Origin of the sequence: Hymenobacter sp. J193 (genome assembly GCF_024700075.1) — a bacterium.
In the GTDB taxonomy this organism is placed as follows: Bacteria; Bacteroidota; Bacteroidia; order Cytophagales; family Hymenobacteraceae; genus Hymenobacter.
This window is the reverse complement of the sequence record NZ_JAJONE010000001.1, coordinates 112,924-343,609: the sequence shown is the minus strand read 5'-3', so window position 1 is coordinate 343,609 and position 230,686 is coordinate 112,924. Positions and strand designations below refer to the sequence as shown.

Sequence of the window (230,686 nt, the reverse complement as noted above, 5' to 3'; positions counted from 1 at the left end):
AGAAGGAAGTGGCCGACCGCCTGGCCGAAGGGCCCGGCTCCAAAACCTACGGCATTCTGAGCGTGCTGCTGCAGGCGTTCTACGATATTGAATACCTGTTTACAGTGCCCCCGCACGTGTTCAGCCCGCCGCCCAAGGTGCAGTCGGCCGTTATCCGCCTCACTCGAAACCAAACGGTGGCCCTGGCCTGCGACGAGAAGCTGTTCTTCCGGGTAGTAAAGCAGGCTTTCCAGACGCGCCGCAAAACCCTGCGCAACGCCCTCAAGCCCTTTGGTATGCCGCCCGAAGCCACCACCGACGCTATTTTCGACAAGCGCGCCGAGCAGCTCAGCGTGCAGGATTTTGTGGGGCTGACGCTGCTGGTAGAAGAGCATAAGACGGCATAGAAATGTAAAATTCTAACTGGATCAGGCAGGAACTTAGGATTTGATACTGCCGTCTTGAAACGCTCTAAAGCAAAAGAAACACGTTCTTCATGCTATGGAAACTGCTCATTGGCTGTTCTTGCTTCTGTTTGTAGGTGCTATTTTTCAGCCGTTTATTCAGAGCGGCACCCTCAGGTTGAAAGAAAGATTCCTCTCAGATAACCAAAAACAAATGCTGGATAAAGGAGCGCAAGCATTGTTTACTCTAGTAGAAAGCTTTCTTTTTCTACTGGGCGCGGTTGTGCTAGTGTCTCTTCAGCGTAACGGTCATAAACTGGAGATGGCAATTTCTGAGTCCTGGTTATGGACAGTTGCAGTGGCTGCTGTATGCGCTACTGCTCTCCGCTTATTGAAGGAAAAATATCCTGCTGAGGAAAGTGAATGATTCATTTCTGGCAATGAAATCTACCATGTCCCTCTGCCTCGTCATCGACGACATGCACCCCAGCCTGCCCGACTACCTGCGGGAAGCCGGGGTGGAAATGCACTACCGTCCCGACCTGACGGCGCCCGAAGTGCCCGCTGCCCTGGCCGCACACCCCTACGACGGCCTGATGGTACGGTCCAAGCTGCGCATCACGGCCGAGCTGCTCCGCCACGGCCCGCACCTGCGCTACGTGGCCCGGGCCGGAGCCGGTGTCGATAATATCGATGAAGCGGCTTTGGCGGCGGCCGGCATTACGCTGCTGAATGCGCCCGAAGGCAACCGCGACGCCGTGGGGGAGTACGCCATTGGGCTGCTGCTGGCCTTGCTGCGCCACATCCCACGCGCCCACCAGGAAGTACGGGCCGGGCAGTGGCGGCGCGAGGCCAACCGGGGCGAGGAGCTGGGCGGCAAAACAGTGGGCCTCATCGGCTACGGGCACATGGGCAAGGCTTTTGCGCGCCGCCTCGCCGCTTTCGACTGCACCGTGCTTGCCTACGACCACGACCCCGCCTGCGACTACGGGCACTACGCCACGCCCGCGCCGCTGGCCGAGCTGCAGGCCCGCGCCGAGGTAGTGAGCCTGCATATCCCGTACTCAGTTGCCAACCACCACTTCATTGGGTCGGCGGTGTTGCAAGGCTTCCGCAACCCCGTCTGGCTGCTGAACACGGCCCGCGGCGAGGTGCTAAACCACGCCGCGCTGGTGCAAGGACTACAGAGCGGGCAGATCAGAGGGGCGGCGCTGGATGTGCTGGAAAATGAAAAGCTGAGCACGTTCACCCCAGAGCAGCAGGCCCGTTTCGACTTCCTAGCGGCGGCGCCCAACGTGGTGCTGTCCCCGCACGTGGGCGGCTGGTCGTACCAGTCCTACGAGCGGATAAACCAGGTGCTGGCCAGCAAGATTCAGGCGTTTCTGCGAAGCCGCTCGTAGCTGGAGGCTGCAGGCAGCTAAAGCAGCGGAAGAGGAGTTTTTGCATGCAAAACCCGCCAGAAGGACGTTGCCCCGCCGGGAACGGGCTAGCAGTATTCGCGCAGGTTTCGTATATTTGCCTAAACCTGTCGGGGGAGAACGGCCAGCCACGCTGGCCGTTCTCCTTGTTTTTTGAGCTTACCATCACCCAACCATGGCAACCATAAATTATTATACTCCCGAAGGCCTGCAGAAGCTGAAGGACGAGCTGCAGGACCTCAAAATCCGGGGCCGCGCCAAAGCTGCCGAAGACCTGCGCGAAGCCCGCGACAAAGGTGACCTGAGCGAAAACGCCGAGTATGATGCCGCGAAGGAAGCACAGGGCCTGCTGGAAATGAAGATTTCCAAGCTGGAGGAGGTTGTGGGCAATGCCCGCCTGCTCGACGAGACGAACCTTGACCTGACCAAAGTGCTCATCATGAGCAAAGTGAAGCTCAAGAACCTGAAAAACAACATGGTGCTCGACTACACGCTCGTAGCCGAGGAAGAAGCCAACCTGGCCGCCGGCAAAATCTCCGTGAAGTCGCCCATCGGCAAAGGCCTGCTGGGCAAGTCGGCCGGCGACACCGCCGAAATTACCGTACCTGCCGGCAAGCTGCAGTTTCAGATCCTGGAAATCAGCCGGTAGCGGTGAGATGGTGAAACGGTGAGTTTCATGTTCTCGCTTCAATCCAGCGTCAAAAAAGGGCGAAACCGGAAGGTTTCGCCCTTTTGCGTTTTGCCCCGTACTTTAACGCCACCGACTGCGCGCCGCCAGAACAGCATACTCACCATCTCACTAACTCACCATTTCACCGTATGTCTTCCATTTTCTCTAGAATTGTTGCGGGCGAGCTGCCGGCCTATAAAGTGGCCGAAGACGAGCACCACCTAGCTTTTCTCGACATCACCCCGTTGGTAGAAGGCCACGCGCTGGTGATTCCGAAAAAGGAAGTAGACTACATTTTCGATTTGCCACCGGCCGAGCTGGCTGCTCTGCACCAGTTTGCGCAGCGTGTGGCCAAGGGCGTGCGGGCCGCCGTGCCCTGCAAGCGCATTGGCGTGGCCGTTATCGGGCTGGAAGTACCCCACGCCCACATTCACCTCATCCCGATGCACCATGTGTCGGACATGAACTTCGCCAACCCCAAAATTAAGGTAGCGCCGGCGCGGATGCAGGAGCTGGCCGCTGCCATTGCGGCGCAGGTACCGGCCGCTGAAGCTTCCGCGCCGGCCTCGCCGCTGGACACCAAAGGCGGCCGCGAAACCACCGAAGCCACGGCCTCTGCCCCGATTGCCAAGCAAGAAAAGCCAGCCGACGAAACCTCTGATGCCACGCTCGAACAGCTTCGCCAACTCACGCAGGGCTTGCAGTTCGTGAGTGAGTCGGAAGCGCCGCTGGAGGCCGTGAGCTACGCCGCGCCCGCCGGTCAGCTCACCGATGCCGCCCTGCGCAAGCTGGCCGACCAGCCCGCCGATACAAAGGTGGAGAAGCTGGAGCTGACGTACTTCCTGCGCAACCACACTGCCGACGATGGCGTGCTGGGCGACCCGGCCCTGGCCGACCGCTTCAAGGCCCTGCAGATGTACCTGAAACAGGAGCTGAACAGCGTGCAGGTATACCGCTTTGGCACCGGCCCGCAGGTGCCGGTGCTGGCGCTGGGCGAGGCCGAAGGCGGCCAGCTGGCCGGCTTCAAAACCGTCCTCACCGAAACTTGACTGACTGAGAGTTACCAGCTAAAAAACTAGTTCCCCTCCTTATTTGAAGGAGGGGCCAGGGGTGGTTGAATCGGCGGCAAATGCTAACGACCTAACTAATTAGTGTAGTCTCTCAGCCCGCACGGTACGGCGACGGATACGGTTTTCGCGCTCAAATACTTTGATGAGTACGATAAAATAGGAGAGCAGCAACGGCCCCAGTACCAGCCCCAGAATCCCGAAAATTTCGACCCCCAGCACCACGCCGGCCAGGGTAATCAGCGGGTGAATATTACCGATGCGGCGCGCCAGCAGGATGCGCAGCAGGTTGTCGATGTTCATGATGACGATGACGCCAATCAGCAGGATGCCCACGCTTTGGCCGGTGTGGCCCTGGGAAAGCTTGATGATGGCCGCCGGCCCCCACACCAAGGGCGTGCCAAGCACCGGGATAAAAGCCATAAAAAAGCTCACTACGCCCCAGAAAATGGCATCGGGTACGCCAAATAGCTGCAGCGTGAGGGCCGTGAGCAGCGCCTGCACCAGCGAGATAAGCGCCTGCCCGAGTACGTTGGCATTTACGTTGTTTTTAAGCGACTCGCCCAGCTCGTGCAGGGTATTCGGGCGGAAAGGCAGGTAGCGCCGCAGGCCGCGCAGGAAGCCCTGTTCCTGCGTATACATGAAGTAAAGCGTGAACAGCATCAGCCCAATGATGACGGTGAAGTGCAGCAGCCCGGTGGCCAGGGACGGAATACGCTGGCTGAGCCAGCTTACGCTTTGCTGCACCAGGCCGCGCACGTTCTGCTCGGTGGTAATGGCGTAGCCGGTTTTCTGCTCGATTTTGTGCAGGACGGCCATAATCTGGCTGGTATCCTGGGCATACAGTCGGATGCGGCTCACGAGCATGAGCGTGAGGGCCGTGAAGGGCAGAATAATGACCACAAAGGCAAATAGCAGCAGGCCCGCCGTAGCCACCTGCTTGTTCCAGCGGCGCCGGTGCACCAGGGCCTGAAACCACGGCCGCAGCACCACATACAGAATGCCCGCCCCCAGAAACGCCGTAATGTAGCTGCCCAGTCCTACCAGAATGAGGGCAGCCAGCGCTACCAGGCACAAAATCAGCAGTACGTACTGCTGGGACGGGGTATAGATGTTTTCGGAGGAAGCCATGGGTGAGGAAGACAGGGAGTGGCCGCAAATTACCTGCTCTACCTCAACTATACTTTCAGCCGCTCGCCCTTTCTTTAGGCCACAGCCGAAAGGCTCTGCAGGCCTCTGAAACGCGGCTGCCTCCGCTATGCACAAATGGCACGCGGAGGCAGCAGAGGGAGAAACGTCCGGAAGGTTTATAGTTTGAACTGCGCGCACACTTTCACGCCGAAGGTTTTCACCTCGGGCAGGTCGCGGTAGGTGAGGCGGTGGATGAAATCGACCCGGAATACCTTGAAGATGTTTTCTACGCCGTAGCCAAGCTCCACGTAGGGCTTGCTGTCCAGCGGCCGGAAGGTGGGCAGGGCCGCGCCGTTTTCGTCTACCAGCGGGGTGGCGTTGCGGTTGGCCTGGCTTACGCCGCCGTAGAGCACGTTGCCCGAGGCCAGCAGGCGCCAGTCGAGCTTCTTCAGCAATGGCACCGAGTTGATGAACAGCCCCTCGAAATAGTGCTCGAAGTGCAGAGACGCGTACCGGTCGCTCACAAACTCGAAGTAGCGCATCAGGTTGTAGGCGCTGGTAGTGTAGATGGGCGACTCATTGCCGAGGTGACTTTTCAGCACCGGGTACGGAATGGTGCTCGGAATGTAGCCCGCGTCCACAATGTACTCGGTGCGGCCCAACTGGCCCAGCTGCAGGCTGTGCGTCACCAGCAGGTTGAACTTGTGGTAGGCGAAGTCACTGCCCAGCACGCCATCGAAGCCGCGGGTGTAGCGCAGCGTAAACACCGGCCACTTGGCCAGCCCTACCGCGTAGCGCCGGTTCTTATTCTGAATCACGGTTTCGTCCGGGGCGTAGCGCGACTCCAGAATTACCTCCGACAAGGCAAACTTGTCGGCCGTGGGGGAGCGCCAGGCTCGTGGTCGGCGCTGGTGTAGTAGGCAAAGTCGTAAAGCGGGTCGAAGCGCTGATGACGGAGCGTAATCTTCTGGCTGAAGCCGTGAAACAAATCCGACTGGGCCGAAACCCCCGTCACCTGCCGCCACAGCGGCCTTCCCGGCTTGATGTTGCCAAAGCGCACAGCCGCATCGAACAAGGGGTTTTCGGTGGCGTAGCCGTTGTCGAGCAAGGCCACCTGGTCTACATCGTGGCTGCGCTCAAAGCCCAGGAGCGTCCAGTTCCGGCGGTTGAGCACGCGGTAGCCGGTCAGGCCGTACTTGAAATCCTGGTCCTTGGTGCCGTAGGCCACGTAGGTGCGCACAAACCAGTTGGGGTTCAGGTCGCCGCTGGTGCGGAAACCGGCCTGAATCCGGCCGCCCTCCACGTTGTTGTAGGTGAAGACACTTGGTACCGGGCCCAGCTCAAACTTGCCCACCTGCTTGTAGCCCGTCACCAGCAAATCGGCCAGCTCCAGGGTAGAGCGCACGGAGCGCAGCTTGCCCACCGAGTCGAGGGCCGTAAGCGTGCGTACCTCCTGGGCCGTAAGCGTATCGGGCCGGTGCTGCTCCCAGAAACCGGCCGGAACTTCCAGCGCATCGGTAGCCGAGGCAAACGGCTGGTCGTAGAATTTGGCCTCGTGCGGGTGCTCCACATCAAAGCCCGAGTTAGTGGTGTTGAAGCGCACCAGCAGGCCGGTTTGCTTTTTGGTGGGTTTCAGGCCCACCACCACGCGGGTGCGCAGCGGCAGCCACGGCCCGGCCGCGCTGGGCGTCAGATCCTGGTACACCCGAATCTGATCCACGAAGTTGATGTTAGCCTTGGGGTCCACGGTCAGGTCCACCCGCCGCAGGGCGTACGAGTTCATTGTAATCCAGATGCGGCCGGTGAAGGCCAGGTCCTGAGCGCGGCGCGGCCACACTTTCAGCTGGTAGCAACGGTCCTGGCCCACGTACACGGAGTCTTCGAGGTCGTAGTCGTAGGTGATGCGCCAGCCATCGGCAATGGGCGACATAAAGTCCTTGCCCATCACAATCTGCCAGTTGGGGTAGAAGTCGTAGTCCTGAAACGAGGAGCCCAGCACCTGCGAGAGGACTGAGCCGTCGCGCGGGGCCACGCCGTGCAGCTGGGAGTGCTTGATTTCCTCCCGCTCCCGGTTGGGCCGGTGGCGCACGTAGTAGCGCGACAGCACCTCCGAGGCAAACACCGGCACAGTAGGCTTGCCGCTGGCATTGCGCTCCATCTCGCCCACGCCCTGCGCCACCGACGTCATGTCCCGAATTACCTTCTGGCGCGCCAGCCGGTCCGTCACGTCCGACAGCGACACCTCCACGCGGTTGTAGGAGTTGAACTCGAAGGCTTCGAGCCGGGCTTTGTCGTTTTGCTTTTTGTGCTGCTGTACTTTGCGCAGCACGGCAAAGGCCGGATTTTCGCCGGCCCGCACCACCACTTCACCCAGCGAAACGCTGCTGCCGGGCAGGGCAAAGTTGATGGTTTGCGCGGGAGCCTTGCTTACGGCCCGGCTTAGTGGCTTGAAGCCCACTGCTCCGGCCGAGAGGGAATCGATGCTGCGGTTGACGGTGAGACGGAACTGGCCGTTCTCATCGGCCGTGACGCCGAGGCTGGTACCCCTCACGAAGATGGAAGCGAAGGGCACCGGCTGGCCGGTAGTCGCTTCGGTAACATGTCCGCTAAATACAATTTGCTGAGCTTGTGAAACGGACAGCCCGACTCCAAGCACCAGCAACACCAGTAGTAATACTTTTTTCATGAACCCAAACTCCTCCAATACCTTGCAAAGGTAGTCGCAAAGATCTGCTATTTACTTTACTTTCGCTCATTAATATGGTTAATAAGCTGAAAGTCAGAAATATGTAATGATAATCCTGCTGACTGCCAAAGTAGCCGCTCGCTCGGGTTAGTGTTTCAACCAAACCCTCAAACGACTACTCATCTGGCATAACCTGAAAGCGAAAAAAGAGTTTACCGCAATCGATTTAGATTGATTAAATACGATAAAAATCCAATAAGCCTACCGAATAGCACCAGTATCAACACGGCTTTCCAGTTGCTCCTGCACAGGGCGGGGCAGGGCCGAAAGCAGGTCGAGGCCGGTTGCCGCCTCAATGGCGTCCACGCTTACGCGGTAGCGGCTCCAGTCGGGGTTTACCTGCTGGTCGTTGGGTGTATCGACGGCCAGAATGCGGGCCTGGCCGGCGGCAATGCGCTGCAGGTCGTTGCTGCCTTCGGGTAATATCACCATCACTTTCCACACCCGGGCCGGCACCATCACGCGGCCATTGTCGAGGGTGGTGCGCGGGCCGGCCGTGCCGGTGCCACCCTTGCCGTAGCAGCCCATGACGACGTAAACCTCCTGCCCGCGCTCCACCTGGGTGCGCGTCCATTCTTCCAGCCCGCTCCAGGTGCGCTGGTTGTTGGCACCGGCCTGCGGAATCATGTTCGTCATCAGGAAGGTGCTGGAGTTGTCGTCGAGGTCGGTGGTGCGGTCGGCCGAAGGGCAGTTGTGGCCCCGGTCGAAGCCCGAGCCGGAGTAGGAGCGGGGTGTCACCTGGTAGAACTCCCGGGGCAGGGCTGGGTCGGGCCGAAAGTCGTCTTGGCGGGGGGCGCTGCCCATCCAGGCCCGGTTCAGGTGCCAGCTCACCCAGTTGGGCGTGCCGCGCTGGGCGTTGTAGCTAAGCGTGTACTGCGGTTTGGCAAGCAGGTAGTTGGTGGGCGTACTGAGGCTGGCCGTTGCCCCGCTGGGGTTGCCCAGGGCCAGGTTGTCGTCGCGGCGCGTAACTACCGCCTCGGCGCGGGCCGTGGCACCCGCCGGCAACGAAGACGCGGCGGGCGCGGGCCTGGTGCCCGGCGCTACCGTTGAGGCTGTCCCGGCCGCGCTGCTCAGCACGATGTCGTCGATATTCAGGCGGCCAGATCCGCCATCCGTTTTGCGAATTTCCAGCCGCAGCGGCGTAGAGGTGCTGCCTTCGAAAGTGGTGACGACGAGGCGCGGCCCCTGGGTGCGCACCGGCTGGCCGATGCGACGGTACGTGCGGCCCCCATCCACGCTGCCCCACAGCTCCCAGGTGCTGGCGGCATCGGAGCCGTAGGCGGCGGCCGAAACCTGTAGCTGGCGCAAACCGGCGGGCGCATCAAAGTTCATGCGCAGGCGGCCCTGACCCCGCAGGCGCACGGCCCGCTGGCCCCGCTTGTGGTCCTGCTCGGAAGAGCCGATAAGCGCATCGGTGAAGTGCCAGGAACCCGACGCCAGGGCTTCGTCGGCCTCGGCGTAAGAGGCTTTCTGGCCCTGCTCGAAGGTTTCGCGCAGGCCGGCGGGCGCCTGGGCCGGCTGTTCGGCCGCAGGGCTGCTGGCAGATGTTTCGGCGGGCTGGGAAGAACAGGCAGGCGTGGCGGCGCTCAGCAGCAGGGCGGCGGGCAGCAGGAAAAGGCGCATAACACTAAGGAGGGTAGACGCCACAAAAGTAACAGGCCCGTGAGCAACCAGCGGCGGCTACAGGAAGGTGGCAAATACCAGCAGGCCGGCGCCCACCAGCGTCCAGACCCGCACAATGCGGGAAACCAGCTTTACTTGTTGTTCGAGGGAGGCGCAATCAGAAGAAAACGACTTCAGCATAGCTCAGAAAGGAGAAAACAGAACGGAGTACTATACTGCTAGATTCAGCCGGGCCACAAAAGGATGTATGAGCCCCGAAAAAAGTAACCTCTTCGCAGAATGAGAGAGATAGTAGGCTAAGAATCATAGAAAAGCAGCAGGGGGAGCTACAACAAGAGAGGCAGGTCCTCAACTTCTTCTAACCTATGGGTAAAAAAATACCTGCGCAGCAACACCGCCCAATATAAGGCAGCATGGTGGGCGCAGGACATGAGGAAAAACATTTGCCGATCTAGGCATTGCCAAAGTGCTGGTGCCAAGCTTTTTTCAGCCGAGAGCTGCTTAACTCCAGGTCCACTAAGCCCAGGGCACCCACGCACCAGCTCCCGCACAAAGCGCCGTACTGCAGGCATTTTTGCAAGGGCTCCTCGCGTAGAAAGCCATACAGGAAGCCGGCGAAGAAATTGTCGCCGGCCCCGTTGCTATCGACCACGGCGGCTGCGGGCACGGCAGGCTGTTCCAGCCACTGGCCTTCATCGGTAAGCAGGGTAGCCCCCGCCGCGCCGTGGGTGCACACTACCAGGCGCTTGCCCGCCGCCCGCAACTGCTCCATCACCGGCCGGTAGTCGGGCAGGTTATCGGAGCTGAGGTGGATGTACTGGGCTGCGGCAATAAAGGGCTGGTGATAGGGGTTGTGGCCGTCGTAGTCGTGCAGATCGGTCCAGATAGGGTGGGGGTAGCCTTGCAGCAGCGGAATCAGCGGCTGGCAATAGGGAATGATGTTTACCACCACGCACGCGCTGTCCTTGATCAAGCCTGTCACTTCAGCCTGGTCGAAAGGCAGCGTGACGGAGGCCTGCGTGATGAACATAGAAATCCGCTGGCCCTGGGCATCCATCAGGTTCACGTGGCGCTCCGTACCGGCTGGGTCCACTAGATAGTGAGCCACTACGCCCTGCGCCCGCAAATCGGCCCGGATGTGGTGGCCGTAGGCATCGTCGCCCACGGCGGAGTATAGCACATTGGGTACCCCCAGCTTGGTCAGAGGCAGGGTTTTGCCTGCGCCAGTGGAGCCCGTGCCTTCATGGAAAGGCGCCTGGTGAATGGTTTGCGGCTGCGGGGCCGGCAGCTTGGGCAGCGTTACGATATGATCGAAGGTGGTACCTCCCAGAATGAGGGTATGCATCACAAAGCGGTTAAGAGGGGAATGAATGGCAGCAGTAACCCAGGCTGCAAGCTTAGCGCAGCTCCCACACCAGCGCGGTATAAGCCGGCACGTTGGCCGTTTGCAGGTCCGTCACTATGCCGTCCGTCAGCACGTCCTGGGCCGAGGTGTAGCCCTGCAGGCGTTCGGCAAAGCGCTGCAGTGGTACCGATTTCGCAGTGGGGTTGCAGTTCAGCATCACCAGCACCGTGTGGCCCTGGGCATCGTGGCGGAAATAGGTATACACGCCGTCTTCCGGCACGAAGTGGGTGAGCTGGCCAGTTTGCAGCACGGGGTGGGTTTTGCGGTAGTTGGCCAGCTTGCGCACAAACGCGTGCATGTCCTGCTGGGCCGGGGTGCGGCCCGCCGTCGTGAAGGCGTTTTTCGGGTCGCCGGGGAAGCCGCCGGGGAAGTCTTCCCGCAGCAATCCATCGGGGCGGCTGAAGTTCTTCATCAGCACCTCGGTGCCGTAATACAGCTGCGGGATGCCGCGCTCGGTGAGCAGCCAGGCCAAGGCTAATTTCTGCTTGCGCACGTCCTCACCCAGCACCGAGAATACCCGGTCCACGTCGTGGTTATCCAGAAAAATGACGTTGCGCGAGGCATCCTCGTACATCCAGTCGCCCTGCACGGCGTAGTACAGCTTGGCGGTGCCCTCCGCAAACCCGGAGGGCTTATTCAGGCTTTCGAGCAGGGCCTGGCGCAAGATAAAGTCGATGGCTCCCGGCAGGTTGCTCTTAAAGCCATTAACGGGCGGAAATACGTTGCTCGTCCAGAAAGCTTGCTGGGCCACGCCCTCGGCCTCCTGCATCCAGGTTTCGCCAAACATGCCCAGCTGCGGGTACTCCTCCAGAATGGCCTGTCCCCACTGCATCAGGAACTTGGGGTCGGAATACGTATAAGTGTCCACGCGGTAGCCGTCGACGCCGGTGTACTCCACCCACCACAGGAAGTTCTGGATAAGGTAGGTAGCCACCAGCGGGTTTTCCTGGGCTGGGTCGGGCATGGTGGTGTCAAACCAGGTATTGCTAAACAGCTGGCGGTCCTTAGCGGCCACGTGCGGGTCGTTTACGGTACCGTTGCGGTAGTTGCCGCGCGTGAAAGTGGGCCACTGGTGAAACCAGTCCTTGGCTGGCTGGTCGAGCCAGAGGTAGTGGTAGCTGCCGATGTGGTTGAGCACCACGTCGTGAATCACCTTAAGGCCCTGCTGGTGGGCCCGCTGCACAAAGCGCACGTAGTCCTCGTTGGTGCCGTAGTGCGGGTCTACCGCGTAGTAGTCGGTAAGGGCGTAGCCGTGGTAGCCGGCTTTGGGCATGTTGTTGTCGACCACCGGGGTAGGCCAGATGGCCGTCACACCCAAGTCTTTCAGGTAGTCGAAGTGCTGCTCTATGCCCTTCAAGTCGCCGCCGTGGCGGGCGTACATGGAGTCGCGGGCTACGCCGGGGGCGCGGTTGCCTTTCACCACGTCGTTGGTAGGGTCGCCGTTGGCAAACCGGTCGGGCATGAGCAGGTAAATCAGGTCGGCGCTGCTGATGCCCTGCACTTTAGTTTTGTCGCCGGGGGTGGTGCGCTGGCGCAGCTCGTATTCGTAGGCTACTTTCTTGGAGCCCTTAAACTGCAGCTTGAGTTTCCCGGGCTTGGCCGTGGGGTTGATGGTGAGGTTGACGAGCAGGTAGTTGGGGCTTTCCAGCTTCTGGAAGCCGTCGAGCGTGACGCCCTCATAGTTGGCCAGCTCTACCTGACTGCCCGCAATAGCAGGTCCGTGCACCAGCAGCTGGAGCTTCGGGTTTTTCATACCCACCCACCAGAACGTGGGGTCGATGCGGGTGATGGGCGGGTTGCGGGGCGCGGCTGTGGGGGGAGGAGGCTAGGGTGGTGAAGCAGCTGCCGAGAAACAATAGCAGCAGGAGCAGTTTGGGCAAGGACATAGAAGGGGGAATAGCCAGGCGGCACCAGCGGCCGCCAAGTGGGAGAAAAGCGTACGTCCCGCCTCGGCCGACCAGGGCCGCGCCGATTTGGTTTGGTAAACATCGTCCCTTGCTTTCCCGGGCGCGCCCCACTTTGCTAAGCCGCCCCTAGTTACTTGGTGTAATTAAATCAACTATATGATGTGTAGGTATTTAGACCAAATATAATGTGGCTCCTTTTCCAAAAGTGGTACTTCGGTGCCTGGCTTCACTCCTCCCGAACCCCGCTGAAGTACTCTCGCGGGGTTTGGTCGGTTTGCTTTTTAAAGGCGCGGTTGAAAGCCGATTTGGAGTTGAAGCCCACTTCCAGGGCCAGAGCCAGGAGGGTGTACTGCTGGGCGCGCGGCGTGGCCATCAGCTGCTTGAACTCCTCCACGCGGTAGGCATTCACAAAGTCGAAGAAGTTCTGGCCGAAGCCCTCGTTGATAACTTTGGACAACACATGTGGCGGCAGCTGCAAGCCCCCAGCCAGCTCATGAATCGTGAGGCTGGGGCTGAGGTAGGGCTTGTGCTGCCGCATGTAGCTGGTCACGGCAGCCTGGGCGGCCGCGAGGTCCAGCGTTGCTCCGGCTGGGCGGGGCGGGCGTGGGGCCGCGGGCAGCTCCGCAGCTGGCGCCTTGGCGGCGGAAACTTCGGCAAGCTGTACCGCCGGAGTCGGGCTTGGTATAAGAGCCGCTTCCGGTTCCAGCTTAGGCTCCGCCGGAGCGGGCACCAGCCGAAAGATCTGGGGCTGGTGCAAAACCACATAGCCCAGGAAATAGGGCAGGGTGGAAAATACCAGCCAGATCAACTCGAGGTTGCGGGCCGCCAGGGTGTACACGTCGAAAGCCACCCAGCGGCTGGCCAACACCACCCCAAACAGAAAGCCCCACAGCACCAGACAAACCGCTTGGATGCCCAGCACCGTGGAAAGGTAGCGCAGGTTCTGGGCATACGACACGCTGGCTTCGTACTGCCGGGTATACGCCCGGATAGCGCGGCGGCAGGCCAGCCAGTAGGCCCCATTGGTAAGCAGCGCCGCCAGTCCGGTTGTCAGCAAAACGCTGCGCAGCATGGGCTCGTGGCTGACCAGCCGGAGCTGAAACTCGTAGCTGTCGAGCAGAAAATAGGGCAGGTAGACCAGCAGCTGCAGGCCGGAAGGCACAAAATACAGCCACTTGCGCTGCGACTGGGCTTCGTTGAACAGGAGCCGCCGGATATAGCAGTAGAACAGGGGCCCGTAGAGAAACCAGATGAAGTCCGGTACCAACGTAAGCTGCGGGTAGGTATTGGCTACGGCCCGGTCGCTGCTCACCACCGTGAGCAGGGTAGCGCCGGCGCCTAGCCCCAGCAGCCACAACAGCCAGCGGTTGGCCGCCCGGTTGGCTTGCTGAATGCTGGGAATGGCCACCAGCAGCAGCCCGCCCTGAAAGCACGAAAACAGCAGGAGCAGGTCGTAGAGCGAGTAGAACTGAAAGGTGGCCGTGAGGTCTTCCCAGCTTTGCACGCGCACTTCTACGTCGCCAGCCTGGGCTTGCCGGCGGGTCACCACGCGGTTGGCGCGCACCTGCCCGTGCCCGCTGCCCTCAATGGATGCCCAGCTTCCCCGCGAAACTTTGTATTCGAGCCGGGGCAGCCGGGTGTGCAGGGTGAGGGCAAACAGGCCGTTGGCCTGCCGGCTAAACCGGTAGCGGGCATCGGCCGGCTGCCAGTTGTTGAACGAGCCCACCAGGTACAGGGCCGCATCGGTGGGGGTATTGGCCGGCAGGCTGGTCAGCACGAAATGGTGGGCAATCGGCAGCCGGGCGCTGTCTGGGGCAGTCAGCGCGGCCGGGCCGGGTGGTGCCGCAACTATGGGCCACCAGGTGAGCAGGAGCAAGGCCAGGAAAAAACCAAACCGGGGGTAAGCAAGCACAATAGGAAGCTGGTTAGCGGGCAGGTAAAGTAACTGCGGAAACAGCAGCTTTCCGCAGGCGAGCAGCCTGCCCAATCAGTCATAGCCAGGAGCTGGAACGAAGCAAGAAAAATTCCTGCCTTGGTCAGCGCATCTGGTGGTAGAATCAGGCCGTACCAACTAGCTCTTCCCTCCGCTACCTTGCAGGACTTCCGCTATCTGTAATGAAACACTCCTACTTACTGGCATCAGCCCTGGCCCTGGTCACGCTGCCCGCCTGCTCGCCCGACTCCACCACTTCCAGCGTCATCGAGACGACGCCCGACGCCCGCTTCGACCAGTACAAGCAGCAGTTCATCGACTCGCTGTGGTACTACAACCCCGAGTGGGCTAGCTCCCAGGGCTACCACCGCTACGACTCGGTGCTGCTGATTCCGACCGTGGCGCGGCGGCAGGTGGAAGCAGCGGCTCTGGCCCGGCGTGGGCGCGAGCTGGCCCGGTTTCCGGTTCAGGAGCTGTCGGTGAACAACCAGACCGACTACCGGCTGCTGGAAAACCACCTGGCCTCGGCCCGCTTCTACGCCGATACCCTGCGCGACTGGCAGTGGAACCCGGCCAGCTACAACCTGGGGGCGTCGGTGGGCGAAATCCTGAATGGCCGCTACCAGCCCCTCGACCGGCGGCTGCGGTCCATCAGCCTGAAAATTAACCGCGCCGCCGACTTTTATGAGGCGGCCAAGGACAACATCGAGCGGCCAACCAAGGAGCACACCGAGCTGGCCATTCTGCAAAATGAAGGCGGCTTGGCCGTATTCGGGCAGGCCCTGTCCGATTCGGTGGCGAAGTCGGGGCTCAGTGCGCGGGAAAAGCAGGACCTCACGGGCCGCATAGCCACCACCCAGCTGGTGATTGAAAGCTACCTGCGCTTTTTGCGCCAGGATGTGCTCCCGGCCGGGAAATTTCGCTCGTTTCGCTTGGGCAAAATCCTGTTCGACCGCAAGTTTGCGCTGGATATCCAGGCCAGCCTGTCGGCCGAGCAGGTGTACCAGCAAGCCCGCCAGCACCGCCAGGAGCTGCTGCGCGACATGAAGCAGCGGGCAGCCCGCCTCTGGCCCAAGTACTTTCCCGGCCAGCCCGCGCCCACCGACTCGCTGGCGCTGGTAAAACAGGTGATTGGCAAGCTTTCAACCCGGCACGCCACGCCGGCTGGCTTTGTGCAGGCGGTGCGCGACCAAATGCCCACGCTGGTAAAATGGGTTAACGACCACCAGCTGCTGACGCAGGACCTCAGCAAGCCGCTGGTGGTGCGCGAAACGCCGCTGTATATGCGCGGCAGCGGCGCGGGCGCCAGCATTTCGGCTCCCGGTCCCTATGATAAGGCCGCCAACACCTATTATAATGTGGACCCGCTCACGGGTCAACCCGCGGCCCAGGCCGAAAGCTACCTGCGCGAGTACAACCAATACCTGCTCCAGATTCTCAACATTCACGAAGCTATTCCGGGCCACTACACCCAGCTGGTGTATGCCAACCGCAGCCCGTCCCTGGTGAAATCCATCTTCGGCAATGGGGCTATGATAGAAGGCTGGGCCGTGTACACCGAGCGGATGATGCTGGAAAGCGGCTACGGCGGCAATACTGATGAAATCTGGCTGGCCTGGGATAAATGGAACATGCGCGTGACGCTCAATACCATCCTCGACCACGAAGTGCACGTGAACAACCTGGCGGAAAAACAAGCCGTGGCCATGCTGCTGCGCGACGGATTTCAGGAAGAAGCCGAGGCCCGCAACAAATGGCGCCGGGCCACGCTTAGCCAGGTGCAGCTCAGCAGCTACTTTACCGGCTCCACCGAAATCCTGGCTTTGCGGGAGGAGTTGCGCCGGCAGCAGGGCAACGCGTTCAAGCTGAAAGCCTTTCATGAGCAGCTGCTGAGCTACGGCAGTGCCCCGGTAAAGTACATCCGGCAGATGATGCTGAGGCGTTCCTAGCCGGTTTTACCGCTGCGGGTTAGGAGAAAGACCGCACGGCTGGGAATTTACGGCGCCGGGGTGGTGTCTGCTAGCCGGCGCCAGGCTGGCGTATCCGTTCCATTTGTTTTGTTTTGTTTTGTCCAGAGCCTATAGCATGAAAGTTACCCATCGTCAAAGCATTATCGATACCGATGATGCGGGCCTGCGCCGCTACGTGCACGACCACCTCAAGGTATTTGTTGAGTTCACCTCCGGCAACTGTCCTATCTGCGAGCTGCTGGCTCCGCCCTTCGCCCAGGTTGCCGATGAAGCCGAGTTTGAAGATATTCTGTTTCTGCGCCTGGACTCCGACGAAAATCCCGTGGCCAGGAAAATGATGGATGATCAGGCCGCCCCGTTCTTTGTGGCTTACTGCCAGGGCCGGGTGCTCACCTGCGACGCCCTGACGCGGGAAGAAGAAATGCGCGCCATGCTGGAAACGCTGCGCCACTACCAGCCCCTGTCGGCATAGCGTGCGGCCGAGCCTCCACAAAGACTGATTGCGCTGACTTTCTGCTGACGGTAGCTTTGCTATTCCTGTTTTTTCAGTAGTCAGGGCCTTTAGTTTCTCGAAGCCAGGAAATTCGTTCTAGCTTCGCGGCCGTGTTTTTTCTGCTGTCCAAACTTCTTTCTGTTGCGCTACTGCCGGTTGTGTGGCTGGTGCTGCTGGCCGTAGCTGCCGTGTTCGACTGGCGCCCGGAGTGGCGGCGCCGCTGGCGCTACGCGCTGCTGGCCCTGGTGCTGGTGAGTACCAACCTGGCGCTGGCTAATGAGGCAATGCGCGCCTGGGAGCTGCCCGCCGTGCGCCTCAGCCAGCTTCCCACGCACGATGCCGGGGTGCTGCTCACCGGTATTACCAACCAGCGGGAGCCCAACGACCGGGTGTACCTGGCTACCGGCGCCGACCGGCTGATGCACACTATTTGGCTGTACCGGGCCGGCAAGATCAAGCGCATCATTATCACTGGGGGTTCCGGCCGGTTACGTGGGCCGGTTGCCAGCCGCTCGGAGGCACAGGAACTGGCGGTACTGCTGCGCCTAGCCAAGGTGCCGACTTCGGCTATTCTGCTGGAAAACCAGAGCCACAATACCCGCGAAAACGCGCTGTTCACCAGACAGTTGCTGGCCCGTCATCCCGATATCAAGAGCCTCACGCTCATCACTTCGGCCTTTCATCAGCGCCGGGCGCTGGGTTGCTTCCGGCAGGTGGGCCTGAACGCTACGCCCTTTCCCGCCGATTTTCGCAGCGTAGACCGCAGCATTGGGCTTGACTACTGGCTTATCCCGTCGGTGGATGCCCTGGAGCTTTGGACGCAGCTGCTCCACGAAATCAGCGGCTACCTCACCTACAAGCTGCTGGGGTACTGTTAAGGGTTAGTGACTGGTAATTAGGCCTTTGATATTCGGAAAAAGAGAAATGATAAATAAAGAAAAGACCCGCAACTGTTGGGGGCTTTTCGCATACGATTCTAAGCTCTACTCCACCTTTTTCTGCTTTCCCGACGCCTCGCCACTTACCCAGACGGACTTTTGGTTGACAAACTCCCGGATGCCCAGGTGGGAAAGCTCCCGGCCATAACCCGACTTCTTCACGCCCCCAAACGGCATTTCAGGTGAGGATTTCACCATGCTGTTCACGAATACCGCGCCCGCTTCAACCCGGCGGGCCAGCTCTTGACCGTGCTGCGCATCCTTTGTCCAGATGGAGGCGCCCAGGCCAAAGCGGGAGTCGTTGGCGAGGCGGATGGCATCGTCGGCGTCACGGGCTTCCAGAATAAGGGCTACCGGGCCGAACAGCTCCTCCGAATAGGCCCGCTGGCCGGGCTTGATGTTGGATAGAATGATGGGGCGGAAAAGGGCCGTGCCGGGCTGGCTCTGGCCCCCGTACAGCTCCACTTTGGCGCCCTGCCGCACGGAGTCTTCTACCTGCTGGGTAAGCTCATCGGCCAGATCGGGGCGGGCCAGGGGGCCGTACTGGGTGGATTCCAGGAGCGGGTCGCCGGTGCGCAAAGCCAGCAGGTGGGTCTTCATCTTCGAAATAAACTCCTTTACCACCGGCTTCTCCACGATAAAGCGCTTGGCCGCAATGCAGCTCTGCCCGGCGTTGATCATGCGAGCCTGGGCGGCGGTTTGGGCAGCCAGTTCCAAGTCGGCATCCGCCAGCACGATAAAGGCATCGGAGCCGCCCAGCTCCAGCACGGTTTTTTTGATCTGACGGCCGGCGGTGGCGGCCACTTCGGCACCGGCTGGCTCCGAGCCGGTAAGCGTCACAGCGCGCACCCGGTCGTCCTCAATCAGCCGGCCAACTAAGTCGGAGCCAATGAGCAGAGTGCGGAACGTAGCGGGCGGAAAGCCGGCGTCGTGAAAAATCTTTTCCAGCGCCAGGGCGCACTGCGGCACGTTGGAAGCGTGCTTGAGCAGGCCCACGTTGCCGGCCATGAGGGCGGGGGCGGCAAAGCGCACCACTTGCCAGAAGGGAAAATTCCAGGGCATAATAGCCAGCACCACGCCCAGGGGCTCGTGCGCAATAAAGCTGCGGCGCGCTTCCGTCTTGATTTCCTCGTCGGCCAAGAAGGCCTCGGCGTGTTGGGCGTAGTACTCGCAGGTGAGGGCGCACTTCTGCACCTCAGCGCGCCCATCGGCCACGGGTTTGCCCATTTCCAGGGCCATGATGCGAGCCAGCTCGTCCTGCCGTTCGCGCAGCAGCGCGGCGGCCCGCTGCATCAGGCGGGCGCGGTGGGCAAAGGACGTGGTGCGCCATTCGGCCGCGGCCCGGTAGGCCTGCTCCAGAATACGCTCGGTCTTCGACCAGCTGAAGGCGCGAAAGCGGCGCAACACCCGGCCGGTATAAGGGTTGTAGGATTCGATAGCCATTGGGACGCGGAAACTGTTTAGGTTGCACAGCCTTACTGCGGTGCCTGTCAGTGACAAAAGGGCGCTTGGCTGGTTAAGACTGCGTATCCACAACGCCGGACTTGTAGCCGCGGTTTTGTTGCCAGTGGAAAATAGCTGGTAAACCAGCAGGAAATCCTACTTTTGAGCCAGACGACCGAAACTCGGCGTCTGGTTCGTCACTTCAACTTTCAGCTTCGTGACATCAAAAACTTCCGGGGTAGATGCCATAACCGAAGAACAGCTGGTGGCGCGCCTGAGGGCCCGCGACGAAGCAGCCATGACTATCTTCTACGACAAGTACGGCACGGCCCTCTACGGCGTCATTGCCCGCATTGTGAAGAAGGAGGAAGTGGCCGAGGACGTGCTGCAGGAAAGCCTGGTGAAAATCTGGCACTCCTTTCTGAGCTACGATACCAGCAAAGGCCGCCTGTTTACCTGGGTGCTGAATATTTGCCGGAATCTGGCCATCGACAAAATCCGCTCCCGCCAGTACCGCGTAGGTACTCGCACACAACCGCTGGAAGACAGCGCGGCGCAATGGCAGGCCGCTCCGTCATCATTCAAGCCCGAGCATATCGGGCTGGAGGAAGTGACGCGTCAACTTAATCCGGAGCAAAAGCAGATCATCGACCTGCTGTATTTCGGCGGCTATACGCAAAGCGAAGTGGCAGAAGAACTCGAATTACCGCTCGGCACCGTGAAGACGCGGGCCCGGGCGGCCATCAAAGTACTCGCAAAACTGATTCGATAAGGCCGTGGACATTCAGCAATACATCGAATCCGGCATGTTGGAGCAGTACGTACTCGGTACGCTTACGGTTCGGGAACAACAGGAAGTTGAACAACTGGCCAACGAGTTTCCCGCCGTGCAGGCGGAAATTTCGCGCATCCAGCAGGATCTTGACGCCTACGCCGCAGCCCACGCCGCTACCCCGCCCGCCGGTATGCGCGAACGGGTACTAGCCGGCTGGCAGCAGGCCGTGCGCGCCTCGGAAGGCAACGGCCCGCTCGCCGCTCCACGTATGGTAGCCTCAGCGCCCGCGCCGCCCGTCGCGCCGGAAGCCGTGGTGCGCTCTATCGATTCGGCCCCGTCGTCGGGCCGGAAGTTTGGCTGGCTTGTAGCGGCAGCTGTGGCGTTACTCACGCTCAGCGCCCTCGGCAACTATCTGCTGTACAACCGGCTGAAGGAAACCGAAACCAACCTGCAGGTAGCCCAGACCGAGCAGACGCGCTACGCCGCCACCGAGCAGGCTGCCCTGAAAGAGCGGGATGAGCGCACCCGTCAGCTGGAAATCCTACGCAGTGAGCAGTTCCGGACCGTGGACCTGAAAGGCACACCCAAAGCCCCCGACGCCCTGGCCCGCGTGTACTATAATGCCGCCACCCGCGCCGTGTACGTTGATGTGCGCCACCTGCCCGCCTTGCCCAAAGGCAAGCAGTACCAGCTCTGGGCTATGGACAAAGGCCAGCCTGTGGATGCCGGGATTCTGACGGCCGCCGCCACCGCCGGCGACACCCTGCAGCAGATGAAGGACATTGCCAGTGCCCAGGCATTTGCCCTGACGGTGGAAAATGAAGGTGGCAGCCCCACGCCCACCTTAAGCACCCTGACGGTGATAGGCAACATCTAGGCTTGCCAAGCAGTTAAGAAAAGAGAGCGGACCACTTACCTGGGGCCCGCTCTCTTTTTTACTTGGCCATCGGGCTTGCAAACAGGGCGGCGGTGCCGTTATTGTGCGTCCTATTCTTCTCTCCCCACCGTGCACGGAACCATTTTCACCCTGCTTAAGCGCTACGTCCAGACCCAGTACGACCACAGCACCTGGCTGCGTCTGCTGGAAGCGTCGGGGCTCACGTCCGGCGACTTCGACCACAAAAGCGTGTACCCCGATGAGCAGATGTATGCGCTGGTGGGCAAAGCAGCGGAAATGACCGGGCTGCAGGCCAATGAGCTGCAAGAGAAGTTTGGGGAGTACCTCGTGCCCGACCTGATGTACATGTACCAGAAGCTGCTTCAACCGGAGTGGACGACGCTGGATATGATTGAGCACACGGAGGCCACCATGCACGCGCAGGTGCGGCGTGAGCACACCGAGAATGCGCCACCCGTGCTCAATGTCACCCGCATATCTTCCCACGAGCTGGTCATCGACTACGTATCGAAGCGGCGCATGGGGGCTTTGGCGGTGGGCATCGTGCGGGGCCTGGCCAGGTACTACGACGAAGCCGACCAGATTGAGGTAACGCCCACCACCAGCGAAGACGGCGAAGAAGTCCGCATCCGGGTGCGCCGTAAAAGGTAATGGGGTGACAGGTAACACGTAACATGTTTTCCTGTGGCCTCAGTACCTAATTTACCTGTCACCTGTCACCTGTCACCTGTCACCTGTCACCTTTTCACCTTTCACCACTTTCTTTCCTATGAGCACGTACTACAATCCCGCTGACCTGGCCAAATTTGGCAACATCACGGAGTGGCAGGCCGAAATGGGCAACAAGTTCTTCAGCTACTACGGCGAGGTATTCAAGGAAGGCGCCCTCTCGGAGCGCGAAAAAGCCCTGATTGCCCTGGCCGTAGCCCACGCCGTGCAGTGCCCGTACTGCATTGATGCCTACACCACCGACTCCCTGCAAAAAGGCGCCGACGAAGCCCAGATGATGGAAGCCGTGCACGTGGCCGCCGCCATCAAGGGCGGGGCGGTGCTGGTACACGGCGTGCAGATGATGAACAAAGCCAAAGAGCTGTCGATGTAAATGCGGGTGGCGCAAGCCCTGGCCATTGCTGATGTCGTTGTCTGACGTGTTTTTCAATTCTACCCGGCTACTGCCCGGCGCCCGGCAGTCCAGGCGGTGGGCAGCAGCGCTGCTTGTGGGGCTGGCCAGCTCACTCACCGCCTGCGGACAGTCAGCGCCCGGTTCTTCCCCTTCTATGTCGGCCTACGACCACATGCTCCGGCTGCTGTTCAAGCCCACGGTGCCCTACATTCAGTCGGGGGAGCTAGCCAGCCTGCTTCAGACCAAGCCTGAGGGCGTGCTGCTGCTCGATACGCGCGGAAGCGCCGAATACCGCGTAAGCCACTTGCCCGGGGCCCGGTTCGTGGAGTTCAACACCTTCCGGAAAACCGACCTGAGCGCCGTGCCCCGCACCCGGCCGGTAGTGGTCTACTGCTCGGTGGGCGCGCGGAGCGAGCAGGTAGGCGCGTGGCTGCGGGAGCAGGGCTTCCGGGACGTGCGCAACCTCTACGGCGGCTTGTTTCAGTGGGTGAACGACGGGCACGGCGTGGTAAATGCCCAGGGACCCACCGACCACGTACATCCGTACTCGGTGGTGTGGCGGCCCTGGCTTAAGCGCGGGATACCCACGTATGAGTAGCGTACCGGGCCACCTGCTGGTATTTGCGCGCTACCCCGAGCTGGGCAAAGTAAAAACGCGCCTGGCCGCCGACATCGGCCCGGCGGCGGCCCTGGCCGTGTACCGGGAGCTGCTGACCCACACCCGGGCCGTAGCCGCCCCGCTGCCGGTAACCAAAACCGTGTGGCTGGCCGCTCCCGGCCCCGCCGCCGACCTGACTGAGAGTTGGACCGGCTACGAACGGCAGCTACAGCCGCCCGGCGACCTGGGCGCCCGCATGCACGCGGCTTTCGCTCACGCCTTTGCCCAGGGGGCCGGACGCGTGCTCATCATCGGCACCGACTGCCCCGGTCTCACTACTGCGCATTTGCAGACGGCGCTGGATGCCCTGCGCACCCACGACGTGGTGCTGGGCCCGGCAGCTGATGGCGGCTACTACCTCTTGGGCCTGACCAAGCTGTACCCCGAACTGTTTGCCAACAAGCCCTGGAGTAGCGCCACCGTGCGGGCCGAAACCCTGCGCGACGCCGCTGGGCTCGGGCTGCGCGTACACCTGCTGCCGGAGCTGCACGACGTGGACACCGCCGCCGACCTGGCCCATTGGAAAAATCCGTTGGCCTGAAAATTCCGCCCTATGGTGCATGCTTTCCTGTTTTCGCGTTGTTTTACTGGCCAGGTTGTCTGCCTCGGGGTTCTGGGGCTCACGGCTGCCTGCACGCCGCAGCCTGAAACCAGCCAACCTGCGGCTGCGCTGCCCCCGCAGGTAACGCAGCATTTCGACGCCGGCTGGGCGCAGAATAAGTGGTGGGATGATGGCCTGGCCGAAGTAGCTACCTACGCGGCCGAGCGCACCATCTACCAGAAGCCGCGGCAGTTCGAGTACACGCTCATCACCGTGAAGGAGGACTTCAACCGGGAGTTCAACTCCAAAACCGACGACTACCAGCGGCCCGACCTGTTTCCGGTGATGAAGGTGAACCAGTTCTGCCGCATCCCCACCGACAACTACCCTTACCACTTCCTTACGTCCCTGTTTTTCCGGCGCGAGCAGCCTACCCAGCTGCACAAGCTCACTACTTCGTCGCAGGAGTGGTGCGGCACCACCTTCAAGGCCCTCACCGCCGAGGCTTCGGGGTATCAGCAAACCTACAACTCCTACTGGGACGGGCAGGGGGCCGGCACGCGCCACCTGCCCGGGGCTATGCTGTTTGAGGATGGGCTGCCGTACACGCTGCGCAGCCTGCGCTTTGCCCGGCAGCCCGCCTTCACAGTGCCCGTGTGTGAGCTGCAGCAAACCAGCAAAGCCGCCCCGCCGGTAGTCTATCAGGCTAAGGTAACGGTAACGCCCGCCGACCCCACCGAAACCCCGGAAGCCGCCTGGCAGGTGCAGGTACAGCTGGATAGTACCAAGCAAAACCGCTACTGGTTTGCCCGCCGGTACCCCCACGTGCTGCTGCGCCAAACCACCTGGGACGGCCGCAGCCTCACTCTCCGGCAGGTGCGCCGCTACGCTTACTGGCAGCACTAGTAGTGCAGCCTGGCTTAACAGGTGTAGAGAGGCTTATTTGAACCACATCGGCCCCGCCATGAGGGCAACTTCCCTAAGCCCGTTGCCCCTCGTTTCAACGACTAGCCTACACTTATGCGTCTCTACAATCGGCTCGGCCCATCAGGAGCAGCGACAAACGGCCGCCAGGGTTTTTCCAGCAGCAGCAACCCCAGCATTACCGTGTATTCCAGCGTGAGCAGCCAGGGGTTTTCGGTGTAGCGGCTGGTTTGGTAGGTGGCGTAGGAGAGCGTGACCAGTGCCCCCCATACCAACGCAAACCGGTGCCGGGTGAACACGCTCAGGGCCAGCAGCGGAGTCAGGTACCAGGGGTGCACCACTGTAGCCAGCAGGTAATACAGCGTAAGCACCAGCAGCAGCGTGCGGGGCAGTGCAACCCCGGTTAGCGGGGGCTTTTCGCGCCAGGCCAGCAGCAGGATGCCCAGCGCCCCCGCCCCCGCCAAAGCCGGCCCAATCAGCGCAATCTTGTTGTAGCCCCAGTACCAGTAGCCCAGGGCCCTAGCCAGGTAGTAGAAGCTGGCATTGAACTCGAAGGTGCGGAAGTAAAGTCCGAGGCTGCGCCCGATGTTCTGCAGCAGCTCAGTCGTGAGAAACGGGCTGAACAACGCCAGCACCGTGAAGCCGCATACGGCGCCGTAGGCTATAGCCCGCCGCCAGCCCAGCCGCCGCACCAGCAAAGGCAGGGCCACCAGCGGCAGCAGCTTGGTAGCCACCGCCACTCCCAATATTCCCGCCGACGCCTGCCACCGGCCCCGCAGCAGTAGGGCCCCGGCCCCCAGTAACAGGGTGATGACCAGCGCCTCAAAGTGAAGGCTTCCGGTCAGCTCGACTACTACCAGCGGGTGCAGCAGGTACCATAGGGCCTGGGTGCGGGGCAGGCGCAGCTGCCGCAGCAGCCAAAGTAGCAGGAGCGTGGTAGCTGCTTCTGCCGCCAGCACCAGCAGCCGCAGCACCAGCACAAAGCCTTGCTCTGAATCAGGAAACAGCCTGGCACCCAGGGCAAAGGCCCCTTGGCAAACCGGTGGGTACACGGAGTAGTAGTGCGGGGAGTTGAGCTGTGGGTACAGCTGCCGCAGCTGCGCGGCCAGGGCTGGTGGGAGGGAAGCTGCCGTTGAGGGAGCCACCAGCTCATCGGGGCGGAAGCGGAAAGGGTTGTAGCCGTTGGCCGTGAGCAGGCCGTCCCAGCGGAAGCGGTGGAAGTCGTCGGAGAGGGTGGGGGTAGCCGGCAGCCAGAGTAGCCGCAGCAGCAGAGCCGCGGCCAAACCCAGCCCCAGCGGCACCCGCGCCCAGAGCAAGGCCGCATACCCCGCAAAAGCCACGGCCAGCAGCCCCAGCAGCTGGCCGGTATGAGGGCGCGGAGTGGCGTAGGCCAGCCCCGCGTAGGCACCCGCGCTCAGCAGCAGGGCCGTGCCCACCCAAATTGTGCGCCGGGCGCTCATATGGGGCGGCGGTTGTGCTGCACCGAGTACCCGAATACCAGCCCGAAGCCCACCGCCAGCAGCAAGTGAAACGGCAGCAGCCCGAACTCCCGCAGATACGCGCCCGCGCCCAGCCCAAACAGAAAGTACCCGGCCAGCAAGCCTTCCAGCCAGGTGAGGGCATCGAGGGAGCCGGTGCGGTAGCGGCGCCGCAGCCAGCCGTCCTCGGCGTTTACCGCGCCCAACTTGGGCGTGCGGATAAAGGCCGACTGCCGCCCCAGCAGCCCCAGCAGCACCGCCTGCGCATTGTGCAAAGAAAAGCCCATTGAAACAGCCAGGAACAGGAGGAACCTCCCCGCGAAGCTCCCGCGGCCAACTCGTCCCGGGGTGCGCTGCCAGGCCGTGTAGTAGTAGTACGCCAGCGGCAGCAGCGTGAGCAGGAACACCGAGGCCAGGTTGAACACGGGCTGTAGCGCGGGCGTACGGTGCTTGATGAACACCAGCGGCACGCTCAATAAAGCCATGAGCAGAATCACCGTAAATACGCTGCTGTTCAGCAGGTGAAAGGTGGCGTGCAGCCGCGTGCTAATCGAGGCATCGGAGCGCCATACCCGGGCCAGGTGCTTACGAGCGGTTTCGGCGGCACCCTTGTTCCAGCGAAACTGCTGCGACTTCACAGCGTCCATGGCGGCGGGCAGCTCGGCGGGGGCCACCACCTGGGGCAGGTACTCGATGCGCCAGTTGCGCAGCTGGGCGCGGTAGCTCAGATCCAGGTCTTCGGTGAGTGTGTCCGGCTGCCAGCCGCCCGCATCCTCAATGCAGGTACGGCGCCACACGCCCCCGGTGCCGTTGAAGTTGAGAAAGTGCCCGCCGGCTGCGCGGCCCACCTGCTCCACCAGAAAATGGGCGTTCAGGGCAAACGCCTGCAGCCCGGTCAGCAGGGAAAAGCCTTCGTTGAGGTGTCCCCAGCGGGTTTGCACCACGCCTACTTTGGGCTGGGCGAAATAGGGGATAATGCGCTTCAGAAAATCCGGTGCGGGCACGAAGTCGGCGTCGAAGATGGCTATGAACTCGCCGTCGGTGAGGGTGAGGCCGTAAGCCAGGGCCCCGGCCTTGTAGCCGGCCCGACTGGGGCGCCGCACGTGGTCGATGCGCAGGCCCTGGGCGTGGTAGTGGGCCACGCGGGCCGCCGCCACCGCCACCGATTCGTCGGTGCCATCGTCCAGCACCTGCAGGTGCAGGCGGTCGGCCGGGTAGTCGAAGGCCGCCGCCGCGTCGATGAGGCGCTCCACCACGTACAGCTCGTTGTAGACGGGCAGCTGCACCGTTACGCGGGGCCACCGGGCAGGCGTAGCGGGCTCAGGAGGAAGGCCGGCGCGGTAGGCCCGGCGAGCCAGCCGGGTAAGGTGAAACTGCGAGAGGCTGAAGCCCAGCATGAAGAGCAGGCACGCGCCATACAGTATCACCAAAGCAATTTCCATTCGGTAGAGCAGGCAGTTTAAAAGGCGGTTGCCGGTATTGTAATTGAACTCATAGATGATTTAAAGTCAGATGGTAAGAATTGATTGGGTAAATGGATAGATCAGCAGGTTTGCAGCAGAGCGCAGCCTTTGCGAAGCTCAGACCAGCCGCGCTTCGAGAGCCTCAACTACGCCAGTAGCGGAAGATGGTCCAGAGGATTTTGTAGCCCGCGCCCAGCGTGCCCTTCACCGTGCCCGACACCTTGCTGGTGCCGATGCGGCGCCGGTAACGCACCGGCACCTCGGTGCTGCGCAGACCCAGGCGGGCGGCCTTCAGCTGCATTTCCACCGTCCAGCCGTAGGTCTGATCCTGCATCCCGATACGTTGCAGCGCCTCCCGGCGGATTGCCCGGAACGGCCCTAGGTCGGTGAACCGGGCCCCGTAGAGGCGGCGCAGCAGGGACGTGGCCAGCCAGTTGCCGAAGATCTGCTGGGGCAGCATCGAGCCGGCTTCGCGCTGGCCCAGGGCCCGGGAGCCAATCACCAGATCGGCCTCGCCGCGCAGAATGGGCGCCACCAGCCGGGGCATTTCCTCGGGATAGTCGGAGTAGTCACCATCCACGAACACGATGACGTCGGCCTGCTCCGCCACCGGGCGGGCAAAGCAGTGGGCCATGCCGGCCAGGCAGGCAAAGCCGTAGCCGGTGCGCGCTTCCCGCACCACGGTGGCCCCGGCGGCTTGGGCCACGGCCCCGGTGTCGTCGGTGGAGTTGTTATCCACCACCACTACCTCGCGCACCAGCCCGGCCGGAATTTCGGCCAGCACCCGGGCAATGGACTGCTGCTCGTTGTAGGCGGGAATGATGACGTCGATAACGGCCATGCGGGCGGAACGGAAAACCAGTGAAGCTGTAAAGATGCAGGACTATGCGCAACCTTTCGCGGGCCGGAGGGTTGAAAGCAGATTCTCCCAATACTTTCCTTCACCAGTACTATGCTCAACGTAGGCCAGCCCGCTCCCGACTTCACCTTGAAAACCACCGCCGGCGTTACTTTCCGTCTGCAGGAGCAGCGCGGCCGCGCTGTAGTGCTGTACTTTTACCCCAAAGACGACACGCCCGGCTGCACAGCGCAGGCCTGCTCGTTTCGCGACCAGTACCAGGATTTTCAGGACCTGGGCGCCGAGGTAGTGGGCATCAGCTCCGACTCCGAGGCCTCGCACCAGAAGTTCACCGAAAAGCACCGTCTGCCCTTCCCGCTGCTGGCCGACGAGGGCGGCCGGGTGCGCAAGCTCTACGAGGTGCCCCGCGCCCTGCTGGGCATCCTGCCCGGCCGCGTCACCTTCGTGATTGACAAGGAAGGCGTAGTTCAGTACATATTCAACTCCATGAACCGCGCCACCGACCACGTAAGCGAAGCCAAGCGCGTGCTGCAGGAGCTGCAAGGGGCCTAAACTCACTGGCGGCCTATATCTTTGCCCGGCCCCGGAACCACTCCGGGGCTAGATATTTCTACGGATCTTATTGGGGATGGGCGCTTTATTAACCGATTTGCTGCAACGCGCGCAACGCAGCCGCCGCATTGTGGCCCTGCAAACAGGCGGGGGCATGTTTCTGGGCTACGTGCTGAGCTTCAACCCTGAGCTGCTGGTGCTGCGTGCTATCACGCGTCAGGGTTTGCTCACGGGCGTACGCTCGATCAGCCTCAGTGAGGTAACGCAGGTGCATTTCGACGACAAGTACGTGCGCCTTATCGAGTTCAAGGAGCACAACCCCGAAGTGGTCTACGGCGTGGCGGCGGCTCCCGAAGGGCTGGACCAGCAGTACCTCACCATCCCGGCGCTGCTACAGCGTGCCCAGGAAGTGCGTCAGTTGGTACTGCTCGAAACTATGACCGACAATGACCTGTATGGCTACATCACGCGGGTGACGGAGGACGAGCTGCTGGTGGAAGTCTACACCCAGTATGGGGAAGCCGATGGCCACACGGTGCTCGACCTCGACTCCGTGCGCAACGTCGTCTGGAGCGACGAGGATACCCGCACGATTGAGCTGCTCCTCAAGCAACAGCGCCCAGCTTAAGGCCCCGGCGCGGACTTTTGCAGGAAATCTGCGTACGGAATGGCTATACCAAAGCTTTGGCCGCGCATGATTCGTTTCTTTTTGACTTTGCTCTGCAGCCTGCTAGTGCTGGCTTCCTTGGCTCAAACTGCCGCTACGCCCGCCGCGCTCAACGCCACGCTGGATGGCTACGCGTACCCTTTTCCGGTGCGCTACCTGCCGCTGAAGCTGGAAGGGAAGGCCGTGCGCATGGCCTACATGGACGTGGCTGCCACCGCGCAGGCCAATGGCCGCACAGTGGTGCTGCTGCACGGGAAGAACTTCTTCGGGGCGTACTGGCGCGAAACCATCAAGGCTTTGACGGCGGCCGGCTTCCGGGTGGTGGTGCCCGATCAGGTAGGCTTTGGCAAGTCCGATAAGCCGGACCTTCACTACTCTTTCCACCAGCTGGCCCAGAATACCCGCCGCCTGCTCGATACGCTGGGCGTGCGGCGGGCCGTGGTGGTGGGGCACAGTATGGGCGGGATGCTGGCTACGCGCTTTGCCCTCCTGTACCCAGAAGCCACCGAGAAGCTGGTGCTCGAAAACCCAATCGGGCTGGAAGACTACCGCGTGGGCGTGCCCTACCAGACCATTGCCCAGGCCGAAGCTACCGAGCTGAAAAGCATCGAGGCCAGCATCCGCAAGTACCACGCTACCTACTATCCCCACGGCTACCCCCAGGCCCACGACGAGTGGCTGCTGCCCCTGGCCGCCCAGACCCGCCACCCCGATTTTCCGCAGGTGGCCCGCGCCAATGCCCTCACCTTCGACATGATCTACCAGCAGCCGGTGAGCTACGAGTTCAGTTGGGTGCAGGTGCCCACGCTGCTCATCATCGGGCAGGACGACCGCACGGTGGTGGGCAAAGGCCTCATCAAAGACCCCAAAACGCTGGCTGCTATGGGCCAATACCCCGAGCTGGGCCGCCGCACCGCCTCGCGGATCAAACGCGCCAAGCTGGTACCGCTGCCGGGCGTGGGTCACATCCCGCACCTGGAGGCGCTGGCTAAGTTTCAGGCCGCGCTACGGGCGTTTTTGCGGGAGTGAGTTAATTGTGATTGTAGAAAAGCAGTGACGAGCGTTAGAGCGTGTTTGGGAATTCAAGCCCGATTGAGCGCCATGGTGATGTTGGCTAGCAGTAACCAAGTGACATGGCTAGCGGGGGTAAATTCGTAATCGACGACGACCCGGCGAAAGCAGGCCAGCCAGGCGAAGGTGCGCTCGACGACCCAGCGCCGGGCCAGTGGCACGAAGCCGCGCTGCGTGGGCGGCCGACTACTGATCTGCTGGACCAGGCCTAAGCTCAGCAGATGGCGCGCAAAGCGCCCGCGGTAGGCGGCATCGGTGAGCACCCGCTGCAGGCGCCGCGCCCACCAGGGGCGGTGCGGCAACAGGGCCAAAGCCCCGGTACTGTCATGGCGGTGGGCCGCGTGTACATGCGCAGCCCAGATGCGTCCGCCAGAATCGACTAGAACTTGGCGTTTGCGGCCGTTGATGAGCTTATGTGCGTCCAGGCCGCGGTGTTCGTAAATGCGCGGGGCCAGCTTCACGCTCTGGCTGTCCACGCAGGCCAGCGCCGGGGTGGGTTCGCGGCCGTGCGCGACCCGATCCAGGGCGTTGACGACCGTGTTGAGCTGCTGCCACAGGCCCAGACGTTGCCAGCGGTAGAAGTAATAGTAGACCGCTGTCCAGGGCGGAAACTGGCGTGGCAGTGCCCGCCATTGGCAGCCCGTGCGGCACACATAGAGCAAGGCGTTGAACACGTGGCGCAAGCACAAGCGCCGTCGCCGGTGCACGGGCAGTAGCAACTCAATAACTTGCCACTGCGAGTCAGTAAGGGGTTGATAGCACTCAACCATAAGCAGGAAGGAGCCTTGGAACTCCCCCGGCAACTTACTGACTCGTTTCTGTTTACTGCCCTACCCAATTCCCAAACACGCTCTTATAGTGGAGTGAGATGCCATTGTATTATCCGCATATGTAGCTGGTTTTTCCTGCAAGTATCTATCTTGACAACAGAACAGTAGATTCTAGAGCCTAGATTATGCAGACCGTGAAAGGGGATTTGATTCAGAAAGCCTGCGCCGGAGAATTTGATGTGATTGTACATGGCTGTAACTGCTTTTGCACAATGGGGGCAGGTATTGCAAAGACAATCAAGCAGGTGTTCCCCGTTGCGTATCAAGCCGACTTGGCAACTAATTCGGGCGACGAAACCAAACTTGGTACTTACTCTGCTGCTCAGGTGAAGGTCAACGATAAATATCTGGTAATCATCAATGCCTATACTCAATATCAGTGGCGAGGCACGGGTATTAATGCGAACTATGACGCCATTCGGCAGATATTTCGGTTAATCAAGCAAGACTATGCAGGTAAGCGTATCGGGTATCCTGCAATTGGAGCAGGATTGGCAGGTGGTGACTGGTCAATTATTGCTGGCATTATCAATGAAGAGCTTGCCGGCGAGAACCATGTTTTCGTGCAATGGCAGAAGTAAGCTATAACAGGCCCTATAAGTACAAACTCACCTCTCTTCAGAGTCGCTGATTTATAAAATGTACTGTGAAGGCTTGATCATAATGTTTGTCTGCTTGAATAAGTAGCTGTTTCTTAACTACCCCAATATCCGCAGGCTTTCCGCCGAAATCAACGGCGAGGCTTGGTACCGCCCATCACGCGGGCCGTTTTCCAGGTTGAGCACGCCGCGGGGGCAGGCCGTGCTGCACAGGCCGCAGCCCACGCACGCGGCCCGGATGATGGGCTCCCCGCGCTGGGCGTACTGCTTTACGTCGATGCCCATTTCGCACACGTTGGAGCAGTTGCCGCAGCTGATGCACTGCCCGCCGTTGGTGCTGATCCGGAAGCGGGAAAAGTGCTTCTGCAGCAGCCCCAGGTAGGCCGCCATTGGGCAGCCGAAGCGGCACCACACCCGGTTGCCTAGGATAGGGTAGAAGCCCACCCCGATAACACCCGAGAAGATAGAGCCGATAAAGAACCCGTAGACTTTGCTTAGGCCCTCCACCGGGCTCAGCCCGTCCACCAGCGGCAGCCCCGAGCTGTGCGGAGTAGTGAACCAACCCGGCAGCACACCCGCCGCGCCCAGCCACAGCAGCGCCGTCACCAGCAGGATAAAGCCCAGAATGGGGTAGATAAGGCGCACTTCCCAGCGCCAGGCCGCCCGGCTTTTGTCGGAGAGGTGACGGTACGGGTCGCCGGCGGTTTCGGCCAGGCCCCCGCAGCCGCACACCCAGGAGCAGTACCAGCGCTTGCCGAAGAAGTACGTGAGTACGGGCGTGGCTACCAGTGACATCACCGCGCCCCAGAACACCATAAACACGCCCAGGGCCTGCCCGTCGCGCACGAGGTAGTCCACGGTGCCGGGGAAGAGGTAGTCGTACTTAAGGGGCCAGAAGTAGCTGAAGTAGAACTCCGGCTTCTGGAGAGCCAGCAGCAGCCCCGGCAGCAGCCAGGCAAAGCCAAGTTGGAAAAACACCACCGATACCGTGCGCACCCGCTGGTAGGGTGAGTGACGGTACTTGTACAGGGCCCGGCCGCCCATCAGCAGCACGGCCAGCGTATAGAAGGTTCCGTACAGAAACCACTGGTCGGCCGGCTTGTGGCGCAAAGCGTAGCTCAGGCCATCGAGCGGACGGATAAGGTTTTCCAGGTACTGCGGCCACCAGTACAGCACCACGTAGAAGCCCGTGAGCACCAGGCCCGTCACCCAGGCCACCGCGCCCCGGGACGTGCTGGCACGTGCCCACAGGTTGTTGTGCCGCACGCCAGCCGGGCCCTGACCGAACTTATACCGGCTCCAGCCCAACGTGCCCGCACTCAGCGCCCCCAGCCCCAGCCAGAACGCCGACCCGCGCAGCCCTTCCGGGGCCGCTGCCGCTACCAGCAACGCCAGCAGCCCCAGCGCTACAGCCGCTAGCCAGCCCCGCTCTGCCGGTGAAGTGTCGGGAACGGGTTGAGCTAGGGGTTGGTCAGAGAAGATAGGGAGGGTCGTCATGGGTTTACTCAGGGTGGCTTTATTTCAGAACGTCATGCCAGGCAGAGCGAAGCATAATGGGCCAGAGGGCTCAGGCGAGCAATAAGCCATTCAACCGCCTAATGGTGATGGTGGCCGCCGGGCTTGCTGGTGAAGTTGCTGATGGTACCCAGCACGAAAAGCGCGGCCCAGCATACGTAGAGCCAGTGAAAGCCATCCGGGCGGGGGTGGTGCATCAGGGCCAGGATAAGCTGGGCACCGAGGCTCATGACCACGCCTACCAGGGCAATAAACTGCCAGGCGTTGAAGGCGGTAGGGTGGTAGAGCTTGCGGAGGTCGGGTTTGTCGGGCATAGGAAAGGTTATACGGAAAGCAGGCGGGCCAGCAGGCCCTTGCGGCGGCGCAGCACCAGCGGGGGCTGCTCGGGGTGCTGTTGGTTGAAGGCAGCCAGTATAGCGGCCTCATACTGCGGAAAGAGTTCCGGGTCGAAGTTAGCCGCACCCAGGCGCTCCAGGGCGTGCCGCACCGACGCGCCCTGGAGCAGCCACCCGTCGCACACCTCGTGGCGCAGGCGCAGGCCCAGGGCGTTCAGGCCAAGCAACGTCAGGTTGTCGTCGAGGCGGTAGTGCAGGCGCAGGCCCAGGGCCCGGGTGGGGTGCTGCCACCAGAAGCTGGCCTGCCCGGCCTCGGGGCGGGCGGGCACCTGGCCGTAGGTCTGGTATTCGAGGTCGAAGAACTTGGCGGAGTTAAACCAGGGGCCGCGCCGGTAGGGGGGTGGGCTGCCCGCAGATGGTGTGCGCCACGGTTTCGCCCTGCATGCGGCCGGTGTACCAGAGGGGCTCAATGGCTGCCTCGCCGGGCGGGGGCTGGCGGCGCTGGGCGCAGTCACCGGCCGCGTAGATGCCCGGCACGGAGGTTTGCAGCAGCTCATCCACCAGAATGCCCCGGTCGGTTTCAATGCCTGTGCCAGTCGCCAGCCCAATATTGGGCTGCACGCCCGTGGCAATGCCTACCCACTGCGCGGGCAGCTCCTGGCCGGCCGAAGTACGCACGGCCCGCACCCGACCCGCGCCGTCGCCCAGGATTTCGGCTAGCTCGGTGCCGTAGTGCACCTGCACGCCGTGGCGTCGCAGCTCGGCATCTACCAGGGCGGCTTCCTTGGCGGGCAGCACCGAGCCCCAGTAGTGAGCATCGCGCACCAGCAGGGTAACGGCTATGCGGCGGGCGCGCAGCATCTCGGCCAGCTCCACCCCTATGAGGCCACCGCCGACTACCACGGCCTGCTGCACCCCTGGGGTACTGGCGGCCATCAGCTCCACGTCGGCTTTCGAGACGAGGCCCTGCACGCCCCGCAGGTGCTGGCCGGGCCAGCCATGGTAACGGGTGGTGGCGCCGGTAGCCAGCAGCAGCGCGTCGTAGGAAAGGGGCGGGCCGGCCGCCAGGTGCACCTGCTGCTGGTTGGCGTCAATGGTGGTGGCGTGGTCGTGGATGAGCTCCAGGCGGTTTTCAGTCCAGTACCAGTCTTCGAAGGGCTTCACATCGGGCCAGCGCATATGGCCCATGTAGAGGTACATGAGGGCCGGGCGCGAGAAGTGGTGCGGGCTTTCGGATGAAACCAGCGTGATGCGGGCCCCGGGCTGGAGCCGCCGCGCCGTTTGGGCGCACGTTACGCCCGCAATGCCGTTGCCGATGATGACCAGGTGCATAAAGCGCGGAGAGAAAAGCCGGGAAGGGCGGAAAAACGAAGAAAAGGCCGGCTACCGGCAAAGGTCGGCAGAAATGTACCGTTGCCCCAGCCATACGCAAACCAGGCCGGGGGCGGATGGTTCCGGCGGCGCCAACCATGCCGCGCCGCCCGCGTAGGAAGAGGCAGTACCCTTCACCCTGAAAAACCGACGACTATGGCAACGCCCACCAACCAGAACGAGAACGTGCCCGCCTCCGCAAACAAAGCCGCCCACAACGAGCAGCTGGAAAAAGAGCGCGAGTTCAAGGAAGACCAGAGCAACGAAAAGCAGTCGAGTGACCCCTCGGCCCAGCGCAACATCGGGGCCAACGGCTACGACCAGCGCAACAATCAGAAAGATCAGTTGGAAAACCTGCACATCGGCGGCAGTGAAACCACCCCCCAGGGTGGCAACGACCACGGCTCAGCCCCGGTGAGCGAGCAAAACCAGGGCCCCGGCTTTGGGGTGGAAGGCAGCAATGAGATGGGCAGCTCCATCCGAACCCGCGACCAGGATTTTGGCGAAGCAGCCCCCTCGGGCCCGGCCAAGCCCGCCCACGACTAAGCCCTGGCCGCGTGACCTGCCCGGCCCCTGCGCCCAACCAGCCCCGCTCAGCACACTGAGCGGGGCTTTTTGTATTTCCGGGTGAGATGATGCCCGGCTAGCCGCTCCAAAAGATGCCTCCCACCGTGAAGAGTAGCACAATAGACTGAAGCGGGAAAACAGCCGATTGAAAAAAAATTAGGATTATCACCCGCAGACAAAATATATTTAGCAACTGAAATTTGCCGGGTCGGCCTGTCGTCCCGGGAATACACTGCTTCGTGCTAACTAACCTTTTTCTAATCCACCCCAAAACCTCTTGCTACTGCGTATGAGCCAGAACCCTTACGAAAACGATAACACTGCCTGGGAAGAGGAAGAGCGGGCCCTGTCTGCGGGCAACACGCGCCTTGGCCTGATTGTGGGCGCGGTGCTGCTGCTGGCCGGCCTGGGCATTGCCTTCGCCCCCGGCACCACCAAGAAAGCCGATGGTACGTCTACCTCTTTCGCCGGCGCCGTGCTGCTCGACGGGGAAGCCAGCGTAACGGGCTCCGCCGAGAAGCCGGCTGAAGCCGTCGCTACGACCGAAGAAGCCGACGAGGCCGACCCCGCCGTGAAAACCACCAAAACCACGACGACCGCCAAAACCGCTGCTCCGGCCGTGGCCACGGCCGCTACGGTAGCCGCCCCTGCTACCGAAGCTGCTCCCGCGGCCGCCGTGGTGGAGGAAGCCCCCGTGGTAGCTGCTGCACCGGCTCCAGCCGTGGAGGAAGCCCCTGCTACGACCAACCTGAAAGGCCGCGTGCTGGATGAGAACGGGCAACCCATGGCTGGGGCCACCGTGTTCCTGAACGGCTCGAAGAAAATTGCCAGCACCGATGCCAACGGCAACTACACCATTGATGTGCCGGTAGGCGAAAACACGCTCACCTACGGCTACGGCGGCTACAACGACCAGGTAACCCGCGCCCGCACCGGACAGGCCGTAAACGTGACGCTGCTGCCCAAGGACGGCGCCAAGCGCCGCCGCCGGTAGGGCCTCACCCCCCGGCCCCCTCTCCCGCGGAGAAGGGGAGCCAGGCGCCCGGCCTACGCGGCTACTGCGGCTCACGCCTTCGTAGCCGCTACCGTTCAGCCCAACTACTCCATATCTTCCTAAATGAACAATGCCCCGGCCTATCAGCCGGGGCATTGTTGTATGCAGGAGTAGCGAAGTCCGTGTACTACAGGCTAGCAGGGGCGGTAGCGGCTACGAAGGCGTGAACCGCAGTAGCCGCGTAGGCCGGGCGCCTGGCTCCTCCTCTCCGCGGGAGAGGGGGGCGGGGGGTGAGGCTACGCGGCCGGGGTGGCACCCAGGCGGCTGCGGAAGATGAAGTACACCGGCACGCCCAGGGCTACCAGCAGCAGGCCGTAGCGGGAGTACTCGGCTGTATCGGGGGCAATGAGCAGGATGATGCAGAACAGCGAAGCCAGCACGATGTAGATGCCCGGCACCAGCGGGTAGCCCCAGGCGCGGTAGGGGCGCGGGGCCTCGGGCCGGGTGCGGCGCAGCACGAAAATGCCGATGATGGTGACTACGTAAAACAGAATCACCGAGAACATAACGTAGTTGAGCAGCTGCCCGTAGGAGCCGCTCAAACACAGTAGACTAGCCCACAGGCACTGCACCCACAGGGCGCGGGCCGGCACACCGGCCGCGTTCAACCGGGCCAGGCCGGAGAAGAACAGGCCATCCTTGGCCATGGCGTAGTAGGCGCGGGCCCCGCTCAGGATGATGCCATTGTTGGCCCCGAAGGTACTGAGCATGATGAGCACGGCCATAACGATGGCGCCGGCCGGCCCCAGCACCTGCTCGGCAATGGCGGTGGCTACCCGGTCGTCGGTGGCGTACTGGATGCCGCGGCCGGCCAGGGTGGTGGCCTCGGGAGAGCCAACCAGGGGCAGCGCCAGCAGGTACACCACATTGACGAGGATGTAGAGGACCGTGACGATGCCCGTGCCGATGGCCATGCTGCGCACCAGCGTCCGCTCGGGGTTCACGATTTCCTCGCCCGCGAAGCCGATGTTGTTCCAGGAGTCGGAGGAGAAGAGGGAGCCGGTCATGGCCATGCCGATGGCGAAAACCAGGCCCGACAGGTTCAGGGGCAGGGGTGAAGCCGATACGCCGGGGGCCGGGTAGCGGGTGGCCGTCCACAGATCGGCAAAGTTGGCCTGCACGGCTTCGGCGTTCATGCCCAGCACCAGCCCGCCGATGATGAGCAAAGCCAGGGCTACCAGCTTGGTGGAGCCCAGCACGTTCTGAATGAGCTTACCGGTGCGCACGCCCTGGGCGTTGAGGGCCGTAATGGCTATAATCAGGATAATGGCCAGGAGCTGCACGCTGCTGAAATCAAACGGCCCGAGGCTGAACAGCACGTTCTTCACCGAAAACCAGGGCACCAGCACGCCGGTAAACTTGGCGAAGGCCACGGCCACGGCGGCAATGACGCCGGTCTGAATCACGAGAAACAGCGTCCAGCCGTAGAGGAAGGCGGTGAGGCGGCCAAAGGCTTCGCGCAGGTACACGTACTGCCCGCCCACCTTGGGGAACATGGAAGCCAGCTCCCCGTAGCTTACGGCCCCGGCCAGGGTGATAACGCCCGTGAGCAGCCACACCACCAGCAGCCAGCCGCTGCTGCCCACCTGCCGGGCAATATCGGCCGATACGATAAAAATACCGGAGCCAATCATGCTCCCGGTCACAATCATGATGGCGTCAAAGAGGGTAATGGCGCGCTGAAAGTGGCCTTGCTGTTCTTCGGGCATAGAGGAGGAGGGTAAAGTTTGGCGGAAGATAGGAATTGATGGGTGGATATGGTGAGGGAGCCGCGTGGGCAGCTCGTCATGCAGCGCGCAGCACCTCGCGGGCTGATGGTCGGATTACTGCTGCAACGTCTGCACGCGAGATGCTGCGCGCTGCATGACCGCCTCTTCCCAACAACGTTTGCATGCGAGATGCTTCATCCCTGGCTTGATGCGCCACATGCGCCGCATGACAGCCCAAGGCATCAAAAAAATATATAGAATCTTCGCAATACTGCATAAAAACAGGGCGTTAAGGGCTCAGTTTCACCCTTAACCCTTTTCCATTATGGCACGCGTTAAGAACAACATTATCACCCAGGGCCTGAGCGGCACCATCGGGGGCACGCTGGTATTCCGGCAGGTGGGCGACCGAACCATTGTGTCGGCGGCGCCGCGCGAAACGGACAAGGCCCCCACAACCAAGCAGCTGGCCCAGCGCGAGCAGTTTCAGCAGGCGGCGCTATATGCTAAGGCGCAACTGGCAGATCCGGCCAGCAAGGCTGAGTATGAGGCCGCCCGCGACGAAGACGGTGGCACTGCTTACACTATTGCCGTAGCCGACTTTATGCAGGCTCCCGACATTCACGAAATCGACCTAACCTATTACACCGGCAAAATCGGCGATACGCTGCGGGTGCGCGTGACGGACGACTTCCGGGTGCAGGCCGTGACGGTGCGCATCGAGAACGGCGACGGCACGCTGGTGGAAGAAGGTGCTGCTGTGCCTAATGCCAACGGCCTGGACTGGACCTTCACCGCCAAGAAAGCCAACGCCTCTCTGGTCGGCGACAAAATCACTATCCGGGCTACCGATAAGCCCGGCAACCTGAACACCACTACCCGCACGCTCTAACGGACCTTGCCGGTAGAGTGCAATTTGGAGATGCTGTTCGGGTAAGGCAAAGCGGCCTGTTTGACCGAAGGCACACCGAACCCACTTCGAACCTACCCCGAGCGGGGAGCACCGGAAAAATACAAACAGCCGCCCTGGGGTTCCGGGGCGGCTGTTTTGCTTGGAGCGTGTTTGGGGAAGCGTCATGCTGAGCTTGTCGAAGCATCTCTACCGCTTCGTTGCAGTAGTAAACCAACGAAGCGGTAGAGATGCTTCGACAAGCTCAGCATGACGTTCTATTAGTGGGGTACACTACACCGCGTAGCCTTCCTCGGGGTGGCGGATGCGGTTGAGAGGGCCAGGGAAGGCTACTCTACTGCCAGGCGGGCAGCGTACTGCTGGCCTTGCTTATCCGTGGCGCGGAGCGTGTAGAGGCCCGGCGCCAGGCCCAGTACCGATACCTGGGCAGCAACCGAAACCGTGGTTTCGCGGGCTATCCGGCCCAGCGCGTCGAGCAGCTGCACACGGGTGCCGGTGGGCAGGCCGGGCAGGCGTACCTGGTCGGTGGCGGGGTTGGGGTACAGCCCCTGCGGCAAGGGCCGGGCCGGCTGGGTAGGTAGGGCAGCGAAAGCAGTAGCTCCTAGTTCGGCCATAAAGCCTACATAATCTCCCTGGATACGGTCGAAATCCGGCCCGAACGAGAGGTAATAACATGCATGGCCGTATACGCGCAGGCGGCCCTGCGCCGATGCACTCACCCGCATGCCCCAGTCCTGCCCGGGGCCGCCGGCCTGCTGCACCCAGCGCATCTGCCCCTGCGGAGAGTAGGCCGCTACCAGTACATCCTTGTTGCCGGCGGAGGAAAGCGTAGCCGACCCAATGCGGGCCTGGTTGCTGAAGGCACCGGTAACGTACGAATTGCCGCCCGCATCAACGTATAAGCCATAAAGCATGTCGTCTTCGGGGCTGACGACGGCCTGCACCCACTGCTCAGTGCCCTGGGGCGAGTACTTGACCAGGAAGCCGTCGTTGTCGCCGGCGCCCGTGACGGTGGTGGAGGCAAAGCGCAGCGACTCCCTGAACGTGCCGGTAATGTACAGATTGCCGGCCGCGTCGGTAGCGGCCTGCCCCAGGAAACTATAGTTGGCGCCGCCAAACGAGCGGACCCATTCCAGCTGGCCGGCGGCATTGTAGCGGGTCACCAGTATCTGAACGCTTTTGGGCGCTGGCAATGCCTTGCCCGTTTCGAACGACGGGGCCATGAGGTAGTTGGTGACCAAGTACTGGCCGCCATCGGGGGCATTCAGCAGCTGGGGGAAATAGATGACGCCGGCGCCGGTAGCGCAGTCGGAGTAAAAGACGTTCCGCAGGGTCTGCACGGCACCCGTGGCGGCTGAGAGACTGACCGAAAACGTGGTGTTGGGCGTCGCAACGGTCGTGGCGGGAACCAGCTGCCGGCCCCCGAAGCTGATTCCATCAAGAGAGCTGTACCCGCCGGTTACGAACACGTTGCCCGCAGCATCCAGACTCACAGATTCCCCCATGATAGAGGGAGGGCAGTTGACAGGGTACGTGGGGGGAGTGTCGCTCTGCCGGGCCCAGCTAAGGGTGCCCTGCGCGTCGTAGCGGGCCACGAAGGCCTTTTCGCCGGGGTAGGAGCCCGCGTCCAGCGTCTGGCCCTTGTCCAGCTCGATGGCGTGCTGAAAGGAGCCCGTCACGTAGACGTTGCCCGCCGCATCCACGGCCACGCCATTGGCACGGTCGGTGCCGGCCGAGCCGAACTGGTGCACCCAGGCCAGAGCACCCGTAGGCGTATACTTGGCCAGGTAGCCATCCCAGCCGCCCTTGGTACTGAGCATGGTGGAATTGCCCGTGGAGGAATAGCCTAAGGAGACCTGGCTGCCGAAGAGGCCGACCTCATACACGTTGCCGTCGGCGTCCATTATGCGCGTGTCGGTGGCGCCCATCGGCACGCCGGTTGCGTAGGCACTAGCCCAGGCCGGCGCGGTTTGGGCCCCGGAGCGGTGGCCGGCAAACAGCCCGGCCAGCAGCAATACGATGATGGTCCGTAAGCGAGAAGTAGCGGGTCTGGGCATAGATTGAGGGTCGGGTTAGAAAGAAGAAGTTGGCTACAAGCTGTAAGCCCCGTCGGCCGTTTGCCGCACCAGGCTCAGGGCGGCCAGGGTAGCCAGCAGGGGCTGCACCTTCTCGGCTTTGAGGCGCCTGAAGCGGGCGGCTACCTGGGCCGTGGTGAGCGGCTGGCCGGCGTGCTGCAGGGTGTCGCGCAGGGCCTGCATCTGCTGGGCCAGCTCGGCGGGCCAGGGCTGGGGGGCGTTTCCCTCCGGTGAAGTGGCTGACCGGGCTGGGTCGGGATTGGTTGCATTTGGCAATGAAAGTTTTGTCTGCTCAATGCCCGGGGCCTGGTAGGCGGGGCGCAGGTAGCGGACGGTGCCGGCGGCTTCCTCGGCGGCGCGCTCGTGGTTGAGGCGGACGAGGCGCTGGAGGATGTCGGCGTCGGGGAGGGCGGCGGGCCAGTGGTAGGCTTCGGCTACGGCGGCGTCGAGCTGCTGGTGCAGGCTGAGGACCACGGAGGCGAGGCCCTGCTGGTTCACGGTCTGGTCTTTGGCCGACAAGGGCTGGGCGGCGCGCAGCTTCTCCACCACGTTGTAGAGGTCGGTGAGGGTGAGGCTGGGATGCAGGGCCTGCTGGCGCTTGCGGTGGGCGTCGAGCTGTTCGGCCAGCTCGCGGATGCGGGCTTGCTGCGTGGGCGTGGCGGCGGGGAAGGGGAATGGGTCGAATGTTCGCGAATTATTATAACGAGGGTCGTTTCCAACTCCCATTCTACCTCCCGCTGCTAAGGCCCAAGTAATATGGATATTGCTTGACAAGACACCTAAAACAAAAGCATCATCAGAAGCAATTGCTACCAGTCCATCATCAGGAAGCACCGACGCGTCCACAAACACAAAGAATCGGTGTTTAGCTACATAAACAGTGGCAATGTACCGCGTTGTCAAATTCGCTAATGCAGGTCTGAAATCCACCCTTCCTCTTGCGTGAAGCCACCAGTTCGTTCTGATTGTCTTGTCGTTGTTAACGTCTCTTTCAGGCTTCACATTTTCTAAAATGTGCTGATAAACCTTGGGGAAACGGGTCACAACTTCTCCCTCTGTTAAACCGAGGAGGTCTATAATCATAACATCTCTAGAACGAGACGTTAAATCCTTGCCATTTCTGTATGGGCGGATATGACTTTCGATGCCTCGTACTTCTCCTAAGCCAAGTGTTGCAGCTTTTTCAGGAGTTACCACAAATCCCATTCCCAGAGGGATTACACCTCTGCTACTAATGCCTATGTTAGCTTTCAGACCTAGCGCACTTGTGGAATCTGCCCCACTTGAAAGGTCAGAGTTTATTATTCCTGGCAACTCAACCAAGCTGACATCATGTGCTTCTTCGTCATCCACTACCGTTTCACTCGTAACTAAAGCTAGTGTTCCCGGAGCCGTGCTAGGTTGAGCTACTGTCATCGCAACACGAACTGCCGCTCCTGCTGCGGCATCAACCCAAGGGTGGTCAGGAATTGCGTAGAATAGTGAAATGGGGTTACTCTCAGCTTCCATGTGACGCTGCATGACCTTTCGATTGAAGGTCTGAGTAATTGAGTTGGTAGTAATGAATCCGAACCGTTCCGTCTTACCGCTTCTTAAAGCTTCGGCGGCATTATCCCACCAATACATTACCATGTCCGCTGATTCAGGAACGCGCTTCGCATATGCTTTACGCAAAGCATTGGTGTAGCCAGAGCCTAGCAAGTCCTTCATGCGCTTATTTCCTATGAATGGCGGATTGCCTACGATAAAGTCGGCTTCGGGCCACTCAGCGGTGGTGGGATTGGGATAATCGAACTCCGGCTTTTGAGCCGATTCATCAGGCACTTCAATGCCTGTAGCTGGGTGAATCTTCATAGTCACTCCGTCCCAGCGGGTCACGGGCTGGCCGTGGGCGTCGAGGCGGGGCGTGGGCGCGTCGTGGCGCAGGGCGGCGTCCTGCTGGCGGATGTTCTGGTACTCGTCGAGCAGGGGCTCGGCCAGCTGGGTGATGCCGTGGGTGCGCAGGTGCCACTGCAGGTAGCCGATGCGCAGCACCACGTCGGCAATGGCGGCGGCGCGCGGGTTCAGCTCCAGGCCCAGCAGCTGCCGCGGGCTCACGGTGGTGCCCCCGCCGAGGTCGAGCAGGCCGGTTTGCCCGAAGGCGTTGATGGCGGCCAGCACCTCGCCTTCGAGGCGCTTGAGGTGCTCCAGGGTGACGTAGAGGAAGTTGCCGGAGCCGCAGGCGGGGTCCAGGATGCGCAACGAGGTGAGGCGGGTGAGGAAGCGCACCAGCTCCTGGCGGGCGTCCTTGGGCTGGCCTTCGTCGAGGCGGCGGGCACTGGCGGCCTGGGCGGCCGTCCACTCCCGGCGCAGGGGTTCGAGCACGGTGGGCAGCACGAGGCGCTCCACGTAGCGGCGCGGGGTGTAGTGGGCGCCCAGGCTGTGGCGCTCCTTGGGGTCGAGGGCCCGCTCCAGGAGGGTGCCGAAGATGGCGGGCTCTACCTCGGTCCAGTCGGCTTCGGCGGCTTTGAGCAGCAGGGCCATCTGGTCGGGGGTGAGGGGCAGGGCGGTGGCGTCGTGGAAGAGCTTGCCGTTGAAGCGGCGCAGGCGGGCCTTGAGGTCGGGGGAGAAGCCGCCGGTGTCCATGGTGCGCCAGAGGCCGGTGAGGGCCTCGGGCAGAAACTCGCGCATCTCGGGGGTGGAGTAGGTGCGCAGCATGCCGGTGAAGGAGGTCTTGGGAATCAGCCCCACGTCCTCGGCAAACATCGTGAACAGGCAGCGCATCAGGAACTGGGCCACCACCTCGGGGGCGTGCCCGGCCCGCTCCAGCTGCGCCGACACGCCGGCCAGGTAGCCGGCCAGCTCCCGCGTCACGCGGGCGGCGCGGCGGCTGGGGTCCAGCTCCCGGGGCTCCAGCCAGATGCCGCGCAGCAGGGTGCGGGTGCCTTCGTCGGCCAGCGCCGACAGCGGCAGGCGGAAGCGGGCCTGGTCGGGGAAGGGCACGAAGGAGTCGCCGACGCCGGCGAAGTTGGAGTACACATCGATGCAGTAGCCCACGTCCACGACCAGCACGAACAGGGGCCGGGGCTCGTCGGGGGGCAGGGCGCGCACGTAGCCCAGGGCCTGCTGGCGGGCGGCCTGCATCATCTGCTCCCACTTCACGGAGCCGCGCAGGGCGTGGCCCTTGCGGCGCTTCTCGGCGGTGAGGCCCAGCTCGGCGCGGTCGGCCTTCTCGGCCTTTTGGAGGGAGTCGGGGGAGTCGGTGCCCTGCTTGGTTTCCAGGATAAAGCAGCCGCGCTTGTAGAGGTCGATGCGGCCGGTGCTTTTTTTGGGGCCGTCGTGGAAGGTGACGGCGCGCTCCAGCACGTACTGGTCCTGGGTGGGGGAGTCGGTGGTGGGGTCGGGCTTGGGGACCTGAAGTAAGTCGCAGAGGTCTTGCAGGAAGAGGCCGTAGTTGGCACGCTCGGCGCCGCCGGATTTCTGCCAGCGGGCGGCGAAGTCGGGGTAAGTCAAGGGTTAATTAGTAATGAGGAATTAGTAATTAAGAATTGGGGATGGAAGATAGGGGGAAATGGGGGAGATTGTGCCTGAATTTGTGGGCCCGATAGCCTCACCCCCGGCCCCTCTCCCGTGGAGAGGGGAGCCTGACGCGCTGCCCTGCGCAGCTTCTTCGGCTCGCGCCTGCGCAGCCGCTACCAACTGATGGTAGTGCATCTATGCATCAATACGACAAGACCTCGGCTGGTAAGCCGAGGTCTTGTTTCGTCAGGCTCCCCTCTCTACGGGAGAGGGGCCGGGGGTGAGGCTATCGGGGCCGGGGGTGAGGCCACTCGCATACGTACCAAACAGCCGGTCCCAGAGGGAGGTATAGAAGCCGAAGTTGTGGGTGTCGTGCTGGTGGTGCTGGAAGTGGAAGCCGGAGGAGCCCAGGTGCTTGAGCAGGGGGTGGCGGGCCCAGGACGCCGGAAACGGCTCGACGCCGCAGTGGCCCAGCACCCCAAACAGCACGTTCACGGTGAGGTAGGCCACAATGGCGGCAAAACTAGCGGGGTACACATACATCAGCAGCAGCCAGAGCCCGCCGAAGCCCACCGTTTCGATGGGGTGCAGCACAAACAAATCAAGGGGCTGGGGGCTGGTGTAGTGGTGGTGCAGGCCGTGCACCCAGCGGTAGAGCACGGTGTGGTGAATGAGGTAGTGGAACACGTACATCAGCAGGTCCATGCCCAGGAACAGTACCAGGAAATCGAGCAGCACGCGGTAGGAAACATCCGTCCGGATCTGGATAAGGCCCTGCTGCCACAGCCAGAAGCCCGCGTAGGTAATGCCGGTGTTGAGGAGCAGGGTGCAGAAAGCCAGCCCGATTTCCGGGCGCGTCACCGGGTGGTAGAGGGGTCCCAACGCCCGGCCCTTGCCAAACAGCCATTGGAGCAGGTACCCAAAACCCACGGCCAGTAGCAGCACCACCAGGTTCTCAACCAGAAACAGGAGCAGCGCGACCTGCCAGGGCAGGGCTTTCAGGGAATCGAGCAGGAGCATAGGGTAGAGCCGGCAGTAGGTTGCGCAAAGGCGAAAGATAGCCGTTCTGGCAGCTTACGGCTGAGCGAATCTGCGCCTCAGATAAAAGCTTCAATAAGTGCCGGATAAACAGAACGTCATGCTGAGCGCAGCCGAAGCATCTCTACCTCTGGCTAATTAATACCACGGCAACGTCAGCACGCGAGATGCTTCGGCTGCGCTCAGCATGACGGTCGATTTGACCGTCGCTCATCCTGCGGGTATACGCGGCGGCATTGGCTTAGCGCACGGACTGCTTTTTGCTGCTGTACCTGGGCGTTAGGCCAGGTCGATGAAGAAGGTGGTGCCTTCCTGCTCTTTGCTTTCCAGCCAGATCTTGCCCTCGTGCAGCTCCACAATCTGCTTGGTGATGAACAACCCCAGCCCGGTGGTGGTGTCGCCGTAGAGGCCCGAGCGGGAGGCCGTGCTGAACTTGTCGAACACTTTAGCCTGCAGCTCCGGCGGAATGCCCAGGCCAGTATCCTTCACCACCAGCCGGATGTGGCCCTCGTGCTGCTGCAGGCGCACGCAAATGCTGCCCCCGGGCGGGGTAAAGTTCATGGCGTTGGTCAGCAGGTTGTCGAGGATGCGGCCAAACTTATCGGCGTGGATGTTGGCCGTCAGCGTTTCCCGGGGCAGGTCCAGCTCCAGGTCGATGCCTTTGTCCTGGGCCACCACCTGGAACACCTGCAGCCGCTCGGAAAGGAAGGCCCCCAGGTCGGTTTGGTGCTTTTCCAGCTTGGTGGCTTCCAGCTGGCCTAGGTAGAGCACATCTTTCAGCAGCACCCCCGCCTCCGTGCACGACTGCTCAATCAACGACAGCAGCTTTTGTACATGCTGCTGCGTATCGGCGGGCTTTAGCTCCTGCAGGGCTTCCTCGCGCTTGAGCAAATCCACCAGCAGCTGAATGTTGCTGATGGGGCTTTTCAGGTCGTGGGCAGCCAGGTGTAGGATAGTTTCCTGGGCGTCGTAGAGGCGCTTGTGGTTGATGGCCAGCTTCTTGCGCTCCGAAATATCCTCCAGGGTAGTGTAGCCCAGCTCACCGCCGTCGTCGGGAAACAGCACCGACGTTACCTGGCACCAGAAGGAGGTTCCATCCGGCCGCACCAGGCAGGTTTCCAGCACAAAGGAAGGTTTCTTGTGGGCCCAGAGGCTTTCCTGCAGCTTGCTCCAGTCGGCCAGGTGGTCGGGGTGGGCAAAGTCGAGGATGCGCTTGCCCACCAGCTCCTCGGCCTTCCCGAAGCCCAGCATATCGGCCAGCGCCTGGTTGGCCTGGAGAATGTTCAGGTCGGGGTCGATGATTTTCTGCCCCAGGGGCGTATTCTCGAACACCGTCCGGAAGCGAACCTGGCTTTGCTCGTAGGCGGCGCTGGGCGCGGGCGCAGAAGCCGCGCGCAGGCGTTCATTCTCGGCCCGCAGGCGCTGGAGTTCGGCTTCGATGGAGTTGGCAGCGGGCGCGGAAGTAGCAGAATCGGGCATACAGGTCGGAAAGCAATAACCAACCCGCAATCTGCCGGGCGCTACTACAAGCGAGGCAGTAAGGTAGCGCTTTCTGGCAGGAAGCGCGGTCAAACTGTAGAGGCCCCGACCAGTTGGCTGGTATGCGGCCGACTTTTTGGGTAGTTGGGCCGGGGCCGCCGTCCGCAACTGGCGAGCAAACCGCAGCCCGCGGCAACTGGTCGGCCCTTAGTATCGTTGATCCTTACTCAGTACCAATCTTACTGCCTGGCTATGATTATCTTCGGAACTAAAAACTCCCTTGTGCGCACTATGCCTCAGCCGGGGCTGGTTTGCCCGTCTTGCGCCAACTCCGAGCAGATGCATCTGAGCGTGTTTAGCCGCTACCTCCACATCTACTGGATTCCGCTGTTGCCCTTTGCCAAGACCGCCGTAGCGCAGTGCCTGCACTGCAAAGGCACCTGGGCGCAGAAGGAACTGCCCGCCGAGGCGTCCGGTATGCGGCAGGCCCTGGAAACCCTGAAAAAGCAAACAAGGGCGCCGTGGTGGCATTGGGTGGGGCTGCTGCTGCTACTGGCGGTGGCTGCCTTTGGGCTGTGGATGAGTGGCCGCAACAAAGAGGATAATGCCACCTACCTGGCTGCCCCGCAGGCGGGCGACGTTTACACCGTGCGCAAAAACGATTCGACCAGCGAGTACAGCCTGCTGAAAGTGGTGAGCACTCAGGGCAACACGGTAGAGCTGGTAGCCAACGAGTACGCCACCACTAACGCGCATCCGCTGAATAAGCTGAATGACCCGGCCAAGTACAGCAAACAGGCTTTTTCGCTTTCGCGGCTGGACCTGCAGGTGATGCAGCAGAAAGGTCAGCTAACAGACGTTGACCGGCTGGGGAAGTAAGGCCGCCGGCCACGGAAAACCAGGCCGCCGAAACAAAGCCGCCAGCCGCTGGTCTGCATAGTCCAAGCAACTTGTTCTGCCCCCTATGCTGCATCTCACCGCTGCCGACATTCACGCCGCTGAGCGAATCTACCGCCTGAATCTGGTAAACGGCTTGCCCGGGTTCAAGCCGGCCAACCTGGTAGGCACGGCGGCGCCCGATGGGGTTACCAACCTGGCCATCTTCAGCTCGGCCCTGCACCTGGGCTCCGACCCACCCCTGTTAGGCTTGGTCACGCGGCCCACCTCCGTGCCCCGGCACACCTACCAGAACCTGCGCAGCAGCGGCTGCTACACCCTCAACCATGTGCCCGAAGCCCTGGCCGCGGCGGCCCACTACACTTCCGCCGACTTTGCTTCCGGGATATCGGAGTTCGAAGCCTGCGGCTTTACCCCCATCTACCGCGACGGGTTTGCGGCGCCCTACGTGGCCGAAAGCGCCGTTTGCATAGGGCTGCGGCTGCAGCAGGAGCTGTCCATATCCAACGGCACGGTACTGCTGGTAGGCGCCGTAGAGCACGTATACCTGCGCGAGGAAGGCCTGCGCCCGGATGGCACCCTGGACTTAGCCGCCCTGGGCACCGCCTGCATCTCCGGCCTCGACGGCTACCATAGTGTAGCGCCGCCGGTGCGCTTTGGCTATGCCCGGGTGGGGCAGCCGCCCGGGCCTCTCCGGTAGCTGCCGGGGTGCCTGCATGCGGCTCGCCGCCCGGTTAGCAGGCGGCTGCCAGGACAGGTGGTGGTGGGCTCACGGTTCTCCTGTACCTTCGCCGCGCGAAAAACAAGCACTTGCAATGAACAAAGCCGCGTGCGCAGTGGGCCTCCTGGGGGCATTGTTGGGAGGAATCAGCCAGGCCCGGGCCCAGACGCCGGGCACCTGGGGCACCTGGTTTATTGGCACGGTGCAGCTGCCCGGCACGCCCGAGAAGAAGTGGGGCGGCTACGCCGAGGTGCAGGCCCGCACCAACGGCTTGTTCAGCCAGTACTTCTACAATGAGCTGAAGGGCGGCCTGAGCTACGACCTGGACAAGAACTTCACGGTGATGCTGGCCGGGGGGCGCTACGCCACTTACAAGCCCAAAGAAGTAGCCGAAGGCCCCCTGAATACGGAGAAGCGCCTGTGGCTGCAGATTACCCTTAACCAGTACATGGCGCGCCTGCGGGTAGAGCACCGCTACCGCCTGGAGCAGCGGTGGTTTAGCTACAGCGGCGACAGTAGCGGCACGCGCAACCGCCTGCGCTACCGCCTGAACACGTTTCTGCCCCTCAACAAAAGCTCCATCGGGCCCGGCACGGTCTTTCTCTCGGTGTACGATGAAATCTTTCTGAACCCGAAAGGGCCGGTGTTTGAGCGCAACCGCGTGTACGTCGGCGCCGGCTACCAGTTCAACAAGCACCTCACCGCCCAGGCCGGCTGGGTGCACCAGGCCAACTACAACCTGCCGGTTTACAAGCAGGGGCAATTTATTCCGCAGAACACTTCGGCCAAAAACAACGTGGTGCTGGCCTTCACGTACCGCCTGGGCCGCCGGACTGCCACTACCACGCCCGAACACCTGCCCTCGCAGCAGGACTAAGCGGGGCTATGCTTACTTAGCAAGCCGCTGCGAAGACGTGCGAACCAGCAGATCGGGCTGCAGCACGATGCGGCGCGGGGAAAACTTGCTGCCGCGCTCTTCCAGCATTTCCAGAAACAGCCGCACCGCCGACTGGCCCATCTGCTCGCAGCGCTGGTCCACCGACGTGAGCATGGGCTCGGTGAGGGAGGTGAAGGTTTCGTTGCTGAACCCGGCCAGGGCAATATCCTGGGGAGAGCGGAAGCCCTGCCGCTTCAGCTCCTGCAGGGCACCCACCACCGAGAAGTCACTGGCAGAAAAGATGGCGTCAGGAGGGTGAGGCAGCCGCAGCATCTGTTGCATGCCGGCAATGCCGTCCTCCAGGGTCATGTCGCAGTAGAAAAACAGCTCTTCCTCGATGGGCATTCCGGCCTCCAGCAAGGCATCCACGTAGCCCTGGCGCCGGTTTTTGTAAATATTCAGGTGCTGCGGCCCGCCGAAGTGGGCAATGCGGCGGCAGCCCTGCGAAATCAGGTGCTTGGTGGACTGGTAGCCGCCCTCCCGGTCGTCGAGCACCACGGCATTCACGTCCAGCCCGTCCAGCACCCGGTCGAAGAATACCAGCGGAATTTCCTGCTTCCGCACCTTCTCGAAGTGCTTGAAGTCCCGGGTAGTGCGCGACATCGAAACCAGAATCCCCTCTACCTGCGCGCTGAGCAGGGTTTCGATGTTCTTACGCTCGTGCGTCACGTCCTCGTTCGACTGGCAGATCATTATGTTGTAGCCGGCCTTGGAGGCAATGGTTTCGATGCCTTTCACTACCAACGTAAAGAAGTGCCCATCGATGTGGGGCACCAGCACGCCCAGCAGGTTGCTGCGCCCTTTGCGCAGGCCGGCTGCCAGGTGGTTGGGCTGGTAGTGTAGCTCCTTGGCCAGCTTCCACACCCGCTTTTTGGTGACCTCACTGATGCCAGGATGGTCGCTGAGGGCCCGGGAAACCGTGGAAACCGATACGCCCAGCTGCTGGGCCAGGTCGGTGATGGATGCTCTTGTACGTGCCAAAATGCTGCTGCTTACGGAGGGCGGTCTGTGCAAGAAGGTTACGCAAACCCTGTGCAACTATTCATGCAAACATACGCAAAGAAGCCGGCATTTGTGCGGCCGGCTCTCTGGGGACAGAAACAGTGTTTGCGCAGCTTAGGGCAAGGGCCGGGGAGTGTACGTCGGACCCTGACAGCGTGGGCCCCGGGCTGTCCAGGTCAGCGGATCAATGCAAAGCTGGCGCTCTGTCATTTCCTTGTTCCAGGCATGGTACACCAGGTATTCGGTTTTGCCATCGGGGCTGAGCACGTGGGAGTGGTGGCCAGGCCCGCGCACGTGGCCGGCCACGGCCGCCAGTACCCGCGGCCCTTGCCCGCCCCCCGCCTCCGAGTAGGGCCCCATAATGGAGTCGGCCACGCAGAAGTCGACGCCGTAGCGGGGCGTGAGGAAGTTGGCACCGCTGTAGAAGCAGTAGTACTTGCCCTCGTGCTTACGCACGAAAGGACCTTCCAGCGTGTGCCACTCCGCAAAGGTCTGGCCGCCGTAGAGCGGCATGGTGCGGTTTTTCTCAAACACCGTCCAGTCGTGGCGGGCCCGCATCACAGTGCGGCTTTCCCCGGCCAGGCGCGTCATGTCCAGGAGCCGGTCTACCACCAGTCCGGTGCCGGGGCGGTAGCCGTTGTCCGTGTCGATAAAGTCGCGGGCGTAGAACAGGTACCACTGCCCGTCGGTATCCTGGAAGGCGTGGGCGTCGATGGTAAACTTGCTGGCGGGCACATCCAGCAGCGCCACCTGGGTGTAGGGGCCTTGGGGTGCTTTGCTGGTAGCCACGTGCAGGCGGTGGCCCACGGAGGCCCCAATGGCGCCGCCTCCCATGGAGTAGTACATGTAAAACGTGCCGTTGTGGAACATCACTTCGGGGGCCCAGAAGTCGGCTCCCTCGGCCCCGGCCGGCGGCGTGAGGGCACCCCCGGCTGGTTTCCAGTCGACCAGGTTATCGGAGGTGAGCAGGGTGAAGATGCGCCCATCGGGGGTGCGGCCCTGCCCGGTGGTGCCAAAGGCATAGTAGCGGCCTTCGTGGCGCAGCACAAACGGGTCGGGAAACTGGCCGGCGTACACGGGGTTGGTGTAGGTGCGGGCCGCCGCGGAGCAGGCGGCGTTGTTCAGCAGGGCCAGAGAAGCCAGGCCAGCAGAGGCCTGTTGGAGAAAGTTGCGACGGGAAGGCATAAATCAGCGAAAGGGCAAATGAGAGAAAGCGCGGCTTAGTATAAGGAAAGGGGGGTGGGAAAGGACGCTGGCAAGATGCAGATAAATGTGCAAACGTTTGCATAATTTAATCGACGGAATTAGCTTGCGGCGGCTGATACCTACTACTGCTCGCTTTAAGCCCCTCTGTAGTAGCAGAGTGCCAACCCCGACCTGGTTTCCTTTTCCTACCTAATTGCTGCTTATAGCCCCAGCCCAACCAATGGCTTGCTGCTGTTTGTGAAGCCCCGTAGGCTGGCGCTGACTTGCTAAACTCTACCAGGAAAATAATGGATGGTAAGCTCTGCAATGCGGGCTGCGCTCCTGGCATAGCTACTCATCTATCTGCTAATCATGCTATCCTGCTTGCCTGGCCCCTGGGCTGTGGTTTCGTGCGCTTCCGTTCCAGTGCTTACCTAATCCCACCACAACCATGAAACAACTTCTGCTCTTTCTCGCGCTGTACCTCGGCACGTTCGGCTTTGTCCGGCCCGGCCAGGCCCAAACCAGCGGCAACCCTGTTATCCCCGGCTACCACGCCGACCCGGAGATGAACTACTTCAACGGGCGCTACTACATCTACCCAACCACCAACGAAGGCACCGGGGGCCAGGACTTTCACGCGTTTTCCTCGGCCGACCTCACCAACTGGCGCGACGAGGGCGTGATATTCGACGTGGGCCCGCAGTGCACCTGGGCCGACTACAACGGCTGGGCGCCCTCCGTGGTGGCCCGCAACGGCAAGTACTACTTCTATTACTCGGCGGAGGTGAAGATTGGGGTGGCCGTGGGCAACTCGCCTACCGGTCCGTTCACCGACCTGGGCCGCCCGCTCATTGGCTCCGACCCCTACACGGTGGATATTATCGACCCGCACGTGTTCGTGGATGATAACGGGCAGGCCTACATCTACTACGGCGGCTCCAATGGCAGCAAGCTGGTGGCCCGCCGCCTCAACGCCGACATGGTAAGCCTGACGGCCGATGCGCCCGTGAACATCACGCCCCAGAACTACACGGAAGGGCCTTACGTGGTGAAGCGCAACGGCACGTACTACATGACCTACTCCAACGGCTCCTGGACCAACGCCAGCTACAACGTGCAGTACGCTACCAGCACCTCCCCGCTAGGCCCCTGGACGTACCGCGGCTCGGTGCTTTCCTCGGACGCCCAGAACCAGGGTGCCGGCCACCACTCCATCACCAAGATTCCCGGCTGCGACGAGTACTACATCACCTACCACCGCTACCAGAACAACAATTTCTCCACCCGCTACGTGGCCATCGACCGGCTGTATTTCACGGGAGACGGGGCCATTCAGAAGGTGAACATGACCAACTACGGCGTGGCCCTGCGCGTGCCGGGTGGAGCGTGCCCCGTGAACAATCTGGTATCGGGCGGCACGTACAAACTCACGCACAAGGGCACCAATCAATGCCTGGACGTGGCCGGCAACAGCAGCGCCCCTAACACCAACGTGCAGCAGTACACCGACAATGGCAATGACGCCCAGCGCTGGATTGTGACGCTGCAGACCGACGGGCACTACAAGCTCACGCACAAGGGCACGAATCAGTGCTTGGACGTGGACGGCAACAGCGCCGCAGCCGGGGCCAACGTGCAGCAATACACCGACAACGGCAACAATGCCCAACGCTGGCGCCTGGAAGCCGCAGATGGGGGCTATTACAAGCTCACCCATAAAGGCACGAACCAATGCCTGGACGTAGCCAACAATAGCAGTGTGCCCAACACCAATGTAGCCCAGTACACCGATAACGGCAGCGACGCCCAGCGCTGGCAGTTCACGCTCATCAACCAGGATATCGTTTCGGGCGGCACGTATAAGCTCACGCATAAGGGCACCAATCAATGCCTTGACGTGCCCGATAACTCAGTCACGCCCGGCCAGGCCTTGCACCAGTACACCGATAACGGCAGTGATGCCCAGCGCTGGGTAATCACCCTGGAAGCCGACGGCTACTACAAAATCCGCCACCGCAATACCAACCTGTGCCTGGAAGTGGCCGGCAACAGCAGCGCGGCCGGCGCCGTGGTGCAGCAGTGGACCGACAATGGCAACAATGCCCAACGCTGGCAGATTGTACCCGCGGGCGACGGGTACGTGAAGCTAGTGCACAAGGGCACCAACCAGTGCCTCGACGTAGACAACAACCTTTCCAACCCTGGCACCGCCGTGCATCAGTACACCGACAACGGGAACGACGCCCAGCGCTGGAAGCTCGACCTGATGCCGCTGCCCCTGAACAGCGGCCGCACCGCCCTGGCCGCCCGCGACGAAGCCCCCGCGGGCAGTCTGACGGCCTACCCAAATCCGGCTAGCTCGGCCCTCACCCTGTCCTTTGTGCCCCAGCAATCGGGCGCCGCCCGCCTGGACGTGTACAGCAGCACTGGTCAGCTGGTGCGCCACCTGGCCTTGCGGGCTGCGGCGGGCGTAGCCAACACTACTTCGCTGGCAACCGAAAGCCTGCCCGCCGGCCTGTACCGGGTTCAGCTGACGGGTGCGGGCCCCAGCCAGCGCTGCTCGGTAGTCGTCGCGCACTAAGGGGTGGGCAACTACCCACTGTGCTTTCTTGCCTGAAGGCGTAAATCAGCTTTGGTCTTTCTATGATGCGTCTGTCTTTCCCCCGCGTTGCGCTGCTTAGCTTTCTGCTGGGCGCCGGCTCAACCCCGGCGGCTTGGGCCCAACAGCCGCCGGCCGCCACCTTTCGCAACCCCTTGCGGGCCGAAGGACCTGACCCGTGGGTAGCGCGGCAAGGGGGCTATTACTACTACACCCACACCACGGGGGAGAACATCACGCTCTGGAAAAGCAAGACGCTGAGCGGGGTGAAGGAGGCCCCGGCGGCGGTGGTGTGGATGCCCCCAGCCACTGGTCCCAACTCAACCCAGCTATGGGCTCCGGAGCTGCACCGCCTCGACGGCAAGTGGTACCTCTACTACACCGCCACCGATAAGGCCAACCCCGGCGACAACAGCCGCTTTGTTTTTGTACTGGAAAATGCGGCGGCGGACCCCACCACGGGCCAGTGGGTAGACAAGGGGAAAGTGAATACCCAGCATTCCGGCCTCGACGGCTCGGTGTTTGAGCTCGGCGGCAAGCGGTATTTTCTGTACTCCGCCTACGTGGGACCGCAGAGCGTACTGGCCATTGCGCCCATGCAAAATCCCTGGACCCTGCTTCCCGGCAAAGAAGTCATTATTGCCCGGCCTACATTTGATTGGGAAAAGGGTGGGGGCCGCCAGATTCTGGAAGGTCCCGAGTTTCTGCCCGGCCGGCAGGGCCAGCTGCTGGTGGTGTACTCGGCCAGCGCCTGCTGGGACGACAACTACGCGCTGGGCATGCTCACGGCCCCTAAAGGCAGTGACCCGCTCAAGCCCGAGTCGTGGACTAAGGCTGCGCAACCCGTGTTCAAGCCCTCGGCCGAAAACGGCGTGTGGGGCACGGGCCACAACTGCTTTACCAGGTCGCCGGACGGGCGCGAGGACTGGTTGGTATACCACGCCAAAGCCGCCGCCGACGGCAAGTGCGAGGGCCGCAGCTCCCGCATGCAGAAGTTCACCTGGAACCCAGACGGTACGCCCAACTTCGGTGCGCCCGTACCCCTGACGCAGCCTCAGCCCAAACCCTCCGGTGAGTAGGCAGTGAACGTGCATCTTCAGAACCGTCATGCTGAGCTTGTCGAAGCATCTCTACCTCTGGCTATATTAATACCACGGCAACGAAGCGGTAGAGATGCTTCGACAAGCTCAGCATGACGCTTTCCTGTCACTGGCCTATTTCTTTCGATTTACCTTCTTCTTTTACCATTTTCCCTTTCATGAAAAAGCTGCTGCTCTTTCTTCTGCTGCTGACTTCCACCACCAGCACGTTTGCCCAGAAAACCAAGATCAAAACCAAAGGCGCGGCGGCTACGGCGGCCGCCATGCAGGGCCAGCGCTGGTCGGCGGAGCGGGCCAATGCCTGGTACCGCCAGCATCCCTGGATGTCGGGGACAAACTTTACGCCCAGCACGGCCATCAATCAGCTGGAAATGTGGCAGGCAGAAACCTTCGACCCCGCCACCATCGACAAGGAGCTGGGCTGGGCCGAGGGCATCGGCTTCAACACCATGCGCGTGTTTCTGCACAGCCTGGCCTGGCAGCAGGATCCGCAGGGCTTCAAAAAGCGCGTAAATGAGTACCTGGCCCTGGCCGACAAGCACCACATCCAGACCATTCTGGTGTTTTTCGACGACTGCTGGAATAAAGATGCGAAAGTCGGCCCCCAGCCCGCACCCAAGCCTGGTATCCACAACTCCGGCTGGGTGCAGGACCCCGGCGACCCGGCCTCCCGCGACTCGGCCACATTCGTGAAGCTTAAGCCCTACGTGCAGGATGTGCTGCGCAGCTTCGCCACCGACAAGCGCGTGCTGCTCTGGGATTTGTACAACGAGCCCGGAAATAGCAATAAGGGAATTTCGTCGATGCCGCTGCTGCGCAACGTGTTTGCCTGGGCCCGCGAAGTAAACCCCAGCCAGCCCCTGAGCGTGGGCCTCTGGAACTGGGGCTTCAAGGAGCTCAACACCTTCCAGGCCCTGAACTCCGACGTGCTGACCTACCACAACTACGACGAAGTGCCCGCCCACGAGCGGGTGATTGAGCTGCTCAAAACCCACGGCCGCCCCATGATCTGCACCGAGTACATGGCGCGCCCTCGCAACTCGCGCTTCGTCAACATCTTTCCTTTGCTGAAGAAATACAACATCGGCGCCATCAACTGGGGCCTCGTGGACGGCAAAACCAACACCAAGTATCAGTGGGACGTGCCCGTAGCTGATGGGGGTGAGCCGGGTGAGTGGTTCCACGAGGTATTCCGCAAAGACGGCACGCCCTACCACGCCGACGAAACCGACCTCATTCGCAAGACGAACGGCAAGTAAACTGGGCGAGACAAGTCGCTGAACGACTTCAGCGGCCTCTGCGGGAACTGTCGTCAGCAAAATCGGGAACCGCCGTCAGAATAACATGCTCGTATGAAACCATCCTTCCTGCTGCTGCTGGCGCTCCTAGTCGGCAGCTGCACCCGTACCCCGCAGCAACCCGCTACCCCAGCCGCAGCAGCCACCTTCACCAACCCGCTGCTGCCCGCCGGCGCCGACCCGTGGAGCATCTACCACAACGGAAATTACTACTACACGCACACCACCGGCCGCAACATCACACTCTGGAAAACGCCTTCGCTCAGCCAGCTGCGCACGGCCCCGAGCAAGGTGGTCTGGACACCGCCCGCTACCGGCCCCAACTCTCGCGAAATCTGGGCCCCTGAGCTGCACCGGCTTAACGGCAAGTGGTACCTCTACTACGCCGCCGATGCCGGCCGCAACCCCGACCACCGGCTTTTTGTGCTGGAAAACAGTGCCGCCGACCCGCTGGAAGGCACCTGGGAAGACAAAGGCCAGATAACCGATGCCACCAACAAGTGGGCCATCGACGGCTCGGTGTTCGAGCATCGCGGGCAGCTGTACTTTGTGTGGTCGGGGTGGGAGGGCGACGTGAACGGCCGCCAGGATATTTACCTGGCCCGCATGAAAAACCCCTGGACCATTGAGGGCCCACGGGTGCGCGTTTCCACACCGGAGTACGCCTGGGAACGAAACGGCGACCTGAATAACCCGAACGACCCCCCGCACGTGGACGTGAACGAAGGCCCCGAAGTGCTTAGCCACGCGGGCAAGCTCTACCTCATCTACTCCGCCAGTGGCTGCTGGACCGATACCTACGCCCTGGGTATGCTCACCGCCTCCGCCAGTGCCGACCTGTTGCAGCCCACTTCCTGGACCAAGTCGCCGACGCCGGTTTTTCAGCAGAACGCGGCCAACAAGGTGTACGCGCCCGGCCACAACTCCTTCTTCAAGTCGCCCGACGGCAAGCAGGACTGGATTCTGTACCACGCCAACGATGAGCCCGGCCAGGGCTGCGGCCGGTTCCGCACACCCCGCGCCCAGCCCTTCACCTGGAACCCCGACGGCTCGCCCAACTTTGGTAATCCGGTGCCGATAGGCCAGCCGCTGGCCCGGCCTTCGGGGGAGCAGTAAGGAGTGAGTTGTTCCAGAGAGCTAAGGAAACCCAATAAACCGTCATGCTGAGCGCAGTCGAAGCATCTCTACAGAACGACACTGGCTTAACGAAGCGGTAGAGATGCTTCGACTGCGCTCAGCATGACAGTTCAGGCTATCTAACCAGCTTGAAAGCAAAAAGCCCGCTGCATTGCGCAGCGGGCTTTTTGCTTTGAGGAAATTCAGATGAGGATTAATTGGGAGCAGGTGCTGCCGCCTGCTTGTAATGCACGGCCGGCAGTTCGCGCAGGCGCTGAGCCGCGGCTTCGGGGGTGATGTCGCGCTGCGGGTCGCCGAGCATTTCGTAGCCCACCATGAACTTACGCACCGTGGCCGAGCGCAGCAGGGGCGGGTAGAAGTGCATGTGCAAGTGCCACTCCGGGTGCTCCTGCCCGTCGGTGGGGCGCTGGTGCAGGCCGGCGGAGTAGGGGAAGGAAATCTGGAACAGGTTGTCGTAGCGGATGGTGAGCTGCTGCAGAATGCCAGCAAAAGCATCCTTTTCCTCGTCCGACAGCTGGGTGATGTCCGTGACGTGGCGCCGCGGCAGCACCAGCGTCTCGAAGGGCCACACAGCCCAATAGGGCACCAGGGCCACCCAATGCGCGTTTTCCAGCACCACCCGCTGCTGTTCCTTTAGCTCCAGGGCCAGGTAATCAGTAAGCAGGCTGCGGCCGTGCTCCTGGAAATAAGCGGCCTGCTGCACGGTTTCCTTGGCCGGCTCGCCGGGCACGGTGCGCTGGGCCCAGATCTGCCCGTGCGGGTGCGGGTTCGAGCAGCCCATTACCTGGCCCTTGTTCTCGAAAATCTGCACATAGTTGATATCGGGGCGAGAGCCCAGCTCCTGGAACTGCTCTACCCACACGTCCACCACTCCGCGGATGGCAACTACCTCCATTTCGGGCAGGGTGAGGTCGTGGCGAGGCGAGAAGCAGATAACGCGGCCCACGCCCGACTCGGCCTCGGCCCGCAAAAGTCCGCCCACGTTCACTGAGCCCAGAGGCGCATCGGCGGTGAGGGCGGCAAAGTCGTTGTCGAATACAAACGTGCCGGTGTAGGGCGGATTCACGGCCCCGCCCGCCCGGGTATTGCCAGGGCAGAGGTAGCAGGTAGGGTCGAAGGCGGGGCGCTGCTCGGCCTCGGTGGTTTCCTGCTGCCCCTGCCAGGGGCGCTTGGAGCGGTGCGGCGACACCAGCAGCCACTCCCCGGTCAGGGCGTTGTAGCGGCGGTGGGGGTGCTCGGTGATGTCAAACTCAGCCATAAAGGAAAGAGTGGTGAAATTTAAGAAACGGCAACCGGGGCCAGTACGCCTACGCCGTCTACGATGGTGGTCTGGTAGGTTTCCAGGGCAATACCCGTTTGCTTTTCGTAGGCCGGCTTCATGGCCGCCACAAAGCTTTCCACCGCACTGGCTTCCACCAGGTTGATGGTACAGCCGCCGAAGCCGCCGCCCATCATGCGGGCACCCACTACCCCGGGCAAGGGGCGGGCTAGCTCGACCAGAACGTCCAGCTCCGGGCAGCTCACTTCGTACTGGTCGCGCAAGCCGGCGTGGGAGCCGTACATGTCTTGGCCGAAAGCTGGTAGGTCGTGCGCCAGCAGGTGATGGCAGGCTTGCTCTACCCGCAGATTTTCCTCTACCACGTAGCGGCAGCGCCGGTATACTACCTCACCCAGCTCCGCTTGGTGCTTTTCGAGGCGTTCCAGCGTGGCGTCGCGCAGGGAGGCTACCTCCGGATAATATTGCTGCAGTACGGCCACGCCCCGTTCGCACTCCTGGCGGCGCGTGTTGTACTCGGAGCTGGCCAAGGAGTGCTTCACCCCGGAGTTGCAGAGCACCAGATGGTAGGTATTGGCATCAAAGGGAAAATAAGCATACTCCAGGGAGCGGCAGTCGAGGCGTACCACGTGACCGGCCTGGCCAAACAGGCTGGCAAACTGGTCCATAATACCGCACTGCACGCCGGCATACTCATGCTCAGCTTTCTGACTGATGCGGGCCAGCTCCAGCCGGTCGAGGCGGGTATGAAGCAGGGTGTCGAGGGCAAACGCCAGCCCGCATTCCACCGCCGCCGACGACGACATGCCCGCGCCCATGGGAATCGTGCCGCCGAATACGCAGTCGAAGCCCTGCACCGGCAGGCCGCGCTTCTGAAACTGGGCCACCACGCCCAGCAGGTAGTTGGCCCACAGTGTGTTGCTTGGGGCTACGTCGGCCAGGGCCACTTCGTAGTCTTCTTTCAGGTCGAAGGAGTGCAGCCGGATGGTGCTGGAGCCGTTGAGGGCAACCGCGAAATAGATTTCTTTGTTGATGGCGGCGGGCAGCACGAAGCCTCCGTTGTAGTCGGTATGCTCACCGATCAGGTTCACGCGGCCCGGCGCCCTTACCAGCAGGGGAGTGGCCGCAAACCGCTCTTGAAAGAAAGATGCTATAGCAGAAGACAGCATAGGAGAGGTGGCAAAATGCAGGAAATGAGGACAGGCAGAGGCACCCGCCCCGGAATACTGATACGAAGGAACTGAAAAGTATAGCCGTGCGCAAACGTTTGCTATTATACTTTTTCATTTGACGCCCTTGTTGGCTGGGTTAGCCTGCTGCAAATGGTTTCATTGGGGTTACTGATAAGGGTGTAGAATACGCTCATTTAGCAGCGGGCAAGAAAATAATCTACCTTTTTACTTGACATTGCTATTGCCTCTCCTTATTCTTACATCCTGAAACAAAGAATCTGTCTTTTTTCAAGGTGTAGTTGGCAGTACTTCTCAATTGCTCATTCTGGTGCCCGGCACGAAAGGAGTGAGTCTTTTTTTACCGCACACATGCAAACGTTTGCACGGTCTGCGTTCCTTCGGTCCCTTCATCAATTCCCTCCCCTTTATGAAAAACGCTGTACTCAGGGTACCACGGCTGGCTGTTCCGGCGCTGCTGTGCTGCTTGCCCCTGGCCCTGCCCAACCCGGCTGCGGCCGCCTCTTTCACCGCGTATATCAATTCTGCCCCTGGCGCCCTACCGGTGGCCGTATCCGTGAGTGGCCGTGTGCTCGATGACAAGGGGCAGCCGCTACCGGGCGTGACGGTGCTGGAAAAGGGTACTACCAATGGGACCCAGACGGACACTGATGGTAACTACTCGCTGAGCGTGGCCGACAACGCCACGCTGGTTTTCTCCTTTGTAGGCTACACCACCCAGGAAGCGGCCGTAAGCGGCCGCACCTCCGTCAACATCACCCTGGCGCAGGACACCAAGCTGCTGAACGACGTGGTGGTAGTGGGGTATCTGACGCAAAAGCGTGAGGATGTAACAGGCTCAGTAGCCAGCGTGAGTGGTCGAGATGCGCAAAAAGCGCCCGTAGCTACCATTTCGGAAGGCATCCAGGGGCGACTGCCCGGTGTGCAGGTTGTTAATTCGGGTTTACCCGGTCAGGCTCCTATTGTTAATATCCGTGGCCTGGGCAGTATAAGCGGCAGCAGCAGCCCACTCTATGTAGTAGACGGACTTTGGCTTGACAACATCCGGGACTTCAATCCACAGGATGCTGAGTCAATTCAGGTGCTGAAGGACGGAGCTTCGCTGGCGCCTTACGGCTCCCGGGGCGCCAATGGGGTCATTATCATCACTACGAAGAAAGGCAAGGCGGGCGCACCAGCTATTAGCTTCAATGCTTATGGCGGGGCACAAAGAATCACCCAAACCTACGACCTGATGAATGCCCAGGAGTGGTCGGTTATCAACCGCCAGGCCTATGAAAACGCAGGTCGGCCGCCGCAGCCCTTCGTCGCAAATCCAAACGGGGTGGATACCGACTGGCAGAAGGAGTTGATTCAGACAGGCTCAATTCAGGATTACAGCCTGGGATTCTCGGGCGGCGGCCCAAACTCCAACTACCTGCTGTCAGGCGAGTACTTCACTCAGAAGGGCACCACCGAGGGCCCCAAGTTTGAGCGCTACAGCGTGCGGGTAAACTCAGGGTTCAACCGTGGCCGCCTGCGTGTGGGTGAAAACCTGCAACTGGCCCGCACCAACCAGACGCAGCTCAACGGTTTGCCATTTCTGGATGTATTGCGCATGCTGCCCGTTACACCGGTGTATGATATGGCCAACCCGGGTGGATTCGGCTTCGGCAACAACAACGCCAGCACGTTTGGGACCAATCCCATTGCGCTGCAAAAGCTGCTGAACAATACCACCGAGAACAACCGTCTGCAGGGCAACGTGTATGGAGAGGTAGATATCTTTAGCTTCCTGCGCTACCGCCTCAACCTGGGCCTGGAGTATGTGTCGTACCATGATCGGGAAAAGCGTCAGTATGGCCAGTGGCGCCAGAATGACGCGCTGAACCCATCCTATTACGCCGAAAACCAGGGCAACAGCTTCTTCACGATGGTGGAGAACACGCTGGCCTTTGATAAGAGCTTCGGAAAAAACAACGTGTCAGCTGTAGCCGGCTACACCGAGCAGCACCAGACCAGTGATTTTACCCGGGGGCGTAATAATGACTATGGTATTGGCCCCGTGTACTATTGGGCATTGGATGCGGGCAGCAGCGCTCCGCAGGTAGTAGGCTCGTCCTATGTGTACAACAAACGCTCCTACCTGGGCCAGCTTACCTACGACTACGACCAGCGCTACCTGCTCACGGCGGCTGTCCGTCGTGACGGATCCTCGCGCTTCAGCCCCGAAAACCGCTACGGTACCTTCTACGCGGCCTCTGCCGGTTGGCGTATTTCCCAGGAACAGTTTTTTGCCGGGCTCAGTGAGCAGGTAAGCAACCTGAAGCTGCGCGCCAGCTACGGGGTACTGGGGAACGAGCAGCTTGGTGGCCCTTATGGTGGGGCTTATCGGTGGCAGGGGGTTATCAATACCAACGTAAACTACCCCGCCGGTGGTGACAATATCCAGAATGGTAGTATCCAGACACAGCTTCCCAGCCTTGATATAGCCTGGGAAGAGCGCCGCACCGCCAACTATGGCCTTGATGTAGCCTTTCTGAATAACCGGCTTACGCTGTCGGCCGACTACTACCAGTCTGAAACCCGCAATGCCCTGGTTGACCCCGCCATTGCGCTGGTGCTAGGCAATGCAGGCAGCAACCCCTATCAGCGCGTGGGCCGCATCCAAAACCGGGGTTTTGAACTGGTGGCCGGCTACAACGAAACCCGTAGGGATTTTACCTATGGAATTTCTGGCAACCTCACCACACTCAAAAATGAGGTTACTCAGCTAAGCAACGACGGTAAGGCTAACTTCTTTGTAGGTGGTCCCGGCGAATCGACCCGTACGGAGGTAGGCTACGAGATGGGCTCATTCTTCCTGTACCAGTTTGACGGCATTTTCCAGAGTGGTGACAACATTGCCGGTAGTGCCCAGCCCAACGCTCAGCCCGGCGACGTGCGCTATAAAGATGTGAACAGTGATGGCGCCATAACGGCCGCTGACCGTGCCCACGTTGGCCGTGTGTTTCCTAAAATCCAGTACGGCCTGAACCTGACGGCGGGCTACAAGGGCGTTGACCTCTCGGCCTTTTTCCAAGGGGTGAATGGCAACGACATTCTGAACACGGGCCGCTACTGGCTGGACCGCACCGACGACAACGGTAACTACCGCCGCGACTTTAGCCCCTGGACACCAGAGAACCCCTCTACCACCACGCCCCGCGCTATTATCGCCGGCGGCGGCGGGCAGGCAGGCGAAGCGGCCATCAACAACGCCCGCCTGAACTCCACGCGCTGGCTGGAAGATGGCTCTTATCTGCGCCTGAAGAACCTGCAGGTAGGCTATACCATTCCTAAAACGCTGACAGAGCGCGTAAAAGGTGTAAACAGCCTGCGCTTTTATGTGACGGCTCAGAACCTGTTCACCCTTACCGACTACACCGGCTACGACCCTGAAATAGTAAATGGGGCGCTTAGCCGAGGAGTAGATGAGGGGAGCTACCCTAACGTTCGCACGGTTTCCATTGGTGCTCAGCTCGGCTTCTAAGCCGGTTCTATCTCACCTGCTCACCTTTCCCATCCGACATTCCGATGAAATACCATACTCTTCGCCTGGCCGCGCTGGCCGGCAGCCTGCTGCTGACGACAGCCTGCGAAAAAGACTTTCTGGATCAGGTTAATCCCAACCAGCCTACGACCGAGTCGTTCTGGGCCACCGAGGCTGATGCCGTAAAAGGCATCAATGCCAGTTACAGCGGCCTGCAGCAGCTGGGCACATACCGGCGCTGGCTGCACTTTGCCTTCGATCTGCGCTCTGATGATAGCTTCAGCCAAAGCCCCTGGGGCGAGCTGGCCGACTTCACGCGCTTTACACAGGCCAACTACGACTTCGAGGTTTCCCAAAACATCTGGCGCGACCATTACCGCGCCATCTGGCGCACCAATCAGGTACTGGCCAATGTGCCTGGTATCCAGATGAACGAAGGGCTGAAAAAGCGGATTCTGGCCGAAGCCCGGTTTCTGCGGGCGCTCTACTACTACAATCTGGTGATCCTGTACGGGCGTGTTCCGCTGGCACTCACCCCATCCGATCCGGCCAATCTGCCGCCTCAGGCTACGGAAGCGCAGGTATGGGAGCAGATTATTGCTGATTTGCAGGCTGCCAAGCCGGACCTGGATGCTTCGTACGGTGGCGGCAACGATACCGGCCGCGCTACGAAGGGAGCAGCCACCACACTACTGGGTAAGGCGTACATGCAAAACAGGCAATGGGCGCTGGCTTCGGCTCAGTTCACGGAAGTCATTGGCTCGGGCCGCTACCAGCTGACGAGCAACTACACTGACAACTTCCGCCACACCACCGAAAATAACGCCGAGTCTATCTTTGAGGTACAGTTTTCTGACGCCAAGCTGGGCGGCAATGACGGAGATGACGCTACCTCCTCGGAAGGTGGTCAACGTTCCCAGTTCTGGGGTGTGCCAGGCGCAGGCTTTGTTGATGGCGAAGTTCGTCCCTGGGTAGTAAACGAGTTTCTGCAGGAAGCCACCACCACGGGCCGCCGCGACCCACGCCTGTCAGCCACCGTATTTTATAACCGGCGCCAGTTTTCTACCGGCCTACCGGTAGATGGTGATACGCTGGTGTACGGCACGGGCTTTCAAAACCGTTTCAAAGGCAATGCCCGTGACCTGAGCCGCGTGTACTGGCGCAAATATCAGACGGACTACTACCGGAACTTTGAGAATTTTGACTCGCCCATCAACCACCGGGTGATGCGTTACGCCGATGTATTGCTGCTACAGGCCGAAGCCCTGAACGAACAAGGCCAGACCAGCGCGGCTATTCCCTTTATTAATCAGGTACGCAGCCGGGCCGGGCTTGCACCACTGCAGGAAGGAAATTTCAACCAAGGCAGCCTGAGCACCCAAATTATGCACGAGCGGGTAACGGAACTGACGGGCGAAGGCCAGCGGTTCTTTGACCTGAAACGCTGGGGCTTGCTGGATGATCAGGCTAACATCGACCAGTTAAAAGCCCGTGATACAGACTTCAACAGCTTTCAGGTGAGCCGTTCCCGACTTTTGCCCATCCCGCAGACCGAAGTTGATTTGGCAGGCTACGAGCAGAATAGTGGCTGGTAAGTCGTAAGCTGGTATCTGAAATAAGAGCCGTTCCGGCCTTTCATCGGAACGGCTCTTATTGTATGTTCTCGTAGGCCAGATGTTTCTGAGCCTGAAGTTGGTCTTCTCTAATTGTTGCTTTTCTAGCTACTCATGTCATTTTTTCGATTTCTGCCTATTGCGCTGCTGAGCCTCACGCTGGCTTGCAAGAAAAATTCCACGCCGCCTGCGCCCCCGCCACCAGCTCCACCTTCTGCTACCACCTTCAAAAACCCCCTGCTGCCGGTTGGCCCCGACCCGTGGGTGTACCGCAAGGACAACACGTACTATTACATGAGTACCACCGGCGGCGACATCACCATTCGCAAAACGGCCAAGATGTCGGAGCTGGCCTCGGGCGTGAGTACCGTGGTGTGGACGCCTCAGCAGGCGGGCATCAACCAGCGCGACTTATGGGCCCCGGAGCTGTACTTCTTTGACGGCAAGTGGTATATCTACTACTCCGCTGACCCCTTCTGCTGCGCGGGCCACCGTGTGCACGTGCTGGAAAATGCCTCCGCCGACCCTACCACGGGCACCTGGGTGTACAAGGGCCGCATTGCCAGCCCCAACCAGGATTTGTGGGCCATCGACGGTACCGTGCTGGAGCAAAACGGCAAGCGCTACCTCATCTGGTCGGGCCACGAGATTGAGGCCACCGGGGAGCAGCGTCTCTACATTTCGGAGATGAGCAACCCCTGGACGCTCGTAGGCCCCCGCGTGCAGCTTTCCAAGCCTGACTACAGCTGGGAAACCAATGGCGACCCGGACGTAAACGAGGGTCCTGAAATTCTGAAGCACGGCGACAAAACCTTCCTGGTGTACTCGGCCAGCCACTGCAGCACCGACGACTACGCGCTGGGAATGCTCACGGCCAGCAGCACCGCCGACCCCATGCTGGCTTCGTCGTGGACGAAGACGCCCACTCCGGTATTCACGAAAAACCCGGAGGGGCAGGCCTACGGGCCGGGCCATAATGGTTTCTTCCAGTCGAAAGACGGCACCGAGGACTGGATAATCTACCACGCCAACCCGAACCCTAATAGGGGATGCGGCAACGAGCGCAGCCCCCGGATTCAGAAGTTCACCTGGAATGCGGATGGCACGCCCAATTTTGGTACGCCCGTAGCCTTGAGCACGGAGCTGAAGAAGCCTTCGGGTGAGTAAGGCCGCGCTGTTTCAACACTACTTCTCTGCCATGGTGCAACCCACCTCTTTCCGTTTTACGCTGCTTCGCTTTGGCGGCCCGGTGCTGCTCGGCCTGGGGTTGCTGGCATCCTGCCAGCGGCCGGCCGCTACCAGCGCTGGCACTGAGAGCAGCAGCGCCAGCCCGGCAGCTACCGCAACTACCGCCGCCCCGCTGCCCAACCCGGTGCTGCCCGGCGACTTTCCCGACCCCTCCGTAACGAAGATAGGCGACACCTACTGGGCTACGGCTACCTCCTCCAACTGGGGCCCCACGTTTCCGCTGCTGAAATCGAAGAACCTGACGGACTGGGAGCTGGTGGGCCATGTCTTTCCCAACCAGCTGCCGGCCTGGGCCGACTACTACTTCTGGGCACCTGAAATCAGCCAGGAAGGAAGCAAAACGTACATCTACTACACTGCCCACCAGCGGGGGGCACCCTGGCCGTGGGCGTGGCCAGCGCCGATAACCCGGCTGGCCCTTACCGCGACCATGGGCCCCTGGTAAGTCAGCCCGCCGGCTCCATCGACGGCTTTCCGATGCGGGACGAAAACAACCAGCTGTACCTGATCTGGAAGGAAGACGGCAACAGCCGCAACGAGCCCACGCCCATCTGGGCCCAGCGCCTGAACGAGGAGCGCACGGCTCTGGTAGGAGAGAAGGTAGAGCTGTTCCGCAACTCAGCACCCTGGGAAGGTAACTTGGTGGAAGGCGTGTCGATGGTGCGGCACGGCGAGTATTACTACGCCTTTTATGCCGCCAACGGCTGCTGCGGCCCCGGCTGTACCTATGCCACCGGCGTGGCCCGCGCCCGCAAGCTCACCGGCCCCTGGGAAAAATACGACCGGAACCCGGTGCTGCTGAACAACAACACCTGGAAGTGCCCCGGCCATGGTACCGTGGTAGAGCGCAACAACCGCTGGTACTTGCTGCACCACGCCTACGACGCCCAAAGCCAACAGTACGTGGGCCGGCAGGGCGTGCTGAGCGAGTTCACTTGGACAGCTGCAGGCTGGCCGGAGTTCCAAGGCGGCAGCACGCCGGTAGCGGCCACCGCGCCCGCACCGCGCCCCATAAACGAGGAATTTCAGGGCAGCACGCTGGCACCCGACTGGCAGTGGCCAGTGGAGCAGAAGCCTACCTTCAGCCTGCGCAGCGGCCAGTTGCAGCTCACCGGCCGCCCCGAGCCCGGTGGGGCGGTGCTGGGCCACCATACCTACGCTGCCTCTTATACGGCCACCACCACGTTGCTGCAGCCCGGCCAAATACCAGCCGGATCGGTGGCGGGCATAGCGGCCCTGGGCGACCCGGAAAATGAAATTGCCCTCACGGCCGGGGGCGGGCAGCTGCAGCTGTGGCAGCTGGAAAAAGGCCAGGCCAAAGTATTGAGCGCCGCCCCGCTGCCCGCTGCCACCAAGCTCACGCTCCGGCTGCGGGCACAGGCCGGTACCGCTTATCAGTTCGACTGGAGTTCTGACGGGGGCAAAACCTGGCAACTTCTACCCAACTACGCCGCTGTAAACGGCGCTTATCTGCCACCCTGGGACCGTGGCGTAAGAGCCGGAGTTGTGGTGCGCGGGCCGGCAACGGCCGCGTTCGAAGATTTCAGACTGGTGGTAGGGGAAAAATAACCCAGTCTGAAGCCAGGCGGGAGGCCCGGCGTTTCGGCGCGGGGCCTCCATTTTCCGGCGGGCCATTGGTTTAATGGGCGCCTTCACGTGTACAACCTTTTCTACTGCTTATGCTGCCTTCTTTTTCCCGGCTCACTGCTGGCTTGCTGACGGGCGGAGTGCTGCTGACGGGCGCCGTTGGTTGCAACCGCTCTACCGACGATACCACGGCAGCCACTGCCACCGGCGCGGCCGCGGCCGATTCCACTGCTCGTATGACTCCAACTGCTACTTCTTTCGGCCAGCTGCCCGATGGCACCGAGGCCAAGCTCTACACGCTCACCAACGCCCACGGCCTGAAAGCCACCATCACCAACTACGGCGGCACGCTCACCAGCCTGCTGGTGCCCGACAAGGACGGCAAGCTCGGCGACGTGGTGCTGGGCTTCGACAACGTGGGCGGCTACACCAGCGCCCAGTATCTGCAGGAGGGCCCGTACTTCGGGGCGCTGATCGGGCGCTACGGCAACCGCATCAAAGCCGGCAAGTTCACCCTCGATGGCAAGCAGTACACGCTGGCCCTGAACAACGCGCCCAATACCCTGCACGGCGGTAAGCGCGGGTTTGATAAGGTCGTTTGGGAAGCCGAGCCCGGTTCTTCGGCCGAGGGGCAGACGCTCAAGCTCACCTACCTGAGCAAGGACGGCGAGGAAGGCTACCCCGGCAACCTGAACGTGACGGTCGTTTACACGCTCACGAACGATGACGCGCTGAAAATCGACTACTCGGCTACTACCGACAAGGCCACGCCCGTCAACCTCACCAACCACGCCTACTTCAACCTCAACCACGGTCAGGCAAAAAATGCCCTGGACCACGAGCTGACGCTGAACGCGGACCGCTACACCGTGGTAGATGGCACCCTGATTCCGACCGGGGAGCTGCGGCAGGTGCAGGGCACACCCATGGACTTCCGCCAGGCGCACACCATCGGGGAGCGAATCAAGCAGGTGACCGGCCCCGGGCCCGGCGGCTACGACCACAACTGGGTGCTGGCCGACGCGCCCCGGGCTACGCCCCAGCCGGCCGCTACGGTCTATGAGCCTGCCACGGGCCGCACCATGACGGTGACCACCACCGAGCCCGGCATCCAGTTCTACTCCGGCAACTTCCTGAAGGGCAACCTCACGGGCAAAGGCAACACGGCCTACGTGCAGAACTACGGCTTCTGCCTGGAAACCCAGCACTTCCCCGACTCGCCCAACCAGCCCAAATTCCCGAGCACCATTCTGAAGCCCGGCCAGACGCTGAAATCTTCCACCAGCTACCAGTTTGGCGTGCGCAAGTAGCACCGCTTTTTCCCGCTTCCCCTTACCTGATTTCCTTCCCGTTTCATGGGCAAAAGTTTCAATATTCTGGATCTGAGCGTGTTTCTGCTGTATATCGTGGGCGTCTCGGCCTACGGGTACTACGTGTACCGCAGCAAGCAGAAAGCCCAGATGGATACCAAGGACTACTTCCTGGCCGAAGGCTCCCTGACGTGGTGGGCCATTGGCGCCTCCATGATTGCCTCCAATATTTCGGCCGAGCAGTTTATCGGCATGTCGGGCTCGGGGTTTTCCCTGGGTGTGGCCATTGCTGCCTACGAGTGGGTAGCTGCCATTGTACTCATTCTGGTGGCCGTGTTCTTCATGCCGATTTACCTGAAGCAGAAGATTTACACGATGCCCCAGTTTCTGGAGCAGCGCTACAACTCCACGCTCAGTTTGATCATGAGCATTTTCTGGTTGTTTCTGTATGTGCTGGTGAACCTCACGGCCATTCTGTACCTGGGCGCGCTGGCCATCAACAACCTCACCGGCGGGGAGCATTTTCACCTGATTCTGGTGGGGCTGGCGGCCTTCGCGCTGATTCTCACGCTGGGCGGCATGAAGGTGGTAGGCTACACCGACGTGGTGCAGGTGCTGGTTCTGGTGATTGGCGGCCTCGCCACGTCTTACATTGCCCTGAGTCTGGTAAGTGAGCGGTTCGGGCTGGGTAACAACATTGTAGCCGGCTTTCAGGCCATGATGCACGATGCCGACGACCACTTCCACATGATCTTCCCCAAACCCGGGCCCGATTCCTCGCAGGCTTACATCAGCAAGTACCTGGCTTTGCCCGGCCTTGCTATGTATGCCGCCGGCCAGTGGGTGGCCAACCTCAACTACTGGGGCTGCAACCAGTACATTACCCAGCGTGCCCTGGGCGCCGACCTGCACACGGCCCGTACCGGCATCCTGTTTGCCGGCCTCATCAAAATCATCATGCCGGTGATTGTGATGCTGCCCGGCATTGCCGCCTACGTGCTCTACAAGAACGGCGGGCTGCAAGCTGAAATGAGCTCCGGCGGGCACTTCAACCCCGATAATGCCTATTCCGCCATTCTCACCTTTCTGCCCAACGGCCTGAAAGGCTTGTCGATGGCGGCGCTGACCGCCGCTATTGTGGCCTCCCTGGCGGGTAAAGCCAACTCCATTTCCACCATCTTCACCCTCGACATCTACAAGCGCTACCTCAACAAGGAAGCCACCGAGCAGAAACAGGTGTGGATAGGCCGCGTGACGGTGCTGGCGGCTATGGTGCTGGCCGTGCTGTTGACCTGGGAAGATCTGCTGGGTATTGGGGGCGAAGGTGGGTTCATCTTTATCCAGAAGTACACGGGCTTTATCTCGCCCGGTATTGTGGCGGTGTTCCTGCTGGGTATGTTCTGGAAGCGCACCACCGGCACGGCCGCTGTGGCCGGTATGCTGGCCGGCTTCCTGCTGTCGGTGTTCTTCAACAACTTCGCGCCCTCGGTGCTCGGGCCCGAAACCCTGCTGTACACGGCTTTTCCCAACGGCCAGGGCGGCTACGAAATTCCGTTCCTGATTGGTATGGGCTGGTCGTTCTTTTTCACCGTGGTACTGATGGTGGGCCTGAGCCTGGCTGGCCCGGTGGTGAACCCCAAGGCGCTGCACCTGGAGCCCGGCCTGTTCCGCGTCAGCAACCAGACGCTCACGCTCATCATCATCACCCTGCTGCTTATCACGGCGCTGTACGTGAAGTTCTGGTAAGCCAGCCGCTTCTACGCCAACCGATAAACCACCCTTCTGCGCTGCTGACAGGCGGGGCGGAAGCGGCGGGTTTTGGGACAGTTTCCTGGTAGGGCGCCTACCGCTTTTCGTTTTTATTTCCCCTTTTCACTTAACCTTCAATTTCCATGAAAAACTCTTTACGCATCTCGCAGGTAGCGGCCTTGTTGCTCCTGCTTCTGCTGGCTCCGGCTGCCTGGGCCCAGACGGCCACCGGAATTGTCTCTGGCGGCGTGTACAAGTTCATCCACAAAGGCGTAGAACCCGCCGTCTGCCTCGACGTGGACAACAACCTGGCTACGCCCGGCACCCGCATTCACCAGTGGCTCGATAACGGTAATGATGCTCAGCGCTTTGTGGTGACGATGCAAACGGATGGCTCTTACAAGCTGATGCACCTGAATACTGACCAGTACGTGCAGCCCGTAGGCGGCGCTATAGAACACGGCACCCGCATCGAGCAAAACAACAGCACCGACGCCGATTACCAGCGCTGGATGCTACAGGACATGGGCGAAGGTTACTACAAAGTAACCCTGAAAGGTACCAACCAGTGCCTGGAAGTAGCCGGCAACAGCCCTACGCCCGGTGCCGATATCCAGCTGTGGGATGACAACGGCAACGACGCCCAGCGCTGGCTGCTGGTACGCACTGACGTATCGACCGGCAACAAGCGTGCGGCCGGTGCGACCTTTAGCCTTTCGGCTTATCCCAACCCTTTCGCTCAGAGCCTGCGGGTTGAATTGCAGGGCCTCAGCAACGGCCCGGGCCGGGTTGCTTTGTGCGACTTGCTGGGCCGCACCGTATACAGCCAGCAGGTAGACCTGAAGCGCGGTATGAACACGGTGTAGATAAACACCCGCACCTCGTTACGCTCCGGCCTGTATGTGCTGCGCGTGCAGCAGGGCAATTCCGTACAGCAGTTGCAGGTAGTTCAGCGCTAACAATCCATTGTTTATCAAAAAAAGGCCGTTGCTATCAAGCAACGGCCTTTTCCGTTTTGCGGCGGGTAGTTTTGGGGCTTATCTGCAAGCTTTCGGCCTGTGGCTTTTACCTCCTTGCGTTTTACCAAATGGGGTGGCTTGACGTCCTATGGCCGCAACCCGGCGGTGGGAGGCTGCGAATAGGGTGCTACCTTTGCCGCTTTCCGAATTCCTCCCGGGCCGTGCTGCATGTCCAATAAGCTACTGGTGTTTCTGGCGGGGCTGCTGCTGCTTTCCGCGCTCGGCTCCTACGTGTACTACCGCCGCGCCGTGGCAAGCGTGCCCGTGGATGCCTGGGCGCTGGTGCCCGACGATGCCGTGCTGGTGCTGGCCTCGCGCGACCATCCTACGCTGGTGCGCCACCTCCGCGAAACCCAGCTCTGGGACAACCTGGCGGCGTTGCCGTACTTTCAGCAGGTGCAGGAAAACGGCCGCCTGCTCGATTCGCTGACCAACAGCCGCAACAACCTGCTGCGCTTTCTGGGCCGCAAAACGGTGCTGGCTTCCGTGCACATCACCGGCCCCGGCTCCTTTGATGTGCTCTACCAGGTGCCGCTGAACACGGTGCGCGAGTTCCGGCAGGTGAGGGCCGCTGCCGAGGCCCTGGGCCGTCATCCGCGCTTTCAGGTAAACTCCCGCACCTACCACGGCCACGTACTCACCGACGTCCGGGAGCGGGGTACGGGCAACGGCGTCACGTACTTCAACTACCGCAACCACCTGATCCTAAGCAGCGGCGCAGGCCTCGTTGAGAAAGTAATTGCCCGCCTGGAACACACCGGCCAGCCCTCCGTGGCTGCCGACTTCCGCAATACCGACTTCCTGCAGCTGCGCGACGTGGACGCCACCCTGCTGATAAACTACCGCCAGCTGCCACCGTTTCTGGACTTGTTTTTCCGGCCCGAGCTGCGCCCCAGTGCCCAGGTGCTCACGGGCCTCGGCCGCAACGGCCTGCTCGAGCTGCAGCTGGCTGGCAACAAGGTGCTACTCAATGGCTTCACCAACCCCGAAACCTCCCGCGACGCCCTGCACCAGCGCCTGCTCCGGGAGCCCGCCCAACGCCTGGGTATGGCCGAGGTGCTGTCCCTGCGCACGGCCATCCTCCTGCACCTGGGTGTGGCCCGGCCCACTGCCCTACACACCACTCGCACGCTGCCTGCCCCCGACTCAGCTACGGCTACTGCCCTGGACAGCATAGCCCGCCAGCTGACAGATGAGGCCGCACTGTGCTACCTGGCGGCGCCTTCGGCCCGGCAGGCCCCGGCCCGGCTGGTGCTGGTGCGGTGCGCCGATCCGGCGCGGGTGGCTTTGGCCCTGGGCCAGCTGCGGCGCGCCCGCGGAGCCAGCCCGGCCTTCGAGCGGGTGGGCAGCTACGAGATTCATAGCCTGGGGCTGCCCGAAGTGCCGGCCCGCCTGCTGGGGCCTCTGTTTGCGGGCTTCACGGGAGCTGGTGCGGTGGCCCAGGCCGGCAACTACGTGGCCTTTGCCGACGATGCATCCGCCCTGCGCGGGTGGTTGCAGGATGTGGCAGCCGGCCACGTCTGGGCCCGCTCGCCCACGCAGGTTGCTTTCCTGGAAGAAACCCAGCCCCTGGCCCGCTTCAGTATTTTCCTCGACACTCAGAACAGCTGGAACGTGCTGCTGCGGAGTTTGCGGGAAGAGCGCCGGGCAGGCCTGCTGCGCAACGAAACGCTGTTTAAGCGCTTTCCGCAGCTGGCGTTTCAGCTGGTGCCCGCTGCCCCGGAAGAAGGCGCCGCCGGGCAATACTTCACCCAGCTGCTGCTGCGCCTGGCCGGCGGCGGCTACCGTCACCCAAACCGGCTCGCTCACCCAGGAGCGCGGCGGCCTGCGCTTTCTGCGCCGCCTGATCAGTCCGCCCACGCTGGTGAGCGTGGCCAACGCCCGTACGCCGGGCGTGCTGGTGCAGGACAGTGCCCGGGTGCTGCACTACCTCACCCCGGAAAGTGCGGTGGCCTGGTCGGATACGCTGAGCGGGCCGCTGGTGGGGCCGATACGCCGGCTGGCTCTGGGCGGCACACCGGGGTTTGTGCTGGCCACCCCCGGCAAGCTCTACTTCTACGATGCCCAAGGCAAGCCGGCCTCGCACTTCCCCCTCAACCTGCCCGATTCGGTGCAGGCCACTTCCCTGGCTGTGGCGCCGGGGGTGGGCACTCAGCCGGCCCGGCTGCTGGTAGGTGGGGGCGGGGGCAACTTCTTTTTGTTTGATACCAACGGCAACGCCCTGCCCGGCTGGCAGCCCAAGCGCCTGGACTTTGCCCCGGCCGCGCCCCCACACTACCTCACGGTGGGCGGCTCCGAGGTGATAGTGGTGCTGCTGGAAAACGGCTACATCTTCGCCTTCGACCGGACTGGGGGCACGTACCCGGGCTTTCCCATCAGCGTGGGTGGGCGCCTGCACACGGCGGCCTTTGTGGAGCCCGGGCCTACGCTGCGGCGCACCCGCCTCACCGTGGTTACGCAGCGCGGCGAGCGGGTGCAGTTCAACCTGAGCGGCAACATCCTCAGCCGGGGCCGCCTGAGTACCTGGAGCCAGGGCGCCACCTTCCGCATCATCCCCGACCAGCTGCAGCGCGGCTGGGTGGTGGCCCGGCAGGAAGCCAACGGCCTGCTCACCGTATTCGACGCGGCCGGCCGCCGCCTGCTGGAGCGCCGCTTCCTGACTTCCGACGAAAAGCCTGTGCAGTTCTTCGACTACGGCCCCGGCCGGCGCATCGTGGCCCTCACCGACCTGGGCCCGCAGCAGGTATACCTCTACGACGCCAAAGGCGAGCTGCTCACCGGGCAGCCTTTCCCGAGCACGGCCGCCACCGTGGAGCTAACCTACGATGTGGCCGCCAGCGTCTGGCAGCTCTACCACGTGCAGGGCCGCCAGCTCCGCCGCACAGCGGTGAAATAGAGTTAGAATGTGCTGATGTGGGTAATGTGCTGAAGTGCTAATGCTTTAGCTGTCATGGCGAGCAGCGCGAAGCCATCCGTCCTGGGCAACGCCGAAAGCCCCAGGACGTGAAAAGCCCCTGACGCCAGCATGGACGTCAGGGGCTTACTGGTAGAAAAAAGGGTCTGGTTTTGTCCAAGACGGATTGCTTCGCACTGCTCGCCATGACAGCTCACATGCATTAGCACATTAGCACATTAACTAAGCCAGCCCTTCCGGTAGAAGTAGATGAGCTGGCCGCAAACGACGAAGAGCAGCACGCCCAGCAGTACGGGGTAGCCCAGGGGGTGATAAAGCTCTGGCATATTGAGGGTATTTATACCGCCATGCGGGTTTTCGCGCTGGAAGTTCATGCCATATAGGCCCACCACAAAGCTCAGCGGGATGAAGATGGAGCTAATGATGGTCAGCACTTTCATCACCTCGTTCATGCGGTTGCTTTGGTCGGAAAGGTAGAGCTCTACCAGGCTGTTGACGGATTCCTTGTAGCTCTCGGCCAGGTCCAGCGTCTGGATGGCGTGGTCGTAGCAGTCCCGGAAGTACGTTTTCATTTCCTCAGACACCACATCCTCGGGCATGCGCAGGATTTCCGTGATTTTGTCGCGCTCCGGATACACCAGCCTACGGAAGCGCACAATGTCTTTCTTGATCTGCAGGATGCGGCCCAGCAGGCGGCGGTCGGCGCGCTTGGAGCGGAAAATCAACTCCTCCAGGTGCTCAATGTAGTCGCCAATGGCGGCCATGGTGGGGAAGTAGTGGTCGAGCACCACGTCGGTGAGGGTGTAGGCCAGGTACAGGGGCGGGCGGCGCATAATCTGGCTGCGCCCCGAGCGGATGCGGTGGCGCACGGCATCCAGGCAGTCGTCGTAATCGTCCTGAAACGACAGCACGTAGTTGGGGCCGGTAAACAAGCTCAGCTGGTCGTCTTCCACTTCCAGCTGGGAAGTGAAGTCCGTCATGCGCGACACCAGGAACAGGCGGCCGTTGTCCAGCTCCTCTACTTTGGCCCGCTGGTAGTCGCCCAGCACGTCCTCCATCTGCAGGGCCGGCAGGTTGAAGTCCCGCATCAGGCGCTCCATGAGGCCCAGGTCGTTGTAGCCGCGCACGTCAATCCAGTGGCGCAGCTGCGGGTTCCGCTGAAAAAAGCCAGCAGCTCGTCGTAGTTGTCGTACTCGCGCTCCACGAACTCGTCGGTATCGTAGGAAATCATGAACAGACGCGGGGCCAGGGCGTCGGGATGAACCACGAGGGTGCCGGGGCGCTGACCCACCACCTGCTCGCGGGCCTGCTGGGTGGCCTGCCGGTCGGAAACATGGCTGTGCGGTGCGGTTTCGGATAAGTCGTCGGGCTCGGCGGCCACGGAAGAGGGCATCTGCGGATCCATGCAGGCGGGCAAAAGAAAAGTAAACTGGGCGTATGCTACGCAAGTACGGCGGAAAAGGCCGGATGCTTTCGGCAATGGTAGCGGGTAGCCGGGGTTTGCCGTACTTTCGCGTGTTCTTGCCCTTGCTGCCCGTGTCCGATTTCGTTTCCCAGGATTTGCTGTTGCCGCTGCCCGGCCTTGCGGGCCGCTACCAGGTGCGGGTGCGGGCCGGCGCGCCCGGCGGACCGGTGCTGCCGCTGGCGTTTGACGTCTACCTGTTCGGCCAGCCCGCGCACCTGGCCTTGCAGCACGGCGTGAAAAGCTGGCAGCTGTTTTACCTCGAAGACCAGCGCCGGCAGCGCACCATAGCGCAGCTGCCCGTGGCAGCGGCCGGAGCGCCGGATCAAGCCTACAGTCCGTACCAGGCGCCTTTCGGGGGCGTGCATATGGCCCCGGACGTGTCGGCCCGCGTGCTGCTGGCGTTCCTGACGGTCGTACACGCCCACCTGGCCACGCTCGGACTCGACAATATCCAGCTCAAATCATTTCCCTTCGCTTACGACCCCGCTGCCAGTGCCCTACAAACCCAGGCGCTGCTGCAGCTGGGCTACCATATTGGGAAATCCGAAGTTAGCAGCCACCTGCCCCTGCACCGCGAGTTTGCGGCGGGCCTTTACCACGCTGAGCTGCTGCGGCTGCGCAAGTGCGAGCGGGCGGGCTTCGTGGTGGAGCAGGAGCCGCCCTGGCTGCTGCCGGCGGCGTACGACTTCTGGGAAAGCTGCCGCCAGGAAAAAGGCCACGCGCCACTGTTACCGCTGGAGCGCTTGCAGGAACTGTTTGCTCACTTCCCGGCGCGCCATTTCCTATTTTCGGTGCGCGACACTGCAGGCCAATGGGCCGCACTTATTCTGGTTATTCAGGTAAGCACCGATATACTCTACACGTTTTATTCCGGCAGCCCCAGAGCCTACGCGGCCTACAGTCCCACGGTGCTGCTGCACCAGGGCCTGCATGAGTTTGGGCGCAACCAAGGCTGCCGTATGCTTGATCTGGGCACCGCGTCGCTGGCCGATGGGCTGAACTTTCCGCTGCTGCAGTTCAAGCAGCACCTGGGCGCCGAGGCCAGTCTGAAACTGACGTTTGCGCGGTGAAGAAGCTACTATTCTGGCAGGTTGCCGGCCGCCCCGCCGTTTCTCTGGCTTCCTGCCGCCTCTGCCTGCCATGACGCGCGCTTCTGCCTTCAGCCCTAAGACGCCAAAAGCCCAGTCTGGTGGGGCCGGCAACTTTCTGCGCGGCTCCCTGGGCGCGGGGTTGGCTATTGGGGCCCGCACGGCGGGGGCGCTGCTGCTGGGCAAGCTGCTGGCCGTGTACGGCGGGCCGGGTGGCCTTACGCTGCTGGCCCACTTCCAGAACCTGATGGCCCTGTTCACTACTCTGCCCAACGACGGGGTGCACGTAGGCTTCACCAAGTACGCCGCTCCGCTGCGGCCGGGCTCGGGGCGGTACCAAAGCTGGCTGGGTGCGGCGGTGGTGCTGAACCTGGCCGCGCTGGTGGCTGGCGCCTTGGTTCTGGCCGTGGGGCAGGCGCCGCTGGTGGGCATGTTCCGGCCGTCGGTGGCGTGGCTGGCGGGGTTTGGGCTGGGGCTGGCCGGTCTGGTGGCCAACACCCTGCTCACGGCGGCACTGCTGGCTGCCGGCCGCCTGCGGGCCTACGTGGGGCTCACGGTGCTGCTGAGCGCCCTGAGCGTGGGCGCCGTGGCCCTGGCCCTCTACGCGCAGTGGCCGGTGGAAAACGTGCTGCTGACTTACCTGCTGGCGCAGGCGCTGGTGGTAGCGCCCACTGCCCTGGCGGCCCGGCGCGTGGGCATCCAGCTGCCGGGGTGGGGGCCGGTCAGCCGGCCGGCGCTGGTGGCTTTAAGCCATTTTCTGCTGATGGCCCTAAGCACGCTGGTGTTTGGTAAGGCGGTGGACTTTGCTCTGCGCGCCGTGCTGGTGCGGGAGTTTGGCCTGGCGCAAACTGACCTGTGGCAGGCCGTAGCCAAGCTCTCCGATAACTATACTATGGTTTTCGCAGCCCTCATGAGCAGTGTGTACTACCCCCGGCTGGCAGCCCTCAGCGCCCAGCCCCAAGCCCAGGGCGCGTACGTGCGCTCTATTCTGCTCTTGCTAATGCCGGTGCTGGCGGCCGGACTGGGGTTGCTGTACCTGGTGCGCAGCTGGCTGCTGCCGCTGCTTTTTGAGGAGCAGTTTGCCGCCGCCGGGTTTCTGCTGCCCCCGCAGCTGCTCGGCGACTGGGCTAGGTTCCTGACCTGGGTGCTGCTGTATCTGCTGGTGGCCCAGGCCCGGGTGGGGCGCTACGTAGCCGTGCAGGCGGGCTCGGCGGTGCTGTACGCCGGGCTGCTGGCGGTGTGTTTGCCGCGCTACGGGCTGCTGGGCGCCCCCATTGCGCAGGCCGTGCGCTACGGCGTGCTGCTCCTGACCTGCGGCCTGTATTTTCGTCGTACGCTTACCGCTTCTGTGCATGACTAACGGCGCACCTTCGGTTCTGTCGGCTGCCCCGGAGCTGCCGCTGGTTACGGTCGTGGCTTTGTGCTACAACCACGCCCGCTTTCTGCGCCCAGCCCTGGATTCCATCCTCGCCCAGACGTATCCGCGCCTGGAGGTTATCTTGGTAGATGACGCCAGCACCGACGACAGCGCCGCCATTCTGCGCGAGTATGCCGCCGCTCACCCCAGCTGGCAGCTGCTACTGCTGCCGCGCAATGAAGGCAACTGCGCCGCTTTCAACCACGCCTTCCGCCGCAGCCAGGGGGAGTTTCTCATCGACTTCGCCACCGACGACGTGCTGCTGCCGGAGCGCATTGCCCGGCAGGTGGCCGTTTTTCAGCAGCTGCCGCCCAGCTACGGCCTCGTGTACTCCGATGCGGAGCACGTCGATGAGCAGGGACACCATGTGGGCTACCATTATAGGCGCCCGCGGCCCGGGGTGCTGCTGCCCCGGCCAGCCGAGGGCTGGGTGTTTGCCGAGGTGCTGCGGCGCTACTTCATCAGCTCGCCCACGGTGCTGGTGCGCCGGGCCGTGCTGACCGAGCTGGGCGGCTACGACGAAACCCTGACCTACGAGGACTTCGATTTCTGGGTGCGGGCGGCCCGCAGCTGGCAGTTTCATTTTCAGGATGAAACGACCACGCAAAAGCGCCTGCACCCCCAGGCTATGTCCCGGCGCGGCTACCAGCCCCACGACCCGTACCTGGCCTCCACTATCCGCATCTGTCGCAAAGCCCAGGCTTTGTGCCGTACCCCCGATGAGCGGGATGCCCTGGCCGTGCGGGTGCGCTGGGAGCTGCGCCAGGCCGTGCGCTGGCGCAACTTTTCGGAGGCGCGCGAGCTATACGGCTTGCTGCGCGAGCTGCAGGCCGTGCGCCCCCTCGACTGGCTGCTAAGCCAGGCCGCCGGCGTTGGCGCTGTGCTTTCTTCCTGATTCCCGATTCTTCGTTTGATCTTCGCCGCCATGTTTGCGCGCTGGCCCCGTTTCGTTCATTGTCTGGTGTTGCCGGCGGGGCTGCTGCTGGCCTCCGGCTGGGGGCTGGGCTCTTACTTTGAAACCAGTGACGACCTGGCCATCATACAGCTGGTGCGGGGCATCACGGCAGTTGCTCCGGTCAGCAACCTGCATTTGTATTTCCACGGTCTGGCAGCGGTGCTGGCTTTGCTTTGCCAGCAGTGGCCAGCCGTGCCCTGGTATGCCACGCTGCTTTTTGGCCTGCTGTACGCGGCCACCGCCCTGGCCTTTTCCGTCATCGATAAGCTGTTGCGTGGGCGCGTACCTACTTGGCAGATTACGCTGCTGCTGGTGCTGATCTACGGCACGCTCTGGCTGGAGCATGCTATGTGGTTTCATTTTGGGCGGGTGGCGGTTTTGCTGGCGGGCAGCGGCCTGCTGTTTGCGGCCCAGCGCCCCATGCAGCGGTGGGCGCAGGGGCTGGGGCTGGCGGCCTTTGGAGTAGCCTGGCTGATCTGGCCCGGCGCGGCCGATGTAGCCTTGCTGGCAGTGCTGCCGGGCCTATGGTGGCTGAGTGGCCGCCGCGCCGCGCCATTGGTAGGGGCTGCCATTGCCTGGGTTGTTGTGGCCGGACTGGCTCTGCACTTGCTGCGCCCCGCCTCCAGCCAAGCTTATAGCCAGCTGCATCAGCAGGCAACGGCCCTCAACGACTACGGGCTCTACCGACTAGCGCCAGCAACCACCACCGATACCCTGGGCCTGCGCCTTGCCGTCAGCGGGATGCTAGGCGACTCTACCCTGGTAAATGAAGCCCTGTTCCGGCGTACAGCCCGGTTCGAGCCTTCTTACTTCCGCCAGCACATTGCGCCAGCCAAGCTGCAGGCTACGGTGTTTGGGCTGATTCGGGAGTATTTTCCGGCGCTGCTGGTGCTGGCTACGCTGGCGGCCTGGGTGCTGGCTCACACCGACATGCGCGGCCGCCCAGGCTTCTGGCTAGCGTTGCTGGCCTGGGCCGGACTGCTGCTGGGCCTGGGCACGCTCCTGAGGCTGCCGCCCCACCTGGCCCTGCCGCTGCTCGACCTTCTCGTGCTCAGCGCGATGGTGTTCGTGCTGCGCGACGAGATGGAGTCGGAGCGGCGGGCGGTGCGGGCGCTGCTGCTGGTGCTGGGCATTGCTGCGCTGCCTTTCACCGTGAAAACCCTGCGCCGCCAGCAGCAGCTGCGCACCGAGCAGCACCGGGGCCTGCAACAGCTTCGCCAGATGCGCCGCCACACTTACCCGGCCGCCGTGGTAGTAACGGACGTGCTGGACGAGGCCTACAAGTCGCAGAGCCCGTGGGGGCGCCCCCGCCTGGGCGCTGGCGTGGGTTTTCTGTCGGTTACGGGGTGGTACACGGCCGATCCTTCGCAGGCGCAGCTGCGTAAGCACCTGACGGGTACCCCGGATATGGCGGCGGCTTTGCGGCAGCTGGCCCGGCGCCGGGCAGCCGTGAAGTGGTACCTGACGCCCGCAACCGCCCGCCTGCTCAATCAGCAGCTGGCGAGAAGTGTTCAGCCAACCCAACAAAACTGGCAATTAACAGCGCGGGAACGTGCGCCGGGCGGAAGCTCGACCGCACCCCGGCTGTATTTTCCGACGGCTCAACCAGTGAAGTAGCGGTAAAAGCCAAAATTATGTAGGCTGAGCAGGGGTGTTTCCCGCGTATGTGCTGAAATTGAATCTATACATTTGGCGTTCAATTGGCGTACGTCCTATTTCCCTCACACCCATGATTGCATCGCTCACTTCCCGTGGAGAGGTGCTGCAGTATCTCGAACCCTTCCTCAGGCAGAACCTCGGTTCTTTTCTGAAGAACGTGGAGGATAGCTGGCAGCCTTCTGATTTCCTGCCTGACTCTCGCTTGGATACCTTTTTTGATGAGGTGAAACAGCTGCGCGAGCGGGCCAAAGACCTGAGCTACGATCTGCTGGCAGTGCTTATCGGCGACACCATCACTGAGGAAGCGCTGCCCAACTACGAAGCCTGGTTTCATCAGCTCGACGACCTGGGGCGCGACCCCAACAACGGCTGGGCCCAGTGGATCCGGGGCTGGACGGCCGAGGAAAACCGCCACGGCGACCTGCTCAACCGCTACCTCTACCTTTCCGGCCGCGTCAACATGCGCGAGTTCGAAATCAGCACGCAGTACCTCATTGCTGACGGCTTTGACCTGGGCACGGCCCACGACCCGTACCGGGCTTTTATATATACCAGCTACCAGGAAACGGCTACCAACCTCTCGCACCGCCGCGTGGGTACGCTGGCTCGTAAAGTGGGCGAAGATCAGCTCAGCAAAATCTGCGGCATGATTGCTGGCGACGAAACCCGCCACGCCCGCGTCTACAAAACCTTTGTGGAGAAAATCTTTGAAGTAGACCCCAGCGAGATGATGCTGGCCTTTGAGGATATGATGCGCAAGAAGATTGTGATGCCGGCCCACTACATGCGCGAGCTTGGTGTGGATATGGGCAAAACCTTCGGCCACTTCACCGATGCTGCCCAGCGCCTGGGCGTGTATACCAGCCAGGACTACACCGACATCCTCGAAACCCTCATCAAGGACTGGAAAATTGACCAGATTTCGAACCTGAACGGCGCGGCCGAAAAAGCCCGCGAGTACATCATGGCCCTGCCCAACCGCCTGCGCCGCGTAGCCGACCGTATGCCGGTGCCCAAGCTGGAGTACAAGTTCAAGTGGATTGAGTAGCTTCCTTCACTCTTATACCAAAAAAGCCCCCGCAACATCGTGTTGCGGGGGCTTTTGCTTTTTGCAGCCGACTGTAGCAGGCTGCTAGGGGTTCATCGTCCATTTGCCGTCGGCACCCAGCTTGTAGGTAACCGTGCGTGTGCTGCCCGCGGCCGACGTGCCGGCTGCGTCGGTGCCCGTGGTAGTGGAGGTAGTAGCAGTGCCTGCGGTGGCGCCCGTTACCGGGAAGGTGCGGGTGAGCGTGCCGTTGCTGAGCGTGTAGGTGTCGCTACCAGCGTAGCCGGTGGCGGCAGCACCGGTAATCTGGCCGGGCGAGCTAATGGGCGTATAGCCCCGGTCGCCAAACTCGTAGCCGTAGAAACCACCGTTGGCGGAAGTGGCATCGGTAAAGATGTAGACTTCCGGCTTGCCGTTTCCGTTCAGGTCGCCCGATACAGCGTCGCGCACGGTGCCTTTAATTGGAACCCGCACGGGGTCGGTAGTGAGGCCGGCGCCGCGGTAGGAGCGGATGGTGACCTGCTGCTGGTCGCCCTCGCCGGTAGCGCGGATATCAAAGCGCGCATCGCCCTGGGTTACCTCGCGGCTGAACCCTACGACATCAGAACCAGTACTTTCGACCGTGGCGGCGGCGGAGTTGTTGCTCTCTCCCACGGTGCGCGACGAGTCGCAGGCCGAGGCGGCCAGCAGCGAAACGCTCAAGAAGGTTAAAACAGGTGTTTTCATGGATTTTAGGGAGAAATGTAATGAAGAAAGCAGGATGAGTTACCAAGATTGAAACCGCAGCTATGGGCGGTTCAGCTGTCGAAAGCGCCCACACTGCGCACAAAAAGCGGGGGCTTCTGGGGTACATACCCTTCGAGGTGGCCCACAAACTGTGCATGCCATACGGGATAGGCAAATAATAGTTTCTATATAGCTTTTTCTGCAGGTTAGCGCGCGGCCGTACTGAAGGCCACTTGGCGGAAGGTGGCAATGCCTTCCAGCAGCTGATAGCGGATAGTGCGCTTGCCGCCGCTCGGGCAGCAATTGGCATCGGCCTCATGGTAAACCGGAAAGGTGCGCAGCAGCTCCTGGCCTTCTACCCGAAACTCGTCGTGGCCCTGGTAGCCGGCAGCGGCGGGCCCGGCCAGTGCCGGCAGCGTAATCGGCCGTCGGCCCTGGTTCATGAACTCGTAGCCCACCAACTGTCCGTAGGAGCCGGTGCCGGCATCACTCACAAACACCAGCAGTTCGGGGTACTTGTCCTCGTTGAGGTTGGTGGCTACGGCGTCAGCCACGGTGCCGTCGAGGGTTTGCGTGGTGATAGTCAGTTCCCGGCCGCCTTTCTCTACCCGCACGCTGAGCTGGCGGCCGGAGCCCTCGCCAGTGGTCTGCACCAGAAAGCGCAGGTCGTCGGCGGCCAGCTCCTTGCGAAAGGAAACGGGCGTGGCGGGTGCGGCGGCCGGACTGCTCTGGCTGATTTCGGGCGTGCTTTCGATGGTGGAGCGCTGCGAGTCGCAGCCAGCCAGCAAGGCCAGCAGCAGGCCGGCCGACGCGAGGCGGAAAGAAAAGGGCATAAGGGCGGAAGTGGAGCGGAACATACTCCGTCTACCGTGCCGCTTGCGCCGGGGTTGCGCTAGGCCACAATCTGCACGCCTTTCCAGAACGCCACCCGCCCTTTTATCTGCTGGGCAGCCTCCTTGGGCTCGGCGTAGAACCAGGCTGCGTCTTTGTTCAGCTCACCATTCACGCGCAGGGAGTAGTAGCTGGCGCGGCCTTTCCAGGGGCAGGTAGTGCCGGCAATGCTGTCCTCGAAATATTCGCGCTTGATAGCCTCAGCCGGGAAATAGTGGTTGTTTTCGACCACTACGGTATCGTCGCTTTCTGCTACTACGGTATTATTCCAGATGGCTTTCATGGGTATTGGGGATGGAGGTAGTGGTGAATGGAGGCGTAGCTAGCCATATGCTCACAATTAAGAGCTTTTACCTCCTCACAACTAAAAGCCGCCCCGGGTTGTTCTAAGGGCTCATTCCCCAGATTATGTCCGTAGGCTTTCGTTTCCGGGATTTCACGCCCGAGGAGTCGCCCGAGAAAGGCTTCGACTCCCTCTTCAAACTATTCATGCAGCTCGTCACCATCACCAGCGGCGACGTGGCCGAGTCCTTGTCGTGGCTGAATGAGCTGGACAAGCAGTACGGCCTCACCGACAACGAGTACGGCATGGGCGACTTCATCGAAGACCTGAAAAAGAAGGGTTACATCGATGAGGACCCGCAGAAGCCGGGGGCGTTCAACATCACGGCCAAGAGCGAGCAGAACATCCGCCGCTCGGCTTTGGAGGAAATCTTTGGCAAGCTCAAGAAATCGGGCACGGGCAACCACCGCACGCCCCACACCGGCCAGGGCGACGAGCAAAGCACCGACATGCGCGAGTTCCGCTTCGGTGACTCGCTCGACCAGATTTCCATGACGGAGAGTATCCGCAACGCCCAGCTCAACCACGGTCTGGGCTCGGGCGAGTTTATGCTCACGGAGGGCGACCTGCAGGTGCGCGAAAACGAGCATAAGTCGCAGACCAGCACGGTGCTGATGATTGATATTTCGCACTCTATGATCTTGTACGGGGAGGACCGCATCACGCCCGCCAAAAAGGTGGCTATGGCCCTGGCCGAGCTGGTAAAGCAGAAGTACCCCAAGGATTTTCTCGACGTTATCGTGTTCGGCAACGACGCCTGGCAGATTGAGGTGAAGGACTTGCCTTACCTGCAGGTAGGTCCGTACCACACCAACACCGTGGCGGGCCTGGAGCTGGCCCTGGATTTGCTGCGCAAGCGCAAAACCGCCAACAAGCAGATTTTTATGATTACCGACGGTAAGCCCACCTGCCTGAAGGAGCCCACCGGTTACTACAAGAACTCATTTGGGCTGGACCGTAAAGTCGTGAACAAGACCCTGAACCTGGCCGCCGCCGCCCGCCGCCTCAAGGTGCCTATCACCACCTTCATGATTGCCGACGACCCGTATCTGCGCCGCTTCGTGGAGGAATTCACGGAGGTAAACCAGGGCAAGGCGTACTATTCCTCCCTGAAGGGGCTGGGCCACATGCTGTTTGAGGACTACAAGCGCAACCGCCGCAAGTCGTTGTAGACGCCGGCAATTTGGGGTAACTACCGCTGTCGGGTGCGGGGCTTGTCCCCGCCCGTCGTTGAACGATGGATGCCGGAGTCGTTCAACGACGGGGGACAAGCCCCGCACCCTACTTTCTGATGTCTCTTATCTGCTTTGCATAGAAAAAATTAGCGGGAAAGCCGCCGGAGGTTCGTTACTTCGGCGGCTTTTTCTGTCTCCTGGGCTTATGAAACGTCTATTCTATCTGAGCTTACTGCTGAGCGGCTGCACAGCAGCGCGTCCCACTGCCGTTACCAAAGCCCCCGCCCCCGCGCCGCCTACTACGGCCGTAGTGCGCGGCACTATCCGCAACGCGACGCCCAATGATACCGTGCGGCTCTGGCGCAAAGTGCCTAATGAATCCCAGCGCACCCAGCTCAAGTTTCCGGTAGCTGCCGACGGCTCGTTCGAAATGCGCCTTACAGGTCTCACCGAGGCGTTAGATGCGCAACTGGGCATCGGCAACGCCCTGACGGTGTTTATCAGCCCCGGCGACTCGCTTACGCTCATCGTTGACCGGAAGGACCTGCTGGAAACCCTGCAATTCAGCGGCCGCGGCGCCCACGTCAACAACTACCTCACCCAGGCCCAGCGCCACTTCGACTACGACTTCGGGAACTTGCCCGAAAGCCAGCACGGTGCGGCGTCGCCCGCGGAGTTTGTGCAGTTTGCCGATGCCTACCGACAGCGCCAGCTTGATACGCTGGCGGCCTGGCAGGCCAAGGCACCACTGCCCGCCGAGTTTGTGGCGTTGCGCCGGCAGCTGCTCGACCTGCAGCGGGGCTTGTCCATTCTGCGCTACGCGGGCAACCAGAAAGGCCAGACGCAGCAGGAACCTACGCTGCCCGTCGGCTACTTCGATTTTCTGAAGAGCATACCGTTGCCAGCAGAGGGTATGTGGGCTGTTCGGTCTACCTTTTCCCAGACGCTGGCGTTTTTCCACGGAGCCTACAGCTATATGTTTTTGCTGCCGCCTTCGGGCCAGCTAATCCCGGCGCCTGGCCTGGCCGAAAAAATCTACGCACAAGCCACGGCTGACTTGGGCGAAACCATCCTGCGCGACCAGGTGATAGGAGAGCTGCTGATGGGCCAGCTCTACGACCACCCCAATACCACTCGCGAGGCTGTGGGCGCCGTGCTGCCCACCTATTTTGCCCGTACCCAGGATTCTATGTACGTGCGGAATGTGCGCCTAGCCTGGCAGACTACGGCGGGCCTGCAAACCGGCCAGCCGGCCCCCGCATTCAGCCTGCGTAGTGCCCAGGGCAAAAGCGTCACGCTGGCCGACTTCAAAGGCAAGGTCGTCTACCTCGATTTCTGGTATAGCAGCTGCCGGCCCTGCCTGGCCGAAGCTCCCGCCGCCGAGAAGCTCAAAAAGCAGTTCCTGGGCCGCGACGTGGTGTTTCTCTACATTTCCGTGGACCGTAAGGCCGAGGAATGGCAGCAAGCCATCCGCAGGTTCACTCTGGCCAGTTCCAACAGCGTGCACCTGCTCGACCCCGGCGCGGCCAAAGCTGCCTCGGCCTACGGCGTAAGCAGCTTCCCCAGCTACTGGGTTATCGGCCGCGACGGCCGCATCTGGCGCGGCGCCGCGCCCAGGCCTTCATCGGGTCCGGAAGTGGTAGCCGTACTGGAAAAGGCCTTGGCTGTTAAAAGGTGACACGTAACAGGTGATAGGTAACAAGTCGTCATTACGAGCATGTGGCGTATCAAGCCAGTGTCGAAGCAATCCGCCCTGTACACGACCAGACCCGTTTTGCACCCAAAAAGCCTTACTCGTTGTGCACGGGTAAGGCTTTTCACTTCTCAGGGCTTTGTGTTTTGTTCAAGACGGATTATTTCGTCGTGCCTCCTCGCAATGACTACGTTCTACCTCTTACGTGTCACCTGTTACCTGTCACGTGTTACGCGTCACCCCAACAGAAAACGGCGGCCCCCTCTTCCACCAGAAGGGCCGCCGCTTCTGTATCCGTGACGTATGGTTTTTCCCTAACGCGTAGCCACGGAGGCTGTTGCCCCAAAGAGGGGAATATCGTGTTTGATGGCTGGTACCGTCTGCAGGTAGGCGTAGATGGCCTTGGCCTCGCTTGCATCCATCAACGAGAACTTGGGCATGGGCGCATTCAGTGGCCCGTGCGGCGACAAGCCAAAGCGTACGGCCTGCACAAACTGGTTTTCCGTCCAGTCGCCGATGCCGGTTTCGGCGTCGGGGGTGAGGTTGCGGCTTTTGATTTCCTTTTTATCCGGGGTCATGAAGGAGTTACCCCCGCCCAGGTAGCCTTCCGATTTTTCGGGCTCCAGGGCATTGTTGGTTTTGAAGTCCTTGCTGTGGCAGTCGTAGCACATGTAGCGGCCCACCACCAGGTAGCGCCCGTAGGCGGCGGCATCGGTGGGGCTGGGCGCCAGCACCGGCTGGGTAGGCAGAGGCAGGGGCTTCATCACGGTATTTGCCAGCGCCTTAGCCAGAAAAGAAGGCTCCTGCTCGTGTGAAGGCGTGGGGTTGGGCTGCACCTGCGCGTCGTTGGAGCGCAGGTAGGCAATAACGCTGTACACATCCTCATCCGACATGTGCGCGAAGCTGGGCATCACGATGCGGTAGCGCCCGTCGCGGCCGATGCCGGTACGCAGCAAGCCCACCAGCTCGGCATCCGTCCAGGCACCAATGCCGTGGGCCTTGTCCTGGGTGATGTTGGCTGAGTACAGCTTGCCGAAGTCCTCGGGAATTTCCGGCAGAAACTTACCCGTCAGCGCGTTGGTTTCGCGGCTCAGGTGGCAGTCGGCGCACATGGCATTCACGATTTTCTGGCCCTGCGCTACCCGTACCGGCGTGTAGTCGATGTTGGCTACCTGCGGCTTGGGCGCCTCGTAGAAGGGAATGCCGCGCACGCTCACGAAAGCGGCCGCGCAGGCTACCACAAACAGCACCCCGGCTACCGTGAAGCCCAGGACGCGAAATATTTTTTTCATAGCTCGAAAAAGGAGGGAAGAGCGCGGAAGGAACAGAAGCAAAAATAGCTGCGGCGGCTTTGCGGGTTACTCACATAATGATGTGATTATCAGCTCTAGCCGGCCAGATGCAGCGCGGTTTCCGCCGCAGCGTTAGCCAGCAGCAGGGCGGGCTTTCGCGGGGCCACCGGCTGCCGCGACTTGTAGAAAGCCGGCTCCACCAGCCGGTGCGGCTGGGGCCGGTAGGCAGCCGGTGCCACTGGCGCTACCGGCTGGGCCCGCAGCCGGGGCAGTGGGTAGCACGGCATCCCGCGCAGGCTGGCAAACATGGCCGCGTAGGCTGCCAGAAATAAGGCCGCTGCGAGGCCGTAGCCGATAAACAAGCAAAAGGTTTTCATAGCAGAGTGTAGAGGCGTGAAGTGCTGCAAAGGTAGCCGGCTGCTACACGCGTGTCACTCGCATAAGCATGTGATGGGCAGAACCTAACGCCACACGGGCAGGCCCAAAAACAACCCATTCCCCCGGACGAGGTGATACAACTATGGGGTACAGTAGGGGCGGGGCTTGTCCCCGCCCGCCGTTGGTGCCGTTGGCAACCCTGACCATCCGCACGGTACTCGTTCAACGCCGGGCGGGGGCAAGCCCCGCCCCTACGGGTTTTACCTCAAACCCCGGCGTTCTGAACCTCCGGGGGCCTTTGCCGGTTATCTTCTACAGGAAGCTCGAATTCCCTTATTTCTCCCGATGAACCACGACACTATCCGCACCCTGGGTGCCCTGAAGCAGTCCGGCTACCAGCCTCGTAGCGTGAAGCAGGAGCTGCGCGACAACCTTATTCACAAACTCCGCTCGAAAGAAGATGTGTTTCCCGGCATCTTCGGCTACGAAGAAACCGTGATTCCGGAGCTGCAGCGCGCCATCCTGGCCGGGCACCACATCAACCTGCTGGGCTTGCGCGGGCAGGCTAAAACCCGCATTGCCCGCTTGCTGGTGGGTTTGCTCGATGAGTACGTACCGGTAGTAGAAGGCTCCGAGCTCAACGACGACCCCCTGCAGCCGCTATCGGTGTTTGCCAAGAACCTGATTGCGGAGAAGGGCGACGATACGCCCATCAGCTGGCTGCACCGCGCCGACCGCTACACCGAGAAGCTGGCCACGCCCGACGTATCGGTGGCCGACCTCATCGGCGACGCCGACCCCATCAAAGCCGCTACGCTCAAGCTGCCGTACTCCGACGAGCGGGTGATTCACTTCGGTTTGATTCCGCGCGCGCACCGCGGCATTTTCGTCATCAACGAGCTGCCCGACCTGCAGGCCCGCATTCAGGTGTCCTTGTTCAACATTCTGCAGGAAGGCGACATTCAGATCCGGGGCTTTAAGGTGCGGCTGCCGCTGGATATCCAGTTCGTGTTCACGGCCAACCCCGAGGACTACACCAACCGCGGCTCCATCGTGACCCCGCTCAAGGACCGCATCGACGCCCAGATCATTACCCACTACCCCAAGACCCTCGAAATCGGGAAGCGCATCACCAAGCAGGAAGCCCGCATCCGGGAGGAGCAGCGTGGCTTGGTGACCACCAACGAAGTGGTGCACGACTTGGTGGAGCAGATTGCCATTGAGGCCCGCTCCTCGGAGTACGTGGATGCCAAGTCGGGCGTGTCGGCCCGCCTCACCATCTCGGCCTACGAGCAGGTAATAGCCGGGGCCGAGCGCCGCGCCCTCATCAACGGCGAAACCAAAACCTACGTGCGCGTGGGCGACTTTATCTCGGCGGTGCCGGCCGTAACGGGCAAGGTGGAGCTGGTGTATGAGGGTGAGCAGGAGGGCGCGGGCATCGTGGCCGAGAAGCTCATGGGCAAGGCCATCCGCACCCAGTTCCTGCAGTATTTCCCCGACCCCGAGAAAGCCAAAAAGCAGAAAGACAAGCCCAACCCCTACAAGCCCGTGCAGGACTGGTTTGGCTCCCGCACCATCGACCTGCTGCACGACGCCTCCGATGAAGAGTATCAGAAGGTGATGGGCGTGGTGCCCGGCCTGCGCGAGTTGGTGCAGCAAAGCGTGCCCGCCGAGCTAACCCAGGAAAACACCGCTTTCTGGATGGAGTTTGCCCTCCACGGCATGGCCGAAATGAGCCTCATTTCGCGCAACCGCCTCGCCGCCGGCGCCCAGTTCAAGGACCTGCTCAGCAGCATGTTCACCATGCCCAACTTCGGTGGCGACGATGACGACGATGACGAGGACTACCAGTCCTCGAAAAAGCGCAAGCGCAAGTAGCGCCGAAAGCGCAAACAAACGCCCCGCGTATCGAAAGATGCGCGGGGCGTTTTAATTTCGTCACGTGGTGGTGCTGACTGATGGCGGGCAGCGTCAAAATGCCGCTTAGCCGTTGAACAGCGTGAGGTGGGCTTTTACCTGAACACCGCCGTGCGCAAAAAGCTTTAAAACTCTATGTACAATACTGCTACCTTAGCCGCCGCCAGTTGCGCGGGCAGTAAAAAAGCCCGATGCTCTGGCTAAAGCAGTAGCAATAGTTCGGGATTTGTGAAAAAATCAATTCAATGAGAATAGGAACGGTAGTCGCCCTCACCGCTGTAGTTGTCAGCTTCCTGGCATGCACCTCCGAAACCCAGACAACTCAAAAGGCCAGTAAAATGCCCCTAACCGGTACCTGGCAGCTTGTTACCAGAACCGTTATTGAGAAAGGAGACACGGTGACCACCGCCACCAGCAAAAACGAATCTTTTATCAAGGTCATCAACGACACCCATTTCGCCTTTTTACAGCACGACTTAAGCAAAGGCAAGGATTCAGCGGCGGTATTTGTGGCGGGGGGCGGCAGGTATTCCCTCAACGACAGCCTCTACAGGGAACACTTAGAATATTGTAGTGCCCGAAACTGGGAGGACAATGATTTTGCCTTCACCATCACGTTACAAAACGATACCCTTACGCAAAGTGGGGTGGAGAAGGTAGCCAGTGCCGGCGTGGACCGGATTAATATTGAGCGCTACGTGCGGGTGAAACCCTAGCGGCTACTTGTGTCCGAAAATTCGTTCCGAGCTCGTTGAACGTCATGCTGGGCCCCGCGAAGCATCACTACCGCTTTGTTCGGGTTCGTTCAACGAAGCGGTAGTGATGCTTCGACTCCGCTCAGTATGACAATTTCCGAATGCCCTGCTAATGCATATTCCGCTGCTCGATGCGCTGGTGGAAGGCCTCCGTATAAGCGTCGCCGACGGGAATGACGGCCTCGCCCAGGTAGATGCGGTTGGTGCGGATGGAATCAATCCAGCCCAGGGCCACGATGAAGGAGCGGTGCACGCGCACAAACTCCTGGGACGGCAGCCGCTCCTCGAAAGCACGCAGGGAGTTAAGCGTGAGCAGGGGCTTGGTGGCCCCGGCCAGGTGAATCTTCACGTAGTCCTTCAGGCCTTCGAGGTAGCGGATGTCGCGCAGGTTGATGCGCTGGGTGTGGTAGTCGGCCTTCACGAAGATAAAGTCGTCGGCTGGGCGGACCGGGGCCGGCGCGGGCGGTGGAGCCGCTTCGGCAGTGGGGGCCAGGCGCCCCTGCGCTTTCTGGGCGGCTTTCAGGAACCGGTCGAAGGCAATGGGCTTCACGAGGTAGTCCACGGCATCCAGGTCGAAGCCTTCCACGGCGTACTGCTCGTAGGCCGTGGTGAAGACCACCAGCGCGTTGGGCCGCAGGGTGCGCACAAACTCCACGCCCGTGAGGTCGGGCATCTGCACGTCCAGAAACAGCACATCCACCGGCTCGCGCTGGAGCACTTCCAGGGCTTCGAGGGCGCTGCGGCAGGTGCCCACGAGCTCCATAAACGGCACGCGCTCCACGTAGCTGGCCAGCAGGCGCAGGGCCAGGGGTTCATCGTCAACTAAGAGGCAGCGGAGCATGGGGTAGGGCAAGGGTAAGGGTGATGGTAAAGTCGTCGGCAGTGGGCTCGATGCGCAGCTCGTGGCGGCCGGGGTACAGCAAAGCCAGGCGCTGCTCCACGTTGTGCAGGCCCACGCCCGAGTCGCGCGGCTGGTCGGGGCGGGGCGCCTGCGGAAAGCGGCGGTTGTGCACCCGGAAGCGCAGCTCCGTAGTCGTTACGTGCAGCTCCATGCGGATGGCCGAGGGGTGGCGGTAGCTCACGCCGTGCTTGAAGGCATTTTCCACGAACGGAATCAGCAGCATGGGCTCAATGAGGCGCCCGGCCAGCTGGCCTTCCTGGTGGAAGCTGATGAGCACGTCCTCGTCCAGGCGCAGGCGCTGCAGGTCCACGTAGTTCTGCACATACTCCACCTCCTTGGCCAGGGCCACGCGGGGCGTGTCGGCCTCGTAGAGCATGTAGCGCATCAGGTGGGAAAGTTTGAGAATGGCCTCGGGTGCGTCGTCGGACTTCAGCTGGGCCAGGGAGTAGATGTTGTTGAGCGTGTTGAACAGAAAGTGCGGGCTCACCTGCGACTTCAGGAAGGCCAGTTCGGCTTCCAGCTTGTCGCTCTGCATCTGGCGCCGCTGCCGCTCGTTCTCAAACCACTCACCCGTGATGCGCAGCCCGCTGCTCACCAGCCACACCAGCACGTTCACCAGCAGAATAACGGCCCGGAAACGGTGCTGGTCGGCCACGGTGAGCCCGGGGCGCGGGGGCGGCGTGCTGCCAATGCCTACCCAGTGCGCCGACATAGGCAGGGTACAAATGAACAGAAGCGCCACCACAGCCGCGAAGTAGGCCGCAAACCGCCGCCGCGCCAGCAGCTTCGGAATGAGCACCCAGTAGTTCACGTAGAACAGCAGGGCCATTTTGGTGGCCGGCCACAGCGTACGCCCCAGATTGAAGTGCGGGGTGGGGCCGGAAGACGAGGCCAGCAGCATCCAGGGCAGAAACAGCAGCCCCGCCCACACCCCCACGTGGATGAGCAGGTGCGTGAGGTGTTGCTTGGTGATAAGCCGGGCCATAGCGAAGAGCGGAAATGAAACAGTGAAGCCGGGCGCGCCCCGGCACCCAATCCGGGGCAGGATACGAAAGTAGCCCCGAAAGCTGCGTCCGGCATCTGGCACTCTGCCATCGGCCTGGTTTCGTCGGCCAACCTACCGGGTTTACCGGCCGCGCCGGGGGCGGCAACGCAAAGCGCCCCACCCGGTACGGAGTGAGGCGCTATTCATCGGGGCGCAGCGGCGGCTGGTAGCGTTGCGTTGCGGGGCTTTGCGTCGTGCTTTTTTTACGGACCATCCTGCCTGCCATTGTCTTCCCCGAACGCAAAAAGGCCCGAACCAACGACGGTTCGGGCCTTTCCAGAGAAAGTAAGCCGGCTTACGACTCGCTTACCACGATTTTCTGAATCTCGTCGTTGGCTTTGATCTGGTCAATTACGTCCAGGCCTTCCACCACTTTGCCGAAGCAGGTGTGGTTGCGGTCGAGGTGGGCGGTGTTGTCGCGCGAGTGCACGATGAAGAACTGGGAGCCCCCGGTGTTGCGGCCGGCGTGGGCCATGCTCAGCACGCCGCGGTCATGGTACTGGTTGCCGCCCTTCAGTTCGCAGTCGATTTTGTAGCCGGGGCCGCCGGTGCCGGGCGCGCCGGAGGCGCCGTCGCGGGAGTTGGGGCAGCCGCCCTGAATCACGAAGTTGGGAATTACGCGGTGAAACTTCAGGCCGTCGTAGAATCCCTTCTGGGCCAGATCGGTAAAGTTTTTCACGGTGTTGGGGGCGTCCTGCTCATAGAACTCAACTTTCATTACCCCTTTGCTGGTGTGGATTTCGGCGGTTTTCATGGTGCTTGAACTGGATGGTGGAGTGTGGGCCAGCCGGGCCGGCCACGTGGGGCAAAGGTAGCCAATTTGCCGGGGCCAACATCCGGCACCCCGTGGTGGTTCGTAGGCCGCAGGGCAGTGGTATATTCGCCGCCGCTGTTCTGCTTTTCGTTTTCCTTCTTCGCCAACTCCCCCTTTTTTCGTCTATGAACAAGATTACGCGTAGCGCGGCCCTGGCTTTCTGCGCCACCAGCCTGCTGCTGGCTGGCTGCGGCACCGACCAGCCCACCACCGAAGCCACCACCGACCCCGAGGGCATGACCCTGCAGGACTCCGCTGCCATGAGCACCGACTCGGCCCGCATGGGCAAGGCGCAGGGGGTGGAAGTAGGGGGCGCCCGCATGACGCCCGATAAGGACTTGGTGGCCAACGCCATCAGTTCTAAGGAGCATACCACGCTGGTTTCGGCCGTGCAGGCCGCCGGGCTGGCCGAAACGCTTAAAGGCCCTGGGCCCTACACGGTTTTTGCGCCCTCCAACGCAGCCTTCAACAACCTGCCCTACGGTGCTGTGGCCGGCCTGATGCGCCCCGAAAGCAAGGAAAAGCTTCAGGGTGTGCTTAAGTACCACGTCATCCCCAGCCGCATCATGGCCGCCGACCTGCGCGACGGGCAGCAGTTGACCACCCTAAGCGGCGACAAGATCAAAGTGTCGGTGAAGGATGGCAAGGTGAAAATCAACAATGCCAACGTTACCATCTCCGACGTGGTATCCAGCAACGGCATCACCCACGTCATCGACCAGGTACTGCTGCCACCAGCGGAGTAAGTTGAAAAGGTGACAGGTGACACGTAACAGGATACAAGGGAAGAAAGTACACCCTGTCACCTGTCACCTGTCACCTGTCACCTGTCACCTGTCACCTGTCACCTGTCACCTGTCACCTGTCACCTGTCACCTGTCACCTGTCACCTGTCACCTGTCACCTGTCACCTGTCACCTCACTTCCGGTTGTCCTCGGCTTGCTGCATACTCACGTAGCTGTCGTAGCGGGGGAGGGCAATGCGGCCCTGGTCTACGGCCTCGCGCACGGCGCAGCAGGGCTCGTGCAGGTGCTGGCAGTTGTGGTAGCGGCACTGGTTGAGCAGGGCGCGCATTTCGGGGAAGTAGTGGGCCAGCTCGCCGGCCTTCATATCCACCAGGCCCAGCTCTTTGATACCAGGCGTGTCGATAAGGTAGGTGCCGGGGCGTACTTCCAGCATTTCGGCGAAAGTGGTGGTATGTACGCCTTTGTCGGAAAACGCGCTGATTTCGGCGGTTTTCAGCTCCAGGTCGGGCACCAGCGCGTTGATGAGCGTGCTTTTGCCCACGCCCGAGTGGCCCGAGAGCAACGACACTTTCCCGTCAAGCAGAGCATCCACATCGGCTATGCCCTGGCCGGTATGGGCCGAGCTGCGCAGGCTGGGGTAGCCCACGCGCTGGTACATTTCGGCAATCTGCTCCTGGTAATCGGTCAGATCTTCATCGTAGAGGTCTACCTTGTTGAAGATGAGCGTAACCGGAATGTGGTAAGCCTCGGCTGTGACGAGAAACCGGTCGATAAACCCAAACGACGTAGCCGGCGACACCAGCGTGACCACCAGCAGGGCCTGGTCCAGGTTGGCGGCCACAATGTGGGCGTGCTCCGTCTTGTGCACCGAGCGGCGGATGATGTAGTTGCGGCGCGGCTCGATGTGGTGAATCACGCCCGCACCTTCGGTCTGCTCTTCCACCGTGAAGTCTACCTGGTCGCCCACCGCCAGCGGGTTGCTCACCTTCAGCCCCTTGTGCTTGAACTTGCCGCGCAGCCGGCAGCGGTGCAGCTGCCCCATGCCGGTTTCGCGCACCAGGTACCAGGAGCCGGTAGATTTAACGATGGTTCCAGTCATAAGGTGAGTAGTGATTTAGTGAGGTTGATGTTCTAATGGTGCAATTTGGACAGGTGACGCTAGCATAACAGCAAACTCACTAAATCACCATCTCACCTTTCCGCCAGCCAGTGCATGATTTTGTTGGTGGCGCCGCTGTGGTCGTGCACGTAGTCGAGGCTGAGGTCCTGCACCTTCAGGCGGGCTTCTTCGCTGCGGAACAAAGGTGCGAAGGCCGTAAGCAGTTCCTGGGCCGTGTTGATGGGAAACGCGACACCCAGCTCCACCAGGTCCTGTGCCTCCTGAAACTTGTGGTACGTAGGACCGAAAAACAGCGGCAGCCCAAACGCGGCGGCTTCCAGCGTATTGTGCAGCCCCTTGCCAAACGCCCCGCCGATGTAGGCAAAGTGCCCGAACCGGTACAGCTGGCTGAGCAGTCCTACGTTGTCCATCAGCAGCACGCGGGCTTCGGCCACGGTGGCTTCGGTGGCCTGGGAATAGCGCACCACCCGGCCCGGCAGAGCTTCTTCCACCAGCCGCAGGTTGGTTTCGCTGATTTCGTGCGGGGCCACGATAAACCGCAGCTGCTCCTGGTACTGCGCCAGCAGGGGCCGGAGCGCCGGCAGATCCTCGGGCCAGCTGCTGCCGATGATAAACACTGGCGCCCAGTCGTCGGTGAAGGCATCTACCAGCGGCAGGGCGCGGGGCGGGGCTGAGGCTGTGCGCACCACCGTATCAAAGCGCGTGTCGCCGGCCACGCTGGCCTGGGTGATGCCCACACTGCGCAGCAGCTCCACGGAAGCCGCATTCTGGGTGAATATATGCGTGAAGGAACCCAGGATGCGCCGGAAAAATCCTCCCCAGGGCTGGAAGAACGTTTGCTCGGGCCGGAAAATGGCCGACACGCAGATGGCCGGAATCTGCCGCTCGCGCAGCTCGTGCAGGAAGTGGTACCAGAACTCGTACTTCACGAACACCGCCAGTCGGGGCCGCACCGCGTCCAGAAACAGACGGGCGTTTTCGGCCGTGTCGAGGGGCAGGTAAAACACGTAATCGGCGCCGGGCCAGTTTTTGCGCACCTCATAGCCCGAGGGCGAGAAGAACGTAAGCACCAGCTTGTGGCCGGGGTGGCGACTGGCGTAGGCCTCCATGAGCGGGCGGCCCTGCTCAAACTCACCCAGCGAGGCGCAGTGAAACCACGCCAGCGGCGCCTTCTCCGCCCGCAGCGCCGCCTGAATGCGCGGCAGCAGCTCCTGCCGGCCCGCCAGCCACTGGGCTGCCTTGGGCACAAACGGAGCCACCAGCCGCAGCAGCAGCGCATACAAATGCAGGGCTATGGAATATAGTGCAACCAAGAGTTAAAAAGCAGTATCGGGTTTAGGGGCAGCAACCGGGCGCACCATGCGGTAGTTCAGCAGGGCCACGCCCCGCACCACCGGGTGCTGCTCCCGCTCCACCTGAAAACCGTAATGAGCGAAAAAAGGCTGAGCCGTGCGGCTGGCATCGGTGTATACCAGCGTCAACTCCAGCCTGGTGGCCTCGGCCAGCAGCGCGTGCAGGAGCAGGCGGGCCACGCCCTGGCGCTGATGCCGCGCACTCACGAACAGAAAATCCAGGTAGCCATCCGGAGCCAGGGACGCGAAACCCGCCAGGGCTCCATCGGCCTCAGCTACCAGAAAATGCTGAGCCTGGATTGTAGCTTGCCAGCCAGCTAGGTTCTGCCAGCCGCCACGCCACGCTCCCACCTGCTCCGGCGAGTAGTAGGCGGCATTTATTTCGGTGATGGTGTCATAAAACAGCTGCCCAATGCCGACGGCATCAGCAGCCGTGGCCCGGCGGAGTAGCATGGCGCAAAAGTACGCGGTTCCGCGGGCTGTGCGGCATGCACACTAAAAAAGCCCCAACCGCAACGGTCAGGGCTTTTTTTCAAGTTTTCAGTTGCTGGTTTTTAGTTTCTGGTTGTTGGTTTCAGAATTCCTTGACAAACCAGCAACTGGAAACTCACTATTAGTGGGCGGCGTGCTTGCCGAGGTAGCTGGCTACGCCTTCGCGGGTGGCCGACATGGCCTCTTTGCCTTCTTCCCAGTTGGCAGGGCAAACTTCGCCTTTCACCTCGAAGTACTGCAGGGCATCCACCATGCGCATGGCCTCGTCGATGCTGCGGCCCAGCGGGCCGTCGTTTACTACCTGGTGGCGCACGATGCCGTCTTTGTCAATCAGAAACAGCCCTCGGTACGCCAGGGGCGAGCCTACGAAGGTCATTTCGCCGGCTTCGTTGTAGTCGTAGTGGCCGCCCAGTACGTCGTAGTTGGCGGCAATGGTTTTGGAGGCATCGGCCACCAGCGGGTACGTTACCCCCTGGATGCCGCCGTTGTCGCGCGGGGTCTGCAGCCAGGCAAAGTGGGAGAAATGCGTATCGGTAGAGCAACCCACGATGGCCACGCCCTTGGCCTCAAAATCGGCCAGACGGTCCTGGAACGCAATGATTTCGGTGGGGCACACGAACGTGAAGTCGGCGGGGTAGAAGTAGAAGATAACGTGCTTCTTGCCCAGGTACCGGTCGAGGGAGAAATCCTCCTCGAATTCCCCGTCGATGACGGCGGTAGCTTTGAAAGAAGGAGCGCGTTTACCTACGAGAACTGCCATTGGAAGGGGTAATGAAGTGAAAAAAGGTGAAGAGTAATCAGGTGAAATGAGGTGACAGGTGAGAAGGTGATGAGGTGACACGTTTCAGGAGACTAGTCATTTAACGTGTCACCTCATCACCTGTCACATGTTACCTTATTGCCGGTGATGTGCAGGGAAAAGGAGTGGGGCTGGAAGTTCTGCAAGCCTTTGGCGGCAAAGAACCCGCGGATCAGCTCATCCAGCTGCGGGTCGCAGTAGTCGATGATTTCCTGGGTGTCGGTGCAGAACAGGTGGTGGTGTTCGGTGCAGTCGGCGTCGTAGCGGCGGGAAGCACCCTCGGCCGAGGCTACGCGCCGCGTGAGACCGGCCTCCACGAAAGAATCCAGCGCCTTGTACACCGTGCCCAAGGAAATAGAAGGCGCGACCTCAGCTACGCGTCGGTGTACCTGCTCGGCCGTAGGGTGGCCAGGCAGCACCAGCAGACTTTCCAGAATAACGAGGCGCTGGCGCGTGGCCCGCAGGCCTGCCTGTGTTAGCCGGCCGCGCAGCTCCTCAGCTGTGGGCAGCGGGGCCGCCGCATGTGTATGGTCAGAAGAATGGCTCACCAGATAAGAATGATTCTCCGCAAAGATAAGGCTATAAGCCGCCGCCAGGCAAAATTGTTTCTTCTCGGATTGTCATTGCGAGCAACGCGAAGCAATATGACCTGTGCAACGGGCAACGCCCTACGACTAGAAAAGCCCCTGTCGTGCGCGTAGTCGTCTGGGGCTTTTTGTAAAAGAAAGGGTCTGGTTTTGTCCGGGGTGGATTGCTTTGCGTTGCTCGTAATGACAGCGTTTTTACCGGCCCTTGAACTCCGGCGGGCGTTTTTCGAGGAACGCGGCCATGCCTTCTTTCTGGTCTTCGGAGGCGAAGGTGAGGTAGAAATTCTTGCGCTCGAAGTTCAACCCCTCGTCTAAGTGCGTTTCAAACGAGCGGTTCACGGATTCCTTGGCCAGTCGTGCCGCTACCGGCGACATGCGCGCAATGCTCTCGGCCAGCCGGAACGCCTCTTCCAGGTACTGGCCCACGGGCACCACCCGATTGATAAGGCCACAGCGCAGCGCTTCCGGCGCCGAAATAGGTTGGCCGGTAAGGACCATTTCCATGGCCCGCGCCTTGCCCACGGCCCGCGTGAGGCGCTGGGTGCCCCCCCGCCGGGCATGATGCCCAGCCGGATTTCGGGTTGCCCGAACTGCGCCGTTTCCGAGGCCACAATCATGTCGCACACCATAGCCAGCTCGCAGCCACCACCCAGGGCAAACCCCGAAACGGCCGCAATCAGCGGCTTGTGCGTCCGCCGGATTTGCTCCCACAGGCTGATCTGGTCGATTTCCAGCATTTCCACCGCTGTGCGCTCCGACATAAACTTGATGTCGGCACCGGCCGCAAAAACCCGCTCCGAGCCCGTGAGCACAATAACCCGCACGGCCGGATTGGCGCACAGTTCCTGCAGGGTCCGGGCAATTTCCTGCATCAGGTCATAGTGCAGGGCATTCAGCTCCTTGGGGCGGTTGAGCTGCACGAGAGCCACATGCGGCCGGGCTTCGGGCGTCACGGTCAGAAACTGCGGGGTGGAAGACATCGGTTTTTGGTTTTTGGTGGGTGGTTTTTGGTGGGTGGTTTTTGGTTGTTGGGGCCGGTATGGGGCAATTAGCCAACAAAACAACCAAAAACCACCCACCAAAAACCAAAGCCTGACAGCCTACGCGCCGCGGCTCACGAACTGGAACGTCTGGCGGGTACGCTGCTCCAGCAGCAGGTCGCGGCCCTGGGTGAGGCGCTGAATGCTGTCCGCGTCGTAGTTCTTGATGGTATACAGCTCCAGACCGGTATTGTAGTGGATGGTGAACTGCTCGTAGAGCATATCCAGCAGCCGGTCGAGGCGGTAAGCCGAGAAATCGGTGCAGACGGAAAAGCTGATGGCCGAGTTCTGCATCAGGTGAATCTTGAGCCGCACCTGCGCCAGCGCCCCAAAAATGACCTCCAGGTTTTCCTCCGAAATAAACGTGAGGTCCTTGGACTCAAAGGAAACCAGGCACTGGCCCGTTTTGCGGATGAAAGCCGGCGGCAGGGAATCGTGGCGGCAGTCGTGAATGATAGTGCCTTCGGCCGTGGGGTCCAGAAACGACTTTACCAGCAGCGGAATGCGCTTGACGGCCAGCGGCTTGATGGTTTTGGGGTGAATGACCGAGGCCCCGTAGTAAGCCATTTCAATGGTTTCCTGGTAGCTGATTTCCGGGTAGCGCACCGTGTCGTCGAAGATCTTGGGGTCAGCGTTCAACAGGCCCGCCACGTCCTTCCAGATGGTGACGGACGCGGCCTGCAGGCAGTGCGCGAAAATGGCCGCCGTAAAGTCGGAGCCTTCCCGGCCCAGCGTGGTGGTCTGGCCGCTGCCGGTGCCGCCCAGGAAGCCCTGCGTGACCACCGGCCTGAGCTGCAACAGCGGCGGTACGGTGCCCCGGATGTTCTGCTCTGTGGTAGCCCAGTCGAGGCGGCCTTCGCGCCAGAGGTGGTCGGTGCGGATAAGGGGGCGGCAGTCTAGCCACTGCGCGTCCAGGGCCCGGCTCACGATGCGCGTCGCCAGCAGCTCCCCAAAGCTTACGACCTGGTCGTACTGTCGGTCGTAGTCGCCGGGTTCCAGCGCGCCCAGGCAGTCCTCCAGCGCCTGAAACAGCGCCCGCAATGCCTCGTCGGCGGCCGCTTCGGTGGGGCCAAACAGCTCGTCGGCCACGCCGTAGTGGAACGCGCGCAGGCTTTGTAGCTGAGGGCTGTATTCGAGTTGAGAGTGGGCGCGGTGGTAGAGTTCTTCCAGCGCGTTCGTGGTTTTGCCCATAGCCGACACCACAATCAGCAGCGGGGCGCCGGCAGCGTGCTCGCGCACGATGTGGCAGAGGTTGCGGATAGCGGCGGCGTCTTTCACCGAAGCGCCCCCAAACTTGTAGACCTTGAGTTGATGCGGCTCGTGCATGGCCCAAAGGTAGAAGGAAGGTCGGTTTCTGGCTAGCGCAGGCCGAATTTGAAGCGGCACGGGAGGCGCCAGCGAATTTTCGTTGAGACCTAATCAGGCAAATTGGCTACTTTTGAGGCCACCCAAACCCATCATTCCCCGCATTCTATGACTCTCCACGACAAACTGGCGCTGCCCGTCGGTACCACCCTCGACCGGTTTATCATGCGCAAGCAGGAAGACTTTCCCTATGCTACCGGGGAACTGTCGCAGCTGCTGCGCGATATTGCGCTGGCCGCCAAAATCGTGAACCGCGAAATCAACCGCTCCGGCCTCATCGACATTGCCGGCGCCTACGGCAACCGCAACGTGCAGGGCGAAGACCAGCAGAAGCTCGACGTCATTGCCAACATCCGCTTTATCCGGGCCCTGCGCAACGGGGGCGAGGTATGCACCATCGTGTCGGAAGAAGATGAGGACATGATTCAGACCGGCAACGTGCAGGGCAAGTACGTGGTAGCCATCGACCCACTCGACGGCTCCTCCAACATCGACGTGAATGTGAGCATCGGCACCATTTTCAGCGTGTACCGGCGCGTGTCGCCTACCGGCACGGAAGGCACTGAGCAGGACTGCCTGCAGACCGGCACGCACCAGGTGGCCGCCGGCTACGTGATTTACGGCTCCAGCACCATGCTCGTGTACACCACCGGCAATGGCGTCAATGGCTTCACCTACGAGCCAAGCCTGGGGGAATTCTTTCTCTCGCATCCGCACATCACCTCCCCCCAGACCGGCGCTATCTACTCCATCAACGAAGGCCTGTCGAACGACTTCACGGAGGGCGTGCGCGAGTTTGTGGCGTACTGCAAGCAGCAGAACTACTCGGCCCGCTACATCGGCTCCCTGGTGGCCGACTTTCACCGCAACCTGCTTAAGGGCGGCATTTATATGTACCCGGCTACCAAGCGGGCGGCCAAGGGCAAGCTGCGCCTCATGTACGAGTGCAACGCGCTGTCGTTCATTGTAGAGCAGGCCGGCGGCAAAGCCAGTACCGGCCAGCAGCGCATCATGGAGCTGCAGCCCCAGACCCTGCACGAGCGGTGCCCGTTCTTCATTGGCTCCACGGAGCTGGTAGAAAAGGCCGAAGAGTTTATGGCCCGGGAGTATGCTGAGCTGGCCGAGCAGAAGTAGCCTAAAGTAAAATCCAAACAAAAGCGGCCCGGAAAAATTCCGGGCCGCTTTTGTTTGGGGAGGCTGACTGCGAGGTTACTCCGCCGTTTTTTTGCTGCGCGCCTTGGGTTTGGCTTCCGTAGCTTCTTCTGTTGTTTCAGCCGTTGGAGCCGCCACTTCGGCGCTGGTAGCGTCCGATTCGGCTGCCGCTTCATCCGTCGCGGCGGGAGCAGCGTCGTAGGGCAGGGTCGTGCTTACGAGGCGGTACCAGGTTACCAGCTTCTTGATGTCCGACATGTACACGCGCTGACGGTCATAGTCGGGGATGATGGTTTCCATGAACGAGGTCAGGTCCCGGTCGTCCGACTTGTTGGTAAGCGAGAAATCCTCCCCGTAGTGCTGGTGGATGCGGTCAAACACCTCGGCCAGCGGCACCGTCTGGTCGTAGTCCTGAGTGTAGATGGAAATTTCGTGGAGCAAAGACACCTTGTTGCGGGCCGAGGCCACGGAGCGGGCGGCCTTCTCGTCGAGGGTTTCCACGATAACGCCGGCCCGGGTAGGGCGCACGAGGCGGTAGAGGCCGGGCATTCCGCTGATGGCGGCTACCTCCTTCAGATCATAAGGCATAAAAAAGCAGTTGGTACGAAACGCAAAGTTACTGAGCGGCGGCCTGACCCGGCGCCGGCAGCTTGAACGCAATGGGCAGGTTGGTAAGAATGGCGTAGTCGGGCTTGTTGAACTTGAGCAGGCGCACGAGGCGCAGGGCTTCCTCGCCGCAGCCTCCGCCCACCTGCTTCACCAGCTTTACCCCCGACATCGTGCCGTCGGTATTCAGGGTAAAGGAAACGATGCAGGTACCCTGAATGCGGTTGCGCCGGGCCATCACGGGGTACTTCAGCTCCTGATTGATGAAGGCGTACATGGCTTCGGGGCCACCTTCATAGTACTTGGCGGCCGCCACAATGCCAGCCGGGCCAGCCTGCGCCGGGGCCGGAGCAGTTGTGGCGGGCGCCGGAGCGACCGGAGTGCCCTGCTGCGCCAAGGCCGGCACCGTAGCCAGGAAACCAAGGGCCAGCGCGCAATAGATTTTTTTCATGGGAGAAGAAATGGAGAGGTAGGAAACAAGAGAGGAACCCCGAATTTATTTCCGGGCTATTTTATGGCCCTGTTCAAATCTACGCATTATCCGGGTTTTGCGCGAGCTGCTGATTTACTTCCTCAATAAATGTCAGCACGTCGTCGCGGCCGGTTTTTTCGGAAGCGGAGGTAATAAACAGCCGGGGCAATTCGTCCCAGGTTTCGCCGAGTTTTTGGGTGTAGTCAGCTACATTTTGCTGGGTGCGGGAAGCCGACTGTTTATCGGCCTTCGTAAATACCAGCACAAACGGCACTTCCATCGTGCCCAGCATTTCAATGAACTCCAGGTCGGGCACCAGCGGCGGGTGGCGCGAATCGATGAGCACGAATACGCAGCTAAGGTTGGGCCGCTCCCGCAGGTAGAACTTAATCATTCGTTCCCAGGCCGTACGGGAGGTTTTGCTCACCTTCGCGTAGCCGTAGCCGGGTAAGTCTACCAGGTACCAGGTGTCGTTGATGATGAAGTGATTTATCAACTGCGTCTTGCCGGGCTGGGCTGACGTCTTAGCCAATCCCTTGTGCCCCGTCAGCATATTGATCAGGGAAGATTTGCCCACGTTGGAGCGACCAATAAATGCGTATTCCGGCTTGTCGGGCACTGGGCATTGGTCGACGCGAGTGTTGCTGGTTAGGAATTTGGCCGAGCGAATCAGCATAAAGAAAAAAACGGTTGACGGCAAAAGTAACAGAATGGCTACGGATGCTGAAGTAAATATTTTCGTGGATTTTCTTGTAGTTTACAAAGGCAGGCTATATTTGCACCGATTACTGTACTGTGTGATATGGTATTAGTACTAGAAAATGCGGGGCCGCCTCCCTTCAAGCACCTTTTTATCAAGGAGTTTGGAGTTAGTATATAGGCGGAATAACGTATTTTAAAAAGTATATCTTTGTCCGCGGCGGCTGAAGGACTTGCTCAAGTTTTCCACCGCTTTCGGGCATTTTACCCTCATTCTTTTACGGGGATGCTAACCTTAAAAAGGCATTTCAGTATAAGGGTGACCTTTAAAAAGCAGCCTTGCCGTCGTGGCAGGGTTATTTCTTCCTGAACTTCCGTCATATTCCCCAAATTTTCTCTCCAATGGACAACGTAGTCAGAAGGTTATTAACGGCTTCGTGCGCCTTCGCCCTTGCTACGGCAGTAAGTCAGCCAGCTCTGGCCCAAAGCACCCGTAAGCAGCTGAAGACCGCAAACAAGTTCTTCGACTTAGAAAATTACCGGGCGGCTATTCCTTACTACGAGCAGGTACTGGCCAAAGAGCCCAACAACGCCGTAGCTCTGTTCCGCGCTGGTATTGCCTACATGTCCTTTGACAAAGAGAAGGCCAGCGACTACATCTACAAGGCACAGCGCCTGAAAAAGAACGTCTCGAAGGACGTAGAGTACTGGCTGGGCCGGGTAGACCACCTCAACTACAACTTTGATGAGGCCATTACCCATTATCAGGCCTACAATGCCACGCTGAAAAAGAAGGACACCCGCAAAACGGAGCTGGCCCAGCTGATTCAGCACAGCAAAAACGCCAAGGTGCAGTTCAATACGCCCAAGGATATCTTTGTAAAGAACCTGGGCCCCACTATCAACACGCCGTTCTCGGAGCACAGTCCCGTAATTTCGAGCGACGACAAGCTACTGCTCTTTACCTCCCGGGGGAGAACGTAACCGGCGCCAACGCCTCGGCCGCTGAGGCCAAGCAAGGCAAAGGCAATATTGCCGCCGATGGTGAGTACTACGAAGACATCTTCGAAGCCAAGCGCATCGATGATGAGAACTGGGAAAAGCCCCGTTCACTGTCGGGCGTGCTCAACGGTAAAGGCCACGACGCTTCCATTCAGGTGTTCGACAACGACACCAAGATGCTGATGTACCGGCAGGACGAAGGTGGCGACATCTTCTACTCCGAAAAAGCCGGCGGCGACTGGACCGAGCCCAAGAAGCTGAACAGCAATGTTAACTCGAAGCAGTTCGAGTCGGACGCCTACATCACGCCCGACGGACGCACCATCTACTTCTCCACGGGCAAATACTCCGAGGATGGTACACTGGACATCTACTTCGCCAACCGCCAGCCAGGTGGCGACTGGGGTGAGGCCAAAACCATTGGCAACGCCATCAACACCAAGTACGACGACGACAGCCCGTTCCTGAGCAAGGATGGCAAGACGATGTACTTCTCCTCCCGCGGCCACAACACCATGGGCGGCTACGACATCTTCAAGTCGGAGTGGGACTCGATTGGCAACAAGTGGGGCCGGGCCGAAAACATGGGCTACCCCGTTAATACGCCCGACGATGACAGCTACTACCGGTTGTCGCCGGATGGCTCGTACGCCTACCTGTCGTCGTACCGCATTGGTGGCTACGGTGAAAAGGACATCTACACCATCAACTACATCAAGAACGTCATCATCCGTGGCAAGGTCCTTTCGGCCCGCGACAGTGTGACGGTGGTTCCGGGTGCCGAGCTGGTGTTCAGCGGCACCACTGCCGCCAAGGAAGTTCTCAGCTACCGCGACGTAACCAAGCCCGATTCCGGCAACTACCAGGTAACTGTGCTTTCGGGCCGTACCTATCAGGTGGCCGTGTCGAAAGACGGCAAGAGCATTGAGACGCAGGAATTTGCCGTTCCTATCGTTACCAACGACTCCACGGTTATCGAGAAGAACTTCTACGTGCCGTATGTAGATACGACGACAACTAATCCCGATCAGTTCAAGAAAATCTACTTCGATACCGACAAGTATGCTTTACGGCCGGAGTCGATTACGGAGCTGAACAACATCACCCGTATTCTGAAAGCCAACACGAGCCTGAACCTGTCTATCGAAGGCCACTGCGACTCGCGCAACACGGATGAGTACAACATCGTGTTGGGTCAGAACCGCGCCAACGCAGCGTACAACTTCCTGAAGAAGAACGGTATTGCTGAAACCCGCCTCGTGACGACCAGCTACGGTGAGCGTCGCCCCGATGCCCCGAACGATTCGCCGGAAAACATGCAGCTGAACCGCCGCGTGGAGTTCCGCCCGATTCTGAAGGAAGGTGAAACCATGCCGAAACTGAACCCCGGCACGGGTACGGGAGCTGGCACCGGCGCCGGTGGCGCTACGGGCACTGGCACAGGTACCCGCACGGGAGCAAGCAGCACCGGCACTACCCGGAGCACTGCTGCCCCTCTGCAGCCCGGCAAAAGCAAGGTGAAGATGGCCGACGGCACCAAGGTGAAAACCAAGGTGGACGAGGACAGCGACAAAGTGAAGGTGAAAGCCAAAGGCCCCGAAGGTCAGGAGTCGAAAACCGTCTATAAAGAGGGTGAAATCGATGCCAAGACCAAGGACGAAACCGGCAAAACCAAGCTGCAGATTGAAGGCGCTGCCCCAGCCACAACTACGCCGACCGACACGACTACGGTGAAACCGTAACGTGCACATCATCAGAAAGTAAAAAGGGTCGGGCCATGTGCCCGACCCTTTTTTTAACATAATCCCGGCCACGGCGTTAAGTTTGAGCAATTCGACGCCTTTTCCGTCGTTGTTTCCCTGAAGTATGTCCGTAGTTCCCTACAAAGATGATGCTGCCGGCAAGAAGTCGCAGGTGGCGCAGATGTTCAACAGCATTGCCGGCAAGTATGACTTCCTGAACCACTTTCTGAGCGCTGGCACCGACATCTACTGGCGGCGCAAGGCAGTAAGTGAGCTGAAGGAACTACGGCCAGCCCGCATTCTGGACATTGCCACCGGCACGGCCGACTTCGCCATTGAAACCCTGCGGGCGGCCTCAGCCGATGCGCAGATTACGGGCGTGGACATTTCGGAAGGCATGCTAGAAGTAGGGCGGCGCAAGCTGGCCGCTAAAGGCCTGAGCAACCGCATTCAGCTGGAGCTGGGCGACTCCGAGAATCTGCCGTTTCCCGACGACCACTTCGACGCCGTAACCGCTTCTTTCGGGGTGCGCAACTTCGAGAATCTGTCGAAGGGGCTGGCCGAAATGCGGCGCGTACTGCGGCCTGGGGGCAAGCTCGTGATTCTGGAGTTTTCCAAGCCCACGGCTTTTCCTATGAAGCAGGCCTACAACTTCTACTTTCAGCACATTCTGCCGGTGTTCGGCAAGCTGATTTCCAAAGACCGCGCCGCCTACACCTACCTGCCCGAGTCGGTGCAGGCCTTCCCCGACGGCAGCGCTTTTCTGACCATTCTGGCCCAGGTGGGCTTTAAGACTACTGCATGGCAACCCCTCACGTTCGGTATCAGCTCCATTTATACCGCCACCAAGTAGCAGCCCTGCTGCTGGCCCTGGGCCTGCTGGCGGGCCACGCGGCCGAGGCGCAAAGCCCTACCCGGGCCCGGCGCGGGCGCAATGGCAACGTGAAAACCCTGTTCGTGAACAACCTGCCAGGCTACGATGACAAGTGGTTTCACGGGGGCTTTCAGCTGAACGTAAGTGCCACGCGCTTTCGGGTGGAGCACTCCCCGCGCTACACCCAAAGCCGGGAGGTTTCGGCCAATGCTATTATGAGCCCGAGCTTTGGGGTGAACTTCGTGGGGGATGCCCGGCTGGCGGATTTCTTTACCCTGCGCTTTACGCCCGGGGTCGAATTCTCCAACCGCCGCATCGAGTACAAGCCGCTTTCTTATTCCCCGGCCGACTCCATTAAAACCCAGGAAGTTGGGGGGACTGTGCTGGAGTTTCCGCTGCTGCTCAAGTTTCATTCGGAGCGGCGCCGCAACTCGCGCATGTACCTCATTGCCGGGGCCAAGGCCAGCGTGAGCGTCACCAACCGTCGCCAGGACCCCGAAACCAGCGTATTGCGCACCGCCGGCACCGATTACTCCCTGGAGTATGGCGTAGGCATGGACTTGTTTTACCCGTTCTTCAAGTTTGCCCCCGAGCTGCGCTTTTCCCACGGCCTGCCCAACGTGCTGCAGAATAATTCCGATGTGTACAGCCGCAACCTGCAGCGCCTGCGCACCAACGCCGTCACGCTTTACCTGAATTTTGAATAGCTGAATAGTGTCATTGCGAGCAAAGCGAAGCAATCCGTCCTAGGCAAAACCAGCTCCCTTTCTTTCACTACTTAACTCTTACCTAGGCGTCGCAGGTGTGGTCTTGTCACAGCCTGAGGCTTGTCACGTTGTCCAGGACGGATTGCTTCGCTTTGCTCGCAATGACCATTCAACCATTTAACCAGCAAACCATTCAATTATGCCTATTGCCCTGATTACGGGAGCTTCTTCGGGAATTGGCCGGGCTACGGCCCTGGTACTGGCAAAAGCCGGGTTTTCATTGATCCTGACGGGCCGCCGCCGGGAGCGGCTGGAGGAAGTGGCCCGGCAGCTGGCTTCCACGCCCACACACCTGCTCACGTTTGACGTGCGCGACCAGGCCGCTACCGAAGCGGCCTTGGCCGGTCTGCCGATGGAGTTTGCTGATATCGACGTGCTCATCAACAACGCTGGCAATGCCCACGGCCTCGGGCCCATTCAGGAAGGCAGCGTGGCCGACTGGGATGCCATGCTGGATGGCAACGTGAAGGGCCTGCTCTACGTGAGTCGGGCCGTGCTGCCGGGCATGACGAAGCGCCAGCGGGGCCACGTCATCAACATCGGCTCCATTGCCGGGCACGAGGCCTACCCCAACGGGAATGTGTACTGCGCGTCTAAAGCGGCCGTGGCGATGCTCAGCAAGTCGATGCGGCTGGACTTGCTGCCCCACGGCATTCGGGTAGCCGAGGTAAACCCCGGCGCCGTGCAGACGGAGTTTGCGCAGGTGCGCTTTAAAGGAGACGAGGAGCGTGCCGCCGCCGTGTACAAGGGCTTTCAGCCGCTTACGGCCGAGGATGTGGCCGACGTAATCGGGTTTATGGTAACGCGTCCACCCCACGTAAATATTGCCGAAGTGCTCTTGCTGCCGGCCGCCCAAGCCTCCACCATGCACTTCCGCCGCGACGCCTAGCGGTTAGCTGAAGGGAGAATGGCGCAAAAAATCAGTAGGGTGCGGGGCTTATCCCCGCCCGTCTTTGCACGACCTGCGTGGGCTTCGTGTCGCGACGGGTGGGGACAAGCCCCGCACCCTACGGCGTAATGGGGGAGATACTAGGCTTCGGCGTGGAGCTGGCGTAGCACGTTGGCATTCAGCTCGTGGCCGCCATCGAAGCGCAACACGGTAGGTGTGCAGCCCAGGCCGTGCAGAAACGCCTGTTGGGCGGTGAGGTCGGCTTCGGAAATGTATTGGTCGTGGGTGCCGCACACCAGCGTGATAGGCACGCGCCGCGCCAGATGTGAGGCTACGGAGAAGTCGACATCGGGCGGAAAGGCGCCGGCCCAGAGCACCAGCCGGGCCGGCCGAAACCGGGCACGGGCCAGCCAGCGCCCCACCGTGGCGGAGCCCTGTGAAAACCCCAGCACCGTGACGCGCACATCGGTTGGCACCTGCGCCAGTAGGCTTTCCGTGAGCAGATTGAGATAAGCCACGTAATCCTCTATTTCCGTTAGCCGGTCTTCACGCGTCATCCAGGTAGCACCCACCCGGCCGCTGGTGCCCTGCAGATAGAAACGGGAGAGGCCCTCCGGCGCCACCACTACCAAAGCCGGGTCGGCATCGGTGAGGGGGGTGAAGTGGCGGATGAAGTACTGCGCCAGCTGCCCGTAGCCGTGGCACACCACCCACAGCTGCCGGGTATGCAGCCCCAACTCGCCCGCCTGAAAGTAGCGGGCCGTGCGCGATACGGCAAGATGATGCTCCCGGGCAGCGGACATGCGGTGAGGTGGTGAGATAATGAAATGATGAGCAAGGTCGTTTCAATCCCCAAACGGGTTTGGGCCAACCGTAGCGGTAAACTGCGGCAGCGCCCGGATGGTCCTCTGGGAACAACCAGATGTTCTAAAAAGGTAACCAGGTGTCCTCGGAGGACGTCCGTTCATCCTCGGAGGACCATCGTTGCACTTCGGAAGCTCTCCTTTGGTCCTCCGAGGACGTCGGATGGTCCTCCGAGGACCATCGTTGCACTTCGGAAGCCCTCGGGTGGTCCTCCGAGGACCAAGGCAGCACCAGCAAGCCTATCGTTTGTTCCTTCCAGGAGCAACCGGCCGGCGGCGTCAGGGGCGGGCGGGCAGGTCGTCGGCGGTGAAGCCGAAAGGCAGCAGGTCACTCAGGCGCTGGAAGCGGTGAATGGTGCCCCCCGGGCCGGGCAGCAGCAGCGGAATAGCCTCGCCCTGGCGGTGCTCATACTCGGCCATCACCTGGCGGCAGGCCCCGCAGGAAGAAACGGGCACAAAGTCGCCGGCGGCAGGGCGTGCGGCTACGGCCATACCCCGGATGCGGCGCGTGGGCTGACTGGCGGCCAACCCGAACAGGGCCGTGCGCTCGGCGCAGAGGCCGGACGGGAAAGCCGCGTTTTCCTGGTTGGTTCCCCGAAAGATGGTGCCATCATCGAGTAGAAGGGCGGTGCCTACGTGGAAGTGGGAGTAGGGAGCATACGCGTGGTCGGTGGCGGCGCGGGCAGCCTGCCAAACGGCAGACTCGGCGGGCGAAAGTTCGGCTTCGGAGGTCAGCACCTCAACCGAAATAGTGAGCGTATGCAGGTGAGCCATTGGCAGCAAAAGATAAACTTACCAAGGCCAAACCGCGGCCCCGGCGCAAGAAGGGGCGGTGAATGTACAACATTTCCGGGTTTTTGCTACCTGGTTTCCTGAAATACTTTGGCAAGTAGACGAGGAGTGTTCAGGGGATTTCCCGATACTTGACCCCTGATTCCCACCCCGGGCGGCACCCTCACGCGCCGCCCTCACCTTCCGCCCCCTTCATGACCCGCATTCTGTTGCTCGGCGCCGGACGCTCGGCCTCCTCCCTTATTCAGTACCTGCTGCGCTACGCCCCCCAGGAAAACTGGCAACTCACCATTGGCGACGTGAATCCCGCTGCGTTGCATACACTGTTGGCCCCGCACCAGGCCTATGCGCGGGCCGTGGCCTTCGAAATTGCTGATGCGGTATTGCTGAACGCGCTGGTACTGGAGGCGGACATCGTGGTGTCGATGCTGCCGGCTTTGTTTCATCCGGTGGTGGCTCAGGCCTGCGTACACCACGGCCGCCACCTAGCCACGGCCAGCTATGTGAGTCCCGAAATCCGCGCCTTCGACGCCGAGGCCCGGGCGGCAGGCATCACCCTGCTGATGGAATGCGGCCTCGACCCCGGCCTCGACCACATGTCGGCCATGCAGGTGATTGAGCACATTCGGGCGCAGGGCGGGCGGCTAACCTCGTTTAAGTCGTACTGCGGCGGGCTGCTGGCCCCCGACTCGGAGGGTGACAATCCGTGGAAGTACAAGTTTACCTGGAATCCGCGCAACGTGGTGCTGGCCGGCCAGAGCACCGCCAAGTACCTTGAAAACGGCCACCCGCGCTACATTCCCTACCAGTACCTGTTTGCCCGCACCGAGCAGCTGCAGGTGCCCGGCTACGGCGCCTTTGATGGCTATGCTAACCGCGACTCGCTCAGCTACCGTCAGCCCTATGGCCTGGACGATATTCCTACCATCCTGCGTGGCACCCTGCGCCGCCCCGGCTATTGCGCCGCCTGGCACGCGCTGGTGCGCCTGGGCCTCACCGACGACTCCGTGCACCTGGCCAACGCCACCGATATGCCCTGGCAGGCGCTGGTAGCATCGTATCTGCCCGCCATCGGGTCCGCCGATGTAGCAACCCGCTGCGCCGCCTATCTGGGCCTGGCCGAAAACGGGGAGGAAATGCAGCGCCTGCGCTGGCTGGGCCTTTTCTCCGACCAACCCGTGGGCCTATCCGACGCCACCCCGGCCCAGCTGCTGGAGCTTCTGCTCACGGAAAAGTGGGCCCTGCAGCCCCAGGACCACGACATGATTGTGATGCAGCACCTGTTTGCCTACGAACTGGCCGGCGAAACTCACTGGCACACCTCGTCCCTGGTAGTGCTGGGCGATGATGCCGTGCATACTGCCATGGCCAAAACCGTGGGCCTGCCGCTGGGCATGGCCGTACGGCGGCTGGCGCGGGGCGAGGTTCAGCACCGGGGCGTGGTCATCCCAACTCACGCTGATGTGTACGAGCCCATTCTGGCCGAGCTGGCCCAGGACTATTGTATCCGCTTCGTGGAAGAAACCGGCGTGAGCGCGCCGGCTACAGCGCCAGGTAGAACGGCCGTAGCAGGGCACTGAACTCCGGTGAGTACGTGCCGTCGTCATGCCCAGTGCGAATTGTCAGCTCCGTTTCCTGCACCGGCTGGCTTGTCAGGCTGAAGGTGGTAATGTGGCGCAGTGGCTTGCTGCCGGCTCGGTGGCGCAGTACCAGCCGGGTGGCAGGGTAGAGGCCGGCGCGGCGGGCAGCCTGCGCAAACTCCTGCATTTCCGGGGGCGGCAGCAGCACCGTGAGGCGGCCGTTGGGAGTAAGATAGGCGGCGGCAAACCCGGCCAGCTCCTCGAAGCTGAGCGTGTCCTCGGCAGCGTGGCGGGCCGTGGTACGCCGGGCATCGGGCGAGCGGAGCGACTGGCGGAAGAACGGCGGGTTACACAGAATATGGTCGAACGGCGCGGGCTGAGTCGCGGCAAAGTCGGCCAGGCTCTGAGCGTGGATAAGCACCCGGTCGGGCCAGGGGCTGGCGGTTACGTTGCGGGCCGCCTGGGCGGCCGCCTGCGGCTCCAGCTCCACGGCCTCGATATAGGCTACCGGATTGCGCTGAGCGGCCATCAAAGCCAGCAGGCCGGTGCCGGTGCCGATGTCCAGGATACGCCGGGCGCCGGCCACGTCGGCCACTGCCCCCAGCACGCAGGCATCGGTACTGACTTTCATGGCGCACGCGGCCTGCTCGACGCGGAACTGCTTGAACTGGAAAAAGTCGTTAGCCACGGGCGGCTTCCATCAGCTCATAGCCTTCGTCGATGAGCAGCCGGCCTTGGGTGGCACTCCGCACGGCCAACTGGTCGCACCGCTCGTTTTCGGGGTGGCCGTTGTGGCCGCGCACCCAACGGAACTGCACATTGCGCTGGCGGTAGATTTTCAGAAAGCGCCGCCACAAGTCTTCGTTGGCCTTTTTGCCGAAGTCGGGTTTCTGCGCCCAGCCGAACACCCAGCGCTTTTCCACGGCATCCACCACGTACTTGGAATCCGTGACCACGGTGATGGGCAGCTCGGGGCGCGTAATGGCTTCGAGGCCCACAATCACGGCCAGCAGCTCCATACGGTTGTTGGTGGTGAGGCGGAAGCCCTCGGTCAGCTCTTTCTCGTGCTGGCCAAAGCGCAGGATGGCGCCGTAGCCTCCCGGCCCCGGGTTGCCCCGCGAAGAGCCATCGGTAAAAAGGTAAATCATGATCTTGGGGGACTTGGGGTCTTGGGGACTTAGGGGCTTGGTTGACGTTCAACGAAGCATTGCTTTCAGGAACAAAACCAAGCCCCTAAGTCCCCAAGACCCCAAGTCCCGAATCAATTAAAAGTTTTGCTTGAACAGCTTGATGGCAATAGCCAGCAGGATGACGCCGAACACGCGGCGCAGAATGTCTTCGCCGGCTTTGCCCAGCTTGCGCTCAATCCAAGCCGAGCTTTTCAGCACCAGGAACACGAACACCAAGTTGACCACAATGCCCACCAGCACATTGGGTAGGGAGTACACCGCGCGCAGGGAGAGCAGTGTGGTCATGGTGCCGGCGCCCACTATTATCGGGAAAGCCAGCGGCACGATGGAGCCTGTGCCCGAGGCGGTGGCATTGTGGCGGAACAGCTCCACGCCCAGAATCATTTCCATGCCAATGAGGAAGATGATGATGGAGCCGGCCAGCGCAAACGACTGCAGATCCACGCTGAACAGCGCCAGAATGCTTTGCCCCAGAAACAGAAACGCCACCATCAGCACCCCAGCCACCAGTGTGGCCACCTCGGAGCGAATACGCCCCTCGCGCTGCCGGATCTGGATGATAATCGGGATGGAGCCTAGAATATCAATGATGGCAAACAGCGTGAGCGTGACGGACGTAATTTCTTTCAGGCTGAACATGGCAAAGGCGAAGTTGTGAAAAGTGAAATTGTGAAGGAGAAAATGGAATTTTGGCCGACACTCTCAGACCTTTCACAACTTCACCCTTGGATCAGGCGAATTCCTTGGCGAAGAACTGCACCAGCTGCTCGAAGGCTTCGTCGGGGATGGCGGGGAAGTTGGCGATGCGCAGGGAGCCGGACTTCCAGCTGCCGTAGCCGTTGCCGAGCTGCAGACCCTGGGCCAGGGCGCGGCGCTTCACCTCATCAATCAGCGCGGGCGCACCCTGCAGGCCGATGACGGTAGTGGAGCGCGTCTCGGTGTTCATCACCAGTGGGGTAAGCTGGGTGGCCTGGTCGAAGTAGTCGTAGAGCTTGGCGGCCCGCTCCGTGAGGTGCTGGTGCACAGCTTTGATGGGGGCGCGCTCCTGCAACATGCGGCTCAGCAGGTAGATGCCCAGCACGTTAGGCGTGTAGTTCGTCTGGTAGTTCAGCATTTTCTCGTACTGATGCACGAGGCTGTTGTAGTGCGCCCGCTCGTTGATTTTGCGGAAACGCGTCACGGCCCGGGGCGAGAGCAGCATCACCGACAAACCCGCCGGCAGCCCGAAGCACTTCTGCACCGAGCCGTACCAGATATCGGCTTTGATGTACTTGAGCTGAATGCCGGCTAGCGAAGAAGTGGCATCCACGGCCAGTAGCGCGTTGCCGGGCAGGCGGTTGAACAGGTTCAGAATAAACCCGTCGCGCAGCTGGGTGGCGTTGCTGGTTTCATTCTGGGTGATGCATACCAGGTCGGTTTGCGGGTCCAGGGGCAGCTTGCTGATGTCGGGCAGCTCGTCCAGCCCGAAGGTAACGGCTGTAGACGCGGGCCGGAGGGCCTTGGCGTATTCAAACCACTTCTCACCAAATGCCCCGTTGTAAATGTGCAGGCTTTTGGTGGGCGTGAGGCTTTGGGTGAGCACCTCCCAGCACTCGGTGGCCGAGCCCATCAGGAAAACGGTGTAGTCCTGGGGCACGTTGAGGCGGGTTTTCAGGTCGGTTACCGTCTGGCGCAGCAGGGTAGTGAACCGCTCCCCGCGGTGCGGGGCCGAAAGCCAGCCTTCGTCAAAGGCGTCCTGCAGATACTGGCGCACCTGCGGGTAAACGGCCGCCGGCCCGGGATTGAAAGTATACATAGAAGAAGAAGTCAAAGGAAGAAAGGCAAAGGTAGGAGGTAGATAATGTGGAAAATGTGAGAAATGTGGAAGAATGTGAGAAGTGACAGATGCAACGACCAATTAATGTCTCTGCCCATTTATCACGTTAGCCACATTCCTCCACATTGGCCACATTAATTACACCTTAAAGCCCACGCGCTTGGGGCGCAGGCCGTCGAAGTAGTGCAGGGCCAGCTTGTAGCTTTCGAGCTTGAAGCCGGCAATGCTGCCCACGCAGTTGCGACCGATGAGGCTTTTCTGGCGGAACTCCTCGCGGGCGTGCAGGTTGGTTAGGTGCACCTCCACCACGGGCGTGTTGATGGCGGCCACGGCATCGGCCAGGGCCACGCTGGTGTGCGTGAAGCCGCCCGCGTTCAGCACCACGCCGTGGTAAGTGAAGCCCACTTCGTGCAGCTTATCAATGAGGGCGCCTTCGTGGTTGCTCTGGAAGTATTCGAGGGTGAGGTGCGGAAAGGCTTCGCGCAGCTCGGGCAGGTAGTCGTCGAAGGAGCGGGAGCCGTAGATGCCCGGCTCGCGGTGGCCCAGCAGGTTGAGGTTGGGGCCGTTGAGCAGAAGAATTTGCATGAATGAATAGTGCTTAGAGCGTGTTTGGGAATTGAGTAAGGGCTAAAAAGAGACGAGTCAGTAAGTTGCGCGGGGAGTTCCTAGGCTTCCACGGGCATTATGGTTGATGGCTACCAACCCCTTACTGACTCGCAGTGGCAAGTTATCAAGTCGCTGCTGCCCACGCAACGACGGCGGCGCTTGTGTTTGCGGCAGGTGTTCAACGCCTTACTGTATGTGTGCCGCACGGGCTGCCAGTGGCGGGCGCTGCCCCCACAGTTTCCACCCTGGACGGCGGTTTACTACTATTTCTATCGCTGGCAACGGCTGGGTCTGTGGCAGCAACTCAATACGGTCGTCAACGCCCTGGACCGAGTCGCACACGGCCGCGAACCGACTCCGGCGCTGGCCTGCATAGATAGCCAAAGCGTCAAGCTGGCCCCGCGCATCTACGAGCACCGCGGCCTGGACGCGCACAAGCTCGTCAACGGCCGCAAACGCCAGCTCCTAGTGGATTCCGGCGGGCGTATCTGGGCCGCGCACGTGCACGCGGCCCACCGCCACGACAGCACCGGCGCCCTGGCATTGCTGCCCCAGCGGCCTTGGTGGGCACGGCGCCTGCAGCTTGTGCTGACCGATGCGGCCTACCGTGGGCGCTTTGCCCAGCAACTGCTGCGGTTGGGCCTAGTCCAACAAATTAGTAGTCGGCCGCCTACCCTGCACGGCTTCGTACCCCTGGCCCGGCGCTGGGTCGTCGAGCGCACCTTCGCCTGGCTGGCCTGCTTTCGCCGCGTCGTAGTCGATTACGAATTTACCCCCGCTAGCCATGTCACGTGGCTGTTATTGGCCAACATCACCATGTCGCTCAATCGGTCCTAAATTCCCCAACACGCTCTTAGTGCGTCGTGCCTGGTGCTTGGGTGGCGGGCATCAGCGGGATGAGGTGGGCCAAAGACAAACTGTCTTACCAGAAAACAGTGTGGTAGCCTATTCGCTTACTGCCCGCCAAAATACGCTTCCTTACCTTGTAGCAGCAACGTTTCCGTTGCAGAATTCTTTTCGTTTGCAGGTAGCCCAGGCATTGCCAGGAACTGTCTGGAAAGTCCAGAACGTCAGGCTGAGCACCATGCACTAAGCACCAAGCACTAGGCACAAATTACTATGTCCACCTGGCCTATCTACCAAAAGCAATTCGACGGCTACCTGCGGCTGGAAAAGTCTTTGTCCGGCAACTCCGTGGAGGCCTACAGCCGCGACGTGCAGAAGCTGCGGCAGTTTCTGGCTCTGCGCCAGCTTACCCTGCGGCCGCAGGAAATCGGGCCGGAGCTGCTGCGCGAGTTTCTGGCCTGGCTGGGTGAGCTGGAGCTAAGCGCCACGTCTCAGGCCCGCACGCTCTCGGGGCTAAAGGCGTTTTTCCACTTCCTCATTATGGAAGACCAGCTCAGCATCGACCCCACCGACACGCTGGAAGCGCCCAAAACCGGCCGCAAGCTGCCCGATACGCTTAGCTACCAGGAGATAGTACAGCTGCTGGAGTCCATTGATCTGAGTACCAACGAGGGTACCCGCAACCGCGCCATTCTGGAAGTGCTTTACTCCTCGGGCCTGCGCGTGAGCGAGCTGACGGAGCTGCGCCTTTCCAACGTGTACGCCGAGGAAGGCTTCGTGCGCGTGACGGGCAAAGGCAATAAGGAGCGGCTCGTGCCCATCGGCGGCGACGCCCTCAAGCACGTGGGCTTCTACCTGAGCGGGGTGCGCTGCCACCTCGACATTCAGCCCGGCCACGAAGACCATGTGTTCCTCAACAAGCGCGGCACCAAACTCTCGCGCGTCATGATCTTCAACATCATCAAGGCCGCCGCCGACAAAGCCGGGGTGCGCAAGAGCATCAGCCCACACACGTTTCGCCACTCCTTTGCTACTCACCTGATTGAAGGAGGGGCCGACCTGCGTGCCGTGCAGGAAATGCTGGGCCACGAAAGCATCACCACCACCGAAATCTACACCCACCTCGACCGGGACTACCTGCGCCAGGTTATCACCGAGTTTCACCCGCGCAGCTAAGCGGGTATTCTGGTCGCAACGAGAAGCAACCTGAACCATAGGTTGGGGCCGGTGAAGCGCTATTTTTGCGGCCGTGTTTCTTTCTCCCCGTTTGCTATTTCGGCGTTTGAGGTCCTCGCCGCTGCTGTGGGCGCTGGTGGCGTTGACCGTGTTGCTGCTGCCGCTAGTGGTGCTCGGCCCGCAGAGCTACATCACCATCGACGACAACCTGGACGCGGAAGTCTCGGTGCCCTACCTGCTGGCCCGCACCAATACAGCCCTGGATTACGGGGCGCATACCGTGGTGCCCCAGATCATGAACGGGCTGCCGCGCAACGCCCTGCGGCCGGGCCTAAGCCTTACAGTGGCGTGCTTTGAGCTGCTGCCGCCGTTGCCGGCCTACCTGCTGAATATGGTGCTCGTGCGGTTGGCGGGCCTGCTGGCCATGTATGCCCTGCTGCGCCACTGGCTGCTGCCGGCACGGGAGCAACGGGGGATGGCCGCCGCTGTGGCATTGGTATGGGCGCTGCTGCCGGTCTATTCTATCTATGGCGTGTCGGTGCTGGGGCAGCCGGCGGTGCTGCTTGCTCTGCGCGAGCTGCGCCTGAACGGGCGGGCGTGGTGGCCCTGGCTGGTGTTGCTCTTGTTTCCGCTGTGGTCGTCGCTGGTGCTGGCGGGTGTGTTTGTGCTGGCGGGCGCGGCTGCCTACCTGGCCTGCGCCGACTGGCTTCAGCGCCGCCTGAGCTGGCGGGCCTGGCTGGGGGTGGGGCTGCTGGCTTTGAGTTCGGCCGTGGTGGAGTTTCCGCTGCTCTATTCGCTGCTTTCCCACCAGTTCGTGCCTCACCGCGTGGAGTTTGACTTGCTGCGCCTGACGCCAACCTCGCTGACCGCGCAGGTGCGCAGCACCGTGCAGCTGGCCTTGCTGGGGCAGTACCATAGCAGTTTGTTTTTTCGGGGAGTTATGCTCCTGACTCTGCCGCTGGCCTGGTGGCAGGCGCGCCGCCGGGGCCGGGCTTTTCCGGGGCGTTTGGTGGTGGGGCTGCTGGGCTTGCTGCTGGGGCTGGCCGTATTTGGCGGGTTTTATCTGTCGTTTCTGCGCGGGGCCCAGGAGGCGGTGTCGCCGCTGCGCACTTTTAACCTCAGCCGGTTTCACTTCCTCACGCCCTTGCTTTGGCTGGTGGTGTGGGTGCTGGCTTTGCGCACGTTGCCGGCCGGTAGGGGCCGCGCGGTGCTGGTAGCTGCACAACTACTCGTGGTACTGCTGATGAACCGCGAATGGGCCCTGAACCTGCGGCAGCTGCTGGGCCAGCCGGTGGCTACTGAGCCCAACTACCAGCAGTTTGTGGCGCCCCAGCTTTTCGCCCGCGTCGCCCATAGCATCCAACGCCAAAGCGGCCTGCGGCCTGCGCAGTACCGCGTGGCCTGCCTGGAGCTGCCGCCGGCCGTGGCTCAGCTCAATGGCTTTTGTACCCTCGACAGCTACCAGAACAACTATCCGCTGGCTTACAAACACCAGTTCCGGTCAGTAGTAGCAGGCGAGCTGACTAAAGATGAGTTGCTGCGCACGTACTTCGATGCCTGGGGCAACCGTTGTTACCTTATGGCCGCCGAGCTAGGTAAAAACTTTCGGGTAGGAGCCAACCAGCATCCGCCCCTGCAGAATTTTGCCTTCGATGCGGCGGCTTTCCGCGGGCTGGGCGGACGCTACGTGGTGTCGGCGGTGGCGCTGGCCCGGCCGGCGCGCAGCGGCCTGCAACTCGTTGGCGACTTTGCCGATCCGGCCGCATACTGGCACTTGTTTGTGTACGAAGTGGGCCCGATATGCCCGTAGGATAGGGTAGGAGCGGGGCCGGAAAAGGCAGCTTGCCCCTGCGGCCGAATAGCCGGTTTAACGCCGGAAAAGCCGTAGATTTGATTTTCAGGTGTGATTTCGAATGGCTAAAAATACATACAAACAACCCGCCGCGCCGGCCCCACCGGCGGCTAATGCTCCCCGGCCCCCGCGCAACCAGCCGCGCCCCGGTCCTGAAGCGCCCCGGGAGCAGCGCCGCCCCGAGCCCCGGCCCGCTGCCAAGGCACCCAAGGCCCCGCGCCAGCCCATTAAGCTGCCTTCCCTGGGCAACGTGTTCGGCTTTTTGCGCGACCGGCGCTTTCAGCTGTTCCTGGGCTTTTTCTTCCTGCTCGCGTCCATCTACCTTACTATTGCCTTCCTCTCGTTCCTGTTCACGGGTCAGGCCGACCAGAGCGTAGTGCAGAGTGCCGGCGCTACGCCGCTAAAGGAAGCCGGGCAGGAAACCGGCAACTGGCTGGGCCTCATCGGGGCCACGCTGGCGCAATGGCTGATTTACCGGGGCTTCGGGGTGGCGGCCTTTGCCGTTATTCCCATCGTCTTCTTCCTCGGCTACAAGATTGTATTCCGGCGCGACGATGTGTCGGTGAGCTACGTGCTGGCCTTATGCCTGTTCACGATGGGCTGGTTGAGCATACTGCTGGGCTACGTGGTGCTTTCCCTGGAAGCGCCCGATGCCGACCCCGCCCTGGCCCACAGCCTCGACTTTCTGAGCGGCGGTATCGGCTACGAAGCGGCCCTCTGGCTCGACAGCCTCATTGGCTGGGGCACGGTGCTGCTGCTGGCTTTTCTGCTGATTTCCTTCGTGGTGTTCTTTTTCAACGTGACCACGCTGAACCTGCGCCGCCCCGACAGTGAGGACACTGCTGCCCAGCCCCTGGCGCCCGAGTACAGCCGCGCCGGCCTAGGCGTCAACCACGCCGCCAACCCCGCTGCTGCGCTAGAAGTTGAGGACGACGAGCCCGCCGCCCCGGCCATGACGCTCAAGCGCGTAGGCCCGTTGGCCGCCACGGCTCCAACGCCCTCCGCACCGCTAACCGCTGAGGAAGACGAAGAGGACGAGCCCGACGCGCCATTCCTGACCAGTGGCTCCGTAGCAACTCCGGCCGCTGCGGCCGCCGTACCCCTCACGGTAGCCCCGGTAGCTGCAGCGGCTACGACTGCTGCCTCGACTGCTTTGAAGATGGGTGGCGCAGCAGCTGCCGGCCCGTCATTCTCTATCGAAGCGCCGGCTGCCGAACCAGTAGCCCCGCCTGTGCCGGCCCGGGTGCCTACCCCGCTTTCTATGGCCGACCTGGCCGACAACGACGCGCCCCTGCCGGCCGCCGCGCCCGTAGCCAAAGGTCCGTCGTTTGAAGTGGAAATACCCGTAGCCGCGCCTCCGCTGGAAATCGACCGGGACAACGGCGAGCTGGACCCCGCCGCCGGCGCCGATATGGCCGCCATTGCCGATGAGGATGAGGATGCCGACGCTATGCCCAACGTGAACTACGACCCCACGCTGGACCTCTCGCGCTACCAATACCCCACGCTGGAGCTGCTCAACGACTACGGCCAGGCCAAAGCCCAGGTCAGCAAGGAAGAGCTGGAAGCCAACAAGGACCGCATTGTGGAGACGCTGGGCCACTACGGCATCAGCATCGCCAGCATCAAAGCCACCATTGGGCCTACCGTCACGCTCTACGAAATCGTGCCGGACGCCGGGGTGCGCATTAGCAAGATCAAGAGCCTAGAAGACGATATTGCCCTGAGCCTGGCTGCGCTGGGTATTCGCATCATCGCGCCTATTCCGGGCAAAGGCACCATCGGTATTGAGGTGCCGAACACCAAAAAGGAGATGGTCAGCATCCGCTCGGTTTTCGCCACCGAGAAGTTCGCGCACACCGAAATGGATCTGCCCATTGCCTTCGGGCGCACCATCACCAACGAGGTATTTGTGGCTGACCTGGCCAAAATGCCCCACTTGCTGATGGCCGGGGCCACGGGCCAGGGCAAGTCGGTAGGCCTGAACGTGATTTTGGCCTCCCTGCTTTACAAGCGCCACCCCGCCCAACTCAAGTTCGTGCTCGTCGACCCCAAAAAGGTGGAATTGAGCATTTTCAACAAGATTGAGCGCCACTTCCTGGCCAAGCTGCCCGATACCGAGGAAGCCATCATCACCGACACCAAAAAGGTGGTGAACACGCTCAACTCCCTGTGCATGGAGATGGACAAGCGCTACGACCTGCTGAAGGATGCCGGCTGCCGCAACTTGAAGGAGTACAACCGCAAGTTTGTGGAGCGCAAGCTGAACCCCAAGAAAGGCCACCGCTTCATGCCCTTCATCGTGCTGGTGATTGACGAGTTGGCCGACCTGATGATGACGGCCGGCAAAGAGGTGGAAACGCCCATTGCCCGCCTGGCCCAGCTGGCCCGCGCCATCGGTATCCATCTGATTGTAGCCACCCAGCGCCCGTCGGTAAACGTTATTACGGGTATCATCAAGGCCAACTTCCCTTGCCGGATTTCCTTTAAGGTGACGAGTAAAATCGACTCGCGCACCATCCTGGATACCGGCGGAGCCGACCAGCTGGTAGGCCAAGGCGACATGCTGTTCTCGGCGGGCTCCGATCTTATTCGGGTGCAGTGCGCCTTTATTGATACGCCGGAGGTTGACCGCGTGTGCGACTTCATCAGCGAGCAGCAGGGCTACCCCGATGCCTACCTGCTGCCCGAAGTAGCCGGGGAAAGCGGGGCCGGCAGCGGCGACGCGGAAGATTTCGACCCCGCCTCGCGCGACTCCATGTTTGAAGAAGCTGCCCGGGTTATCGTTACGCACCAGCAGGGCAGTACCTCCCTGTTGCAGCGGCGCCTCAAGCTGGGCTACAACCGCGCCGGCCGCCTCATCGACCAGCTGGAGCATGCCGGCATTGTGGGACCGTTTGAGGGCAGCAAGGCCCGAGAAGTTTTAATTCCGGATGAGTACAGTTTGGAACAGTTGTTGAATAGCCTGCCGAAGTAAGCGCGAAGCGTGGTGCTTTTTTGGTAGAACTTTGGGCTTTAGTCTGGTTTTACCCGTATGCGGAGCGAATTCCTTATACGCCGCGCACAACACTTCGCCCCTAATTCGCCAACGACACCCTCTCTTACTTTTCGCAATGAAAAAGTTTCTCGCCCTGCTGGCTTTGTCCTTGTCGCTCACGTCGGCTGCCTCGGCTCAGCAGGACCCCAAAGCCACCAAGATTCTGGACCAGATGAGCGCCAAGTATCAGGCCATGAAGGCCTTTAAAGCCTCATTTACCCAGACGCTCGAAAACCCCACCGCCAAGGTGAAAGAAAACCTGTCGGGTGACATCACGGTGAGCGGCACCAAGTTCCGGCTGAAGATGAATGGCCAGGAAGTCATCAACAATGGCCAGACGATGTGGACCTACATGAAGGCAGAAAACGAGGTGAATATTTCCGACTATGAGTCGGACGACCAGGAAATTTCGCCTTCCCAGATTTACACCCTCTACAAGAAAGGCTATAAGTACTCCTACGTGGAGGAAGTAAAGGAAGCCGGCGAGGCCTTCGACGTAATTGAACTCTCGCCCGAGGACCGTAACAACTCCGTTTTCAAGGTTCGCCTGAAGGTGAGCAAGAAGGATAAGTCGGTGAAAAGCTGGCAGATGTTCAAGAAGAACGGCAACCGCTACACCTTCCGCATCAACAAGTTCACGCCCAACGTGCCCGTAGATGCCACCACCTTCACCTTCGACAAAGCCAAGTATAAAGGCGTAAAAGTGATTGACCTGCGCTAAGACGCAGCTTCCGCCGAGTTTTCCGGCCCGCTTCCGCCTCGCGCGGGGGCGGGCCGGTTTGGCTTTAATGGGGCTTAGAATTCTTCGCCTTCGAGTAAGGCCAGATGCAAAGCTGCTTTTTCGTGGTGCAGCTCGGCGGCCTGCCTAAACCAGAATCGGGCGTCGACCAAATTACTGGGGCTACTCCATCCTTCTTCCGCCCAGAGGCCCAGGAAGTACATAGCGTCGGATTGGCTTAACTCAGTTGCTGCTTCCAGATAATGCCGGGCTTGCTCCCAGTTCTTGCTGATGGTGTATTCTAAGCCGAGGAAAGTATGTGCTTTGGTGCTGCCAGCCTCAACAGCCCGGCGAAACCAATAGGTAGCCCAACGGTGGCTCTGGTATCCGCTCACGCTCCGCTGATATAGCCGCCCTAGCTCGCACATGCTGTCGGCGTGGCCGTGCCGGGCGCTTTTGCGAAACCAGTTTCGTGCTTTGGCATAATCCTGCTGTACACCTTCGCCCCAATAATAAAAGGTGCCCGTGGCGTGCATGGCCTCTACTTTGCCCGCATTAGCGGCCTGATGATAATAGCGGAAAGACTTCGTCAGGTTTTTGGCTACTCCTGTTCCAGTGTCATAGGCCACGCCTATATTATAGGCGGCTTTGCGGTGGCCGGCGGCGGCGGCCTTCTTCAGCCAGTGGATCATCAGCTGATCGTTCTGAGCTACTCCCCAGCCATCGTGATAAAACATGCCCAGCCAATACATAGCGGTGCTGTTGCCTGCCTTGGCCACGAGTTCCAGTTGAGTGCGGGCCTGAGCTATGTAGCGGTTGGTAGCATACCGGCCAAAATTGGCCCGGTGGATCAGGCGCAGGGCACGACGAAGACGGATAGAAACCGCTGGATTTTGCTGAGCCACAGGGAATGATAACTTAGAAGCGAAGTTAGGCACCGAATCATTATGCAGGAAGATTTTCTCCACTACGTCTGGCAGCAGCAGTATTTCGATAAAGTCAGCCTGCACACCCAGGAAGGCGAGCTGCTGACGGTGCTGCGCCCCGGCTTCCGCCACCAGGATGCCGGGCCCGACTTTCCCAACGCCCGCGTCCGCATTGGGGAGGTAGAGTGGAACGGAGCCGTGGAAATTCACCTGCGCGCCTCCGACTGGCACCGCCACCAGCACCACCTCGACCGGCGCTACGACCAGGTAATCCTGCACGTGGTACACACCGCCGATGAACCCGTGCGCCGCACCGACGGCACGCTTATTCCAACCCTGGAACTGGGGCCGCGCCTGGCGCCGGAGCTGCTGCACACTTACCAGGAACTGCTGGCCGCGCCCCCAGCCACGCTGCCCTGCGCCGGCCTGCTGCCGCAGGTACCGACCATAACGCGCCTTTCGATGGTGGAGCGGGCCCTGCTGGAACGGGCGGACCGCAAAGCTGCCACCGTACTGGCCCTGCACGAGCAGCTTTTGGGCGACTGGGAAGCCACCACCTGGCACGCGCTGGCCGCTGGCTTCGGCTTCCAGAAGAACACCGAGCCGCTAACCCGGCTGGCCAAGGCCCTGCCGCTGTCCGTGCTGCGCCGTCACCGCTACCAACTGCTGCAGACCGAGGCGCTGCTGCTCGGGCAGGCCGGTTTTCTGGCCGATACAGATGCTTCGGACGACCACAAGGCCGCGCTGGTGCGTGAGTACAGCTTCCTGCGGCACAAATACGAATTGGCCGAAACGGCGCTTCAGGCCCATGAATGGAACTTCCTGCGCCTGCGGCCCGCCAACTTTCCCACTGCCCGGCTGGTGCAGCTGGCCGCGCTGCTGCACGCCCGCCCCACGCTGTTTGCCGCCCTGCTGGCCGCCGCCGACGTGCCCACGCTCGAAGCGTTTTTCCGGGTGCCGCTGGCCGACTACTGGCACAAGCACACCCGGCCGGGGCGGCCCGGTAAGCTCACGGAGCTGGGCCGGGACAGCGTACACCTGCTCATCAGCAACGTGGTGGTGCCCCTGCGCGTGGCCTATGCCCGTCACGTAGGGCAATCTGAGTTGGCGGAAGAAGCCGTGAACCTGCTGGCGCAGCTGCCGGCCGAACACAACCGGCTGCTGGCTCCCTTCGAGGCCCTGGGCTTCCAAAATAAGTCGGCAGCCGACTCGCAGGGGCTGCTTACGCTGCAGCGGGAGTACTGCCAGCCGCGCCGCTGCCTGCACTGTGCCATCGGGAATCGTATTTTGCGCCAAAATCCGTTGGTGTCTTGAAGGTATTACTGGCCCTTGGGCTGAATAGTCTGCTATTTTTGTGGCTGGGCCGCTGGCTGTGGCAGCAGAGGCGGGACGCTGCTATAGGAGCCTGGCTCGGACCGGCCCTGGCGTTTAAACTACTGGCCACGGTGGCGTCGGTGGTTATGCTCTCGTACGATGCGGCGCTTTATCAGCAGTGGGGCAGCTGGCTGAACGAGCACGCCTGGCACGAAACCGCTGATTGGCTGCGCCTGCTGGGGCAGGATAGCCTGCACTTAGGCGAGAGGACTCTCTTCACGCGCGGCCTTTCCAACACGCTCTTCTTTATCAAGCTGCTTTCCCTGCTGAATTTCGCCTCGGCCGGCATCGTCTGGCTGAATGCCCTGTACGTCTCCCTGTTCAGCTTTATAGGTAGCTGGCAGCTGGTGCGGGTGCTGGCCCGCCGGTTTCCGGCCACGCCCCCCAGCGCAGCGGCCGTGGCTTTTCTCGTCTGGCCCAGCGTCGTGTTCTGGACGAGTGGCCTCACCAAGGAGGCCCTGCTGGTAGGCGCGGCGGCTTGGCTGGTCGCTCTGGTAATAGATGCCAGCTACCAGACAGCGCGGCCGTTGCGAATAGGGCAGGTGCTGGGCATGATTCTGCTGGCCTTTCTGGTAGTGAAGATGCGCTACTTTTTTGCGGTGTTTCTACTGCTGGCCCTGGCCGTGCTGGTGCTCATCTGGGTAGGGCAGCGGCGTGGGCTGCTGCAGCGCCGGTGGCTGCAGGTTGGCCTGTTGGTGCTGATACTTGGGGTAGGAGCGTTGGTGGCCGGGCGTGTGAGCCATGTTTTCACCGGGGCCAAGTTCTCCAAGGAGCTGATGCGCAACTACAACAGCCTGCTGAAGCGCTCCGCCGGCCGCCCGCACATCGAGTACCCGGGCCTGGAGCCGACGGTGCCCAGCGTAAGCCGGTATGCGCCCCTAGCAGTAGGCAACGCATTGATGCGCCCCTATCTGACCGAAAGCGTTAGCCTACGCTACTTCCTGGCAGCCCTGGAAAACATAGTGCTGCTCGTAGTGCTGGGCACGGGTGCCTGGGCCATAGTGCGAGGCCGGGGCGGGCAGCTGCCTTTTGCGCTGGTGCTGGTGCTGCTGTTCTACTGCCTGGTGGTAGCCGTGCTCATCGGCCTTACCACGCCCAACCTGGGTACGCTCAACCGCTACCGGGTGTCGTTTCTGCCGTTTCTACTGCTGCTGCTGCTCCAGAACGAGTACGTGGCCCGGTGGCTGCGGCGCCTGCCCTGGTCCGGGAAATAGCCAGCTTGGCCGCCTTGCAAAGGCGCGTATCTTTGCGGTTCAGAAACCCGCGGCCTTGTGTCGCTGTTTGCCTCCGCATGGAAAATCCCGTAATCATTCTTGGTGCCCAAACCGTCGGCACGGCTGCCCTCGACGCCTTCCAAAGCAACGACGTAGTAGTGTATTGCCTGCTCGACGACGACAAAGCCCTCCAGAATACCGAACTCAACGACGTGCCCGTGATGGGCAATACCGACGACGCTCAGCTCCTGAAGCTGCTAGGTAAGAAGTGCGAAGTATTCGTGGCTACCGATGATACCGCCAGCCGCCGCAGCCTCACCAGCATGCTGCACGAGGAGTACACCGTAGCGCCCGTCAACGCCATTCACGCCCGCGCCAGCGTATCGGAGCACGCGTGGCTGGGGCATGGCATTCTGGTAGGTGCCAACGCCGTGGTAGCCAGCACCGCCAAAGTAGAAAACGGCTGCATTATCGGCCCTAATGCCGTGGTGGAAGCCAAGGTACAGGTGGGCGAATACGCGCAGCTGGGTTCCGGCTCCATTCTTAACGCGGGCGTTGAAGTAGGCGCGCAGGCCTTTATCGGCTCGGGCGTGGTGGTGGTAGCGGGCGTAAAAATCGGGGCCAAAGCCCGCGTGGGGGCCGGCTCTGTGGTAGTGGCCGATGTGCCCGCCGGCCAGACCGTGTTCGGTAACCCCGCCGCTAAGGTTTAATTAGTAATTAGTAATTGGGAATTAGTAATTATCCGGTTCAGTGGGCCAGATTTTCTCAAATTCTTAATTGCTAATTCTTAATTACTAATTCAAAAAATGGACTACCGCGTTCTGCTTTATTACTGCTACACGCCCATTGAGAATCCGGAGCTGTTTCGGGAGGAGCACCATAGGCTGTGCCTGGGCCTGAACCTGCTGGGCCGCATCATTGTGGCGCCCGAGGGGCTGAATGGCACCGTTTCGGGCCGAGTGGCGGACTGTGAGGCCTACATGCAAACGGTAAAGGCTGACCCGCGCTTTGCGGCCCTGGAGTTCAAGGTGGAAGAAGCCCCGGCGCACACCTTCCAAAAGCTGCACGTGCGCGTGAAGCCCGAAATCGTGCACGTGGGTTTGCCGCACATCAAGCCCTACGAGCGCACGGGCGTGCATCTGTCGCCCACCGAGTTCCGCGACCTGAAAGACCAGGACGACGTGGTGATTCTGGACGTGCGCTCCGACTATGAGCACCAGTTGGGCCGCTTTAAGAATGCCCTGACGCTGGACATTGAGAACTTCCGCGAGTTTCCCGAAAAAGTAGAGGAGCTGGCGCAGTACAAGGACAAGAAAATCCTGACCTACTGCACCGGCGGCATCAAGTGCGAAAAGGCCTCGGCGTTCTTGCTGGAGCAGGGCTTCGAGAATGTGTACCAGCTGCACGGGGGCATCATCAAATACGGGCTGGAAGCCGGCGGCGAGGATTTTGATGGCAAGTGCTACGTGTTTGATGGGCGCGTAGCCGTGGACGTGAATACGGTGAATCCCACCATCATTTCCACCTGCCACCACTGCCACACGCCCTCGGCCCGCATGATCAACTGCGCCAACCCGCACTGCAACAGGCACGTGGCCATGTGCGAAACCTGCGGCCAGCAGCTCGACGGGGCTTGCTCCACCGTCTGCCAGCAGCACCCGGAGAAGCGTCCCTACGACGGCACCGGCGCCTACCCAAAGTCCAGCAACAACTACAACCCCGAGCAGGGCCTGCTCTCCTATCGGGCTCCGGCCCTGAAATAGCGCGTCCGCTTAGGTTTTTCCGCATCTGGTGGCCCGGCTTCTGCTGGGCCATTATTTTTTACAGCTGGCTTTCAACGGCTCGGCGGAAAGAAGTACGCACATTTTGGCCGCTTGCTCCGTAATACGTAACTCGAATGTTTCCCCACTATTTCCCGCCCTCCCCATGCCCATTCCCGAATCGGAGCTGATTTTGAACCGCGACGGCAGCGTGTATCACCTGAACCTCGTGCCCGACCACATTTCCGACACCATTATCACCGTCGGCGACCCGGAGCGCGTGCCTCTGGTCAGCCAGCACTTCGATTCCATCGAAACCCAGATCCACAAGCGTGAATTCGTGACGCACGTGGGCTACTACAAGGGCAAGCGCCTCACCGTCATCAGCACGGGCATGGGCACCGATAACATTGACATTCTGCTCAATGAGCTGGATGCGCTGGTCAATATCGACTTTGTAACCCGCGAGGCCCGGCCGCTGGAGGAGCGCATTGCTTTGCGCATTGTGCGCGTGGGCACCAGCGGCGCCCTGCAGGAGGATATTCCGCTGGGCGCCCACCTGGTTTCGGAGCACGGCGTAGGCCTCGATTCGCTGATGCAGTTTTATCCGCTGGTAGAAACCGGGCTGGAAGTGGAAGTAGGCACCGGGGTGCAGCAAGCCCTGCAGCTGCCGTACCGCCCGTACTGCGTGCGCGGCTCCGACTTGCTGCGCGAGCAGCTGGGCGCGGGCATGGTGGTGGGCAACACGCTCACCTGCCCCGGCTTCTACGGTCCGCAGGGCCGCGTACTGCGCCTCGACCTGCGCATGCCCGACCTGATTCAGCAGTTTCAGCGCTTCCGCTACCACAGCGCCGAGGGCGAGTTCCGTCTTACCAACTTCGAGATGGAAACCGCCGGCTACTACGCCTTGGGCCGCATGCTGGGCCACGAGGTAGTTTCCCTGAATGCCATTGTAGCCAACCGCGCCACCGGGGAGTTTGCTACCAACGCCGAGCAGGTTGTAAACGACCTCATCCAGAAAACCCTGGACCGCCTCTAAGACCACGGATTTCAGCCAGTAGCTGTAGACTTTCCATTCTTCTGGGTACCAACGAAAAGGCCTCGCTCACTGCGAGGCCTTTTGTTTTTGAACGATTGTCGTAGGGAGTCAGAATCGTCCAAAAATCCGTGTAATCCGACAAGTCCGGGGTTATGTCGTCTTACAGGAAATCAATGCCGATAACGCTGCGCATGGGCAGGAAAGCCCCCGATTTGAGCGTGATATAGTCAGCGTCGCTAGCCCACACGGTGGTTTGCACGCGCCTGGTAGTGCCATCAGCGGTCTGGAAGTAGATATCAACCTTGCCGTGGTAGCCATTGCCCAGCGTAGTGGCGCGCTCAGCGGAGTAGCGCCGCAGCTGGCGGTCAACAACCGAGTCCAGTACATCAGCAGCCGGAAAACTTAACTGCTGAACAAGTTCTTTTGAAATGATTTCCGGGGATTGTACAAATGGTTGCATGGTGGCGTCAGCTAGGTGTTTGCAGGTTTGGTGCTAGTAACTTACGAGTAAGTCCTTACTTAGTCAAGTATTCGGGGATAAAAATTATATAAAAGCTTTGAGGCTGACTGCTGCTATTATCCAGGGCTAATGCAATTGTATTTTTCTTTGCAACTGAACCGGCACTGATATTTCACTGCTCCTTTGTCCGCACCCTTCCATACAAAAACCGCCGCCTGCTTCTGAGGGCAGGCGGCGGTTGATGGGCTTGCAGGGCCTCCTGTTATAGGGCTGCCAGAAAGGCCATGGTATCCACTCCATCGGCGTAGTCCGTGACGGTGGGGCACTGCGCCCGGCCAAAAGGGAAGCTACCGGGATACAGGCCGCCCGCCGATACGATACACTGCACCCGCTCCCCCAGATCCGTAAGCTTATCGGCCAAATCCACCTCGTGCTGATAGGTGACGTAGTGCAGCACCGAAATGGGCGACACCAGTTGCGGGTTTTCGGTGAGCAGCAGGAAGCCGCTGTCGAAGTGTGGCACGCCGTTTACCAGCAGAATGCTCTTATTGTAGTCGTAGTTGTTCTGATACTTGTGGTGGTCGGTGGCGTGGTGCCAAGGCGCTAGGGCATCGAGCAGGGGCGAGAAGTTGTAGCCCGCCGGCACGTACAGGGAGCTGACGTTGCGGCAGCCCAGGCCGTAGTAGCGGAAAATGTCCTCACCCAGCATCCCCAGGTCATGGTCGGTTTCGCGGCCCGTGAGCACGGCCAGAGAGCTGCGGTTGCGCCGGATGATGTTGGGCTTCTTGCCGAAATAAAACTCGAAGTAGCGGGCCGTGTTGTCGGAGCCGGTGGCAATGAAGGCATCGGCCGCATTCAGGCGCTCCACCAGCTTGATACGCTCCTCAAAGCGGGGTTCCAGCTGCGTCAGCTCGTCCAGCACCCAGCGCATTAACACCGTATCGTCGGAAGAGAGCTTGGCCAGTAGCGTGTGCCCGCTCAGCAGCACGCACAGCGCATCGTGAAAGCCCACCAGCGGAATATTGCCGGCCATAACCACGCCCACCTGCCGGGACGTTTCGGGCTCGGGGCGGTAGCGGGCCGCCCAGGCGCGCAGCGGCTCTTCCTGCAGCAGCTCGGCTATGCCCCGAAAAGCGGAGGCCACGTTGGGCTTGTCGAACCAGCCGTTCTGGTTGCGGGCCCGGGCAGCCAGTGTTGTCAGTTCATCGTCGGAAAGCTGGTGCAGGCGCTGGCCCAGGGCTACAAAAGCGGCAAGGCGGTCGGCTTGATTCATATAGAAGCGGGTGGAAGGCGGGAGTATTCGGCAAAAAACTCGCAAGAGTACGGGTTAGTTTCTACTTTTGCCGGGTTGGATTGCGGCGGGCAAGCATCTATTGCCCGGCAATCTACGTTTACGCGTACCAAAAAGGAGGATACGGCTATGGCCATCATGATAACCGACGAGTGCATCAACTGCGGTGCCTGCGAACCGGAATGCCCCAACAATGCTATCTACGAAGGCGGCGCCAACTGGCGCTGGGCCGACGGCACGGCCCTGAGTGGCACCGTGACGGTGGATGGCGGCGAACAGGTGGGCGCTACGGCTGCCCAAAGGCCCGTTTCCGATGAGTACTACTACATCGTATCGGACAAGTGCACCGAGTGCGTGGGCTTTCACGAAGAGCCGCAGTGCGCCGCTGTGTGCCCCGTAGACTGCTGCGTGGACGACCCCGACTACCGCGAGTCGCAGGACAAGCTGCTCAAGAAAAAGGAGTGGCTGCACCAGGAAGCCTAGGCTTCCGAACGGTTTATTTCGGATTGTATTCACCCATAAGCCCTGCCGGAGCAGGGCTTATGGCGTTATAGCGGGTTCAGGTTTCGGCCCAAACTGCAGCTGAAGACCTGCGGCCTGCTCTTGCTTCAGCAGCTTCAGAAACTCGCGCCTGCTTACCTCTTCGGCGCCCAGGGCGGCCAGGTGAGGCGTGAGCTGTTGGATGTCGAGTAGCGTGGCGCCCTGCCGGAGCAGACGCTCTATAAGGGCCAGCAAGGCCAGTTTGGAGGCATTGGGGCGGGTATGAAACATACTCTCGCCCGCAAATACGCCTCGCACGGCAACCCCGTAGAGGCCACCCACCAGCTCGTTGCCCGCCCACACCTCCACGCTGTGCGCCCGCCCCGCTTGGTGCAGGGCCATGTAGCCGCGTACCAGCTGGGGCGTAATCCAGGTGCCGGCCTGCTCGGGGCGCGGCTGTTGCCGGCAGGCGCGCATCACCTTTTCAAATGCTTCGTTGAAGCTGATGCGCCAGGGGCTTTGCCGCTGGGCCCGGGCCAGGGAGCGGCCCACGTGCAGGCGCTCCAGCCGCAGAATGCCGCGCCGGGGCGGGCAAAACCATGGCAGCACCGGCCAGCCCTCCACCGGCCACGGAAAAATACCCTGGCTGTAGGCGGCCGTGAGGTTCTTGACGGTTGGCTCTCCACCCAGCAGTACCAGGCCTTCCACGGAGTCGTCGGCGGCCTTGTCGGGATTGGCAGGAAAGGGTAGGAGCATAGAGGTGAGCGAACAAAAAGTAGTTGGGGCGAAGTCAACAAAGCAAGCTGCAAAATACGAAAGCCGTTGCGCTAAGCTTGGGACCATGAAGACTGTGTTTGGGGAATTAGCGGGCTTAGCTCGTTGGAGGAGTATGGTCACATGTACGATGAGCAGCCAAGCGCATCCTGCACCCGATATTTTGGTATGGTTTCACCTGAATGTTCATACGTAGCAGGTCTTCACTGGCTCACCTCGAAGTATAGCTCCGAGCTGAAGACGGAATTTCCGGCCATCCCCTGCACCAGCGCTTTAAAGCGGCCGCTTCGGGCGTTAGTGTGAAAACGCAGGGTGGCCTCGCCCTGTTCATTGGTTTCAACGAAAGCCTGCCAATGCAGGGTGGTGCTCGGCTTGGTTCCCGGCAGGCTGGGCTCTGAGGGGTTGAAAGGAGTGAAGGGCGTATACGTAACCGTGGCCGGCACCTCCCGAATGAATAAGGGCCTGGTTTGATACTGACAGTGATACAGCACCCGTTTAATGCCCGTCGACGTCTCCAGATTATACCAGTGCCCTTCCACCGGGCTTTTTACCCCGGTATGGTACGGACAATTCAGCACATCAAACTGACAGACATAGTCCGTGCAAACCCCGCTGCTATTGGACCGGCCATAATACTGGTCGGACTCTGCTTTTTTCGCCGTAATGACCACCTCCTTTAAGAATACCTTTGTGGAAGAAGCAAGCAGCTGTTTCTGCTCGCTGGACAGGGCATCAGGTGCCAGGTAGCTATGCCAAAGCGGTTGCTTGGCCAACGTAGTATTGATCCTGGCCCAGGGGGAGGTCAGCTCAAGTTTGTAACCTGCTGGATTTTTGCTCACGACAGAAAGGGTCACCTTTTTCCCGGCATCTGTGCGTAATGCCTGGTAAGGCAGGGTAAACCGGCCCGCATTATCTGTCTGCAGCAGGGTTGTCTGCTTTCCGGAAAGCAGCAAATCAACTGGTTTTTTAGGTCTTTTGCCATAGTAGAGCACATAGCCATCGTACCGGTCCGGGCTGCCCGGGTGAAGGAAAGCCCAGGCGGAATCGGCCAGGACATTCTCTTGCCTGAGCAGCAGGGATTTTACGGCTGGCTCGTTTGTCAAAAACAAAGCGGGGGGCAGTAGAATATGATCGGGCAGAAAACGCTCATATAGGCTAAAGACTTCAATATCTTTGGCTTCGGCGGTAATGGCCTGCGCCAAGGCCGCCGAAAAGGAAAAGAGCCCTTTGACCGGCTGCCCCTGACTATTGGTCAGCTTCACCTTCAGGGTAATGGAAGAAAGCGGCTGGTACGAGGCCGAGTCTGTCTGCAATGCAACACGGAGGGGCTGCCGGCTCTGGATGAGTACCAGCCGCTTCTCAAGCAGGGTGCCGTCTTTCTGGTATAAGCAAACGTAGGCTATGCCGGGCGTCCAGTGGCCAACCGGAACTTTCAGGAGCGTTTCAGCCTGGCGAAGCCGCAGGTAGGCGCCATACCGCATAGCGCGGCCATCGTGGATGGCAACCAGGCCTTCGCTGGGTAAGCTGGGAGTGGTCACATACAGCAAAAGCGTGTCGCTGACGACCGTGCTGACGGGGCGAATACTCCAGGTGCTAGCCCTGACAACCGGGAAAGTCTGTCTTGGTGGGGCTTTTTCCTCCCTGAATTTGACCACGTACTGTTTCTCAAGCTTCGGGGTAAAAGAAAAGAGGCCATTCCCCAGCCGGTCGGTTGTGAAAGAAGTTACTTCCACGTTATTTTCCAGGAGGGTGCAGCGGGTAGAAAGGGCGCTGCCCGCAGCATCTTTAGCACTGACTGCAACCTGCGTTGCCTGGCCAGCCCGCAATTGGCCGGCTGCCGGAAAGAAGCTGACCAGGCTGCCGGAAGAAGACCAGGTGAGTGGGCGTTTGAAAGCCAGTTGCTCTCTCCCCTCGCCTAGTTTCCCGACTATCTCCAACGATTTTGAGGCGAGGGCAGCGGGAACCGTGAATTGTATTTCGCCTGAGCGGCTAAGGCTTTGCTGCTGCGTTTTATACGGCTGTCCGTCGGCCAGCAGGGTAAAGGAGATGGTAGCCGGTAAAGCACTGCCCGCTTCTGTTCTGGTGACCCGGCCGGTGAATAAAATAGCGTGACCTTGCTCCGTACCGGTAATATGCAAGCCGAACGGGTCCTTTCGTAAACCCAATACTTCCAGGGGTTGACGAAAAATATGGGGGTTTTGCTCAACTATCGATTTATTGGTATAGGCCGTAAGGCAGTATTTTCCGCTTTGCAGGGAATCGGGTAGAGCGAAGCTCCCGCTGGCCAGCCCTTGCTCCAGCGCAAACTGATACGAAGCCACTACGCTGTGCTCCATTTCATTCAGCAACGTAACATACAGCGTATGATGAGCCTGCGTGTTGGGTGCATTCAGCAGGTAGGCGGCAAACCAAACACTCTCATCAGCCGTGTATAGCGTCTTGTCAAGATGCAGGAAAACGGCGGACTGGCTTGCTGTATCACTGTCACTGAGCGCAAGCTGCCTGGATAGCCGCCGAAAAAGGGAATCGGGATTTTGCGCCTTGGCGGTGAAGGTGAGAAATAGAAAGAACAGGCAGCCATACATTCTCATATGGCCATATTAATACATTATCTCAGAATTCAACCACTCAGTTTGCTTCGCCCACGTACCGCCCCACACTGAAACCTTTTGGAGTCGCTTTAAAGTCGAACTGCTCGACAGCGGCAGCTTTTCGCCTGCCCCAAAGCCTTGCTTACCTAAACGGGCGCCGCAGGCAAGCGTCAACGGACCACTGAAAAGCCCCGCCGCCAATCCGGCAGCGGGGCTTTTCATGGATGAGAAGGCTAGGGGCCTGGCACTGCTGAGGCCGCCGTTGCTGCGCAGGTAGTAGATGCGCAGCAACGACAGGGACTGGGGCCGGCCACTGGTAGTCGGCATTGGGCCTGTTAGCCGCCGATGAAAAGGTTGCTGCGGCCCTGGTCACGCGCACTATCCGCGCCGGGCGCTTAGCTGCCGGTGCGCATGATGGTCCAGTTCGTGCCGTCCGATACGGCAATGACCGTTTTACTCGAACCCGTGGTGTTGAGCGTATACTGCTGAGAGCCGCTGCCGGCGGCGCTGTCGATGAGCTGGCCGCTGCTCACGGTAAGGATGGCCGTGGTGGTGCCGCTGTTGTTGCGCAGGTAGTAGATGCGGCCGGTGCAGGTGCCCGGGTTGGGCAGGCGGTAGTACTGGTTGCTGGAGCTGGTCGGCGCCAGCCCGTAGTAGCCGCCTATCAGGTCCGTCACATGGATGCGGCCCTGGTCGAGGCCGTTGGGGCCGCCGCTGGTGCTGCCCCCGTAACCATTTACCACGCCCACGGCAAAGGTGCCCGCCACCTGCAGCGAGCTGTGCGGCGCCTCCACGCCGATGCCCACACTGGTAGCCGTGGAGTTGCCCGGCGTACCACCAATGACCAGGGAGTTGCTCTGCTTGACGCGGGCGCTGTTGCCAATGGCGTAGGCGTTGGCCAGGCCAGCGTCGGCCTGCGCACTGGTCCCGATGATGATGTTGCTGGAGTTGCTGGTCAGGTCCGTCCCGGCGCTGGCCCCAATCACGACGTTGCCGCCGTTGGTGACGAAGCCGGTAGCCGCGCTGGCACCGATAAACACGTTGTTGTTGCCCGTAGTCATGCGGTTGCCCGCGCTGGCCCCCACGATGGTATTGCTGCCATCGGTCGCCCGCTGCCCCGCCAGGTTGCCAATGAAGGTATTGGCTCCCTGCTGGGTGATGCTCTCGCCGGCTTTGGCCCCGACGATGGTATTCTGCTGAGAGGTGGTAACGGCCACGCCGGCGTTGAAGCCCAGCATCACCGACGTCGAACCGGCAGTGTTGTTGCCCAGCGTCACGCGCCCGTTGCTGTGCACCCGGAAAGCCTCCGCGCCGTTGCGCTTGAACACCAGGTCCTCGTCGTTGTTGCTGCCGAAGTACTGGGTGCCGTCGAGGGTATTGCCCGTCAGGCTCCAGCCGCTGCTGCTGGGGATGGTAGCCCAAGTGTTGTCGCCGCGCAGGTACGTGGTGCTGCTGGCCGTGCCCGTGGCACTCAGCTTGGCAATGCCGATGGCGTCGTCGGCCACTTTGGCGCTGGTCACGGCATTGTTGGTCAGCTCGGCGGTGTTCACGGCGTTATCGGCCAGCTTGGCGTTGGTCACCGCGTTGTCGGCCAGCTTGGTGGTGCCAATGGCCCCGGCCGCTACCGTCGGATTCGGGTACGAGCCGGCCAGGTCGCCGCCGGCCGTGCCGCTGGGGGCGCCGCCGCCGCTCGGAATGGCCTGGGTGCTCAGGGCACCATCGGCGTCGGCCACCACCATGCGGCTGCCGGTGCCGGCCAGGCCGCGCAGGCGCGTGCTGCCGTTCACGTCGAAGCGGGCGGTCGGGTCGTTGGTACCGACGCCCACGTTGCCGCCGGGCTTCAGAAACAGGCGGTAGTCGGCCACGTCGCTTTCCGCAATGTTCAGCCCGTTGCTGAAGCCGCTGGTGGGCAGAGCCATGTGCCAGCGGTTGTTGCCGCTGCTGCTGCGCAGCTGCACGGCGTCGTTTCCGGCATTGGCCTGTACCGTCAGTGGCCGGTTGGCCGTAGTGGTACCGATGCCTACGTTGCCAGTGCCCGAGAAGGTCAGGTCGTTGACGCCCAGCGGCACGTTGGTATCGGCTGTGAGGGCGGTGCCGCCCAGGCTTACAGTGGTGGTGGAGCCGCTGGTGCTGGTGCTCAGGCCCGGGCCGGCCGCCACGGTAGGCGTGGTCGGGTTCAGGTATACCCAGGCGGCCGGGTTGCCGGCGTAGTACCAGAAGCCCGTCTGGGTGCCGCCGCTGGTGGTGCCGTCGGTCTGGTACACCATCAGGCCCTGGGGCGGGCTCGTAATGGCCGTACGCTGGGCCGCCGTCAGGCGCGGGATGAGCAGGCCCTTATCGGTGGCCGCAACGTCGAGAGCAGCTTTGGCACTGGGGCTGGTAGTGCCTACGCCTACCTGGGCGCTGGCGGCCAACGGCAGGAGACTAGCTGCAGTCAGGCCAAGCATTTGTAGAAAATGTTTCATAGCGGAAAAGAACAAGAAGACGGAGACAAGCGGCCTGTGGTCCAGCGGAAATGTGTGAGGCAGCCGCGGTAAAAGTACCGTCGAATCATTTCCTGTTTATATTTTTTTTGTCCCCTGTTTAGGGTACAAAGGTTGTGGGCAGGATATGCTTACCTGCAAGGCGGCATTAGCGGTTCGGCCACCATAAGTATACTGGAGCGGCTTGCTTTAGCACAACACCCAAAGATGCCGCACGCCGGAGGCCATGCTGAATAGTCGCCGTATCTATTTAGGAAAAGTAAGTTTAGAGGGGCACGAAGAGACTTTACGGAATAGTGTCCCCTGAACCGGGTACAGCGCTGTTGCCGGAGTCTGGCCCCCGGTCGCGCATCTTTGCAGCTGCCTATGACTGCTCCCACTTTCCCCATCCGCCTGGCCATCGTCGAAGATGACGCCCGCGTGCGCGAGCTGCTGCGCGAATACCTCTGTTACCAGCCCGAGTTCAGCTGCCCTATCGTTGTCGGCTCGATGGAGGAGTTCTGGCAGGCCCTGGCCCTGAGCCTGCCCCCGCGCGTGATCCTGCTCGACGTGAGCTTGCCCGGGCAGACCGGCATCCAGGCGCTGCCCCAGCTGAAAAAGCGCCTGCCTGGGGCCGACGTCATCCTGCAAACCATGCACGACGACCCCGACCGCATCTTTCAGGCCCTGCGAGCCGGGGCCACGGGCTACGTCATCAAAAATGCCACCAGCCTGCCTCAGTACAAGCAGGCCATCCTCGACGTGCTCAACGGCGGCGCAGCTCTTTCCCCCTCCGTGGCCCGCAAGGCCCTGAATCATTTCCAGCCCGCTCCCAGCCAGCAGCCCGATTTGCTGTCGGCCCGCGAGCAGCAGGTGCTGCAGGGGCTTATCGAGGGCCTGAGCGAAAAGCAGGTGGCCGCCCAACTCAACCTCTCGCCCGACACGGTGCATACCTACGTCAAGCGGCTCTATGAGAAGCTCAAGGTCAATTCCCGCGGCGAGCTATTGAGCCGCTACGCTAAGGGGGACCTGTAAGCTGATTGTCCCAACCATCAACCTGGCACCCGCAGCTTCACTTGCCAGCCACCGGGTACGGGGCCGACAGTCAGCTCGGCCCGCAGCAGCTCGGCCCGCTGGCGCATGTTGCGCAGGCCCTGGCCGGCGCGTGAGGTAGCAGCGGCTTCGCCCTCGTTGCTAACTTCCAGCTCCAGCGGGGAGGCGTAGCTTAGCCGAATGGCTACGGGGCTGTCGGGGCTGGCATACTTGAGGGCGTTGGTAATGGCTTCCTTAAAAATAAGGTACACATGCTGGCGCACGGCCGGCGGCAGCGGCTGCTGGAGGGTAAGCGGCAGGCCCGAGCCGTCAAGCAGCAGCTGGCGGCCGGTGGCGCGGGCGGTGGCGTCGAGGTAGTCCCGGATGCGGTCTACCAAGGCAGCCAGGGTGTCGGCGTTGGTATCCACGCTCCAGATGATGTCGCGCACGGTACTGGCAGCGGCCCGGCTGTCATCGACCAGGGCATCTAGGCGGGCGGGCGGGCCTTGCTGCAGTTCGCGCAGCAGCTCGGCCTGCATGGTTACGCGCGTGAGCAGGCCGCCTACTTCATCGTGCAGGTCGGCCGCCAGGCGGGCGCGCAGCTCGTTCTCACGCCGCAGCTGCCGCAGCCGGTTGCGCTGCCACAGGTACACGGCCAGCACCGCCGCGCCCGCGCCCAACGCCCAGGTGAGCGGGCGGTTCCACCACTCGGCCGTTACCGTCAGGGGCAGGCGCAGCACGTTGGCAGCGGGCAAGCCCTGCCCCGTCTCGGCCCGTATCTCGACGGTGTAACGGCCCGGCGGCAGGCCCTGCAGGCGCAGCTGCGGAGAGGTGCCCAGCCCGATCCATTGGTCGGCCAGCCAGCCCCGCACCCGGTAGGCATAGCGAGCCTGCCCGGGGTTGGCGGTGTTGGTCAGGGCCAGGCTCAGGTCTACCAGGGGCACGTCGGGGGCCAGATGCAGGGCGGGGTACGCGTCGTGGGGGAGCAGGTAGCGGGTGCGGCTGGCTTCGGCCGAGGCGCTGAGCGAGGTGAGGCCGGTGAGCAGCAGGCGAGGCCGGACCGTGTTGGCAGCCGGTACCCGGTCGGGCTGCACCCGATGCAGCCCGGCTACGCCCCCGATCAGCAGGGAGCCATCGGCCGGGTCAATGCTGGCCGCGCGGGCATTGCATTCATCCGAAGCCAGGCCGTGGGCGGTGGTAAATACAGCCAGCTGCCCGGTGGCGGGCTGGTAGCGCACCAGCCCCTGGTAAGTGCCCAGCCAGAGGTAGCCGCCCGGGCTGGGCGTGATGCTGGCTACCGAGGCACTGGGCAGGCCCTGGCCCAGCGTCAGCACCAGCCGGGCCCGGCCATCAGGCTCAATGACGGCCAGGCCGTGGCTGCGGGTGCCCACCCACACGCGGCCCCCGGGAGCCAGATACAGGCAGCGGGCTCCATCCAGGGCCACGCGGCGCGGGGCAGGAGACGTGGGGCCATAGCGCACCCGCCCTCCGGTGCGCAGCGTCAGTCGTTCTACGCCCTCGGGTGTAGCCAGCCAGAGGTGGCCGCGGCCGTCGGGGTGCACGTCTTCCAGCCGGCGGCCGGCCAGGGGCGGGGTGCCCGCCGGCTGATTGGGTGGTACGTAGGGCCGGAAGGTTCGCAGGGCGGCATCATACAGGTACAGACCGATGCGGGTAGCCGCCCACACCTGTCCGCTCACCGGGTCGCGCTCCAGGCTGTTAATACCGATGTCGGCACTTTTCTGGCCTTGGGCTACCAAATGCCGAAACTGCCCGGTGCGGGGGGTGAAGCGCAGTAGTGGATAGGCCCCCGCCGCCAGCCAGTCCCCCTCAGGCCCCAGCGAAGCCGGCACGATGCCTACCAGCACGGGGGCGTTGCCGCTGGGCAGCACGGCCCCCAGCCAGGGCCGTAGCGGGGCCAGCGGCGAATCGGCCGCCTGGGTGAGAATGCGCCCGTAGCTGCTCACCAGCAGGCGGCCATCGGGCAGGCGCGCTGCCGCCCGTACGCTGTAGGCCTGCCCGCCCGGCCCCGGTAAAGCTCGGATAAAGTCGGCCGCCGCCGCGCGCGACCAGCAGCCGCGGATGCCCGTATCAAACACCCACCAGCGGCCGGCATCGTCGGCTTTGAGACGCCCGTTCCAGATAGTGTTGGGCTGGAAAGGCAGCGGCAGGGCTGCCCTTAGCCGGGGCTGCGGCCTGGGGCCAGCCATCCACTCCAGCTGCCGTATCTGCCCGGGCCTTATCAGAACCGGGCCATCGGGCAAGCGCAGCACGTCGGCACCGGTTTCCCCGGTTCTGGGTTCCCAGCGTAGCCCTTCCATCAGCCGGCCGCCGGCCTGCAGGCGGTAGATGGCCGCGCTGCTCAGCAGCCAGGGTTGCCCGGCGGGGTCGTACACCGGGTGTACCAGCCCCGGCGCGGCGGGGTGCTGCCAGGCCCCCAGCACGCGGCCGGTGGGGTGCAGCTGCCACACGCTATCGTAGCTGGTGAGCCACAGCGTGCGGTCGGGGGCCGCCCAGACTTCACCCACGCTGGCGCCGCGTTTCCACAGCCGCCCCACGGGCCGGCCCGCCAGATTGTACTGCTGCAGGCCCCCTGGTTCTGGGCTACCCAAACGTGCCGGCCATCGGCAGCCAGCGCCAAAGCCCCGATGCTACGGTTGCCGCCAGTGGGGTGGGGCAGGGGCAGGGACTCCAGCACCCCATTGGGCCGGAAGCGGAACAGGCCGGCTTCGGTGCCGAGCCAGAGCTGGCCGTCGGGCAGGGCCAGCAGCTCGTTGCAAGGTACCGTGGGCAGAGCCACGCCGCCCCGGCGCAGGGCGTTCAGCGCCACCAGACGGGTGCCGTCGTAACGGTAAGCCCCGTCGTCGGTCCCTACCCAAAGCAAACCATTGGGCGCCGAGGCGAGGTTGCGCAGCATCAGGCTGCTCAGGGGCGTGTCGGGCAGCCAGCCGCTGGCCGGATCGGTGGCCAACGCCGCCAACGCCGGTAGCAGCACTCCCATCATGCAGAGCAACCAGCGGCTGAGCTTCATCCCGGCAAAGTAAGGCCTGCGGCTTCAATCCTACAATCCATTGAGTCCCAGTTTTGGTGGCGCTTAGTCGTCCATTATCCCTGGCAGCGTGCTTCGGTAGCTGGTTAGTGCTGCCAGCATTGGCTTTAGAGCAGTTAGCAGCCGGTTTTTGCCATTGGCTGGTCAGGCAGCTGCACAAAAAAGCGCCCAATGGGTGCGCCTGTTACTTCAAGTATGCGAAGCGGCTTTATTCAGGTAGGCGGTGAAGGCAGATTAAGCGCCTGTTTGGATTTCTGCCGATTAGCAAATCGGTCAACTATAGCAGTTTCGTGAACGGTGTAGAGACGCATACTTGCGTCTCGTCGTCTGCGCCGCATGTCGTTCAACGAGTTGACGCAAGTATGCGTCTCTACGCAGCCGCTACAGCGTTCGTGAATCGGCTATAAGTATTAGAGCGTGTTTGGGAACAGTCGTGCTTCGACAAGCGGCCGCCAGATAGAGCATGGCGGAAACGGCATTTTTGTAAAATCCCCAACAGGCTTTTAGTGGTCTAGCCAGTGCTTAAAGGCCGGCGCGCGGCTGGCGCTGACAACCAGGGCCTCGCCCGCTGCCTGGGGCATTACCTGCAGCACCAGACGGCCCTTGAAGTACGGCCGGATTTCCTGCACCGCCTCGATGCTCAGGATGAACTGGCGGTTGATACGAAAGAAGTTCTGGGCGTCCAGCTGGCCTTCCAGCTGGTCGAGCGTGTCGGGAATGATGAAACGCTTGCCGGCGTGGGTGACGAGGAATACCACGCCCTCTTCGGCCAGAAAATACGCCACGTCGTCCACCGGCACGGCTTTCAGAGCCTGCCCGGCTTTCACCAGGAAGCGCGAGCGGGGCATGCTGTGCACCAGACGCTGCATGTTCGCAACGGCGGCCGGCAGCGTGGCGGGGTGCCGGGTTTCGTACTTCTGCAGGGCGCGTTCCATCTCCGTGGCTTGCAGGGGCTTGAGCAGGTAGTCCACGCTGTTCACCTGAAAAGCCTGGATGGCGTACGCATCATAGGCGGTGGTGAAGATGACGGGGGTGCCCACCGCCACCTGCCGGAAGATGTCGAAGCTGTTACCGTCCGACAAGTGGATGTCGCAGAAAAGTAGGTCGGGGGCCGGCTGCGCGCGCAGCCATTCCACCGCTTCTTCCACCGAGCCCAGCGCCGCCAGGATACGCGTGGCGGGCCGGAGGCGGGTGAGCAGGGCGGCCAGCGCCTGGGCGGCCAGGGGCTCGTCTTCGATGATTAAAACGTTCATGCTGGGGCGGTCAGGAGCGGAAGGCGGACGACAAAGGATTCCGCCGTGGGCACGATTTCCACGGGGCGGTCCGTCAGGTGGTGGTAGCGGCGTTGGATGTTGAGCAAGCCCAGGTGGGTGGACGCCACCGCGTCGGTGCGGGGCTGGCGGTTGTTTTCGACGACCAGAAGGCCGTCGGCAGCATGCACTTTTATAATCAGTGGCTTGCGAGTGGTGGAGCCGTTGTGTTTGATGGCGTTTTCCAGCAGCATCTGCACGGCGGTGGGGGGGACCAGGGCCTGCTCCCAGGCCTGGGCAATGTCCCATTCCACGCGCAGGGCCGCGCCAAAGCGGGTTTCCATCAGGTGGGCGTAGGCGCGCACCAGCGTCATTTCGCGGTGCAGCGGCACCAGCGTCTGCGCTCCGGCATCGAGCAAGGCGCGGTAGACTTCCGAGAGCTGACCCAGGAACTGCACGGCCCGGTCCGGGTCAAGGTGAATCAGCGAGCCGAGCACGTTGAGGGAGTTGAACAGGAAGTGGGGGTCCACCTGGCTTTTCAGGGCTTCGAGCTGTGCCTGGAAGGTTTCTTTCTGCAGCTGCGCCACCCGGTACACCTCCTGCTGCAGCTTCTGGCGGCTGTGCTCACGCTCCACGAAGTAGTAGAAGAACAAGGAAAGCACTGCGCTGACGGCCAGCGAAAGGCGCAGGGCTTTGGGCGTAACTTCCGTAGCGGGCACCAGATACTGTTGCGGAAAGGAGAAGAACACCAACCAAAACACCACGCTTACCAGTACCACGCACAGCCCCTCCAACAGGGCCTTGACCGGGGCGGGAGGCTTGGTCAGACGGTCTGCCCCGAAAAGGCGGGCAATGCGGGCGTGGGCCCAGAAGGTGGGCAGCAGAAAGGCAAAAACCAGCAGCAACTCCTTATAGCCCGCCAGCGCGCCCACCCATAACGTGCCGAACTCGATGAACACTGCTAAGTGGAAGACCGCCACGGCGGCCAGTGCCGCCAACGCCATTTTTCGAATCATCGAGCCAGGTTGAGGCAACGCCTTGCGCCAAGGCAACGGTCGCAGAAAAAGAAGGCGGGGCAGTTGCTCCATGCATCGCGCTGGGGGTTGATGGCCACACCGGGACAACAAACCAAAAGTACCAGCTGCAGGACAAAAAGCCGCAGGTGGCCCGCCACTTCACCCGGCTTGTATCCCGGTTCAATGCCCCGGAATCCGCCTTCAGCAGAAAACACTTTTGGACGAAGGGAAAGCGCGGCAGCTTTATCACATCCTTATAGCAGCAGGGTGCTGCCTTTCCTTTTTTCCATACTCAATTCCCTTGCTTTATGCGCTTGCCTTCTTTTGAATCCCCAATGCGTATTTCTCGGCCCAACGTCCTGTGGAAAATGGCCAAAGCCGCTATGGACAAAGACCGGCCGGTCCTGGTGCAAATCGTGGTGACGCGCCGCTGCAACCTAGCCTGCGGCTACTGCTACGAGTACGACAAGGTCTCGAAGCCCGTGCCCCTGCAGGAGCTCAAAGCGCGGGTGGACGCCCTGCGGAAGCTGAAGGCTGTGTTTGTGACGCTCAACGGGGGCGAGCCCCTGCTGCATCCGCACATTGCCGAGCTGGTCCGTTACATCGCGGAAGCCGGTATGGTGCCCATGATCAACACCAATGGTCACGTGCTGAAGGCACCGCTCATCAAGAGCCTGAACGAGGCCGGCCTGTTCGGCATGCAGCTGAGCTGCGACAGCCTCGAAGACAACGAGGTGACCGAGAAAAGCATGCGCCGGCTGCGGCCCAAGCTGGAGCTGCTGCGCCGGCACGCCCAGTTCATGGTGCGCGTCAATGGGGTGCTGGGGTCCGGCAACCCGGCCGAGATGGAAGAAGTGGCCAAGGTGGTGGTGGGCTTCGGCTTCGGGTTCCAATGCTCACTGATGCGCGACAGCCACGGGCAGGCCCTGGCCCTGAGCGAGGAAGCCCTGCAGGCCTACCTGCGCATCCGGGCCATGAAAGGCCGCTTGCCGCAAATCCTCAACGACAACTTCCAGCTGCCCCTGGCCCGCGGCGAAAGCAAGCCCTGGAAGTGCCGCGCCGGCGCCCGGCATTTCGAGGTGGATGGGGCTGGTCTGGTGCACCTGTGCCAGCCCAAAACCGGCTCTCCGGCCAAGCCCCTGGCCGAGTACTCCGTGGCCGACATCCGGCGCCAGTTCGACTGCGGTAAGTCATGCTCGGCCCGCTGCCCTATTGCTTATGCCCACCTGGGCAGCCGACTCGACGGTTTTCGGGGCCAGAAAAGCGCCCAGGCCTGATGGAGCTGAGTTTGATTATCCCGGCCTTCAACGAAGCGCAGCGCATCGGGCCCACGTTGCGGCGCGCGCATCAGTTTCTGGCCGCGCGCCCAGCTAGCTTTGAAATCCTGGTGGTTGACGATGGCTCGACCGACGACACGGTGGCGCTGCTCACGGCCCTGGCCGGCGAGCTGCCCGGGCTGCGCGTGCTGTGCTCCCCGGCCAACCGGGGCAAAGGCCACGCGGTGCGCCAGGGTATGCTGGCAGCCACGGGCCACGTCCGCCTGTTTTCCGACGCCGACGGCTCCACCCCCATCGACGAGCTGGACCCGTTGCTACGGGCGCTGGCAGCGGGGGCCGACATTGCCATTGGCTCGCGCTACCTGGCGGCCTCCCGGGTTACGCGGCCCCAGCCCTGGCGGCGCCGGGTCTGGAGCCGGCTCGTCAACCAGGTAGTGCAGCGCGTGCTGCTGCCCGGCGTAGTGGACACCCATTGCGGCTTCAAGGCTTTTACGGCTGCGGCGGCCGCGCACACCTTTGCGGCCTGCACCGTGGACGGCTGGTCGTTTGACCTGGAAGTGCTGGCCCGGGCCCGCGCCCACGGGCTGCGCATCCGGGAAGTGCCCGTGCGCTGGGAAAACGACGAGCGCAGCAAAGCCCGCCTCCGGCAGCTCCCCCGGGAGTTTCGGTACGTATACCGCCTCCGCCAGCAGCTTCGGGCAAGTGGAACGTAAGGCTGGCGGCCGTTGGTAGCACGGTGTAAGGGTGCAACGCCCGGCAAGAGCCTATTTAGCAACTACATTTCTGAGGGAAATGGGGGGTGGTCGTTGCCCCAATAGGTGGTTGAATGATAGCCACATCATGGCTATTTTCTTTTTCACCAGCCAGCTGTCTGGAGTCACCAAACAACTCGTCCGGCAGGGGTATTTTGATTATCTCAGTAGCCGCAACCTGGAAAGCGGGGCAAGCCTCCAACAATTTCACGCCAGGGAACTTCCTGCTCTCCAGCCCATGCAGCTAGGTGTCACCAGCTCAGTTTTCCTCCGGGCTTTTCAGGCCCCCCCAAGAAAGGCCCGTACATTGCTGTGAAAGCCTTCCTTGGTTGGGGGGTATTCCAAGAATACCCTCGTTACCTGACCTGCCCTTTGTTCGGCCAGGCTTTCTTAGCTGACTATAAATCTGCTCGTACCAAGCGTTTGTACACCAGTTGGCCTTGAATGTAGAATGCCGCGATATACACGCCGGCTGGTAGAGAGGCGACGTTGAAATGCTGGTTTCGGAGCAGCCGGGTCAGGACAACTCGTCCAGTTAGATCATAGATGGTCACCACCGTTTCGCTAAGCGGCATGGGGCCCTGCAGGCGTACATCACCCGTGGTAGGCGAAGGGTAAAAACTAATTCGGTTGGCCAGGTTACTCTCGCGAACAGCTAATGGGCTGCCGGGGCGGGTCAGCGAGTTCAGGCTTTGAGCCAGATTAACCAGGGAGTCAGCTGGCACCACGCCCTGGCCATCCAGGGGCGCATAGATTTCCAGACTCGATTTCAGCAGCGAATCGGCGGCCATTGCCAGCACTTCCGCCTGGTTCATGCCTGAGCGGTAGAAAAGCCAGTCGCGGAATTGCACTTGTGTGGGGGCCGCATTGCCACCAATATCCAGACGGGTTGGGCGCAGGCGCTCCTGTACAGTGCCTTCCTGCACGCTATCTACGTAGAGCATGGTGGTGCCCCGAGCATAATAGTGCGTTAATACCAGCTTATGCCACCTCTTATTCGTCACCGGCACTGTGCCGGTGATGGTCTGGCCTTTAGCCGATTTGTACGTCACCACGCCATCCGTCCCGACGCGAATAGTGCCCGCCGTCAGGCCGGCGCTGTCGCGGATTTCAACGAGCTGACCTGCCACTGCCGTTTTAAACTGGATAGCCGTGGTGAAGGGATGCACGACGTCTTCGGGAGCCAGCCGAATGATGGGTGCGGGGAGGGCAGTGGCATTGGTGAGCAGTATACCGCTGCTGGTGCGGCGAGTGGGCTGGGCCTTGTTGGCGTGCAGCGCATCGAAGAGGGAGGGGACCAGCGCGTGGGCCATTTCGGCATGCCCCCGGTCGTTGGGGTGCAAGGCGTCCGCCCAGTAGTTGGCGGCCCAGCGGCCAGCGCCATCATCCACTGCCCCGAGCAGGTTAACACTGGGCACGTTCCAGCCGTGAATAAGCAGGTTGATCTGCTGCACAAAGGCGTACTCCGTAGCCGTGTAGTCGTTGCGGGTGTAGGTGTTGGTCACCACCGGCACCATGCCATCGGCTTTAGCCCGCCGGATAAGCGCCGTCATGTTGGTGCGGAACCGGTCAAAGATGGGCTGGCCGCCGCCCAGGATGCCCTCGTTGCCCAGGGCCAGGGCAAACACCACATATTTGCTTTGCTGGGGCAGCAAGTCACGCTCGTAGCGGTCCAGCACGTTCAGCGTGTTGTTGCCCGGCACACTGATGTTGGCCGTTACCCAGGGCTGGCCCGTGCCCGCGGCAGCCCGTTCGGCCAGCAGGCTGGAATACAGGGACGTGTAGCCGTTGCCATTGGTGGCGCCCGTGCCTGCGGGAACCGACGAACCCATGTACGCAATCTTGAGCGGATTCAAAACCAGGGGTTCCTTGTAGGGCTCCAGCAGCAGGTCATCAAAGGAAACGCTGCCCGTCGCGCCGGCGCCGTTGCGCCACACGGCCGCCGCCTGCACAAAGGCCGTACCGGCCGGAATAGCCGCCGTGGCCTCGACTTTGGTCCAGACGCCCGGAGTAGAGGCGGCAGTCAGGGAGTCGGACCGGAAGGTGCCCAGCAAGGCCTTGGTGCTGCTGAAGTAGCGCAGTTCCAGGTGCGCCGCCTGGCTGCCCTGCAGGGCAGTTGTGGCGGGCGTGTAGAAGTAGCCGCTGAGCTTGTGGGCCGTCGTGCCTATCGTGCTAATGTAGGAAATCTGCTGCTCCAGCCGCAGGGTGCCGCCCGAAAGCTGAGCCGCGTAGCTGCCCGTGTGCGGCATAGCGGAGCTGATAGCCGCCTTGGCATCCGTGCCAACGGGCACTGTCGTCCAGCTGGTAAAGTTGCCCTGTTCAAATCCGGGGTTCTGAAAAGTAGTATTGACGGGTGCGCCCCGGCCATCCACGATGTCAATGCGCATCAGGTTGAGGTAGGCAAAGGAGCCTGATACCTTGCTCAACTCCAGCTGAATCACGCCATTGCCATCGGCCGTGATGGTATCGGAGTTGGTAATTGTGTTGTTGTTGCCCGCGTAGGAGTTGGCGCCCACGTTAGCCCCGGACGTGGTCTGGGTAATGGTGCTCACGTTGGCGCCCGTGAACTTGTAGCGCGATACCCGGTTTTCGGTCGGGATCTGGCGGCTGCCGAACACATGAAAGACGTACCGCTTGCTCCGGTCAAAGCCCGACATGGTTAGCGTGGCAATGGCGCTTGCGCCCGTGCCTTCCACGTAGAAATAATCCTGGGTGGCCGTGGCCACGGCGTATTGCCCCAGCAGCGCCGCACTGGGGTTCAGCAGCCCCCCGTTCTGGATACCGTTGGTCAGAAAGTTAGGTCCGACTTTCAGCTTGATGCCCGTGGCTACGTTGGCCTTGTCCACCAGCCGGAAGGTGTCGGTGACGCTGGTTTGGTTCAGCACGTTGTTCCAGTAGTTGCCGTTGGCATCGGGGCTGGATGTGATGTTGCCATTGTTGCGGTCATTCGGACCAAAGTCAGCCAGAATGGAGCGCACTGTTTGGGGGCGCGCTTCACTTAGGCCTAACGCGCTGAGGGCAAGGAGGAGTACTGTTTTTTTCATGGGAAGGGAAAGCAGTAGCGTTTGTGGTGAGTTCATGCCGGCTTGCCAAGGCACCGCAACGGGGCACAGGCCTACCGGGACGTTGGTTGAAAGCAGATCATAGATGGGAGAACTTGTGGTAAAAAGCAGTCGGCTTAGGGCACGCTAGTCGACGGGTCTTGGCTGCGGGCCCTGGCCTGAAGTAGTGCTGAAAGAACTCAGTGGCTACGACCTTTGCCCCGGGTACTTTGGAAAGCCATAGCCGCCGGGAAAAGCGCGGGTATCATCTTTATCATGCCCGATTGTGAAAATTATACTCGTTCAAGCAGGGTTTTTAGTTTCTTTATTTTGTAATACATTGATTAATAGATCTATTAGTTTAGTGTGCAATGGTCGCCATCTGCTTTGCCACCTGTGGCCGCATGGCTGCGCTGCTGTGCCTCTGATTGTAAATACTCCCTAAAATCAGGCTACTTATACCAGACCAGCAGCCCGGTAGCGGCTTGCTGATCTGGCTTATGCCGGACATTTCCCGCCCCCGCCCGAAATGCCTACTTTTGCGCCCGTATTCCGACTTGAATTCCCTCCGCCGATGTCCATTGCCAAAACCTATACCCCCGCCGACGTTGAAGCCAAGTGGTACCAGCGCTGGCAGGAGCAGGGCTTCTTTAAAGCCAAGGCCAACCCCCGCAAGCAGCCGTATTCGGTAGTTATTCCGCCGCCCAACGTGACGGGCGTGCTGCACATGGGCCACATGCTGAACAATACCATTCAGGATGTGCTGGTACGCCGCGCGCGCATGCAGGGCAAGGAAGCCTGCTGGGTGCCCGGCACCGACCACGCCTCCATTGCCACCGAAGCCAAGGTAGTAGCCTTGCTGAAGGAGCAGGGCATCGAGAAGAAAGACCTCACGCGGGAGCAGTTCCTGGAACACGCCTTTGCCTGGAAGGAAAAGTACGGCGGCATCATCCTCGAGCAGCTCAAGCAGCTGGGCGCCTCCTGCGACTGGGACCGGACGCGCTTCACCATGGAGCCCGAGCTGACCGAGGCGGTACTGCGCGTGTTCGTGGACCTGCACCAGAAAGGCCTGATCTACCGCGGTATCCGCATGGTAAACTGGGACCCGCAAAGCCAAACGGCCCTGTCCGACGAGGAAGTAATTCCCAAGGACGTAATGGCCAAAATGTATCATTTGAAGTATGAAGTAGTGAGTAGTGAGTATTTAGACTCGGCCCAAGCGCAAGGGGAAAAATCTCAATACTCACGACCCAATACTCAATACTTAACAGTTGCTACTTCCCGGCCCGAAACCATCATGGCCGACGTGGCCGTGGCGGTGAATCCCAACGACCCGCGCTATACTCACCTGCACGGCGCCAAGGTGCGCATACCGCTGCTGGGTCGCGAAATTCCGGTGATTCTGGATGAGTACGTGAGCATCGACTTCGGTACGGGCGCGCTCAAGGTGACGCCGGCGCACGATTTGAACGACTACGAGCTGGGCGTAAAGCACAACCTGCCCGTTATCGACATCCTGAACAACGACGGCTCACTCAACGAGAAGGCCGTGTTGTACGTGGGCCAGGACCGGTTTGCCGCCCGCCGCAACATCGTGAAGGACCTGGAGGAAGCCGGCCATTTGGTGAAAGTGGACGAGTACGCCAGCATCGTGCAGACCTCGGAGCGGACCAAGGCCGTGATTGAGCCCCGCCTGAGCTTGCAGTGGTTTCTGAAAATGGAGCACCTGGCTAAGCCCGCCCTGGAAGTGGTGGAAAACGACACCGTGAAGCTGCACCCGGCCAAGTTCAAGAACACCTACCGGGTGTGGATGGAGAACGTGCGCGACTGGTGCATTTCGCGCCAGCTATGGTGGGGCCAGCAGATTCCGGCCTACTACCTGCCCGACGGCTCCTACGTGGTGGCCCTCACCGCCGAAGAGGCGCTGGTGCAGGCCCGCGAGCAGAGCGGCAATGCCGATTTGCAGCTCACCGATCTGCGCCAGGATGAGGACGTGCTGGATACCTGGTTTTCCTCGTGGCTGTGGCCGATTTCGGTGTTCGACGGCTTCAAGGACCCCGACAACGCCGACGTCAACTATTTCTACCCCACCAACGACCTGGTGACGGGGCCGGACATCCTGTTTTTCTGGGTGGCGCGCATGATTATGGCCGGGCTGGAGTTCCGCCGCGAAGTGCCGTTCAAAAACGTGTACCTCACCGGCATTGTGCGCGACAACCTGGGCCGCAAGATGAGCAAGCAGCTCGGCAACTCGCCCGACCCGCTGGACCTTATCAAGCAGTTCGGGGCCGACGGGGTGCGCACTGGCATGCTGTTCTCGGCTCCGGCCGGCAACGACCTGCTCTACGACGAAAAGCTAGTGGAGCAGGGCCGCAACTTCTCCAACAAGCTCTGGAACGCCTTCCGCCTCACCCAGGGCTGGGAAGTGGATGCCGAGCTGACGTTCGCCAATGCCAGGGCCGTGGAGTGGTTTTCGGCCAAGCTGCAGGCCAGCATTACGGAGTTGGATGAGCACTTCGAGAAATTCCGGATTTCGGATGCCCTGATGACGGTGTACAAGCTGGTGTGGGACGACTTCTGCTCGGTGTACCTGGAGATGATCAAGCCCGCCTACCAGGCGCCCATCGACCCTGAAACGCTACGCCACACCACTAGCTTCCTCGAAACGCTGCTGAAGCTGCTGCACCCGTTCATGCCCTTCATCACGGAGGAAATCTGGCACGAGCTGAAAGAGCGCGGCCCCAAGGAGTACGTATGCGTGGCCGCCTGGCCCAAGGCCCTGCCCGTAGCTGGGGCTTCCGAGCTGCTGGCCCGCATGGAAAAGGCCCTGGGCATTGTGGCCGGGGTGCGCGCCATCCGCAACCAGAAAGGCCTGGGCCCCAACAAGCCCCTGACTTTGGCCGCCAAAACCGACGACGCCCAGCTGCTCACCGACTACGATGCCATCATTCGTAAGCTGGCCGCCCTCACTGATATATCAGTGGTTACGGAAGCGCCGGCCGCCTCGGTGAGCTTCGTGGCGGGCAGCAGCGAGTTCTTCGTACCGCTGGAAGGCCAGATTGACCTCGGAGCTGAGAAGGAACGCCTGGGCAAGGAGCTTGAATATGCCCAGGGCTTCCGCGACTCGGTGCTGAAGAAGCTCTCGAACGAGAAGTTCGTGGCCAACGCCAAGCCCGACCTAGTGGAGCGGGAGCGGCAGAAGCTGGCCGATGCCGAAGCCAAAATTACGGCCCTGGAGCAGAGCCTGGCCGGTATGTAAGCCGCCACTGCCGCCTGCATTGTGCAAAAGAGCTGCCCCGATTTTGGGCAGCTCTTTTGGCTTTCTCAACGGCCCGAATACATTGTAAACTACACTAACCTTTGAGAATTGGCCAATACCTGTTATTGTCCGGCGCCCACTTCGAAATGCCTTTGCCCATGATGAATCCTCCCATAGCGGCGCGCAAGCCCAAGCTGCTCACCTCACCCTTTGGCACCCGTACCGACGACTACTACTGGCTCAACCAGCCCGAAGACCCGGAAGTACTCACTTATTTGCGGGCCGAAAACGCCTACTTCGAGCAGCAGATGGCGCCGGTGAAAGACCTGCAGGAAAGCCTGTTTCAGGAAATAAAAGGCCGTATTCAGGAGCGGGATGAGTCGGTGCCGTACCGCGACAATGGCTATTACTACTACGTCCGCTACGAAGAAGGCAGCGAGTACCCGATTTACTGCCGCAAGCCCGGCAGCCTGACCGCGCCCGAGCAGGTGCTGCTCAATGCCAACGAACTAGCCGCGGGCAAGGCCTATTACCACATCGGGGGCTTTGAGGTGAGCGACAACAACGAGGTGCTGGCCTACTCCGAGGATGTGGTCAGCCGCCGCCTGTACACGTTGCGCTTCCGCAACCTGGTTACGGGCGAACTGTACCCCGAGCAGATTTTGAACACCAGCGGCAATGCCGTGTGGGCCACCGACAACCAAACGGTGTTTTACACTAAAAAGGACGAAGCCACCTTACTCGACTACCAGGTGTACCGCCACGCCCTCGGCACCGACCCGGCCACCGACGTGCTGGTGTACGAGGAAACCGACAACACTTTCTACACCGGCGTGAGCCGTTCCAAGTCGCGGGAATTCATCTTTGTGCATATGGGCAGCACCATGTCGGCGGAGGTGCGCTACCTGCCCGCTGCGGCGCCTACTGCCGGGCTGCAGATTTTTCTGGCCCGGGAAGAAGACCATTTATATGAAGTAGAGCACTTCGGCTTCGATTTCTACGTGCTTTCCAATGCTGGGGCGCCCAACTTCCGCCTGCTCAAAACCCCCGTTACGGATACCGCCAAGGCCTGCTGGCAGGAAGTGATTCCCCACCGCGCCGACGTATTTCTGGAAAACATGGAGCTGTTTCGGGACTACCTCGTGCTGGGAGAGCGGCAGGAAGGTCTGCTGCGGCTGCGCGTGATTCGCTGGCAGGACGGGACCGAACATTACCTCAACTTCGGTGAGCCCACTTACACGGCCTTCATCGGTATGAACCCGGAGTTTGACACGCCGGTGCTGCGCTACGGCTACTCCTCGCTTACCACGCCCACGTCCACTTACGACTACGACATGGCCGCCCAGACCAAGCAGCTGCTCAAGGAGCAGGTAGTACTGGGTGGGTTCCGCAAGGAAGACTACGTGACTGAGCGTGCCTACGCCCCGGCCGCCGACGGTACGCAGATTCCGCTATCCATTGTGTATCGTAAAGGGTTTAAGAAAGATGGTAGCGCCCCGCTCTTGCAGTACGCCTACGGCTCCTACGGCCTCTCAATGGATGCTGCCTTTAGCTCGGCCCGCCTGAGCCTCTTGGATCGGGGCTTTGCCTACGTCATCTGCCATATTCGGGGCGGGCAGGAGCTGGGCCGGCAGTGGTATGAAAACGGCAAGAAGCTCAAGAAGAAAAACACCTTCACCGACTTCACCGACTGCTCCAAGTTCCTCATCGACCAGAAGTACACCTCCGCCAGCAAGCTGTTTGCCATGGGCGGTTCGGCCGGTGGCCTGCTGATGGGCGCCATCGTGAACCTGCACCCCGAGTACTACAAGGGCGTGGTGGCCGCCGTGCCCTTCGTGGATGTGGTGACGACGATGCTGGACGAAAGCATTCCGCTCACCACCGGGGAGTACGACGAGTGGGGCAACCCCAACCAGAAGGAGTTCTACGACTATATGCTTTCCTACTCGCCCTACGACCAGGTGAAAGCGCAGGCCTACCCCAATATGCTTGTGACGACGGGCCTGCACGACTCGCAGGTGCAGTACTTCGAGCCCGCCAAGTGGGTTGCCAAGCTGCGCGCCACCAAAACCGACAACAACCTGCTGCTGCTCCACACCGATATGGCTGCCGGCCACGGGGGCGCCTCCGGCCGCTTCAAGTCCCTCCACGACACGGCCCGGCAGTTTGCCTTTATGCTGATGCTACTGGGCGTGAAGTCGTAGTCACTTCTTATCAACCCAAGCACAACTGAGGCTTTCTGCCCGCTGAGGGAGAGCAACAGCCTCCGCCAGTGCGCAGGATGCCTCAGTTGTGCTTGGCAATATGTTCTGTCCATATTTTCTGGTTCCTGTACTTCTTATGCCCACTGCCAATCTTCAGTACCTGCATGCCCCTGCGCCCCTGTGGTTGAGCGCGCTGTTCATCATTTGCACGGCGGCCACGGCGGTGCTGCTGGTGCGGGTACTGCACCGGGCAGGCTTGCCTACGGGGCGCTACTGGCTGCTGATGGGCGGTTGGCTGGCACTGCAAGGTGGGCTGGCATTGGCGGGGTTTTATCAGCAGAACCTAGAAATTCTGCCCCCTCGCCTGGTGGTGGCGGGCATTTTGCCCACCGTGCTGGTGCTGGCGGCTGTGCTGTTGTCGGGGGCGGGACGGCGGGACGGCGGGCGGTGGCGCGGCTGCCGCTGGCCGAACTGGCGGAACTAAGCGTGGTACGGGTAGGAGTGGAGGTAGGCCTATACAGCCTGGCCGCCGCCCACCTGGTGCCCGAGCTGATGACCTTTGCCGGCCGCAACTTCGACGTACTGGCCGGCCTCTCGGCCCCGGTAGTAGCCGCTCTCTACCGGCGGCAGCGCCTGGGGCGCGGCGGGCTGCTGGCCTGGCACCTGGGCAGCCTGGCGTTGTTGGGGACTATCGTAACGCTGGCCCTGCTCACGGCCCCTACGCCTGCGCAGCAGTTTGCCTTCGAGCAGCCCAACGTAGCCGTGGTGCGCTTCCCCTTCGTGTGGTTACCCACGTTTATTGTGCCGGTGGTGCTGTTCAGCCACGCCGCCAGCCTGTACCAATTGCTGCGTCCACGTCCGGCTCTGGCCGCAGCTGCCCGGTAACCTCTGCCTGTTGCGTCCAGCAACGCCCCCGCGTGGCGCATCTTGGTTCCGAACGAACCAGGGGCGCCATGCGGGGGCGTTGATGTGTTGGCGGTTACCCGCACCAGTAGCCGGCTGTGTTTCTAACGCGTTGGACAGAGCTTCGCCCGCATCTGAAATGGGAGGCAGGGAAGGAAAAACGGCAGCTGAGGTCTTGCAAAAGTTGCAGAAGAAAGCCGATAAGCGAGTGGCGAGAAAGAACATTAGCCGTTTTTGGCGGTTTTTTGGCGGCGCGTGCCACCTCGGTGGCAAACTAAGTGTCTGTGTCGCGCTGCCTGGTTGGCGCGAGGCTTTGGCGGCATCAGTCGCCGGAAGCCGGGCGTTGGTCGATATCCGGCTGGGGCGCCCTGGTGGGCGCGTAATTTTGAGGCACTGGAAGGCTGACAAAGCCAGCTCCGGGGCTGTTTTTCTTTGATATGAAACGAATTGTTCTGTTGATTTTACTGACCGCCGGGGGTACGGCGGCCTTTGCCCAGCAACCCGCCGCCCCTGAGCGGCCCGCTGGTGCTACCCGCCCAGCCGGTGCCGGAAGGCCTGTCGGCGCCCCGGCCGGGCCCGCCGCTCAGCCCCGCGAAGGCACCGGCCGCATCACCGGCACGGTGCTCGATGCTACCAGCAAGCAGCCGGTGCCGTTTGCCACCATTGCCTTGTTCGACCCCGCCACCAACAAGCCCGTGGATGGCACCGCCGCCGACGACAACGGCAAGTTCGTCCTCACGCGCGTGGCGGCCGGCACCTACACTGTGCAGATCAGCTTTATCGGCTACCAGCAGATTGAAAAGCCGGGCGTGGTCATCACCGAAGATGGCAACACCGTGGCCCTGGGTACCGTCACGCTGGCGTCTACAACCCAAAAGCTGGGGGAAGTGGTGGTAGAAGGCCAGCGCAGCCTGATTGAGGAAAAGGTAGACCGCACCGTGTACAACGCCGAGAAGGACGAAACCACCCGGGGCGGCGACGCCACCGACGTGCTGCGCCGCGTGCCCAGCCTCTCGGTGGACCTCGACGGCAATGTGACCCTGCGCGGCTCCCAGAACATCCGGGTGCTCATCAACAACCGCCCCAGCACCATTGCGGCCAACTCCATTGCCGACGCCCTCAAGCAGATTCCGGCCGACCAGATCAAGAGCGTGGAGGTAATTACCGCGCCCTCGGCCAAGTACGACGCCGAAGGCTCGGGCGGCATCATCAACATCGTCACCAAGCAAAACAACCTGCAAGGATTTACGCTGGACGGGCGCGTGAGCGGGGGGCTGCGTGCTGCCGACGCCGGCGTGTCGGCCTCGTACCGGGCTGGCAAGATGGGCTTCTCGCTGAACGCGGGCGGGCGTGGCGGCTATAACACGCCGGGCTCCTTCGAAAACGAGCAGACCACCTACAGCATCACCGGCAACGACCTGAGCACCCGCACCAAGCTAAGTACCACCACACAGTCGGCCGAAACGCGCAACAACCAGTTCGGGGGGCGCTATTCCCTGGGCTGGGACTACGACATCAACAAGCAGAACTTCCTCACGGCCTCGGCCCAGCTGGGCATGCGCAACGGCACCACCTACCAGGACGGCCTCACCACCAGCATCCAGCGCTTCGATGGCACCACCAACCCCGCCGCCACCGTGCGCGACGTGAAGGTGTTCGACAAGGCCAATACCCTGGATTTGAGTTTGGGCTACACCCACAACTTCGCTTTGCCCCAGCGTGAGCTGAGCCTGCAAACCCAGTACAGCCGCAACAACCGCCAGAACGACTTCACCAACGACATCCTGGAGGGCGCCCAGGCCGGTACCGAGCTGCGCAACCTCAACGACAGCTACAACCAGGAAGTAACGGTGCAGGCTGACTACCAGACACCGCTGGGCGACAAGCAATTATTGGAGCTTGGTGGCAAGAATATTTCCCGTCAGGTGGAAAGTGACTACACCACCCTCACCAACGGGCAGCCGCAGCCGGGCCTGGGCTTATCCAACGTCTTTACCTACCGGCAGAACGTGGCGGCGGCCTACGCTTCCTACACCCTGGGCTTCGGCGAGAACTACACCCTGAAAGCGGGCACCCGCTACGAGTACACCACCATCGACGCCAACTTTGAAACCTCGGAGGTAGCTAAGATTCCGAGCTACGGGGTGCTGGTTCCCAGCGTAAACCTGTCGAAGAAGCTCAAGAACGGCAACACCGTGAAGGCGGCCTACAATAAGCGTATCCAGCGCCCGTCGTTGCAGTTTCTGAACCCCAACCGCCAGGCCCAGAACCCGGTCAACATCACCGAGGGCAACCCGAAGCTGGACCCGGAGTACACCAATAACTTCGAACTGGGCTACAACACCTTTATCAAGCAGACCTCGCTCAACTTCACGGCCTTCGCCCGCAACACCAACAACTCCATCCAGCCCATCCGCACGGCCAGCGCCAACGGCGACACCATCCGGACGGGCTACGGCAACATCGGCACCGAAAACGCCTACGGCACCAGCGTGTTTGCCAACGTGAACCTGAACAACAAGCTCACCGTGGGCGGCGGCGTGGATGTGTACTACGCCGTGCTCGACAACAATACCACCGACGTGCGCTTCTCGGCCAGCAACAAGGGCTGGGTAGCCAGCGGCCGCCTCATGGGCAGCTACAACTTCACCAAGGGCTGGGGCCTGCAGTTCTTCTCCTTCTACCGGGGCCGTCAGGTGCAGCTCCAGGGCTACCAGGGCGGCATCGGCGTGTACAGCCTCAGCCTGAAAAAGGACTTCGCCGACAAGAAAGGCTCCTTCGGCATCGGCGCCGACAACTTCTTCACGCCCAAGTGGCGCATTCGCAGCGAGGTAAGCTCACCGCTGCTCGACCAGAACAGCCTGAACGTACTGCACCGTACCAGCGTGCGGGCTACCCTCAGCTACCGCATCGGCAAGATGAGCATGGCCCCGCAGCGGCGCAAGAAGTCCGTCAACAACGACGACCTGAAGGATGGTGGCGGCGCCCCCACCGAAGCGCCCGCCCAGCAAAGCGGCGGCCGCCCGTAGAGGTTGGAGCTTCGTGCTTGGCACAGGTAACGGGCCGGCAATTGTAGGGGCGGGGCTTGCCCCTGCCCGCCGTTGCGCAGTCTGGCGGCGGCGCAGGTGCCCGGGCCAAGGCAATACCCACCCCATGTCGTGCCGCTACTACCTGCTCCACCAATCCGCAGACGACTTAAAACAGAACGCCCCACGATGTATGTCGGTGGGGCGTTCTGTTATTATATGAGCGAATAGTCCGGTGGCTCCGGCAACGTAAGCACCAGGCACTAAATACTTGTTACTGCTTCACCTTCAGACTGTCAGGTATGTCCCCGCGTTTCACCAGCATGAGTTGGTTCTGCAGTTGGAAATTGACTTGTTCGCAGTCGGCAAACCGCTTTTCGGCCAGCTTCAACGCCTTTTCGGTGGTGTTGAGCTGCTGATACAAAAACAGGATCAGGCCGAGGGCAATGAGCAGGGCGGCCAGGGAAAGTACTTTGTTCATGGGCAAAAAGCAGGGCGAAGCAGTTGCCTCGCCCTGTCTGGTAAGTTAGTGATGCGTCATCTTGACTTGACGCCTGACAAAGCGGCTAGATGGCCGTGTTGGGGTCGAACTGCTCGAGGTAGTCGGCCACTTTGCGAACGAACATGCCACCCAGCGAACCATCCACCACGCGGTGGTCGTAGGAGTGCGAGAGGAACATGAAGTGACGGATGCCAATCAGGTCACCCTGAGGCGTTTCAATCACGGCCGGCTTCTTCTTAATGGCGCCCACGGCCATGATGGCCACCTGCGGCTGCATGATGATGGGCGTGCCCATCACGTTGCCGAAAGAGCCCACGTTGGAGAGGGTATACGTCCCGCCTTCCAGGTCTTCGGGCTTGAGCTTATTGGCCCGGGCCCGGGCGGCCAGGTCGTTTACGCGCTTGGTCAGGCCGTTCAGGTTCAGCTGGTCGGCGTTGTGAATCACTGGCACGATGAGGTTGCCCGAGGGCAGCGCCACGGCCACGCCCACGTTGATGTCGCGCTTCTTGATGATGTAGTCCCCATCAATCGACACGTTGATCATCGGGAAGTCCTGGATGGCGCGGGCAATGGCCTGCACGAAGATGGGCGTGAAGGTGAGGTTTTCGCCCTCGCGCTTTTTGTAGGCATCCTTGTGCTTGTTGCGCCAGTTCACGATTTCGGTCACGTCGGCTTCCACGAAGCTCGTCACGTGGGGCGAAATGCGCTTGGAGTCCACCATGCGTTGGGCAATCATCTTGCGCATCCGGTCCATTTCCACCAGCTCCTGTCCGCCGCTTACCGAAGGCGCGGGTTTGCTCGTGGGGACTTGGGGACTTGGGGACTTGGGGACTTGGGCTGCAGCTGGGGGCGCTTGCGGGGCGGGCGACGGAGTGGCGGCAGGAGCAGTTGCGGTAGCTGCCGCGGGTGCGGGGGCTGCCGCCAGGGGCTCTTTGCCGCCGGCTACGTAGTCGAGGATGTCTTTCTTGGTGACGCGGCCCTCGGAGCCGGTGCCGGGCAGGCACTCGAGGTCCGTCATAGAAATGCCTTCTTCGCGGGCAATGCTGAGCACCAGTGGGGAGTAGAAGCGGCCGGGCTGGGCTACAGCGGTTTGCTGATTGGCCTGCGGGTCGTGCGGCTCGGGCAGATAAGGAACCTCGGGAGTCGTGGCAGCGCCGTTGCTGGCGGCTGGTTCGGCAGCAGGAGCCGCGGCGGTGGGTGCCGCTGCGCCGGCGCTGGCCGCGTCGGTTTCGATGATGGCAATAGGTGCGCCCACGGCCACTACCTGGCCTTCCTGCACCAGAATTTCCTGCAGCACGCCGGCATGAATGGCGGGTACCTCGGTATCTACCTTGTCGGTAGCTACTTCCAGCACCGACTCGTCCTGCTCAATGGCTTCACCTACTTGTTTGAGCCATTTCAGGACGGTGCCTTCCATAATGCTTTCGCCCATTTTGGGCATCACCATTTCCACTCGTGCCATGCGTAATCAGAAAATGTAAAGTTGGGGGGATTGGGTTGGGGGCAGAACTGCAGCTCCGGTCCACTAAGCTTGGGTGGGTGGGCCGAAAAACCGGTCAAAGGTAGCCTTTTTGACCGGGCGCGCCAATGCCGATTCCAACCCAGCCTTGGCAGACTGCTACTCGGCGGCGGGCAAGCTGAGGCGCAAGAGGTTGAGCAGGGCGTGCGTCACGTACTCAATGTTGAGCTGACGGCTGCGGTTGAACGCGATTTTGCGGGCTATGGTCTGGTGCTCGTCGGCGTAGGCCAGCCAGAAGGTGCCCACGGGCTTTTCCTCGGTGCCGCCATCGGGACCAGCAATGCCACTGGTAGCCAAGGCCACGTCGGTGCCCAGACGCTGGCGGGCGCCCTCGGCCATCTGGCGCACCACTTCCTCGCTCACGGCCCCATGTGCAGCCAGGGTTTCAGGCAGCACTCCCAGCCGGTTGATTTTGATGTCGTTATGATACGCCACCACGCTACCCCGGAAATATTGGGAGCTGCCCGCTACGCTCGTGAGCTTGTGGGCCAGATAGCCGCCGGTGCAGCTCTCGGCGGTGCTCACCGTGAGGCCCCGCGCGGCCAGCAGCTGGCCCACGGCCTGCTCCAGTGGGATGTCGGTTTCGGCGAAAATGTGTGAGCCGAGCTGCGCGCGCAAAGCCGGTAGCAGGGCTTCCATGCGGCCGCGCAGGTCGGGCTGTCCGTCGTCGGTGCCGGTGAGGCGCAGGCGCACGGCCCCCAGCGAAGGCAGGTAAGCCAGCTTCACGTTGGCGGGCAGGGCGTCTTCCCAGTCGGCAATCTGCTCGGCCAGCATCGACTCGCCCAGGCCGGCAGTCTGTACCACAATGTGCTCGATGGGCGGCACCTGGAAGTGCGCGGCCAAACGGGGCAGCACGGTGTCAGTCATCATGCGCTTCATCTCGAAGGGCACGCCGGGCATGCTCACAAACACGGTGCCCTGGTCCTCGAACCACATGCCGGGCGCGGTACCCATAGCGTTAGGCACGGGCACGCAGGAGGCGGGCAGAAACGCCTGCTGGCGGTTGACTTCCGTGACGGGTCGGTTGAAGCGGGCGAAGATGGCCTCCACGTTGCGCAACGACGGCTCGTCGAGAACCAGCTCCGTGTTGAAGTAGCGGGTGAGGATGTGCTTGGTCAGGTCGTCTTTGGTGGGGCCCAGGCCGCCGGTGGTCAGCACCACATTGGCGCGGGTGCGGGCCAGGTCCAGCGCCGTCACAATTTCGTCGGCGCGGTCGGAGACGCTGGTAATCTGTCGTACCCGGATGCCGAGCTTGCCCAACTCCTGGCCCAGAAAGGCCGAGTTGGTGTCGATAACCTGGCCGTATAGAAGTTCGTCGCCGATGGTAATGATTTCGGCCGTGGGGACTGGCTGCATGAGTACGTGACGTGGGGTGAAGGGAAGGATTGTCGGGGTTTCGAGGCTTGTAGTCGGCGGTAAGTGGCTGGTAGTCGGTTGCCGGGCTTGGTTTCGACTGGCAACTCGTAACTAGCAGCAAACAACAAAAAACTGGTCCGGTTTATGCAAACGGGCGGCCCAGGCTGCCGTACAGCCAACCGACCTTTGCCGCTTCGATTTATGAAAAACTTTCGCTATTCGCTGATTTTGGCTTTGGGCGCCAGCCTAAGCTTCTCCGCCTGCGCCCAGACTATTACGCTGCCCCGCGTAGGGAGCATCACGCTACCCAAGCCAACTTCTACTACCCAAACCGGCGCGGTTACGCAACAGGAAGCCGCCAGTGGCCTGAAGGAAGCGCTGGTGCAGGGCATCAGCAAAGGCGCCGACCAGGCCTCGCAGCAGGACGGCTTCTACCTCAACAACCTGATTCGTATTCCTTTCCCCGCCGATGCCCAACGCGTGGCTACCACGCTCCGCAAAATTGGCCTGGGCGCAGAAGTCGATAAGTTTGAGCTGAGCTTGAACCGGGGCGCCGAAGACGCGGCTAAAAGCGCCAAGCCCATCTTCATTTCCGCCATCAAGAGCCTCACCTTTTCCGACGTATGGAATATCCTGACGGGGGAGAAGGACGCGGCCACGCAGTACCTCAAGCGCACCACCACCGCGCAGCTCACCACGGCCTTCCAGCCCATCATCCAGCAGAGCCTCGATAAAGTGGGGGCCACGCGCTACTACACCAGCCTCACCACGCGCTACAACCAGATTCCGCTGGTGAAGCCCGTGCAAACCGACCTGAACCAGTACGCCACCGGCAAGGCCATCGACGGGCTGTTCACGCTCATTGCCCAGGAAGAAGCCAACATCCGTGAAAACCCCATTGCCCGCACCACCGAGCTGCTCAAGCGCGTGTTCGGCCGGAAATAGGGTTAGCGCCTGTGCATAGGATCAGAGTCATTGTCTCATCCACAGAAAAAGAAAAGGCCCCGCGACAACCATTGCGGGGCCTTTTTGATACATTCTAAGCTCTAAGCTCTAAGCTCTAAGCTCTAAGCTCTAAGCTCTAAGCTCTAAGCTCTAGTAGTCGTCATCGTCGTATCGGCCTTTGCTTTTGCTGCTGCGGCTGCCGAAGCTGTCGTCATCGTCGAGGTCGTCAAAGGCATCTTCGTCCTCGTCGTCCAAGGAACTGAAGCCGCGGCTGCTGTCGGGGTCTTCGGCCGCTTCGGCGGTGGTGTACTCTTCTTCGGTCATACTGGCCAGGTCCAGGGCCTCGTCGTGGGAGGAGCCCGTGTCGCGCCACATCAGATAGTCGGCGTACTTGGCCGAAAGCTGGTCCTCGGAGGAGCCGCGGGTTTTGCTGCCGCCGGTTTTGGCGAAGCTATCCAGCTCGTCGTCATCATCGAGGAAATCGTCGTCGAGGTTGTCGTATTGTCTCATGGCCTTGCTAAGGCAGTAAAGAGTGAAAAATCGAAGAAGAAAATGCGGTGCACGGGCGGCAAAGATACGGGCGCAGGGGTTGCGAAGGTTGCGTTGGCCAGCAAAGTAGGGTTCTGACAGGGCAAATCAGCGCGGTATTTCCGGGGATGCTAGGCTGTGGTATCCTCAATCCAGTAAGCTAATCTTGGCGTCCGGCTAACTGTAGAGTGGAAGCTGGGCAGGCATAACGAAGGGGCTTTACCCAAAAATACGAGAGTAGCCGGAAAATCAACGGGCGGCCTGGGCCCCGAAATCGGTGATATTGAGTTGCTCCTGGCAGAAGTCATACTCCTCCGGTACGTTGCTCGACACCAATACCAGACGCCCCGCCAGTGTGGCGCGCACGTGCTCCTGATACCAGGCTACACCGGTGCGGTCGAGGTTGGTGGTAGGCTCATCGAGGAGCAGGAGCGGAGCGTCGGAGTAGAGGGCCAGGGCCAGCTTGAGGCGCTGCTTCATGCCGGAAGAAAAGTCCCGTACCAGCTTGTGGCGCGACTTATCCAGGTACATCAGCTCGATAAGCCGCGCCGGGGAGAAACCGGGCCGCAACGGCTTGAAGCGCGTATGAAACTGCAGCAGCTCCGTGAGCGTCAGTTCCTCAATCAGCTCCAGGTAGGGCGCGGCGTAGGCTAGCAATGGTGGTACGTTTTCCACGGCCACTTTCTGCCCACCCCGCGAGTACGCCAGCGTGCCTTCGGAAGCCAGCAGCTGGCCCGACAAGGTGTTGAGCAGGGTACTTTTGCCCGCGCCGTTCGGGCCCAGAATGGCCGTGGCCGTGCCCGGCCGGAAAGTGTGCGTCAGGCCCCGGAAAATCCACTCGCGCACGAAGCGCTTTCCCAGCCCTTGGGCCTCAATCTGCATAGCTGTTAGCTGAAGGCTATTACTCTCCGCTGCCGTTGCCGTTGCGCGAGTAGCCTTTGATAACGCCCCGGCCGGAGTTGCGGATGAAGTTCACTACTTCGTCGCGCTCGGGCGAGGGGGCCAACTCCAGCTCAATCTGATCGAGGGCGGCATTGTTGTTCAGCCCGCTCAGGAATAGCAGGCGGTAGAGCTGCTGGATTTCGGCAATCTTCTGGTCGGAGAAGCCCCGGCGGCGCAGCCCGATGGAATTGATGCCCGCGTAGCTGAGCGGCTCGCGGCCGGCCTTCACGAACGGGGGCACGTCCTTACGAATCAACGAGCCGCCCGAAATCATGGCGTGGGCGCCGATGTGCACGAACTGATGGATGGACGAGGAGCCGCCAATAATGGCGTAGTCGCCGATTTCGACGTGGCCGGCTACCTGCACCGTGTTGGCCAGGATGCAGTTGTTGCCGATTACACAGTCGTGAGCCACATGTACGTAGGCCATAATCAGGCAGTTGGCGCCTACCACGGTCTTGAGCTTGTCTATGGTCCCGCGGTTTATCGTCACGCACTCCCGAATCACGGTGTTGTCGCCGATGTGGGCAGTGGTTTTTTCGCCCGCAAACTTCAGGTCCTGGGGCATGGCCGAAATCACCGCGCCGGGGAAAACCTTGCAGTTTTTGCCAATACGGGCCCCGGCCATAATGGTCACGTTGGGGCCAATCCAGGTGCCTTCCCCGATTTCCACGTCCTTGTCAATCGTGGTAAACGGCTCTACTACGACGTTCTGCGCAATAATGGCCTCGGGGTGGATATAGGCGAGCGGCTGGTTCATTCGGGGAAGGAGTAATTAGTAATTAAGAATTAATAATTAAGAATTGTCTCAACGAAGCGAAACGCGCTTTTCGTCCGAGAATTATTCATTCTCAATTATTAATTACTAATTCAAAATCAGGCGTCTTTGCGGACGATGCTGGCGGTCATTTCGGCCTCCATCACCACTTTGCCATTCACGAAAGCCTTGCCGCTCATCTTGGCAATGCCCCGCTTGATAGGTGCTAACAAATGGCACTTGAAAATGATGGTGTCGCCGGGCAATACTTTGCGACGGAAGCGGCAACTCTCAATGCCCATAAAGTACGTCCAGTAATTCTCCGGGTCAGGCACGGTGTTGAGTACCAGAATGCCGCCGGTCTGGGCCATAGCTTCAATCTGTAGCACGCCGGGCATAATGGGGTTGCCGGGAAAGTGACCAGGAAAGAATGGCTCGTTCATCGTCACGTTCTTCACGCCCGTCACCGTGTTGGCGTCGAGGTGAATAATCTTGTCGATGAGCAGGAAAGGGTAGCGGTGCGGCAGAATCTGGCTGATGCGGTTGATGTCCATCACCGGCTCCCGCGAAGGGTCGTAGGTGGGCACCGGGGAGGTGTTGGCCTCCAGCATCTTCTTCTTGATTTTCTTGGCAAAGGCCACGTTGGCGGCGTGGCCGGGCCGGGCGGCCAGGATCTGGCCCTTCAGCGGGCGGCCTACCAGGGCCAGGTCCCCAATCAGGTCGAGGAGCTTGTGGCGGGCGGGCTCGTTTTTGTGGCGCAGGTCCACGTTGTTGAGGATGCCTTCCTTTTTTACGGCCACTTTGGGCTTGCCCAGCATGGTAGCCAGCTCGCTCAGCTCATCCTCGCTCACTACGCGGTCCACCACCACAATGGCGTTGCTCAGGTCGCCGCCCTTGATGAGGTTTTGCTTGTAGAGAGCCTCCAGCTCGTGCAGAAAGCAGAAGGTGCGTGAGGAAGCAATTTCGGAGGCAAACTGGGTTATGTCGGTGAGGGATGCGTGCTGGGAGCCCAGCACCGGGGAGTTGTAATCCACCATCACCGTCACGCGGTAGTCGTTCAGGGGCAGGCCGGCAATTTCCACGGCGCGGGCATTGTCCACGAACCGCACCTCGTCGGGAATTTCGAAGTAGTTGCGCAGGGCGTTCTGTTCTTCCAGGCCTACTTCCTGCAGGGGCTTGATGAACTCGTAGCTGCTGCCATCCATAATGGGCGGCTCGGGGCCATCCAGCTGAATCAGCACGTTGTCAATCTGCAACCCTACCAGCGCGGCCAGCGTGTGCTCCACGGTATTTACGCGGGCCCCGTTCTGCTCGATGGTGGTGCCGCGGCTTAAATCCACCACGTTGTCCACGTCGGCGTCCACGAGGGGCTGACCAGGCAAATCGATGCGCTGAAACTTGTAGCCGTGGTTGATGGGGGCCGGGCAGAAAGTCATAGTGGCCACCACGCCGGTGTGCAGCCCAATGCCGCTTACCGTCACCGGAGCCTTGATGGTATGTTGCTTGTCGTTCATTTGGTCAGTTATCCGTTGCCCGTTGCCGGTTGACAGGTGCAAGGGCCACGGAAATGGGGTGGGCCTGACAACGGACAACGGGCAACTGACAACTCAAAATAGGCTGCAAAGCTAGGGCTTTTCCTGTTCGGTTTGGTTGCGCTCCAGCGCGGTGACGCGGCGCTCCAGTTCGGGCAGGTGCCGGAAGATGGCGTTGGCCCGCAGACTGTCGCGCAGGGCGAAGGCTGGGGAGCCTTGCAGCAATACCCCTTCCTCCTTGATGGACTTGCCCACGCCCGACTGGGCCGTGACGGTGGTGCGGTTCGCCAGCGTGAGGTGTCCGGCCAGCCCGGCCTGCCCGGCCAGCACGCAGAAGTCCCCGATTTTGGTGGAGCCCGAAATGCCGGTTTGCGAAGCTACTACGGTGTGACGCCCGATTTCCACGTTGTGGGCAATCTGCACCAGGTTATCGATTTTGCTGCCTTCCCGGATGATGGTGGAGCCCAGCGTCGCGCAGTCGATGGTGGCATTGGCGCCGATGCTCACGTTGTCTTCCAGCACCACGTTGCCAATCTGCGGAATGGGGCGGTAGGAGCCATCAGGCTGGGGGGCAAAGCCGAACCCATCGGAGCCGATAACAGCGCCGGCGTGCACCACGCAGCGGGCCCCAATCACCGTATCGGCGTAAATCTTGGCGCCGGCGTAAATCACGGTACCGTCGCCGATGCGGCACCGGTCGCCGATGGTGGCGTTGGGGAAAATCAGCACGTCGCGGCCAATCACGCAGCTCTCCCCGATGTAGGAGAAGGCACCGCGGAAGTGGTTGTCGCCGATGGTGGAGCCGGGGCCCAGAAAGGCGGGCTCTTCCACCCCGCGCCGGCCAGTGCGGGCATTCTGCTGGTAGAATTCCAGCAAAGCCGTAAAGCAGGAGTAAGGGTCGTCTACGCGGATAAGCGTGGCCGCCACCGGCTGGCGCAGCTCCAGCGTGCGGCTCACAATTATGGCCGTGGCGTGGGTGGTATAAAGCTGGGGCTCGTACTTGGGGTTGGCCAGAAACGTAATGGCGCCCGCCTGGGCCTCTTCGATTTTTGCCAGCCGATCAATGCGTAGCGCGGCGTCGCCTTCGACTGTGCCGTGCAATACTTCCGCTACCTGGGCTACCGTAAATTCCATAGGAGGACAAAAGTAGGGAATAATCGTGCTTAGTGCTTGGTGCTTGGTGCTTAGGTCGTTCATGGATAAGCAAGCCGCTGTTCTAAGCACTAGGCACCAAGCACTAAGCACTACCTCATAGTATCTCCTTGGGGTAGCAGATGTAGTGCTTTTCCACGCGCTGGCCCAGGGCTTTGATGTTGGGCAGGTCGGAGGCTTCGGCCACGTTCACTACCCGGCCGCGCTTGGTCAGCACGTCGATGGTGTCCTGGCCGTCGGCATCGTAGGCGTTGTTGCTGATGCGCCCGGTAAGCATCAGCTGGGCGGCATCGGCGGGCGGCAGCTGGAAGTGCTCGGCAATCAGCTCCACGATGCCCAGCTGGAAGTCTTCCTCAAACGGCTCGGCCTGCAGCTGAATCTTGAACAGGTGCCGGTCGAGCATACTTTGAGCCAGGTAGTTCAGCACTTTGTCGGGGTGGTCGGCCCAAAGCTTTACCGCTCCCCACACGTCGGTATCGTCGAGGCGGGTGAAGCGGCGCAGGATCTGGTCGTCGGCCTCAAACTCCTGCTGGGTGACGTTGCGCGAAAGGAAAAAGTGCAGGTTGGGCGAAGCCGGCACCGCCACGCCAGCCCGCACCAAATCCCGGGCGCGCTGCATAATCCGAATCACCATCTGTTCGGCCGACGTGACGGTTTTATGCAGGTACACCTGCCAGTACATCAGGCGGCGGCTCACCAGAAAGTTCTCTATGCTGTACACCGCTTTTTCCTCCAGCACCAGCCGCTCGTCCACTACCGTGAGCATCTTGATGAGGCGGTCGGCGCCGGGGCGGCCTTCCTGCACGCCGGTGTAGAACGAGTCCCGGTTGAGGTAGTCGAGCCGGTCCATATCCAGCTGGCTGCTCACCAGCTGGTGGAAAAACGGCCGGTGGTAGGTGCCCTGGAAGATTTCGATGGCCAATGCCAGGGCCCCGCCAAACTGCGCGTTCAGCTTCTTCATCAGGTGCAAACTCACCTGCTCGTGGTGCACATCGTGGAAAATGCTGCGCTCCAGGGCGTGGGAGAGGGGGCCGTGGCCGATGTCGTGGAGCAGAATGGCCGCCATGGCGGCCTCGCCTTCCTTGGCCGAAATCTTCACCCCTTTATCCTTGAGCGTGCGCAACGCCAGTGTCATCAGGTGCATGGCACCCAGCGCGTGGTGAAAGCGCGTGTGCAGGGCCCCTGGGTACACGAACATGGTAAGCCCCAGCTGCTGAATGCGCCGCAGCCGCTGAAAGTACGAATGCTCAATCAGGTCAAACAACAGCTCCGTGGGAATGGTCACGAAGCCGTACACAGGGTCGTTGAAGATTTTCTTTTTGTTCATTGGGGTCTTAGGGTCTTGGGGTCTTAGGGTCTTTGATTGTCCAACGACCCAAGCCCGAAGCGAGCAGTTATTGCTGAAGGAATGTAAAGGAAAGGCGTTAATCCTGGTAAAACTACGTGGCGCGCTGGTCGGGTAGGTTGGCTTTTACCATCTGATAGTAGGCAGTCAGCATACGGCGCAGCTTTTCGGTGTCGGACAATAATTGTTCAGCGGTTTCCGTTGATAGATACTCCAGCCCTTGGGCCAGGAGCAACTGTGAAGCCAGCTCGCTGGCCGAGCCCATGGCAATAGTCAGAAAGCGCAGCAGGTCGGGCGCTGATTGTCGCCCGCAGCCTTTGGCAATGTTGTGGGGCACCGAAGCCGCCGCGCGCCGCATCTGACTGGTCAGGCCAAACAATTCTTCTTTGGGAAAATGGCGCGTGATGCGGTAGATAGTCAACGTCAGTTCCTGCCCTTTCTGCCAGATACGCAGCTTGCGAAAATCGAACATACGGCTCCCGAAACGGGGGTTAGTGAAAAACGACGATGCAAGAATGTATCTTATTTACCGGATTCACGGTAAAGCTAGTTGCTTTGCCCTACGCATTGCTGCATTTAAAACAGCTTGGGAAAAATGGAAATGGCCAAAAACCAAGACCCCAAGACCCCAAGACCCCAAGACCCCAACCTATGCAATACTCCATTCTCTGGGCCGACGACGAAATCGACCTGCTGAAACCCCACATTCTCTTTCTCAAGGAAAAAGGCTACGACGTGACGGGCGTCAACTCCGGCGCCGATGCCATTGAGGAAATCCAGGAGAAAACCTACGATATCGTATTTCTGGACGAGAACATGCCCGGCCTTACGGGCCTCGAAACCCTCACCGAAATCAAAGCCGTGCGGCCCACCGTGCCCGTGGTCATGATTACCAAGAGCGAGGAAGAGCACATCATGGAGTCGGCCATCGGCGCCAAAATTGCCGATTACCTCATCAAGCCCGTTAACCCCAACCAGATTCTGCTGTCGGTGAAGCGGGTGCTCGACAATAAGCGCCTCATCAGCGAAGCCACCAACTCCGGCTACCAGCGCGACTTCCGCCAGCTGGGCATGCAGCTTTCCGACCGCCTCTCGCCCTCAGAGTGGGCCGACGTGTACAAGAAGCTGGTGTACTGGGAGCTGGAAATCAACGAGACGGAAGGCAAGAGCATGGCTGAGGTCTTCAATATGCAGAAGGATGAGGCCAACACGTACTTCGGCCGCTTCATCACCGAGAACTACGAGGACTGGGTGAACGGCGACGACAAGGACGCTCCGCTCATGTCGCACGAGCTGTTCCAGAAGCGCGTATTCCCGCTGCTCAAGGAAACCGGCGACCAGCCCGTGTACTTCGTGCTTATCGACAACCTGCGCTACGACCAGTGGAAGGTGCTCGAGCCCATCATTGCCGAGCTGTTCACTGTCGACTCCGAGGAAACCTACTACAGCATTCTGCCCACTACCACGGCCTACGCCCGCAACGCCATCTTCTCGGGCATGATGCCGGGCGAAATTCAGAAGAAATACCCCAACCTGTGGGTGTGGGACGACGACGACGAGGGCAAGAACCTACACGAGGCCGAGTTCATGGAAATCATGTTCCAGAAGGCCAACCAGAAGCACAAGTTCAGCTACAACAAGGTGACCAACCTGCAGGCGGGCAAGGACCTGCTGGGCAAAATGAGCAACCTGCACAACAACTACAAGTGCAACGTCATCGTCTACAACTTCGTGGACATGCTTTCCCACGCCCGCACTGACATGGCCATGATCCGGGAGCTGGCGGCCGATGAGTCGGCGTACCGCAGCATCACCCGCTCGTGGTTTCTGCACTCGCCCTTGTATGAGATGTTGCAGGTTATTGCCGAGAAGAAAGGCAAGCTCATCATCACCACCGACCACGGCACCATTCGGGTGCGCCGCCCCTACAAGATTGTGGGCGACCGGAACACCAACACCAACCTGCGCTACAAGCACGGCAAAAACCTGGGCTTCGACGACTCCCGCGACGTGTACACCGTACGCAAGCCGGAGCGCGTATTCCTGCCCCGCGAAAACGTGAGCACGGCCTACGTCTTCACCGTCGGCGACTATTTCTTCGCCTACCCCAACAACTACAACTACTACGTGAACTACTACAAGGACACGTTCCAGCACGGCGGTATCTCCCTGGAAGAGTGCATCATCCCGTACGTGACGCTGAGCCCGCGGGGGTAAGCAGCATTTTTGATACTTTGGTAGCGGCGGGTTCTATAATGAGCCTGCCGCTTTCATTTCCATATTATGCAAAGGTATTTTATAGAGGATCAGGTGATTGTGTGGCATATGCTTGCTCGTTTAACCCCACACGAGGCTAAAGGATTAACAGTTTTCGAAGATGCGGCTGGACGCTACTGGACGCAATATGATTTCATCTACGATTTAGAATGCCCACCTAATACAGGACTCCGTATTTACCCATATCCTTTGCTGGAAGAAACCATTACTATTGCCCTTACTACTCCATTTGCGGATGAAGTAGGTGGCGCAATTCAGTTATTGCTGGATTTGGAATGGCAGGAAGAGGTTGATTTCAGAACAAACCTCCTAGATGAAATAGAAGTAAACATTCAGCGAATAAGCTTGGCCAGATATGATATCATATATGATAGAGCCGAGTTTTGGTCAGCTGACAATAGAAGAAGAATCATTGGCAAATTCTATGAACAGGTAAAATCTGAAGCAAGGCTGTACCAAGAATCAAGTTTGCGTGCGGCATCATTACGCGTAGCTATCCAAGCAAACGATACGGCTATGCCTTTCTAAATTACCCTGATACTACCTCATAGTTTGCTTTAGGGGTTACTAATTGCATGTAGTCCTCCTACTTGTTTGAACAATAAGTTCAGCAACAAGTCGTGCAACAACGACAGAACGAGCCAGGGAAGCCTAATTAAGGTCACTAGCTCGTTCCGGTATGTGGGTTCTATAAGTAATGGTGCAATTCTTACTGCGCCCGGCGCTTTTCGTCTTCGGCACCACCCTGCCGGCGCTTGCTCGGCGCCAACTTGTCGTTGCCGAAGCGGTAGTTGAGCGACAATGTGACCACCCGCGACTCAAACCGCTGGTAAAACCGCTCGGTGTAGTTGTTGAAGGACGTGGTAGCCCGACCCTTGTTGGTGTACAGCAAGTCGGTAGCGTTGAGCTTCACGGTGGCTTTGTTGTTCCACAAGCCTTTCTGCACGCCCACGGAAAGTTCGCCCTGCGGCTTGGAGAGAAAGTACCCGTACCGCTCCTTGGATTGGTATGTGGCGTTCAGGTCGGCCTTCCAGTCGTGGCCCAGGGTGAAGGTGCTGTTGCTGCTCAGGTTGAAGGCGGGGCTGCCTGCGTTCAGCGCAGTGCCGGCCAGGTTGCCCACGAAGCGGCTATAGTAAAACACCGCGTTGTTGTACACGCTCCACCACTTGGCTGGCTCCACCGGCGCCGTAATCGTGAGCGAGTAGTTGTACTGCCGCTCCAGGTTCTGGCTGGTCGAAACCACCACCCGGCCCCCGTCCTTGGCGGGCTGCACCGTCCCAATAATCGGGTCCGACGTGACAGCGTAGCTTAAACCCACGCTGTATTTCTGCTGAAAGGTGTGCGTTAGCTCCATGTTGTAGCTGGTTTGCGGCAGCAGCTCGGGGTTGCCGGCCCCATAAGTCGTCACGTCGATGTAGGAGCGGAACGGGTTCAGCTGCCCGTACGAAGGCCGGTCGATGCGCCGGCTCAGCGACAGGGCCAGCTCGTGCTTGTCCGAGAACGTGTGCTTCACGGCCGCACTCGGGAACAGCTGGAAGTAGTGCCGGCTGAAGCGCAGCGAATCGGCTTCGGGCTTGCCCACGGCGTTGGTTTGCTCCCCGCGCAGGCCGGCCTGCAGCGTCCACTGCGGCAGCGTCTGGTTGAAGTTGAAGTAGCCGGCCACAATATTCTCGTCGTAGCGGAAGCGGTTGGAGCGGAGCGGGTCGCGTACCAATTGGCTCACGTCGCCGCCCGTGGCCGGAATCCGGAACTCTAGGTCGTTGTCGGAGTACACCCAGCTGACTTTGCCGCCCGCCTCCAGGCGCAGCGCCTTGCTCAGGGGCCGGGTGTAGTCCAGCTTCACCGATTGAATGGTGAGCAGGCTTTGCTGGTCGCTGGTGAACCGGTCGGCCGAGTCGCGTGGGAACGAAAAGCGGGTGTCCAGCAACTGGTCGCGGCGCGTGTCGTAGCGGGCGTAGTCGGCATCGGCCGTCAGCTCGTGGCCTCCCAGCGAGTCGGCGAAGGTATGCCGGAAGTTCACGTTGCCCGAGAAGTTGGGCACGTCGCCGTTGCGGCGGTTGTCGGAGGTGTAGCGTCGCGTCAGCTCCCCGCCGGCGGTGTACTGCTCCGAGAAGTTGGAGCCTTTGCTGTCGGTTCTAAGGGCCAGCCCGTTGAACACCGTCCCGATGGTGGTGCGCTCCGAAAGCGTATAGTCCAGCCCGGCTTTCCAGCTGTGCGAAAGGCCGTGGCCCACGCTTTCATTGTCCTGAAACGACTTGCCCACCAGCGTCTGGGTGTTGTCCGCGTAGTCGAAAAAGTCGCGGTTGATGGTAAGGGCGCTGTAGTTGCGGCGGTCGGCGAAGGTGTAGGAGCCAAACACGTTGTAATGCTTGCGCCGGTGGTTCAGCGTCAGGCCTGCGGTAGCTTTGTGGTAGCGCCCGTAGCCCAGGCTGGCCTGCACAGAGCCGTTGCTGCCCTGGCGCTGGTCCTTTTTGAGGTTGATGGCAATGATGCCCGCGCCGCCCTGCGCGTCGTACTTGGCCGGCGGGTTGGTTATCAGCTCAATGCTTTTAAGCTGGTCGGCCGGCAGCCCACGCAGGTAATCGGCCAGCTCGGTGCCCGTCATCGGCTGGCGCTTGCCATCGATGAGCACCAGCAGGCCCTGCCGGCCCCGTAAAGCCAGGTTGTCGTTGCCGTCCACCGTCACGCCAGGCGAGCGGCGCAGCACATCCAGGCTCGTATTGCCCGCCGCCAGCGTGCTGCCTTCCACGTTTACCACCGTACGGTCGGCCTGGCGCTCATACAGCGGCTTGCTGCCTACCACCGTCACTTCCTTCAGAGTAGTAGCCCCGCTGGTCTGTAGGGTGATGAGAGGCGCTGCCACCGGACTGCCGGCAACTTCCAGCGGCCCGGTCCAGGCCCGCCGGAAGCCAAGCTGCGCCACCGAAACCAGGTAGCGGCCGGCCGCAGCCGACTCCAGCCGGTAAGCGCCCCGCTCGTCGCTGAACTCCGATTTCACCACCACCGTGTCGGCAGCGCGGTGCAGGGTGACGGTGGCAAACTCCACGGCCGCGCCCTGGGCATCACGCACCTGACCGGTAACGGGGGCGTTCTGAGCCCGGGCTGCCAGCGCCAGCAACGTGCTCAATAAGGTAAATGAAAGGGTTTTCATAGCAAAGAAGAAGGTTGGTGAGGGAAAGCAGCAGCGGGCATCCGAACAGCACAGAGCTGGTACGAATGATTTCGTAGTAAATGTACGAAGGTGTTCGTATATTCAAAATTATTTTGTTTCTGACGATAAGCCGATAAGCCGGCGCGCTGGCAGCAGGGGCAGAGCTCAGGTAGAGCAGTTGAGGTATATGCGTTCCAGCAGGCGGCGCAGGGTAGCCAGCTCCTCGTCCGAAATGCCCTGCAGCGCCTGGGCGCGGTTGCGCAGAATTACCGGCTCCACAGCCGCCAGCGTAGCCTGGCCCTGGGGCGTCACTTGCAGCCGGTTGCGGCGGGCATCGTGAGCCACCGACTCGGAGGCCAGCAGCCCGTGCTTGAGCAGCAGCGCAATCATGCGGGCCACGGAGGCCTGATCTTTCAGCACCCGCTCAGCAATTTCGGTCTGGGTCAGGCCCTGGTCTTCCTCAATCACGCGCAGCACCAGCCACTGATCAATGGTAATGGCAATGCCCGCCCGGTCGATGTTGGTCTGGGCCAGCTTCCGGTAGGTTCGGATGGCCTTATCGATGGAGTAGAAGATGATCCGGGAAAGCATGTTGAATCAGTTTGCTATAAAGACCTATGACATATCATAGAGGTTGCCTGAGCTACACGAATAATTTCGTATAACAATAGAATGGCAGCGTAACGAATTGATTAACAGAAAAATATTTTTCTGACGGTTTGGGGTAGAGCAGCAAGTGCGGCTTGCGAAGCGCCAAGGCAAACTGTAAGGCAGAGCAAGAGAAGCAGAGGCTTTTGCTCCTGGCAACTACCAAGCAGGCCAGGAAAAGCAAAAGCCCGAAGCTGCAAGGCAGTTCCGGGCTCAGGTGGTAGCCGCCGAAAGCGGTTACCGTAGGGCGTCCAGGGCGGCCCGCAGGCGGGGCAGGGCCGCCTGGATAGACTCCAGGGAGGCGCCACCCACGGAGGCCCGGAACCAGGGCTCGGAGTGCTCCGAGCCGAAGGCGCTGAAGGGCACCAGGGCCAGCCGCGCCTCACTGATAAGGTAGGACGTTAGCTCTTTCGTGGAAGTGAGTTGCTGGCCGGCGGGCGTGGTTTTGCCCAGCACGTCCAGCTTGATGGTCAGGTAAATTGCGCCCATCGGCACGACGGCCTGAACGGGGTAGCCCTGCCGGCGCAGCTCCGTGAGGCCCTGGTAAAGGGCGTTGAGGCTGGCCTGCACGCGGTGGCGGAAATCAGTGAGGAAATGGTCGACGTCGGTTTGGTGGGGCAGGTAGGCGGCGGTGGCAACCTGCTCGGCTTTGGGCGCCCAGGCCCCCACGTGGCCCAGGATGGCTTTCATCTTATCGATGATGACGCTGGGGCCAAACGCGTAGCCCACGCGCACGCCGGTAGCGGCCAGGCACTTGGAAATGCCGTCGATGTAGATAACGTAGTCGCGCAGCTCGGGGCGCAGGTTCACCGGGTCGTAGTGCTCGGTGTTGCCGAAGGTCAGCAGCCAGTAAATCTGGTCGTACATGATGTACAGCGGCTTTTCGTCGGGGCCGCGGCGCTGGTTTTCGGCAATGACCAGGTCGCAGATTTCCTCCAGATCAACCTTGGTGAAGACGGTGCCGGTAGGGTTGAGCGGGGAGCAGAGCGCCAGCAGCGTAGCTCCGGCCAGGTGGGGTGCCACGTCGGCAGCCGAGGGCATAAAGTTGTTTTCGGGCGTGGTGGTCACCATCAGTCCCTCGGCGCCGGAAAGGTGGCAGTAGTGGTTGTTGTTCCAGGAGGGCACCGGGAACACCACTTTGTCGCCGGGGTCGATGAGGGCCAGGTAGGTAGCGTAGATGAGCGGGCGGGAGCCGCCGGCCACCAGGATGTCATTGGGCGAGTACTGCAGGCCCAGGCGGTCGGCCAGGAACTGGCTTACGCTCTGGCGCAGCTCGGCCACGCCATTGGCGGGCGGGTAGTTGGTGTTGTGCGCCGCGTAGGCCTGGGTGATTTCCGCGGCCAGCTCGTCGGGAATCGGGAAGATGCCGGGGTCGAAGTCGCCGATGGTGAGGTTACAGATCTGCTCCCCCCGGCGGATCATGTCGTTTACTTCATTGCCAATTTTGATGATTTCGGAGCCAATGAGGCTGCCCGCCATCCGGGAAACTTGCATAGTGCGGTGTGGTTGTGGTCGGGTAAAGGTAATAGAGTGACAGGTGATGAGGTGACAGGGTGATGAGGTGACACGTGACAGGTAACTGGTGGCTGGGGCGGCCGCAAGTCAGGAGACTTGCTTTTATCCGTCGGCGGGCAGACGCGCCATCTTCCATGGCTAAGTCTGCCGCCAGGCTTACTGTTACCTCATCACCTCCTTACCTTTGCCGGTATGCAGACAGTTGAAATTCCTGATTTGGCGGCGCTGCCGGCGGCGGCGGCCCAGGTGCGCGAGGCGCTGGCGGGCCACTCCATCGTATGCTTCGAGGGCGAAATGGGGGCGGGCAAAACCACCTTCATTAAAGCGCTGTGTGCCAGCCTGGGCGTGACGGAAGAGGTAAGCAGCCCCACGTTCTCGCTCGTGAATGAGTACCGCGACGCCCGCGACCAACCCATCTACCACTTCGACTTCTACCGCCTCAACTCTGCCCAGGAGGCCCTGGATATAGGAGCATTGGAGTACTTCGATTCTGGCTATCTTTGCCTGATAGAGTGGCCCGGCCGCATCGAAGCCCTGCTGCCGTCTGATCGGCTACTCCTCACGCTCACCGTCACCGGACCCTCTGCGAGGGAATTAATAATTGGTAATTAATAATGAAGAATTCGGTGTTTCAGCCTCAAGGCCCACTGAATCAGCTCATTACTAATTGTTAATTATTAATTACTAATTAAACCAAGATGCCCGAAGCAGTACCCCCTGGATTTGAGGCGCTGGCTGCCAGCCGCGCGTACTTCACGCAGGAATCCATGCTGGCCGTGGAAACACGCAAGCGCAAGCTGTTTATCGGGCTGCCCCGCGAAACCTCCTTGCAGGAAAACCGCATCTGCCTCACGCCCGAGGCCGTGAAGCACCTGGTGGAAGAAGGCCACGAGGTGGTGATGGAAAGCGGGGCCGGGGAGCCCAGCAAGTACTCCGACCACAACTACTCCGAGGCCGGCGCCAGCATTGCCTACACGCCCAAGGAAGTGTTTCAGGCCGATATCGTGCTGAAAGTAGCGCCCCCTACGGCCGAGGAAATCGACTTGCTGCGGCCCAACCAGACCCTGATTTCGGCCCTGCAGTTTGGCTCCCTCACCAGCGAGTATATCACCGGTATCCTGCGCAAAAAGGTGAATGCCATCAGCTTTGAGCTGATCAAGGACCCCTCGGGGGCCCGGCCGGTGGTGCGGGCTATGTCGGAAATTGCGGGCTCTACGGTGATGCTGGTGGCCGCCGAGTACCTGGCCCGCTCCAACGAGGGCAAAGGTGTGATTCTGGGTGGTATTACGGGCGTACCGCCCTCCCAGGTAGTTATTTTGGGGGCAGGCACCGTGGCCGAGTACGCCGCCCGCGCGGCTACGGGCCTGGGCGCCGAGGTGAAGGTGTTCGACAATCACCTCTACAAACTGCGTCGCCTCAAGCAAAACCTGGGCATTCAGCTCTTCACCAGCACGCTGGATACCTACACCCTGAACCAGCAGATCCGTCGCGCCGACGTGGTGATTGGGGCGCTGAATGCCGAAGAGGGCCGCATTCCGTTTATGGTGCCGGAGGATGTGGTAGCCAGCATGTCGCCGGGCTCCGTCATCATCGACGTGAGCATCGACCAGGGCGGCTGCTTCGAAACCTCAGAAATGACCAGCCACAGCAAGCCGGTATACCGCAAGTACGACGTGGTGCACTACTGCGTGCCCAACATTGCCTCGCGCGTGCCGCGCACCGCTACCAACGCCCTGAGCAACATCTTCACGCCCATTCTGCAGGAAATCAGCCAGCATGGGGGCATCAACGAGGTGCTGTTCACCAACGAGCATTTCCGTTCCGGCGTGTACGCCTACAAAGGCTCCCTCACCAACTCCGCCATTGCCAAGAAATTCAACATGCGGTACAAGGAGCTGGGCTTGATGATTGCCGTGCGGAATTAAAACCACGGATTCGCACGGATTTTTCGGATTGCACAGATTTTGTGGACGGCACAGCAGAAGCGCAGTAAGATGTCTTATAGCTATTGCTCCGCTCATGCCAGGCGGAGCAAGCGCACGACCTGAGTGGAGCAATGAGTGTTGTGCCTGATTGCTTCAGGTACGACGACCGAAGCAATCAGGTGTTGCCACTGAAGCAATGGATGTAGAAAGCCTGCCTATTCTGCCGGGGCAGCCGCCAGCAAAAGCGCCTTCCACGCGTCCAGCACCTGACCGGCTTCCAGCAACTGCTTTCCGAGTTTCATAAGAGCTGACTGTTGCGCGGCGGCATCCGGGAGTTGCAGAATAGCCTGCACGGCAGGCGTGTGACGGTAGGCTTGCACTTCTTCGGGCGTAGGCAGGGCGTGGGCTTCCACGTTGGCGAGGCGGCCTAGGTTATTACCTGTTAGCACCTCGGAGTGACGGATGTGGGCCGGGAGCTGATCGAAGCCGATACCGAGGTTGCGGTTGGGTTTGGGTACTTCGAACAAGGTTTGGGCGGAGCGGCTGTACCAGTCGCCGCCGAGACGAGCCACGGCGTCGAGCTTCCTCGGGTCGATGCCGATGCCGGAGGGCAGGATAATGTCCTCGCGGAAGTAGGCCAGCACCACCCGGCACAGCACCAGGTTGCCGGCCCCGTTGTTCTGGCCCAGCTCAATCACCTGCTCCACCACGCACTCGAAGGCGGCCGGGGCTTCCAGCACCCGGGGCGGGCGCACCCGCTGGCTTGCCACCTCCGTAAAACCGGCCTTCACAAACTCGTTTACACCTTTGGCATACTCCGTGCTGGCCAACGACATCTGCTCCACCATGGCGTAGTCGCAGATGTGCACCACGCACTCCGCTACCTCACGCACGTTTTCCAGGGTGTGCTTCTGGGAGTTGTCGCGCACCCGGTTGGCGGGCGAAAACGCCAGGATGGGTGGGTTGGAGCCAAAGCAGTTGAAGAAGCTATAGGGGCTCAGGTTCACACGGCCTTCGGCATCCACGGTACTCACGAAAGCCACCGGGCGCGGAGCCACGGCGCCCACCATAAAGGGGTGCCAGTCGGAAGGAGATAAGTCGGAGGGGGTGATGCTGCGGAATGGGGTGGGAGTGGGCATGGGGGCGAAGTTCGCCGTTGCCGGCCAATTAGGAACCGCTTGCGTTAACTTTTCCGGTTACCAAACGGTGTAGAGCGTCTCCTCGGCCGCGCCATTACAACGATTGTCGTTCAACAACGAGACGCAAGTAGGTGTATACACCGTTTCTATGACTCTTTTAGCCAACACAATCAGCTTCTCAGTCGTCGTAGTGCCAGCGCCGGCTGTGGTTGTCGTAGGTGGCCTGACCGAAAAGTCCCACGCCATACCCCAGCATATACTGAGTAGAATCCTCCGTGAGGCCGGGTGAGTAGTAAAAGAAAGGAGCGTGGGTGAATGTGCCAAAGCCTGTGCTTGGCAGGCGAGACAGATACCGGGGCGTCAACTGCTCCAATGAATCAGGCAACTGCTGCTGGTCGTGGCGGTAGGCTTCCAGGGCCTGAATGATTGTGGCGGCCCGCCGCTGAGAAATGCTTTCCTGCCAGTGGTGGATGAGGGGAAACAGAGGTAGCTGTAGCGCCATTGCGCTTGCCACAATCAGCCAGTAGGCGCGCCGGGGCGGTTTGCTTAGGAGAAAGCCAACGGGGATGACCAGTACACTCACCGCCGCCAGAACCACAACCAGTGGGAAAAGCCAGGCATTCGTTTCCAGCTGCACTACCAGCAGCAACGCCAGCAGGCCCAGGCCAAACATCCAGCGCCTCGCTGTCTTCGGCCGGGGTTGAAACGCGTCAAGTGTAGCAGGCATCGGGAAAAGCTAAAGACGGGTCGTAAACGCGGCAAGATAAACGACTATTTTGCGGCGCTACGGCTCAAGCGTATGCCGTCAAGCTAACTGTTTTTAAGTCTGCAATAGCCTCGCTACCAGGGCCAGACCGGTTTGCCGCAATATTGCATCCGTGGCTCGGTACTCGCTGTAAATAACGACAAAGCCGATAAAGCAAGCGCCGAAAATTACCAGCGGAAGGCGTCGGAAATGGCTGATCATCAGGCAAAGAACCGGTTGGGGAAGGATAAGAACAGAAGAATTCTGAACTATGGATACTTTTACCGCTGTGCCTACTGCTCAACCAGCCTTGCTATGTTCGGAATAAACCACATTCAGTTTGACTCAATGACCTACGCCATTCATTACAAGAATGGCCGCATTGCGAAAGAAGGGCGGGGGTTGTCGTTCTACTATTTCGGACCAAACAGCTCCATCGTGGCTATTCCCATGGGCAGCAACGACCTGCCCTTTATCTTCAACGAAACCACCCACGACTACCAGACGGTATCCATCCAGGGGCAGATTACCTACAAAGCCGGCAACCCCAAGCAGCTCGCCGAACAGCTCGACTTTACAGTCGACAGCCGGGGCGTATACAAGAAAAACGATCTGGAAAAGCTGCACCAGCGCATCATCAACGAGGCCCAGACGGCTACCGCCACCTTCGTGCACAGCCTGGGACTGAAGGACGCCATGCGCGCAGCCAAAGCCATTGAGGTAAACATTGCCGAGGGACTGGCTGCTTCCAAGGCCATTATGCTGCTGGGTATTGAAGTGCTGAGCGTGAACATTCTGGCCGTGAAAGCCACCCCGGAAATGGGCCGCGCCCTGGAAACCGAAACCCGCGAGAAGATTCAGCAGGAAGCCGACCAGGCCGTGTTTGAGCGCCGCAACTTTGCCGTGGAGCAGGAACGCAAGATCCGGGAAAGCGAGCTGAACACCGAAATAGCGGTGGAGGAGAAGAACAAGCAGATTGCCGAGAAGAAAACGGAAGGCGAGATGCAGAAGGCGGAAAGCACCCGCAAGCTGCGCGAAATGAAAGTGCAGGCCGACATTTCGGTGGAAGAGCAGCGCAAGCTTCTGATTGAGCAGAACGCCGAAAACCAGCGCAAGGAAGCCGAAACCCGGGGCTACGTGCTGGAAACCACCCTGCGGCCCTACAAGGATATGGACTGGAAGCTGCTGGTGGCCCTCAGCAACAACCCCGACCCGAAGTTCAACATTGCCCTGGCCTTCCGGGAGCTGGCCGAAAACGCGGGCAAAATCGGCAACCTCAACATCTCCCCCGATTTACTCGATACCCTGCTAACGGATTCCGACAAGCCCCAGCCCGGCCGCCGATGAGCCTCGATTATGCCATCCTGGTGCGCAACAAAACCCGCCTGGAGCAGCTCATGGAGCGTTTCAATACGAAGGCGCAGGCTAAGTTCTACATCGAAAGCGTGGGGGGCGAGTTTGCCGAGTACGAGGCCGAAAATGCCCGCTTCCAGGAGTCGTTTTCCCTGGTGCAGCGCCGCCTGTCGTCGGTTATCAAGAACAAGGTAGTCGAGCGGGCGTACCTGCCTTCGTTTTTGTTTAACCACAAGCAGCTGGTGGTGGTAGTGGGGCAGGATGGACTGGTAGCCAATACGGCCAAGTATGTGGGCGGCATTCCTATTATTGCCGTGAACCCCGACCAGGAACGGAACGACGGGGTGCTGCTGCCCTTCACGCCCCAGGACTTTCTGCCGGCCGTGGAGCGCGTCATGGCCGAGCGGTTTCGGGTGCGGGAAGCCACGCTGGCCGAAGCCCGCCTCCACGACGGGCAGCGCCTGCTGGCATTCAACGACCTGTTCATTGGGGCTGCCTCGCACGTGTCGGCCCGCTACCACATTGTTTACCAGGAGGAGCAGGAGCAGCATTCTTCGTCGGGCATCATCGTGTCCACAAAATCGGGCTCAACGGGCTGGCTGAGCTCCGTATTCAACATGACGGCCGGCATGAGCCGTTTCCTGGATGATTCAGAAGAAACCCTACCGCGGCCGGTCCTGACGGAGGAAGAGCTGATGTTTGTGGTGCGGGAGCCATTTCAGAGCAAACGCACGCAAGCCGGTCTGACGGCGGGCTTACTGGATACGACGACGCCTCTGCGGGTGGAATCCATGATGCCGATGAACGGAGTCATCTTCTCCGATGGCGTGGAAACCGACTTCTTACAGTTCAATTCCGGCGCTATTGCCACTATCGGGGTGGCCCCGGAAAAAGCGCGGCTGGTCTTGAAAGGCTAACCGTTGCCAATTGCCTATTTACTTCTTTTCAGTATGCAGAATACCCAGCTAAGCAAGCTCCTGAGCTACGCCCTGCGCCACCGCCCCGATGAGCTGGGCCTCACCCTCGATGCCCAGGGCTGGGTGCCGGTAGCCGACCTCCTGGCGGCCCTGCAAGCCCGCGACGCCAGTATTTCCCTGGCTCAGCTGCAGGAAGTAGTAGCCTCCAACGACAAAAAGCGGTTTGCCTTTTCCGAGGACGGCCAGCTGCTGCGGGCCAGCCAGGGCCACTCCGTGGAAGTTGACCTGGGACTGACGCCTATAGTGCCACCCGCCACCCTGTACCACGGCACGGCCACCCGGTTTGTGGCCAGCATTCTGGCTGAAGGGCTTCGGCCGGGCAGCCGCCAGCACGTGCATCTCTCACCCGACCGCGCTACGGCCGAAGCTGTAGGCCGGCGCCATGGCCAGCCCGCTATTCTCCTGGTGGCGGCCGGGGCTATGCACGAGGCGGGAATTGCGTTCTACCAGTCGGCCAACGGGGTGTGGCTGACGGCCGCCGTGCCGCCGCAGTACCTGCAGCCGGAGCAGCCCGGAATCGTATGAAGCCGCTGCTGCTGAGCTTGGCTCTGCTCGGCCTGTTGACGTCCCCGGCGGTAGCTCAAGGTCCGACCGGTGCTTTAGCCGATACTGCCCAGCTGCGCTGGCATATCGTGGCTCTCACCACCACGCCCGAGCCGCGCAACTACCAGCACCTGGCGAGCCTCAACCAGGCCGCCGACTACATCAAAGCCGAGTTAGCCGCTGTTGGTGCCCGCCCTACTGAGCAGATCTACTCCGTGGAAGGTCGCGGGTACCGTAATATCCTGGGTTCGTTTGGCCCTGCAGATGGGCCTCGCCTCATCATTGGGGCGCACTACGACGTGTATGGGGAGCAGCCCGGCGCCGATGACAACGGTACCGGCGTTGCGGCCCTACTAGAAGTGGCGCGGCTGCTAGGCCGTCAGCCCGCGTTGCCTTACCGCGTGGATGTGGTAGCCTATACCCTGGAAGAACCACCATTTTTTCGCACCAAAAACATGGGTAGCTATGTGCACGCCAAAGCCCTGCACGATGCGGGGGTGGCGGTTCGCGGCATGGTGGCCCTGGAAACCCTGGGCTACTACGATGACCGGAAGCACACCCAAGATTATCCCTTGGCCCCGCTGAAATGGCTGTATGGCAACCGCGGCAACTACGTGACGGTGGCGCAGAAATTCGGCAACGGCCGGTTTGGACGACAGTTTGCCCGCCACTACCGGGCCGCAGCCGCACTTCCCGTGAAACGCTTCAAGGCTCCGGCCTGGCTGCCCGGCATCGACTTCTCCGACCACCTCAACTACTGGCACTTCGGCTTCCCGGCCGTGCTGCTCACCGACACCGCCTTCTACCGCAACAAGCATTACCACCAGTCCACTGATACCATTGATCGGCTGGATATGCGTCGCCTGGGCCTGACTGTGGATGCGCTGCTAGCCGTGGTGCTGGAACGGTAGTATTCAGGCATCAGCCCGCTGGCCTACCCACACCCAGCCGGTTTGCACCAGTAAGTATTCTTCTCCATCAGAGGCCTGATAAGGACGGTGTGGCTTGCGTAGCGCCCAGGCGGGCCAGCTATTGGGATAATCGAATAGATCGAGAAAGATATTCCACGGGTGTGTTGTCCAAGTGAGGAACTCTGAGCCGGGCAACTGCCGATACTCCAGTGGTAAGGCGGGGCCATCTACTACCATGTCTCCATAAATAGGTGGGTACATTCCTATTCTCTCTCGTATCAAGGCTTCTACATGTGATTCATGGGCAAACTCGGGAGAAACGAGCCGGATACTCAACTTGTACCTCTCACCTTGAAGACGCAACTGCGCTTCCCACGAAAAAAATGTATTCAATAAGTGAGTTGCAGCTCGCTGCCGAATTTGCCATGGTGGTAATCGGCTATGAAAGTGCCAGACTCCCAGGCCTAACTGGTTGTAATAGCAGTTACACGCTTGTAGCGCATCATTCGGTAGCGGCTCGGGTTGAGGTTGTAGACTGGGAATGTAACGAAGGTGGCGGCGCTTGCCACGTATCTTCTTGGGAGCCGGCATAGGGGCGTATAGAGTGAATTATTTGCTAAAATACTATATCTTTACTAACTGCCTATAGCTCGAAGGTAAGCCCTTACTTACTCTGCCTATGTCTCAGTTGCGCTGCCCCAAATGCGAATCCTTGGAAGCTACCAAAAGTGGCGTAGTGGGCGGGCGGCAGCGCTTCAAGTGCAAGAACTGCGGCTACCACTACTCTGTGGCCAAGGCGGGCAAGGAAACCAATCCATACTACGTCATCAAGGCCCTGCAGCTGTTTATGGAGGGCGTGAGCTACCGCGAGATTGAGCGGCTGCTGGGCGTAAGCCACGTGTCGGTGATGAACTGGGTGAAGAAATACGGCGTGAAAGCTCCCCGCCAGACCGACTATCATCCCACCTACAAAATCCTCAATCAGAAAGAGCTGGCTGAGTTTTTTCAGAAGCCCGAAAACCTGAAAAGCGCCGGCCTGATGGTGACGGAGCTGGGCGACAAGTACATGATGATTCGGTGGGAGCGGTTCAAGCAGGCTTAGAGCTATAGTGGGTTAGCGGAAATATAGCTGGCGGGTGGGTTCCAGCGGGGGATTGTACTACTTGGCAGTACCAGTCCGGCATCCTGTCGTGGTGGCGGACATCCGATCTGAGTTTCCCCTAACCGTAATTCCCCGCAACCATGCAAAATGCTCGTTATGCGCTGGCTCTGAGTGCCCTGCTCACGGCTACGGTCGCCACAGCCCAGGTGCAACCCGCACCCCCGGCCCAACCGGCCCCGCCACCCGCCGCGCCGGCCGCGCCGCCCACGCCGGCGGCACCCGCCAAATCGGCGCCGTACGGGGGTGGTATGAAGGTGAACATTTCGCCCGACGGCTCAAAGTACCTGCGCTTTATGACCTGGCACCAGGTGTACTCGCGCTACACCGAAAACAACACCGGCACGCTTCGGGCTCCCGGCAAGCCGCAGAAAGGCCAGGTAGACTTCGGCCTGCGCCGCTCGCGCTTCATGATTATTGCCCAGCTGAACCCGCGCTTTCTCATCTACACCCACCTGGGCATCAACAACCAGAACGCCGTGAGCGGGGGCGTAGCGCCGGCCACCGATGGCAAGAAGCCGCAGTTCTTCATTCACGAGGCCGTGACGGAGTACAAGGTAAACAAGTACCTGAGCCTGGGCGGCGGCCTGCACTACTTCAACGGCATTTCTCGCCTCACCAGCGCCAGCACCACCAGCATCCTGACAATGGACCTGCCGCTGACCAACTTTCCCACCATTGAGCAGACCGACCAGTTTGCGCGCTGGTTTGGGGTATACGCCAAGGGAAGGATTCAGAAGCTGGACTACCGCTTTTCCGTGAGCGACGCCTTCCTGACCAACCAAGCCAGCACACCCCTGAGCCTGGGCACTACCACAACTACCGATGGCATAGTCACCAGCACCGGCACCGGCATTGCCGCCTACAGCCCGCAGAATACCAGCCACGTGTACCAGGGCTACGTGAGCTACAACTTCCTGGAGCCCGAAGCCAACCTGCTGCCGTACTATACCGGTACCTACCTGGGCACCAAGCGCGTGTTTTCCGTGGGCGCGGGCTTCCTCTACAACAAGGACGCCATGTACTCGCGGGCGACTTCCAGCGCCGTGCCGGTGACGCCCGTCGTAGCGGCCGACCCGTTCGGGCAGGTAGCTACCCGCAAGCACGATCTGAAGCTGTTCGGTGTAGACGCCTTCTACGACGTGCCCCTGGATACAACTGCGCGCACGGCCATTACGCTGTACGGCGTGTATTACAACTACGACATGGGCCCGAACCACGTGCGCTTTGTAGGGCCCGAAAACCCCGGCTACGGCACGGCCCCGACCCGCGGCAACGCCGTGCCGCAGTCGGGCACCGGCAACTCGTTCTACGGGCAGGCCGGCTACCTGCTGCCCCAGAAGCTGCTGGGCCCGAAAGCCCGGCTGCAGCCCTACGTGGCCTACCTGCACAGCCGCTACGAGGGCCTGCGCACCAGCAACGGCGACACGAAAAGTGCCAACGTGTACGATGCCGGCGTGAACCTGCTGCTTGATGGCCACAACGCCAAGGTGACGCTCAACTACCGCGCCCGCCCCGACTTCCAGGGCTACGTGCCTACCACCGGCACCATCAACGGTGTGGACTACAAGCCCGAAATAACCCTCCAGACGCAGATTTTCCTGTAAGAAGCAGGCTATTTGATTCAAAAATCAATGGTCATGCTGAGCTTGTCGAAGCATCTCTACCGCTGTATTGAATCATTGCGGACGAAGCGGTAGAGATGCTTCGGCTTCGCTCAGCATGACCCAAAATTCAGCGTGACGATTTGCTGAAAACCCGCTACCAGTCCCGCAAAACGAACCTTCCACTCCAAATTCCCCCAAGAGTATGCACCAGAACTTACCCCAGCGCGACGCGGCTGCCTACGCCGGTGCCGCGCCCGTGGGCAGCCCCGCTGCCGACGAATCCGTAACCCACGACAACAACGCCGTTTCGTCCAGCAAAATCTGGCAGGTGATTACCGCCTCCTCGGTGGGCACCGTCATCGAGTGGTACGACTTCTACATTTTCGGGTCGCTGGCCGCCATTATCGGGCCGGTGCTGTTTGGGGCCACGGGCAAGCTGGAAGATTCCCTGCTGGGGGCGCTGGCCGTGTTTGGGGCGGGCTTTGTGGTGCGGCCGTTCGGGGCCTTGTTCTTCGGCCGCATCGGCGACATGATCGGGCGCAAGTACACTTTCCTGGTGACGCTGCTGATTATGGGTGGGGCCACATTCGTGACCGGGCTGGTGCCGGGCTACGATAAAATCGGTATTGCGGCCCCGCTGATTGTGGTGGTGCTGCGCCTACTACAGGGCCTGGCCCTGGGCGGGGAGTACGGCGGGGCCGCTACCTACGTGGCCGAGCATGCCCCCGATAAAAAGCGGGGCTTCTTTACCAGCTTCATCCAGATTACGGCCACCGGCGGGCTGATTCTGAGCATTTCCGTGATTGTGATTACGCGCAAGATTCTGGGCGAGGAAGCCTTCAAGGAGTGGGGCTGGCGGGTGCCGTTCCTGCTCTCGGGCCTGCTGGTTATAGCCTCGTATTACATCCGGCGCAAGCTGCACGAGTCGCCGCTGTTTGCCAAGGCCAAGGCCGCCGGCACCACCAGCACCAACCCCCTGCGCGACTCCTTCGTGAACCCCGTAAACCGCCGCCTGGTGCTCATTGCCCTGTTCGGCGTCACGATGGGCCAGGGCGTAATCTTCTACACCAGCCAGTTTCAGGCCTATTCCTTCATGAATAATACCCTGAAGATGGACCTCGTGGATTCCAGTACCATTCTGGTAGTGGCCATGCTGCTGGCCACGCCGCTGTTCGTGTACTTCGGCAGCTTGTCCGACCGCATCGGCCGTAAGCGCATCATCATGACGGGCATGATTTGCGGGGCCTTGTTCACCATTCCGCTGTTCTACGGCATCAAGGCATTTGCCGGCCCCATCACCGAAATTACCCCTGCCACCGTGGATGCCGCCGGCAAAGCCGTGCCCGCCGTCATGAAGGCCCTCACGCCCAACATCCCCGCCATGATTGCGCTGACCTTCATCCTGGTGCTGTTCGTGACGATGGTGTACGGGCCCATTGCGGCCTACTTGGTGGAGCTGTTTCCTACCAAAGTGCGCTACACCAGCCTCTCGGTGCCCTACCACATTGGCAATGGCGTATTCGGGGGCTTTGTGCCGCTGGTAGCCACCTGGATAGGGGTGTGGGCCGCCACTCAGCCCGAGGGCACCTTCGCCAAAGACCATAGCAGCCTGATTGGGCTGGCTTATCCGGTGCTGGTGGCTTTCGTTTGCTTCGTGATTGGGGTCATCTACATGCGGGATGTGCGCAACGTGCGCATCATGGACTAGCGGTGATAAAGTGAATTCGTGAAATCGAGAAGTCCGTCGTGCCGCTGGCCCGGCGGACTTCGCATGACCCGGATGCCGCGCCACTAGGAATTGGAGGCTGGCGTTACAGGGTGAATACTATAGCCTCCCAACCCGCAAGTTAGCAACGCTCAACTAACGTATTTATGCCACCTATTTCCCCGCAGGAGCGCCCGGAGCAGCGGCGCGGGCAGCGGCTGCTCTTCGTGGGGCTGCTGTTTGCCGTGCTGCTCAACTTCCCGTTTCTGGGGGTCTTCAATCACGATGCGCGGCTAGCCGGCATTCCGGTGCTCTACCTCTACGTGCTCCTGGCCTGGATTGCGCTGGTGCTGGCCACCGGCTGGCTGGTAAGATCAACGAAGAATTAGTAATTGATAATCAGTAATGAGGAATTAGGTATTCGTTTGTAACGCAGGGCTTTCGTGCTCCTGATTGGCTTCGGCCTCTCCTGAGATATTAATTACTGATTGTTCATTACTAATTGTCAAATAAATGCCCATCTGGCTGGTTCTTGGCTTTTCCTTCGGCTACCTCGCCCTGTTGTTTGGGGTGGCGTACGCGGCGGAGCGCCGGTCGGCGGCTCGGCGGAGCCTGGTGAGCAACCCCTACGTGTACGCCCTGAGCATGGCCGTGTACTGCACCGCTTGGACGTACTACGGCTCCGTGGGCCGGGCGGCGCACTTCGGGCTGGAGTTTGTGGGTATCTACCTGGGACCTACGCTTATGGCCCCGGCCAACTGGTTGGTAATGCGCAAGATTATCCGCATCTGCCGCCGGCAGCGCCTCACTTCCATTGCCGATTTCATTTCGGCCCGCTACGGCAAGAGTGCCTCCCTGGGCGCTCTGGTTACGGTGGTGTGCGTGCTGGGCGTGGTGCCCTACATTGCCCTCCAGATAAAGGCCATTGCGGCTTCTTTCGACATCCTGACGCAGCCGGTCAGCGTGGCCCTGCCGGCGCAAGCGGCCTCGGCCGGGGTGGGTTCGGCCTTTTATACCACGGTGGCGCTGGCGTTTTTTACCATCATCTTCGGGGTGCGCTCCATCGAAGCCACCGAGCGGCACGAAGGCATGGTGCTGGCCGTGGCCCTGGAAAGTCTGGTGAAGCTGGTGGCCTTTCTGGCGGCGGGTCTCTTTGTAACCTACGGCCTGTTCGGGGGCTTTGCCGATGTATTCGAGCAGGCCGCCGCGTTGCCGGAGCTTCGCCGCCTGTTTACGTTGGACGGGGCCGGGACCACGCCGGGGCAGTGGTTCACGCTGCTGCTGCTGAGTATGGCCGCCATTCTGCTGCTGCCGCGCCAGTTTCAGGTTTCGGTGGTGGAGAACGTAAACGAGGACCACCTGCGCAAAGCCATGTGGCTGTTTCCGCTCTACCTCATTATCATCAACCTGTTTGTGCTGCCTCTGGCCTTTGGCGGCCGCCTGCTCGACGCCGACGGGCGCTTCGACGCCGATACCTTTGTGCTGGCGCTGCCCCTGCAGGCGGGCCACCCGTGGCTGGCGCTGCTCATTTACCTGGGCGGGCTGTCGGCGGCCAGCAGCATGATTATCGTGGAAACCATTGCCCTGAGCGTGATGATGAGCAACCACCTGCTGATGCCGCTGCTGGTGCGCGTGCCCGCTGCCCGCGCCGAGGGTGCCCGGTGGTTTGCCTACCTGGGGCAGGTAGCCCTGCACAGCCGCCGCCTGGCCGTGGTGCTGGTGCTGCTGCTGGCCTACGGCTACTACGCCGTGGTGGGCCACCTGCTGCCGCTCGTCAACATCGGGCTGGTGTCGTTTGCGGCGGTGGCGCAGTTTGTGCCGGTGGTGCTGGGCGGGCTTTACTGGAAGGGCGGCACCCGCCAGGGCGCTACGGCCGGCATCCTGGCGGGGTTCGTCATCTGGTTTTTTACCCTGGTCTTGCCCACACTCGTTGGGCCCGATATGCTGGCTGCCGACCTGCTCACGCGTGGGCTATTCAACCAAAGCTGGCTGCGGCCATTTGCCCTGTTTGGCCTTGACGGGCTGGATTACCTTTCGCACGGCTTGTTCTGGAGCTGGTTTTTCAACCTGGGCTTGTACGTGGGCGTCTCGCTCGGGCGGCAACCTACGGCCCTGGAGCAGCGGCAGGCCGAGGTGTTCGTGGACGTATTCCGGCACGGCTCCGGCTTCGAGGGGCCGGCCGGCTGGCACAGCGCCGCGCCCCTGCCCGACGTGCGCGCCCTGCTCACCGGCTTCCTCGGGAAAAAGCGCACCACCCAGGCCCTACGGGCTTTTCAGGAACAATTTCCCGAAGCTCACCTGACGGACTCCACAACCCCGCCCCAGGCCGACCCGCACCTGCTGGCTTACGCCGAAAAGCTGCTGGCCGGCTCTATTGGGCCTGCCTCGGCCCGGCTGCTGCTGCGCTCCTCGGTGGGAGTGGAGGACATCAGCTTCGATAACGTGGTGGGCATTCTCAAGGAAAGTCAGCAGCTGCTCGAAGCCAACCGCCAGCTCCAGAAGCAGCAGCGCCAGCTCCAGCGCCTGACGCAGGAGCTGCAGGCTGCCTACGACCAGCTGCAGGAGCTGGATCAGCACAAGGATGAGTTTCTGTACACCGTCACGCACGAGCTGCGCACTCCGCTTACCAGCATCCGGGCCCTGGCCGAAATCCTGACCGACAACCCCGACCTGGAAGAAGAGGAGCGGCAACGGTTTCTGCTCACCATCACCCGGGAATCGGAACGGCTGGGGCGGCTAATTACGCTGGTGCTGGACCTGGAAAAGTACGAGTCGGGCAAGGCCACCTTGGACCTAATGCCGGTGGATGTAGCCGATGTAGTAACCGACGCGCTGGAAGCCGTAGGCCAGTTGCTGCGCGACAAGCACATCCAACTGGACCTGGCCGTACCGCCCGGCCTGCCGCACTTGCCCGGCGACCGGGACCGGCTGATGCAGGTGCTGGTGAACCTGCTCTCCAACGCCGTAAAATCCTGCCGCGCCGATGGCTCCGGCCGCATTGCGGTAGGAGTGGAGGCCACGACTGACCTGCTGCGCCTCGCGGTGCAGGACAACGGCAAGGGCATCGACCCGGAGTTTCACCAGCTTATCTTCGACAAGTTCTTCCAGGCGCGCCACCAGACCATGCGCAAGCCCGAGGGCTCGGGGCTGGGGCTGGCCATCACCAAAAAGATAGTGGAGCTGCACGCCGGCCGCATCTGGGTGGAAAGCCAGCCCGGCCACGGCGCCTGCTTCTCGGTGGAACTGCCGCTGGTTAATTAGTAATTGATAATTAGGAATGAGTAATTATTTAAGCAGTCATGCGCTTTTGTCAACTGCTTCTACTTGTCAGATTATCGGGCTGATAAATAGTTGGGCCTGGAATACGTGTCCTCGTCAGAGTTATTCATTGCTAATTCTGAATTACTAATTGAAATGATGCCTCCTCACATTCTCATTGTCGACGACGAGCCGAATATCGTCATGTCCCTGGAGTTCCTGATGCGCAAAGCCGGCTACTCCGTCAGCATTGCCCGCAACGGCACCGAAGCCCTGGAGGCCATCGACCGCACGGCTTTCGACGTGGTGCTGCTTGATATTATGATGCCTGACGTGGACGGCTACCAGGTGTGCCGCCACCTGCGCCAGCGCGCTGACCGGGCCACCAGCCGCGTTATCTTTCTGTCGGCCAAAAGCAAGGAGGCCGACATTCAGAAAGGCTACGAGGCCGGCGCCGACCTCTACCTGCCCAAGCCCTTCAGCACCCGCCAGCTCATGGACAAAGTGAAAGAGCTGCTGGCGGCCGGCCATTCGTAGGGCAACCATGCGCCATTATCAAACTTTATTTACAACTTCACCACCTCAAAACGTCACCGTTCCCATGCCCGAAACGCCCGCTAAGCACCCTCGCATCCGTAGCATCGAAGGCTACCACGAAGCCTACCACCTCAGCATTCATCACCCCGAGGAGTTCTGGGCCTCGGTGGCCGCGCCCTTCACCTGGCGCCGCAAGTGGGACAAGGTGCTCAGCTCCGATATGTCGGCCGGGAAAAATGAGTGGTTTGCCGGAGCGCGCCTCAACATCACCGAAAACTGCCTCGACCGCCACCTGGCCACGCGCGGCAACAAGCTAGCCCTGATATGGGAGCCCAATGACTCCAAGGAGCGGCACATGCGCCTCACCTACCGGGAACTGCACCAGCGCGTGTGTCAGTTTGCCAACGTGCTGCACAACAACGGCGTGGAAAAAGGCGACCGGGTGTGCTTATACATGCCGATGATTCCGGAGCTGGCTATTGCGGTGCTGGCCTGCGCCCGCATCGGGGCGGTGCACTCCGTTATTTTCGCCGGCTTCTCGGCCACCGCTATTGCCGACCGGGTGAACGATGCCCAAGCTACCGTGGTGCTCACGGCTGACGGCCTGAACCGGGGCGCCAAGCAGATTCCGGTGAAGCGGGTAGTAGATGAAGCCCTGGAAATCTGCCCCTCGGTGCGCCGCGTGATTGTGGTGGAGCACCTGGGCTGGCCCGTGCAGATGGAGGAGGGCCGCGACGTATGGTACCACGAAGAAGCCGAGGGGGTAGCCAAAACCTGCCCCGCCGAGGAAATGGCCGCCGAAGACCCGCTGTTTATTCTCTACACCTCGGGCAGCACCGGCAAGCCCAAGGGCGTAGTGCACACCACCGCCGGCTACATGGTGTGGACCGACTACACGTTCCGCAACGTGTTTCAGATAGAGGAAAATGACATCTACTGGTGCACGGCCGACATTGGCTGGGTAACGGGCCACTCATACCTGCTCTACGGGCCCCTGCTGGCCGGCAGCACCTCGCTCATGTTCGAGGGCATTCCCACCTACCCCGATGCCGGCCGCTTCTGGGAGGTGATTGACAAGCACTCCGTCACGATTTTCTACACCGCACCTACTGCTATCCGAAGCCTGATGGCCGCGCCGCTGGACAACGTGCTCAGCTACTCGCTCGACTCGCTGCGGGTGCTGGGCTCGGTGGGGGAGCCCATCAACGAGGAGGCCTGGCACTGGTACCATACCCACGTGGGCAAGGAGCGGTGCCCCATCGTAGATACCTGGTGGCAGACGGAAACCAGTGGCATCATGATTTCGGCGCTGGCGGGCATTACGCCCTCGGTGCCGGCCCGCGCTGGGCTGCCGCTGCCCGGGGTGCTGCCCGTGCTGCTCACCCAGGAAGGCCAGGAAATAGAAGGCAACGACCAGGAAGGGTATCTGGCCATCAAGCAAAGCTGGCCGGGTATCATTCGTACCACCTACGGCGACCATGAGCGCGCCCGCCAGACGTACTTTGCGCCGTACGCCGGCTACTACTTCACCGGCGACGGTGCCCGCCGCGACGAGCAGGGCCTCTACCGCATTATCGGCCGGGTGGATGATGTTATCAACGTGTCGGGCCACCGCTTCGGCACGGCCGAAATCGAAAACGCCATCAACCAGAACAGCCACGTCATCGAATCGGCCGTGGTGGGCTACCCGCACGATGTGAAAGGCCAGGGCATCTACGCCTACGTGATTCTGGGCGAGGCCCTGCCGGAGCGCGAAGCCGACCGCCAGCACATCGAGGCCAGCATTATTGAAACGGTGGTGGCCGAAATCGGCAAGATTGCCAAGCCCGACAAAATTCAGCTGGTAGCGGGGCTACCCAAAACCCGCTCGGGCAAAATCATGCGCCGCATCCTGCGCAAAGTGGCCGAAGGCGAAACCAGCAACCTCGGCGACACCTCCACGCTGCTGGACCCGGCCGTGGTAGACGAGATTATCAAAGGAAAGAAATAAATAAGCAGCGCTTAAGCTATTTGAGACACAACAGTCCGCGCATCTGCGTGCGCGGGTACTCAGTCTGAATCCCGTTTCCAGTCAGATGCTCAGGAGCCAGAGGAAGCGCCGTTAGCTACTGGGCCCCAAAGAGCAGTGGTCGTAGCTGGCCTCTGCGTATACTATCTGTGAGCAGTACGCCCACGAGCGAGGTGAAAAACGCCTTGTTCGTGGGCATGCTTTATGGATATTGGTTGGCTCAGGGTGAGAAGGTTAACTCATATTTCAGGCTGAGCAAAAGCCGCGAAATTGAACCTGAAGACAGCAAAGAAGTGAATAGCGGCTCAGGCCGGACGCCGACGGCAAGGCAGGGAACAATAGCCGGCCCAATTGGATTGCTGCCTGGCCCTAGCTGTGCCAGTCGCCGGCCGCTTCAGGCTGGTGCAGAATGGCTTCGACCCAGTAGCTGGCCGGGCCCTGCGCAGCGGGCCACCGCACTTTGTCGCCCAGCCGCGCGCCCAGCACGGCAATGGCCACCGGGCTGAGGATGGAAATGCGGTTGCGGCTTAGGTCCGCATCTGGCGGGTATACCAAGGTGATTTCCAACTCGTCGATGCTGTGCAAATCCCGGAGCTTGATGCGGGAGTTCATGGTCACTACATCCGGTAGAATATCGTAGGAATCAACCAGATGAGCACGGGTCAGCTCATGCTCCAGCGTGGTCAAGGCAGGGGACGCAACTGCCGGGTGCTCTTGCTGCACCAGTTCCATCAGCCGCGCGTAGTCCAGCCGGGTCACGTAGATATCGGACGGTGAATGCAGGGTTTTCATCAGGTGGCGGGTTAGCAGGTCGGTAGTCATGGTATCAGGCAGGCAAAAAATAAAAATCAACTACTGCCAGCCCCCGCCCAGGGCCCGGTACAAACCCACGCTCTGCAGCAGCTGGCTATGGCGCGACTCGGCCAGACTCAGCTCGGCTTCGAGCACGCTGCGTTGGGCGGTAATAACTTCGAGGTAGGTGGCATAGCCGGCCACGAACAGCTTGTTGGACGTGGCCACGGCCCGGCTCAGCAACTCAACTTCCTGCTGGCGGGCGGCGGCGGCGGCGCGGTAGTTTTCCAGCCCCTGCAGGCCGTTCACCACTTCGCGGAAGCCGGTTTGCAGCGACTGCTGGTAGCGGTAGTAAGACTCGTAGCTGCCGGCCGTGGCCAGGCGGAAGTCGGCCTTGAACTGGGCCCGGTTCAGCAGCGGGCCCGTGAGGCCGGCCAGAGCCCCGTAGGCCAGCGAAGCCGGGTCGAAGAGCTTGGCGCTGCGGTAGGAGTTGAAGCCCACATAAGGCGTGAGGGTGAGGGCGGGCAGGAAGGCGGCCCGGGCGGCGGCCACGTCGGCGCGGGCGGCCTGCATCTCCAGCTCGGCCTGGCGCACGTCGGGCCGGCGCAGCAGGGCCGTGGCGGGCACGCCGGCGCTGAGGCGCTCGGGCAGTACCTGCCCGGGCAGCGGCCGGCCTCGGGTGATGGCGCGCCGGTAGCGCCCCAGCAGCTGGTTGAGGCCGGTTTCGGCTTCGGTCACGCGTTGCCGGGCTTCGTGGGCCAGGCTTTCGGTGCGGGCTACCTGGGCCGCAAACTGCTGCACGGCCAGCTCGGTGGCCCGGCCGGCCTGCTTCTGCACGCGCATCAGGTCCAGGGCTTCGCGCTGCAGGGCCGTGTTGCGGTCCAGCACGGCCAGCTGGTTGTCGGCCGTGAGCAGCTCGTAGTAGAGGCGAGCCACTTCGGCTACCACGTTGGTTGTGACGAGGTGGCGGCCCTGCTCCGAGGCCAACACCCGCAGGTAGGCCGCCTGACGGCGCTGGCGCAGCTTGCCCCAAAGGTCAATTTCCCAGGAGCTGCGCAGCCCCACGAAAAACTCCGGCGTCACCGGCCCGGGAATGCGCTGCGGCCCATCGATGTTGGGCGACAGGTTGGTGTCGAAGTTGCCCACCCCGTTGAGGGTGTAGCGGCCGTACCGGTCGGCGCTGGCCGAGGCAGCGGCCGACACCGTGGGCAGCAGCGCCCCGCGGCGGGCCAGGTACTGGGCCCGGGCAGTTTCCACGCGCTGCAGGGCCAGCTGCAGGTCCAGATTCTGGCGCAGCGCCGTGTCGATGAGGGCCGTCAGGGCGGGGTCCTGGAAAAACTGGCGCCAGGGCTGGGCGCCGGCGTGGAGCGTGTCGGTGGCTGTCGCGCGCGGGGTGAAGGCCGCCGGCAGCGGCGCCCCGGCCGTGGGCTCGGCCGGGGCCGCCACCCGGCAACTGGTAGCTAGCAGGGTAAGGCTGAAAAGAAGGGCTGAAAGCAGGCGCATGGCAGGTCAGGGTTTTGTGCTGGGGTGGGCCTCACCCCCTAACCCCCTCTCCCTCGGAGAGGGGGACTAGTTTTTAGCTCTAGTCAATAGCTCAGTTCAATAATTGAAGTCCGATTGAAGTCGTCAGGCTCCCCCTCTCCCCCATGTCGCGCATTAAGCGAGGGAAGGGGGCCGGCCCCGGAGGGGTCCCGTGAGGCTTAATGCGCCACCAGCTCCCGCTCCCGCACTTCCTCCGCTTCCGCCGGCTCGTCGGCCTCCAAGTTTTTCACTTTCTCGAAGGAGGCAAACAGCACGTACAGGCCGGGAATCAGCACCATGCCGAACAGCGTGCCGATGAGCATGCCGCCCGCCGCCGCCGTGCCGATGGAGCGGTTGCCCAGGGCCCCGGCCCCGCTGGCAATGACCAGCGGAATCAGGCCCGCGATGAAGGCGAAGGAGGTCATCAGGATGGGCCGCAGGCGCGACACGGCCCCTTCCACGGCGGCATCGAGCACCGAAGCTCCGGCCCGGCGCTGCTGCTCGGCAAACTCGATGATGAGAATGGCATTCTTACCGAGCAAACCCACCAGCATCACCAGCGCCACCTGGGCGTAGATGTTGTTTTCCAGTCCCAGCAGCTTTAGGCTGAGGAAGGCGCCGAACACGCCGGTGGGCAAGCTCAGCAGCACGGGCAGGGGGAGCAGCAGGCTTTCGTACTGCGCCGCCAGCAGCAGGTACACGAAGATGAGCACCACGCCGAAGACGTACAGGGCCTGGTCGCCGCTCAGAATCTGCTCGCGGGTCATACCGCTCCACTCGTAGGCGTAGCCGCGGGGCAGCTCCTTGGCCGCTACCTTCTCGATGGCCGTGATGGCGTCGCCGGAGCTGTAGCCGGGAGCGGCGTCGCCGTTGAGCATAGCCGAGGTGTACATGTTGTAGCGCGTGAGCTGGTCGGGGCCGAAGACGCGCTCCAGCTTCACGAAGGTGGAGAAGGGCACCATCTCGCCCCGGTCGTTTTTCACGTGCAAAGCCAGCAGGTCGTCGGGGCGGCTGCGGTACTCGGGGCCGGCCTGCACCATCACCTTGTACATCTGCCCGAAGCGGATGAAGTTGGAGGCGTAATAGCTGCCCATCAGCGTCTGCAGCGTGCTCATGGCCGCGTCGATGGTCACTCCCTTTTTGGCGGCCATGTCCTGGTCGACGTGAATCAGGTACTGCGGGAAGTTGGGGTCGAACGAGGTGAAGGCGCCGCCGATGGCCGGGTCCTTGCGCAAAGCGGTGAGGAAAGTCTGCGACACTGCGGCAGTTTTCTGCAAGTCGCCCGTGCCCGACTTGTCCAGCAAACGCAGCTCAAAGCCGCTGCTGTTACCGAAGCCCGGCACTGTGGGCGGCGGCAGAAACTGAATGTCAGCGTCGCTGATGCCCTTGGTTTTCTCTTCCAGCTCGGCAATGAACTGGGCCACCGACTGCTCGCGCTGGTCCCAGGGCTTGAGGTTAATCATGCCCATGCCATAGCTGGAGCCGGCCACCTCGTTCACCAGGCTGTAGCCGGCCAGCGTCGATACCGACTCTACCGGCCCCAGCTTACTGGCAATGCGCTGCACTTCGTCGAGCACGGCCTCGGTGCGCTCCACGGTGGCGCCGGCGGGTGTGGTCACGTTCACGTACACCATGCCCTGGTCCTCGGTCGGGATAAAGCCCGAGGGCAGAATCTTGTTCACGCCCCAGGTGGCGGCGCAGAAGCCCGCCAGCACCAGCAGCGTCACCACGCGGCGCCCGGCCACCGCCCGCAGCAGGCCCTGGTAGCGCCCCGCCAGCGCCTCATAGCGCCGGTTGAATCCGGCAAAAAAGCGACCCATTAGTCCCTTGGGCTTCTCGCCTTCCGCCAGTGGCGTGTGCTTGAGCAGCAGCGCGCACAGGGCCGGCGTGAGCGTCACGGCATTAATACCCGAAATGACAATGGCAATGGCCAGCGTGAGCGAAAACTGCCGGTAGAACACGCCCACGGGCCCTTCCATGAAGGAAACCGGGATGAACACCGCCGACATCACCAGCGTGATGGCAATGAGCGAGGAGCTGATTTCGCCCATGGCCTCGAAGGTGGCTGCGCGCGCCGGCAGGTGCTTTTCCTGCATTTTGGCGTGCACGGCTTCCACCACCACAATGGCGTTATCGACCACAATGCCAATGGCCAGCACCAGCGCAAACAGCGTGAGCAGGTTAATTGAGAAGCCCAGCGTCTGCATGAAAAACAGGGTGCCAATGAGGGCCACGGGCACGGCCAGCGCCGGAATCAGCGTGGAGCGCCAGTCCTGCAAAAACAGGTACACGATGACGAACACCAGCAGGAAAGCCTCAAACAACGTGCGCATTACCTCGTGAATACTGGCGTCGAGGAAGCGCGACACGTCGTAGGCGATGCTGTACTTCATGCCGGGCGGGAAGCTGCTGGTTTGCAGCTCGGCCATGCGCGTTTTCACGTTGGCGATGACGTCCGAAGCGTTGGAGCCCGGGCGCTGCTTGAGCATGATGGCCGCCGAGGGTTTGCCGTCGGTTTTGGAAGCCATGCTGTAGGTGAGCGAGCCGAACTCCACGTCGGCCACCTCGCGCAGGCGCAGCACCGAGCCGTCGGCGTTGGCCCGCACCACGATGTTGCGGTACTGGTCGGGCTCGAAAAACTTGCCCGTGTAGCGCAGCACGTACTGCATCGACTGCGCCTTTTCGGCGCCCGAGCTTTCGCCCGATTTGCCCGGCGCGGCCTCCACGTTCTGGGCCCGGATGGCGGCCACCACTTCGTCGGTGCCCACGTCGTAGGCCGCCATGCGGTCGGGCTTCAGCCACACGCGCATGGAGTACTCGCGCGAGCCCATGATTTCAGCAAAGCCCACACCATCAATGCGCTTGAGCTCCTGCAATACATTGATGTCGGCGAAGTTGTAGATGAACTTCTCGCCGGCGGCCTTGTCGTCGCTCGTGATGTTGAGGTAGAGCAGCATGGAGTTTACCTCCTTTTCCGTCGTCACACCCGCCTTGATAACCTCCTCCGGCAGCTCGTCCAGAATGGTCGTCACACGGTTCTGCACGCCCACAGCGGCCAGGTCGGGGTCGGTGCCTACTTTGAAGAACACCGTGATGAGCGTCACGCCGTTGTTGGAGCTCACCGAGTTCATGTAGGTCATGCCCGGCACGCCGTTGATGGCGCGCTCCAGCGGCGTGGCCACGGCCTTGGCGCACACCTCGGCGTTGGCGCCGGTGTACTTGGCCGTCACCGTCACCGAGGGCGGCACGATGTCGGGAAACTGCGTGATGGGCAGTGTGAACAAGGCCAGCCCGCCCAGCAGCACCAGGAACACCGAAATTACCAGCGAGAGTATTGGCCGTCGGATGAAGATATTGAACATGGGAAGGAGCGCCGGCTCAGCGAAGAGCCAGCGGGTTGGTTCAGAAAGAAGAGTTGAGGAGCGGGGGCGGCCGGAGCCGGGCCGGGGTTACCGGGCCGCCAGGGCCAGCAGCGAATCCAGGTGCACGGCTTTCGGCTGGATGCGCTGCCCGTCGCGGAGGCTGGCCGCGCCCTCGTATACCACCCGCTCGCCGGGCTTGAGGCCCTGCTTCACCACGTAGAAGTCGCCGGTGCGCGTCTGGGGCACGAAGTTGCGCATGTGCACCGCGCCCTGGGCATCCACCACGTAGACGTAGTTTTTATCCTGAATCTCGAACACCGACTTCTGGGGCAGCAGCAGGGCGGCCGGCAGCGTGGTGGTGAGGCGAATGCGGCCCGAGGCGCCATGCTTGAGCATCCGTTGGGGGTTGGCAAAACGGGCGCGGAACGCCAGCGAGCCGGTGTTGGGGTTGAACTCGCTCTCGGTGGTTTCGATGTGGCCGGGGATGGGGTACGCCGAACCATCGGCCAGCGTGAGCCGCACCGAGTCGGAGTGGCGGTCGGGGTGCTGCTGCCGGGCTTTCACGTACTGCAGGTACTCGCCCTCGCCCACGTTGAAGTAGGCGTACACCTCGTGCAGGTCCGAGACCGTGGTCAGCAGCGTGCCTTCTTCCACCACACTGCCCCGCTTCAGCGGAATCCGGTCGATAATGCCGTCGAACGGGGCCCGCACCAGGGTGTAGCCCAGGCTGAGGCGGGCGGCGGCTTCCCCGGCCCGGGCCTCGGCCACGCGGGCCTCGGCGTCCTTCACCTTGCTTGAGGCCAACGCCAGCTCGGTTTTGGCGATGATGTTTTCCTCCACCAGCAGCCGCACCCGCTCACGCTCGACGCGGGCGGCGCTGGCCTGGGCCTGGGCACCAGCCAGCGCGGCCTGAGCCTGGCTGAGCCGGTTCTTGTGGGCGCTGGCGTTAAGCTGGAACAGCGGCTGGCCTTTCTTCACCGGCCGCCCCTCGTCCACGAAAATCTGTTCGAGGAAGCCCGCTACCTGGGCCCGCACCTCCACGTTGCGCACGGCCTGCACGTCGGCCACGTAGTCGTGAAACAGCTCCTGCTCGGTGGTTTTGAGGGCCACTACGGGCAGCACCTCCGGGGCGGCGGGCTGCTCCGGCGTCTTGCCTTCTACCGAGCAGCTGCTGACGCCAGCGGCCAGGACGGCGAGCAGCACGCCGCCCCACAGGCGCTGGCGCAGCGCAGCCCGGGGGCTGGTCCATAAAGTGAGCAGGGGCATTTTAAAAGAGGGCTGGTTCATCGGAAAAAGAGTAGCGGTTATTTGAAGGGAAGAACCTTGCCGGCGACCAGGTTGCGCGACAGGATGAGCAGGCTGTCTTGGCGTTGCTGGTGCTGCTGGCAGCTGGCCAGCAGGCGCTGGGTCTGGTGCAGGTCGGCAGTAGTAGCGGCCAGTTCGGCGCTCACGTCGTCGGGCCAGTCCTCAATCCGGGCGGCCAGCAGCAGCCCGTTCAGGCCCAGCGACAGCGCCAGGACCCCGCCGAGCAGCAGCGCCAGAAAGTTGAGGGAACGGGATTCAGAGCCGGTCATCGCAGTGGGGCGGCCGAAGCCTAGTGAAACGTGCCACAAAGGACCCGCCCCAACATGAGAATGAGATGAGAAGCGTATGAGAAAACATGAGAGCCACAACTCCCCTTGTTTAAGGCAGAATAAAAAGAACGTCATCCTGAGCGCAGCGAAGGACCTTATCACGTTCGAACGACTTGTTCTGACGTGATAAGGTCCTTCGCTGCGCTCAGGATGACAATAAAGTTGGATTACTGCTCCGCAACTGCCCCGCGGCCTACAGCGGCGCGGCCGGCAGCCACATGGTGGCCGTGGTGCCCTGCCCCGGAGCCGAGGTGATTTCGAGCCGGCCGCCGTGGCGCTGCACCACGCGTTGGGTGAGCGGCAGGCCCAGGCCGTAGCCGGGGCGGCCCAGGGCGCCCGTGGCGCGGTATAGGGGCTCGTAGATCTGCTGAAGCTCTTCCGCCGACAAACCCGGGCCGGCATCCTGCACCCGCACCCGCAGCGTCTGCGCGTCGCTGTACGCCAACTCGGTGCGCACCGCGCCGGGCGAGTACTTGCCGGCGTTGTCGAGCAGGTTCAGGATGGCGGTGGTCAGCAGCTCGGCGTTGCCGGGCAGCATGAACAGGTCGCCCTCAGTGTCGGCCGGGAATTCGCCGAACGAGAGCCGCCACTCCCGGCCGGGGTACTTGGCACGGGCAAACTCCAGAGCCAGGTTCAGGCACTCGTCCAGCCGCACGGGCGCAAAGGCCGGCAGGGCGCCGTCGGCCCGGGCCAGGTTGAGCAGGCCGTTGGTAAGGGCGCTCAGGTGGCGGGCGGCCTGCAGACTCTGGGCCAGGCTTTGCCGCGCTTCGGGTAGGGTCTTGTCGTACTCCAGGGCGGTTTCCAGCGTGCCTGTCAGCGTCGTGAGTGGGGTGCGCAGCTCGTGAGAGGCGTGCGAAAGAAAGCTGCGCTGCACGTCGAAAGCCTTTTCCAGCCCGGCCAGCATGTGGTTGATTACCCGGCTGAGCTGGGCCAGCTCGTCGCGCCCGTTGCCTTCGGAAAGGCGCCGCCCCAGGCTCGTAGCCGAAATGCGCCGGGCTTGCCGGATGACGCGTGAAATGGGCCGCAGGGCCGAACCGGCAAAAAACCAGCCCGCGACAATGGCAGTGGCCAGGGCGCCTACGTTGCCCAGCAGCAGCAGCAAACCCAGCTGCCGCTGCTGCGCCCACCCTACCCGGTCTTCGGCCGAGACGAAAATGCGGTAGTGGCCGTGGGGCGGATGGGCAAACGAAAGCCCCACGGTTTCGCGCCGGCCCTGGTGGGGGTAGGTTACCTGCTGGCCGGCGGTCAGCCCCGCCAGCCGCCGCCGGTTCAGGGTTTGGTCGATACGGTCGTCGCTGCTATAGCGCAGCACGTCGTCGGGGCCGTAGATGCTGATTTGCTCTCGGGGCAGGATGAGCAGGTCGTCGCGGCGCAGGGTGCCCATGATGCCCTTTTCCAGCTTGTGGGTGCGCACCAGCAGGCGGCCAGCCAGGGTGGCGCTGTTGGCCAGGCGGTGTTCGAAGCGCTGGGCCCGGGCATTGGCGTGGAAAAAGTAGATGAACGTGGAAAAGCTGAGCTGGATGCCGAGCACCAGCAGCGTAAAGCGCAGCATCAGCTTGTTGCGAATCAGCATAGGCGTCGGGGGTTATTGCTCCCGCATCACGTAGCCCATGCCCACCACGGTATGAATGAGCTTGGGCTCGAAGCCCTTGTCGATCTTCTTGCGCAGGTAGCCCACGTACACGTCGATGATGTTGGTGGTGGTGTCGAAGTCCACTTCCCACACTCGCTCGGCAATGTCGACGCGCGACACGATGCGGCCCTGGTTGAGCAGCAGGTGCTCCAGCAGCGAGTATTCGCGGGTGGTCAGGTCGATGCGCTGCCCGGCCCGGGTCACAATTTTCGAGTCCAGGTTCAGCTCCAGGTCGGCCAGGCGCAGCAACTGGGGGGCGCCCGTTTCGGCGTAACGCTTGGTCAGGGCCCGGGCCCGCAGCAGCAGCTCCCGGAAGGCGAAAGGCTTGGCCAGATAGTCGTCGGCCCCGGCCTCGAAGCCGGCTTCCTTGTCGGCCAAGCTGTCGAGGGCCGTGAGCATGAGAACCGGCACGCGGTGCCGGGCCGCGCGGATGTGGCGGCACAACTCCACCCCGTTGAGGTAGGGGAGGTTCACGTCGAGCACCACCAGGTCGTAGGGCTGCTGCTGGTACAGCGACCAGCCCGTGCGCCCATCGTAGGCCACCGTCAGCTCGTAGCCTTCGTGCTCAAACCCCTTTTTGATAAAGGAAGCCAGTTGGGGCTCGTCTTCCACCAGCAGAACTTTCATACCCGGAGTGAATGTGCGTGAACTCGTAAACGGGGCAATATAAGCAGTCAGGACCGATGCAGGTTGCCCGTCCGGCAGCGAAAAAGCAGGACAAGCTGGCCGACTTTCAGGGGGCTTTTCCCACTTTCCTGTTTTTTATCTGCAATTTAGGTTGTTCCGCTCACCCCTAGCTTCTGCATCATGCCTCTACTGTCCCGAATCCACTACAAGGCTAAGCCGATTTTCCTGTTTCTGATCGTGATGCTAACCATCCTGGCCAGCAGCGTGCTGGAAAAGCGGCTGATGCGCGACCTGAACACGTCCGTTTCTTCGCTGTACCAGGATAGATTGATGCCCGCCACGGGTTTGTTTCAGCTCAACGACTTGATGTATGCCAAGCAGCAGCTGCTGGCCGGTTACCTTGCCAGCCCCGCCGGGGGCGGCTCCAGCACGTACGGCGGCAGCTGGCCCGCCACAATCAGGATATAGCCGTGCTGGTTGATGGCTACCAGGCCACGTACATGGTGGCCGACGAAGCCCAGTTGTTTCATGATTTCCGGGCCCGCCTCAACCGGTATAACGCCCTGGAAACGCAGCTGCTGGCGGCGCAGCTGCCCGGCCCTGCTACCCAGGCGCTGGAGCAGGAGTTCGACCGGATTCACCGCGACCTGAGGATCCTCAACCTGATTCAGCAGCGGGTCGGGCAGGAGCTTTCCCGGGGCTCCGTTGTCACCGAAGGCACTGCCACGCTGCTCAGTAACCTGAAAATTGCGCTGCTGGTGATTTTTACGCTGGCCATTTACCGCGCCCTGCTCCTAGACAAGCACCCGCTCCTGCCCGGCAGCCTGAAGAATTTCCGACTGAACTGATTTTTGCGGCGTCGGGCATTGGGTCTGCGCTGATTTTTACTTATTTTCTTTTCATGCACCCACCCACAGGAATAACCCCAACACCACCAGAAAGCGCGGTCAAGCCTACTTTTCGCACTGGCCTGAAGAATCTGGCCTTTATCGTGGCTGGTATCCTGTCGGCCGGCATGGGGCTCAAAGGCTTCCTATTGTCGAGCCACTTTATCGACGGAGGGGCCACCGGTATTTCCATGCTGCTCTCGGCCGCGCTGGGGTTGCCGCTGTCCTGGGGGCTGCTGCTCATCAACCTGCCTTTTCTGGCTTTGGGCTACCGGCAGATGGGCGTGCAGTTTGCCCTGAAAAGCGCGGCGGCCATTGCGGGCCTGGCCGCCTGCCTGGTGCTGGTGCCATACCCCGATGTTACCCCCGACCTGCTCATTACCGCCGTGTTCGGGGGCGTGTTCATCGGGGCCGGCATCGGGCTGGCCATGCGCGGCGGGGCCGTGCTCGACGGCACCGAAATTCTGGCGCTGCTCATCAACCGCAACACGGCCCTGCTAAAGGTTAGTGACATCATTCTGATTGTCAATATCTTCATCTTCGGGGTGGCCGCCTTCGTGCTGGGCGTCACCGAGGCGCTGTACTCCATTCTGACTTATGTGGCGGCGTCCAAGACGCTCGATTTCATCCTCACCGGCATCGAGCAGTACACGGGCGTCACCATCATTTCTGAACACAGCGAGGCCGTGCGGGAAGCCATTACCACCAAGCTGGGCCGGGGCGTGACGGTATACAAGGGCGAGAGTGGCTTCGGCAAGCGGGGCGAGCAGCGCGAAGAGCGGAAAATTATTTTCACGGTGGTTACGCGCCTGGAGCTGCCCAGCCTGCGGGAGGAAATCAAGCGCCTGGACCCCAACGCCTTTATCGTGCAGCACAGCGTCGACGATGCCGTGGGCGGCATGCTCAAGCGCCGCCCGCTGCACTAGCGCCCGCCCAGCCGCAGCGGCCGCCTGGAAAAAGCACCCCTAAAAGAAAGCCCGGCCAATAGGCCAGGCTTTCTTTTTTTACTCGCATACAACCGTTACACCGGCGTAGAGCTCAGCCGGGGCGACTCGCCCAGAGGAGCGGCAAGGCCGTCGCCAGCCGCGTCGCCTTTGCGGCCGGACGTATCCAACACGATGGGCGTGGCAATGAAGAGCGTGGAGTACGTGCCGAACACGACTCCCACAATCATGGCAAACGAGAAGGAGCGCAGCGTTTCCCACCAAAGATGTAGAGCACCACCACTACTACCAGCACCGTGAGCGAGGTGATGATGGTGCGCGAGAAGGTGGAGTTCAACGCCGGGTTTACCACCTGGGCAAACGTCAGCGTAGGGTTTTCGCGCAGGTACTCGCGGATACGGTCGTACACTACCACCGTGTCGTTGATGGAAAAGCCGAGGATGGTGAGCACCGCGGCCACAAACACTTGGTCCATCTCGTAAGTAACGCCGAAAAAGCGGGCAATGGGGAAGGCTACGATTACCATCAGCACGTCGTGTATCAGCGCCACAATCGAGGCCAGCGAGTACTGCCACTTCTCGAAGCGGAACAGCACGTACACGAAGATGCCTACCACGGCCAGCAGCAAGCTGAGCGCCGAGGTCTGCTTGATGTCGTCGGCCACGGTGGCGCCCACCTTCGACGAACTGACGATGGTGGGGTTGCTGTCGGCGTACTGGGCCAGGCCCTTACGCACGGCCTGCTCTACTTGCTGGTCGGCCGCCTGGCTGTCGTCGCCGGCCAGGTAGCCGGTAGTGATGCGCAGGCGTTGCGGTGCTCCGAAGGTTTTTACCTCAATGCCGGCCCCCTGCAGCTCGTCGCCCAGCGCGGTGCGCACGTCGGAGGCCACCACCGCCTTGTTGAAGTCGACGGTGTAGCTGCGGCCGCCTTGGAAGTCCACGCCCAGGTTGGGGCCGCCCTGCACGGCCATCAGCACAAAGCCCAGAATGATAACAGACCCCGAGAACAGGTAGGCAATTTTGCGCTTGCCCACGATGTCGAAGTTGAAATTCTTGAACATGTTGAATGATACCGACGTGGCGAAAGTCCAGCTGGTGGCGTTCGGCCCCGAGGTCAGCCAGTCGACGATAACGTGCGAGAGGTACACCGAGGTGAGGAAAGAGGTGAGCACGCCAATGCCCAGCGTGATGGCAAAGCCCTGTACCGGGCCCGTGCCGAAAAAGCCTAGGATAAGGGCTACCAGCAGGGTGGTTACGTTGGAGTCGAAGATGGCCGAGAAGGCCCGGCTATAGCCGATGTGAATAGCTTCTTTGGTGCTGACGCCTCGGGCCAGCTCCTCCCGGATACGCTCAAAAATCAGCACGTTGGCATCCACGGCCATGCCGAAGGTGAGCACCAGGCCGGCAATGCCGGGCAGCGTAAGCGCCGTGCCGAACTGGGCCAGGATGCCCAGCACCAGAAAGATGTTGAAGCCCAGGGCCAGGTTGGCCACCATACCGCCCTTGCCATAGTAGCCCGCCATGAAGATCATGATGAGCACCAGACCCGCCAGTGAGGAGTACAGCCCCTGATTAATAGCCTCCTGCCCCAGTGAGGGGCCCACCACGGCTTCCTCCACAATACGCGTGGGCGCGGGCATCTTGCCAGCTTTCAGCACCTGGGCCAAGTCCTGGGCTTCCTCGATGGAGAAGCTGCCCGAGATGCTGGTGTTGCCGCCGGCAATTTCATCCTGGACCACCGGGTCGGAGTACACGTAGTCGTCGAGCACGATGGCCACTTGCCGACCCACGTTGGCGGCCGTCATTTTCTGCCACTTGCGGGCTCCCGAGGGGTTCATGCTCACACTCACCTCCGGCTGACCGCCCTGGTCGTAGTCCTGACGGGCGTCCGATACCACCTCCCCGGACAGGGGCGCCACGCCACCGCTCCGGTCCTTCTTCACCGGAATCAGCCGCAGGTACTCCTGCTTGTCGATGGTGGTGGGCTTCGAAGCCCAGAGCATGGTCAGATTGGGGGGTAGGGTAGCCCGGGCTTCGTCGGAGCGGAGGAGACGATTCATGCGGGCAGTGTCGCGCACGTTCACGCCCAGGCCGCCGGGCATGGTAAACAGACGCGAGAGGGCGCCGCCTTTCGAGGCTGCTGCAGAGTCGGTTTCTGCGGCGGCGGTTTTGTTGTTCCGGGCCAACTGGGCGGCCAGCGAGGTCGAATCCCCAGCTGCCGCTGTTGCGGTATCGGTAGAGGTGGCGGGGGCTGCGCTTGGGCCGCCGGCTTTGGCCAGGGCTTCCTTGGCAGCCAGGGCCTGATCGAGCTGCATGAGGTAGGGGCCGACTTCATTCTGGTTCCAGACCTCCCAGAACTCGAGCTTGGCCTGGCCCTGTAGCAGCTTGCGCACGCGCTCCGGGTTGTCGACGCCGGGCAGCTCAATCTGCAGGCGGCCTGTTCCTTTCACCCGCTGGATGCTGGGCTGATTCACGCCGAACTTGTCGACGCGGGTGCGCAGGATGTCGAACGAGCGGTCAATGGCTTCCTCGACTTCCTTGTTGATGGCGCCGATGACTTTCTCGTCAGGAGAGTTGATATCAATGCCGCGGCTTTTGTTGGCGGTGTTGGCAAACAGGCGCGCCACGGGCTTGCCGGGGGCCAGCTCGCGGTACTGCCGGGCAAACAGCGCCGTGAAAGGCGTGCCCGAATTAGTTTTCTGCAGCTCCTGGGCGCGGGCAATAGCCTGATTGAATGCCGCGTCTTTGGAGTTACCGCTCATGGCGCGCACGATTTCCACGGGCGAGACTTCCAGCGTCACGTGCATGCCGCCCTTCAGGTCCAGGCCCAGGCCCAGCTCACTCTGGCGCACATCACGGTAGGTGTAGGGGCCGAATACGGGCGCACGCCACACGGAGTCAAGGTAATGCTGGCGCCGCGACTCATTAAGCTTGCCGTTCTGGGTGGCATAGGCCACGGCCTTGTCCTGCACCCCGCGTGAGATGTAGGTGAAAAACAGGAAATAGCCGCACAGCGCTGTCACGACAACTGTGAGGGCAATGATTAATCCTTTGTTACGCATTGGATGATTACTAAGCAGTGAATTGCTTACAGGCAGTTGTGAGAAAGCACTACCGGCCCGTAATGATGCCTTGATGTATTTCTTCTGAGCACGTGCAGGAAGTATGGCGTTTTCAAAGCCAAGCACATAGGCGTTTGCCCGATGCTACTGCAAAAGCAGGTCATCAGGCACAACCCCTGCTCATGCCACAAAGCCGTATTAGGGCGCCTGGGGCGACATCGTCATAGCCAGTAGCTGGGCCCGAAAGAACTCTCCGGCTCGCACACCGGCCCGGGGGCGGGGCACCGCAAGTGTGCGGCGTAGCAGGGGCTGCCAGCACGCAGCCAGCGCCGGGTTGGGAAGCCAGGCCAACACCGCTGGCGCCACGTAATGGCCGTGCGTATGCGTTGCCTCCAGTACCACTTTATGCTTCACCACCGATACCTCAGGGGGCACTGCTAAGGTCCCGGCTTTGGCATGAACGGCCGGCAGATGCAGCATCTCCACTTCCCGGTGGTTCAGGCCAAGCGCGATAATTACCGAAACCGCCAGGGTTGCGAAGCGCAGCAAAAACCAAAAGCGGGATAGAAGAGGCATCGGGCGAGTTAGATCAGCAAAGATACTACGCCTGGCCGGGAGCTTGGTCACCTTGTTGTTGCCCGGCTGCTGGCTGCTCTGTCAAGTCGCTTATTGTATTGAATGGTAGTGAATTATGTAAGTAAGTAGCTGGCTTTCAACCGTGGCACGTTCCACCTAAACGCCAGCCAATACTGGGAAAATGTATAAAAACAGTCAGCAGATAAAGGTCAGAAAGGCCCATTTTATCCAAGTGCTTCTGACCTTATGGCCAATAATAACTGCTAGGCCATAACAAAACACGCCCACGAACAAGGTGGTTTCACCTCGTCCGTGGGCGTGTTGCTCACAGAGTATTGTGCGCGGGGCGCTACGTGTTTGGGCTAGGCAAAAGCTTGCGGCACCTCTTTCACATAGACGGCTGCTCTTGCATAAAGCGGCTGATGAAGCGTCCCCGCGTTGTTGGGCCCGCTGCTGGCAGCTTAGTAAGGGCGCTGTGGTCTGCGCTTTTCCTTTTTATCTCCGCTTGAGCTTAGCAATACCAAGGCGCCAGCAGCCACTGCGGCCACGGTAGCCAGCTTCAGTATCAGGCTGGTACGGTTGTGTTTCCACTCCACGGGGTAGCCTTTTTCGGCGTAGATGTTCGGCACTTTGCCATGCACGAAGTCGTCTAAGATGCCTTCTACTACGTTCACGCGGTCGGCAAAAACCAGGGGCAGCCAGTGGCGGTAGCGGTTTTCGCTGTACCGGAAAGCTACCCGGCGAATCATGCCGCTCAGGCCACTTGGGGGCACAGTAGTGCCATACACGGCCGACACGTTGGGCCGCTCAATGGAGCGCAGCTTCTCGGGGCCTTCCTGCTGCAGGGTGGGGCGGTGCTTGCTGTCGGGGTCCTGGCCTACATTCATGCGGGCCCGCATGGGGTAGGTGGGGTCGTTCTTGGGGTCCGCGTCCACGCCCCAGCCCGGAATCTGCTTGGGGTCGATGGGCGTATTTATCACGTTGTTTTCCATGGTAGGTCGGCGTTTCGGGGTGGCAGATTAGGGAATCAACACGGGCTTGATGCAGTTGTCGAGCTTAGCCGAGAACATGCGGTAGCCATCGGCCACTTCCGCCAGCGGAATGCGGTGAGTAATCAACCCTTTGGGGTTGAGCGTACCGTTCTGCACGTGCTGGATCAGGCGCGGCAGCAGGCGCTTCACCGACGCCTGGTTGGCGCGGATAGTCAGGCCCTTATTCAGCACGTTGCCAATCGGGATGAGGTTATCGGTCGGGCCGTAAACCCCCACGATGGACACCACGCCGCCTTTCTTAACCGAGTTGATAGCCCAGTGCACGGCCGTGGCCGAGCCGGCCTGCAGCAGCAGCTTGCGGCCCGTGATAGTCTGCATGGCGTTGCCGGCAGCTTCGGCACCTACGGCATCAATCACGCAGTCGGCCCCAATCCAATCGGTAATCTTCTTGATGAACACCACCGGGTCGCCGATTTCCTCGAAGTTGTAAGCCTCACAGTAGGAGTAGTTGCGGGCAAAGTCAAGGCGGTACTCTTCCTTATCGATGATAATGACCCGGCCGGCGCCAAACAGCCAGGCGCAGCGGGCAGCCATAATGCCAACCGGGCCAGCACCAAATACCACTACGGTGTCGCCGGTCTGGATGCCAGCCATTTCGGCGGCCTGGTAGCCGGTGGGCACAACGTCAGTTAGCAGCACAGCGTCGTCGAGGTCCATTCCCTCGGGGATGATGGTGGGGCCCACGTTGGCGTAGGGCACCCGGGCATACTCAGCCTGGCCGCCGTCGTAGCCGCCGGCGGTGTGCGAGTAGCCGAAGATGGCACCTACGGCCGTAGCTTCGGTATTCGACTCGTGGCAGTTGCCGTACATGCCCTGCCGACAGAAGTGACACTCCCCGCAGGCAATGTTGAAGGGTACCAGTACCCGGTCGCCGGTTTTCAGCTTGGTAACTTCCGAGCCGATTTCCACCACTTCCCCCACAAACTCGTGGCCGAAGGTGGTGCCCACGCGGGTATCGGGCACGTTACCGTTGTAAAGGTGTAAGTCGGAGCCGCAGATGCAGGTACGCAGCACCCGCACAATAGCATCCTGCGGGTGCTTGATTTCCGGCATCGGTTTCTGCACGGCACGGACCCTTTTCGGGCCTCGGTAGTCCATTGCGAGCATACAATTCCTGTTTTGTAGTGAGAGTAGATGTTTTTCCTTCAGGCCGCTTGCATGTAGGCTTTTCCCAAGTAAAGACTGGAAAAATCAAGGGCTGAATGGTAGTAAATTGTACTCCCTGCTATCCGTAGGGTTACAGGAATTTGGTAATAAGCCGGAAATACGTACTTCGCCCGCAGTACTCCGGATAAACACGTACGTTGGCCAACCGAAGAGTACTTCATTGGACCATAATGTATTACAGCACAAGACCCGACTTCGGTCAGGAAGCCGGGCCTTGTGGACAAGGTAAAAGCGGAAGCAATGCTACAGCTGCGGGGCGGGCAGCACTTTGCCCGTTACTTCCCCAAAGCCGATGCGTAGGCCGTTCCGCTCGCAGTAGCCGCGCATGGTCACCCGGTCGCCGTCCTGCAGAAACTTGCGCTCCGAGCCGTCGGCCAGGGGCAAGGGGCGGGTGCCGCGCCAGGCCAGCTCCAGCATCGAGCCCAGCGAATCGGGGGTGGGGCCGGAGATGGTGCCGGAGGCGTACAGGTCGCCGACTTCCAGGTTGCAGCCGTTGGAGCTGTGGTGAGCCAGCTGCTGGGCCATGCTCCAGTACATCAGCCCAAAGTTGGAGCGCGACACAGTGGTTTCGGGCCCGGCTTCGGGCTGGATGGCTACCTCCAGGTTGATGTCGAAGTTGTGCTTGTCGAGCTGGCGCAGGTAAAGCAGGGGCTCGGGTTCCTGCACGGGGCCGGCCACCCGGAAAGGCTCCAGCGCATCGAGCGTGACCACCCACGGCGACACGCTGCTGCCGAAGCTCTTGCCCAAAAACGGCCCCAGCGGCACGTACTCCCAGCTCTGAATATCACGCGCGCTCCAGTCGTTGAACAGCACCAGCCCGAAGATGTACTCCTCGGCGTGCTGCACCGGCACGGTGTCGCCGAGCTGGGTGCCGCGGCCCACCACAAAGGCCATTTCCAGCTCAAAATCCAGCTGCTGCGAAGGGCCGAAGGTAGGTGCGGGGGCATCGGGGGCTTTGCGCTGCCCGTTGGGCCGGCGCACATCGGTGCCGCTCACCACAATGGACGAAGCCCGACCGTGGTAGCCAATGGGAATGTGGCGCCAGTTGGGCAGCAGGGCGTTGGCCGGGTCGCGGAACATGATGCCCACGTTGGTGGCGTGCTCGATGCTGCTGTAGAAATCGGTGTAGTTGTGGGGCTTGATGGGGCGCAGCATCCGCACCTCGCGCTGGCGCAGCAGGCAAGCGCGCATCACCTCATCCGAGCGCAGCGCGGCATTGTCGTGGCGCAGCAGCTCCGATACACGCTGGCGCACGGCCCGCCACGCCGGTCGGCCCAGGGAGATAAACTGGTTGAGGGAGCGGCGCCGGAAAATCTTCGGCATCTTCGGCCCCAGCTCCAGGTCCTCAAAAAAGCCGAACTGCGCCACGGCGTACAGATCCAGCACGTACTCGCCGATGGCCACGCCCAGGCGCGGCCCGCGCTCCTCCGTCTCAAACACGCCAAAGGGCAGGTTCTGAATTGGAAAGTCGCTGCCGGGAGCAATATCAATCCAGGAGTGCAGGGCGGGGTCGTTGGGGTTGGCCATTCGGGTGCATGGTTGGTGGTAGGAGCAGCAAAGGTAGCGGGGGCGGAGGAATGAGGTGGGAATGAGGACTTGGAAATATAGTAAAGCCAGTACCTTTACTACAAGCAGTTGACAGTCAAGTAAAGCGCCTGCCCGAATAAGGACCTGGAAGCTATATTGAACAGCAGCTCAGACTTTGCCGTTAATAGTGCAGGACCTCTTTAATATCGTCAGCAAATCATTTTACTCATGGAAAATCTAATTCGGTACACCAGCTTTAAAGCTTTAAAGAGGGAAGTCAGTACAGACAATATTCCTGAAAGAGATAGAAAAATGACGCAATTCAAAGAGCTTATGACCCTTATGAAAAGTAGTAGAAAGGAAGTAAAAAAGAATAAAAATAGTGGAAAGTAATCTGCTCAATACTTTCAGCAATATCTGTCAAGTGCTAAACAAATGTTCTGTTGAGTATTTGATAGTTGGCGGCACGGCTGTTGCCTTGCATGGATATTTCAGATATACTACTATTTCCTCCGGTGCAGTGGCTGAAAAGCCGGACTTTGACTTCTGGTATAATCCGTCTTACACAAACTACTTCAACCTCCTGAACGCATTGGAAGAACTTGGGCAAGATGTTGCGGCCTTTAAGAGTGAGCAAGCGCCCAATCCAAAAAAGTCATTCTTCAAATACGAATTTGAGGACTTTACCATTGATTTTCTCCCCGAGCTTAAAGCACCTCTACGATTTGCTTCGGCTTTCGCAAACAGAGAAGTCATGCATTTAGCAGGAATTGATGTTGCCTTCATAGGGTATAGTGACCTAATGACAGACAAAGCAGCCAGCGCCCGGCCAAAAGATTTAACTGATATACAGGAATTGGAGGATAGAAACAGGACGCAGGAGGACTAGATGGTATTGCTGTTGAAAAATAAAAAAATAAAAATGGGAAACCTCGTCAAGGCTTACACACAATTGAAAATAATTAATAAATCAACTATTGTGTGTTGGCTATGTAAATTATTGTTTACTGTAAATATTATATTAACAATATTTCCTGACCAGCTTAGTAGTGTCATGCATGTCATTAATATGTTGTCATTAATAGGGATGTGGTTTTATTTTTACAAAAAATATTTAATAGCATTAGCGCTTATGGTATGGGGTATGTGCCTGCATTTGTCGTTCTTAGGCGTTGTATAAACTACATTTTCCCAAACCACCGCGCCCCGCCTCCGACCGGAAAACCGGCAGGAGCGGGGCGCGCTGTATAAATCGAAGTACGCTTAAAACCCGGGCGTCGGTACTGGGGCGGGCGACACGGGGTGGCCGGTCTGGCCGGCGGGCTGCGCCGACATGGGCGTGAGGTTGATGGCTTCCACGGCGCGTATTTCGGGCACGGCTTTCTTCACCGATTCCTCCACGCCGGCTTTCAGCGTCATCGGCGACATGGGGCACGTGCCACAGGCGCCCAGCAGCTCCAGTTGCAGCACCATATCGTCGGAGATGCCCAGCACGCGCACGTTGCCCCCGTCGGCGGCCAGATAGGGCCGGATGGTGTCCAGGGCCTGCTCAATGCGAGGCAGGAGCGGATGGTTTTCTACGGCTGCGGAATGCGTCATGAATCTAAGATTGAGCTGCAGGCCGGGCCAGGAAAGGCACCGTTAGCAGCAAATTACTTGGTCAAAGGTAGCGCTTTTGGCGCGTATGGAAGCAACAAACCGACCAGCCGCAAAGTTGCCTGACGAGCTGGCAGACAGCTTAACCAGCTGAAAACGATGGAAATGCTACGATTTCATTTCCACGATGTTGGTTTTGGGCGCCACGGCATTACGGATGCTTACCTGCCGGGCCAGCTCCTCGGCCAGCTGCGCGAATACGGCAGCAGAAGGTGTGTTCTCCTGCAGGATGGCGGGCGTACCCAAGTCACCGTTTTCGCGGATGCTCTGCACCAGCGGAATCTGGCCCAGCAGCGGCACCTGGTGCTTTTCGGCCAGTGCCACGCCGCCGCTTTCCCCGAAGATGAAGTATTTGTTGTCAGGCAGCTCGGCAGGCGTAAACCAGGCCATGTTCTCCACAATGCCCAGCACCGGCACGTTGATCTGGGGCAGGCGGAACATCTGCAAACCCTTCTCGGCGTCGGCCAGGGCTACTTTTTGGGGCGTAGTCACGATGAGCGAACCGGTGACGGGCACCGTCTGCACCATGGTGAGGTGGATGTCGGAGGTGCCGGGGGGCATGTCGAGGAGCAGGTAGTCCAACTCGCCCCAGTCTACTTCCGTGATGAACTGCTTGAGGGCCGACGATGCCATGGGGCCGCGCCACACAATGGCCGACTCGGCCGGGGCCAGGAAGCCAATGCTCATCAGCTTTACGCCGTGGGCTACAACAGGCTGAATCAGGTTTTTGCCGTCGGGGCCCTGAAACACGTGGGGCCGCTCGTCCATCACCCCAAACATGAGGGGCATGGAGGGACCTGAAATATCAGCGTCCACGAGGCCTACTTTGGCCCCCGATTTGGCCAGGGCAATGGCCAGGTTGGCCGTCACAGTGCTTTTGCCCACGCCGCCCTTGCCCGAGGCAATGGCAATGATGTTCTTCACGCCGGGCAGCAGGTCGCGGTTCTGGCGCATGGTCGTCACGCGTGAGGTCATCACGACAACCACTTCAGCCTCCGCGTCCACCATGGTGTGGATGGCGCGCACGCAGGCATCGTGGATGAGCTGCTTGAGGGGGCAGGCGGGCGTGGTGAGTACTACCGTGAAGGAGATAGTGCGGCCGCTGATCTGCACGTCCTCAATCATGTTGAGCGTCACGAGGTCTTTGCCCAGGTCGGGCTCCTCCACGTAGCTCAGGGCCTTGAGGACGTCTTCTTTGGTTATGGTTGCCATTCGATAAGTCAATCGGGGAAATACGGATGCAAAGATAACCCGGAAACCGGGGCGGCGGTTGCAGCGGAGCAGAACGTATTCCCATTAGAACGTCATGCTTTATCTGGCGTCCGCTTGTCGAAGCGTCTCTACCGCTTCGTTGCAATGCTAATGATTAGCCAGCGGTAGAGATGCTTCGGCTTCGCTCAGCATGACGGATAGTTTTGCAATGTCAGCACGCGAGATTCCTCGGTCCCTGGCTGGATTCGGCACCTGCTCAGAATAACGTACAGATTGCCCTTCTACAACCCGAACTGGGCTAGCAGAGCTTCTTTGTGCTGCTTGCCGATGGGCAGCTTCTCGGGCAGGTCGTAGAGCTCTACTTCGTTGCCGCTGATGGCCCGGATGGCGTCGGTGCGCACGATGTAGGACTTCTGGATGCGGATAAAGCGCGAAGCCGGCAGCTGATCTTCCACCCGGCTCATGCGCAGGTAGGTGATGATCATCTGGTTTTTGAGCACGATGCGGATGTAGTCCTTCATGCCCTCGATGTAGTAAATTTCATCGAACAGCACCCGCCGCAGGGAGTGGCCTTCCTTCACGAACAGAAACTGCGGCTCCGGCGCCGCCACCGCCACCGGGCGACTGTTGACCACCGTCAGGGCTTTGTTCACAGCCTTCATAAAGCGTGGGAATGACACGGGCTTCACCACATAGTCCAGCGCGTCGAGCTCGTAGCCTTCCAGGGCGTGGTGGGGCGAGGCCGTGACGAAGATGACGTAGGGCGCGTTGTGCAGGGAACGGATAAACTCCAGTCCGTTGACCTGGGGCATGTTGATGTCGGAAAACAGCAGGTCGATGCGCTGCTGCTGGAGCACCTCCAGGGCCTCGAACACATGCTCGCAGCTGGCCACCAGGTGCAGGCTGGGCATCTGGGCCACGTAGCTTTGCAGCAGCTCGCGGGCAAACGGCTCATCGTCGATTATCAGGCAGTTGATCATAAGGCAGAAGCAGGAGTAAGCAGTGCAGCGGGCACGGGAGCCGAAGTCAGGTGCAGGGTGAGGTTTACGGCGTAGGTGTGGGCGTCGGGGTCTTGGGTGATGGTGAGCTGGTAGTCCTGGGGTGCGTAGTGCAAGGCCAGGCGCTTGCGCACGTTGGCAATGCCCACGCCCCCAAACGCCCGCTCAGGCGCCCCCGGGCTGAAGCTGTTGCGCACCGCAAAGCGCAACTCCTGGCCTACCACGTCCAGCGTAATAGTTACCCAGGAGGCATCGAGGCTGCTGTCGACGCCATGCTTGAAGGCATTTTCCACGAACGGAAAGAACAGCAGGGGCGTGACGAGCAGGTGGGTGCCGGCGGTGGGCGGCTGGTAGCGGATGCTGACCTTCTGGCCATAGCGCAGGCGCTCCAGCTCCAGGTACGCCTCCAGAAACCCGAGCTCCTGGCGGAGCGGCACCAGGGCCGCCTCGGCCTCATACACGGTGTAGTGCATCAGGTGGGCCAGGTGCTGCACCATGTCGGGGGCGCGCTCGTCCTGCTTCACCACCATCAGGTACAGGTTGTTGAGGGTGTTGAAGAGAAAGTGCGGGTTCACCTGGGCTTTGAGGAAGTTGACTTCCAGGTGGAGGTTTTCGCGCTGCAGGTGCAGGCTGCGGTTGCTGCTGCGCAGCAGAAACTGAATAAAGCGCAGCAGAATGGGCGGCACCACCGTCACCACGAAGTCGCTCAGGCCCATGCTCACGCTGCGCCAGGAGAACACGCCCTGCCAGAGGCTCCCATCCAGAAAGCGGTGCATGTAGCTGTAGGCATCCTTGGAAATGAGGCCGTGGGCGTCGAGCAGAGCGTAGTAGGCGTAGGAAAGCAGCGCCCACCCGTAGTAAATGCCTACAATGCCCAGCAAGGTGAGCCCCCAGCGCCGCCCCAGCAGCCAGCGCGGCAGCATCACCAGGGAGAAAAAGTAGAACCCGGCCACCGTGGCCAGCGTGTCCTTGACCACGAAGCCCCAGGTAACCAGCGGGCTTTCCTGCCACTGGCTGAACACGGCGTACTCGTAGCCCACAAACAGGCCCCAGAGCACCAGGTGCCGGAGCACGCGGCCAGCCCGAGCACTCAGGTATTGCCGAACGGGAAAACCAGCCAGGGCCATATCAGAGCTGAATGTGCAGGTGAACGTGAACGTGCCGGCCTTCTTCGGTGAGGGTGGCCGTGTGGCGGCCCGGGTACTGCAGCGCCAGGCGACGCTGGGCGGCCTGCACGGCGGCATCGGTGCGGTAGGTGAGGGGCAGGGGCGCGGCGGTGGCCCGCGTGAGCGTGAGCGTGAGCGTGACTTCCTGCGGCTGCACGTCTACCCGGCTGGAAATATGCGCGACTAGCGCAGAAGCATCCAGCCCGGCAAACAACCGCTCCAGAAAAGGGTGTAGTAGCAGGGGCGCCAGCTGCTGGATAGTAGCCGCGCCCCGCACTTCGTGGCTCACGGTTACCTCGGGGTGGCGCAGGCGCTCCAGGGCCAGGTAATCATCCAGAAATTCCAGTTCCCGGCTGAGGAGTACCCGCTCCGTATCGGTTTCGTAGAGGGTGTAGCGCATCAGGTCGGCCAGGTGCAGCACTACGTCGCCGGCGCGGGCGTCGCGGGTACGGGTGAGCTGGTGCAGGCTGCCGAGGGTGTTGAACAGAAACTGTGGGTTGATCTGGGACTTGAGGTAGCTGAGCTCCAGGCGCAGATGGTCGCGCTCCAACGCCAGCCGCCGCCGGTCCACTACCAGCGCGTAGGCCAGAAAGCTGATGAGCACCGGAAACAGCAGCACGGCCAGCAGGTGCATCCCCATGCTCAGCTGCCGGAACGGGCTCAGCAGGCTGGGCCAGAAATCGGCTACGTAGAACGTGTGCAGCAACTGGCGCAGGTCGGGGGCCAGCGGCAGGTAGGCTTCGGCCAGGCGGGAGCCCGCGTACATCCAGAGCTGAAAGGCGTAGAGCAGGGCTACGCCGCCCGCCAGCGCCCGCCAGTGCCGGCCCTGCAGCAGCCACCGCGGAATAATGAGGTAAACCAGGCTATTGAAAAGCAGGATGGCAAAGCCCATCTGCAGGGCTACCAGCGGCCATACCGGCCCGTCGAAGTGAAAGTTGGGGCGGTTGTTCCACGCAAAGTAGAAGCCCGCCAGCAGCGCCCACAGCAGCCCTTGCAGCAGCAGCGTGGTGGTGCGGGCGCTAAGCTGTTGCCAGCGGAAGAACGATAGCGCGCGGGGGAGAGGCATCAAAAACGGGAGGACAACTCAAGCTTTGGTGGTGTGGGGCCGCTACTTGGTCGAATACTTTTCGGGAGCCTAAAGCTCTGCAATTTCTTTGGGTCAGTTCTTCTTTCTCTCCCTCGAATCTTTCCTTTCAGCCCTCCGCCATGCCCCGCACGTTTCTGCCTTCTGCCCTGCGCACTTTCGCCCGCCGCCTCACCGGCCTGGCTTCCCTGGGTTTTGCCCTGGCGTCCGGCCCCGCCGCCCAGGCCCAGAGCCCGGCTCCGGTTGCCGATACCACGTTCCAGCGCCTGCTGCATAAGCATCAGCTTGCCCTCACCCAAAGCGGCGCCCAATTCAGCGGCGCGGGCTGGGACAAGCTCCGGCTGGATATCCAGAAAAGCCAGCTGGTGCTGCTGGGCGAAGACCACGGCATGGCCCAGATTCCGGCGTTTGCCACGGCTGTGGCCGAGGTGCTGAAGCCCAAGGTGTACGTGGCCGAAATAGACCGGTACCAGGCCCGCGACCTGAGCCAGCTGGCCGGCCAGCCCGGTTTGCCCACGGCCTTCAGCCGGCAGTACCCCATGAATCTGTCGTTTTATAGCTGGGTTGAGGAATTTGAGCTGGTGCGCAGCCTCCGGGCTCAGGGCACTGCCATTGTGGGCATCGAGCAGGTGGGCGCCGCCACGCCGGGCCGTCTGCTGGGGCTAATGGCCGACCAAACGAAAAGCAAAACGGCCAAGGCCTACCTGCGCAAAACGGCCGCCACCTTCCAGGCCCAGGACCGCGCCGACATGGTGGCCGGTACCTACAACCGCTCCACGGTGAACACCCTGCGCCCCACTACCCTCGACAGCCTGCGCGCCGCCACCCAAAAGGAAAGCCCCGAGGTGCGCCGGATGCTGCAGGACTTTGAAGCCAGCGTCGCCATTTTCCAGCTCAACTACGCCGGCAAGCCCGGGGCCCACCAAACCCGCATCAACCTCATGAAGCGCAACCTGCTGCAGGAGCTGCAGCCCTACCAGACGGCCGGCCAGCCCTTGCCCGCTATGCTCTTCAAGTTCGGGGCCTACCACCTGGGGCGCGGCCGCAGCATCTGGGGCGACATCTACGACGTGGGCAACCTGGCCGTGAACCTGGCCGACATGCACGACCAGAAAACCCTGCACATCTTCGTCATTGGCAAGCAGGGTACCCAGGTGGGCGGCGCCAACCCCAACGACTTCAGCAAGAACGTGGCGAAGTATGCCCGCACCGATGAGGCCATGGTAAAACCCTTTATGGCGGCCACGCCCGCCGGCGGCGCCTGGCAGGTGTTCGACCTGCGCCCCCTGCGCCGGGCCATGCTCCGCCAGAACATGCCCGTAGCCGACCAGGAGTTGCAGGCCACCATCCTGGGCTACGACTACGTGGTCATCATCCCCGAAACTACCGCCAGCCGGAATTATTGAGTTGCTAGTTCTCAGTTGCCGGTTGTTCGTTGTTCGGGGGTAGGGAGAACGTCATGCTGAGCGGAGGCGCAGCCGGAGCCGAAGCATCTCTACCGCTTCCTTAGGTTTACTACACTACCAAGATGCTGCGCCTCCGCGGACGCCAGATGGAGCATGACGTTCTACTTGGCAACCATTAGCGAACATCTAGCACCTACCAACCGACAACTGAGAACCAACAGCGCCCGTGCCGGTTGTAGCAGCTCACCTTCTCTCCTGAAGATTATGCAGCTTGGTATCGACAGCTTCGCCGCGGCCCCCACGGGTGGCACCGCCTCCGACAACGCCACGGCCTTGCGCCAGCTCCTCGGACGCATTGAGCGGGCCGACCAGGTGGGCCTCGACTTCTTCGGTATTGGCGAGCATCACCGCCGCGAGTTCCTCGACTCGGCTCCGGCCGTGATTCTGGGCGCGGCGGCCTCGCTCACCCGGCGCATCCGGCTGGGCAGCGCCGTTACAGTGCTCAGCGCCGCCGATCCGGTGCGGGTGTTCCAGCAGTTCTCTACTCTCGATTTGCTCAGCAACGGCCGGGCCGAGCTGGTAGTAGGCCGAGGCTCCTTCACCGAAGCTTTCCCGTTGTTCGGCCTGAACCTGCACGACTACGACGCTCTGTTCGAGGAAAAGCTGGGGTTGCTGCTGCAGATTCGCGACCAGGAGCAGGTGAGCTGGTCGGGGCGGTTTCGGCCGGCACTTAGTGGGCAGGCGGTATATCCGCGGCCCCTGCAGGCGCAGCTTCCTATCTGGCGCGGGGTAGGCGGCACGCCCGGAGTCGTTTGTGCGGGCCGGGGCCATGGGCCTGCCGCTGATGGTGGCCATCATCGGGGGTGAAACCCACCGCTTCCGCCCCCTCATCGACCTTTACCGGGAGGCCGGCAAGCAAGCCGGCTTTGCCCCCGAACAGCTGCAAGTGGGCCTGCACTCCCTGGGCTACGTGGCCGAAACCACCGAGCAGGCCATAGCCGACTATTACCCCGGCTACGCCCGCACCTTCACCCGCATCGGGCGGGAGCGGGGCTGGCCGCCCGTCACGCCCGGCCACTTCGAGGCCCAGCGCGGCCCCCGCGGGGCGCTGCTGGTGGGCAACCCCGAGGAAGTAGCCGCCAAGATTCTGCGCCACGCCGAAGCTCTGGGCGGGGTCAGCCGCGTTACGTTCCAGATGGACAACGCCGACCTGGCCCCCGAAAAGCTGCTCCGCGCCATTGAGCTGCTGGGCGAACGGGTAAAGCCGCTGCTGGGGTGAGGTACGCTTTGGACATAAATAGAACGTCATGCTGAGCTTGCCGAAGCATCTCTACCGCTTCGTTGGGTTTGCTACCCTACCAAGATGCTTCGAAAAGCGGACGCCAGATGAAGCATGACACTTAGCCGGCCCAGCTCCTGGTATACTTCTATTCTGTCAGCCACTTTGCAGGAGCCTTCCCCGAGCAAAGTCTAGAGGCAGTCTAGAAGCAGTCGAGAAGCAGCCTAGAGGCACCGTATAGCTAAAGTGCAACTGCCAGCTGCCCTGAGCCGGGGAAATAGCGGGGTGGTTGCCGGCCTGCCCGCGGGTTCCTTGTATCTTCGGCGTCCTGTTCTGCTGCTTACCTGTTGCCCCGCACTGCCTTGGCTCGCATCCCCAAAGAAACCGTTGATCAGATTATCCACCACGCCGACATCGTGGAAGTGGTGGGCGACTTTGTAAGCCTCAAGCGTAAGGGGCAGAATATGTGGGCCTGCTGCCCGTTTCACCACGAAAAGTCGCCGAGCTTCTCGGTGGCCCCGGCCAAGGGCCTGTATAAGTGCTTCGGGTGCGGCAAGGCGGGGGGCGTGGTGCAGTTCATCATGGACATTGAGGGCACCAGCTACGTGGAAGCCCTGAAGTACCTGGCCAAAAAGTATGGCATCGATGTAGAGGAGGAAGAAAAGACCCCCGAGCAGCAGCTGGCCCAAAACGACAAGGACTCGCAGTTTATCATCTCCAACTGGGCCAAGGACCACTACCACCGCCTGCTGCTCAATACCGACGAGGGCCAGGGCATCGGGCTGAGCTACCTGCGCCAGCGGGGCCTCAACCAGACCACCATCAAAACCTTCGAGCTGGGCTACTCGCTCGACCAGTGGGACGATTTGCTGAAGTCGGCCACGGCGGCGGGCTTCGAGCAGAAATACCTGGAGAAAACCGGCCTTATCATCCGGCGCGAAGACGACCAGGGCCAGGACACCGGCCGCCGCTACGACCGGTTCCGGGGCCGCGTGATGTTCCCGATTCACAACGTGTCAGGCCGCGTCATTGGCTTCGGGGCGCGCACGCTCAAGCCCAACGACAAAACCGCCAAGTACCTGAACTCGCCGGAGTCGGACATCTACCACAAGTCCGATGTGCTCTACGGCCTCTACCAGGGGCGGCAGGCCATCCGCACCGAGGAGCTGTGCTACCTGGTAGAAGGCTACCTCGACGTGCTGAGTCTGCACCAGGGCGGCATCAAAAACGTGGTGGCTTCGTCGGGCACGTCCCTCACCGACGGCCAGATCCGCCTGCTCAAGCGTTACACCGACAACGTAACGGTGCTCTACGACGGCGACGCGGCCGGTATCCGGGCCTCGCTGCGCGGCATCGACATGCTGCTGGAAGGCGGCCTGAACGTGCGCGTGGTGCTGTTCCCGGACGGCGACGACCCCGACTCCTACATCCGTAAAGTAGGCGACCAGCGCTTCGTGGAGCACCTGGAGGGCGCCAGCCAGGACTTTATCCAGTTCAAAACCGACCTGGTTAGCCGCGAGGCGGCCCACGACCCGGTGAAGAAGGCCGAGGCCATCCGGGAAGTGCTGCAAAGCATTGCCAAGGTGCCCGACCCCATCAAGCGGCAGGTGTTTCTGCAGCAGACGTCCCAGGCCTTCGGCATCGACGAGCAGGTGCTCATCACCGAGTACAACAAGCTGGTACGCAATGCGAGCCAAAAGGCGCCTGGCGGCCAGAGTGGCGGTGCGAGCGGGGCCAGCAGCACCGGCCAACCAACAACCAGCAACCAGAGACCAGCCACCCGAAACTTAACTCCCGAGGAAGAGGCTGAAGCCCTGATGTATGGAGCCTCGCCGGAAGACCTGGGCGGAAGCAGTGCCTTTGCTACCGAGGAAAAAGAGGAGCTGGAGCCGCTGCCCGACGTGCTGCAGCAGTGCGAGCGGGAGCTGGTGCGCCTGCTGGTGCTCTACGCCTCGCAGCCCCTCTCACCCGACGTGGCGGTGGCCCAGTACCTGCTGGCCCAGCTGGAAGAAACGCCCCTACGCACTCCGCTCTACGCCGATGTGCTGCACGTGTGCCAGCAGGAAATGGAGCAGGGTCGCTGGCCTGAGGTACGCACGCTCATTCAGCACAGCCGCTCCGATATCCGGGCCCTCATCGGCGACCTGGCCACGGAGCGCTACGAGCTGAGCCCCAACTGGACTACTCACCAGATTTACGTGCCCCGGGAGCTGGATCTGATTCAGGAAGCTTGCGACAACGCCATTCTGCGCCTGAAAAAGGAGATTGTGCAGCGCGAGTTAAACCAGCTGCAAAAGGAGCTGCGCGACGCCCGCGACCCGGCCGCCGTGGATAAAATCCTGGAAGCCCTCATGCTCTACAAGCGCCTCGACAACGAGCTGGCCGCCCACCTCGGCACCGTCATTCCGCGCAACGTGGGGTAGAAGTGAAGGAGGAAATTCAAGGAACAGCACCCAACTTAGAACGTCATGCTGGGCGGAGTCGAAGCATCTCTACCGCTTCGTCTGAATAGCATGGCAACGAAGCGGTAGAGATGCTTCGACTTCGCTCAGCATGACAGACTTATTTACTTGCCCCTATTTCCTCATTTGCACCTCAGCACATTCCTCACATTAGCACACCAGATTCATGTGGAAGCGGTTTAACCTGAGCCGGTTTGTGCTGGCCCTGTCACTGTCAGGGCTCAGCCTGGCCAGCGGCGTGGTGGGGTTTATGCTGATTGAGGACTACAGCTTCCTGGATGCGGTGTACATGACGATGACCACCATTTCGACGGTGGGCTTCGGGGAAATTTACCCGTTTTCGCCGGCGGGGCGGGCGTTTGTGTCGGTGTATATTTTCTTCAATTTGCTGGTCATTGCCTACCTCGTGTCGGTTCTGACTACCTATATCTTCGACGGCGAGCTGCGTCACCTTTTCAAGATGTTTAAAACCGACCAGGAAATCCGCGGGTACAGCGGCCACGTCATTGTGTGCGGCTTTGGGCGCAACGGCAGCAAGGCCTACCACGATTTGCGGGCCAACGGCGCCCGCGTGGTGATAGTGGAGCAGGACGAGTCGCTGCTGAAAGCGGCTACCGAAACCAGCGGCGACGTCATTGCGGCCGTGTTCGGCGACGCCACCGCCGACGATACCCTGCGCGCCGCCGGTGTGGAGCGGGCCCGCGCCCTGATTACAACCCTGTCCAAGGATGCCGACAACGTATTTGTGGCCCTCACGGCCCGGGAGCTGAACCCGAACATCAAAATCATTGCCCGCGCCTCTCTCAAAACCAGCGAAGCCAAGCTTCTGCGGGCCGGCGCCGACTCCGTGGTGATGCCCGACGAAATCGGGGGCTCGCACATGGCCAACCTGGTGGTGCGCCCCGAGGTTGTCCGCTTTTGGGACATGATTTCCGGGCTGGGGCCCGATAAGCTGCGCCTGGAAGAAATGCGCTTCGCCGAGATGCGCCCCGAGTTTCAGGGCTGCAGCATCCACGAGCTGGACATCCGCACCCGCAGCGGGGCTACCATCATCGGGCTGAAACAAAGCAGCGGCGAGCTGCTGGTGAGCCCCAACGCCAACATTCGCCCGGCCCCAGACGACATGCTGCTATTGCTGGGCACCGAAGAGCAGATCCACAAGCTGCTCGGGCAGTTTCGGGCTTAGCGGTTGGGGAAGGGCTGGCAGAATAGAACAATACTAGGTTATCCATGATAATTGGTCTTGCTTGATTCGCCAACGCCCCTGGATTTTCTCCAGTAGCAGAAGTTGGGCGTAGCCGTTATGCCCGTTTCCATAAGCCATACTGAAACCGATAATAGCTTTATCCTGAGTTGCATTAAAGACGGCCTTGGAAAGAGTTATGGTTAAAGGGTTAGCCTTGGTTTGTCCTTTGTAAATACGGTGGATAGTGTCTGGAAAAGGTTGAAGCCGGAAGGTACATAGCTCAAAATCAGCTGCCTTCATGAGCGTTTGGGGCTCGTATAGGCTGTCTAGTGCGGCCTGTTCCCGCCCAGGTACTATCTCTTTCAACCAAGTTCTGAGGTCATCCAATCTAAGCTCGGAGAAGCGGATAGGCCTGAATAAAGGTCGCCATAGGCGACCGGAGGCTGAACGGTTCAGGTAGAATGTTCTGAACCGGGCGCTGTCATTAAATAGTCGATTGTGGAACAACTTTCCCTGTACTCGCAACCAAGTCGAATCTGTGTGCGAATACTCGCTATTTTGCTTGTCATTGGAATACACTTCCTCGAAATGCCGATTAATATATTGCCGATCTTCATCGGGGAGATATGTAAAGGCATATAATTGCTTTTCCACTATTTCAATCACTACATCATTATATAGCTGCTTGGTCGGGTCGGTGTGCGTGGTGGGGCACTGACGAAATTCCGGCTCACAGCCCGAAGAGCTTAACAGTGCGAACAGCAGGAGGGAAGCAGCAAACCGCATAACGCTCAAAAGAATAGTAGATGACAGCCCAGGTAACGGACAGCCGGCTGGTTCTGGTGTGGTAGCTGGTAAAAGTCGACCGTTGCCGCAAAGCTGCTAGCTTTGCCGGCCCCTTACCTTTGCCCCGTGCGTATCCTGCAGCTCTGTCCGCGCGTTCCGTTCCCGCCCCACGATGGGGGCGCCATTGCCATGTACGACGTGGCGGCGGGCCTCGCGCAGGCGGGCCACCACGTTACGGTGCTGGCCATCAACACGCCCAAGCACCACCAGCCGGCTACCGTGCTCGACCACCTGGGTCCCAACGTGCGGCTGTTGACGGTGGATGTCGACACCAACCTTTCGCCCATCAAGGCGCTGCGCAACTTCCTCTTTAGTGAGTTGCCCTATAACGTGGAGCGGTTTGTGAGTGAAAAAGTGAAGGTGAAGCTGGCCGAGCTGCTGGGCCAGGAGCAGTTTGATGTGGTGCAAATGGAAGGCACTTTCGTGGCCTGGTACGCCGGATATTGGATTGAAAACGGGGCAGTAAGCTGGAAGAACCTGCCGCCCGTGGTATTGCGCGCCCACAACGTAGAGTATACCATTTGGGAGCAACTGGCCCGAAACGCCGGCAATACGCTCAAGAAATGGTACTTGCAGAAGCTGGCGCAGCGGCTGAAGCTGTTCGAAAAATGGATGATGCACCGGTTTGATGCGGTGGCCGCCATCACTGAGGCCGACCGGCAGCGCCTGCGACAACAGGGCTGTCAGGAGCCGGTGGTGTTCATCCCCGCCGGCGTCGACCTGACCCGCTTCCGGCCCGAGCCCGCCGTGCTGCCCCGGCCACGCACGCTGTGCATGATTGGCTCCCTGAACTGGCTGCCCAACCTCGAAGGACTCGACTGGTTTCTGACCCAGGTGTGGCCCCGCCTAGCGGAGCGTCTGCCCGAGCTGGAGCTGCACGTGGCCGGCACCGGTATGCCCGAGCGCCTGCGCCAGCTGCGCCTGCCCGGCGTGACCATGCACGGCTTCGTGGAGTCGGCGGCCGACTTTATGCGGACCTATGAGCTGATGCTGGTGCCGCTGCTTTCGGGCGGAGGCATGCGCGTGAAGATTATTGAGGGCATGGCGTTGGGCAAAGCCATTCTGAGCACGGCCCTGGGCGCCGAGGGCATCCACTGCCGCCCCGGCCACAACATCCTGCTGGCCGACGACCCCGAGGAATGGGTGCGTCTGCTGGAAGACTACTACCACGGCCGCCTCGACGTAGCGGCCCTGGGCACTCAGGCCGCTCAAACGGCCGCCGAGCTGTACGACAACCGCCGGGTGGTGGCGCGGTTCGAGCAACTGTACCAGCAGGTAGCCGCCGGGCGGCCGGTTTCATGCTAGACGCGGTGCTCATCGGTGCCTTCTGGCTGGCCCTGCTGCTGGTGGCGCACACCTACGTGCTGTTTCCGATACTGCTGAGCTGGCGGGCCCGGGGCCGCCACCACAACGCGCAGCTGTACGCGCCCCACGACGAGGAGCTGCCGCGGGTAGATGTTCTGCTGGCCGCCCATAACGAGGAGCAGGTAATTGAAGAGAAAATCCGCTCCACCTTCGCCACTACCTACCCGCTCGATAAGCTCACCTTGCACATCGGGTCCGACAACTCCACCGACCGCACTCATGCCCTGATTGAACGGCTACAGGTGCAGTATCCCGGGGTGCGCCTGCGCGTGTTTGGGCAGCGCACCGGCAAGCCGGGCATCATTGAGGCGCTGGCCCGGGAAACCACCGCGCCTGTGCTGGTGCTCACCGATGCCAACGTGTTTTTCGTGCCCGATACCCTTTACCAGCTGGTAAAGCATTTCCGGGCGCCGCAGGTAGGCTTGGTGGGGGGGAATATCCTCAACCCCGAGCACCGGCAGGAAGGCATATCGGGCCAGGAAAAGGCTTACCTGGAGCGGGAAAACCTCATCAAATACCAGGAAGGCGTGGTGTGGGGCGCTATGATCGGGGCGTTTGGGGGCTGCTTTGCGGTGCGCCGGGCCTGCTTTCACGCCGCCCCGGCCTCGTTTCTGGTGGATGACTTCTATACCTCCATGGCCGTGCTGCGCGACGGTTACCAGGCCCTGAATGAGCTGGACGCGGTGTGCTTCGAGGATGTGTCGGACCGGCTGCCGGAAGAGTTCCGCCGCAAAGCCCGCATTTCCACCGGCAACTTCCAGAACCTGCGGGAGTTTCGGCAGCTCTTGTGGCCGCCGTGGCGCGGACTGAGCTACGCCTTCTGGTCGCACAAGGTCCTGCGCTGGCTTACGCCGCTGCTGCTGCTGCTCATGCTGCTT

Annotated in this window: 197 protein-coding genes and 3 pseudogenes (2 of these 200 running past the window's edge); 102 read left to right on the top strand and 98 right to left on the bottom strand. The window is 61.2% G+C overall.

Annotation, left to right across the window (positions count from 1 at the left end; genetic code table 11):
• From rsmA to LRS06_RS25305, 5 genes are all read left to right on the top strand, one after another.
• On the top strand, positions 1-386 hold the 3' end of the coding sequence (gene rsmA / locus LRS06_RS01550; RefSeq protein ID WP_257869857.1) for a 16S rRNA (adenine(1518)-N(6)/adenine(1519)-N(6))-dimethyltransferase RsmA. 403 nt of this gene lie to the left of the window's left edge; 386 of the gene's 789 nt are visible here — the last part of the coding sequence; its start codon lies beyond the left edge, outside the window; its stop codon occupies positions 384-386.
• 94 nt (positions 387-480) lie between these two features.
• A complete protein-coding gene (locus LRS06_RS01545; protein WP_257869856.1) occupies positions 481-810 on the top strand; it encodes a hypothetical protein in 330 nt (109 codons plus the stop codon).
• A 25-nt stretch (positions 811-835) separates the two neighbouring features.
• On the top strand, positions 836-1,783 hold the full coding sequence (locus tag LRS06_RS01540; RefSeq protein WP_257869855.1) for an NAD(P)-dependent oxidoreductase: 948 nt from the start codon (positions 836-838) through the stop codon (positions 1,781-1,783).
• 193 nt (positions 1,784-1,976) lie between these two features.
• Positions 1,977-2,450 (top strand): transcription elongation factor GreA, encoded by a 474-nt coding sequence (gene greA / locus LRS06_RS01535; protein WP_196954731.1) that lies wholly within the window; start codon positions 1,977-1,979, stop codon positions 2,448-2,450.
• Positions 2,451-2,620: 170 nt separating this feature from the next.
• Complete coding sequence (locus LRS06_RS25305) at positions 2,621-3,520, top strand: nuclease A inhibitor family protein (protein ID WP_308239858.1); 900 nt, start codon at positions 2,621-2,623, stop codon at positions 3,518-3,520.
• Positions 3,521-3,619: 99 nt separating this feature from the next.
• Here LRS06_RS25305 and LRS06_RS01520 read toward each other — a convergent pair whose 3' ends face one another.
• The 8 genes from LRS06_RS01520 to LRS06_RS01485 form a co-directional block, all read right to left on the bottom strand.
• Entirely contained in the window at positions 3,620-4,669 is a 1,050-nt protein-coding gene (locus LRS06_RS01520; protein WP_257869854.1) for an AI-2E family transporter, read from the bottom strand.
• Between the two features lie 176 nt (positions 4,670-4,845).
• On the bottom strand, positions 4,846-5,532 hold the full coding sequence (locus tag LRS06_RS01515) for a DUF5686 family protein (protein WP_257869853.1): 687 nt from the start codon (positions 5,530-5,532) through the stop codon (positions 4,846-4,848).
• A complete protein-coding gene (locus LRS06_RS01510) occupies positions 5,520-7,355 on the bottom strand; it encodes a DUF5686 and carboxypeptidase-like regulatory domain-containing protein (protein ID WP_257869852.1) in 1,836 nt (611 codons plus the stop codon). The genes LRS06_RS01515 and LRS06_RS01510 overlap by 13 nt, the downstream gene beginning before the upstream one ends.
• A gap of 261 nt (positions 7,356-7,616) precedes the next feature.
• Entirely contained in the window at positions 7,617-9,038 is a 1,422-nt protein-coding gene (locus tag LRS06_RS01505) for a DNA/RNA non-specific endonuclease (RefSeq protein ID WP_257869851.1), read from the bottom strand.
• Between the two features lie 57 nt (positions 9,039-9,095).
• Positions 9,096-9,218: a hypothetical protein gene (locus LRS06_RS01500; protein WP_257869850.1), complete on the bottom strand. Its 123-nt coding sequence runs from the start codon at positions 9,216-9,218 to the stop codon at positions 9,096-9,098.
• A gap of 271 nt (positions 9,219-9,489) precedes the next feature.
• The gene (locus LRS06_RS01495; RefSeq protein WP_257869849.1) at positions 9,490-10,383 is read right to left on the bottom strand and encodes a carbohydrate kinase family protein; all 894 of its coding nucleotides are present in this window, start codon (positions 10,381-10,383) and stop codon (positions 9,490-9,492) included.
• Between the two features lie 52 nt (positions 10,384-10,435).
• Positions 10,436-12,196, bottom strand: a complete 1,761-nt coding sequence (locus LRS06_RS01490) for a glycoside hydrolase family 13 protein (RefSeq protein ID WP_257869848.1) — start codon at positions 12,194-12,196, stop codon at positions 10,436-10,438.
• 380 nt (positions 12,197-12,576) lie between these two features.
• Entirely contained in the window at positions 12,577-14,262 is a 1,686-nt protein-coding gene (locus tag LRS06_RS01485; protein ID WP_257869847.1) for a helix-turn-helix domain-containing protein, read from the bottom strand.
• A gap of 203 nt (positions 14,263-14,465) precedes the next feature.
• Here LRS06_RS01485 and LRS06_RS01480 point away from each other — a divergent pair, with 203 nt between their 5' ends.
• From LRS06_RS01480 to LRS06_RS01470, 3 genes are all read left to right on the top strand, one after another.
• The gene (locus LRS06_RS01480) at positions 14,466-16,232 is read left to right on the top strand and encodes a DUF885 domain-containing protein (protein ID WP_257869846.1); all 1,767 of its coding nucleotides are present in this window, start codon (positions 14,466-14,468) and stop codon (positions 16,230-16,232) included.
• Between the two features lie 136 nt (positions 16,233-16,368).
• The gene (locus LRS06_RS01475) at positions 16,369-16,725 is read left to right on the top strand and encodes a co-chaperone YbbN (protein WP_257869845.1); all 357 of its coding nucleotides are present in this window, start codon (positions 16,369-16,371) and stop codon (positions 16,723-16,725) included.
• Between the two features lie 131 nt (positions 16,726-16,856).
• A complete protein-coding gene (locus LRS06_RS01470) occupies positions 16,857-17,624 on the top strand; it encodes a YdcF family protein (protein WP_257869844.1) in 768 nt (255 codons plus the stop codon).
• Positions 17,625-17,729: 105 nt separating this feature from the next.
• Here LRS06_RS01470 and LRS06_RS01465 read toward each other — a convergent pair whose 3' ends face one another.
• Positions 17,730-19,127, bottom strand: a complete 1,398-nt coding sequence (locus tag LRS06_RS01465; protein ID WP_257869843.1) for an NAD-dependent succinate-semialdehyde dehydrogenase — start codon at positions 19,125-19,127, stop codon at positions 17,730-17,732.
• A gap of 217 nt (positions 19,128-19,344) precedes the next feature.
• Here LRS06_RS01465 and LRS06_RS01460 point away from each other — a divergent pair, with 217 nt between their 5' ends.
• The 7 genes from LRS06_RS01460 (at position 19,345) to LRS06_RS01430 (ending at position 24,028) form a co-directional block, all read left to right on the top strand.
• On the top strand, positions 19,345-19,899 hold the full coding sequence (locus tag LRS06_RS01460; RefSeq protein ID WP_257869842.1) for an RNA polymerase sigma factor: 555 nt from the start codon (positions 19,345-19,347) through the stop codon (positions 19,897-19,899).
• Between the two features lie 4 nt (positions 19,900-19,903).
• On the top strand, positions 19,904-20,779 hold the full coding sequence (locus LRS06_RS01455; protein WP_257869841.1) for an anti-sigma factor: 876 nt from the start codon (positions 19,904-19,906) through the stop codon (positions 20,777-20,779).
• 129 nt (positions 20,780-20,908) lie between these two features.
• Positions 20,909-21,451, top strand: a complete 543-nt coding sequence (locus LRS06_RS01450) for a heme NO-binding domain-containing protein (RefSeq protein ID WP_257869840.1) — start codon at positions 20,909-20,911, stop codon at positions 21,449-21,451.
• A gap of 118 nt (positions 21,452-21,569) precedes the next feature.
• Entirely contained in the window at positions 21,570-21,902 is a 333-nt protein-coding gene (locus LRS06_RS01445) for an arsenosugar biosynthesis-associated peroxidase-like protein (RefSeq protein WP_196954718.1), read from the top strand.
• A 31-nt stretch (positions 21,903-21,933) separates the two neighbouring features.
• Entirely contained in the window at positions 21,934-22,521 is a 588-nt protein-coding gene (locus tag LRS06_RS01440) for a rhodanese-like domain-containing protein (RefSeq protein ID WP_257869839.1), read from the top strand.
• Positions 22,514-23,122: a TIGR04282 family arsenosugar biosynthesis glycosyltransferase gene (locus LRS06_RS01435; RefSeq protein ID WP_257869838.1), complete on the top strand. Its 609-nt coding sequence runs from the start codon at positions 22,514-22,516 to the stop codon at positions 23,120-23,122. Before LRS06_RS01440 ends, LRS06_RS01435 begins: the two co-directional genes overlap by 8 nt.
• 12 nt (positions 23,123-23,134) lie before the next feature.
• On the top strand, positions 23,135-24,028 hold the full coding sequence (locus tag LRS06_RS01430; RefSeq protein WP_257869837.1) for a hypothetical protein: 894 nt from the start codon (positions 23,135-23,137) through the stop codon (positions 24,026-24,028).
• A gap of 122 nt (positions 24,029-24,150) precedes the next feature.
• Here the strand turns inward: LRS06_RS01430 and LRS06_RS01425 are convergent, their stop codons facing one another.
• From LRS06_RS01425 to LRS06_RS01415, 3 genes are all read right to left on the bottom strand, one after another.
• Positions 24,151-25,506, bottom strand: coding sequence for a glycosyltransferase 87 family protein (locus LRS06_RS01425; RefSeq protein WP_257869836.1), 1,356 nt, complete (start codon positions 25,504-25,506; stop codon positions 24,151-24,153).
• A complete protein-coding gene (locus tag LRS06_RS01420) occupies positions 25,503-26,966 on the bottom strand; it encodes a cellulose synthase family protein (RefSeq protein ID WP_257869835.1) in 1,464 nt (487 codons plus the stop codon). Before LRS06_RS01420 ends, LRS06_RS01425 begins: the two co-directional genes overlap by 4 nt.
• A gap of 163 nt (positions 26,967-27,129) precedes the next feature.
• Positions 27,130-27,828 (bottom strand): glycosyltransferase family 2 protein, encoded by a 699-nt coding sequence (locus tag LRS06_RS01415; RefSeq protein ID WP_257869834.1) that lies wholly within the window; start codon positions 27,826-27,828, stop codon positions 27,130-27,132.
• 111 nt (positions 27,829-27,939) lie between these two features.
• Between LRS06_RS01415 and LRS06_RS01410 the strand changes: the two genes are divergently transcribed.
• The 3 genes from LRS06_RS01410 (at position 27,940) to LRS06_RS01400 (ending at position 30,094) form a co-directional block, all read left to right on the top strand.
• Positions 27,940-28,398 (top strand): peroxiredoxin, encoded by a 459-nt coding sequence (locus LRS06_RS01410; protein ID WP_257869833.1) that lies wholly within the window; start codon positions 27,940-27,942, stop codon positions 28,396-28,398.
• A 76-nt stretch (positions 28,399-28,474) separates the two neighbouring features.
• Positions 28,475-29,026: a hypothetical protein gene (locus tag LRS06_RS01405; protein WP_257869832.1), complete on the top strand. Its 552-nt coding sequence runs from the start codon at positions 28,475-28,477 to the stop codon at positions 29,024-29,026.
• A 66-nt stretch (positions 29,027-29,092) separates the two neighbouring features.
• A complete protein-coding gene (locus LRS06_RS01400) occupies positions 29,093-30,094 on the top strand; it encodes an alpha/beta fold hydrolase (protein WP_257869831.1) in 1,002 nt (333 codons plus the stop codon).
• A gap of 53 nt (positions 30,095-30,147) precedes the next feature.
• On the opposite strand, the gene LRS06_RS01395 is transcribed toward LRS06_RS01400, so the two are convergent.
• Positions 30,148-30,906 (bottom strand): IS5 family transposase, encoded by a 759-nt coding sequence (locus tag LRS06_RS01395; protein ID WP_257869830.1) that lies wholly within the window; start codon positions 30,904-30,906, stop codon positions 30,148-30,150.
• Positions 30,907-31,091: 185 nt separating this feature from the next.
• Between LRS06_RS01395 and LRS06_RS01390 the strand changes: the two genes are divergently transcribed.
• A complete protein-coding gene (locus tag LRS06_RS01390; protein WP_257869829.1) occupies positions 31,092-31,547 on the top strand; it encodes a macro domain-containing protein in 456 nt (151 codons plus the stop codon).
• Positions 31,548-31,664: 117 nt separating this feature from the next.
• Here LRS06_RS01390 and LRS06_RS01385 read toward each other — a convergent pair whose 3' ends face one another.
• The 4 genes from LRS06_RS01385 to LRS06_RS01370 all read right to left on the bottom strand — a co-directional run bounded on the left by LRS06_RS01385 (position 31,665) and on the right by LRS06_RS01370 (position 34,747).
• On the bottom strand, positions 31,665-33,062 hold the full coding sequence (locus LRS06_RS01385; RefSeq protein WP_257869828.1) for a 4Fe-4S dicluster domain-containing protein: 1,398 nt from the start codon (positions 33,060-33,062) through the stop codon (positions 31,665-31,667).
• A 98-nt stretch (positions 33,063-33,160) separates the two neighbouring features.
• Positions 33,161-33,394 (bottom strand): hypothetical protein, encoded by a 234-nt coding sequence (locus LRS06_RS01380; RefSeq protein WP_257869827.1) that lies wholly within the window; start codon positions 33,392-33,394, stop codon positions 33,161-33,163.
• A gap of 8 nt (positions 33,395-33,402) precedes the next feature.
• Positions 33,403-33,744, bottom strand: coding sequence for a hypothetical protein (locus LRS06_RS01375; RefSeq protein ID WP_257869826.1), 342 nt, complete (start codon positions 33,742-33,744; stop codon positions 33,403-33,405).
• Positions 33,745-33,787: 43 nt separating this feature from the next.
• Complete coding sequence (locus LRS06_RS01370; RefSeq protein ID WP_257869825.1) at positions 33,788-34,747, bottom strand: NAD(P)/FAD-dependent oxidoreductase; 960 nt, start codon at positions 34,745-34,747, stop codon at positions 33,788-33,790.
• A gap of 195 nt (positions 34,748-34,942) precedes the next feature.
• Between LRS06_RS01370 and LRS06_RS01365 the strand changes: the two genes are divergently transcribed.
• Both LRS06_RS01365 and LRS06_RS01360 read left to right on the top strand, forming a co-directional pair.
• On the top strand, positions 34,943-35,332 hold the full coding sequence (locus LRS06_RS01365) for a hypothetical protein (protein ID WP_257869824.1): 390 nt from the start codon (positions 34,943-34,945) through the stop codon (positions 35,330-35,332).
• Positions 35,333-35,642: 310 nt separating this feature from the next.
• On the top strand, positions 35,643-36,347 hold the full coding sequence (locus LRS06_RS01360) for a carboxypeptidase-like regulatory domain-containing protein (protein WP_257869823.1): 705 nt from the start codon (positions 35,643-35,645) through the stop codon (positions 36,345-36,347).
• Positions 36,348-36,643: 296 nt separating this feature from the next.
• Here the strand turns inward: LRS06_RS01360 and LRS06_RS01355 are convergent, their stop codons facing one another.
• On the bottom strand, positions 36,644-38,116 hold the full coding sequence (locus tag LRS06_RS01355; RefSeq protein ID WP_257869822.1) for an APC family permease: 1,473 nt from the start codon (positions 38,114-38,116) through the stop codon (positions 36,644-36,646).
• A 325-nt stretch (positions 38,117-38,441) separates the two neighbouring features.
• Between LRS06_RS01355 and LRS06_RS01350 the strand changes: the two genes are divergently transcribed.
• Positions 38,442-39,008: a hypothetical protein gene (locus LRS06_RS01350; protein WP_257869821.1), complete on the top strand. Its 567-nt coding sequence runs from the start codon at positions 38,442-38,444 to the stop codon at positions 39,006-39,008.
• A gap of 347 nt (positions 39,009-39,355) precedes the next feature.
• Here LRS06_RS01350 and LRS06_RS01345 read toward each other — a convergent pair whose 3' ends face one another.
• The 4 genes from LRS06_RS01345 to LRS06_RS01330 all read right to left on the bottom strand — a co-directional run bounded on the left by LRS06_RS01345 (position 39,356) and on the right by LRS06_RS01330 (position 47,116).
• A complete protein-coding gene (locus LRS06_RS01345; protein ID WP_257869820.1) occupies positions 39,356-41,083 on the bottom strand; it encodes an SBBP repeat-containing protein in 1,728 nt (575 codons plus the stop codon).
• Positions 41,084-41,116: 33 nt separating this feature from the next.
• Complete coding sequence (locus tag LRS06_RS01340; RefSeq protein WP_257869819.1) at positions 41,117-44,593, bottom strand: DNA methyltransferase; 3,477 nt, start codon at positions 44,591-44,593, stop codon at positions 41,117-41,119.
• Between the two features lie 252 nt (positions 44,594-44,845).
• Positions 44,846-45,619: a sterol desaturase family protein gene (locus LRS06_RS01335; protein ID WP_257869818.1), complete on the bottom strand. Its 774-nt coding sequence runs from the start codon at positions 45,617-45,619 to the stop codon at positions 44,846-44,848.
• Positions 45,620-45,916: 297 nt separating this feature from the next.
• The gene (locus tag LRS06_RS01330) at positions 45,917-47,116 is read right to left on the bottom strand and encodes a PAS domain-containing sensor histidine kinase (RefSeq protein WP_257869817.1); all 1,200 of its coding nucleotides are present in this window, start codon (positions 47,114-47,116) and stop codon (positions 45,917-45,919) included.
• A 252-nt stretch (positions 47,117-47,368) separates the two neighbouring features.
• Between LRS06_RS01330 and LRS06_RS01325 the strand changes: the two genes are divergently transcribed.
• The 3 genes from LRS06_RS01325 to LRS06_RS01315 all read left to right on the top strand — a co-directional run bounded on the left by LRS06_RS01325 (position 47,369) and on the right by LRS06_RS01315 (position 49,611).
• Entirely contained in the window at positions 47,369-47,995 is a 627-nt protein-coding gene (locus tag LRS06_RS01325; protein WP_257869816.1) for a zinc ribbon domain-containing protein, read from the top strand.
• A gap of 85 nt (positions 47,996-48,080) precedes the next feature.
• Positions 48,081-48,713, top strand: a complete 633-nt coding sequence (locus LRS06_RS01320) for a flavin reductase family protein (protein WP_257869815.1) — start codon at positions 48,081-48,083, stop codon at positions 48,711-48,713.
• A gap of 115 nt (positions 48,714-48,828) precedes the next feature.
• On the top strand, positions 48,829-49,611 hold the full coding sequence (locus LRS06_RS01315) for a DUF2490 domain-containing protein (RefSeq protein WP_257869814.1): 783 nt from the start codon (positions 48,829-48,831) through the stop codon (positions 49,609-49,611).
• Positions 49,612-49,623: 12 nt separating this feature from the next.
• Here the strand turns inward: LRS06_RS01315 and LRS06_RS01310 are convergent, their stop codons facing one another.
• On the bottom strand, positions 49,624-50,652 hold the full coding sequence (locus LRS06_RS01310) for a LacI family DNA-binding transcriptional regulator (RefSeq protein ID WP_257869813.1): 1,029 nt from the start codon (positions 50,650-50,652) through the stop codon (positions 49,624-49,626).
• Positions 50,653-50,787: 135 nt separating this feature from the next.
• Positions 50,788-51,858: a glycoside hydrolase family 43 protein gene (locus tag LRS06_RS01305; protein ID WP_257869812.1), complete on the bottom strand. Its 1,071-nt coding sequence runs from the start codon at positions 51,856-51,858 to the stop codon at positions 50,788-50,790.
• A gap of 451 nt (positions 51,859-52,309) precedes the next feature.
• On the opposite strand from LRS06_RS01305, the gene LRS06_RS01300 reads away from it, so the two are divergent.
• The 4 genes from LRS06_RS01300 (at position 52,310) to LRS06_RS01285 (ending at position 57,974) form a co-directional block, all read left to right on the top strand.
• Entirely contained in the window at positions 52,310-54,442 is a 2,133-nt protein-coding gene (locus LRS06_RS01300) for an RICIN domain-containing protein (RefSeq protein WP_257869811.1), read from the top strand.
• A gap of 62 nt (positions 54,443-54,504) precedes the next feature.
• On the top strand, positions 54,505-55,539 hold the full coding sequence (locus LRS06_RS01295; protein ID WP_257869810.1) for a glycoside hydrolase family 43 protein: 1,035 nt from the start codon (positions 54,505-54,507) through the stop codon (positions 55,537-55,539).
• A gap of 179 nt (positions 55,540-55,718) precedes the next feature.
• A complete protein-coding gene (locus LRS06_RS01290; RefSeq protein WP_257869809.1) occupies positions 55,719-56,819 on the top strand; it encodes a cellulase family glycosylhydrolase in 1,101 nt (366 codons plus the stop codon).
• 93 nt (positions 56,820-56,912) lie between these two features.
• Positions 56,913-57,974: a glycoside hydrolase family 43 protein gene (locus tag LRS06_RS01285; RefSeq protein WP_257869808.1), complete on the top strand. Its 1,062-nt coding sequence runs from the start codon at positions 56,913-56,915 to the stop codon at positions 57,972-57,974.
• Between the two features lie 214 nt (positions 57,975-58,188).
• Here the strand turns inward: LRS06_RS01285 and LRS06_RS01280 are convergent, their stop codons facing one another.
• Both LRS06_RS01280 and galK read right to left on the bottom strand, forming a co-directional pair.
• Complete coding sequence (locus LRS06_RS01280; RefSeq protein ID WP_257869807.1) at positions 58,189-59,253, bottom strand: UDP-glucose--hexose-1-phosphate uridylyltransferase; 1,065 nt, start codon at positions 59,251-59,253, stop codon at positions 58,189-58,191.
• 20 nt (positions 59,254-59,273) lie between these two features.
• Complete coding sequence (gene galK, locus LRS06_RS01275) at positions 59,274-60,440, bottom strand: galactokinase (protein WP_257869806.1); 1,167 nt, start codon at positions 60,438-60,440, stop codon at positions 59,274-59,276.
• Between the two features lie 430 nt (positions 60,441-60,870).
• Here galK and LRS06_RS01270 point away from each other — a divergent pair, with 430 nt between their 5' ends.
• From LRS06_RS01270 to LRS06_RS01225, 10 genes are all read left to right on the top strand, one after another.
• A complete protein-coding gene (locus LRS06_RS01270; RefSeq protein ID WP_257869805.1) occupies positions 60,871-63,972 on the top strand; it encodes a TonB-dependent receptor in 3,102 nt (1,033 codons plus the stop codon).
• A gap of 44 nt (positions 63,973-64,016) precedes the next feature.
• Positions 64,017-65,567 (top strand): RagB/SusD family nutrient uptake outer membrane protein, encoded by a 1,551-nt coding sequence (locus tag LRS06_RS01265; protein ID WP_257869804.1) that lies wholly within the window; start codon positions 64,017-64,019, stop codon positions 65,565-65,567.
• A 132-nt stretch (positions 65,568-65,699) separates the two neighbouring features.
• Complete coding sequence (locus tag LRS06_RS01260; RefSeq protein WP_257869803.1) at positions 65,700-66,752, top strand: glycoside hydrolase family 43 protein; 1,053 nt, start codon at positions 65,700-65,702, stop codon at positions 66,750-66,752.
• Positions 66,753-66,783: 31 nt separating this feature from the next.
• Positions 66,784-67,278 carry a glycoside hydrolase family 43 protein gene (locus LRS06_RS01255; RefSeq protein WP_257869802.1) on the top strand — a complete coding sequence of 165 codons (495 nt, stop codon included), beginning with the start codon at positions 66,784-66,786 and terminating at the stop codon, positions 67,276-67,278.
• A complete protein-coding gene (locus LRS06_RS01250) occupies positions 67,224-68,402 on the top strand; it encodes a family 43 glycosylhydrolase (RefSeq protein WP_257869801.1) in 1,179 nt (392 codons plus the stop codon). Before LRS06_RS01255 ends, LRS06_RS01250 begins: the two co-directional genes overlap by 55 nt.
• Positions 68,403-68,512: 110 nt before the next feature.
• Complete coding sequence (locus tag LRS06_RS01245) at positions 68,513-69,730, top strand: aldose epimerase family protein (protein WP_257869800.1); 1,218 nt, start codon at positions 68,513-68,515, stop codon at positions 69,728-69,730.
• Between the two features lie 45 nt (positions 69,731-69,775).
• Positions 69,776-71,476: a sodium/solute symporter gene (locus LRS06_RS01240; RefSeq protein ID WP_257869799.1), complete on the top strand. Its 1,701-nt coding sequence runs from the start codon at positions 69,776-69,778 to the stop codon at positions 71,474-71,476.
• Positions 71,477-71,622: 146 nt separating this feature from the next.
• Complete coding sequence (locus tag LRS06_RS01235; RefSeq protein ID WP_257869798.1) at positions 71,623-72,345, top strand: RICIN domain-containing protein; 723 nt, start codon at positions 71,623-71,625, stop codon at positions 72,343-72,345.
• 321 nt (positions 72,346-72,666) lie between these two features.
• Positions 72,667-74,703, top strand: coding sequence for a hypothetical protein (locus LRS06_RS01230; RefSeq protein WP_257869797.1), 2,037 nt, complete (start codon positions 72,667-72,669; stop codon positions 74,701-74,703).
• Entirely contained in the window at positions 74,609-75,394 is a 786-nt protein-coding gene (locus LRS06_RS01225; RefSeq protein WP_257869796.1) for a hypothetical protein, read from the top strand. The genes LRS06_RS01230 and LRS06_RS01225 overlap by 95 nt, the downstream gene beginning before the upstream one ends.
• Before the next feature lie 236 nt (positions 75,395-75,630).
• Here LRS06_RS01225 and corA read toward each other — a convergent pair whose 3' ends face one another.
• A complete protein-coding gene (gene corA, locus LRS06_RS01220; RefSeq protein WP_257869795.1) occupies positions 75,631-76,539 on the bottom strand; it encodes a magnesium/cobalt transporter CorA in 909 nt (302 codons plus the stop codon).
• Complete coding sequence (locus LRS06_RS01215) at positions 76,500-76,817, bottom strand: hypothetical protein (protein WP_257869794.1); 318 nt, start codon at positions 76,815-76,817, stop codon at positions 76,500-76,502. The genes corA and LRS06_RS01215 overlap by 40 nt, the downstream gene beginning before the upstream one ends.
• Positions 76,818-76,948: 131 nt before the next feature.
• Between LRS06_RS01215 and LRS06_RS01210 the strand changes: the two genes are divergently transcribed.
• The 5 genes from LRS06_RS01210 (at position 76,949) to LRS06_RS01190 (ending at position 83,044) form a co-directional block, all read left to right on the top strand.
• Positions 76,949-77,947, top strand: a complete 999-nt coding sequence (locus LRS06_RS01210; RefSeq protein WP_257869793.1) for a GNAT family N-acetyltransferase — start codon at positions 76,949-76,951, stop codon at positions 77,945-77,947.
• Between the two features lie 70 nt (positions 77,948-78,017).
• On the top strand, positions 78,018-79,325 hold the full coding sequence (locus tag LRS06_RS01205; protein WP_257869792.1) for a hypothetical protein: 1,308 nt from the start codon (positions 78,018-78,020) through the stop codon (positions 79,323-79,325).
• Positions 79,318-80,277: a glycosyltransferase family A protein gene (locus LRS06_RS01200; protein ID WP_257869791.1), complete on the top strand. Its 960-nt coding sequence runs from the start codon at positions 79,318-79,320 to the stop codon at positions 80,275-80,277. Before LRS06_RS01205 ends, LRS06_RS01200 begins: the two co-directional genes overlap by 8 nt.
• Before the next feature lie 30 nt (positions 80,278-80,307).
• On the top strand, positions 80,308-81,954 hold the full coding sequence (locus LRS06_RS01195) for a hypothetical protein (protein ID WP_257869790.1): 1,647 nt from the start codon (positions 80,308-80,310) through the stop codon (positions 81,952-81,954).
• 112 nt (positions 81,955-82,066) lie between these two features.
• Complete coding sequence (locus tag LRS06_RS01190; RefSeq protein ID WP_257869789.1) at positions 82,067-83,044, top strand: acyl-ACP desaturase; 978 nt, start codon at positions 82,067-82,069, stop codon at positions 83,042-83,044.
• Positions 83,045-83,128: 84 nt separating this feature from the next.
• Here the strand turns inward: LRS06_RS01190 and LRS06_RS01185 are convergent, their stop codons facing one another.
• The 3 genes from LRS06_RS01185 to LRS06_RS01175 all read right to left on the bottom strand — a co-directional run bounded on the left by LRS06_RS01185 (position 83,129) and on the right by LRS06_RS01175 (position 84,941).
• The gene (locus tag LRS06_RS01185; protein ID WP_257869788.1) at positions 83,129-83,767 is read right to left on the bottom strand and encodes a hypothetical protein; all 639 of its coding nucleotides are present in this window, start codon (positions 83,765-83,767) and stop codon (positions 83,129-83,131) included.
• A 206-nt stretch (positions 83,768-83,973) separates the two neighbouring features.
• Positions 83,974-84,600 (bottom strand): hypothetical protein, encoded by a 627-nt coding sequence (locus tag LRS06_RS01180; RefSeq protein WP_257869787.1) that lies wholly within the window; start codon positions 84,598-84,600, stop codon positions 83,974-83,976.
• A 59-nt stretch (positions 84,601-84,659) separates the two neighbouring features.
• Positions 84,660-84,941: a DUF427 domain-containing protein gene (locus LRS06_RS01175; RefSeq protein ID WP_257869786.1), complete on the bottom strand. Its 282-nt coding sequence runs from the start codon at positions 84,939-84,941 to the stop codon at positions 84,660-84,662.
• 125 nt (positions 84,942-85,066) lie between these two features.
• Here LRS06_RS01175 and LRS06_RS01170 point away from each other — a divergent pair, with 125 nt between their 5' ends.
• Together LRS06_RS01170 and LRS06_RS01165 are read left to right on the top strand one after the other, a co-directional pair.
• Complete coding sequence (locus tag LRS06_RS01170; RefSeq protein ID WP_257869785.1) at positions 85,067-86,173, top strand: VWA domain-containing protein; 1,107 nt, start codon at positions 85,067-85,069, stop codon at positions 86,171-86,173.
• Between the two features lie 208 nt (positions 86,174-86,381).
• Positions 86,382-87,854, top strand: a complete 1,473-nt coding sequence (locus LRS06_RS01165) for a TlpA disulfide reductase family protein (RefSeq protein ID WP_257869784.1) — start codon at positions 86,382-86,384, stop codon at positions 87,852-87,854.
• A 329-nt stretch (positions 87,855-88,183) separates the two neighbouring features.
• Here LRS06_RS01165 and LRS06_RS01160 read toward each other — a convergent pair whose 3' ends face one another.
• Both LRS06_RS01160 and LRS06_RS01155 read right to left on the bottom strand, forming a co-directional pair.
• Positions 88,184-89,161: a cytochrome c gene (locus LRS06_RS01160; RefSeq protein WP_257869783.1), complete on the bottom strand. Its 978-nt coding sequence runs from the start codon at positions 89,159-89,161 to the stop codon at positions 88,184-88,186.
• Between the two features lie 95 nt (positions 89,162-89,256).
• Positions 89,257-89,538 (bottom strand): hypothetical protein, encoded by a 282-nt coding sequence (locus tag LRS06_RS01155; protein ID WP_257869782.1) that lies wholly within the window; start codon positions 89,536-89,538, stop codon positions 89,257-89,259.
• Positions 89,539-89,884: 346 nt separating this feature from the next.
• Here LRS06_RS01155 and LRS06_RS01150 point away from each other — a divergent pair, with 346 nt between their 5' ends.
• Positions 89,885-91,417 carry a sigma 54-interacting transcriptional regulator gene (locus LRS06_RS01150; RefSeq protein ID WP_257869781.1) on the top strand — a complete coding sequence of 511 codons (1,533 nt, stop codon included), beginning with the start codon at positions 89,885-89,887 and terminating at the stop codon, positions 91,415-91,417.
• A 377-nt stretch (positions 91,418-91,794) separates the two neighbouring features.
• Positions 91,795-92,172 carry a hypothetical protein gene (locus tag LRS06_RS01145; RefSeq protein WP_257869780.1) on the top strand — a complete coding sequence of 126 codons (378 nt, stop codon included), beginning with the start codon at positions 91,795-91,797 and terminating at the stop codon, positions 92,170-92,172.
• Between the two features lie 148 nt (positions 92,173-92,320).
• Here the strand turns inward: LRS06_RS01145 and LRS06_RS01140 are convergent, their stop codons facing one another.
• The 3 genes from LRS06_RS01140 to LRS06_RS01130 all read right to left on the bottom strand — a co-directional run bounded on the left by LRS06_RS01140 (position 92,321) and on the right by LRS06_RS01130 (position 94,911).
• Positions 92,321-93,052, bottom strand: coding sequence for a LytTR family DNA-binding domain-containing protein (locus LRS06_RS01140; protein WP_257869779.1), 732 nt, complete (start codon positions 93,050-93,052; stop codon positions 92,321-92,323).
• Positions 93,030-94,097, bottom strand: coding sequence for a sensor histidine kinase (locus LRS06_RS01135; protein WP_257869778.1), 1,068 nt, complete (start codon positions 94,095-94,097; stop codon positions 93,030-93,032). Before LRS06_RS01135 ends, LRS06_RS01140 begins: the two co-directional genes overlap by 23 nt.
• A gap of 355 nt (positions 94,098-94,452) precedes the next feature.
• Positions 94,453-94,911, bottom strand: coding sequence for a peptidylprolyl isomerase (locus LRS06_RS01130; RefSeq protein ID WP_257869777.1), 459 nt, complete (start codon positions 94,909-94,911; stop codon positions 94,453-94,455).
• Positions 94,912-95,096: 185 nt separating this feature from the next.
• Here LRS06_RS01130 and LRS06_RS01125 point away from each other — a divergent pair, with 185 nt between their 5' ends.
• A complete protein-coding gene (locus LRS06_RS01125; protein WP_257869776.1) occupies positions 95,097-95,717 on the top strand; it encodes a fasciclin domain-containing protein in 621 nt (206 codons plus the stop codon).
• A 173-nt stretch (positions 95,718-95,890) separates the two neighbouring features.
• Here LRS06_RS01125 and rsgA read toward each other — a convergent pair whose 3' ends face one another.
• The 7 genes and pseudogenes from rsgA to LRS06_RS01090 all read right to left on the bottom strand — a co-directional run bounded on the left by rsgA (position 95,891) and on the right by LRS06_RS01090 (position 102,434).
• Positions 95,891-96,817, bottom strand: a complete 927-nt coding sequence (gene rsgA, locus LRS06_RS01120; RefSeq protein WP_257869775.1) for a ribosome small subunit-dependent GTPase A — start codon at positions 96,815-96,817, stop codon at positions 95,891-95,893.
• A gap of 92 nt (positions 96,818-96,909) precedes the next feature.
• Positions 96,910-98,151, bottom strand: coding sequence for a 3-deoxy-D-manno-octulosonic acid transferase (locus tag LRS06_RS01115; RefSeq protein ID WP_257869774.1), 1,242 nt, complete (start codon positions 98,149-98,151; stop codon positions 96,910-96,912).
• 3 nt (positions 98,152-98,154) lie between these two features.
• Complete coding sequence (locus LRS06_RS01110) at positions 98,155-98,643, bottom strand: GNAT family N-acetyltransferase (RefSeq protein WP_257869773.1); 489 nt, start codon at positions 98,641-98,643, stop codon at positions 98,155-98,157.
• A gap of 160 nt (positions 98,644-98,803) precedes the next feature.
• Positions 98,804-99,442, bottom strand: coding sequence for a peroxiredoxin (locus LRS06_RS01105; protein ID WP_196954649.1), 639 nt, complete (start codon positions 99,440-99,442; stop codon positions 98,804-98,806).
• Positions 99,443-99,558: 116 nt separating this feature from the next.
• Positions 99,559-100,029: a Fur family transcriptional regulator gene (locus LRS06_RS01100; RefSeq protein WP_257869772.1), complete on the bottom strand. Its 471-nt coding sequence runs from the start codon at positions 100,027-100,029 to the stop codon at positions 99,559-99,561.
• A gap of 234 nt (positions 100,030-100,263) precedes the next feature.
• Positions 100,264-100,940, bottom strand: a pseudogene (locus LRS06_RS01095) (enoyl-CoA hydratase-related protein).
• A gap of 228 nt (positions 100,941-101,168) precedes the next feature.
• Positions 101,169-102,434: an aspartate kinase gene (locus LRS06_RS01090; RefSeq protein ID WP_257869771.1), complete on the bottom strand. Its 1,266-nt coding sequence runs from the start codon at positions 102,432-102,434 to the stop codon at positions 101,169-101,171.
• A 147-nt stretch (positions 102,435-102,581) separates the two neighbouring features.
• On the opposite strand from LRS06_RS01090, the gene fbp reads away from it, so the two are divergent.
• Positions 102,582-103,607: a class 1 fructose-bisphosphatase gene (gene fbp / locus LRS06_RS01085; RefSeq protein WP_257869770.1), complete on the top strand. Its 1,026-nt coding sequence runs from the start codon at positions 102,582-102,584 to the stop codon at positions 103,605-103,607.
• Between the two features lie 75 nt (positions 103,608-103,682).
• Here the strand turns inward: fbp and LRS06_RS01080 are convergent, their stop codons facing one another.
• From LRS06_RS01080 to yihA, 3 genes are all read right to left on the bottom strand, one after another.
• Entirely contained in the window at positions 103,683-104,213 is a 531-nt protein-coding gene (locus LRS06_RS01080) for a DUF5606 domain-containing protein (RefSeq protein ID WP_257869769.1), read from the bottom strand.
• A 28-nt stretch (positions 104,214-104,241) separates the two neighbouring features.
• Positions 104,242-104,682 (bottom strand): energy transducer TonB, encoded by a 441-nt coding sequence (locus LRS06_RS01075; RefSeq protein WP_257869768.1) that lies wholly within the window; start codon positions 104,680-104,682, stop codon positions 104,242-104,244.
• A 79-nt stretch (positions 104,683-104,761) separates the two neighbouring features.
• Positions 104,762-105,379: a ribosome biogenesis GTP-binding protein YihA/YsxC gene (gene yihA / locus LRS06_RS01070; protein WP_257873354.1), complete on the bottom strand. Its 618-nt coding sequence runs from the start codon at positions 105,377-105,379 to the stop codon at positions 104,762-104,764.
• A 425-nt stretch (positions 105,380-105,804) separates the two neighbouring features.
• Between yihA and LRS06_RS01065 the strand changes: the two genes are divergently transcribed.
• From LRS06_RS01065 to LRS06_RS01045, 5 genes are all read left to right on the top strand, one after another.
• Positions 105,805-106,386, top strand: a complete 582-nt coding sequence (locus LRS06_RS01065) for a hypothetical protein (protein ID WP_257869767.1) — start codon at positions 105,805-105,807, stop codon at positions 106,384-106,386.
• 137 nt (positions 106,387-106,523) lie between these two features.
• Positions 106,524-108,146 (top strand): OmpA family protein, encoded by a 1,623-nt coding sequence (locus LRS06_RS01060; RefSeq protein WP_257869766.1) that lies wholly within the window; start codon positions 106,524-106,526, stop codon positions 108,144-108,146.
• Positions 108,147-108,270: 124 nt separating this feature from the next.
• The gene (gene ubiE, locus LRS06_RS01055) at positions 108,271-108,999 is read left to right on the top strand and encodes a bifunctional demethylmenaquinone methyltransferase/2-methoxy-6-polyprenyl-1,4-benzoquinol methylase UbiE (RefSeq protein ID WP_257869765.1); all 729 of its coding nucleotides are present in this window, start codon (positions 108,271-108,273) and stop codon (positions 108,997-108,999) included.
• Positions 108,948-109,727 (top strand): porin family protein, encoded by a 780-nt coding sequence (locus tag LRS06_RS01050; RefSeq protein WP_196954639.1) that lies wholly within the window; start codon positions 108,948-108,950, stop codon positions 109,725-109,727. Before ubiE ends, LRS06_RS01050 begins: the two co-directional genes overlap by 52 nt.
• 199 nt (positions 109,728-109,926) lie before the next feature.
• Entirely contained in the window at positions 109,927-110,676 is a 750-nt protein-coding gene (locus tag LRS06_RS01045) for an SDR family NAD(P)-dependent oxidoreductase (RefSeq protein ID WP_257869764.1), read from the top strand.
• 140 nt (positions 110,677-110,816) lie between these two features.
• On the opposite strand, the gene LRS06_RS01040 is transcribed toward LRS06_RS01045, so the two are convergent.
• Together LRS06_RS01040 and LRS06_RS01035 are read right to left on the bottom strand one after the other, a co-directional pair.
• Entirely contained in the window at positions 110,817-111,479 is a 663-nt protein-coding gene (locus LRS06_RS01040; protein WP_257869763.1) for an alpha/beta hydrolase, read from the bottom strand.
• A 339-nt stretch (positions 111,480-111,818) separates the two neighbouring features.
• Complete coding sequence (locus LRS06_RS01035) at positions 111,819-112,313, bottom strand: cytidine deaminase (protein WP_257869762.1); 495 nt, start codon at positions 112,311-112,313, stop codon at positions 111,819-111,821.
• A gap of 212 nt (positions 112,314-112,525) precedes the next feature.
• Here LRS06_RS01035 and LRS06_RS01030 point away from each other — a divergent pair, with 212 nt between their 5' ends.
• A complete protein-coding gene (locus LRS06_RS01030) occupies positions 112,526-113,911 on the top strand; it encodes a saccharopine dehydrogenase C-terminal domain-containing protein (protein WP_257869761.1) in 1,386 nt (461 codons plus the stop codon).
• Here the strand turns inward: LRS06_RS01030 and LRS06_RS01025 are convergent.
• From LRS06_RS01025 to aroQ, 5 genes are all read right to left on the bottom strand, one after another.
• Positions 113,874-114,599 (bottom strand): tRNA1(Val) (adenine(37)-N6)-methyltransferase, encoded by a 726-nt coding sequence (locus LRS06_RS01025; RefSeq protein WP_257869760.1) that lies wholly within the window; start codon positions 114,597-114,599, stop codon positions 113,874-113,876. The two genes, LRS06_RS01030 and LRS06_RS01025, sit on opposite strands and share 38 nt — an antisense overlap.
• Entirely contained in the window at positions 114,592-115,059 is a 468-nt protein-coding gene (gene rnhA, locus LRS06_RS01020) for a ribonuclease HI (RefSeq protein WP_257869759.1), read from the bottom strand. Before rnhA ends, LRS06_RS01025 begins: the two co-directional genes overlap by 8 nt.
• Before the next feature lie 117 nt (positions 115,060-115,176).
• Entirely contained in the window at positions 115,177-115,740 is a 564-nt protein-coding gene (locus LRS06_RS01015) for a MarC family protein (protein WP_257869758.1), read from the bottom strand.
• A gap of 91 nt (positions 115,741-115,831) precedes the next feature.
• Positions 115,832-116,896, bottom strand: coding sequence for an aminotransferase class V-fold PLP-dependent enzyme (locus LRS06_RS01010; protein ID WP_257869757.1), 1,065 nt, complete (start codon positions 116,894-116,896; stop codon positions 115,832-115,834).
• Positions 116,897-117,055: 159 nt separating this feature from the next.
• Positions 117,056-117,502, bottom strand: coding sequence for a type II 3-dehydroquinate dehydratase (gene aroQ, locus LRS06_RS01005; RefSeq protein WP_257869756.1), 447 nt, complete (start codon positions 117,500-117,502; stop codon positions 117,056-117,058).
• A gap of 99 nt (positions 117,503-117,601) precedes the next feature.
• Here aroQ and LRS06_RS01000 point away from each other — a divergent pair, with 99 nt between their 5' ends.
• The 5 genes from LRS06_RS01000 to LRS06_RS00980 all read left to right on the top strand — a co-directional run bounded on the left by LRS06_RS01000 (position 117,602) and on the right by LRS06_RS00980 (position 125,155).
• Positions 117,602-118,360: an IS5 family transposase gene (locus LRS06_RS01000; protein WP_257869755.1), complete on the top strand. Its 759-nt coding sequence runs from the start codon at positions 117,602-117,604 to the stop codon at positions 118,358-118,360.
• A 282-nt stretch (positions 118,361-118,642) separates the two neighbouring features.
• Positions 118,643-119,545 (top strand): site-specific tyrosine recombinase XerD, encoded by a 903-nt coding sequence (gene xerD / locus LRS06_RS00995; RefSeq protein ID WP_257869754.1) that lies wholly within the window; start codon positions 118,643-118,645, stop codon positions 119,543-119,545.
• 106 nt (positions 119,546-119,651) lie between these two features.
• On the top strand, positions 119,652-121,355 hold the full coding sequence (locus LRS06_RS00990) for a DUF6044 family protein (protein ID WP_257869753.1): 1,704 nt from the start codon (positions 119,652-119,654) through the stop codon (positions 121,353-121,355).
• A gap of 103 nt (positions 121,356-121,458) precedes the next feature.
• The gene (locus LRS06_RS00985) at positions 121,459-124,374 is read left to right on the top strand and encodes a DNA translocase FtsK (RefSeq protein ID WP_257869752.1); all 2,916 of its coding nucleotides are present in this window, start codon (positions 121,459-121,461) and stop codon (positions 124,372-124,374) included.
• Positions 124,375-124,510: 136 nt separating this feature from the next.
• A complete protein-coding gene (locus tag LRS06_RS00980) occupies positions 124,511-125,155 on the top strand; it encodes an outer membrane lipoprotein carrier protein LolA (protein ID WP_196954628.1) in 645 nt (214 codons plus the stop codon).
• A gap of 74 nt (positions 125,156-125,229) precedes the next feature.
• Here LRS06_RS00980 and LRS06_RS00975 read toward each other — a convergent pair whose 3' ends face one another.
• Entirely contained in the window at positions 125,230-126,057 is an 828-nt protein-coding gene (locus LRS06_RS00975; RefSeq protein WP_257869751.1) for a tetratricopeptide repeat protein, read from the bottom strand.
• A gap of 42 nt (positions 126,058-126,099) precedes the next feature.
• Between LRS06_RS00975 and LRS06_RS00970 the strand changes: the two genes are divergently transcribed.
• The 5 genes from LRS06_RS00970 to LRS06_RS00950 all read left to right on the top strand — a co-directional run bounded on the left by LRS06_RS00970 (position 126,100) and on the right by LRS06_RS00950 (position 131,465).
• Complete coding sequence (locus tag LRS06_RS00970) at positions 126,100-127,392, top strand: DUF2851 family protein (RefSeq protein WP_257869750.1); 1,293 nt, start codon at positions 126,100-126,102, stop codon at positions 127,390-127,392.
• Positions 127,389-128,666, top strand: coding sequence for a hypothetical protein (locus LRS06_RS00965; protein WP_257869749.1), 1,278 nt, complete (start codon positions 127,389-127,391; stop codon positions 128,664-128,666). Before LRS06_RS00970 ends, LRS06_RS00965 begins: the two co-directional genes overlap by 4 nt.
• A gap of 77 nt (positions 128,667-128,743) precedes the next feature.
• Positions 128,744-129,376, top strand: a complete 633-nt coding sequence (locus tag LRS06_RS00960) for a NeuD/PglB/VioB family sugar acetyltransferase (RefSeq protein ID WP_257869748.1) — start codon at positions 128,744-128,746, stop codon at positions 129,374-129,376.
• A 96-nt stretch (positions 129,377-129,472) separates the two neighbouring features.
• Positions 129,473-130,429, top strand: a complete 957-nt coding sequence (locus LRS06_RS00955; protein WP_257869747.1) for a rhodanese-related sulfurtransferase — start codon at positions 129,473-129,475, stop codon at positions 130,427-130,429.
• A 163-nt stretch (positions 130,430-130,592) separates the two neighbouring features.
• Positions 130,593-131,465 (top strand): nucleoside phosphorylase, encoded by an 873-nt coding sequence (locus tag LRS06_RS00950; RefSeq protein WP_257869746.1) that lies wholly within the window; start codon positions 130,593-130,595, stop codon positions 131,463-131,465.
• A gap of 160 nt (positions 131,466-131,625) precedes the next feature.
• Here LRS06_RS00950 and LRS06_RS00945 read toward each other — a convergent pair whose 3' ends face one another.
• Positions 131,626-131,925 (bottom strand): hypothetical protein, encoded by a 300-nt coding sequence (locus LRS06_RS00945; protein ID WP_257869745.1) that lies wholly within the window; start codon positions 131,923-131,925, stop codon positions 131,626-131,628.
• A 262-nt stretch (positions 131,926-132,187) separates the two neighbouring features.
• On the bottom strand, positions 132,188-133,198 hold the full coding sequence (locus LRS06_RS00940) for an acyl-CoA reductase (protein ID WP_257869744.1): 1,011 nt from the start codon (positions 133,196-133,198) through the stop codon (positions 132,188-132,190).
• Between the two features lie 147 nt (positions 133,199-133,345).
• Between LRS06_RS00940 and LRS06_RS00935 the strand changes: the two genes are divergently transcribed.
• A complete protein-coding gene (locus tag LRS06_RS00935; protein WP_196954620.1) occupies positions 133,346-133,699 on the top strand; it encodes a 4Fe-4S dicluster domain-containing protein in 354 nt (117 codons plus the stop codon).
• 57 nt (positions 133,700-133,756) lie between these two features.
• Here the strand turns inward: LRS06_RS00935 and aat are convergent, their stop codons facing one another.
• The 4 genes from aat to LRS06_RS00915 all read right to left on the bottom strand — a co-directional run bounded on the left by aat (position 133,757) and on the right by LRS06_RS00915 (position 139,526).
• Positions 133,757-134,452: a leucyl/phenylalanyl-tRNA--protein transferase gene (aat, locus tag LRS06_RS00930; RefSeq protein ID WP_257869743.1), complete on the bottom strand. Its 696-nt coding sequence runs from the start codon at positions 134,450-134,452 to the stop codon at positions 133,757-133,759.
• Between the two features lie 221 nt (positions 134,453-134,673).
• Complete coding sequence (locus LRS06_RS00925) at positions 134,674-137,055, bottom strand: hypothetical protein (RefSeq protein WP_257869742.1); 2,382 nt, start codon at positions 137,053-137,055, stop codon at positions 134,674-134,676.
• A 15-nt stretch (positions 137,056-137,070) separates the two neighbouring features.
• Positions 137,071-137,283, bottom strand: coding sequence for a hypothetical protein (locus LRS06_RS00920; protein ID WP_257869741.1), 213 nt, complete (start codon positions 137,281-137,283; stop codon positions 137,071-137,073).
• A 173-nt stretch (positions 137,284-137,456) separates the two neighbouring features.
• Positions 137,457-139,526, bottom strand: coding sequence for a hypothetical protein (locus LRS06_RS00915; protein WP_257869740.1), 2,070 nt, complete (start codon positions 139,524-139,526; stop codon positions 137,457-137,459).
• Between the two features lie 384 nt (positions 139,527-139,910).
• Here LRS06_RS00915 and LRS06_RS00910 point away from each other — a divergent pair, with 384 nt between their 5' ends.
• Positions 139,911-140,558, top strand: coding sequence for a response regulator transcription factor (locus tag LRS06_RS00910; protein WP_257869739.1), 648 nt, complete (start codon positions 139,911-139,913; stop codon positions 140,556-140,558).
• A 17-nt stretch (positions 140,559-140,575) separates the two neighbouring features.
• Here LRS06_RS00910 and LRS06_RS00905 read toward each other — a convergent pair whose 3' ends face one another.
• From LRS06_RS00905 to LRS06_RS00890, 4 genes are all read right to left on the bottom strand, one after another.
• Positions 140,576-142,762 carry a sensor histidine kinase gene (locus LRS06_RS00905; RefSeq protein WP_257873353.1) on the bottom strand — a complete coding sequence of 729 codons (2,187 nt, stop codon included), beginning with the start codon at positions 142,760-142,762 and terminating at the stop codon, positions 140,576-140,578.
• A 152-nt stretch (positions 142,763-142,914) separates the two neighbouring features.
• The gene (locus LRS06_RS00900) at positions 142,915-143,583 is read right to left on the bottom strand and encodes a hypothetical protein (RefSeq protein WP_257869738.1); all 669 of its coding nucleotides are present in this window, start codon (positions 143,581-143,583) and stop codon (positions 142,915-142,917) included.
• A gap of 521 nt (positions 143,584-144,104) precedes the next feature.
• The gene (locus LRS06_RS00895) at positions 144,105-144,854 is read right to left on the bottom strand and encodes a LytTR family DNA-binding domain-containing protein (RefSeq protein ID WP_257869737.1); all 750 of its coding nucleotides are present in this window, start codon (positions 144,852-144,854) and stop codon (positions 144,105-144,107) included.
• Positions 144,851-145,867: a sensor histidine kinase gene (locus LRS06_RS00890; protein ID WP_257869736.1), complete on the bottom strand. Its 1,017-nt coding sequence runs from the start codon at positions 145,865-145,867 to the stop codon at positions 144,851-144,853. The genes LRS06_RS00895 and LRS06_RS00890 overlap by 4 nt, the downstream gene beginning before the upstream one ends.
• Before the next feature lie 335 nt (positions 145,868-146,202).
• Here LRS06_RS00890 and LRS06_RS00885 point away from each other — a divergent pair, with 335 nt between their 5' ends.
• Positions 146,203-147,144 carry a radical SAM protein gene (locus LRS06_RS00885; protein ID WP_257869735.1) on the top strand — a complete coding sequence of 314 codons (942 nt, stop codon included), beginning with the start codon at positions 146,203-146,205 and terminating at the stop codon, positions 147,142-147,144.
• The gene (locus LRS06_RS00880) at positions 147,144-147,857 is read left to right on the top strand and encodes a dolichyl-phosphate beta-glucosyltransferase (protein WP_257869734.1); all 714 of its coding nucleotides are present in this window, start codon (positions 147,144-147,146) and stop codon (positions 147,855-147,857) included. Before LRS06_RS00885 ends, LRS06_RS00880 begins: the two co-directional genes overlap by 1 nt.
• 437 nt (positions 147,858-148,294) lie before the next feature.
• Here the strand turns inward: LRS06_RS00880 and LRS06_RS00875 are convergent, their stop codons facing one another.
• Complete coding sequence (locus LRS06_RS00875) at positions 148,295-150,940, bottom strand: GDSL-type esterase/lipase family protein (protein WP_257869733.1); 2,646 nt, start codon at positions 150,938-150,940, stop codon at positions 148,295-148,297.
• Between the two features lie 571 nt (positions 150,941-151,511).
• Here LRS06_RS00875 and LRS06_RS00870 point away from each other — a divergent pair.
• The 5 genes from LRS06_RS00870 to LRS06_RS00850 all read left to right on the top strand — a co-directional run bounded on the left by LRS06_RS00870 (position 151,512) and on the right by LRS06_RS00850 (position 160,332).
• The gene (locus tag LRS06_RS00870; protein ID WP_257869732.1) at positions 151,512-154,196 is read left to right on the top strand and encodes a valine--tRNA ligase; all 2,685 of its coding nucleotides are present in this window, start codon (positions 151,512-151,514) and stop codon (positions 154,194-154,196) included.
• A gap of 158 nt (positions 154,197-154,354) precedes the next feature.
• Positions 154,355-156,400 carry a S9 family peptidase gene (locus tag LRS06_RS00865; protein ID WP_257869731.1) on the top strand — a complete coding sequence of 682 codons (2,046 nt, stop codon included), beginning with the start codon at positions 154,355-154,357 and terminating at the stop codon, positions 156,398-156,400.
• A gap of 136 nt (positions 156,401-156,536) precedes the next feature.
• Entirely contained in the window at positions 156,537-156,884 is a 348-nt protein-coding gene (locus tag LRS06_RS00860; protein WP_257869730.1) for a hypothetical protein, read from the top strand.
• Positions 156,885-156,886: 2 nt separating this feature from the next.
• A complete protein-coding gene (locus tag LRS06_RS00855) occupies positions 156,887-157,285 on the top strand; it encodes a hypothetical protein (RefSeq protein ID WP_257869729.1) in 399 nt (132 codons plus the stop codon).
• 455 nt (positions 157,286-157,740) lie between these two features.
• Positions 157,741-160,332 carry a TonB-dependent receptor domain-containing protein gene (locus LRS06_RS00850; protein ID WP_257869728.1) on the top strand — a complete coding sequence of 864 codons (2,592 nt, stop codon included), beginning with the start codon at positions 157,741-157,743 and terminating at the stop codon, positions 160,330-160,332.
• Between the two features lie 271 nt (positions 160,333-160,603).
• Here LRS06_RS00850 and LRS06_RS00845 read toward each other — a convergent pair whose 3' ends face one another.
• The 3 genes from LRS06_RS00845 to LRS06_RS00835 form a co-directional block, all read right to left on the bottom strand.
• Complete coding sequence (locus tag LRS06_RS00845; RefSeq protein ID WP_257869727.1) at positions 160,604-160,810, bottom strand: hypothetical protein; 207 nt, start codon at positions 160,808-160,810, stop codon at positions 160,604-160,606.
• An 85-nt stretch (positions 160,811-160,895) separates the two neighbouring features.
• Complete coding sequence (locus LRS06_RS00840; RefSeq protein ID WP_257869726.1) at positions 160,896-162,293, bottom strand: dihydrolipoamide acetyltransferase family protein; 1,398 nt, start codon at positions 162,291-162,293, stop codon at positions 160,896-160,898.
• 156 nt (positions 162,294-162,449) lie between these two features.
• Positions 162,450-163,706 carry a competence/damage-inducible protein A gene (locus LRS06_RS00835; RefSeq protein ID WP_257869725.1) on the bottom strand — a complete coding sequence of 419 codons (1,257 nt, stop codon included), beginning with the start codon at positions 163,704-163,706 and terminating at the stop codon, positions 162,450-162,452.
• Positions 163,707-163,907: 201 nt separating this feature from the next.
• Between LRS06_RS00835 and LRS06_RS00830 the strand changes: the two genes are divergently transcribed.
• Positions 163,908-164,651: a DUF4197 domain-containing protein gene (locus LRS06_RS00830; RefSeq protein ID WP_257869724.1), complete on the top strand. Its 744-nt coding sequence runs from the start codon at positions 163,908-163,910 to the stop codon at positions 164,649-164,651.
• A gap of 150 nt (positions 164,652-164,801) precedes the next feature.
• Here the strand turns inward: LRS06_RS00830 and LRS06_RS00825 are convergent, their stop codons facing one another.
• From LRS06_RS00825 to LRS06_RS00795, 7 genes are all read right to left on the bottom strand, one after another.
• Complete coding sequence (locus tag LRS06_RS00825; RefSeq protein ID WP_257869723.1) at positions 164,802-165,161, bottom strand: hypothetical protein; 360 nt, start codon at positions 165,159-165,161, stop codon at positions 164,802-164,804.
• A 267-nt stretch (positions 165,162-165,428) separates the two neighbouring features.
• Positions 165,429-166,061 (bottom strand): ABC transporter ATP-binding protein, encoded by a 633-nt coding sequence (locus tag LRS06_RS00820; RefSeq protein WP_257869722.1) that lies wholly within the window; start codon positions 166,059-166,061, stop codon positions 165,429-165,431.
• Positions 166,062-166,080: 19 nt separating this feature from the next.
• Positions 166,081-166,881, bottom strand: a complete 801-nt coding sequence (gene lpxA / locus LRS06_RS00815; protein WP_257869721.1) for an acyl-ACP--UDP-N-acetylglucosamine O-acyltransferase — start codon at positions 166,879-166,881, stop codon at positions 166,081-166,083.
• A 116-nt stretch (positions 166,882-166,997) separates the two neighbouring features.
• Positions 166,998-168,392 carry a bifunctional UDP-3-O-[3-hydroxymyristoyl] N-acetylglucosamine deacetylase/3-hydroxyacyl-ACP dehydratase gene (locus LRS06_RS00810; protein WP_257869720.1) on the bottom strand — a complete coding sequence of 465 codons (1,395 nt, stop codon included), beginning with the start codon at positions 168,390-168,392 and terminating at the stop codon, positions 166,998-167,000.
• Positions 168,393-168,503: 111 nt separating this feature from the next.
• Positions 168,504-169,544 carry a UDP-3-O-(3-hydroxymyristoyl)glucosamine N-acyltransferase gene (gene lpxD / locus LRS06_RS00805; RefSeq protein WP_257869719.1) on the bottom strand — a complete coding sequence of 347 codons (1,041 nt, stop codon included), beginning with the start codon at positions 169,542-169,544 and terminating at the stop codon, positions 168,504-168,506.
• Between the two features lie 115 nt (positions 169,545-169,659).
• Complete coding sequence (locus LRS06_RS00800; protein ID WP_257869718.1) at positions 169,660-170,889, bottom strand: HD domain-containing protein; 1,230 nt, start codon at positions 170,887-170,889, stop codon at positions 169,660-169,662.
• A 112-nt stretch (positions 170,890-171,001) separates the two neighbouring features.
• Positions 171,002-171,379, bottom strand: coding sequence for a four helix bundle protein (locus LRS06_RS00795; RefSeq protein ID WP_257869717.1), 378 nt, complete (start codon positions 171,377-171,379; stop codon positions 171,002-171,004).
• A 179-nt stretch (positions 171,380-171,558) separates the two neighbouring features.
• Between LRS06_RS00795 and LRS06_RS00790 the strand changes: the two genes are divergently transcribed.
• Both LRS06_RS00790 and LRS06_RS00785 read left to right on the top strand, forming a co-directional pair.
• Positions 171,559-173,124, top strand: a complete 1,566-nt coding sequence (locus tag LRS06_RS00790; RefSeq protein WP_196954604.1) for a PglZ domain-containing protein — start codon at positions 171,559-171,561, stop codon at positions 173,122-173,124.
• Positions 173,125-173,190: 66 nt separating this feature from the next.
• Positions 173,191-173,712 (top strand): hypothetical protein, encoded by a 522-nt coding sequence (locus tag LRS06_RS00785; RefSeq protein ID WP_257869716.1) that lies wholly within the window; start codon positions 173,191-173,193, stop codon positions 173,710-173,712.
• Between the two features lie 181 nt (positions 173,713-173,893).
• Here the strand turns inward: LRS06_RS00785 and LRS06_RS00780 are convergent, their stop codons facing one another.
• From LRS06_RS00780 to LRS06_RS00770, 3 genes are all read right to left on the bottom strand, one after another.
• Positions 173,894-176,335 (bottom strand): TonB-dependent receptor, encoded by a 2,442-nt coding sequence (locus tag LRS06_RS00780; RefSeq protein WP_257869715.1) that lies wholly within the window; start codon positions 176,333-176,335, stop codon positions 173,894-173,896.
• Between the two features lie 165 nt (positions 176,336-176,500).
• Positions 176,501-176,926, bottom strand: a complete 426-nt coding sequence (locus LRS06_RS00775; protein ID WP_257869714.1) for a MarR family winged helix-turn-helix transcriptional regulator — start codon at positions 176,924-176,926, stop codon at positions 176,501-176,503.
• 294 nt (positions 176,927-177,220) lie between these two features.
• Positions 177,221-178,477 (bottom strand): pyridoxal phosphate-dependent aminotransferase, encoded by a 1,257-nt coding sequence (locus LRS06_RS00770; protein ID WP_257869713.1) that lies wholly within the window; start codon positions 178,475-178,477, stop codon positions 177,221-177,223.
• A 213-nt stretch (positions 178,478-178,690) separates the two neighbouring features.
• On the opposite strand from LRS06_RS00770, the gene tsaE reads away from it, so the two are divergent.
• Complete coding sequence (gene tsaE, locus LRS06_RS00765) at positions 178,691-179,110, top strand: tRNA (adenosine(37)-N6)-threonylcarbamoyltransferase complex ATPase subunit type 1 TsaE (protein ID WP_257869712.1); 420 nt, start codon at positions 178,691-178,693, stop codon at positions 179,108-179,110.
• 86 nt (positions 179,111-179,196) lie between these two features.
• On the top strand, positions 179,197-180,423 hold the full coding sequence (locus tag LRS06_RS00760) for an alanine dehydrogenase (RefSeq protein ID WP_257869711.1): 1,227 nt from the start codon (positions 179,197-179,199) through the stop codon (positions 180,421-180,423).
• 215 nt (positions 180,424-180,638) lie between these two features.
• Here the strand turns inward: LRS06_RS00760 and LRS06_RS00755 are convergent, their stop codons facing one another.
• Both LRS06_RS00755 and LRS06_RS00750 read right to left on the bottom strand, forming a co-directional pair.
• A complete protein-coding gene (locus tag LRS06_RS00755; RefSeq protein WP_257869710.1) occupies positions 180,639-181,562 on the bottom strand; it encodes a flavin reductase family protein in 924 nt (307 codons plus the stop codon).
• 178 nt (positions 181,563-181,740) lie between these two features.
• Complete coding sequence (locus LRS06_RS00750; RefSeq protein ID WP_257869709.1) at positions 181,741-182,289, bottom strand: hypothetical protein; 549 nt, start codon at positions 182,287-182,289, stop codon at positions 181,741-181,743.
• 333 nt (positions 182,290-182,622) lie between these two features.
• On the opposite strand from LRS06_RS00750, the gene LRS06_RS00745 reads away from it, so the two are divergent.
• The 11 genes from LRS06_RS00745 (at position 182,623) to acs (ending at position 196,347) form a co-directional block, all read left to right on the top strand.
• A complete protein-coding gene (locus LRS06_RS00745; protein WP_257869708.1) occupies positions 182,623-183,654 on the top strand; it encodes an SPFH domain-containing protein in 1,032 nt (343 codons plus the stop codon).
• Positions 183,651-184,577, top strand: a complete 927-nt coding sequence (locus tag LRS06_RS00740; RefSeq protein WP_257869707.1) for a sugar kinase — start codon at positions 183,651-183,653, stop codon at positions 184,575-184,577. Before LRS06_RS00745 ends, LRS06_RS00740 begins: the two co-directional genes overlap by 4 nt.
• 33 nt (positions 184,578-184,610) lie before the next feature.
• Positions 184,611-185,162: an RNA 2'-phosphotransferase gene (locus LRS06_RS00735; protein ID WP_257869706.1), complete on the top strand. Its 552-nt coding sequence runs from the start codon at positions 184,611-184,613 to the stop codon at positions 185,160-185,162.
• Positions 185,159-186,091, top strand: coding sequence for a M28 family peptidase (locus LRS06_RS00730; RefSeq protein WP_257869705.1), 933 nt, complete (start codon positions 185,159-185,161; stop codon positions 186,089-186,091). The genes LRS06_RS00735 and LRS06_RS00730 overlap by 4 nt, the downstream gene beginning before the upstream one ends.
• Positions 186,092-186,770: 679 nt before the next feature.
• Positions 186,771-187,193, top strand: coding sequence for a hypothetical protein (locus LRS06_RS00725; protein ID WP_257869704.1), 423 nt, complete (start codon positions 186,771-186,773; stop codon positions 187,191-187,193).
• A gap of 140 nt (positions 187,194-187,333) precedes the next feature.
• A complete protein-coding gene (locus LRS06_RS00720) occupies positions 187,334-188,857 on the top strand; it encodes a hypothetical protein (protein WP_257869703.1) in 1,524 nt (507 codons plus the stop codon).
• Between the two features lie 202 nt (positions 188,858-189,059).
• Complete coding sequence (locus LRS06_RS00715) at positions 189,060-190,565, top strand: MFS transporter (RefSeq protein WP_257869702.1); 1,506 nt, start codon at positions 189,060-189,062, stop codon at positions 190,563-190,565.
• A gap of 164 nt (positions 190,566-190,729) precedes the next feature.
• Positions 190,730-190,951, top strand: a complete 222-nt coding sequence (locus LRS06_RS00710; protein ID WP_257869701.1) for a hypothetical protein — start codon at positions 190,730-190,732, stop codon at positions 190,949-190,951.
• A gap of 124 nt (positions 190,952-191,075) precedes the next feature.
• Positions 191,076-193,823, top strand: a complete 2,748-nt coding sequence (locus LRS06_RS00705; protein ID WP_257869700.1) for a sensor histidine kinase — start codon at positions 191,076-191,078, stop codon at positions 193,821-193,823.
• Between the two features lie 153 nt (positions 193,824-193,976).
• A complete protein-coding gene (locus LRS06_RS00700; protein ID WP_257869699.1) occupies positions 193,977-194,357 on the top strand; it encodes a response regulator transcription factor in 381 nt (126 codons plus the stop codon).
• Between the two features lie 64 nt (positions 194,358-194,421).
• A complete protein-coding gene (acs, locus tag LRS06_RS00695; protein WP_257869698.1) occupies positions 194,422-196,347 on the top strand; it encodes an acetate--CoA ligase in 1,926 nt (641 codons plus the stop codon).
• Between the two features lie 387 nt (positions 196,348-196,734).
• Here acs and LRS06_RS00690 read toward each other — a convergent pair whose 3' ends face one another.
• The 7 genes from LRS06_RS00690 to LRS06_RS00660 form a co-directional block, all read right to left on the bottom strand.
• Complete coding sequence (locus tag LRS06_RS00690) at positions 196,735-197,187, bottom strand: GreA/GreB family elongation factor (protein ID WP_257869697.1); 453 nt, start codon at positions 197,185-197,187, stop codon at positions 196,735-196,737.
• 30 nt (positions 197,188-197,217) lie between these two features.
• Complete coding sequence (locus tag LRS06_RS00685) at positions 197,218-198,660, bottom strand: efflux transporter outer membrane subunit (protein WP_257869696.1); 1,443 nt, start codon at positions 198,658-198,660, stop codon at positions 197,218-197,220.
• Positions 198,661-198,857: 197 nt separating this feature from the next.
• Positions 198,858-202,040 (bottom strand): efflux RND transporter permease subunit, encoded by a 3,183-nt coding sequence (locus tag LRS06_RS00680; protein WP_257869695.1) that lies wholly within the window; start codon positions 202,038-202,040, stop codon positions 198,858-198,860.
• A gap of 87 nt (positions 202,041-202,127) precedes the next feature.
• A complete protein-coding gene (locus LRS06_RS00675; RefSeq protein ID WP_257869694.1) occupies positions 202,128-203,327 on the bottom strand; it encodes an efflux RND transporter periplasmic adaptor subunit in 1,200 nt (399 codons plus the stop codon).
• Positions 203,328-203,344: 17 nt separating this feature from the next.
• A complete protein-coding gene (locus LRS06_RS00670; RefSeq protein WP_257869693.1) occupies positions 203,345-203,614 on the bottom strand; it encodes a hypothetical protein in 270 nt (89 codons plus the stop codon).
• 253 nt (positions 203,615-203,867) lie between these two features.
• On the bottom strand, positions 203,868-205,247 hold the full coding sequence (locus tag LRS06_RS00665; RefSeq protein WP_257869692.1) for a HAMP domain-containing sensor histidine kinase: 1,380 nt from the start codon (positions 205,245-205,247) through the stop codon (positions 203,868-203,870).
• A gap of 12 nt (positions 205,248-205,259) precedes the next feature.
• Positions 205,260-205,934 carry a response regulator transcription factor gene (locus LRS06_RS00660; protein ID WP_257869691.1) on the bottom strand — a complete coding sequence of 225 codons (675 nt, stop codon included), beginning with the start codon at positions 205,932-205,934 and terminating at the stop codon, positions 205,260-205,262.
• A 180-nt stretch (positions 205,935-206,114) separates the two neighbouring features.
• On the opposite strand from LRS06_RS00660, the gene LRS06_RS00655 reads away from it, so the two are divergent.
• The 3 genes from LRS06_RS00655 to LRS06_RS00645 are packed head-to-tail and all read left to right on the top strand — an operon-like array spanning position 206,115 to position 207,747.
• Complete coding sequence (locus LRS06_RS00655; RefSeq protein WP_257869690.1) at positions 206,115-206,402, top strand: MCP four helix bundle domain-containing protein; 288 nt, start codon at positions 206,115-206,117, stop codon at positions 206,400-206,402.
• 2 nt (positions 206,403-206,404) lie between these two features.
• Entirely contained in the window at positions 206,405-206,782 is a 378-nt protein-coding gene (locus LRS06_RS00650) for a hypothetical protein (RefSeq protein ID WP_257869689.1), read from the top strand.
• A 53-nt stretch (positions 206,783-206,835) separates the two neighbouring features.
• On the top strand, positions 206,836-207,747 hold the full coding sequence (locus tag LRS06_RS00645) for a YitT family protein (RefSeq protein ID WP_257869688.1): 912 nt from the start codon (positions 206,836-206,838) through the stop codon (positions 207,745-207,747).
• Positions 207,748-207,842: 95 nt separating this feature from the next.
• On the opposite strand, the pseudogene secDF reads toward LRS06_RS00645, so the two are convergent.
• From secDF to fahA, 5 genes and pseudogenes are all read right to left on the bottom strand, one after another.
• Positions 207,843-210,826, bottom strand: a pseudogene (gene secDF, locus LRS06_RS00640) (protein translocase subunit SecDF).
• Between the two features lie 198 nt (positions 210,827-211,024).
• Positions 211,025-211,402: a hypothetical protein gene (locus LRS06_RS00635; protein WP_257869687.1), complete on the bottom strand. Its 378-nt coding sequence runs from the start codon at positions 211,400-211,402 to the stop codon at positions 211,025-211,027.
• Positions 211,403-211,863: 461 nt separating this feature from the next.
• A complete protein-coding gene (locus LRS06_RS00630; protein ID WP_257869686.1) occupies positions 211,864-212,394 on the bottom strand; it encodes a hypothetical protein in 531 nt (176 codons plus the stop codon).
• Between the two features lie 27 nt (positions 212,395-212,421).
• Complete coding sequence (locus tag LRS06_RS00625; protein ID WP_196954582.1) at positions 212,422-213,561, bottom strand: zinc-dependent alcohol dehydrogenase; 1,140 nt, start codon at positions 213,559-213,561, stop codon at positions 212,422-212,424.
• Between the two features lie 303 nt (positions 213,562-213,864).
• Positions 213,865-215,148 (bottom strand): fumarylacetoacetase, encoded by a 1,284-nt coding sequence (fahA, locus tag LRS06_RS00620; protein ID WP_257869685.1) that lies wholly within the window; start codon positions 215,146-215,148, stop codon positions 213,865-213,867.
• Between the two features lie 228 nt (positions 215,149-215,376).
• Here fahA and LRS06_RS00615 point away from each other — a divergent pair, with 228 nt between their 5' ends.
• On the top strand, positions 215,377-215,541 hold the full coding sequence (locus tag LRS06_RS00615; protein ID WP_257869684.1) for a hypothetical protein: 165 nt from the start codon (positions 215,377-215,379) through the stop codon (positions 215,539-215,541).
• Positions 215,531-216,037 carry a hypothetical protein gene (locus LRS06_RS00610; protein ID WP_257869683.1) on the top strand — a complete coding sequence of 169 codons (507 nt, stop codon included), beginning with the start codon at positions 215,531-215,533 and terminating at the stop codon, positions 216,035-216,037. Before LRS06_RS00615 ends, LRS06_RS00610 begins: the two co-directional genes overlap by 11 nt.
• A gap of 374 nt (positions 216,038-216,411) precedes the next feature.
• Here LRS06_RS00610 and LRS06_RS00605 read toward each other — a convergent pair whose 3' ends face one another.
• The 5 genes from LRS06_RS00605 to LRS06_RS00585 all read right to left on the bottom strand — a co-directional run bounded on the left by LRS06_RS00605 (position 216,412) and on the right by LRS06_RS00585 (position 221,246).
• Entirely contained in the window at positions 216,412-216,747 is a 336-nt protein-coding gene (locus LRS06_RS00605; RefSeq protein ID WP_257869682.1) for a NifU family protein, read from the bottom strand.
• A gap of 165 nt (positions 216,748-216,912) precedes the next feature.
• Positions 216,913-218,016, bottom strand: a complete 1,104-nt coding sequence (locus tag LRS06_RS00600; protein ID WP_257869681.1) for an Mrp/NBP35 family ATP-binding protein — start codon at positions 218,014-218,016, stop codon at positions 216,913-216,915.
• A 281-nt stretch (positions 218,017-218,297) separates the two neighbouring features.
• Positions 218,298-218,996, bottom strand: a complete 699-nt coding sequence (locus LRS06_RS00595; protein ID WP_257869680.1) for a LytTR family DNA-binding domain-containing protein — start codon at positions 218,994-218,996, stop codon at positions 218,298-218,300.
• A complete protein-coding gene (locus LRS06_RS00590) occupies positions 218,993-220,141 on the bottom strand; it encodes a sensor histidine kinase (protein WP_257869679.1) in 1,149 nt (382 codons plus the stop codon). Before LRS06_RS00590 ends, LRS06_RS00595 begins: the two co-directional genes overlap by 4 nt.
• Position 220,142: 1 nt before the next feature.
• Positions 220,143-221,246, bottom strand: a complete 1,104-nt coding sequence (locus tag LRS06_RS00585; RefSeq protein WP_257869678.1) for a sensor histidine kinase — start codon at positions 221,244-221,246, stop codon at positions 220,143-220,145.
• A gap of 140 nt (positions 221,247-221,386) precedes the next feature.
• Here LRS06_RS00585 and LRS06_RS00580 point away from each other — a divergent pair, with 140 nt between their 5' ends.
• The 4 genes and pseudogenes from LRS06_RS00580 to LRS06_RS00565 all read left to right on the top strand — a co-directional run bounded on the left by LRS06_RS00580 (position 221,387) and on the right by LRS06_RS00565 (position 227,597).
• Positions 221,387-222,670, top strand: coding sequence for a hypothetical protein (locus tag LRS06_RS00580; protein ID WP_257869677.1), 1,284 nt, complete (start codon positions 221,387-221,389; stop codon positions 222,668-222,670).
• A gap of 264 nt (positions 222,671-222,934) precedes the next feature.
• A pseudogene (locus tag LRS06_RS25495) lies at positions 222,935-223,949 on the top strand (LLM class flavin-dependent oxidoreductase).
• Positions 223,950-224,311: 362 nt separating this feature from the next.
• Entirely contained in the window at positions 224,312-226,372 is a 2,061-nt protein-coding gene (gene dnaG / locus LRS06_RS00570; protein WP_257869676.1) for a DNA primase, read from the top strand.
• 205 nt (positions 226,373-226,577) lie between these two features.
• Positions 226,578-227,597, top strand: coding sequence for a TrkA family potassium uptake protein (locus tag LRS06_RS00565; RefSeq protein ID WP_257869675.1), 1,020 nt, complete (start codon positions 226,578-226,580; stop codon positions 227,595-227,597).
• A gap of 33 nt (positions 227,598-227,630) precedes the next feature.
• Here the strand turns inward: LRS06_RS00565 and LRS06_RS00560 are convergent, their stop codons facing one another.
• On the bottom strand, positions 227,631-228,383 hold the full coding sequence (locus LRS06_RS00560) for a hypothetical protein (RefSeq protein WP_257869674.1): 753 nt from the start codon (positions 228,381-228,383) through the stop codon (positions 227,631-227,633).
• A 126-nt stretch (positions 228,384-228,509) separates the two neighbouring features.
• On the opposite strand from LRS06_RS00560, the gene LRS06_RS00555 reads away from it, so the two are divergent.
• Complete coding sequence (locus LRS06_RS00555; RefSeq protein ID WP_257869673.1) at positions 228,510-229,748, top strand: glycosyltransferase family 4 protein; 1,239 nt, start codon at positions 228,510-228,512, stop codon at positions 229,746-229,748.
• Positions 229,742-230,686: the 5' portion of a glycosyltransferase gene (locus LRS06_RS00550; protein WP_257869672.1), read on the top strand. Its footprint extends 258 nt past the window's final position; only the first 945 of its 1,203 coding nucleotides appear in the window; its start codon is at positions 229,742-229,744; the stop codon falls past the right edge of the window. The genes LRS06_RS00555 and LRS06_RS00550 overlap by 7 nt, the downstream gene beginning before the upstream one ends.

Excerpts from the sequence above, each read along its gene's own strand:
- LRS06_RS01545 (WP_257869856.1), top strand. The coding sequence starts at position 481 with ATGGAAACTGCTCATTGGCTGTTCTTGCTTCTGTTTGTAGGTGCTATT.
- LRS06_RS01540 (WP_257869855.1), top strand. The coding sequence starts at position 836 with ATGTCCCTCTGCCTCGTCATCGACGACATGCACCCCAGCCTGCCCGAC.
- greA (WP_196954731.1), top strand. The coding sequence starts at position 1,977 with ATGGCAACCATAAATTATTATACTCCCGAAGGCCTGCAGAAGCTGAAG.
- LRS06_RS25305 (WP_308239858.1), top strand. The coding sequence starts at position 2,621 with ATGTCTTCCATTTTCTCTAGAATTGTTGCGGGCGAGCTGCCGGCCTAT.
- LRS06_RS01520 (WP_257869854.1), bottom strand. The coding sequence starts at position 4,669 with ATGGCTTCCTCCGAAAACATCTATACCCCGTCCCAGCAGTACGTACTG.
- LRS06_RS01510 (WP_257869852.1), bottom strand. The coding sequence starts at position 7,355 with ATGAAAAAAGTATTACTACTGGTGTTGCTGGTGCTTGGAGTCGGGCTG.
- LRS06_RS01505 (WP_257869851.1), bottom strand. The coding sequence starts at position 9,038 with ATGCGCCTTTTCCTGCTGCCCGCCGCCCTGCTGCTGAGCGCCGCCACG.
- LRS06_RS01500 (WP_257869850.1), bottom strand. The coding sequence starts at position 9,218 with ATGCTGAAGTCGTTTTCTTCTGATTGCGCCTCCCTCGAACAACAAGTA.
- LRS06_RS01495 (WP_257869849.1), bottom strand. The coding sequence starts at position 10,383 with ATGCATACCCTCATTCTGGGAGGTACCACCTTCGATCATATCGTAACG.
- LRS06_RS01490 (WP_257869848.1), bottom strand. The coding sequence starts at position 12,196 with ATGAAAAACCCGAAGCTCCAGCTGCTGGTGCACGGACCTGCTATTGCG.
- LRS06_RS01480 (WP_257869846.1), top strand. The coding sequence starts at position 14,466 with ATGAAACACTCCTACTTACTGGCATCAGCCCTGGCCCTGGTCACGCTG.
- LRS06_RS01475 (WP_257869845.1), top strand. The coding sequence starts at position 16,369 with ATGAAAGTTACCCATCGTCAAAGCATTATCGATACCGATGATGCGGGC.
- LRS06_RS01465 (WP_257869843.1), bottom strand. The coding sequence starts at position 19,127 with ATGGCTATCGAATCCTACAACCCTTATACCGGCCGGGTGTTGCGCCGC.
- LRS06_RS01445 (WP_196954718.1), top strand. The coding sequence starts at position 21,570 with ATGAGCACGTACTACAATCCCGCTGACCTGGCCAAATTTGGCAACATC.
- LRS06_RS01440 (WP_257869839.1), top strand. The coding sequence starts at position 21,934 with ATGTCGTTGTCTGACGTGTTTTTCAATTCTACCCGGCTACTGCCCGGC.
- LRS06_RS01435 (WP_257869838.1), top strand. The coding sequence starts at position 22,514 with ATGAGTAGCGTACCGGGCCACCTGCTGGTATTTGCGCGCTACCCCGAG.
- LRS06_RS01430 (WP_257869837.1), top strand. The coding sequence starts at position 23,135 with ATGGTGCATGCTTTCCTGTTTTCGCGTTGTTTTACTGGCCAGGTTGTC.
- LRS06_RS01425 (WP_257869836.1), bottom strand. The coding sequence starts at position 25,506 with ATGAGCGCCCGGCGCACAATTTGGGTGGGCACGGCCCTGCTGCTGAGC.
- LRS06_RS01420 (WP_257869835.1), bottom strand. The coding sequence starts at position 26,966 with ATGGAAATTGCTTTGGTGATACTGTATGGCGCGTGCCTGCTCTTCATG.
- LRS06_RS01415 (WP_257869834.1), bottom strand. The coding sequence starts at position 27,828 with ATGGCCGTTATCGACGTCATCATTCCCGCCTACAACGAGCAGCAGTCC.
- LRS06_RS01410 (WP_257869833.1), top strand. The coding sequence starts at position 27,940 with ATGCTCAACGTAGGCCAGCCCGCTCCCGACTTCACCTTGAAAACCACC.
- LRS06_RS01405 (WP_257869832.1), top strand. The coding sequence starts at position 28,475 with ATGGGCGCTTTATTAACCGATTTGCTGCAACGCGCGCAACGCAGCCGC.
- LRS06_RS01400 (WP_257869831.1), top strand. The coding sequence starts at position 29,093 with ATGATTCGTTTCTTTTTGACTTTGCTCTGCAGCCTGCTAGTGCTGGCT.
- LRS06_RS01395 (WP_257869830.1), bottom strand. The coding sequence starts at position 30,906 with ATGGTTGAGTGCTATCAACCCCTTACTGACTCGCAGTGGCAAGTTATT.
- LRS06_RS01390 (WP_257869829.1), top strand. The coding sequence starts at position 31,092 with ATGCAGACCGTGAAAGGGGATTTGATTCAGAAAGCCTGCGCCGGAGAA.
- LRS06_RS01385 (WP_257869828.1), bottom strand. The coding sequence starts at position 33,062 with ATGACGACCCTCCCTATCTTCTCTGACCAACCCCTAGCTCAACCCGTT.
- LRS06_RS01380 (WP_257869827.1), bottom strand. The coding sequence starts at position 33,394 with ATGCCCGACAAACCCGACCTCCGCAAGCTCTACCACCCTACCGCCTTC.
- LRS06_RS01370 (WP_257869825.1), bottom strand. The coding sequence starts at position 34,747 with ATGCACCTGGTCATCATCGGCAACGGCATTGCGGGCGTAACGTGCGCC.
- LRS06_RS01365 (WP_257869824.1), top strand. The coding sequence starts at position 34,943 with ATGGCAACGCCCACCAACCAGAACGAGAACGTGCCCGCCTCCGCAAAC.
- LRS06_RS01360 (WP_257869823.1), top strand. The coding sequence starts at position 35,643 with ATGAGCCAGAACCCTTACGAAAACGATAACACTGCCTGGGAAGAGGAA.
- LRS06_RS01355 (WP_257869822.1), bottom strand. The coding sequence starts at position 38,116 with ATGCCCGAAGAACAGCAAGGCCACTTTCAGCGCGCCATTACCCTCTTT.
- LRS06_RS01350 (WP_257869821.1), top strand. The coding sequence starts at position 38,442 with ATGGCACGCGTTAAGAACAACATTATCACCCAGGGCCTGAGCGGCACC.
- LRS06_RS01345 (WP_257869820.1), bottom strand. The coding sequence starts at position 41,083 with ATGCCCAGACCCGCTACTTCTCGCTTACGGACCATCATCGTATTGCTG.
- LRS06_RS01335 (WP_257869818.1), bottom strand. The coding sequence starts at position 45,619 with ATGCTCCTGCTCGATTCCCTGAAAGCCCTGCCCTGGCAGGTCGCGCTG.
- LRS06_RS01330 (WP_257869817.1), bottom strand. The coding sequence starts at position 47,116 with ATGCCCGATTCTGCTACTTCCGCGCCCGCTGCCAACTCCATCGAAGCC.
- LRS06_RS01325 (WP_257869816.1), top strand. The coding sequence starts at position 47,369 with ATGATTATCTTCGGAACTAAAAACTCCCTTGTGCGCACTATGCCTCAG.
- LRS06_RS01320 (WP_257869815.1), top strand. The coding sequence starts at position 48,081 with ATGCTGCATCTCACCGCTGCCGACATTCACGCCGCTGAGCGAATCTAC.
- LRS06_RS01315 (WP_257869814.1), top strand. The coding sequence starts at position 48,829 with ATGAACAAAGCCGCGTGCGCAGTGGGCCTCCTGGGGGCATTGTTGGGA.
- LRS06_RS01305 (WP_257869812.1), bottom strand. The coding sequence starts at position 51,858 with ATGCCTTCCCGTCGCAACTTTCTCCAACAGGCCTCTGCTGGCCTGGCT.
- LRS06_RS01300 (WP_257869811.1), top strand. The coding sequence starts at position 52,310 with ATGAAACAACTTCTGCTCTTTCTCGCGCTGTACCTCGGCACGTTCGGC.
- LRS06_RS01295 (WP_257869810.1), top strand. The coding sequence starts at position 54,505 with ATGATGCGTCTGTCTTTCCCCCGCGTTGCGCTGCTTAGCTTTCTGCTG.
- LRS06_RS01290 (WP_257869809.1), top strand. The coding sequence starts at position 55,719 with ATGAAAAAGCTGCTGCTCTTTCTTCTGCTGCTGACTTCCACCACCAGC.
- LRS06_RS01285 (WP_257869808.1), top strand. The coding sequence starts at position 56,913 with ATGAAACCATCCTTCCTGCTGCTGCTGGCGCTCCTAGTCGGCAGCTGC.
- LRS06_RS01280 (WP_257869807.1), bottom strand. The coding sequence starts at position 59,253 with ATGGCTGAGTTTGACATCACCGAGCACCCCCACCGCCGCTACAACGCC.
- galK (WP_257869806.1), bottom strand. The coding sequence starts at position 60,440 with ATGCTGTCTTCTGCTATAGCATCTTTCTTTCAAGAGCGGTTTGCGGCC.
- LRS06_RS01270 (WP_257869805.1), top strand. The coding sequence starts at position 60,871 with ATGAAAAACGCTGTACTCAGGGTACCACGGCTGGCTGTTCCGGCGCTG.
- LRS06_RS01265 (WP_257869804.1), top strand. The coding sequence starts at position 64,017 with ATGAAATACCATACTCTTCGCCTGGCCGCGCTGGCCGGCAGCCTGCTG.
- LRS06_RS01260 (WP_257869803.1), top strand. The coding sequence starts at position 65,700 with ATGTCATTTTTTCGATTTCTGCCTATTGCGCTGCTGAGCCTCACGCTG.
- LRS06_RS01255 (WP_257869802.1), top strand. The coding sequence starts at position 66,784 with ATGGTGCAACCCACCTCTTTCCGTTTTACGCTGCTTCGCTTTGGCGGC.
- LRS06_RS01245 (WP_257869800.1), top strand. The coding sequence starts at position 68,513 with ATGCTGCCTTCTTTTTCCCGGCTCACTGCTGGCTTGCTGACGGGCGGA.
- LRS06_RS01240 (WP_257869799.1), top strand. The coding sequence starts at position 69,776 with ATGGGCAAAAGTTTCAATATTCTGGATCTGAGCGTGTTTCTGCTGTAT.
- LRS06_RS01235 (WP_257869798.1), top strand. The coding sequence starts at position 71,623 with ATGAAAAACTCTTTACGCATCTCGCAGGTAGCGGCCTTGTTGCTCCTG.
- LRS06_RS01230 (WP_257869797.1), top strand. The coding sequence starts at position 72,667 with ATGTCCAATAAGCTACTGGTGTTTCTGGCGGGGCTGCTGCTGCTTTCC.
- LRS06_RS01215 (WP_257869794.1), bottom strand. The coding sequence starts at position 76,817 with ATGGATCCGCAGATGCCCTCTTCCGTGGCCGCCGAGCCCGACGACTTA.
- LRS06_RS01205 (WP_257869792.1), top strand. The coding sequence starts at position 78,018 with ATGACGCGCGCTTCTGCCTTCAGCCCTAAGACGCCAAAAGCCCAGTCT.
- LRS06_RS01200 (WP_257869791.1), top strand. The coding sequence starts at position 79,318 with ATGACTAACGGCGCACCTTCGGTTCTGTCGGCTGCCCCGGAGCTGCCG.
- LRS06_RS01195 (WP_257869790.1), top strand. The coding sequence starts at position 80,308 with ATGTTTGCGCGCTGGCCCCGTTTCGTTCATTGTCTGGTGTTGCCGGCG.
- LRS06_RS01190 (WP_257869789.1), top strand. The coding sequence starts at position 82,067 with ATGATTGCATCGCTCACTTCCCGTGGAGAGGTGCTGCAGTATCTCGAA.
- LRS06_RS01185 (WP_257869788.1), bottom strand. The coding sequence starts at position 83,767 with ATGAAAACACCTGTTTTAACCTTCTTGAGCGTTTCGCTGCTGGCCGCC.
- LRS06_RS01180 (WP_257869787.1), bottom strand. The coding sequence starts at position 84,600 with ATGCCCTTTTCTTTCCGCCTCGCGTCGGCCGGCCTGCTGCTGGCCTTG.
- LRS06_RS01175 (WP_257869786.1), bottom strand. The coding sequence starts at position 84,941 with ATGAAAGCCATCTGGAATAATACCGTAGTAGCAGAAAGCGACGATACC.
- LRS06_RS01170 (WP_257869785.1), top strand. The coding sequence starts at position 85,067 with ATGTCCGTAGGCTTTCGTTTCCGGGATTTCACGCCCGAGGAGTCGCCC.
- LRS06_RS01165 (WP_257869784.1), top strand. The coding sequence starts at position 86,382 with ATGAAACGTCTATTCTATCTGAGCTTACTGCTGAGCGGCTGCACAGCA.
- LRS06_RS01160 (WP_257869783.1), bottom strand. The coding sequence starts at position 89,161 with ATGAAAAAAATATTTCGCGTCCTGGGCTTCACGGTAGCCGGGGTGCTG.
- LRS06_RS01155 (WP_257869782.1), bottom strand. The coding sequence starts at position 89,538 with ATGAAAACCTTTTGCTTGTTTATCGGCTACGGCCTCGCAGCGGCCTTA.
- LRS06_RS01150 (WP_257869781.1), top strand. The coding sequence starts at position 89,885 with ATGAACCACGACACTATCCGCACCCTGGGTGCCCTGAAGCAGTCCGGC.
- LRS06_RS01145 (WP_257869780.1), top strand. The coding sequence starts at position 91,795 with ATGCCCCTAACCGGTACCTGGCAGCTTGTTACCAGAACCGTTATTGAG.
- LRS06_RS01140 (WP_257869779.1), bottom strand. The coding sequence starts at position 93,052 with ATGCTCCGCTGCCTCTTAGTTGACGATGAACCCCTGGCCCTGCGCCTG.
- LRS06_RS01135 (WP_257869778.1), bottom strand. The coding sequence starts at position 94,097 with ATGGCCCGGCTTATCACCAAGCAACACCTCACGCACCTGCTCATCCAC.
- LRS06_RS01130 (WP_257869777.1), bottom strand. The coding sequence starts at position 94,911 with ATGAAAACCGCCGAAATCCACACCAGCAAAGGGGTAATGAAAGTTGAG.
- LRS06_RS01125 (WP_257869776.1), top strand. The coding sequence starts at position 95,097 with ATGAACAAGATTACGCGTAGCGCGGCCCTGGCTTTCTGCGCCACCAGC.
- rsgA (WP_257869775.1), bottom strand. The coding sequence starts at position 96,817 with ATGACTGGAACCATCGTTAAATCTACCGGCTCCTGGTACCTGGTGCGC.
- LRS06_RS01110 (WP_257869773.1), bottom strand. The coding sequence starts at position 98,643 with ATGCTACTCCGCCGGGCCACGGCTGCTGATGCCGTCGGCATTGGGCAG.
- LRS06_RS01105 (WP_196954649.1), bottom strand. The coding sequence starts at position 99,442 with ATGGCAGTTCTCGTAGGTAAACGCGCTCCTTCTTTCAAAGCTACCGCC.
- LRS06_RS01090 (WP_257869771.1), bottom strand. The coding sequence starts at position 102,434 with ATGCACGAGCCGCATCAACTCAAGGTCTACAAGTTTGGGGGCGCTTCG.
- fbp (WP_257869770.1), top strand. The coding sequence starts at position 102,582 with ATGACTCTCCACGACAAACTGGCGCTGCCCGTCGGTACCACCCTCGAC.
- LRS06_RS01080 (WP_257869769.1), bottom strand. The coding sequence starts at position 104,213 with ATGCCTTATGATCTGAAGGAGGTAGCCGCCATCAGCGGAATGCCCGGC.
- LRS06_RS01075 (WP_257869768.1), bottom strand. The coding sequence starts at position 104,682 with ATGAAAAAAATCTATTGCGCGCTGGCCCTTGGTTTCCTGGCTACGGTG.
- yihA (WP_257873354.1), bottom strand. The coding sequence starts at position 105,379 with ATGCTGATTCGCTCGGCCAAATTCCTAACCAGCAACACTCGCGTCGAC.
- LRS06_RS01065 (WP_257869767.1), top strand. The coding sequence starts at position 105,805 with ATGGACAACGTAGTCAGAAGGTTATTAACGGCTTCGTGCGCCTTCGCC.
- ubiE (WP_257869765.1), top strand. The coding sequence starts at position 108,271 with ATGTCCGTAGTTCCCTACAAAGATGATGCTGCCGGCAAGAAGTCGCAG.
- LRS06_RS01050 (WP_196954639.1), top strand. The coding sequence starts at position 108,948 with ATGGCAACCCCTCACGTTCGGTATCAGCTCCATTTATACCGCCACCAA.
- LRS06_RS01045 (WP_257869764.1), top strand. The coding sequence starts at position 109,927 with ATGCCTATTGCCCTGATTACGGGAGCTTCTTCGGGAATTGGCCGGGCT.
- LRS06_RS01040 (WP_257869763.1), bottom strand. The coding sequence starts at position 111,479 with ATGTCCGCTGCCCGGGAGCATCATCTTGCCGTATCGCGCACGGCCCGC.
- LRS06_RS01035 (WP_257869762.1), bottom strand. The coding sequence starts at position 112,313 with ATGGCTCACCTGCATACGCTCACTATTTCGGTTGAGGTGCTGACCTCC.
- LRS06_RS01030 (WP_257869761.1), top strand. The coding sequence starts at position 112,526 with ATGACCCGCATTCTGTTGCTCGGCGCCGGACGCTCGGCCTCCTCCCTT.
- rnhA (WP_257869759.1), bottom strand. The coding sequence starts at position 115,059 with ATGATTTACCTTTTTACCGATGGCTCTTCGCGGGGCAACCCGGGGCCG.
- LRS06_RS01015 (WP_257869758.1), bottom strand. The coding sequence starts at position 115,740 with ATGTTCAGCCTGAAAGAAATTACGTCCGTCACGCTCACGCTGTTTGCC.
- LRS06_RS01010 (WP_257869757.1), bottom strand. The coding sequence starts at position 116,896 with ATGTATACTTTCAATCCCGGGCCGGCGGCCGTTTACCCGCAGGTGCGC.
- aroQ (WP_257869756.1), bottom strand. The coding sequence starts at position 117,502 with ATGCAAATTCTTCTGCTCAACGGCCCCAACCTCAACCTGCTGGGCCAC.
- LRS06_RS01000 (WP_257869755.1), top strand. The coding sequence starts at position 117,602 with ATGGTTGATGGCTACCAACCCCTTACTGACTCGCAGTGGCAAGTTATC.
- xerD (WP_257869754.1), top strand. The coding sequence starts at position 118,643 with ATGTCCACCTGGCCTATCTACCAAAAGCAATTCGACGGCTACCTGCGG.
- LRS06_RS00985 (WP_257869752.1), top strand. The coding sequence starts at position 121,459 with ATGGCTAAAAATACATACAAACAACCCGCCGCGCCGGCCCCACCGGCG.
- LRS06_RS00980 (WP_196954628.1), top strand. The coding sequence starts at position 124,511 with ATGAAAAAGTTTCTCGCCCTGCTGGCTTTGTCCTTGTCGCTCACGTCG.
- LRS06_RS00970 (WP_257869750.1), top strand. The coding sequence starts at position 126,100 with ATGCAGGAAGATTTTCTCCACTACGTCTGGCAGCAGCAGTATTTCGAT.
- LRS06_RS00960 (WP_257869748.1), top strand. The coding sequence starts at position 128,744 with ATGGAAAATCCCGTAATCATTCTTGGTGCCCAAACCGTCGGCACGGCT.
- LRS06_RS00955 (WP_257869747.1), top strand. The coding sequence starts at position 129,473 with ATGGACTACCGCGTTCTGCTTTATTACTGCTACACGCCCATTGAGAAT.
- LRS06_RS00950 (WP_257869746.1), top strand. The coding sequence starts at position 130,593 with ATGCCCATTCCCGAATCGGAGCTGATTTTGAACCGCGACGGCAGCGTG.
- LRS06_RS00945 (WP_257869745.1), bottom strand. The coding sequence starts at position 131,925 with ATGCAACCATTTGTACAATCCCCGGAAATCATTTCAAAAGAACTTGTT.
- LRS06_RS00940 (WP_257869744.1), bottom strand. The coding sequence starts at position 133,198 with ATGAATCAAGCCGACCGCCTTGCCGCTTTTGTAGCCCTGGGCCAGCGC.
- LRS06_RS00935 (WP_196954620.1), top strand. The coding sequence starts at position 133,346 with ATGGCCATCATGATAACCGACGAGTGCATCAACTGCGGTGCCTGCGAA.
- aat (WP_257869743.1), bottom strand. The coding sequence starts at position 134,452 with ATGCTCCTACCCTTTCCTGCCAATCCCGACAAGGCCGCCGACGACTCC.
- LRS06_RS00925 (WP_257869742.1), bottom strand. The coding sequence starts at position 137,055 with ATGTATGGCTGCCTGTTCTTTCTATTTCTCACCTTCACCGCCAAGGCG.
- LRS06_RS00920 (WP_257869741.1), bottom strand. The coding sequence starts at position 137,283 with ATGAAAAGCCCCGCTGCCGGATTGGCGGCGGGGCTTTTCAGTGGTCCG.
- LRS06_RS00915 (WP_257869740.1), bottom strand. The coding sequence starts at position 139,526 with ATGAAACATTTTCTACAAATGCTTGGCCTGACTGCAGCTAGTCTCCTG.
- LRS06_RS00910 (WP_257869739.1), top strand. The coding sequence starts at position 139,911 with ATGACTGCTCCCACTTTCCCCATCCGCCTGGCCATCGTCGAAGATGAC.
- LRS06_RS00905 (WP_257873353.1), bottom strand. The coding sequence starts at position 142,762 with ATGGCTGGCCCCAGGCCGCAGCCCCGGCTAAGGGCAGCCCTGCCGCTG.
- LRS06_RS00900 (WP_257869738.1), bottom strand. The coding sequence starts at position 143,583 with ATGAAGCTCAGCCGCTGGTTGCTCTGCATGATGGGAGTGCTGCTACCG.
- LRS06_RS00895 (WP_257869737.1), bottom strand. The coding sequence starts at position 144,854 with ATGAACGTTTTAATCATCGAAGACGAGCCCCTGGCCGCCCAGGCGCTG.
- LRS06_RS00890 (WP_257869736.1), bottom strand. The coding sequence starts at position 145,867 with ATGATTCGAAAAATGGCGTTGGCGGCACTGGCCGCCGTGGCGGTCTTC.
- LRS06_RS00885 (WP_257869735.1), top strand. The coding sequence starts at position 146,203 with ATGCGTATTTCTCGGCCCAACGTCCTGTGGAAAATGGCCAAAGCCGCT.
- LRS06_RS00880 (WP_257869734.1), top strand. The coding sequence starts at position 147,144 with ATGGAGCTGAGTTTGATTATCCCGGCCTTCAACGAAGCGCAGCGCATC.
- LRS06_RS00875 (WP_257869733.1), bottom strand. The coding sequence starts at position 150,940 with ATGAAAAAAACAGTACTCCTCCTTGCCCTCAGCGCGTTAGGCCTAAGT.
- LRS06_RS00870 (WP_257869732.1), top strand. The coding sequence starts at position 151,512 with ATGTCCATTGCCAAAACCTATACCCCCGCCGACGTTGAAGCCAAGTGG.
- LRS06_RS00865 (WP_257869731.1), top strand. The coding sequence starts at position 154,355 with ATGATGAATCCTCCCATAGCGGCGCGCAAGCCCAAGCTGCTCACCTCA.
- LRS06_RS00860 (WP_257869730.1), top strand. The coding sequence starts at position 156,537 with ATGCCCACTGCCAATCTTCAGTACCTGCATGCCCCTGCGCCCCTGTGG.
- LRS06_RS00850 (WP_257869728.1), top strand. The coding sequence starts at position 157,741 with ATGAAACGAATTGTTCTGTTGATTTTACTGACCGCCGGGGGTACGGCG.
- LRS06_RS00845 (WP_257869727.1), bottom strand. The coding sequence starts at position 160,810 with ATGAACAAAGTACTTTCCCTGGCCGCCCTGCTCATTGCCCTCGGCCTG.
- LRS06_RS00840 (WP_257869726.1), bottom strand. The coding sequence starts at position 162,293 with ATGGCACGAGTGGAAATGGTGATGCCCAAAATGGGCGAAAGCATTATG.
- LRS06_RS00835 (WP_257869725.1), bottom strand. The coding sequence starts at position 163,706 with ATGCAGCCAGTCCCCACGGCCGAAATCATTACCATCGGCGACGAACTT.
- LRS06_RS00830 (WP_257869724.1), top strand. The coding sequence starts at position 163,908 with ATGAAAAACTTTCGCTATTCGCTGATTTTGGCTTTGGGCGCCAGCCTA.
- LRS06_RS00825 (WP_257869723.1), bottom strand. The coding sequence starts at position 165,161 with ATGAGACAATACGACAACCTCGACGACGATTTCCTCGATGATGACGAC.
- LRS06_RS00820 (WP_257869722.1), bottom strand. The coding sequence starts at position 166,061 with ATGCAGATTGAGGCCCAAGGGCTGGGAAAGCGCTTCGTGCGCGAGTGG.
- lpxA (WP_257869721.1), bottom strand. The coding sequence starts at position 166,881 with ATGAACCAGCCGCTCGCCTATATCCACCCCGAGGCCATTATTGCGCAG.
- LRS06_RS00810 (WP_257869720.1), bottom strand. The coding sequence starts at position 168,392 with ATGAACGACAAGCAACATACCATCAAGGCTCCGGTGACGGTAAGCGGC.
- lpxD (WP_257869719.1), bottom strand. The coding sequence starts at position 169,544 with ATGGAATTTACGGTAGCCCAGGTAGCGGAAGTATTGCACGGCACAGTC.
- LRS06_RS00800 (WP_257869718.1), bottom strand. The coding sequence starts at position 170,889 with ATGAACAAAAAGAAAATCTTCAACGACCCTGTGTACGGCTTCGTGACC.
- LRS06_RS00795 (WP_257869717.1), bottom strand. The coding sequence starts at position 171,379 with ATGTTCGATTTTCGCAAGCTGCGTATCTGGCAGAAAGGGCAGGAACTG.
- LRS06_RS00790 (WP_196954604.1), top strand. The coding sequence starts at position 171,559 with ATGCAATACTCCATTCTCTGGGCCGACGACGAAATCGACCTGCTGAAA.
- LRS06_RS00785 (WP_257869716.1), top strand. The coding sequence starts at position 173,191 with ATGCAAAGGTATTTTATAGAGGATCAGGTGATTGTGTGGCATATGCTT.
- LRS06_RS00780 (WP_257869715.1), bottom strand. The coding sequence starts at position 176,335 with ATGAAAACCCTTTCATTTACCTTATTGAGCACGTTGCTGGCGCTGGCA.
- LRS06_RS00775 (WP_257869714.1), bottom strand. The coding sequence starts at position 176,926 with ATGCTTTCCCGGATCATCTTCTACTCCATCGATAAGGCCATCCGAACC.
- LRS06_RS00770 (WP_257869713.1), bottom strand. The coding sequence starts at position 178,477 with ATGCAAGTTTCCCGGATGGCGGGCAGCCTCATTGGCTCCGAAATCATC.
- tsaE (WP_257869712.1), top strand. The coding sequence starts at position 178,691 with ATGCAGACAGTTGAAATTCCTGATTTGGCGGCGCTGCCGGCGGCGGCG.
- LRS06_RS00760 (WP_257869711.1), top strand. The coding sequence starts at position 179,197 with ATGCCCGAAGCAGTACCCCCTGGATTTGAGGCGCTGGCTGCCAGCCGC.
- LRS06_RS00755 (WP_257869710.1), bottom strand. The coding sequence starts at position 181,562 with ATGCCCACTCCCACCCCATTCCGCAGCATCACCCCCTCCGACTTATCT.
- LRS06_RS00750 (WP_257869709.1), bottom strand. The coding sequence starts at position 182,289 with ATGCCTGCTACACTTGACGCGTTTCAACCCCGGCCGAAGACAGCGAGG.
- LRS06_RS00745 (WP_257869708.1), top strand. The coding sequence starts at position 182,623 with ATGTTCGGAATAAACCACATTCAGTTTGACTCAATGACCTACGCCATT.
- LRS06_RS00740 (WP_257869707.1), top strand. The coding sequence starts at position 183,651 with ATGAGCCTCGATTATGCCATCCTGGTGCGCAACAAAACCCGCCTGGAG.
- LRS06_RS00735 (WP_257869706.1), top strand. The coding sequence starts at position 184,611 with ATGCAGAATACCCAGCTAAGCAAGCTCCTGAGCTACGCCCTGCGCCAC.
- LRS06_RS00730 (WP_257869705.1), top strand. The coding sequence starts at position 185,159 with ATGAAGCCGCTGCTGCTGAGCTTGGCTCTGCTCGGCCTGTTGACGTCC.
- LRS06_RS00725 (WP_257869704.1), top strand. The coding sequence starts at position 186,771 with ATGTCTCAGTTGCGCTGCCCCAAATGCGAATCCTTGGAAGCTACCAAA.
- LRS06_RS00720 (WP_257869703.1), top strand. The coding sequence starts at position 187,334 with ATGCAAAATGCTCGTTATGCGCTGGCTCTGAGTGCCCTGCTCACGGCT.
- LRS06_RS00715 (WP_257869702.1), top strand. The coding sequence starts at position 189,060 with ATGCACCAGAACTTACCCCAGCGCGACGCGGCTGCCTACGCCGGTGCC.
- LRS06_RS00710 (WP_257869701.1), top strand. The coding sequence starts at position 190,730 with ATGCCACCTATTTCCCCGCAGGAGCGCCCGGAGCAGCGGCGCGGGCAG.
- LRS06_RS00705 (WP_257869700.1), top strand. The coding sequence starts at position 191,076 with ATGCCCATCTGGCTGGTTCTTGGCTTTTCCTTCGGCTACCTCGCCCTG.
- LRS06_RS00700 (WP_257869699.1), top strand. The coding sequence starts at position 193,977 with ATGATGCCTCCTCACATTCTCATTGTCGACGACGAGCCGAATATCGTC.
- acs (WP_257869698.1), top strand. The coding sequence starts at position 194,422 with ATGCCCGAAACGCCCGCTAAGCACCCTCGCATCCGTAGCATCGAAGGC.
- LRS06_RS00690 (WP_257869697.1), bottom strand. The coding sequence starts at position 197,187 with ATGACTACCGACCTGCTAACCCGCCACCTGATGAAAACCCTGCATTCA.
- LRS06_RS00685 (WP_257869696.1), bottom strand. The coding sequence starts at position 198,660 with ATGCGCCTGCTTTCAGCCCTTCTTTTCAGCCTTACCCTGCTAGCTACC.
- LRS06_RS00680 (WP_257869695.1), bottom strand. The coding sequence starts at position 202,040 with ATGTTCAATATCTTCATCCGACGGCCAATACTCTCGCTGGTAATTTCG.
- LRS06_RS00675 (WP_257869694.1), bottom strand. The coding sequence starts at position 203,327 with ATGAACCAGCCCTCTTTTAAAATGCCCCTGCTCACTTTATGGACCAGC.
- LRS06_RS00670 (WP_257869693.1), bottom strand. The coding sequence starts at position 203,614 with ATGACCGGCTCTGAATCCCGTTCCCTCAACTTTCTGGCGCTGCTGCTC.
- LRS06_RS00665 (WP_257869692.1), bottom strand. The coding sequence starts at position 205,247 with ATGCTGATTCGCAACAAGCTGATGCTGCGCTTTACGCTGCTGGTGCTC.
- LRS06_RS00660 (WP_257869691.1), bottom strand. The coding sequence starts at position 205,934 with ATGAAAGTTCTGCTGGTGGAAGACGAGCCCCAACTGGCTTCCTTTATC.
- LRS06_RS00655 (WP_257869690.1), top strand. The coding sequence starts at position 206,115 with ATGCCTCTACTGTCCCGAATCCACTACAAGGCTAAGCCGATTTTCCTG.
- LRS06_RS00645 (WP_257869688.1), top strand. The coding sequence starts at position 206,836 with ATGCACCCACCCACAGGAATAACCCCAACACCACCAGAAAGCGCGGTC.
- LRS06_RS00635 (WP_257869687.1), bottom strand. The coding sequence starts at position 211,402 with ATGCCTCTTCTATCCCGCTTTTGGTTTTTGCTGCGCTTCGCAACCCTG.
- LRS06_RS00630 (WP_257869686.1), bottom strand. The coding sequence starts at position 212,394 with ATGGAAAACAACGTGATAAATACGCCCATCGACCCCAAGCAGATTCCG.
- LRS06_RS00625 (WP_196954582.1), bottom strand. The coding sequence starts at position 213,561 with ATGCTCGCAATGGACTACCGAGGCCCGAAAAGGGTCCGTGCCGTGCAG.
- fahA (WP_257869685.1), bottom strand. The coding sequence starts at position 215,148 with ATGGCCAACCCCAACGACCCCGCCCTGCACTCCTGGATTGATATTGCT.
- LRS06_RS00615 (WP_257869684.1), top strand. The coding sequence starts at position 215,377 with ATGGAAAATCTAATTCGGTACACCAGCTTTAAAGCTTTAAAGAGGGAA.
- LRS06_RS00605 (WP_257869682.1), bottom strand. The coding sequence starts at position 216,747 with ATGACGCATTCCGCAGCCGTAGAAAACCATCCGCTCCTGCCTCGCATT.
- LRS06_RS00600 (WP_257869681.1), bottom strand. The coding sequence starts at position 218,016 with ATGGCAACCATAACCAAAGAAGACGTCCTCAAGGCCCTGAGCTACGTG.
- LRS06_RS00595 (WP_257869680.1), bottom strand. The coding sequence starts at position 218,996 with ATGATCAACTGCCTGATAATCGACGATGAGCCGTTTGCCCGCGAGCTG.
- LRS06_RS00590 (WP_257869679.1), bottom strand. The coding sequence starts at position 220,141 with ATGGCCCTGGCTGGTTTTCCCGTTCGGCAATACCTGAGTGCTCGGGCT.
- LRS06_RS00585 (WP_257869678.1), bottom strand. The coding sequence starts at position 221,246 with ATGCCTCTCCCCCGCGCGCTATCGTTCTTCCGCTGGCAACAGCTTAGC.
- LRS06_RS00580 (WP_257869677.1), top strand. The coding sequence starts at position 221,387 with ATGCCCCGCACGTTTCTGCCTTCTGCCCTGCGCACTTTCGCCCGCCGC.
- LRS06_RS00565 (WP_257869675.1), top strand. The coding sequence starts at position 226,578 with ATGTGGAAGCGGTTTAACCTGAGCCGGTTTGTGCTGGCCCTGTCACTG.
- LRS06_RS00560 (WP_257869674.1), bottom strand. The coding sequence starts at position 228,383 with ATGCGGTTTGCTGCTTCCCTCCTGCTGTTCGCACTGTTAAGCTCTTCG.